Source organism: Rhizobium sp. ERR 942, assembly GCF_007828395.1.
Lineage (GTDB): Bacteria > Pseudomonadota > Alphaproteobacteria > Rhizobiales > Rhizobiaceae > Rhizobium > Rhizobium dioscoreae.
Map to the genome: position 1 here is coordinate 287,007 of NZ_VIUA01000002.1, position 230,686 is coordinate 517,692.

The window sequence follows — 230,686 nt, forward strand, 5'->3', positions numbered from 1 at the left end:
CAGGGCCGCTCGTCGTCATGGCGATCGACTGCCGCAGGGCTTGATAATCGGGGTCACCAACGGGTGGGACAGCCGTCAGACCGTCAAGCGCACCGCGCAGGATGATGGTGATGAAGCGCGGGTCCCGTCCGCCGGCAGCATGGGCAAAGCGCGGGATGAAGGCCCAGGCAAACAAGGCGCCGGAGGCGCCAAGTACGGCACGACGGGTGGGGGTCATGAGTTCGCAGGTCATGGTCAGCGCCTTTGAAATTCGGGGGAAAGATAAGCGATCATCAGGCCCTGCTTGCGGGTTTCCGCGCGCGATACCGCCTGCAGCGTTTCATTCGAAAGAAGCGGCCCCAGGCTGTCGGACACGAAACTGCGAGGATCGACCTGAGGCGGCACCGCACTCGCGATCATATTGGCGACATCCATGCGCATGCTGAGGCTCTCGCTGGAGGCCCAGACATCGACGGTATCGGCAAAACCGTTGGGGCCGGCCGGCGCCCAGAAGGGCTGACCCATCGCGGTCAAGGCGCCGAGGATAACATTCGGCTTCGGCGTCTCGCTGCTTGCCCGCAAGAGCGCGGTCATGAATTCGATTGGCGAGCGAACTTTCGACAGGGTCGGGTTCCATGCTTCCTCGGAGCCGACGAGCGCCCGATAGACGGCGGAAAGATCGCCATCCGTCTTGCTAAAGGTCGCCGCAACGGTTTGCACAAGCCCTGGTGGTGGCGTATCGGCGACGAAATGCCGGACAAGCTTGGTGGCGATATGCTGCGCTGTTGCCGGATGGCGGGCGAGATCGCGCAGCGCTTCCCGCCCCTGCCCCACGCCATTATCGGCATAGGTGAGACCGAGCAGCGTCTGATCGCCGGGCTCGTGGGCACCGGCATTGAAGACGAAGGTGCCGGGTGTCCCGAGCTTGCCCTCGGCGCGCGCCACCGTCCAGCCTGTGATGATCTTGGCGAGCGTCGTCACGTCGGCCTGCGTGTAGCCGCCGTTGACACCAAGCGTGTGGAGCTCCAGCGTTTCCCGGGCAAGGTTTTCATTGAGACCACGTTTCTTGTTGGCATTGGCCTTGGAGTTCGGCCCGATCGATTGCTGGTTGTCGAGATAACCGAGCATAGCCGGATGGGTCTCGACAGCGAGCAGCATGTCGGCGAAGCGCCCGAAGACATGCGGCCGGATCGCCTCGCGCTCGAAGGCGCCGGCAATCATATGCACCTCCTCGCTCTTCGACACGGCGACAGCGAAATGGTTTGCCCAGAACATGGCAAGCCGCTCGCCAAAGCCGATCAATGGCTGCCGGATCGTGCCGTTGAAGCGGGCATCCACCTCGGCTAGCAGGACCTGCTGCGGAAGGTAGGGCATTGCGGGCTTTTCCAACTTCTCGACTGCCTTGCCGATGATAGCCGCCATGGCCTGGTTACTCGGCTGGACCTGATTGTTCGGCTGCCCTGCCGTGGCGCCGGAAGGCTGTACCGGCGGCTTCTGCGGCTTCTGCGGGCCTTGCATCTGCTTGTCCTGCGGCACGGCTGCGGCCTGCTGTCTGGCCTCCTTGCGCTGTTCCTGGAATGCGTAGAGAGAAACGAGAAGATCGGCCGTCGATTGCAGCTGCGGCCCGACCGGAACCGGGACGAACCGCTCGGTGATTTCTTCCAGCAACGCGCCGCGCGGATCCGATGCGATCGACGTGGTGCCGTTGTGGTCCGCCCCTAACCCAAAACGGGAAAGAGCGAGCGCGGCATAAACATCATTGGACTGCTGGGCCATGGCCTTGCCAACTCCTGCATCAAACATGCTCCTTTAACGCAGGCCTGGTTTCGATCCGTCGCTCGGCAAGTATGATCATTTTGTGGCAGCGGCTTTAGGCATGCTGCGGCGGACCAGGCTTTCCGCCAGCGCCCGACGCTCGTCGTAGGAAAGCCCTGCCGCAAAATCGACGGCACGCTGCTCCAGCTTCGCCCTCAAGGCGATATCGGCATCGCGCGCCCTCGCCAGCGCGGCCGAGAGCGCCTCTTTATCCAACGTCGGCTGCCCAAGAATGGAGGCGGCGTCGACCTTGGCCTGTTGTGCCTCGAGAATGATCTGACGTTCGTCCTTGCGGGCTTCGTTGAGCGCAGCGCGCAGAGCCTTCTTCTGCGCCGAAGGCAATTGCTCGCCGGCGAGCGGCATCATTCCGGCCCGCGCCTGCGTCTTGCGTATCCAGGTCAGCCCACCGCCGGCCAATGCTCCGACCAGGAACGTATTCAGCACCAAAAGAAAAATGACCACTATTCGAAAGCTGCGTTCCGTCATTGGCTGTCCTGCTGTGCTGCACCCGCGTCCGGCCCTATATCGCCGAACATGGTCGCGGTTCCGTCGGAGACGACTGAGGTATCGGACGTCAAGCTCGGGGCCAGGACGGCGATGGCGATGCTGCCGGCAAGCGCGCCGGCCATGCCGACACCCACGAGGCCGATGCCGGCCGAGCCGAAGCGAAACCAGTTTCTTATCGTCAGGCGGCGAACGAGCTTTGCGAGAATTCGCTCTTCAAGGCCGGCATGGCGAGGCTTGACGACGTAGGTGTCGAGCAACGCATCCAGATCGGCCGCGCGCGCAAGCGTTTCGGCGGCGGCGGGGCTCTTGGCAAAATCCCGAGCGGCCGCCCGCTCAGCCTGCGGCCATCGGCCGATATCGCCGCCATAGGCCGCGGTCAGCGCTTCAAAGCGATCGGCATTCATCGGACCCGCGATATTCTCAACCATCGCCCTCATCCTTCAACAAAAGCGCCTGCAAGGAGCGCCGTCCACGCGCAAGCAGGCTTTCCAGTGCGTCGACGCTGACGTCCATGATCTCAGCTGCCTCGGCATTCGACAGCGCCTGATAGTAAACCAGAATGATCGCTTCGCGCTGCCTGGGCGCGATCATCTGCATGGCCCGTTCCACGCGCCTGGACGGATCGTCCTCGCTCATCAAGCCCGCATCCGGCGTCGGCCCTTCATACTCGACATCGGGTGGATGCTCGGCAAGAACGTCCTTGCGACGCCGCAGGCGATCATAACAAAGGTTGGTCGCTACGCGGTGCACCCAGGTGCTGAAGCGGGCATTGCCCTGGCGCCAGCCGCCGGCATTGCGCCAGACGCGCAGGAATGTTTCCTGCGCCACATCCTCGGCCTCGGTCGCATCGCCAAGCATGCGGGTTGCCACGGCAACGATGCGCGGCAACTGCCGTGTTATCATCATGCGCATCGCCGGAACATCGCCCGCAGCGATGCGACCGAGCAGGTCCTCATCAGGGTCGCCACTCTTGGGCGCGCGATCCCACTTCATCGACAATCGCTACCGCTCCAGTTTCCTGCGATACCGCCATGACACCGGGGCCTCGGGACTCTCGGCCGGCAAATCCCGCCTCGCCGTCAACTTCGGCAAGCGGCGCCACTTAGATCGCAGCATCTCGGTCAGCGTATCATCCTTCGACATCAAACACAGGCTCACAAGGATTGAACGCCGCACTTGCCGAATTCCGTCGCTTTCATGTCGAAGGTTTTCGAATTTTCTTTTCGAGCCCAAAAGGCATCTATCGGGTAAAATATCAGGCAAAAACAAAGAGCCGGCTCACCCGGAGGCGGGAGTTTCAACCTTCCCTGCCCGGGCTTGCCGGCACTTCGCATGGTGAAATGCGAAAGTTCAGGCTCGATCAGAGCGTCAATAAGTCGCTCGTCGTCAGATCCTGTTCACTGTTCGCGTAGAAGCTTCCGAAATCCGGCATCTGCGGTTGCTGCGCCTTCATGGCCTGCTCGAACTGGCTCTGCGTCAAGGATCCGGAGCCCGACGTGTCGAGGCTTTTGAACAGCGATGTTGCCTGGTCCTCGCTTACATCGGAAGGACGGGCGGCCACGAATTCGGATTCGCTGACGCTGCCGTCGCCGTCCGTGTCCATGGAGGAAAATGCAGTGGAGAGATCGTCCTCGCTCATCTGCCCGTCGCCCGGTGCGGGACGGCCGTGATGGCCTGCCTGCATGGCTTTTGCGAGCTGCGCCTCGGTGAGAGAACCTGTATTGTCGGTGTCGAAGCTCTGGAACAATTGCTGCGCCTGGGTTTCGCTGACGTCCGACGGGCGTGCGGCCACGAATTCCGCTTCGCTGATATTGCCGTCGCCATTGGTGTCCATAGCGCTGATCATGTCGCTTTGGCTGCCATCCTGGCTGCCGGTTGCGGAAGTCTGCTGAGTACTTGACGTCGAACTGGTGGAGTTGCTGTCGGAATCCGATGTCGAACTATCGCTGCCGATGCCGGCCTGCAGATTGAGAATCATGTTCATCAGCTGCGCGACGAGCTGTTCTGCCGAAGCGATCTGAGACTGATCGTCCGAAGACGAAGAGGAACTCGTGCCGGAAGAACTGCCCGACGAATTACCGGAGGAGCTGTCGGACAGCAGGGAGGCGATAGAATCGTCAGCCGTCGACGCTGTCGAGCGCGAGGTCTGGTATTGATAATAATTGCTCGATGAGATCGAGTAGATGCTCGTCATTGGGGGCCTCCAGATACGAGCGTTGAGAGGAACTCAGATGGCTTATGCGTACGCGACTTGAACACAATCGATATGTGCGGATGGACTTGCGAACGCCGCCGATCAAACGCATCTTGCGCCCCAACTTGACCGATACATCTTTTCCAGAGCAGGCGTACCCGGGATCACCCCAGCAATATGTATGTCGCCATCATGGCTATATCGGCATCTGCACATTTCGATTTTCACTTCCCAACGCGGGGAAATTGCACAAGGAAACTTGCGCGTGGCTTATAGACGCTTGACGAAAACATCCTGTTGCGATTTCCTTCCTCGATTTTTAGGGAATATATAAATTCCGCCACTCTGTTGAGCATTGCTGGTATATGGGCTCCAGCACTGAGCGGCATTGATGGATAAAGAATATCAAGAAGAGGGGCACAGCTTGAACATCGGTTTCTGTGGAGAGGTGAATGAGGCGAACTAAGGAGGAGGCGGCGGAAACGAGGAGCGAGATTTTGCAGTCTGCAAAGGCTTTGTTCCTCGACAAAGGCTACGAGAATGTCAGCCTGGAAGAGATAGCCGCAGCCGCCGGTGTCACGCGGGGGGCAGTACACTGGCATTTCAAGAACAAGCAGGGGTTGATGTTCGCGATTCGCGACGAGGCCCAGCAGCCGTTTCAGGAATTGGCGGAGCGAATGTCCAAGGAGCTGCCGCCCAATCCACTCGACCTGATTGCCGATACGATAGCTGCGATATTCGACGACGTTCACGGTGATCCGCGCAAGCGCAGCATGTTGAAGGTGATGATGCATCTCGACATGGCATTTTGCGACGGGACGACAAGCCGGGCGAGCTCGTTCCGGCATGACATGCATGAAAATTTCGAACGCATTTTCACCCTGATGGATGAAAAGACGAAGCTTCCGGCTCCGTGGACGCCGGATACGGCCGCTTCCGCTCTGACAGCGGTCATCGGCGGCCTGATCACCGAATGGACGCTCGACCGGGGCAGTTTCGAACTGGTCCCGTGTGGACAGATGTTCATAAGGATGGTGCTAAAGACCTGGTTCCCGCTGGCACAGACGCAGGAACTGGCAATTACCGCGATGTGACGATATCGGAAAAAGCAGACAGCGGTTTTCCCTTCTGAAGTGAAGAGAACCAACGATAACGGCCTTAAGCTTCTGCTGGGCGCTGAACCGGTTGCCAAAAGCTGGAAATAAAAAAGGATCCGGAGGGAAAGCCAGATCCTTTGCTTTGATCGGAGGTCAACCGATCGATGGAAGAAGCCTGACGGATTGGAACGTCAGGCTTCTCATACCCGGCGCTAAGCCGGGTAATTCAATATTAGAAGCTACGCTCGAAGCGCAGGATACCAGCCCACTGATCCTGGTTCACAGAATCGAAGTTGGTGTAGGAGACTTCCGGCTCGATGAGCAGGTTCTTGACCGGGTTCCACTTGACGTTCGTGGTAGCGGCAAAGATCTTCGAGTCGGTGTAGGCGAGCTGGAGGTTCCACTTCAGCTTTTCGTTGATCGGAACGCCAACGCCGCCCCAAACAGCCCAGTCACCCCAGCCGCACTTCGATTCATCGTTAACAGGGCAAGCCGAACGATCGAGGTTGGTGCCGGCGTACTTGTTCAGCTTGTCGCCGTCCGTGTTCCAGCCGCCCATCAAGAAGGCCGAGAAGGTACCGAAGTCAGCGTCGACGCGAGCCTTGATGGCGCCTTCTTCGACGATGGAGTCATAACCGCCGACGACCTTGAAGCCCCATGCGCCAGACTTGAAGCCGGCACCGGCAACGACGTCAGGAGCGTAGTGGTTGCCCTTGTCGTCAGACCACCAGCTTGAGCCGTAGGAGGCGTCGGAGCCGCTGGAGTTCGAGTCTTCAACCGAGACGACAGCCGTGAAGCCATTGCCGGCATCGTAGGTGTAGGTCAACTGGTTGAGTTCATACGGGCCGTCATAGATCACGTCGTCGTTGATGACGTCGCCGGCATAGCCGATGTAGTAGTTATACTGCGAATCGGCCTTACCGACCAGGAAACCGCCGAGGCTGATGTTGGCGAACAGCAGCTTGGTGGAGGTCGAGTTGCCGTCGTTCCAGTCCCAACGGATGACCGTGTTGGTCTTCAGCGGGCCGTATTCGGTGTCGGTCGCGGTATCGACGCTCAGCTCGGCGCGGGTATGCCAGAGCGTACCGTTCTTGCTGTTCGGGTTGTAGGCATCGTACCATTCGCCTTCGGTACGGACGCGGCCGCCGATCTTGAGGCAGGTTTCCGTGCCCGGAATGAAGAAGTAGCCAGCACCGTATGCGTCGCAGATGCGAACGTATTCCAGCGGCTCCGGCTCAGCGGCGACGATCGCGTCTGCTGCGTGGGCACCGGATACTGCCGCCAGAGCGGCAGCGGAGCCGAGAAGAAGGCTCTTGATGTTCATTTTAAACTCCTGGTTGTATTATGCATTTCTATTTTACCGCGAGCGCAAAACTGGAACACTGCCCTGGGGATCGGCTTGGTCTAAACACGACCGGGCAGCCCGGCAAATACGCACCTGATGTTGGCTTGAGTCCCCTCGAACCTTCATGATTACCCCCGCGGTAAAAGGTTTTGAAATGCCTCTACCGATCCGGCCGATTGCTCGACCGTAAGACAACTTATGTCCTGTATTGGATTTACAAACAGCCCGTATGTTTGTCAATTATATGAAGGGCGCTGGGGCGTTAGTCTTGACCTCTGTTGCTTAAATGCAACTGGCGACCGCAGGCCATGGCGGCACCGGCAGAGATCGCAAAGATGTCCCTGTTCACGAGAACGCCTGCCAGTCAGGGCCGTCACCGCATTTAAGGCCACCGTGATGTCGGCGGTCGATGACGACCATGGCAGCCCAATCTGGTCATGATATGGCCATCGCGAATTCCACGGCATAATGACCGGTCGGCTTGAGCAAAGATCAGCAATAAAATTCAATAATTCGCTACACACAGAAATATTGAATTTTCCTAGATTCCGGCGACTCGCGCCATCGGAGAGGGAAAATCGCGAATGAATGAGAACCGGCTGATCTTCATAGCGACCCCCTGCTTCGGCGGCCTCGTTACCAAGGACTACATGCAGTCCATTTTCTCACTGATGCAGACGGGAGCGCAGGCGGGCATACAGCTGACGCTGGCTCTGCTCGGCAATGACGCCCTGATTACCCGCAGCCGAAACACGCTTGTCTCGTCCTTCCTGAACGATACGACGGCGACCCATATGCTCTTCATCGACGCCGACATCAGCTTCGAGCCCGATCAGGTCATGAGGCTTCTGGAAGCCGATAAGGATGTGGTCGCCGCCATGTATCCGATCAAGGATTATGATTGGGAGACGGCGGCCCGCATCAATTCAGCAGACGGCGAAACACTTGCGGCAGCCGCACTTCACTATGTCGGCACGCCACTTGTCGGCCAGGTTGCAGAGCGTGATGGCGATTTCGTCAGCGCCGTCTATGCAGGTACGGGCATGCTTTTGATCAAGCGCAACGTTATAGAAAGAATGATCGCGGCCTATCCGGAGCTGCGCTACAACGCAATCCACGCCTATCCCAGCACCAAACGCTCACCCAGCACCCAATACGCCCTGTTCGAATGCATGGTCGAGGAGGGAACGGGGATCTATCTCAGCGAGGACTTCGCCTTCTGTCACCGCTGGCGCGCCCTCGGCGGCAAGATCTGGCTCGATACCGCGAGCAAGCTGTCCCATACCGGCCCCCATCGCTTCGTCGGCAATACCACACCACGTTACTAAGGCGCGGCAAGTCCGCACGATGATCTGCGCGATAAAGTTGCAATTCGACGGGCGCGGCAATGGTCAATCTCCCGGAAAATGCGACCGCCGCTGCGGGGTTGACAGAGGACAAGAGTAAGGCATAGCCTTTTGACATTCACCAGGGGGGTCCCGGCAAGGGGCTGAGATACTGCTGAACAATACGGCTCTGCCGGTTGTGGGCGCAGTGACCCGTTGAACCTGATCCAGTTCATACTGGCGTAGGGACGGTGCAAGCGCTCGAGGCTTCGGATTCCCGCCTGGATTCCATGCCGGCGTCTTTTCATCATTCCGGCTGATTGACTGGGTCTCCAACTGCAACTTGGAGCCTCACACCATGAACGTTGCCGCAAAGAACCTCACTCCGACCGTCACCACCGGCCCGCTGCCGGCCTCTCGGAAAATCCATGTCCCCGGGGATATCCATGCCGATATCCGCGTGCCGATGCGCGAAATCAGCGTCCATCCGACATCGGGCGAGCCGCCAGTTATCGTCTACGATTCGTCCGGCCCCTATACTGTCGAAGGCGCGGATATCCGCATCGAAGAGGGCCTGCCGCAGTTGCGCCGCGACTGGGTGCTCGCCCGCGGCGATGTCGAGGCCTATGAGGGCCGCCATGTGCGTCCCGAAGACAACGGTTTCGTCACCGGCGAACGGCTGACACCGGAATTTCCGGCCAAGCGCCAGCCGCTGCGCGCCGAGAATGGCGGGGCCGTCACCCAGCTCGCCTATGCGCGCGCCGGCATCATCACCCCGGAAATGGAATTTATCGCCATCCGCGAGAACCTCGGCCGCAAGGCCAAGACCGAAGCGCTGGTCCGTGACGGCGAGAGCTTCGGCGCGCATATTCCCGATCACGTCACGCCTGAATTCGTTCGCCAGGAGGTCGCAGCCGGCCGCGCTATCATCCCGGCCAACATCAATCACCCCGAAAGCGAGCCGATGATCATCGGCCGGAATTTTCTGGTGAAGATCAACGCCAATATCGGCAATTCCGCAGTCACCTCCTCCATGGCGGAGGAGGTCGAGAAGATGGTCTGGGCAGCGCGCTGGGGTGCCGATACCGTCATGGATCTTTCGACCGGCCGCAACATTCACAATATCCGCGAATGGATCATCCGCAATTCGCCGCTGCCGATCGGCACGGTGCCGCTCTATCAGGCGCTGGAAAAGGTCGGCGGCATCGCGGAGGAACTGACCTGGGAGATCTATCGCGACACGCTGATCGAGCAGGCCGAACAGGGCGTCGACTATTTCACCATCCATGCCGGCGTGCGGCTGCACTACATCCCGCTCACCGTCAACCGCGTCACCGGCATTGTCTCGCGCGGCGGCTCGATCATGGCCAAGTGGTGTCTCCATCACCACAAGGAGAGCTTCCTCTACGAGCATTTCGAGGAAATCTGCGACATCTGCCGCGCCTATGACGTCTCCTTCTCGCTCGGTGACGGCCTGCGACCGGGCTCTATTGCCGATGCCAACGACGCCGCGCAGTTTGCCGAGCTCGAAACGCTCGGCGAACTGACGAAGATCGCCTGGGCAAAAGATTGCCAGGTGATGATCGAAGGCCCTGGCCATGTGCCGATGCACAAGATCAAGGAGAACATGGATAAGCAGCTCGCCGTCTGCGGCGAGGCACCCTTCTACACGCTCGGACCGCTGACGACGGATATCGCCCCAGGATACGATCACATCACCTCGGGCATCGGCGCTGCGATGATCGGCTGGTTCGGCACGGCGATGCTCTGCTACGTCACGCCGAAGGAGCATCTCGGCCTACCCGACCGCAACGACGTCAAGACCGGCGTCATCACCTACAAGATCGCCGCCCACGCCGCCGACCTCGCCAAGGGGCATCCGGCCGCTCAGGTTCGCGACGACGCATTGTCGCGTGCGAGATTCGAGTTCCGCTGGGAGGACCAGTTCAACCTGTCGCTCGATCCGGATACCGCCCGCAGCTTCCACGACGAAACCTTGCCGAAGGAGGCTCACAAGGTCGCGCATTTCTGCTCGATGTGCGGCCCGAAATTCTGCTCGATGCGGATTTCGCACGACATCCGCGCGGAGGCACAGAAGGAAGGGCTGGAAGCGATGGCGGCGAAATATCGGGAAGGCGGCGATCTCTATATGCCGGTCGAAGCCCCTGCCCAGCCGGCCGAGTGAGATGCGCATCCTCATCAAAGGGGCCGGCGTTGCCGGCCTCACGGTCGCTCACGAGCTGATCCGGCGCGGAGCAGAGGTCACGATCTCGGATCCAAGCCGGAATTTTCATCGCGCAGCCTCCTGGCTCGCTGGCGGCATGCTGGCGCCATGGTGCGAGCGGGAAAGTGCCGATGAGGCTGTGCTGGAGCGCGGGGGTGATTCCGCCGATCGATGGGACGCGATTCTGCCGGGCAAGGTCGTCCGGAACGGAACGCTCGTCGTCGCGCCGAACCGCGATCAAAACGAGCTGAAGCGATTCGCCAGCCGCACGACAGGCCATCGCTGGGTGGGCGAAGACGAAATCGCCGCCCTTGAGCCTTCGCTTGCCGGCCGGTTCCGCCTGGGCCTGTTCTTTCCGCAGGAGGCGCATCTCGATCCCCGCGAGATCCTGCGATCATTGAAGGACGATCTATCTGCAAAAGGCGTCACCTTTGTCGACGGACACCTGGATGACGATAGCTTCTCCGACATCGTCGACTGCACGGGGGCTGCCAGCATCGGCCGCATCCGCGATTTGCGCGGCGTGCGCGGCGAAATGCTCTATCTGCAAAGCGACGAGATCTCGGTTTCGCGCCCCGTCCGCCTGCTGCATCCGCGTTTTCCCGTCTATATCGTGCCGCGCGGCAACGGCCTGTTCATGGTCGGCGCGACGATGATCGAGACCGATTTCAAAGGGCCGATCAGCGCCCGTTCGCTGATGGAACTCCTGAATGCAGCCTATGCGCTGCACCCGGCCTTTGCCGAAGCCGCCGTGATCGAAACAGACGCCGGCATCCGACCTGCCTTTCCTGACAATCTTCCCCGCGTAACGCGCGAGGAAGGGACGGTATTCGTCAACGGCCTCTATCGTCACGGCTTCTTGCTGGCACCGGCGATGGCCGAGAAAGCCGCCGATCTCGTCTTTTCCGGACACAACGAAAGGAGTCGCCAATGCGCCTGATCATCAACGGCGAAACCCAGATTATCGAAGCAACCACGCTCTCGCAGCTTCTCACTGCGCTCGAATATGAGGGGGAATGGCTGGCAACCGCCGTCAACGGCGAGCTCGTCCATAGCGACGAGCGCGATGACTATACCCTAACCGACGACGACAGGATCGAAATCCTGACACCAATGCAGGGAGGCTGATCATGCTTGAACTCTACGGAACCCAACTCGCATCGCGCCTTCTTCTCGGTACGGCGCGCTACCCCTCCCCGGCCGTACTGGCGGAAGCCGCCAAACGTTCGCAAACCGGGATCGTCACCGTGTCGCTGCGCAGGGAAACGGCAGGCGGGCGCAATGGCGGTGCATTCTTCGAGATGATTCGCGAACTCGGCGTTCGCGTCCTTCCCAATACCGCCGGCTGCCACGGCGTATCCGAGGCGGTCCTGACCGCGAAAATGGCACGCGAAGTGTTTCGGACCAACTGGATCAAGCTCGAGGTGATCGGCAACCACGATACGCTGCAGCCCGACGTCTTCGCGCTGGTGGAAGCGGCAAAAATCCTCGCCGCCGAGGGATTCGAGGTCTTTCCCTATACGACGGACGATCTTGTCGTCGCCGAGCGGCTGCTGGAAGCCGGATGCAAGGTGCTGATGCCCTGGTGCGCGCCAATCGGAACGGCGGCGGGACCGCTCAACCTCTCCGCCCTGCGCTCGATGCGGGCACATTTTCCCGAGGTATCGCTGATCGTGGACGCCGGCATTGGCAGGCCGTCGCATGCGGCGACCGTCATGGAACTCGGCTTCGATGCCGTGCTCCTGAACACGGCCGTTGCCGGCGCCGGTGACCCGGCAGGGATGGCGGAAGCCTTCGCCAAGGCAATCGATGCCGGCAGGCAGGCATTTGGCGCCGGGATGCTGGAGCCGCGCGACATGGCCGTGCCATCGACACCCGTCATCGGCAAGGCGGTGTTCTCATGAAGCTTGATCCGTTCTACCTCATTGTCGATAGCGCCGCCTGGATACAGAGGCTGGTGCCGCTCGGCATCAGACTGGTGCAGTTGCGCATCAAGGATCGCCCAACCTCCGACGTTCGCGCGGAAATTCGCCAATCGAAGGCAATCTGTGCCGCGCATGGATGCCAGCTGATCATCAATGATTATTGGCAGCTCGCGACCGAGGAGCGCTGCGATTTCATCCATCTCGGCCAGGAGGATCTCGCTTACGCCGATCTCTCCGCCATACGGAATGCCGGATTGAAGCTGGGGCTTTCGACGCATGATGAGGCGGAATTGGAGACGGCACTTGCTGCCGAACCCGATTATATAGCGCTTGGACCGATCTATCCGACCGTCCTCAAGGCCATGCCCTGGGCGCCCCAGGGCCTTGAGCGGATCGGCGAGTGGAAGGCTCGCATCGGCGATCGGCCGCTTGTCGCAATCGGGGGCCTGACGGTCGAGCGTCTTGCGGGCGTATTTGAGCACGGCGCCGATGTCGCGGCAGTCGTGACAGATATTACTCGCAATCCAGACCCCGAATCGCGGACGCTCGAATGGCTGAACGCGACGCGGCGGCTGCCTCTAAATTGACAAGTTCGCGCCTCAGAGCCCGTGGGAGGGATTATTTTCAGCCGCTTTGCCCGATGAACGGGCCATTCATTGAATATTCAGCTGAACATAATCATGCTGAAGACGTTAATTAGATGACTCGCGCATTCGCTGAGCACAAAGACTGCTTTGGAGGTGGTCATGATAAAGAAGACGGTTCTTACGGTTTTGCTGGCCGCTACGGTCGTAGGCGGCGCATTGGCGCCCGTCAGCAGCGCACAGGCGCAGTATTACGACGGCTATCGCGGTGACTGGCGCGGCCATGATGATTGGCGTCGCCATCACCACCATGGCAATGGCGGCGCGATCGCCGGCGGTGTTGCTGCCGGTCTTCTCGGCGGACTGATTGTCGGCGGCGCCCTTGCCAATAGAGGCCCGGTTTACGAAGTCGCCCCCCCGCCGCCGAGATGCTGGTACGAGGATCGCCGCGTCCAGAACGAGTATGACTATGGCTGGCACTACGAGCGCATTCGCGTTTGTAACTAAGCGATAAGCGATGCATCTGCCCTGAATGGATGCATCGTTTCATGGATGATTTGGGTTTGCCGGCGGCCAAAACCGCCGGCAAAAACTATTTGAGGCTGGCGAATTATAGGCCGTGCGTCCTCGGATAGGGGTTACGCTCCGGGTATATTCGCCCAGCAAGGCTTTCAGGTTCGGGTCGCCAGATTTCGACCAGCAATGGATAGCAGGGCACCGTATCGCTCGAATGTTCGCTGCCGCAGTCACCGCCAGGGCATGCTGAAAGCGCGCCGACAAGATCGATCTCCGCGAAGAACTCGATGAAGTCGCCCGGCCGCACCGGGCTTGCCTTCATGAAATACTGATGGGTGTCACGCGTAAAGCCCGTACACATGAAGACATTCAGCACGTCGTGAACGTGAAACTCCGCCTCCTGGACAGAGATGTTCATTTCCTTGGCGAGCGCGCGTGACAGGTTCGAATGGCAGCAATGGTGATAGTCGTCGCCCTTCAGCAGCCGGTTCGTATAGGGATCGCAGCGCGTGCCGATGACGTCATGAACGCCTGCCCCGTCCGCGTCCCAGCCATACCAGCCAAGCGTATCATGCGTGATCGTCGCCATGGGGCGCAGATAGGGCAACGTGCTCCACAGGCGATCGCCGAGACCGACATGGGTGGCATGCAACGCTCGCGTCTTGCCGCTGAAGAAACGCTCGGAAAGATCGGCGGCATTCCACAGATTGAGATCGCCGACCTGCGCTCCCTCCACGCTGACGATCCGAAAGAAATGTCCCTTCGGCACGCGAAAACTGCCGCCCTCGCGCGGGGGGACGACGATTTCGGCCATCTTGGTCATGGTTTGCCGCGCCGATCGCAGCACATCCATATCGGCAGGCGGCAGCGTGCCGTTCGGATAGACGATGACAGGAGGCTTGTCGCGCCGCTCGGCTGCATCGGCGGGAGCGGGCGTATCGAAAATACTGTTCATGGCGACTTCACATTCCTCACCGATCTGACAGGAAGACATTCGTTTTGGCATCACTCTACGAATACAAGGCGCCCGCGCAACATCGATTATCCTTGCGCTTTGACCAAGTTTTACTTAGCCTTATCCGATGCAACATGTCCCGCTTGCCTCCCTTCGCGCCTTCGAGGCAGCCGTTCGCCATGAGAGTTTTGCCAAGGCGGCGGCTGAACTCAATCTCACGGCCGCGGGTGTCAGCCAACATGTGCGCGCCCTGGAGGAATGGCTCGGCGTCAAGCTGTTTACGCGCCATGCCCGCGGCGTAATGGCAACCATGGCCGGCCGCAGTTTCGGGGCAGCGGTGGCAAACGGTCTCGGACATATCGACATCGCCGCCCGGCAGCTGCGGCTTGCCGGCAACAATCGGCCGGTCAGCGTGGCCTGTATTGCTTCTGTCGCCACGCGCTGGCTGATACCGCGATTGCAGGCATTCAAGAAGGAATACCCTGAAATTCAGGTCAATATCGTCTACGCGCTCGATGCGAGGACGCCGGAGGCGGCAAACGCCGATCTGTTGATCCGCCATGGACCAAGGCCAGCGGTCAACGCGGTTTCCCTATTGCCCGCCGAAACGCGGCCAACCTGTTCGAGGGAATATGAGCGCCGTCACGGACCGATCAGGACGCCAGCCGATCTCCTTAATGTCGACCTCCTGCACGATGAAACGACGGCCGCCTGGACACGCTGGTTCACCCTTGAAGGCATCCACCAGCCTCCTAAACCCGGACCGATCTTTGCCGATTTCGGCTTGATGATCGGATCCGTCATCGGCGGGCAAGGTGTGGGCCTCTGCCCAACGGCCTTGATTGCAGAAGAATTGGGCAATGGAACGCTGGTTGCCCTGTTCGATACGGCGTTGGATACCGATAAGTCCTATTGGCTGATCGAAGCCGACCATCTTTCCGACGATGCGGAAACGTTTCGCGACTGGCTGATTGCTGCCAGCGCCGCAATCGCTTAGGCGCCAAGTTGGACGACTCGCGCCCGACGCCAACGATCACGACCGCTAGACCCAGTTTTCCACCCGAATGCCGGGTATGCGGATGAATTCCTTCATGTTGTTCGTCACCACAATCAGCCCCTCGCTGCGGGCATGTGCGCCGATCTGCATGTCATGCGGGCCACATGGGGTCCCTGCGCGCTCCAACTCGGCTCGCACTTGTCCGTAATGTGCAGCCGCCTTGTCGCCGAACGACAGAACCTCCAGCCGAGCCACGAAATGCTCGACGGCAGTCAAGTTTTCCACGCGCCGAGTCGACTTCTCCGCACCATAGTACAACTCGCCAAGCGTTATGCTCGATATGCAAAGCTGCTCCGCCAGCGCGTTGAATTTTTCCCTCACGGCAGGCGGATAGGTCTTCATCACATAAATGCAAATATTCGTATCGAGCATATAGGTCAGCATCAGAAGGACTCGCGTTCTTCCACCGCTGGCTGTTCACGCTCGTCCAGAAAGTCGTCACTGATACGGGGGCCATGAAGGAAGAGATCATCCCATCGTTTACCTTGCGGCACGATCACGCGGCTGCGACCGATCTTCAGGATATCGACCTGATGTACGTCCTCAGGGAATGCTACGGCCTTGGGCAGACGCACAGCCTGGCTTCGATTGCTGGTGAATACAGTCGAACTCGTCATGTTCGGCTCCTGATTTTGGGATATGCAATTGGGATATACTTAATTCTACAGGCTTGAAAAATCAAGACTCCGCTCCCCTAGGGGCCTATGCGGTTTAAAGCCAACAAGCGCCGGTTGGCGCGAGATATCTGAGCCGACGCACCAATATCTTCAGAGGCTTTCAGGAGTAATAGTTAGAAACCGCACCGTTTCGAGATCCACGTCGGTATCAATCAGGCCCAGCCGCTTCAGTGTCAGATCGATGGCACGCCGAGCCTGAACCTCCGGAGCCTGATCGAGAACGATCGTCATCAACCCCTCCTTCAGATAGCCGCGCGTCGCATCGGACAATTCATGCCCGACCCAGAAGACCGGCTGCTGGCGATACCGGCGCAGAACCGTCGCGATCGCTGCATTGTCGCCGCCGGCGCTATAAAGGCCGGCAATGTCGGGATATCGGGCGAAGGCACTCGTCAGCAGCTCGATCGTTTTCATTTCATCATCCTCATCGAACATGACTTCGACGAAGCGATGCGATGGGTTTGCGTGATCAAGCAGATAGCTGGAAAAACCGCGAATACGTGCCTTGTGGTTCTCGTAAGCACCACTGTGGCAGAGCGCGACGAAAGTGCCTGAGATGCCAGCCTGCATGCGCGCCATATAGAAGGCAGCGGCGCGCCCGGCAGCTTCGTTGTCGATGCCGACGTATGGCAGCTCCAGCGCTGGCCGCGTCATGATCTGCACGACAGGAATGCCGCCGCTGGCAGCCTTGCGGATGCTGCCGACCACATCGGGATGATCGGGCGCGACGACGATCAAGGCGGAACGCCGCGCTTGCGGATTGGCGATATGGCGCGAAAAATCGGCAGGATCGTCTTCCCTGGCGAAAGTCCGCTGGATCTGGATATCCTTGTCGAGCAACGCGGCGATGCGCTCGAATGCGCGATTGAGCCTTGAATAGAAATAGGTCTCAGGCCGGAGCAGCACGACTTCGATGCGCACCAGACCATGCCTAGTGCCGGCGAGCGGCATACGGTAGCCGAGCCGCCTTGCGGCGATGAATACCTTTTCCGCCGTCTCCGGCAACACATTGCCGCGGCCGTTGAGTGCACGCTCGACGGTGGCTGCTCCCACACCCGCGGCCGCCGCCACATCCTTCAACGTAATCTTGGCCACGCGTCCCTCACTTGCCCCCGATGATCAGATTTGATCATGGATCCGTGGCGGATGAAAGAGGTGAAAATGTCAACCGAAGCGAGCGACGAGAAAATCGATAACGCTGCGCAGCATGGCCGTCGGGCGCCGGTCCGGTGCATAGACAAGGTGCATGGGTGTCGGCTGGTACGACCAGAGGGGCAGAACCGGCTCAAGCCGGCCTGCATCAAGATCGGCCGCCAGAAGCAGTTCCGGCTGCAGCACAATGCCGGCTCCATGCAGAGCGGCAACGCGCAGAGCACCGCCCTGATTGGTGGTGAACCTGCCCTTGATGGCGATCTCGCGCGTTTCCCCATCCGGGCCGACGAGATGCCAGCGCCCCTGTAGACGCCAGTAGGAATGGCCGAGACACATATGATTGGCAAGGTCCTCAGGGCTTTGCGGCCTGCCACGGCGATCCAGATAATCCGGCGATGCTGCGAGAACACGCCGATAGGGTTTTAACGGACGCGCCACGAGATTGGTGTCCGTCAGATCGCCGATATGGATGCCGAGTTCGTAGCCTTCGCCGATCAGATCATGCGGATTATTGTCGAGCGCCAGATCGACGCTGACCTCCAGATTCTCATGCAGATAGTCGACGAGTGCCGGCACGAGGCTTTGCGTCCCGAAACTGACGGGTGCGACGAGCCGCAGGCGCCCGCGCGGCGCCGATTGCAGTTCGGAGGCCGATTGCTCGGCTAGCTCCACCTCCGCCAGCACCGTCTTGCAGCGCTCGTAATAGAGCCTGCCGACCTCGGTCAGCTGATGACGGCGCGTCGTGCGGTGAAGCAGGCGTGCGCCAAGCCGCTGTTCGATCGTCCTGATATGCTTGGCGACCATGGCTGGCGACACCCGGCTTATGTCGGCAGCGGCAGCAAAGCTGCCATGCTCGACCACTCTGACGAACATCGCCATGCCGGCCAACTTGTCCATGATTGCATACCTATAGGTTCGGAATGAAGCAAATAGGAGCGTATTTATCGCCAGTTGGTTTTGCAAGATAGTCCGCGGTGCCTGACATCAGGCAGAACCTATTCAATGATCTATCAAGGAGTTACCATGCCCATCCTGCGCTTGGAAATGCATCCCGGCCGCACACAAGACCAGAAGCGCGCTTTCGTTCGCGAGGCGACCAAAGCCGCTGTGGAAACCCTCGCTTGCCCGCCGGAATCGGTGGAAATCATCGTCACAGAGATATCGAAAGAATCCTGGGCCACGGCGGGCAAGCTGAAATCGGATAGCTGAACGACCTGATTTCACGATCGAAGCCTGGCGGTCCTTATGCGACCGTCAGGCCACATCCGGCGTGAGGCTCTGCCGCCCCCAGCCTTCGGCCCAATCCATCAGACGTACCATTTCCTGCTTGAGAGCATGAGAACGAATGATGTCGGCGGCGTGGTTCGCGTTGGTGCGCGGATTATAGAATGCGTCGATCTCTTCGCCGCTTTCCCGCCTTGCCGCCTCCAGGCGGAGCTTTATTTCCTCGACTTCTGCCTTCACCGCAAAGTACCGCTTCATGACCTCGATAAGGTCTCGGTCGCCTGCACTGGTCTCCATGCCTACTCCATCCTACTTATTTTAGCGCCTTGCAATGATCCGATTCGAATGGCGAAATCTAGGTCATTGTTTAGCCGGCAAGATGAATAGAGCGGCGACCCCTCGCCCGGCTGATGGAGCAGGAAGCGGAATTACGACCAGTTTTCCTTGACAGATTGCATCACCACATTGGTCGACGTGCTTGCCACGAAGGGCAGGCTGGAAATTTTTTCGCCGAGAACAATGCGGTAGCGGCGAATGTCGGACGTCCGGACCTTCAGGAGATAATCGAAGCGGCCAGCGATCATGTGGCACTCTTCGATTTCCTTGATTTTCTTGATGGCATTGTTGAAGCTCAGCAAAGCCTCCTCACGGGTATCCGTGAGTTTCACTTCGGCAAAGGCGACGTGATCAAGGCCAAGCTTGATCGGATTGAGGATGGCCTTGAAGCCGTCGATATAGCCGGAATCGATCAGCTTCTTGAGCCGTGCCTGGCAGGGAGTCTTGGAAAGACCGACCCGCTCTGAAAGCTCCGTGATCGACATGCGACCATCCTCGACCAAGGCGTCGAGGATCTTTTGGTCGAACTGGTCAATTTCACTGGATTTGGTCATTTTCGCAGGCATTCCTATTTGAAACAAGCGCTATTGAAGTTCAATATGACTGGAAAGCCGCAGTTTCAAGGCGGAACGCTTTCCTGCAATGAAGTATGTTCTCGTCGAAGCAATGGGACAGCTGGGCGTGGCAATATCGCTGACCCCAGCTCAAACCATTAGGCCCCTTGCACCTTGAGGTTATCATGACTGTCTCTGCCAAGCTCTCAACTGAAGAACCAGCTCCAGACGCTGCCCCATTTTCCCATTTCGCACCGCCCATTCGCGAGCAGAGCCCGCTTCGCCAGGCAATCACTGCCGCCTACAGACGCTCCGAGACCGAATGCCTGCCGTTCCTCGTCGAAGCGGCGACCTTGCCGGACACAACGCGCGAAGCGGCAAAGAAGACGGCCAGGAAACTGATCGAAGCGCTGCGCGCCAAACACAAGGGAGACGGCGTCGAGGGGCTGGTGCAGGAATACTCCCTTTCTAGCCAGGAAGGCGTCGCGCTGATGTGCCTTGCCGAGGCGCTGTTGCGCATTCCCGACACGGCGACGCGCGATGCGCTGATCCGTGATAAGATCGCTGGCGGCGACTGGAAGTCGCATATCGGTGGCGGCCGCTCGATGTTCGTCAATGCCGCGACCTGGGGGCTGGTCGTCACCGGTAAGCTGACATCGACAGTCAACGAAGGCGGGCTTTCCGCCGCACTGACAAAGTTGATCGCCCGCGCCGGCGAGCCCGTCATCCGCCGCGGCGTCGATATGGCCATGCGCATGATGGGCGAACAATTCGTCACTGGCGAGACGATCGACGAAGCATTGAAGCGTGCCCGCGCGCTCGAAGCAAAGGGCTTCCGCTATTCCTACGACATGCTTGGCGAAGCCGCGACGACGCATGCCGATGCCGAGCGCTACTATCGCGACTACGAAAACGCCATCCATGCGATTGGCAAGGCCTCGGCTGGCCGCGGCATCTATGAAGGCCCCGGTATCTCCATCAAGCTCTCCGCGCTGCACCCGCGCTATTCGCGCTCGCAGGCAGACAGGGTGATGGGCGAACTTCTGCCGAAGGTGAAGGCGTTGGCGCTGCTTGCCAAGGGCTACAATATCGGCCTGAACATCGATGCCGAAGAGGCAGACCGTCTCGAACTCTCGCTCGACCTTCTGGAAGAACTGTGCCTCGATCCGGCCCTCGCCGGCTGGGATGGTATTGGCTTCGTCGTGCAGGCATACGGCAAGCGCTGCCCCTTCGTCCTCGATTTCATCATCGATCTTGCCCGCCGCTCCGGACATCGCCTGATGGTTCGCCTCGTCAAGGGCGCCTATTGGGACGCGGAGATCAAGCGCGCGCAGCTCGACGGCCTGGAAGGCTTTCCGGTCTATACACGCAAGATCTATACAGACGTCTCCTACATCGCCTGCGCCAAGAAGCTCCTGGCCGCGACCGACGTAGTGTTCCCGCAATTTGCCACCCACAACGCCCAAAGCCTGGCGACCATCTACCATATGGCCGGGGACGACTTTGCTATCGGCAAATACGAGTTCCAGTGCCTGCACGGCATGGGCGAGCCGCTCTACGAAGAGGTGGTCGGCGCCGAAAATCTCAATCGCCCCTGCCGGATCTACGCGCCGGTCGGCACACATGAGACGCTGCTTGCCTATCTCGTCCGCCGCCTGCTCGAGAACGGCGCCAATTCCTCCTTCGTCAACAAGATCGCCGACCCAGCCGTGCCCGTTTCCGAGCTGATTGCCGATCCCGTCGAGATCGTGCGCGGCATGACCGTGGTCGGCGCACAGCACGACAAGATCGTTCTCCCGGCCGATCTGTTCGGTAGCGCGCGACGGAATTCCGCCGGCGTCGATCTGTCGAATGAAGCGGCGCTAACCGATCTCTCCGCGCAGCTGCAAGCCTCGGCAGCCAGGGACTGGATCGCCAAGCCGCTTCTCGCAGACGCCTCCGAACGCGGCGTGGCTCGCGCCGTCCTCAATCCCGCCGATCATGGCGATGTCGTCGGCCATGTCACCGAGCTCGAGCCGCAGGATGGTCCCGACGTCATGCGGCTTGCCGCCGCCGCAGCGGAGCGTTGGGCTGCTGTGAGCCCAGCTGAGCGAGCCGCCATTCTTGAGCGCGCCGCCGATCTCATGCAGGGCGAGATGCTTGTTCTCGTCGGTCTGACCATCCGCGAAGCCGGCAAATCGGCCGCAAATGCCGTTGGCGAAATCCGGGAAGCGATCGATTTCCTCCGCTATTACGCCGCTCAGGCACGCCAGGTGCTAAAGCCGGAGAGCGTGCCCCTCGGCCCCGTCGTCTGCATCAGCCCATGGAACTTCCCGCTAGCGATCTTTACCGGCCAGATCGCGGCCGCTTTGGTCGCGGGCAATCCCGTCGTCGCGAAGCCGGCCGGCAATACACCGCTGATCGCAGCCCAAGGCGTCCGCATCCTGCATGAGGCCGGCATTCCGCGCGATGTTCTGCAATTTGTCCCGGGCGGGGGGCAAATGGGTGCCGCCCTCGTCGACGCTTCGGAAACCGCCGGCGTCATGTTCACCGGTTCCACGGAAGTTGCCCGCCTGATCCAGGCTCAGCTGGCCGAACGGCTTTCCAAATTCGGCAAACCGATTCCGTTAATTGCCGAAACCGGCGGGCAGAACGGCATGATCGTCGACTCCTCGGCCCTTGCCGAACAGGTCGTCGGCGATGTCATCGCCTCGGCCTTCGACAGCGCCGGCCAGCGCTGCTCGGCCCTGCGCATCCTCTGCCTGCAGGAGGAAGTCGCCGATCGCACGCTGACCATGCTGCGCGGCGCTCTTCGCGAACTCTCGGTCGGCAGGACCGATCGGCTCGCCGTCGATATCGGCCCCGTCATCGATGACAACGCCAAGCGCCGCATCGACGAGCATATCGAACGCATGCGCAAGCTTGGCTGCAATGTCGAACAGCTCGACCTTCCCGAAAGCGCCGCCAAGGGCACCTTCGTTGCTCCCACCATCATCGAGCTGAAGAAGCTGAGCGATCTGAAACGGGAAGTCTTTGGTCCCGTTCTTCATATTATACGCTATCAACGCAAGAACCTGGACAAGCTGATCGCCGATATCAATGCCTCCGGCTACGGCTTGACCTTCGGCCTGCACACCCGGCTTGACGATACGATCGCCCATGTCACCGAGCGCGTCCGCGCCGGCAATCTCTACGTCAACCGCAATACCATCGGCGCTGTCGTCGGCGTCCAGCCCTTTGGTGGACGTGGCCTTTCCGGCACGGGGCCGAAAGCCGGCGGCCCAATGTACCTGCGCCGTCTGGTCGCCTCCCCGACCGAACCGCTGCGCAATGCCTCCGTGCAGGCCGATCCGGCTGCACAGCAGTTCATCGCCTGGCTCGAAAGCAAGGGCACTGGGAATGCGGCCAAACAGGCTCGTGTCGTCGCCGCCCAGTCGTCGCTCGGCTTCAACACTGAACTGCAAGGCCCGGTTGGCGAGCTGAACCTCTATGCGCTGCATCCGCGAGGGAGAATTCTGCTCGCTCCGCAGACAGCACCTGGTCTGCATGTCCAAATCGCCGCAGGCCTTGCGACAGGCAATTCAATCGTCATCGATGCTGCATCGGGCCTGCAGGGCGAGCTTCATGGCTTGCCTGCGCAGGTCGCAAACCGCATCTCCTGGACAAAGGACTGGACAGCGGATGGACCGTTTGCCGGCGCTCTCATCGAAGGTGATGCTGCACGCGTCCAGCAGGCGATCAAGACAATCGCGGCTATCCCCGGCCCGCTGGTTCTCACACAGGCAGCGTCGAGCGAGGACATTGCCAAGAACCCCGACACCTATTGCCTCAACTGGCTGCTCGAGGAAATAACGACGTCGATCAACACCGCGGCGGCCGGCGGCAATGCCAGCCTGATGACAATCGGCTAAAGCTGACAGCGATCTAGAACTTAAGCGGCGGTCGGGACCCGCAGGGTCTCAGCCGCCGCTTCGTTTTCATGGCGCACATTCTGCAGTAACCTGCAAATTCGCTGCGCCCTTATCCAGCTTCCGGGCCTCCTTCTCTCCTGTGCAGAAATTTTTGAGAAAAGCTTTTCTCATATTGACTCTCGTCGTGAGAAAAGCTTTTCTCACGAAAACTGACTGGGAGAAGACATCTGGAAAATCAGCGTGCGAAAAGCGGACGTGCAACGATCCATGACGTTGCGGCGGCTGCAGGCGTGAGCATTTCAACGGCATCCAAGGCCTTGAACAATACCGGCCGCATGGGCAACGAGACCCGCGAGAGGGTCAAGCGCGCTGCCGCCGACATAGGCTTCCGTCCGAATGCCTTGGCCAAGGGTTTGCTCAGCAATCGCACGTTCACGATCGGTCTTCTGACAAATGATACATACGGTCGCTTCACGCTACCGGTCATGGCCGGCATCACGGAGGCACTCGTCGATCACGGCGTCTCGGTCTTCCTTTGCACGATCGAGGACGATCCGGCACTTGGAAAGGTTCATGTGGACGCCATGTTGGACAAGCATGTGGATGGCATTATCGCCTCGGGAAAGCGGATCGACCGCCGCCTGCCGGTGGACCTGTCCAATCTGCCGATTCCGGTGATTTATGCCTTCACTGAAGGCGCGCCGGGAAGCGTCACCTTCTGCGCGGATGACTATCAGGGGGCTGCCCTTGCTGTCGAATGGTTGCAGGGGCTTGGCCGACGCCGGATTGCCCATGTGACCGGTCCTGAAAGCTTCGTTTCAGTGCGTGAGCGCGCCAAGGCCTATCGCGACCTCGCCGGAGACGAACTGCCGGTCATGTTCGGCATGTGGTCCGAGGCCTGGGGACACGAGGCCGTCGCAAAGCTCTGGAGCGTGGCCGGAGCAAAGCCGGATGCGATCTTCTGCGGCAACGACCAGATTGCCCGTGCAGTCGTCGATGCGCTTCGTGAGCGCGGCGTGCGGGTGCCGGAGGATGTCTCGGTGGTCGGTTTCGACAATTGGGAGATCGTCGCCGCCCAGACCCGGCCGCCGCTGACGACGGTCGATATGAATCTTAAAGCCCTTGGCCGTGAGGCCGGGCTGACGGTTCTCGCGCTTGCGGAAGGACGCAGCGTCGAACCTGGCATCAGAACTTTGCCCTGCGAGCTTATCGTGCGGCAATCATGCGGGGGAAGCCCCGGTCGTTGATTAAAGGAAAAGGGGCTGATGGGAGTAGCCCCATGGGAGGAGAACATGATGAAGCGATTTCTGGCCGCAACCGGCCTTATATCCCTAATGCTTGCATCCGCCGCATCCGCCGAAAACATCTCCATGTGGGTGCGAAGCGGTATCGGCGATTCCTTCAAGAAGGTCGTCGAAGCCTATAATGCCGGCCATGAGGACAAGGTCACGCTGACCGAAGTGCCTTTTGCCGAACTCGTGCAGAAATATGCGACCGCCATTGCCGGCGGCCAGGCGCCCGACGCCCTGTCGATGGACCTCATCTATACACCGGCCTTTGCTGCCGCCGGCCAACTCGAGGATCTGACGGACTGGGCCAAGAGCCTGCCCTATTTCAATTCGCTGTCGCCCTCGCATGTGAAGCTCGGCACCTATGACGGCCACATCTATGGCTTGCCGCTCTCCGTCGAGACGTCGGTCTTTGCTTGGAACAAGGATCTCTACAAAAAGGCGGGCCTCGACCCTGAAAAGGCGCCGACCAGCTGGGACGAGATCACGAGCAATGCCGAAAAGATCCGCGCGCTCGGCAGCGATACCTACGGCTTCTACTTCTCCGGCGGCGGCTGCGGCGGCTGCATGATCTTCACCTTTACGCCGCTTGTCTGGGGCGCTGGTGCCGACATTCTCTCGGAAGATGGCAAGAAGGCGACGCTCGACACGCCGCAAATGCGCAAGGCGGTCGATATATACCGCAATATGGTCAAGAAGGATCTGGTGCCGGCGGGTGCCGCAAGTGACACCGGCGCCAACTTCCTCAGCATCAGCAACGGCAAGATCGGCCAGCAGAGCATCGGTGCCTTCTCGATCGGCACGCTGATCACGCAATATCCCGATATCCACTTCGGCGTGACCCTGATCCCCGGCGTCGACGGCAAGCCGTCCTCTTTTGCCGGCGGCGATAATTTCGTCATCTCCAAGGGCACGAAGAAACTCGATGCCGTGAAAAAGTTTCTCGAATACACCTATTCGCTTGAGGGACAGAAGATCATGGCGAAATACGGTAGCCTGCCGACGCGAGGCGATATCGCCGACCAGGTGCTGCAGGGCCTGGATCCGCGCATGCAGGTCGGCCTAAAGGCGATCGCCGTCGCCAAGACGCCCTATACGCTGCAGTTCAACGACCTGATCAACAGCGCCAACGGTCCCTGGGCGGGCTTCACCAACGCAGCTATCTTCGGAAGCGATGTCGATGGCGCATTCTCCAATGCCCAATCGGAGATGCAGTCGATCATCGACAACGCCCAACAATAATCGACCCATGAACGCCGGGGAGCTTAGACACTCCCCGGTCCCTCCATCGCAATATCGGGAGCATTCCATGGCTGGCCCTGGAGCTATCGCAACCGCGCGTCCGCGAAAACGGCGAAAGCGTGCCGGCTGGCACGGGTTTCTCTATATCGCGCCGGCCATGGCGCTCGTCATCATCTTCTTCGTGCTGCCCGTGGTCTTTACCGTCTGGATGAGCTTCCACAACTGGCCATTGCTCGGCAATCCCCGATGGATTGGCTTTGGAAACTATGTCCGCATGATCTCCGACATGCGCTTCATGGCAGCATTGCGCTTCACCGCCTATTACACCGTCATCGTCACCATCGCGATCTTCGCCGTTGCCTTTCCGCTCGCCTTCTTCGTCGAAAAGCACAAGCCGTTCGTCGGCTTCTACCGAACGATCATCTTCCTTCCGGTCGTCGTGGGACTTGCAACGGCTTCGTTGCTCTGGGTCTGGCTTGCCAATGTCGACGCCGGCTTTTTCGCACCTGTGGCAATGGCGCTTGGTCTTGTCGACAAGCGGCCGAACCTGCTTGCCGATTTCGACATGGCCTTCGCAACGATCATCGTCATGGTGGTCTGGAAGATCGCCGGCTTTACCATGATCATCCTGCTGACCGGCCTGCAGGCGATCCCCTCCGAGCTGACCGAGGCGGCCCGCATTGATGGCGCGAGGCGCTGGCAGCGCTTCCGGCATCTGACCCTGCCGCTGATGCGCCGCACGATCGCGCTCGCGCTGATCATCTCCATCACGGGCTCGGTGCTCGCCTTCGACCAGTTCTACATCATGACATCAGGCGGCCCGCAGAACCGCATGATTTCGGTCGTCTACTACATCTTCAACCAGTCCTTCGTGTCCTTCAATCTCGGCTATGGCGCAGCGCTCTCGATCGCGCTTCTCGTCATCCTGGTGCTGATCAGCATCGTCCAGCTCTGGCTGCTGCGCGTCGGGGAGGACAAGCCATGACCACGGCAAAGGAACGTCGCGCAAGGCGCAAGCTCTTGGATGGCATCGGCTATCACGGCATCGGCGTTGTCATCGTCATCTTCTTCTTCGCGCCGTTCGCGATCGCATTGCTATCGTCATTCCGGCATGGAACCGAAGCCAGCCTTCCACCCTTGCCGCCATGGCCGACGACCGGCTTCAGCTTCGACGCCTATCGCTCGCTCGATGGCTTCGGCGCCGGGGTCATCCAGCATACGCTGAACTCGCTCTTCGTCTCGGTCGCAACCGTGCTTCTGACCGTCACCGTCAGCCTGCTCGCCGGCTACGGCTTCTCGCGCTATCATTTCCCCTTTAAGGGCGCGCTCTTCATCCTGATCATCGCGACGCTGATGATCCCCTTCCAGTCGATCCTGACGCCACTTTTCATCATCCTGGCAAGGCTCGGGCTCAACAATTCGCTGATCGGGCTGACGCTCGTCTATGTGACGCTGCAGCTTCCCTTTTCGGTCTTCATGATGCGCAATGCCTTCGACGCAGTACCGAAGGAAATCGAGGAGGCGGCGCGCATCGATGGCGCGCGCGATCTGAATCTTCTTTTCCGCGTTCTCTTTCCGCTGGTGCTGCCGGGTGTCGCAACCGTTGCGATCTTCGCCTTCCTTAACGCCTGGAACGAGTTCCTGGCAGCCCTGGTGCTCCTGTCGAGCAACGAGAAATTCACCCTGCCGGTGCTGATGATCGCCGTCAGGACCGGTCGCCTTGGTGCCGTCAACTGGGGTGCGGTCCAGGCCGGCATCGCCGTCATGACCATCCCCTGCGTCATCGTCTTTCTGCTTCTGCAACGCTATTACATGCGCGGGCTGATGGCCGGCGCGGTGAAATAACCCTTCGAACAACGGATCAAAGCCATGTCTGACAAGCAAAGCCGCCAGTTTCGTCCCCTGCCCGTTCCGAATGTCGAACTTGGAGGGCTCTTCGGTGCTCGCCAGGATGCCATCTGCAATTCCACCGCAGCGACGCTACTCGACCGCTGCGTCGAGGCCGGCATGATCAAGGCCATCGACGTCAGCCAGCCAAGCCCCGGTATCGTTATTCCCTTGCAGACCTGGTCGGGCTCGACGCAGATGTTCTGGGACAGTGATCTCGGCAAGTCGATCGAAACCATCGCCTATTCCCTCTATCGCCGCCCCAATGCCGAACTGGAAGCGCGCGCGGACGCCATCATCGACATGTATGAAAAGCTGCAGCAGGAGGACGGCTATCTGAACGCCTGGTTTCAGCGCGTCCAGCCGGGCCGCCGCTGGACCAACCTGCGCGATCATCACGAACTCTATTGTGCCGGCCATCTGATCGAGGCTGCCGTGGCCTATTACCAGGCAACGGGCAAGCGCAAGCTGCTCGATATCATGAGCCGTTTTGCCGATTACATGATTACCGTCTTCGGGCATGGCGAAGGCCAGCTGCGCGGCTATTGCGGCCATGAAGAGGTGGAACTCGCGCTCGTCAAGCTCGGCCGCGTCACCGGCGAGACGAAATATCTCGATCTCGCCAAATACTTCATCGACGAGCGTGGCCAGGAACCGCATTTCTTCACTGAGGAAGCGCTTCGCGACGGCCGCGACCCGAAGAACTTCGTGCAGAAGACCTACGAATACAGCCAGTCGCATCTGCCGGTGCGCCAACAGACCAAGGTCGTCGGCCATGCCGTGCGCGCCATGTATCTCTATTCCGGCATGGCCGATATCGCCACGGAATATAACGATGATACGCTGACCTCGGCCCTCGAGACGCTTTGGGACGACCTGACGACCAAGCAGATGTATGTGACGGGCGGCATCGGGCCGGCTGCCTCGAACGAAGGCTTCACCGATTATTACGACCTGCCGAACGAGAGCGCCTATGCCGAGACCTGCGCCTCCGTCGGTCTGGTCTTCTGGGCCAACCGCATGCTCGGCCGCGGCCCGAACCGCCGTTATGCCGACATCATGGAAGTGGCGCTCTATAACGGTGCAATGGCCGGGCTATCGCAGGACGGTAAGACCTTCTTCTACGAAAATCCGCTGGAGAGCGCCGGCAAGCATCACCGTTGGATCTGGCACCATTGCCCGTGCTGCCCGCCCAATATCGCGCGTCTGCTCGCCTCCGTCGGCTCCTACATGTACGCCGCGGCCGACAATGAGATTGCCGTCCATCTCTACGGCGAGAGCAAGGCGCGCGTGCCGCTTGCCGGCGGCGTGACCGTGCAGCTCTCACAGGAAACGCGATATCCTTGGGACGGCGCCATTCGCTTCGAGATCAATCCCGATCGTGCAGCCAAATTCGCACTATCGCTGCGCATCCCCGAATGGGCCGAGGGCGCGACGCTTGCAGTAAAGGGCGTACCGGTCGACTTGGCAGCGATCACCGTCGATGGCTATGCCCGTATCGAGCGGGAGTGGCAGCCGGGCGATAGCGTCGACCTCACCCTCCCGCTGATCCCGCGCGCGCTGTTTGCCAATCCGAAAGTCCGCCAGGACGCCGGACGTGCTGCCTTGATGCGCGGACCGCTCGTCTATTGCGTCGAAACCACCGACAACGGTCACGACCTCAACGGCATTTCGCTTTCCAGCGATCCGGCCTCCGCCAAGACGACGGAAATTGCCGCATTGGAGGACGCGGTAGCGCTCGATGTTTCGGTCATGCGCGATGAGGCCGACTGGGGCTCCGATCTCTATCGGACGACACCACCGAAAAGCGCTGCCTCCACCGCGCGTTTCGTGCCCTATCATCTCTGGGACAATCGCGATCCGGGCGAGATGCTGGTCTGGATCCGCGCCGATCAGCTGCAGCGCGGAGCCTGACATGACGAAGAACGGTATGCGCCTGACCGGCGTCCGCAAGAGTTTCGGCGGGCTGGAGGTCATCCATGGCATCGATCTCGACATACCGGAAGGCGCTTTCGTCGTCTTTGTCGGCCCCTCCGGCTGCGGCAAATCCACGCTGCTGCGCATGATTGCCGGACTGGAGGAGGTGACCGACGGTGAGATCGCCATCAAGGGCCGAGATGTCACCGATCTCGACCCATCCGAGCGCGGCATCGCCATGGTCTTCCAGTCCTATGCGCTCTATCCGCATATGAGCGTTCGCGACAATCTCGGTTTCGGGCTGAAAATGGCCCGAACCGACGCGTCAGAAATCGAAAGACGTGTTTGCTCCGCCGCCGCGATCCTCAAGATCGACCATCTATTGGATCGGCGGCCGGGACAGCTTTCCGGCGGCCAACGCCAGCGCGTGGCCATCGGCCGCGCGATCGTACGTGAGCCAGATGTCTTTCTCTTCGACGAGCCGCTCTCCAACCTCGACGCGGAACTGCGCGTCTCCATGCGTATCGAAATCGCCCGGCTTCACCGGGAACTCGGCAATACGATGATCTATGTCACCCATGACCAGACCGAGGCCATGACCCTTGCCGACAAGATCGTCGTGCTGAGGGACGGCCGGATCGAGCAGGTCGGCACTCCGCGCGAGGTCTATGAAGACCCGGCTAACAGTTTCGTGGCCGGCTTCATCGGCTCGCCAAGGATGAACATGATCGACGCGACATGGTCGGATGACGGGACGGCAAAGGTCGGAAACGACAGCATCAAGGTCGACCTTGCAGAAACCAAGCCATCGGCTGGCGAAAAGATTCTGCTTGGCATGCGCCCTGAACATTTCGTCGTCGCATCAAATGCCGACGATACAGTGCGGGTCACGGTCGACGTTACCGAATATCTGGGCGGCACGCGCTATCTCTACTGCCAGACAGAGGACGGCCAGGCGATCATAGCCGAATATCGCGACGGGCCTGAGATCGAGCGCGGCGATATGCTCCATCTGCATTGCCCGCCCGAACGTCGGCGCTATTTCGACAAGCAGGGAGGACGGCTGCGGTAGCTGTCTTCTCGAGCAACCGCACATATGCCGGAAAGGTCGTCACCATTGCAAGCGGACTAGAATTCCCAAGGAGATATTAGATCCAGCCCAGTCTCACGGAAGTCGGACAGATTGCGAGTGGCCAAACGTCCGCCATTTACGCGGGCGATGGCTGCAATCATGCCATCTGCCGTCGACATTGGTCGTCCTTGCCTCTTCGCTGCACCCATTAGCTTGCCGTAGTCTAATGCGGCTTCTTCGGTAAGACCGAAGATCCGATCCGCGAAACGATGGCGCCATTCAGATAATCTTTGCTCAAGCCGGGCAGCCCTCTGGTCGGGAGCAATCTTTTGAATACCAAAGGCGATTTCAGCAATAGCCACAGTGGAAAGTGCTATCTCCGCATCATACCGACCAAGCCACGATATCACGGCCTCGTCAGGCAGTTTCCGGAAAGTTTCAGAGATGACATTCGTGTCCAGAAATATCACAGATCAATGCCGTGATTGGGTTGACGCCCATCGCGAATGACCGATTCGAGGTCGATATCATCATCATCCCTCATCGCCATTCGAGCATAGAAAGACGATGCGGGTTCGCGACCAGCCTCGCGAATTTCATAGGCTTCCAATGCTCGTTCGACGACATCGGCGATCGTCCGGTTTTCACGCCGCGCAAGGCGATGCGCGAGGTCACGTGCTCGAGCACTGCGAACGGATAGTTGTGGTTCAGCCATGTCTTTCTCCTGTTCCGACTAATATAGCCATAGGATAGTCAGCCATCAAGATGGCAAAAGACGGCTAGAAGGCAAAACGAAACTATGCCGCCTTGCTGACCCGCACCGGAACGGACTTGTAGGACGGCGTGCCGCTTTCCTTGTCCTGGTAGTCGATCGGGATCAGGCAGTTTGCCTCCGGGTAATAGGCAGCGACGGAGCCCTCGGAAATATCGTAGGAAATCGCCGTCAGCTTCAGCAATCGCTTGGCACCCGATGGGAGCGCCGTTTCGATCTCGACCAGATCGCCGTGCTCCAGGCCCTTTGCTTTCAGATCCTTGTCGTTCATGAACAGGATGTCGCGGCGGCCAAAGACGCCACGATAGCGGTCATCGAGCCCATAGATCGTCGTATTGTACTGGTCGTGGCTGCGGATTGTAGCGAGCTTGAGGATAGTTCCATCCGAAAGCGAGATATCTTCGTTCAGACCATCAAAGAGCTTGAATTCTGCCTTGCCGGACGGCGTCTTCCAGACGCGCTCGGTCGGTCCGATCGGCAGGCGAAAGCCACCCGGCACGCGGATGCGCTCGTTATAGTCGGCGAAATCCGGATAGACGATTTCGATCTTGTCGCGGATCAGATCGTAGTCGGTGATGAGCTCCATCCAGGCAACCTTGCTGTTCGGCAGGGTCGCCTGCGCTATTCCCGCGACGATGGCAGGTTCCGAACGCAGTTGGTCGGAGGCCGGTTTCAGCCGTCCGCGCGACGCATGTACCATCGACATCGAATCTTCGATCGTCACCGATTGCGCGCCGGTTGCCTGAACGTCTTGTTCAGTGCGGCCAAGTACGGGGAACAGGAAGGATTCCTTACCAATAAGCAGATTGGAGCGATTGAGCTTGGTATTCATGTGAACGGCGAGATCGAGCTTGCGCATCGCCTGCGCGCAGAGTTCCGGATCGGGAAGCGCGATCGAGAAATTGCCGCCGAGGCAGATGAGCACCTTGGAGCGCCCTTCCGCCATAGCCTGCATGGCGGCGACGGCATCGTGACCATGATGAGCCGGCGCGGTGAAGCCAAAGGCACGTTCGATGCCCTCGATCAAAGCCGGCGTCGGCTTCTCGGTAATTCCGACGGTGCGATTGCCTTGGACGTTGGAATGGCCGCGCAGCGGGCAGATGCCCGCACCGGGCCTGCCGAAATTGCCGCGTAGCAGCAGGAGATTGGCGATCTGCTGCACATTCGCCGTTCCCTTGGCATGCTGGGTGATGCCCATGCCGTAGGCGACGATCGTGGCCTTCGACTTGGCATAGATCTCCGCTACCCGTTCCAGGTCGGCGCGGGCGAGACCGGAGACCCGCTCGATATCGGCCCACTCAGTCCGGTTGATATCGGCAACAAGGGCTTCGAAGCCGGTGGTGTGTTCGGCGATGAAGGCATGATCGAGGACTTCAGGTGATGTTTCGGCCAGCGCCAGAACCGCTTTCATGATTCCCTTGAGCGCTGCGGCATCGCCGCCGATCTTCACCTGATAATAGGACGACGCGATTCGGGTCGAGCTGAAGGTTCCCATCTCGATCGGATCCTGCGGATCGGCAAAACGCTCCAACGCCCGCTCCTTCAGCGGGTTGAACACAATGATCGGCACGCCACGGCGCGAGCATTCATGCAACGTACCCATCATGCGCGGATGATTTGTGCCGGGATTGTGCCCCATGGAGATGATCAGATCGCATTCATCGAAGTCGTCGAGCGAGACGGTGCCCTTGCCAATGCCGATCGATTGCGGCAGGCCGACGCTGGTCGCTTCGTGGCACATGTTTGAGCAATCGGGGAAATTGTTGGTGCCGTATTCACGGGCAAAGATCTGGAAGAGGAAGGCCGCTTCGTTGGAGGCACGGCCGGATGTGTAGAATTCGACCATATCCGGATCGGGCTGGCTGCGCATGACGTCGCCGATGCGGGCAAAGGCGTCTTCCCAGGCAATCGGCCGGTAGGCATCGGATGCGTGGTCGTAGACCATCGGATGGGTCAACCGGCCGGCATTTTCGAGCTCATAATCGCTCCAGGTCAAAAGCTCGCTGACCGTATGTTCGGCGAAGAATTCCGGCGTCACGCGCTTGTTCGTCGCTTCCCAGGTGACGGCCTTGGCGCCGTTTTCACAGAACTGGAAGGTGGAGGTGTGTTCCTTGTCGGGCCAGGCACAGCCAGGGCAATCAAAGCCCGTGGGCTTGTTGGTGCGCAGGAGAAGGCCCGGCGCCTCGGTGACATCCATCTGGTCGCGAACCGCCTTGGCGGTTGCCTTCAGGGCTCCCCAACCGCCAGCTGGGCTATTATAGGGACGGATACCGGGGACTTCACGCTTCTGCGTCATCATACGCTCCTTTGGCTACCCAAACGGCTTCCTCCCAAATGCCGATCTCTAACGAATAAGCGGGCGGCAGGAGAGAGTAAAGCGCTACCAATAGGCACTTGACAAAACAATCGATACGCGCCAGCCGCAAATGACGCAGGTATTGACGCGCCCCAAACTCAGTTCTTAAAAACCAGGCAACTGCCGCCCTGCTGCCGGACCTGCGTGCAAACGGCATCCGCTTCCTCCCGCGTTTGCCGCGGAATGCGCGCCGCATAACGGACCCGTCGACCGAAGTCGGCATTGCGTTGCCGCACGATCAACGGCTTCTCCAAATTCAGCGGTGACGGCAGTTTCCGGATATTTGCGGTAAACAGACGGCGAGCGGCATCCAGCTGAAAATGCTCGGCCAATTGCGCACCCCAGGGCGCCCACGGCCGCTCCTGCTCCAACGGAATGGGTTTCAGGCGTCGGCTCTGAGCAAGGGCGACGCAGGAATCGACAAACGGCTTGCTCTTATCCAGCACGGGGGCTGCTATATCTGGCGGATCATCGCGCCATTCTTCGACACTATGGGCGGTGATCGCGCTCACATAGTTCCGCGTCTCATAGGGAAGCCCGCCCGAATTCAGGAAATTGGCAAGGCCGGCCTCGCCGGCATTATAGGCAGCCGCCGCAAGCCCGAGATTGCCGAAGCGGCCCCGCAATTCATCGAGATAGGTTGCCGCCTTGCCGAGCGCTTCAAGCGCATCGTAGCTGTCGCGCACGCCACGCAGCCTCGCTGTTCCCGGCATGAACTGCGCGATACCGCGCGCGCCTTTAGGACTGACGGCATCGGAGCGAAACAGGCTTTCGCGCCAGACGAGCCGTGCCAGATAATCCGGCGGCAGACGGTTGGCATGCGCGAAATATTCGATGGCGGTGCAGAGATCGCGATTGTAGCTGTCCTTGCGCAGGCACAGCGTTTGGCCCGTCTCCGTCGTCAGCGGCCCCGAAATGCAGACAGGTGGTGCGACAGTCCATTCCGGTTGAGCTCTCGCGGGTCTGAAAGCAAAACCGTTAATGGAAAATGCGATCGCAAAAGCGACGACGATGCCGAAGAAGCCTGCCCGGTAATGCCTGCCTGCCATTTAAGCGATATCCGTCCGAGACCAACCGATCGCAAATTCGCGGCCTCTTCATATCATCGATGGACGGAAGCGAAAACCTCTCGCGCGACAGCCAACGCGCAGGCTGTTACTCCGCAAGGCGTCCGCCGCGCATCGGCGCCGGCACGCCCGTCGTGCCAGGAAAGCTGATCGGCAGGCCACGCAGAACGCGCACGGCGAGAAACGCAAAGCACTCGGCCTCGACAGCATCGCCGCGCCAGCCGAGATCCTCGGCAAAGATCGGCTCGACGCCGGCCCGGCTCTTCAGCATCGACATGATCGTCGGATTGTGCCGGCCGCCGCCGCTGACGACGACCTTGATGGGCCTGCGCGGCAGCAGGTCCAGCGCCTTGCCGACGGCGCTTGCCGTGAAGGCCGAAAGCGTGGCGGCGCCATCTTCCGGGCCGAGGCCATCTGCCATGGCGGCACCGAAATCGAAACGATCCAGCGATTTCGGATAGGGTGCAGTCATATAGGGGTGCTGCAGCAGCCGCTCGAGCCGTGCCTCATCGACCTTGCCGGCAGCTCCAAGCGCACCGTCGCGGTCCATCTCGCCAAGCCCGTGCGACTTGATGAAATCGTTGAGCGGCGCATTGGCCGGGCCGGTATCGAAAGCAACGAAATTGCCCTCTCCATCCCACCATGTGACATTCGCAACGCCGCCGAGATTGAGAATGGCCGCCTCTCCTGCTGCACCCGCCCCGCGCAGCAGCGCGGTATGATAGGCAGCAGCAAGCGGCGCGCCCTGGCCGCCGGCGCGCATGTCGGCCGAGCGGAAATCATAGGCGATCTTGGTGCCGAGAATGGACCGCATCAGCTCGCCATCGCCAAGCTGGCGCGTCTGCCCCAGCCGGTCCTTCTGCGGCGCGCGATGCAAGACGGTCTGGCCATGGAAGCCGACGACGCCGATGTCTGCCATCGTCATGCCGTTGCTTTCCACGAGTTCCTTCACGGCTTCCGACTGTGCTCGCGTCAAGGCTTCCTCGGCCGCCTTGAAGATCGCCGGTTCAGGTCCTTCGAAATTCCATGCGCGCGCCTGCCGCAGCGTCTCTTCCAGCAGTTCTCGAATCCAGCTGGGATAAGGGGCCAAAACATAGGGGCCGAATTCCTCGACGCGCTCGCCGTCCGTCTTCAGCATGGCGACATCGATATTGCCGTCGAGGACGGTTCCGGTCATCAGACCGACTGCCCAGATTGGTTCCATGGTCAGACTCCTATGCTGCGTTGACGAGATCGCTGACGGCCTGACGGAGCGCCAGAATGCCGCTGTCGAAGTGGCGCGTCGGGTGAATGCGGTTGGTAAGAAGGGTCCAGGCTCGGCCCTTGTCGAAGTCGACCCAGAGGGCCACGCCGGTAAACCCCGTATGACCGATCGTGCCGGACGAGCAGAGAGCACCGCCATGCCAACCGTCATGGGGCCGTTCCCAGCCATGGGTCCGCGTTGCCGAAAGCGGTGTTCGCATCAGGGTGATCGAGCTGGCCGGTGCGCCGCTGCCATCCAGCAGCCCCTTTGCGAAGTCGAGGATCGCATCTGCCGTTCCGAACAAGCCGGCATGGCCGGCACCCTGCAATGCCGAACAATTATCGTCATGGACCTCGCCCGACAGAACACGGTGACGCCAGGTGCAGTCTTCCGTTGCAGCAGCCAATTCCGGCGGCGCGGAGAAGGCAAATCCCGGCCCCGGATCCATGGCGCGGATTGTCTTCCCATTCAGCCGCTCCAGCGCAAGGCCAAGCAGAATGAAATTGATGTCGGAATAGACGGGCGGCCCGGCGCGCCATTCGCGCTGCAGGATGAAGGCGCGCAGAAGCTCTGGGTCGCGGCCATAGGTGTAGATAGGCTCGACCGCCGGAAACGGCGTCTGATGGCCGAGGCATTGGCGGAATGTTACCTTTCGCTCCCAGGCCTCGGCACTATACTGGCGCAGATCGGGCAGGAGTTCGATCAAGGGAGCATCGAGGTCGATTGTGCCGGCCTCTGCCAGAGCAAGAATACGCGGTGTGGTGAAAATGACTTTTGTGAGGGATGCAAGGTCGAACCAGGTATCTAGAAGCATCGGCCTGACATCAGGCACCTTCTGTGCCGAACCGACGGCGCGGACCTGCCTGATGCCGTCGAGATCGACCATGCCAAGCACACCGCCGGGGATGCGCGCCGCCGCAACCGATTGCTCGATCGGCGCGAAGGCCCCATCGAAACGCTCCTGAAACTGCATGCTCCCCCTCGCTGCCATCTCGCCTCTCCTCGACCCGCTCAGGCTTCTGCCAGCGCGATGTGATCCGGCGCAAAGCGGCGCCACTCGGGAATGGCCGGCTCGAAGCCCAAAGGGCGCACCAGGGACGGAACCTGGCGGGTGTCGAGCGTGAAGTTTTCCCTGCGCCGCGCAACCGTCGGAACCGCCGCGATCAACCGCCTGGTATAGGAATGCTTGGGTTCCGACAAGACCGAGGCGGCATCGCCGATCTCGACGATCTGCCCGGCATAGATCACTGCGATGCGATGGGCGATGCGCTCCACGACAGCCATGTCGTGCGAGATGAACAGATAGGCGAGCCCGTATTCGCGCTGAAGTTCGATCAGCAATTCGAGAACCTGAGCTTGAACGGATACGTCGAGCGCGGACACAGCTTCATCCAGCACAAGCACTGACGGATTCAGCATCAAAGCGCGCGCAATACATAGTCTTTGCCGCTGGCCCCCGGAAAATTCGTGCGGATAGCGCTCCAGCGCGTTTTCTGGCAAGCCCACGCGCTTGAGCAGCATGACCATTCGCTCGCGGGTTTCGGCGGAAACCCGCGCGCCCGCGGCGATCACCGGTTCGGCAAGGATGCTATCGATGCGCAGTCTCGGATTGAGCGAAGCGTATGGGTTCTGGAAAACCATTTGCACCGCGCTCGTGCGATCCGCCGCCTTGCCGCTATTCGTCGTAAAGGTGCCGCGGGTCGATTTCACCAATCCGAGGATCGCGCGGGCTGTGGTGGATTTACCCGATCCGCTCTCGCCGACGATTGCCAGTGTCTCGCCCGGCATCAGGTCAAAACCAACGCTTTCGACGGCATGAACGGCGCCGCTCGACCGCCGAAGGAGGCCGCCCTTGACCGGAAAACGGACGGTCAAGCCATCGACCTTCAATGCCGGCTGGGACGACACCTCGTCCCGTTGAAAATCGGCGCGTGCCGCCTGTCCGGACGAAAAATGGGGAACCGAATGCAGCAGATGGCGGGTATAGGGATGGGTTGGATGATCGAGGATCTGATTAAGCTCGCCCTGCTCAACCGCCTGGCCTGCCTGCATCACCATCACCTTGTCGGCAATGCCGGCAACGAGGCCGATATCATGCGTGATGAAGATCATCGACATGCCGGTTTCGCGCTTCAATTCCGCAAGGAGCGCCATGATCTGCGCCTGTACGGTGACATCGAGCGCCGTCGTCGGCTCGTCGGCAATCAGAAGACGTGGATTGCAAGCAAGCGCGGTTGCAATCATCACGCGCTGGAGCATGCCGCCGGAAAGCTGGTTCGGGCAATAGGTCAAGCGCCGCGCGGCATCCGGAATGCGCACGCGATCCAAGGCGTCCCTGGCCGCCGCTTTCGCCTGACTCCCCGTCAGGCCGCGATGCAGCCGGAAGGATTCCTCGATCTGCGTACCTATGGTCAGGACGGGGTTGAGGGAGGTCATCGGCTCCTGGAAGATCATGCCGATTTCGGCACCACGGATCTTCGTCAGTTCCGCTTCGCTCGCCTTGGTCAGATCGAGGATGCTGTTATCGGCACGTTTCAGGCGGATCGAGCCGCCGGTGATGCGGCCACCGCCGAAATCGACGAGACGATTGATCGAAAGTGCGGTGACCGACTTGCCCGAGCCGCTTTCGCCGACGATTGCCAGCGTCTCGCCGGCATCAAGATCGAAGCTGACACCGCGAACGATGGGATTGGTCTGGGGGTTGCGTCCGAAGCCGACGCTAAGATCAGAGACAGAAAGAAGCGGTGTCATACCGTCGCCCTCCGCATCTTCGGATCAAGGATATCGCGCAGGGCATCGCCGAGCAGATTGAAGCCGAGGATGGAGATCATGATGGTCACGCCAGGGAAGATCAGCAGCCAAGGCGCCGTTTCCATAAGATTGCGACTGTCGCTCAGCATCAGGCCAAGCGAAGAGGACGGCGGCTGCGTTCCCAGGCCGAGGAAGCTGAGGCCCGCTTCCGTCAGCAGCGACCAGGCAAGCGCCAGCGTCACCTGCACGGTCAAGGGTGCGACGAGATTGAGCAGAAGATGCCGCGTCAGGATATAGGAACGGCTGCTACCGAAGGTGCGGGCGGCATCGACGAAATCGCGTCCTTTCAAGGAAAGAGCCGGGCCGCGCACGACGCGGGTGAAGATCGGCGTATAGACGATCGCGATTGCGGCAACGCTTGTCCAGGTACCGGGGCCAACGATGGCGATGATGAGCAACGCGAGCAGGATCGCAGGGAAAGCGAGAAGCACATCCATGGTACGCATGATGACGCCATCCCAGCGCTTGCCAGACCAGGCGGCGGTTAAGCCAAGCACGGTGCCGATCAGGGTAGCAACGGCGACGGAAAAGAAGGCGACGGTGAAGGATTCGCCGATACCGTGCATTAACCGACTTGCGACATCGCGGCCGAAGAGATCCGTGCCCATCCAATAGGTGAGGCTCGGCGGATGCAGCCTGTCGATCCTATTCTGCGTCAGTGGATCGTGCGGCGTGACCCCGAGCGTGCCGAGGATGGCAAGCAAGATATAGATGAGGACGATGACGCCGCCGATCCGCCCGCTCATATGTCCGAAGATGGCTCTGATGATCCGCATCAGCCTTCTCCCAGCCGAACGCGCGGATCGAGCGCGACATAGGCGAGATCGACAAGCAGATTGACGATCATGAAGTTGAAGGCAATGAACAGCACGCTTCCCTGCACCAGCGCATAGTCACGCTGCAGGATGGCATCGAGCACCATGCGCCCCAGCCCGGGCAGGGCATAGATCTGCTCGACCAGGACAGCACCGCCAAGCAGATAGCCAAATTCGACGCCGCTCAGGGTCACCACCGGGATCAATGCATTCGGCAAAGCATGCCGCCAGATGACGCCGCGCGCCGGCACGCCACGGCTGCGGGCGGTGCGGACATAATCATCGCTCAGGACATCGAGCATGGCGGAGCGCACCACGCGCGTCACCGACGCGGCGAAAGCAAAACCGAGCGTCAGCGCGGGCAGGATCATCTGGCGGAGATTTTCGAGCGGATTCTCCCAAAGGGGTGTGAAGGCACCCATAGTCGGCAACACGCCAAATCCCGCCGACAAGGCATAGATCAGCAGCAGCCCGAGAACGAAGTTCGGCGTGGACTGCCCGACCATGGCGACGATGCGCACGGCAAGATCGGACAGTTTTTCATTGCGGGTGGCGGCAAAGACGCCCGCCGGCAGGCCGATGGCAAGCGCGATCACCATGGAAAGCAAAGCAAGCTCGAGCGTCAGCGGAAAGCGCTCCAGGATGACGTCGAGCACTGGTTTTCCGTAGGTGACGGATATGCCGAGATTGCCTTGGAATACACCGAGCAGCCAATGCCAGTACTGGATCGGCCAGGACTGGTCGATGCCGAAATAGGCAGCAAGGGCCTGCCGCTGTTCCGGCGTCAGCAGGCCCGCATTGGTTCCGAGCATCGCCGTGATCGCATCGCCCGGCACCAGCCGGATAGCGACGAAGACGAAGATGGACACGCCCAGCATGATCAGCGGGAATGTCATCAACCGGCGCGTCAGATACGACATTATAATTCCTCTAGAACAATTTCAGCTGAACCAAGGCGTAATTTTACGGCCGAAATTGCGTAAAAACAAAGAGATAGAGCACTTCCATGATGTCATTTGAAAAGGAAATGCTCTAGCTCCCGATCGTCGTTACTTAATCGAAACCTTGCTCAGACCGAACAGCGAGCCGGTCGGCGTCGGCACGAAGCCTTCGACGTTCTTTTGCTCGGCCGTGTAGCCATAGGCCGTGTAGAGCCAGATCCAGGGCGAGACTTCGGCAAGATGCTTTTCGAACTCGGCGAAGATCTCCTTGCGCTTGGTCGGATCGGTTTCGGCGCGGCCCTTCTGCATCAGGCTATCCAGCGTATCATCGATATAGTTGGCGACCTTCTGCAGGTTGCCGGTCTTGGTCCAGTAACGGTTATACATTGAATAAGGGTCGGCACTGCCGCCATTAAGTGCCACCGCCATGTCGAAATTGCCCTTCAGCCAGGTGTCGACATAGACGTTGAGTTCCATCACCTTGATATCGAGCTTGATGCCGATTTCGGCGAGCTGCGACTGAATGACCTGCGCCTCGGCCGTGGCCGTCGGCGGCTCGCCGGTTGCGGCGATCACAGTCGCCGAAAAGCCGTTGGCAAAGCCGGCATCGGCCATCAGCTTCTTCGCCTTGGCAACATCGCGCGTGTAGCAGAAGAGCTTGCTGGGATCGGTCGCATAGAGCGGCATCGTCAGTGGCCCGGTCACCTTGCCTTCGCCGAGAGCTGCGGTGTCCATCACATCCTTGCGGTCGATGGCACACGAGATCGCCTGGCGCACGGCCAGCTGATCCATCGGCTTGCGCGAGGGATTGAGCTGCAGAACGTTGTAGGAGAGCACCGGCGTGCGGGTGAGCTGCAGCTTCGACTCCTTCGGCACAAGCGTTGCGACGAGCGGATCGTTCAGAAGCGCGAAATCGATCTGGCCGGTGCGCAGCGAGGCAAGGATCGCGGTTTCATCCGGCAGCACGCTGATGTTGATGCCGTCGACACCCGTGGCGCCGCCTGCCCAATCCTTATTGGCGCTCAAGACTTCCTTGGCGTTCGGAACCCAGCTGTCAAGCTTGAAGGGCCCGGAACCGATCGCCTTGGTGCCGATAGTGCCAGCGGAAATCTCGCTTGCCGGTACGATGGCAGCGTTGAGGCTCGTCATGGCCGTCAGAAGCGGGACGTCGGGCTGCGACAGGTTGAAGACGACGGTTGTGGCATCGGGCGTATCGATACTTGCGATCGACAGGAAGTTCGCGCGGGCGACGGCACCAGTCGCCTGATCGAGAATGCGCTGGAAGGAAGCCTTGACGTCGGCCGACGTGAGGGCTGCACCGTTCTGGAATTTGGCCTTTGCGTTGAGCTTGAAGGTCAACTGCTTGCCGTCGGGCGAGAACTGCCAGCTTTCAGCGACACCGGGCACGATCTGCAGATTGCCGTCCAGGCGAACCAGCGGCTCATAGATCAGCTCCAGCAGGCGGATGGAGGAGAAGGCGGTCTGTTTATGCGGATCGAGACCGGTTGCGTCCTGCGACCATGCCATGCGCAACGTCGCTGCCTCCACAGGTATCGCAACCGTCGCCAGACCGATCCCCACGGCCAGCGCCACGCCCGAAATCAGCTTCTTTCCAAAATTCCCTTCCACTTTCAGTCCTCCAAATTTTTTAAATGTCCCCGGCCGATTTTGGCCCATTGATTGCCGTCGCAGTTAGCTGCGATGGTTATCTCAAGCAGTCCTGGCGTTGATGGCCTTGCGCAGGAATCCATCAGCGTTTTGCAATGCCGTGCGGGCTTCTTCAATGCCCATCCCGGTAATTTCCATGAGAATGGCCAGCTTGACGTCATTGCAGGTCAGATCGAGCACGCGGCGCGCTTCCTGCTGCGTACAGCCGGTCGCCTGCATGACGATGCGCGAGGCGCGCGCCACCAGTTTCTTGTTGCTGGCGCTGACGTCGACCATCAGGTTCTGATAGCTCTTGCCGATGCGGATCATGCTTGCCGTCGTCAGCATGTTGAGAATGAGTTTCTGCGCCGTACCGGATTTCAGACGGGTCGAGCCGGTCAGGATTTCCGGGCCGACAACAGGCGAGATCGCCAGATCAGCGATGCCGGCGATGATGGAATTGGGATTGCAGGATAGTGCGACCGTGAAAGCGCCAATGCTCTTGGCATAGTTCAGGCCGCCGATCACATACGGTGTGCGGCCGCTGACAGCGATGCCGACGACCACATCATCCTTGGTGAGATTGATCTCTTCCAGCGCCTGGCGCCCCTGTACTGGATCGTCCTCCGCACCCTCGATCGAGCGGCGCAGCGCATCCGGGCCGCCCGCAATCAACCCGATAACCATATCCGGCGGCACGCTGAAGGTGGGCGGGCATTCTGAGGCATCGAGAACGCCGAGACGGCCGCTGGTGCCGGCCCCCATATAGATCAGCCGTCCGCCCTTCTGGAAGGCGGCGACGATCTGATTGACGGCGGCGGCAATCGCCGGAATGACTTTCTCGACGGCGAGAGGCACCGTCTGATCCTCATAATTGATTTCGCGCAGGATATCGAAAGTCGGCAATAGATCGATATGCATCGTATTCGGATTGCGCCCTTCGGAAACCAATTGTTCCAGTTCGGATATCAATGTCTGTTCTGTCATGGGCCTGCTCGCGAAATAACGCTTCGATATCAATAGCTCGCAGGGGCAAGTTCGATCATTCTAATATCGAACACACCGCAGCAAGGGTCGGCTTTCAGTCAGACGGCCGATCAAAATCAGCCTGGGCTCGGACGGCCTTTTTCGGCTTCGCTTCCTGCCCACTCCCTGTTTACCTTAGTTAACACTATGTCCGATTATTCCTTTCGTCAATCTACAAAGGAATAAAATATTCCACTTCTGCCACGCAAATTCACCACTGCGATTATGCGAAGCAGCACACAGCGGCATGTGTAATTTGCCGACTGCGTCAGCTAGCGCTGCGGCTCCAGATAGGTCGGCTTAACCGTAGACGTCGCCGTCATCGCGCTGGTTGCTATTCATTATGGAGATAGCGATCATTCCGATCTGAAAACCATCGGAAGATCCGCCGATACGTTGAGCGGCTGGAAGTGCCGCAAGTTCTCCGTGATGACGGTCAGGTCATAAGCCCGCGCCGTCGCTGCAATGATAATGTCGCCGAGGCCGGGATTGTGACCCTTGCTCAGGGCATCGTCTTCCAGAGCGCCGGCGATCCGCGCAACCACCGTATCCATGGGTAGGATACGATCACTGAAACTGTCCGTGATGAAATAGAGCCAGTCAGAGAGACGCTTGGCTCGCTCAGTCCCGCCACGGCGATGAAGAGAGCGTATTCCCTTTTCGATCTCCGAGACAGACATGGCCGACAGAAAGAGCGCATCGGCTTCGCCCTGACTGTGGAACCAGATCCGGATGGCATCGGAGGGCGGCACCTTATCCGGAGCAAACCTGCTGATAATATTCGTATCGAGCAGGTACCCTGTCACAGATCAACGTCCCTCATTTTTGACGAGTTTCGATCTAGATCGACACCACCGGGAAAGGTGAGCAGGAAATCCCCGAAATTCGGCTTTGGCTTCTCCAAAGCCTTCTTTGCGGCCTCTGCCGCTTCGACCGACACAAGTACGGCAGCGGGCTTCCCGTGGCGCGTAATGGTGACAAAATCACCATTGGCAGCTTCATCGACCAGATTGGCAAAGCCTGCCTTTGCTTCTGCTACGCTAATTGTTGACATCACGGCCCTCAATCGAAAATGACCATATATAGTCAAAATAGGACCTGCCGTCGACGGAATCAAGGGGGAAGAGAAAGACGTTTATTGTATGCCCGCGATCATTCAGTACGACCGCAAACAGCTCGTCTTGCCAGAATGATCGCACCGGATACGGCGTCACCATCGATGGGTTTCAAGCGGCGGCGTACATCGGGCGAGAGCCACGGTTCAAGTGGACTTGCGAGACCGCCGAGCAGGCAGACGCGCGGTGCACCTTTTTCGAACAGGGTGCGAACCAGCGTATCGATATGGCCGGCCGCACTTTGCACGATTCGCCGTGCGGCGGCATCGCCCTGATCGGCATGTCGCAGGACCATGGGCGCAAGAGCCGCGTAGTCCGTCGCCGAAGCCCGGTCCATCCAGGCGACCGCCTCCATCGGATCGTTCTGGAAGCGCTGCATGATTTCGGCCAGCAATGCGGTCTTCTGTTCGCGACCGTCATGCGCGCGCAGTGCAAGCTGAACCGTTTTCAGTCCGAGATAAGCGCCACTACCCTCATCCGAAATCGGAAAACCATAGCCGCCGACCCGCAATTGCCGGCCTTCGACGAGACCGAGCCCGATGGAGCCCGTCCCGGCAATGACGATGGCACCATCGCGACCGGAATGGGCGCCGAGGCAGGCGCCCTCCCCGTCGCTGATGAAATCGATACTGGCGAAGGGGTGTTCTATCGCCTTCAGCGCGGCAAGGGCGCCTTTGCGGCCGATCCCGGCCAACCCGACGCCGACATGGATGCGCCCAAGATCGGAGGCACTCAGCCCCGCCTCCTCGATAGCGGCATCGAAGGCGCGCGAAATCGATGCCCACGCTTCGTCAATCCCTAACCGGGTCGTTGCCGGCCCGGACAATCCCTGCCCTAAAACCGTGCCCTCGACATCCTCGATGCGAGCCCGGCATCCGGTGCCACCGCCATCAATGCCGAGGAAATAGGGAACGCTTTCCGATGCAGCGGTCATGACGTCAGCCGTTCGATATCGGCACCGCAGAGACGCAATTTGCGATCAAGCTGCTCATAGCCGCGGTCGAGATGATAGACGCGGTTGACGATGGTTTCGCCCTTGGACACGAGGGCGGCGAGAACCAGCGACACTGACGCCCTGAGGTCCGTTGCCATCACCTGCGCACCCTTGAGCGGCGCACCGCCGCGCACCAGTGCCGTCGTGCCCTGCAGGGTGATGTTGGCACCGAGCCGCGTCAGCTCCGGTACATGCATGAAGCGGTTTTCGAATACCGTTTCGCGGATCAACGACGCGCCTTCGGCGCAGCAGGCCAGAGCCATGAACTGCGCCTGCAGATCAGTTGGAAAACCCGGATAGGGTTCGGTGGTGATATCGGCTCCCTTGAGTGGGCCATCCCTGGAGACGACAAGGCCTCGGTCGCTGGGCCAGACGCTGACACCCATGGCTTCCAAAGCCTGGACGACCGAAGCCAGATTTTCCAGCCGTGCATGGATAAGCTCGAGTTGACCACCGGTAATCGCCGCCGCAACGGCATAGGTGCCGGCTTCTATACGATCAGGGATGCTGTGATGCCTGGCGGGGCGCCAGCCGGTGTCACCATCGATGAGGATGCGATGCGTCCCCGCCCCTTCGATCCGCGCGCCCATGGCGCAAAGACAGGTTGCGAGATCAGCCACCTCCGGCTCACGGGCAGCATTCAGGATCTCGGTTTCGCCCTTGGCCGCGCAGGCGGCCATCATGGCCGTCTCCGTTGCGCCGACGGATGGCGAACTCAGCACGATCCGCGCACCCTTCAGCCCATTCGGCGCCGAGGCGACGATCAGGCCGCTTTCGATCGCGATATCGGCGCCCAAAGTCGCCAGTGCCTTGATATGCATATCGACGGGCCGGGCTCCGATGGCGCAGCCGCCCGGAAGGGAAACACGCGCATGGCCGAAGCGGGCTAGCAGCGGCGCCAGCACAAGAACGGTCGCCCGCATGCGCCTGACCGTATCGTAGGACGTCTCTTTCGAGACGATCTCGCTCGCATCGATCGTTGTGCCGTGCGGCCCGCGTGTGATTTTGGCGCCGTGCAGCGCAATAACGCCGAGCATATTCTCGACGTCGCTGACGGCGGGCAGGTTCGTGAGCTCCAGCGGATGCGGGCTCAAGAGCGCTGCGGCGATCTGCGGCAGCGCGGCATTCTTGGCGCCGGCGATGGTCACCGCACCCTGCAACCGTCTACCGCCGGAGATGCGAAGTCTGTCCATGATGAAAATCCGTCGAGGAAAAGGTAAGGACGCCACGAGTCCTTCACGCGTTTCCTTCAAAGACTAATCGGTCATTCCATGCTGTCAACCAGATTTGGAATTTTTTATTCCAACCTGCTGTGATAACGTCCGATCGCACGAAGCGAGATTGCCGAGCTTGAACCGGATGCTATTTTTGGTGCGCTCGTGTGGGTGGGTGAAGCGGCCTTGAGGGCTCGAAGGGACAAATGTCGATCTTAAAGAAAATCAGCGCGCAGCTGGAAAGCATGGCCCCCGCCGATCGCCAGATCGGTCAGTTCATCATCGACAATCCCGACCAGATGCTGCGCCTTTCTTCCGCAGCACTTGCTGTTGAAACGGGCCGCAGCCAGTCGAGCGTCGTGAAATTCAGCCAGAAACTCGGCTATGCCGGCTATCAAGAGCTGAAGCTGGCCGTCAGCGAGGCGAAAGCGCAGGAATGGCAGGCGCCGGCCGGCATGATCCACGGCACGATCGAAGTGGGCGACGGCTATCTCACAATCCTGCAGAAGCTGCTCGGCAGCAAGATGCAGGCCATGCAGCAGACCATTTCCGTCAACAACGAAGCCGATATCGAAAAGGCGCTCGAGGCGCTTCATGATGCCCGGCGCATCCATCTGGCCGGGGTCGGCGCCTCGTCGCTGGTCGCGCGCGACTTTTCCTATAAGCTGATGAAGCTCGGCCGTAACGTGCTGCATGACAGCGACAGCCATGTGCAGATGGCCAATGCATCGACGCTTGGGCCTGACGACCTGCTCTTTGCGCTGTCCTATTCCGGCGCCAGCATCGAGACACTGCGGATTGCGGAGCTGGCAAGCCAGCGCCAGGCAACCGTCATTGCCGTCACCGGGCTGCAGGATAATCCGCTTGCCCGCGTCGCCGATATCTGCCTCCATACCGTCGGCGACGAGGATCGCGTGCGCTCGTCGGCGATTACCGCCCGCGATGCACAGCTGATGCTGACCGACCTGCTGTTCATTCTCCTGGTGCAGCGTCAGCCTGATGCCAACGATTATGTCCATAACAGCGAGACGGCCGTTTCCGTGCTGAAGGCCAAGCGTCTTTCATAAGATCGCGCTCCGGTAACCAAGCTGTGACGACCGCGACCCTGTACGGTGGTGATTTCGGGACGTAGCTTGGCGATCCAAGCAAATCATACCGGAGACATTCCATGGACCTCGGCCTCAAGGATAAAGTCGTTCTGATCACGGGCGGCTCCAAGGGCATCGGCTTCGCCTGTGCTGAACTCTTCCTGCAGGAAGGTGCACGGGTTGCGATCTGCTCGCGCTCACAGTCGAATATCGACGCCGCGCTTTCCCGGCTTCCTGGTGCGCGCGGCTATGCCGCCGACCTGATCTCCGATGAACAGGCGCTTGCCGTGGTGAACAAGGTCGAAACGGAAATCGGCCCGATCGACATCCTCGTCAACAGCGCCGGTGCCGCAGCGCGCACGCCCGCCGACGAGCTGACGCCCGCCATCTGGCGCGCTGCGATGGATGCGAAATACTTTTCCTACATCAATGTGATCGATCCCGTCATCAAGCGCATGGGCACACGCGGCTCAGGTACCGTCATCAATATCATCGGCAACGGCGGCAAGGTCGCCTCGCCCGTCCATTTGGCCGGAGGATCGGCCAATGCCGCCCTGATGCTCGCGAGCGTCGGGCTTGCTAACGCCTATGCCGGCAAAGGTGTGCGCGTCGTCGGCCTCAACCCCGGCCTCACCGAAACGGATCGAGTCGCCGAGGGTCTCAAAGCAGCCGCGAAGGCTTCCGGCTCGACCGAGAAGGAGGCGCTAGCCGATGCGCTGAAGCGTATTCCGATTGGCCGCATGGCAGACCCCGCCGACATTGCCAATGTCGTTGCTTTCCTGAGTTCGGCCAAAGCAAGCTATGTCACCGGCGTCGTGATCAGCATGGACGGCGCGCAAGTGCCGGTCGTTGTGTGAAAACTGAGCAGTGACTTGGTCGCATCAGAATCAAGAAGTCAATTTGGCTTACGTGTTGACCAGGCTCAACTTGACCCTTTTGCATTGAAGAAGCGATATATGCATGCTATCTAGATCACTCATCTAGAAAGATTGCGACCATGGCTTTGAGCATCAAGACTGAGGAGGCGGATCGGCTGGCGCGGGAATTATCCCGCCTGACCGGCGAAACCATGACCGACGCCATTACCCAGGCCATGCGCGAGCGGCTTGAACGGCTGCGCGCCAAGCAGGAGGCGGAGGGCGACTATATTGCCCGCATGAGAGATTTCGTTCGCGGGCGCGCCAGCCGCTACGACCGCCGGCCCGTCACGAAACAGGAATGGGATGAAGCGGTCGGCGACACAGCTGAAGACCTCGATTTCCCCCGATGATGATCGTTGATGCGTCTGCCATCATTGCGATCATGTTCGAGGAGGCGGAAGCTCCAGACTGCATGATGGCCCTTCAGACGGACGCTCAGCGTCTCATATCGGCTGTGAATTACGTCGAGGCCGGAACAGTCATGGCGGGCAGGATCAAAGAGGGAGACCGGCATGAAGCGATTGCCGATCTGGATGAATTTTTAACCGAATTCCGCATCGAGATTGCCTCGATAGACGAAAATCTCGCGCGAGCCGCGATGAAGGCCCGTGTGGAATACGGCAAGGGTTTCGGCACGCGAGGCGGCCTGAATTTCAGTGATTGCTTCGCCTATGCTCTTGCCAAACGACATTCAGCCCCTCTGCTCTATGTCGGAGATGATTTTGCGTTGGCCGACGTGCGATCCGCATTGATGAAGTAAATGACCAACTGGAAGCTGGAGAGCCGGTAACCTCGCGTTACCGGCCCTCCAAAATGCGGAACTTACCCTACCTCAGGCCGCTGCCTTCCAATCCAGCCCGATATCGAGCGTCGGCGCACTGTGAGTCAGCCAGCCAACGGAGATGAGATCGACGCCGGAGGCCGCGATTGCGGAAGCCGTCGCCGGCGTGATGCGGCCCGAGGCTTCGGTGATGGCCCGGCCGCCGACGATATCGACCGCCTCGCGCAGTTGATCCGGCGTCATGTTGTCGAGCAACACGGCGTCGACGCCCTCCTGCATCGCTTCGCGAAGCTGCTCCAGCGTATCCACCTCGACCTCGATCTTGACCATATGACCCACGCCCGCCTTGGCGCGGCGAATGGCTTCAGTGATGCCTCCGGCAATGGCGACGTGATTGTCCTTGATCAATACCGCGTCATAGAGCGCGAAGCGATGGTTCATGCCGCCGCCGGCGCGCACGGCGTATTTTTCCAGCGCCCGAAGACCAGGTGTCGTCTTGCGCGTGCAGACGATCGAGGCCTTCGTGCCGGCGATCGCCTCGGCGATGCCGGCCGTCACGGAGGCGATACCGGAGAGATGACCGAGGAAGTTGAGCGCGGTGCGTTCCGCCGTCAGCAGGCCGCGGGATGGCCCTTCGACCATCGCGATGACCTCGCCTGCCTCCACCTTCGTACCGTCGGGCACGTGACGGGTCATGGCAACGGTGGGATCGACCAGCTGGAAGGCAAGTTCAGCGGCATCGAGACCTGCGATAACGCCCGGCTGGCGGGTGACCATAGCAACGCGGGACCGATGTTCCGCCGGGATGACTGCCGTAGATGTGATGTCGCCGGCGAGGCCGAGATCTTCGACCAATGCATTGCGCACCAGTGGCTCGACGATCAGGCGCGGGAGGGGAGCAAGCGTCATGTCAGGCACTCCTTGCGAGCGAATAGGGGGTGACGGACCTGGCAATATCCAAGGCGTCGGAAAGGTTCATCATGCGGCGCTGCGCATATTGCAGTTTCAGCGGAAAATCGGTGCGCGCATGGGCACCGCGCGACTCCGTCCTGAGGCTCGCAAAGACGGCGATCAGCAGGGCCACCAGCGCGGGGTCTGTCGCTGGCCCTTCGCTCTCGCAAAGCGGCAGGAGTGCGGCAATCGCACCATGGATGGCACCTGCGTTGCGCAGCACACCGAGATGGCGCGACGCGATCGGCCGGACGAGCGTCAGGTCTGGCGCGACGGTCTCGGGAAGATGGTTCGGCAACCTTGTGGCACTCGCATCCGTGCCGGCGATATCGTGCGCCGCCCGCATACCCATGACCGCAGCCTCCAGCAGGGAGTTGCTGGCAAGGCGGTTGGCGCCGTGCAGGCCGGTGGAAGCCGCCTCGCCCACCACCCATAGGCCGGGAGCCGAACTGCGGCCGTTCTCGTCGGTCGCAACGCCACCCATATGATAGTGGACCGCCGGACGCACCGGGATGAGATCGCTCGCAGGATCGACGCCTGCCTCGTGGCAAAGGGCCTCGATGACTGGAAAGCGTGTGGCAAAACGATTGCCGAGCGCGCCTCGCGCATCGAGGAAGACCCGACCGCCGCGGGCGATTTCCGCGCTGATCGCGCGTGCGACCACATCGCGCGGCGCAAGCTCGGCACCTTCGACACCGGCCATGAAGCGCTCGCCGCTCTCATTGACGAGGAGCGCGCCTTCGCCGCGAACCGCTTCGCTGACAAGCGCCAGCGGACGCCTGCGACTATCGAGCGCCGTTGGATGGAATTGCACGAACTCCATATCGGCAAGCCGTGCCCCGGCCCGTGCCGCAAGCGCAATCCCCTGCCCGAAATTGCCGACCGGATTGGTCGTGGCATCGAAGAGGCCACCGATGCCGCCCGTGGCAAGGACGATACGGGAGGACGGCAAGACGACGTGGCCCTTGCTGGTCAGGCACAAAAGGCCGGCGACGCGATCCCCATCCAGCAGCAGCCGCTGCGCCTGATAGCCCTCGAGCACTGTGATCGACGGCGTACGGGCGACCGCCTCGGCAAGTGCGCGAACGATGGCGGCACCCGAGCCATCGCCCTTGGAATGCACGATACGCCGAAGCGAATGTGCAGCTTCGAGACCGAGGGACAACTCGCCGGCATCGTTGCGGTCGAACTCGACGCCGAAGCGCTCCAGCGCCGCGATGGCCGCAGGGGCTTCGGCAACGATCCTTGCCGCCACTTTCGCGTCGCAGAGCCCGTCGCCAGCGGCGAGCGTATCGGCAAGATGCAGGGCCGCGCTGTCGCCCTCACCTATGCCGGCGGCGATGCCACCTTGCGCCCAGGCACTTGAGGTCTCCGCGCCGATCAAGGCGCGGGTAATAATCACGGTTGGTTCGGGAGCCAGCGTCAGCGCCATCATCAATCCGGCGAGGCCGCTGCCGACGATAACGATGCGGCCGCTCAAGTCTTCACGAATCTCGCTCATATCGCCAGCATCCTTTCAACCGCCCGACGGGCGTCTGCAGCAATTGCCGGGTCGACCGTCACCTCATGCCGTCCCTCTTCCAGGGCCTTGCGAATATTGCCAAGCGTGATGCGCTTCATGTGCGGGCAAAGATTGCAGGGCCGGATGAATTCGACATCCGGATGATGCACGGCGACATTGTCGCTCATCGAACATTCGGTGAGTAGCACCACACGCGACGGGTGCTTCTTGCCGACATAGTCGGACATGACGGCGGTAGAACCGGCGAAATCGGCGGCTTCGACGACATCGGGCGGGCATTCCGGATGGGCCAGTACGGTCACGCCGGGATAATTCTCACGGAGCTGGCGGATATCGTCCGCGGTGAAGAGTTCGTGAACCTCGCAATGCCCATGCCAGGCGATGAGCTCGACATTGGTTTCGCGTGCGACGTTGCGCGCCAGATATTCATCCGGCAGCATCAGCACCTTCGGCACGCCGAGCGATTCCACCACCTGCCGGGCATTGCCCGAAGTGCAGCAGATATCGGACGCCGCTTTTACGGCTGCCGACGTATTGACATAGGTGACCACCGGAACGCCCGGATGGGCCTGACGCAGCAGCGCGATATCTTCCGGCGTGATCGATTCCGCCAGCGAGCAGCCCGCTTCCATATCCGGGATCAGAACCGTCTTTTCTGGGTTCAGCAGCTTGGCCGTCTCGGCCATGAAGTGCACACCGGCCAGGACGATGATATCGGCATCGACATCTACGGCCTTCCGCGCAAGCGCGAGGCTGTCGCCGACGATATCAGCAACGCCATGGAAGATTTCCGGCGTCTGATAGTTGTGAGCGAGAATGACGGCATTGTGCCGCCGCTTCAATTCGAGGATCGCCTCGACGTCATCCTGAAAAGTCAGCCATTCAGCTTTGGGAATGACGCGGCTGACGCGATCGTAAAGGGAAGATGCGGATACGGGAAGATTCATGGCCGGCTCCTTATTATACTCATTTTGAGTATATCATGAGCAAATAGATATTCTCAGCGTGAGCATATGTCAATTGCGGGAGAGCGGTAATTTCGTTCCGGCGAATTCGCGTTCTTCGAGCACGGCGCGACGGAAGCGGAAGAGCTTGGCCGGACGGCCGCCGGTCTCGCTTTCAGTACCGCCTGTTTCCTCGACCAGTTCCTGCTGCTCAATCAGCCGGCGGAAATTCTGCTTGTGCAGCGTCAGCCCGGCCAGCGCCTCGACCGTCTTCTGCAATTGTAGCAGCGTAAAATTCTCGGGCATGAGTTCGAACACCACAGGCCGATATTTGATCTTGGCCCTGAGCCGCGCCATGCCCGTCGCAAGGATGCGGCGATGATCGGCAAACATCGACCGACCGAAATTGTGCTTGAGATCGCAGCCCGCCTCGGCGACGAGACGCGCCTCATAGAGCAGTTCATAACGCTGCAGGACAAGATCCTCGTTCCACGCCGCACCATTCAGCCCGAAGTCGAAGTCGGCCCGCCGACGGCGCTGGCTGCTGCGCGTCGCGTCCTCCTCGACCCAGGATGTGAGCCGAGCGGCGATATTGTCGAGAATCGGCGGCCGGCCATCTCGATGATCCTCCCAGGGAAGATATTCGTACCAGCCGTGCCAGCCCGGCATCCCGCCGCCAGGGGCTGCCTGCTCGCGCACGAGCCCGAGATAGCTGATCGAAATCGTGCGACCGCCGAGAATTTCGTTGTTTCGGTCGCGATCGGCAAAGGTATAAAGCTGCTCCAGATAGCCGACGGGATGGGCCGTCTGCTCCTGAACCCATTCGCGCAACCCGCTTTGCAGCGTGCGATGTCCGAGTTCAAACGGACCGGATGGCAAGGCATCGCCCGACCGCACCGTCATCACCCTTGGATCGCCGCCCGTAACGGCCGTCAAAACCGCGATCAACTCGGCATGCGCAAGCCCGATGGTCAAGCAAACTCCATGAATTGTTTCCCTGCGACTTTGTCGCATGAAGCGAGGCATAAGCCAATCCGCGGGTCGGCACGCTCCACACCTCACATCGGTCCGAAAAGCCGATACGCTAACGGCTCACATAATCCGGATATTGCTCGCAGATGAGATCGACGATAGACAAGGTGCCTGACAAATGCCGGCGCAAAGCGGCGACGGCAGCCTCCGCATCGGCCGAGCTGATAGCATCGACCACGGCTTGATGATCGACAATGATCTGCTCGAGCTTGCCCGGCATAGGCAGGTTGAGCATGCGCAGCCGGTCGAGGTGCACGCTTTGGCGCCGGACCGTGGACCAGAGGCCGAGAATGCCGGCCCGCTCGTAGAGAACGCGATGGAAATCCTTGTCGAGCATGTCGAAGAGATCATAGGTTTCCTGTGACACCACATGCTTCTGGCGAGCCAGGATGCCTTCGAGGATTGCTGCGGTTTCCGCAGGCGAATCCGCAGCCAGCCTGCGGACAGCCTCCAGTTCGATCGACAATCGCAGGAAATGCGCCTCGGTTGCGTTGCGGATATCGATCCTCGCAACGACAGTCGCATATTGCGGATAGACCTCCACAAGCCCCTCCTCCTCAAGCCGGATTAGGGCATCGCGCACAGGAGTCTGGCTAACATTGAATTCGCTTTGCAGCGAGATGCGCGACAAGACCGTCGTTGGCGGCAGGCTCATCGAAAGAATGCGCGATCGCAGGATCTCGAGAATCTGAGGCGCGACCTGGCGGGAGCGATCGAGGGCAAATTCTTTCGGATTGAGCTTCACTGGCGGCCTTTCTGGGCAAGAGCGTCTGCTCATTAAACACAATTCAGGGCTTGATGCACTGATACATTAGTGCTTTAGTGAACCGACGCCAACCTCATTTCTCAAAGGTTGGATCAATCGGGAGGAGCAAATGAGAGGATTTCTTCGCTGTCTGACTGCGGTCGGCATGGTGATTGCGGGCAGCTTTTCAGCCGGAGCAGCCGAAAAGACGGATATTTCGATCACGCGCCAGCCCGGCATTCTCTATCTCGCGAGCCATGTGATGGAGACGCAGAAGCTGATCGAGAAGCACGCGGCCGCAGACGGCCTACAGGGCGTCAAGGTGGAATGGCGGACCTTCAGCGGTGGCGGCGCGCAGACCGACGCGCTGCTGTCCGGCAATGTCGACATCGTCAACACCGGCACCGGCAATCTGCTGCTGCTTTGGGACCGCACCAGAGGCAAGGTCAAGGGCATCGTTACCAATTCGGCCCAGCCGGTCATCATGGTTTCGCGCGACCCGCGCATCCAGTCGTTGAAGGATATTCAGGCCGGCGACAAGATCGCGGTGCCGACGGTCGGCGTCTCCACGCAGGCAATTCTGCTGCAGATGGCCGCCGCGCAAATGTATGGCGACGACCAGGTACACAAGTTCGACGCCAATACGGTGCAGCTCGGTCACCCCGACGCGATGGCAGCGCTCGCCAACCAGACCCATGAGGTCAAGAACCACTTCTCCGCCCCGCCCTTCCAATATCTGGAGCTGAAGCAGCCGGGCGTTCACAAAGTCATCGATTCCCGCGACATTATCGGCGGCGAGCTGACCCAGGGCACATTCTTCACGACGACGCAGTTTGCAAGCGCCAACCCGACGATCATCAAGGCGGTACGCGAGGCGACGGCTGAAGCGATCGACTTCATCAAGAAGGATCCGAAATCAGCGGTGGAAGCCTACAAGACCGTCAGCGGCGACAAGACCAGCGTCGAGGACCTGTTGGCGATCCTGAACGAGCCGCACATGATGGAGTTCCGCATGGATCCGCAAGGAACGATGAAGTTCGCGGCGCACCTCCACAAGATCGGTACGCTGAAGACTATGCCTAAGGCCTGGACCGACTATTACCTGCCGGAAGCCGCCGATCTCAATGGCAACTGATGCCTACGGGCGGCGCGAATGCCGCCTTCAAGCGACCCCACGGAGAAGGCCCATGCTTCAGGCAAAAACGCGTGCTGACATGCCGATGACGGAAACAATGACCGCGACACCGCTTTTGAATGTCGACAGGGTGACGCTTCGCTACAAAACGCCGAACCTGCTGATCACCGCGACGGAAAATGTCAGCTTCTCCGTTGGCCAGTCCGATCGCTTCGTCCTCCTCGGCCCCTCGGGCTGCGGAAAATCGACGCTGCTGAAGGCGATCGGCGGCTATATGACACCGACGGCAGGCCGGATCGAAATCAAGGGGCAACCGGTCAAGAAACCAGGCGCCGACCGCATGATGGTCTTTCAGGAATTCGACCAGTTGCTCCCCTGGAAGACGGTGCTTGAAAACGTCATGTTCCCACTGACGACAGCCCGCCGCCTGCCGCGTAGCGAAGCTGAGGCGATCGCCCGCGATTATATCGAGAAAGTCAAGCTCACACGTGCGGTCGATACCTATCCGCACATGCTGTCCGGCGGCATGAAACAGCGTGTCGCGATTGCCCGCGGCATGGCGATGCAGCCCGATATCCTGCTGATGGACGAGCCTTTCGCAGCGCTCGATGCCCTCACCCGCCGGCAGATGCAGGACGAGCTCCTGCAGCTCTGGGAAGATACACGCTTTACCGTCATCTTCGTCACCCATTCGATCGCCGAGGCGATCAAGATCTCCAATCGTATCCTGCTGCTGTCGCCGCATCCCGGTCGGGTCAAGGCCGAGGTGCGCGATGTGGAGGCCGTCCGCGACGACCCCACAGCCGCCGCCAAGCTGGAGCAGGAAATTCATCACATGCTGTTTGCCGAACAGGGGCACAGGGAGTAATCCATGAGCGCACCGCAGATTATCCTTGCGCCGCAGTCACCGGAAACGGCCGGCCATATCGCAGCCGTCGAACAAAAGCTCGGCACGATCGAGCTCCTCTGGCAGTCAGGCCTTTTCCGCAAGTCATTGCTGATCGTTGTCCTCGCCGTCATATGGGAGGCCTATGCCCGGCATCTCGACAATCCGCTGCTGTTTCCGACGCTGAGCGACACGCTGACGGCGCTTTACGACCGGTTTGCCGACGGTGTGCTGCCGGCCCGCATCTGGACCACGCTGAAGATACTGGTAACAGGCTACGTCTCGGGAACGGTGCTCGCCGCCGTCCTGACGGTTGTTGCGATCAACACCCGCATCGGCACCGATTTCCTGGAAACCATGACGGCGATGTTCAATCCGCTGCCGGCCATCTCGCTCTTGCCGCTCGCGCTCATCTGGTTCGGCCTCGGTCCAGCAAGCCTCGTCTTCGTGCTTATCCACTCCGTCCTATGGGCTGTCGCGCTCAACACGCATGCCGGCTTTCTCGGGGTCTCGCGCACTCTGCGCATGGTCGGTGCCAATTACGGGCTGACGGGGCTATCCTATGTCTTCCGCATCCTGATCCCCGCCGCCTTTCCGTCGATCCTGACCGGCCTGAAAATCGGCTGGGCCTTTTCCTGGCGCACGCTGATCGCCGCCGAACTCGTCTTCGGCGTCTCCTCCGGCCAGGGCGGCCTCGGCTGGTTCATCTTCGAAAACCGCAATCTTCTCGACATCCCCTCGGTCTTTGCCGGCCTGCTGACTGTGATCGTCATCGGGCTTATTGTCGAAAACCTGGTCTTCCAGACCATCGAGCGGCGCACCCTGCTAAAATGGGGCATGAAGGAATGATGCGGCGCACGGATTTATCCCTTCGACCAACATTCGAATACAAGGCGTCAATACAATGAATAGCAGGAAGAAGCCCCAAGACTTGCGCAGCGCCAGATGGTTTGCGCCTGATGATCTCAGAAGCTCGGGGCATCGCTCGCGCACCATGCAGATGGGGTACGCGCCCGAAGAATGGACCGATAAGCCCGTCATCGCCATCCTGAACACCTGGTCCGACGCCAATCCGTGTCATGCGCATTTCAAGCATCGCGTCGAGGATGTGAAGCGCGGCATCCTGCAGGCCGGCGGTTTTCCGCTGGAACTGCCCGCCCTGTCGCTTTCGGAAAGCTATGTGAAGCCGACGACCATGCTTTATCGCAACATGCTGGCGATGGAGGCGGAGGAGCTGTTGCGGTCGCATCCGGTCGATGGTGCCGTCTTGATGGGCGGCTGCGACAAGACCACACCCGGCCTCGTGATGGGCGCGCTCTCCATGGGATTGCCGATGATCTACCTCCCGGCCGGCCCGATGCTGCGCGGCAATTACCGTGGCGAATATCTGGGGTCGGGATCCGATGCCTGGAAATTCTGGGACGAACGCCGCGCCGGCACCATCTCGGAGAAAGAATGGGTCGATGTCGAGGCCGGTATTGCCCGCTCCTACGGTCACTGCATGACCATGGGCACGGCAAGCACGATGACGGCAATCGCCGAAGCACTGGGCCTTACCCTGCCCGGCGCCAGCTCGATCCCCGCGCCGGACGCCAATCATATCCGCATGTCATCAGCTGTCGGTCGACGTATCGTCGAGATGGTTTGGGAAGATCTGGTCCCCTCAAAGATCGTCACGCAGGCCGCCGTCAACAATGCCGTTGCTGTCGCGATGGCGACAGGCTGTTCCACCAATGCCGTTGTGCATCTAATCGCGATGGCACGCCGCGCCGGCGTCAATCTCTCGCTCGACGATCTCGACAAAGCCGGGCGCACGACGCCGGTGCTCGCCAATATCAGGCCTACCGGCAAGACCTATCTGATGGAGGATTTCTACTATGCCGGCGGCCTGCGCGCGCTGATGGCGAAGCTATCTTCCAAGCTCGATCTCTCGGCGTTGACCGTATCCGGCGTCACCCTCGGCAAAACGCTGGAGGGCGCCAAATGCTACAATGACGACATCATCCGCTCGCTCGACAATCCGGTCTATCATGAGGGGTCGCTTGCGGTGCTGAAGGGCAACCTTGCGCCGACGGGCGCCGTCATCAAGCCCGCCGCCTGCGATCCGCGCTTCCACAAGCATCAGGGACCGGCGCTCGTCTTCGACAGCTATCCGGAGATGAAGGCGGCGGTCGACGATGAAAATCTCGACATTACGCCCGATCACGTCATGGTGCTGCGCGGTGCCGGCCCGCAAGGCGGCCCCGGCATGCCCGAATGGGGCATGCTGCCGATCCCGAAGGCGCTTCTGAAGAAAGGGCACAGGGATATGCTCCGCCTCTCCGATGCCCGCATGAGCGGCACCAGCTACGGCGCCTGCATTCTGCACGTCTCGCCGGAATCTTATGTCGGCGGCCCGCTGGCGCTGTTGCGCAACGGCGATATCGTTCGTCTTGATCTCGAGGCACGACGCATCGACATGCTTGTTGACGAAAACGAGTTGCAGCGCCGCCGCGATGCCTGGGTCAAGCCTGCGGAAAAATTCGGCCGCGGCTATGGCTGGATGTTCTCGCGCCATGTCGCGCAGGCCGATACCGGTTGCGATTTCGATTTCCTGGAAACAAGTTTCGGCCCGACACCGGGCGAACCCGATATCTATTGATCACGAAGGATATATCGCATGAGCAGTTATGTGCTGAGCAACGAGACACGCGACAAGCTGATGGGCGTCGCAACACCCACGATCGCCACCGCGCTTTTCCGGCGCGGCCTGCGCAACCAGTTCATTCAGGATGTCCGGCCGCTTTCGCCGAAGAAGGCGAACATGGTCGGTCAGGCCTTCACGCTGCGCTATATTCCGGCGCGAGAGGACCTGAACACGCTCGAAGTCTTCCGCAACCCGGAACATCCGCAACGGGCCGCAGTCGAGCAATGCCCGCCCGGTTTTGTGCTGGTCATGGATAGCCGAAAGGATGCGCGTGCCGCTTCGGCCGGTTCCATCCTGGTCTCGCGGCTGCAGGTGCGTGGCGTGGCCGGCGTCGTCACCGATGGCGGCTTTCGCGACAGCCCGGAAATCGCTGCCCTCGATATCCCCTCCTATCATCACCGCCCGTCTGCCCCGACGAACCTGACGCTGCATCAGGCGATCGAAATCAATGGCCCGATTGGCTGCGGTGATGTCGCGGTTTTCCCCGGCGACGTTCTCGTCGGCGACAATGAGGGCGTCATCGTCATTCCGGCGCACCTTGCTGACGAAATCGCCGATGAAACCGTCGAAATGACGGCCTATGAGGATTTCGTCACGGAAGAAGTGATGAACGGGGCGACCATCATCGGACTCTATCCGGCAACCAGCGACGCTCCGAAACAGAAATTCGCTGAATGGCGGAAGCAGAAAGGTCGATAAGGCAACATATTAGGTCACGCAGCCGGCGGATACGTCCGGCTGCGGCTCCCCCAATTATTCTTCCTTGACCAGCTTGAGAACGAGCTGCTGGAGATTGCCGCCATCGCTGAATTCGACCCTATCGAAATCGCTGTTGCGCTGCCGTTCCCTGTTGGAAATCTCACCGAGCCGCTTTGTCAGTTCCATGCGGATCTTGCTGCATTTCGGATCGTCGGGCACGGAAAAGCCGACGCTCATCGCCTCGATCTCCTTGACCATGTCCTTGATGTAACCACCATGCACGCGCTCGTGCGCTTCGACTCCGGCGATGAATTTCTGCCAGCTTTTGCGGGTTGAAGCAGGCAGTTTCGCCGAGGGTTTCGGCAAAGTGTAGGTAATGATTAGCTTCGGTATGTTGACCGTGATCTTGCAGGCGCCGTCCGGCTGCAGCTCATATTTCCGCGTCCAGGTCAGCTTGAAATCGGTATGGGCAATCGCCCTCACCTTCGGCCCGAGCAATGGACCGCGCTCGCCGATGGAATCGTAGAGCTCGCGCCCCGATGTTCCGGTAATCGCATATGTCTTGGTCGTCTCCACCGCCTGCCACTCGGCATGGGCGGCCATCGGCAAAGAGGCAATGCACGTCACCGCTACCAGTAATCGAATGTCTGCCTTCACGAACGTCCCCTGCATGCCCTACTCAAGCGCGGCAAAGCTAGCGGGTGACCTCAGTTATTTCAATGAGCATCCATCTTCAGAATGCCGAGGCCGACAGCAACAGTTCCTCGGCATCCTCTCGCTCCATATCGAAGACCCGTTTGCCGATCGCGAAGCTGAAACCGTTTCGGGCGAAGGCCGATAGTTCCTTTGCCTTGCGCTTCTCATCGAGATCGCCGCGCCGGAACGGGCCGAAACCACGCTTCCTGGCAAAGATGACGGCGGAATGGAGATCGTCGACCTCCTCCACGGCCGCGACAACCGTTTCACCACTGATGCCCTTGGAAGCAAGCTTGAAGGCGATGGCTTTCTTCGATTTGCCGGAACGAACGGCCGAGCGCGTGCTGATCTCGGCGAAGGCAACGTCATCGAGCACCTTCAGTTCGTAGGCAAATTTGACCGCAAAGTCGGCAAGCGCCTTGATCTGCGTGTCGCTGATATCCTCGAACTTCTGCTTAGCCTTTTTGGCGATCGCGTCGAACAGCTGCTTTTCCGTCATCATCCGGCGCTCGAGACGATAGATGGTGGAGTTGCGTGCCCAGGAAAGCATGCGGCTTGTCGGCGTTTCATCCATGAAGGGAAGCATTCGGCGAGAGAAGAATCATCACGGAGAATTTTACGCAAGCGAGGCCACTCAGGCAACGAATGCGCTTGGTAATCATGGGATGATTGACTATGGTGTCTCTGCGGCCACGGCATTGAAACGCCGAGCGTCGAATCCCCATCGACGGTGGAGGCCGTCTCAAGCACCACATTGCTATGGATCACGGAGCCTGCGGCTCTCCCGACCGCTTTGCCGATCGGGCACCAGCGCTCCGTTCAGAGGAGGCAGAAATGGATTATCGCAAGCTCGGCCCAAGCGGGGCCGTTGTCACGGCTTATTGCCTTGGCACCATGACTTTCGGCGCGGAAGCAGACGAGGCCGCATCACATAAACTTCTCGACGATTATTTCGCATGGGGCGGCAATTTCATCGACACCGCCGATGTCTATAGTGCAGGCAAGTCGGAAGAGATCATCGGCCGCTGGCTGAAGGCTCGTCCGACGGAAGCGCGCCAGGCCGTGATCGCCACCAAGGGCCGCTTTCCGATGGGCAACGGACCGAACGATCTCGGCCTGTCGCGCCGTCATCTCGGCCAGGCGCTGGACGACTCGCTGCGCCGACTGGGCATCGAGCATATCGATCTCTATCAGATGCATGCCTGGGATGCCCTGACCCCGATCGAGGAGACATTGCGCTTTCTCGATGATGCCGTGCGTGCCGGCAAGATCGGCTATTACGGCTTCTCCAACTATGTCGGCTGGCATATCGCCAAGGCGGTCGAGATTGCCAAGGCGCGCGGCTATACGCGACCGGTGACGCTGCAGCCGCAATATAACCTGCTCGTTCGCGATATCGAACTCGAGATCGTCGATGCCTGCCTCGATGCTGGCATGGGCCTGCTTCCCTGGTCGCCGCTCGGCGGCGGCTGGCTGACTGGCAAATACAAGCGTGACGAAATGCCGACCGGTGCCACAAGACTCGGTGAAAACCCCAACCGCGGCAGCGAATCCTTTGCCCCACGCAACGCACAGGAGCGCACCTGGGCAATCATTGCCGCTGTCGAGGAGATCGCCAAGGCACGAGATGTGACCATGGCACAGGTAGCGCTTGCCTGGACGGCAGCACGCCCGGCGGTAACGTCAGTCATTCTCGGCGCTCGCACGCCCGAGCAGCTTGCCGACAATCTCGGCGCCGCCAAGCTGACGCTGTCGGAGGCGGAGATGGATCGACTGAACGAGGTCAGCGCGCCGCAACCAGCCGCCTATCCTTATGGCGAAAGCGGCCGAAACCAGCGCCATCGCAAGATCGAGGGTGGCCGTTAAATGACATCCGGCGGCGAAGCATTTGCCTGCTTCGCCGCCGCTCGGGTCGCCTGCCACGTCAAACGAGCGGCGGGTTCAGTCTGGCGAAGCCTTCCTGACGCCGATAGGGAAAATAGGGATAGGGCGCCGTCATCTCACTGACCTTATCCAGCCTCTCGATCTGCTCTTTCGAAAGCGTCCAGCCGACCGCGCCGAGATTCTGCCGCAACTGCTCCTCATTGCGCGCGCCGATGATCACGCTTGCAACCGTTGGCCGGCTCAGCAGCCAGTTGATCGCGATCTGCGGCACGCTCTTTCCGGTCTCGCCGGCGATCTCATCCAGTACATCGACTATATCGAACAGCCTCTCGTCATCGACGGGCGGGCCGAATGACGCTGTCTCATGCAAGCGGCTCTTTTCGGGCAATGGCTGGCCCCGGCGGATCTTGCCGGTAAGCCTGCCCCACGCCAGCGGACTCCAGACCAGGGCGCCGACGTTCTGATCCGCAGCGAGTGGCATCAGCTCCCATTCGTAATCGCGGCCGGCGAGCGAATAATAGACCTGATGGGCGACATGGCGGGCATAGCCGTACTTGTCGGAGATCGCGAGCGATTTCATCAGTTCCCAGCCGGCGAAGTTGGAAGCGCCGATGTAGCGGATCTTTCCTGCCTTCACGAGGCCATCAAGGGTGGAAAGCGTTTCCTCGATCGGCGTCGAGGCATCGAAGGCGTGCAATTGCAAAAGGTCGATGTAATCTGTCCCGAGCCGGCGCAGGGCGGCGTCGACCGACCTGATCAGGCGAGAGCGCGAGCTGCCCCAATCGGCCGGTCCATCGCCCATCGGCAAAGCTGTCTTTGTGGAGATCAGCACGGCATCCCGCCTGCCCCGGATCGCCTCGCCGAGCACCTCCTCCGATGCGCCTGCCGAATAGACGTCTGCCGTATCGAAGAGATTGACGCCCGCCTCCAGGCAGATGTCGATCAGACGGCGCGCTTCAATCGCATCCGTCGAGCCCCAGGCGCTGAAGAGAGGCCCGCTGCCGGCAAAGGTGCCGGCGCCGAAACTGAGAACCGGAACGCGCAAGCCGGAAGCACCTAGATTTCTATATTCCATGGTCTGTCTCCTATTGGTTCTTCAGATAGATAGACGCTCGGATGAAGGTGATATAGATTGCCGGAAAGAAACTGATTTATGATTTTAATTCATCATGAGCCGTCAAGAGATCAATCGTTCTGGGGAAATGGAAGTCTTCGTGCGCGCCGTGGAACTCGGCGGCTTCACCGCCGCGGCCAGGGCCTGCCGCATGACGCCTTCAGCCGTCAGCAAGCTCGTCACGAGACTTGAAAAGCGCCTCGGTGCGCGTCTTATCCATCGCTCGACGCGACGGCTACAGCTTACCCCAGAGGGATGTGCCTTCTTCGAACGTAGCGTCGCCATTCTTGCCGATATTGCCGAAGCCGAACGCCACGCATCCGCGGGAGAGCAGGTAGCCGGCCATATCCGCATCAACACCAGCGGCTCCTTCGGCAATCATGTGCTGGCTCCGCTCATTCCGGGCTTCATGGCGCTGCATCCCAATGTCTCGCTGGAGATCTTCCATACGGACCGGGTCATCGACCTGATGGAGGAGCGCGCCGACGTCGCAATCCGCGCCGGGCCGCTGAAGAGCTCCAGCCTCACGGCCCGCAAGCTCGGAGCGACGCGAAATATCATCGTCGCCTCGCCGGACTATCTGCGTAAGCATGGAACGCCTCACTCCGCCGCGGAATTGGCAAAACATTGCCGCATCAGCTTTAGCTATTCCAGAGCGATCGAAGGCTGGCCGCTGCTCATTGACGGCGAGGTTGCGACGGTACCGGCAGCGCGCAGCCTGCAGGTGGGCGACGGCGAAGCCATGCGGCATCTGGCGCTTGCCGGTGCCGGCCTGGCGCGGCTTGCCGCCTTCACCGTCAAATCGGATATTGTGGCCGGGCGGCTAAAGCCCCTGCTGGAAGAATTCAATTCCGGCGATATCGAGGAATTCCACGCCGTCTATATCGGCCAAGGCGGCCCCCTGCCAGCGCGCGTGCGTGCCCTGCTGGATTTTTTGCGCGAGAATGTTCACCTGTAAAAAGCGACGCGGCCGTCAGGGCCGCATCGTATCAGCTAAAACTCTCAGTCACCACGCCGATCAGGCTGACGGCTGGCGGGTCTTGCGCAGATAGGGCAATACCGTATCGAACGAGCCGAAGCGGGTAATGGCGTCTTCGTTGGAGACGGCGGCCGTGATGATGACGTCTTCGCCCTGCTGCCAGTTTGCCGGGGTCGCCACCTGATGTTTGGATGTCAGCTGGATCGAGTCGATCGCGCGCAGGATTTCGCCGAAGTTGCGGCCCGTCGTCATCGGATAGGTGAGGATCAGCTTGATCTTCTTGTCGGGGCCAATGACGAAAACGGAACGGACCGTGGCATTGTCGGCCGGCGTGCGGCCTTCCGAGCTCTCGCCGGCACCTGCCGGCAGCATGTCATAGAGCTTGGCAACCTTGAGATCCTTGTCGCCGATCAGCGGATAGTCGACGTCGAAGCCGGTCGCCGTCTTGATATCGTTCTTCCAGCGACCATGGCTCTCCACGGGATCGACGGAAATGCCAATGATCTTGACGCCGCGCTTGCGGAATTCGCCTTCCAGGCCAGCCATGGCGCCGAGTTCCGTCGTGCAGACCGGCGTGAAGTTCTTCGGATGCGAGAAGAGCACGGCCCAGCCATTACCGATCCAGTCATGGAACTTAATCTCGCCCTGCGTCGTCTCGGCCGTAAAATCCGGCGCGATATCGTTGATGCGCAAACTCATTGCCTTACCTCCAAAGAACATGCCCCGGCGCGCGCTTGGGATGGCGGCCAAAAGGCGAGAAAAAAATCCGTCGCACAATGGCGTCGAATGTCGGATATGAAAAGCCCTTCTTTCAAATGGACGCCGCGATTGCCGCTGAAAATCCCTGCGGCCTGCGATGCCTGCTGCGCGCCTTCAACATGTCCAGAAAGCGGTAACCACCCGCCCAGCGCCCGTAACCGCTTGCTATGTTGATATGTCCTGCAAGGCCGATATTGCGAACATCCGAATTCCAGAGCCGTCCGAACATGCCGAGCCGGTCGAGGCTCATATAGATGTCGTTCAGGCTCCCGACCGTCATGCTGGGAAAAGGCAGCGCGTCGGTCGGCATGGTACCGAAGGACAGATGTCCGGCATGCAGGGCTTCCGTCACGGGAATATCGCAGGGCGCTACGAGCAGTGCACCTTTGACCCTTCGCGCAGCCTCGCGGCCAGCCAGCCTCGCCGTCAACACGCAGCCCAGGCTGTGGGCGACGATATAGGCTTCACCGGCCTCTTCCAGCGCGGCTTCTAATTTCTCCATCCAACTGCCGAGATTGGGAAAGTCCCAGTCATCCTGCTCGACAAGCCGAACGTCGCGATGATCCTGCAGCCAATAGCGCTGCCAATGCCCCTCGCCCGAGCCGAAAAGGCCAGGCACAATCAGTACTCTGGTCATGTAAGCCTCACGAGAAAGATCGAACACAAAGCTTGCGACAGGACATCAAAAGCACATCTCCCTTCAATGCCAAGGCGCAGGGGATGTACACCAATAGTAGATCTCGTAGTCGCGCGCGGAGAGCTCTCGCTCGACGGACTCGGGCCGATCGACCGACTGGATGCGTCCATCCGCATCCCGCAACGCGCGCCCAGCGAAAATCGTCTTCAGGCGGCTAATGACATTCCATTTCATGTAACCCTCCATTTGGTTGATAGATCCGAGGCGGTCGAAGGCAATTTGTCCATCAGCCCATCATTCGGCCGCAGCCAGCACCCTTACCGAATGCGGGAAGAAGGCCGAGAGCTCACCGACCACTTCATTGATCCGGTTGGCCAGCGGTTCCGAAGAGACCTTATAGTCGGTAAAATCACGATCAGACGCATAGACAGCGGTTGGCAGGGTGTGTGCCATGAAGAAGCCGAAGAGCGGCCGCAGCTGATGTTCCACCATCAGCGCGTGCCTGTCTCCGCCGCCTGTCGCGGTGATGATGATCGGCTTGGCGCGCAGCTCGTGTGGATCGATAAGATCGATCAGATGCTTGAACAGCCCGGGATAGGATCCTTTGAACGTCGGCGAACCGATAATCAGCGCATCCGATGAGACGATATCGTCGATCACACTTTTCGCCTGGTCGTCGAGCTCCTTGCACCACTGAGCGGCGCCAAGGGACGCACCAACATCGTGCAGATCATAGACCTTGCTTGAGAAGCCATATCGCTCAATTGCCAAATCCGCGACGGTCTGGACCAGCGCGTAGGTCTTCGACGGCCTGTTGAAGCTGCCGGCAATGCCGACGAGTTTGGGCGCACTCATTCTCATCCCTTCCGAAGATCGCATGCATTTTCGATAATGCAAATATTGTCCATAAAAATAGTAGATTAAAAGAAACAGCGATCTCTGAAGGCATGGGAATTGGAAAATCTCTTTCTACGTTGGAGCCAGCTGGACAGGGCGCAAAAATGCCACCCGGCTGAAGGATTGGACGACAAGCTTGCGTCTTTCAAAAGTGCCGCGGACGCCAAATGGCGGCTGGAATGGGATGGGTTGTCCTGCCGAAGCATTGCAGGAGGCGTTGCCGCAAAGAAGCGGTTCATTTCTCTCCCAGATTGTCGAAAAAGCCGGCTTCTCCGGTACACCGATAATGGGCAGGGTCCGTCTTTCAGTCGTGTGGCCAAGGCTCGTCTTGCGACCGGTGACGTCCATGACTTCGTCAAAGTCGGCAATATCGGAATCCTCGAACGGCTTCTTCACCGTATTCCCGGCATTGTTGACGACGATATCGACCGGGCCGTGCGTCTCCTCGACTCCGGCGGCGAAGGTTTTGATCGAAGCAAGATCACGAAGGTCGAGCTGTGCGGCTTTCGCCAGGGGGCCAATCGACACCGCAGCATCCTCAAGGAGATCCGACCTGCGGCAGCCAGCATCACCTCAGCGCCGGAGGCGGCGAGGCAACGCGCGATCGCGAGGCCTAGTCAACTGCCTCCGCCAGTCACCAGCGCGCACTGTCCGTCCAGTCGGAACGCACCATGCCAGTCGGGAAGCGCTGTTGGAGATTTCATGGATGCTTGCGTATTCATCTTTCGACAATGACCTTCAAAACGTCACGGTTCTTGTCCCAAAAGGGCAATGCACCTTCGGCCTCGGCGAAGGGTATGATCTTGGAAATGAGCGAGGCGGCGCGGTCGCCGATCGTCTCCAGATAAGCGATCACCGCATCGAAATCGGACCTGGTCGCGTTGCGCGAGCCCATGATATCCAACTCCTTGAGATTGAACATTTGTGTCTGATAGGTAACGGGAGCCTTGGCGTAGCCGACATAGACGACGCGCCCGCAAAAGCCGGCAAGATCGATCGCCTGACGAAAGGTTTCCGGAAGACCGACCGCTTCGAAGGCCACATCGACGCCCTGGTCATCAGTCAGTTCAACAATGCGCGCAGCGACATCTTCCGTGCCGGCATCGATTGTGTGGCGTGCTCCGAAGCGTTGTGCCAGCGCGGTCTTTTCCGGGCTGAGATCGACGGCAATCACCTCGGCTCCGCGCGCAACGGCTCCGATGACCACGCCCATGCCAATCATGCCGCAGCCCAGCACGACGATGCGATCACTCGACGAAACGCGGCCGCGCGCCACCGCATGGAAGCCTACCGACAGCGGCTCGACCAAAGCAAGAAAGCGAGGATCGAGCGTGTCGTTCATGATCACCTTCTCCGCGGGAAGAACGATCTCTTCGGCAAGCCCGCCATCCTGCTGCACGCCAAGCGTGCGGTTGTAGCGACAAGCATTCACGCGACCCTTGCGACAGGAAGAGCAAGTACCGCAACTGGTATAGGGAAGAACGATGACGCGCCGCCCCGGTTGATAGGCGGACGAAACGCCCGCCCCTGTCTCGATGATCTCGCCACCGATTTCGTGCCCTGGGATGCGCGGCAGCTCCACCAGCGGGTTGAGGCCTCGAAACGTGTTGAGATCACTCCCGCAGATGCCGACATGGCGGACGGCGATACGGACATCGCCTTCTCCGAGCTGCGGGCGGGCGACATCGGTGAAACGGCTGACACCTTCACTTTCGATCAATAGGGCTTTCACGTGACGATACCTTTCCGGTTTGGGGGCGTGAACCGGACGCTTGCACCCGGTTCGCTGGAAACAGATCCGTTCAGGGTAGCGATGTCGGCCGGCAGGTCGGCGCCATAGGCGCCGACGACTGTCTTCAGCGTCGCCGAGCCGCTGGTCCGTGCGATCGCACAGAACGTGCCCAGCACAAACCCCACGATAGTTGCCGCCACCGAAAGCTGAATCGTCAGCCAGACGCCTTCCGCAAACTGATCCCAATAGGGAAGCAGGCCCTCGAAATCAAAAGTGTAGCTCATGCGACGCCATCTTCCCGGCAGCGCCAGTGAGCAACGAGATATGCTGGTCTCATTCCCGAGCTATCCTCCTTAGCTCGAGGCGGAATCTACACGGTTGAGGCGATCGATTCAAAGTGGTATTTTTTGTTTAAAAAACCAACGAAACCAAATCGGCATGCGTTCTGAAAACCTCTTCAAGCGGCAGTTCAACGAGTTCCTGCGCCACGTACAATCGGTTGGTCACGGCCACTCTCTTGGCTCGGAACGCGAGATCGGCCGAACCCTCGGCACCAGCAGAACGACGGTCCGCAAGTGCCTGGCGGCCGCGATGGAGAACGGCCTTCTATCCAAGGACAGGATAGTGCTGCGGCAGACAGAACCATCCGAGCTCTATGCTGAAGCGGAGACCATCCCGCCGACATTGATCGTCGAGCGCGCCTTCCTGACCTGGATACTCCAATCCGATAGCGGTCCGGGCCAGGCGATCAATGCGCTTCAGCTCGCGCGGCAATTCGGCGTGTCGACGACGACGATCCGCGAGTTTCTGCAGAGCTTCCGGCATTTTGGCCTGATGGAGCGCGAAGCCGGCGGCAAATGGGTCTTCCGCGGCATGACCCTGGAATTCGCCAACGAGCTTTCCGATATCCGCGAAATTTTCGAAATGCGGTCCGTCATGCGCTTTGCGGAACTCGATGACAGCGACCCGAGCTGGAACGCGCTGCGCAGACTGCGCACCGAGCATCTCAAGCTGCTGGAGACGATCGAGACCGATTATCACCGGTTCTCGCTCCTTGACGAGCAATTGCATCGCTTGATCAACAGTGCTTCCAGCAATCGCTTCGTCACCGAATTCTACCACGTCATCTCACTGATTTTCTTCTACCATTATCAATGGAACAAGAAAGACGAGCGCATTCGCAACGAAGCGGCTGTCTATCAGCATCTGGCTTATATCGATGCGATTCTCTCAAGAGACCAAAGGAAAATTAGCCAGACCTGCACGGCACATCTGAGCGAGGCGCGCCGGACATTGCTTGCAAGCATTAGCCGCGAAACTTGACATCGGAATTCAAGCATACCGCCGGAGCGAAGGAAATGCGTGCGGTTGGCGGCACGGCCAATCGCACGGGCAACCCCGCCCGAAATCCGACCTGCTACTGAAGGGTCAAGCCCGACCTGATGTGGGCTCTTGCGGCGTAGGGATCGACAATGGAGAGCGCCCGGCTGAGAGCCTCGGCAAACCCGTTGAGCGAAATGACGTAGCTCACATCACGACCCGTATCGGTCGCCGCCAGCATCACGCGGAGGCTACGCCGTCGCCGCAGGTTGGCAATCATGGCTGCATCGAGCTTCAGCTCGACCGGACAGCCGCGCGAAGAAGCCGCACCGAGCGGCTGAGCCAGACCCAAAGCAGCTTCGTCACCCCGCGGCAACCGCCCGCTCCGCAGATGCAGCCCCAGCGGCAACGCCAATATACCCCTCAGGCTTCCGCCGTCGGGAGTAAGTTCGATCGAAAGCACTGGCGCGTTTGTCTGCAGATCATACAGCGTATAGGAAATCGCATAATGTGGCCGCGCTTGATCGGCGGCTCCCTGATTGACGATGGTAAGCGTCCAGTCGCCGTAACGCTCCTGCAATGTGCCTGAACCGGCGGCGATAGTAGTCCGGCCAGCCATCACAATCCTCCGCTCGGTCGACTTGCCAATATGGGCAAGCGCCTATCGGCACGCCTTATGAGCGCGAACAGCGCCATCCCATTCATCTCTGCTCCCCGCAACATTATGCGCCCCACCTTACCCCTCGCCCCTCAAAACCCGAGGTTATTTCGATAACAATAGCGTTAATTTTATGCCATTGCATCATATAATTTATGTAGCGATAAGAATTACACTTTCATCACGTTCAATCACCATAACCTTCGTCAGCCTTAATAAGGTATTTTTGTAGACTATACATAGGATTTTATGATTCCGAAATATCTCTTTCAATTTGTATTATTAATTGTTACTTCAATTTCACTTATATTGAAAATAGAAATCACAGACAAAATAGGTTTGAATGATATTGCAAAAGCCGCTCACGAATGGAGCGAGGCTGGCCGGCGGTCATTTGAATGACAGCTCCCAGAAAGACTGCATTGACAATCTCTCTCGCCGCCCCGGTGACTGCAGGATCAGCAGCAGCGGCTTTTCCGGCGAAACGCTGGTCGCCAACCATCCCGGCGGCAACGTCAGCAGCCTCGGCTCAGGTCCGTTCTGGCAGATATTGTGAAGCTGATACCGAGCAGGTTGACAGCGTGATGCTTCTCAAGGGTAACGCGCCGACAGTAATTAGGCCGGAACCGGCTATTTTGCCGGCGGCAAGGAGACGTAAAGAATGAAGCCAACCATGTTACGATCAGGCCTTTTAGCGCGAAAACCTCGGCACGGATGCAATAAGTTCGCGTGTATAGGCATGGCGAGGCCGTTGGAAGACCTCTTCGACAGATCCAGCCTCGACGATCGCTCCTTGCTTCATGACGACGATCCGATGGCTGATATGCTGGATCACCCCCAGATCATGCGAAATGAACATCATCGACAGGCCGAGCCTTGCCTGCAGATCGACCAATAGATCCAGAACCTGGGCTTGCGTCGTGACATCGAGTGCCGAAACCGGCTCGTCACAAATCAGAAGTTTCGGCGCGGCCGCAAGAGCCTGGGCGATCGATACGCGCTGGCGCTGGCCACCTGAAAGCGCGGTCGGCCTCCGGGCGAGCAAATCCGGCGACAACCCGACCAGATCCATTAGACCGATGATCTTCTCGCGGCGCTCCGATCTGCCGAGACCGCCATGAAGCAGCAGAGGCTGTTCGATGATGCGCTCGACGGTGAAGCGTGGGTTGAAGGAGCTCAACGGGTCCTGGCTGATGGTCTGTATTCCGGCTCTGAGGGGGCGGCGAACGCGTTCTGAAAGCGCGCTCCACGGTCGCCCTTCGTACAGCACCTCCCCCGCATCCGGCCGCTGCAGCGCCAGCGCAATCTTGCCGAGCGTGGTCTTGCCCGAACCGGATTCACCGACGACACCCAGCGTTTCGCCGCTGCCGATATGAAGCGATACGTCCCTGACGGCGCGCAGAAGACTGCCATCCGCGTGCCTGAAACTCATCGATACGTTGCGTATCTCCAGCAGACTCTCGGCTGAGCAAACGGGCTTCCGGAGCGGCAAGGGCGTATTCGCTGCACTGAGGCGGCGGCCGCGATTGACCGCTGTAGGTACGGCTGCCAGGAGCCGCCAGGTATAGTCATGCTGTGGATCTGACAGGACGCTGCGCGCCAGGCCCGTTTCCACCAGCCGGCCCTTTTGCATCACCGCGACCCGATCGGCGAGCTGGGCGGCAACGGAGAGATCATGCGTGATCAGGAGGATGCCATGGCCGGCAGCGGCCAGTTCCTTGAAGATGGCGAGCACTCTTTTCTGGACGCTGACATCCAGCGCTGTCGTCGGTTCGTCGGCGACGAGCAAGCGCGGCTGGCCGGCAAGCGCGGAGGCAATCAATGCCCTTTGCCGCAATCCGCCGGACAATTGATGCGCATATTGCCCCATCCGCAAATCCGGCTCGGGAACACCAACACGTTCCAGCAATTCCACGACATGTTGCGATACGAGTGAAGGTGGTGCCAGTCGATGCGTGAGGATGGGCTCGGCGATTTCGCGACCGACCGTCCTCAGGGGATCGAGCGATACGAGCGCATCCTGAAGAATGAAACCGATTTCGCGGCCGCGCACATGGCGCCAGGCTTTTTCCGACAGGTCAAGGAGGTCGAGCGGCCGGCCATCATGCGCGCTCAGATCCATCCTGTCGGCTTTTACCACGGAGCGCGATCCGGCGAGGCCGACAATCGCCCGGGCCGTTACAGACTTTCCGGAGCCGGATTCGCCGACCAATGCGAGGATCTCGCCAGGCGCGATTTGTAGCGACAGGTCGCGAACTGCATCCACGCGGCCCTGCGGGGTCTGAAAGGCCACATTCAACCCTTTGACCGCAAGCAGCTGGGGCGGCTCGGAAGCGGTGGTCTGAAAGTTTCGAAGGCCGGACTGAATATTCATCGCAGATCTCCCGTTGCGAGGAGGGTTTGCAGTCGGCGGCCCAAAAGCGTGATCGAAATGACGGAAAGCGCAACCACCGTCGCCGGCAACAGGCTGGTCCAGGGCGCGATATCGAGAAAATTACGGCCATTGGCGAGGAGCGCACCCCATTCAGCCGCCGGAGGCACGACGCCCAGGCCAAGGAAGCTCAAGGCCGAAGCGGACAGTACCGAACTACCCACACCAATCGTCGCGAGGATGAGAAGTGGCCGGATGGCGTTGGGGACGATATGCCGGCTGATGATCGTCCACGGATGCTCGCCAAGTGCCACAGCATGTTCGACATAGCCCGACAGCTTAATGTGAAGCACCTGCGAACGGATCAGCCGCGCGTAGCCGGCAATGCTGGCAAGCCCGACCGCCAAGAGCGTGTTCGCAGGCCCGCGGCCGAGAACGGCAATCACCAGCAGCGCGAGCAGCATTTCCGGAAAGGCAAGCAGGATATCGATGATGCGTAGCAAAAGCCGGGCAATCGGCCTTGGAGCCAGTGCAGCCGTCGTCCCCAACACGATCCCGCCGAGACTGGCAATCAGGGTCGCACCGATGCCGATGGTCAGGGATTGCGAGGTGCCGTAAACCACGCGCGAAAACAGATCCCGGCCCAGTTCGTCGGTTCCAAACCAGTGTTGCCCATCAGGCGGCAAGAGGATCGCATTCGGATCGACTGCCTCGGGATCGAGAGCAGAGAGCCATTGGGGCGCCCAGACCGCTACACAAAGAAGGACAAAAAAGGCGAAGGGAACAAGCAGTCCGAAAGACAGCCAGACGGGGCGTCTGCGCGTGATGCGGCGCTGCCCGCTTTCAGCTAGTACGACATCGCTCAAAGGCCTGTCCTCCTTAGACGTGGATCGATCACAAGGTAGAAAGCATCGACCAGCAGATTGACGATAACGAAGACAAGGGCAGACAGCATCACCAGACCGAGGATCAACGGCATGTCGCGGGTCTTGATCGCCTGAAGCGTGATCTGCCCGATGCCCGAACGGCCGAATACCGTCTCGGTCAGGATCGAGCCGCCTAGGGTGCTGGCAAGCAACGTGCCGGTGAGGGTCGAGGCCGCCAGTGCGGCGTGCCGCAAACCATGTCTGACACGCAGGACCGTCTCGCCGACGCCGCGTGTCCGCACGGTCAGAGAAAACGGCTGGGACAGTGCCTCCTCCAGGCCGTCGCGCAATACCTGGCTCAAGAGTGCGGCGAGCGGCAGGCTCAAGGCAATGGCGGGCAGCACAAGCGCCGATGGTCCATCATTGCCTGTGACCGGAAACCATTCGAGATTGAAGCTGAAGACCGACAATAGGACAATGCCGATCCAATAGACGGGCGTGCTCAGAAGGATCAATTCTATTCCCGAGGACAGCAGCGTCAGGCTTTTGCGACGGCCTGCGGTTGCCAAGGCCACGCTGATCGCCAGAAGGAGAGCAAGCACGATCGCGCTGCCGGCGAGATGCAATGTCGGTCCCGCGGCCTCATAGATCACCTCTGAAACAGGCTGTCTGTACTGGTAGCTTTGTCCGAAATCGCCACTTAAGGCCTTGGCGATATAATGCGCATATTGCAGCGCAAGCGGCTGGTCGAGGCCATATTGATGCACCAATGCGGCCCGCTCTGCCTCATCGACGACGTTCTCCCCGCCAGCCAGGATCGCGACTGGATCGCCGGGAATGAGCTTTACGGCGATAAAGGCAATCGTTGCCGCGCCCCAAAGCACGGCAACGATCACCCCGGTCCGCCGCACAGCGGTTTGGAAGAGCTTAGCGGTCCAGCCAGGCATCGTAGAAATTCGGCTTCGCATTGGTGGCCCAGGAAATGCCATGCAGGCTCTTCGAGGCGCCGAGCTGATAGGCGGCTACGAAAAGCGGTACGGCATAAGCCTGCTCGATCACTTCCTTCTGTATCTCGGCATAGAGTTTCTTACGCTCGGCATCGGAAGCCCCGACCGCTTTCGTCAGCTTTTCATCGAGGCTTTTGACGCGAGACGCATTCTGACCGGCTGGAGGAATATAGGCCGAATGGAATACCGTGCGCAGGATATCGGGCTCCGCACGCACATAGTAGAAGGACACGAGATCGTAATCATTGGCATTGGCGCGAGCGGTCCAGCCACCGGAATCGACTGGATCGAGCTGCAAATCGAAACCCGCCTGCCGCACCTGATATTGAATGGCCTGCGCCAAGGTCACTTCCGTCGCGGCGAGCGAGGTGCTGTCGTAGACATAATGCAGGGTCAGCCGGCCGCCATCTTTTTTGCGGACACCATCGGCGTCCTTCTGTGACCAGCCCGCCTCGTCAAGCAGCCGGTTGGCCTTTGCCAGATCGAAGCCCCATGAGCTGGAAATATCGTGGTCATAATAGAGCGTCGAGGGGCCGAGGATATTGTCGGCCGGCTTCAAGGTTCCGAAGAAGGCAGCCTTGACCGCTGCCGGTCCATTGACGGCGCTCTGGAAAGCCTGCCGCACCTTCAAGTCCTGAAATGGTCCCTTCGAGGTGTTCAGGAAATAGGCGCTGTTGACGCCCGGGTTTTCCCGCGTCACCACCTGCAGCTTGCCGTTACCCTGAACGGAGCGATAATTTGCCGGCGGCACCGCGTCGATCGCCTGCAACTGACCGCTTGCCAGCGCACCGAGACGCACGGAAGCCTCCGGCAGATATTTGAAGACGATCTGATCGAAATGGGCCGGCCCTTTATGCGCGGCATAGCCAGGACCCCAATTGTAATCCGCACGGCGGCTCAGCTTGCTGCCGCTGCCCTTGGTAAAATTGTCGAGCACGTAGGGACCCGATCCGATGACCGTATTCGTCGTGCTCTGCGCCTTCTGAAGATAGGTCGATGATTGAATGCCGAGATAGGGAAGGCTCAACCCCTGCAGCAAGGGCGCGAAGGACTGGCGATAGCGGATCACGACCGTACGGCTATCCGGCGCCTCGATCTTGTCGATCGGTCCGAGCAGTGACTTGGCATAGCTCGATGTCGTCTTCGGATCGAGAATGCGATCGAAATTGTATTTGACCGCGGCTGCATCGAGCGGAGTGCCGTCGCTGAATGTCACGCCCTGACGCAGACGGAAAGTATAGACGGTATTGTCGCCGTTGATGTCCCAGCTTTCTGCCAGCCACGGCGTGAACTTGTTGTCTTCGGCCTGCCCGACACGCGAGTCGACGATATTGCGGGTAATCAATGCCGTAACCGAGTTGCCCGTGATCGACGGGTCGATAATGGAGGCATCCGTTGCCAATCCGACGTTGAGAATGCCCCCATCGACCGGCTTTGCCGTATCGGATGCGGCATTTGCGACAGTGCCCATCATCGTCAGAAAAGAAAATGCCAGGGCAATGCGGATCTTGCTTCGCCCGATGGTTTTCGCGCTTGAATGCGTTTTTCTCATATCCCGTCCCTATTTTGGCCGCCACGACATCGATCATGCGGCCAAAAGGCCGCTCGGCACCGCGCAGGCTGAACGGCACGATAATTGTCTATAAAAATACTAGACTAAAGGCATTGTGATGCGTTTATGCGAAGACAGGCGGAAATCCGTTTCAAGATCGCTGAGGCCGTCGGCAGCAACCTGACCGTGGCGCGTTCGCTGGCGTTGGAATGATCTCAAGCAAACTATGAGGCAGTCCGAAGCGATGCGGATGCCAAGCGGATATTGTACATGGCAAGCTGCGACGGCTCGCGCCGTCGCAGTTTTGCATTTCATTTTGGAAGTTGCGCGCCAGCCTGCTTCACCGCATTTGCGATGGTTTCGCAAAACTGCTTTTCGGTCACGTTCTGCGCTTTTGTAATGGCTGCAAGATCCTGATTCACGCCCATGGCGGAGATCTTGCCTTTTTCACCCTCTTGTTCGGCCGCTTCGCCCTTCGCCGTATCCGAGGGCGCCGGTATGAGAGCGAGCATTTTCGTTTGAGTCTCGACAGCAGCCCCATCGATGTGGCCTGCATTCTGGCAATATTTCAGCACGCCAAGTTGATTGCGTGCCGAATTGTAAGCCAATTCCAGTTGGTCGTTTGATACCTGTGCATAGCTTGGCGCGGCAAATCCGCATGCCACGATACCGATCAGAATGATCTTCCGCATATGAAACTCCTGATTGCTTCAACATGCTGCGATCTATCCTCGATCACCCTGAAGGCAATAGCTGCAAAGTCGGAAAACGCTCTACCACGAGAGCATCGCTGCGGAGGGTCAAAAAAAGCTGAAGCCTTCGATATGATCGTGGTCGCCAACGGAACTGCCCGTTCCCTCCGCAGCTCGCGCGCAGGTCCATTCGGCAGCGATCAAACGGATCTCCAGCTTCCGTGTCGGGCATAAGACGCCGATGACGCCGGTAGCATCCGTTCATTTCCTGTGGGAAAGCTTCAAACTTCATCCGGCCAACACATGGCATCGGGATCGATGTGGCAGTAATCCGGACGCGCCCGGACGGCTTTGACTGTCCGGATTTGCCTCTGCGTGGCCGTTGCGCTGCCGGGGCATCGCAAGAGCGAAGGAAAAGATCAACGGCTTCACCCGCGACATCCTTCGACAACAGCAACATCAGGACCTGGAGGTCTTACATGAAGAAGCCTATAGCTGCCGCCGTCTTCGCTGCAGCACTTTATACCTTTGCCGGCGCCGCGCATGCCGATTGCGGTTCGGTCTCCATCGCCGAAATGAACTGGGCGTCGGCCGGCGTTGCGGCAAATGTCGACAAGATCATCCTCCAGGAAGGCTATGGCTGCTCGGTCGAACTCCTCACGGGCGACACGCTGCCAACATTTACTTCGATGAACGAGAAAGGCCAACCGGACGTTGCGCCGGAACTTTGGATCAATGCGGTGCGCACGCCGCTGGATCAGGCGGTTTCCGAGGGACGGTTGGTCATCGCTGCCGGCATTCTTTCCGATGGCGGCCAGGATGGTTGGTGGATTCCGAAATTCCTCGCCGACGCCCATCCCGATATCAAGACCGTCCAGCAGGCGCTGGAACACCCGGAACTTTTCCCCGCGCCGGACGATCCGAAAAAGGGCGTCATCTACAATTGCCCGCCCGGCTGGCAATGCCAGGCGTCGCTCGGCAATCTCTACCGGGCGCTCGACGGCGAGAAGAAGGGCTTTGAAATCGTCGAGACCGGATCTGCCGCCGCTCTTGACGGCACGATCGCCAATGCCTTCGAAAAGAAGACGGGCTGGCTTGGCTATTATTGGTCGCCGACCGCTATCCTCGGCAAGTATCCAATGGTGCGCCTTTCCTTCGGCGTACCCCACGACAAGGCCGAATGGGACGCATGCACCTCGGTCATGGATTGCGCCAATCCAAAGGTTAATTCCTATCCCGTCTCGGAAGTCTACACCGTCGTCACCAAGAAGTTTGCCGATCACGCCGGCGTCGCGATGGACTATCTGAAGAAACGGAAATGGACGAACGATCTCGTCAATAGCATTCTTGCATGGCAGACGGATAACCAGGGCACCAACGAAGACACCGCCCGATACTTCCTGAAGAACCATGAAGACATCTGGGCGACATGGGTAAGCCCGGATGTCGCTGCCAAGGTAAAGGCCGCGCTCTAAATTCTGGCTTCGGGGACGCGGTGAATAACTGCGTCCCGGCCTCATAGCCATGAGCGCGAATGCTCCAACCAGCACTTTTGGACAGGTTGGCGAAAAAACTTGCCGTCGGGGGTGGGCAGAAAAACAATGCACGCTATTTGACGCATATGAGCGGGGAGAAATATTAGCTCGATGGAGGAGGTCGTCCGGCACGAGGGAAGAGGATTCTCATGCCCAATTCAGTTTTGAATGCCCTTGGACAGCCACTTTACTATAGCGATACGTCGACAGGTTTCTTTTCCGCCACCGGCTCTGGCCCGGTGCTTTACGGCACCGCCGGCAACGACTCCATGTGGGGTGACGCCTCCGTCAATGTGACGATGATGGGCGGCACCGGCGACGATATCTACTATCTCTATTCCAGCATCAATCACGCCTATGAAGCATCCAACGCCGGCGTGGATACCATCAATACCTGGATGGATTATACGCTGCCCGAAAATTTCGAAAATCTCACGGTCACGGGCAATAATCGCCATGCCTATGGCAATGACGCCGATAACATCATCACCGGCGGCAGCGGCAGTCAGACCATCGATGGCGGTGCCGGCAACGACGTGCTGACGGGCGGCGGCGGCGCCGATACTTTCATCATCAGCAAGGGCAACGGCAGCGATCTCATCACCGATTTCAGCGATGACGACAAGGTCAGGCTCAATCAGTATGGCCTGACGTCGTTCGATCAGGTCGTCAGCCATTCCACGCAGGAAGGTGCCAATGTCCGGCTCGATCTCGGTAATGGCGAAAGCCTGGTCTTCGCCAACAAGACCATCTCCGACCTGCATGAAGACCAGTTTCAGCTCGGGCTCGACAGATCGTCGCTCACTCAGACTTTTTCGGACGATTTCAATACGCTTTCGCTGCACGAGGGGACGCAGGGCACCTGGGATGCTAAATATTCCTGGGCGCCGGACAAGGGCAGCAGCCTGAATGATGAACTGCAGTGGTACATCAATCCTTCTTATGCACCGACCGCATCCGCCAACCCCTTTTCTGTCTCCGACGGCATTCTGACGATTACAGCGAAACAGACGCCGGACGCGCTGAAATCGATCGTCGAGAACCATGATTATACTTCAGGCATTCTGACCACTCACTCGACCTTCTCGCAGACCTACGGCTATTTCGAAATGCGGGCAGAGATGCCGCATAACCAGGGCGTCTGGCCCGCTTTCTGGCTGCTGCCGGAGGATGGTTCCTGGCCACCGGAACTCGACGTGGTGGAAATGCGCGGACAAAACCCGACCACGGTCAATGTGACGGTTCATTCGAATGCCACCGGCGAGCACACGAAGACCTCTATTCCGGTGGAAGTGCCAAGCACCGATGGCTTCCACAATTACGGCGTGCTCTGGGACAAGGATCAGATCGTCTGGTATTTCGACGATGTGGCCGTTGCCCATGCCGATACGCCGGCCGATATGCACGGGCCGATGTACATGCTGGTCGATCTCGCGGTCGGCGGCGTGGCGGGGACGCCGACGGACGGTCTCCCGAATGGATCGGAGATGAAGATCGACTATATCAAGGCCTATTCCCTGGACGATCACAACGCCCAGCTTGCCGCCTCGACGCAATCCGCCCACACGACGGACTGGCACATCTGACTGCATCGAACAATCGTTGCGTCAAAACAGGTGTTTCGGACGGATTGATCCGGCCGAAACCAACCGCCATCGGGAGCTATTCCTCGAAGCGACTGGTACCCTCGCGATCGCGTGCGTATCGCTTCTCGAGCGGAAAAGGCGGCAACCACGATTCGCGACGGATAGTCCATAGCTCGTAAGTGGGCTTTAGCTGGTCCGGAGCATCCAGGGAGCCCAGATTTATCTCGATTTCATCTGCGGTGCGGGAAAAAACGGAGGAGCCGCAGCAGGGACAGAAGAAGCGCCCCGCATAATCCCGGGCTTCGCCGTCGATCTTGACCGCCTGCTCCGGGAATATCGCAGAGGCATGAAAAAGCGCGCCATGATGCTTGCGGCAGTCGAGACAATGGCAAAGGCCGACCCGGTACGGCCGACCCGATGCCACAAATCGGATGTCGCCGCATAGGCAACCGCCCTTGTATTGATCCATGCTACCCTCCTCAAAAGTCAAGCGATGAAGCGTTTGCATCGACCGCTACGCAATTGATCGCTGTGAGCAACGGCGCTCCCGCGCATCCCAATTCTGAGCCGATGCACCTATATGCCTAATCCTCCCTGAACGCCCGCCTGATCTGGTCGGTCATCGGCTTTGTCAGATAAGCAAGGACGCTTCGTTGGCCCGTTTGCAGAAAAGCCTCCACAGGCATGCCGGGCAGCGGCGTAAGCTGCCCCAGCCGATCCCATTCCTGCTTTGCCACCTTGACCCGCACGACATAGTAGCTTTGCCCCGAACGCTGATCCGTCGTCAGATCCGCGGAGATCGTATCGACATGCCCGTTCAGCTCCGGGGTAATCCGTTGATTGAAGGCAGGAAAACGCAGGGACACCGCCTGTCCCACGGTAATCTGATCAATATCCTGGGGCGCGAGTTTCAGTTCTGCGACCAGCGCGTCCTTGTCCGGAACGATCTGCAGGATCGCCTCTGCCGGCGAAATGACGGCCCCTTCGGCATGGATGCTTAGCTGGTCGACGATCCCCGCCTGCGGCGCCTTGATGTCGATCCGCTTCAGATCGTCCTCGGCGGCGATAAGGCGCTCGGCAAACTGGCCGCTATCGCTTTCCGCCTGGCGCAATTGCTCGGATACTTCCGAACTGCGGTCGGCATCGATCTGCAGGATCTGCAGCTCGGTTTCCGCAATCTTGCCTTTGGTCTGGGCGACGGACGAGACGAGGTTTCCGAGATCGCCGTTCAGCGAAGCGCTTTCCCGCTGCAACGAGTAGACCTTCGTTGCCGAAATGATGCCCTGATCGAGCAGGCCTTCGAGGCTTCCGAGCTCCTTGGCGATGAGCGCGATTTCCCGCCGCTTGCCCTCTTCCTGGGCGACGAGACCGTCAATCTCCTGCCTGAGCTGCTGAATGCGCTCGTGAAGCTGCGATTTCTGCCCGTCGCGCGATATCTGACGATCGCGAAAGAGCCGACGCTCGCCTGCCAGGATAGCTGCCACATCAGCATCTTCGGCAAACGAGAGCAGATCGGCCGGAAAGTCGATATCCTGCCGGCCGTCGCGCTCCGCTGCCAGACGCGCCGTGCGGGCAGAAAGTTCGTTGAGCCGTTTGCGGATAATCGAGAGGTTGGCTCTGGTCTGGGTGTCGTCAAGCCGGACGAGCACCTGGCCGGCGGCGACATGATCGCCATTCTTCACCAGGATCGCACGGGCGATCCCGCCCTTCAAATGCTTTACTGGCTTTACATAGCTGTCGACGACAAGCGTGCCGGAGGTGACGACCGCGCCGGAAATCTTTGTAGCGGCGGCAAGGCCGCCCATGACGCCGAACAACAGCAGAATGGCGGCTATCACCAACAGCGACAGGCGGCGGATCATTCGTTCGTTCGATGACGAGGCCTTGCCGATCATCCGTGCGTCTCCCCGCCGGCGATGGCCAGATGCGTCGTTCCGAGCTGCTTGGGCGACGGACCGAGGATGTCCTTCTTTGGCCCGAATGCCTGGACCTGGCCGCCGGCAACGATCATGACCCTATCGGCGGCAGCAAGAGCGCTTGGCCGGTGGGCAATGACGATAGCAATGCCGCCCCTCTCCTTGACGCCTGCGAGGGCCGCCGTCAGTGCCGCTTCGCCTTCCGCATCCAGATTGGAATTCGGCTCGTCGAGAAGCACCAGAAAGGGATCGCCGTAAAGCGCCCTCGCCAGGGCGATACGCTGCCTTTGCCCGGCCGAAAGGCGCGATCCGCCTTCGCCGATCTTGGTATCGAAGCCATCCGGGAGTTTGACGATCATGTCGTAGACACCCGCCGCTTTCGCCGCCGCAATGATCGATTCGGTTCGCATGTCCTCAGCAAAACGCGAAATATTCTCGGCGATTGTGCCGTCGAAGAGGTCTACATCCTGCGGCAGATAGCCGATATGCTGCCCAAGTTCATCGGTATCCCATTGCGAAAGAGCGGCACGATCGAGCCGCACGGAGCCGATTGCAACCGGCCACAAGCCGGCAATTGCACGTGCCAGCGAAGACTTGCCCGATGCGCTCGGGCCGATGACGCCGAGTATGGTTCCCGCCGATATCTTGAACGAGACATTGCGCAGGATAAGATCGCGGCTGCCGGGCGACGTCACGGTGATATTCTCGACGCTGAGCTCCCGCGACGGTGCGGGCAAGGCGAAAGCCTGCTTCTCGGGCGGCGCGGCGTCGAGGAGTGCGGCAAGCCGAGTCCAACCCTGGCGTGCAGCCACAAAACCCTTCCATTGGCCGATCGCAAGCTCGACGGGCGCCAGCGCCCGCGTCACCAGGATCGAGCTTGCAATGATGATACCTCCCGTCGCTTCCTGGCGAATGACGAGGATCGCGCCGACGGCAAGGACACCGGATTGCAGCATCATGCGTGCAATCTTGGCGGCGATGGTCAGCGCGCCGACACGGGTGCTCGCTATCGCCTGGTGACTGAGATAATCCTCATTCATGACAGCCCATTTATCGGTGAGGCGGCCGGAAAACCCCATAGCAATAGCAGCCTCCCAGTTCCGCCGCGCAGCCTGAGCAAAGCCGAGGCGTGCTGCCGAAGACCTGGCCGCCTCCAGCGCCGGTCGACGCGACAGCATTTCGGCAGCCACGGTAATGCCGACGAGCAGCAAGGCGCCGCAAAGAGCCGTAAAGCCGATCCAAAAGTGGAACAGAAAGCAAAGGATCAGATAGAACGGCACCCATGGTAAATCGAAAAGCGCCGTCGAACCGGTACCGGAAAGGAAGGAGCGGATCTGCTCGAGATCACGCACCGATTGCAGCCCATCGTCCGACGTCTGTTTTTTGCTCGGCAGGAACAGAAGCGCGCCGAAGACCTTCCTGTTTAGACGCTCATCGAGCGACATGCCGATGCGCACAAGCAGCATGGAGCGCAGGAATTCGATTACGCCCTGAAACAGATAGAGGGTCACGACGATGATGACGAGACCGGACAGCGTCGGCAGGCTATGGCTCGGAATGACCCGATCATAGACCTGCAGCATGAAGAAGGAGCCGGTCAGCGCCAGCACATTGATGGCCGCGCTCGCCAGAGCGATGCCGATGAAGGCCTTGCGAAGCGCCGACAACATCAATGCGACGAATGTCTGCGGCGGGTCTTTCGGGACGGCAAGCACCTTGCGTCGATCCTCAACATTGGCCGTCGCGTACGGCAGGGATTTACATGACGCCCAAAGCACCGCCTCCCGCTCGGCGCATGGACCTGCAAAGCGATCGCCTATGGCTTTGCCACCATTCCCGCTTCAAGCCTAACCTTCAACGATCCCTTGTAATTTAGGAAGTCGAAATCTATCCAGAATGCAGTTTCGGTGAACCCAACCTTATCGCGGAACGCCTTGTCCACTTGCGGGACAATTGCGCCATGAAATGGGGCAGCAGCCTGTTCCGGCAAGATGCCTGACCTATCATATTAGGATGAGCAAGCGGCATCTTGCCGCCTGCCTCCCGCATTCAGTCGAATTTCTCCGTCGTGTCCGCCTTGCCCTTGACCCAATAGCCGGACGCCTTGATCCAGCTCAGCGGATAGCCGCGGTCTTCGACGAGGTAGGAGCGCAAGGCGCGCGTGACGGAGGCTTCGGCGGCGATCCAGACGAACGTGCCGGGCACCACATCGATCGACTGCAATATCTTCAGAAGCGAGGACGGATCCGCCGCTTCCGAGAGAGGCCGATATGCCCAGCGCATATCCAGCTGCGCATCGGTTTGAAATGCCTGATGTTCATGAGCATCGGCAACCGCGGCGATCGCCGTTATATGTGCCCCCGCACGTGCCTCCTCAATCCGGCGGCCGATGGCCGGCAGCGCCGTCTCGTCGCCGATGAGCAGCCAGTTCTCGATATCTGCGGACACGACGGCCGAGCCGCGGGGACCGCCGATCTCCAGCCTGTCGCCGACGCGAGCGTCGAGCGCCCAGTGCGTGGCAGGGCCTGCCTCATGGACGGCAAAATCGAGGACGAGTGTCCGCGCGTCGGTGTCGTATTGGCGAGGCGTATAGTCACGCCGCTCCATCTCCTCGCCGGCGCCCGGCACCATCACCTTGATGTGGTCGTCGGGCGCAAGGCTGACAAAATCGGCGAGATCTTCGCCGGCCAGCCGAATGCGCAGCATGCCGGGCGTGATCCTGTCGATGGCCGTTACAGTCAGAGTGCGCCGCTTCAGTTCATGGCGCACGCGCTCGATCTTCGGAGCGGAGACGGCCGGGTTGGAATTATGGGGGGTATCCATGAGTGTCCTTTCGAGGCGCCTCGATCTCGATCCGCAGGACATAGTCGCGCAGACCGAAGCCGCAGAGCCGTTCGATCATACGCGTTGAGTGACGTTAACGCTTACGTGGCTGGACGATATCAAGCCAGTCTGCGTCACCTATAGAAGAAGAATTCTTACATCGCAACAAAAAGATGATTTTTATAGACAAGTTTTGTGAGCCATAGAAAATCGGACACCATCGCAGGCCTCTGCGGAGCAGATCGGCACGGCTGCTTCGAACCGTGCCGACCCGATTGATTACTGCAGTGCCTTTTCCATCAAACGCGCCAGCCGCTCGGCAAAAGCACGCGGATCGGCAGGCTTGTCACCGTCCAGAACCCGAGCCTGATCGAGCAGCAGGAAGGCCGCATCGTCACGCAGGGACGGCGCATCCGCCTTGGCGGCAATCGCCTTGACGACGGGGTGATCCATGTTGATTTCAAGGATCGGCTTGGCGCCGGACTGTAGACGGCCGGCTCCCTGCAGGATCTTCTCCAGCTGGCGGTCATAACCCTGCTCGGAGGCCACGAGGCAAACGGCGCTTTCAATCAGACGATCGGATGCACGGACATCGGAGACCTCGTCGGCCAGCTTCTGCTTGGCATAGTCGAGGAAGGCCTGGACTTCGGCGGGCGCGCTTTCGCTTTCCGGCTTGTCTTCGTCCTGCTTCTTGAATTGGGCGAGATCAGCAGAGCCTTGCGTGATCGACTTGAAGCTCTTGCCCTCGAATTCCGGTGCATTGGTCACCCAGAAGCTGTCGACGGAATCGGTCAGCAACAGGACTTCGATGCCGCGGGCACGGAAGCCTTCAAGCTGCGGCGACGCCTTCAGCTGCTCCAGGCTGCCGCCGACGAGATAGTAGATCGACTGCTGGCCCTCCTTGGCATCCTTGATGTAGTCGGCAAGCGAGCGATAGCCATCTCCCGAGGTAGTCGTGCGGAAGCGCGAAAGCGCCAGAAGCTGAGAACGACGCTCGAAGTCCTCGTAGAGGCCTTCCTTGATGAGGCTGCCGAAACTCTCCCAGATCTTCAGGAAGGCGTCATGGTCGCTCTCCGCCTGTTTCTCGATCGCCGTGATGATGCGATTGGTCACGCCCTTGCGGATCGCCGTCAGGATCGGGCTTTCCTGGATCATCTCGCGCGAGACGTTGAGCGGCAGGTCCGACGTGTCGACGAGGCCGCGCACGAAGCGGAGATAGCGCGGCAGCAATTCGGCTTCATCGGTGATGAAGACGCGCTTCACATAGAGCTTCATGCGGCCCTTGCGGTCCGGATCGAAAAGATCGAAGGGCTGCGAGCCCGGCACGAAGGCAAGCGCCGAATATTCATGGCGACCCTCGGCGCGGAAATGCACCGTCAGCGCCGGCTCGTCATATTGGCCGGAAACGCCGCGATAGAAATCGGTGTACTCTTCAGACGTGATGTCGTTCTTCGATTTCGTCCAGAGCGCGGTGCCGTCGGTCAGCTGCGTCGCTTCCTCGCCGGGCTTTTCGGCGATCTTGATCGGCACCGGCACATGACCGGACTGTTCCTTGACGATGCGCTCGACGCTCCAGCGCGAGGCATAGGTCTTGGCATCTTCCATCAGATGCAGCGTAATGCGGGTGCCGCGCGCCGGTGCCTCGCTGACGTCAACAGGCGCAACGCTGTAGCCGCCCTTGCCATCGGAAGACCAGAGCCAGGCATCCTCCGCACCCGCGCGGCGCGAGATGACGTCGACGCGGTCGGCAACCATGAAACAGGAATAGAAGCCGACGCCGAACTGGCCGATGAGCTGTGCACCCTCGCCCTGCTTGTTGGCCTCGATACGCTCCATGAAGGCGCGCGTGCCCGAGCGGGCAATTGTGCCGAGCGCTTCGATCATCTCGTCGCGGCTCATGCCGATGCCGTTATCTTCCACGATGAGCTTGCTGCCATCAGCATCAAGCGTCAGCAGGATGCGGCTGTCGGGATCGTTGGCAAGCAAGCCGGGATGGGCAATCGCTTCGTAGCGCAGCTTCTCGCAGGCATCGGCCGCGTTCGAGATCAGCTCGCGCAGGAAGACATCCTTGTCCGAATAAACCGAGTGAACCATCATGTGCAGAAGGCGGGCAACGTCGGCCTCGAAAACGTGGCTCTCGGCGGTATTTTCTGCGGTGGTGGTCGTCATAAGCGTCTAGTCTCCTGGGAATAAAAAAGTCGCGCCGCACAGGTGGCGGAAGACAAGCGAAATTTCAAGCGGGCGTTGTCCCACAGAGCTCAAAACGAGCGAATGAGCCCGCTTTCGCGTGCGGAAGCGTTCACGCGACGCTTCTGTCACGAGTTTATCACGCAGGATTGACAGCAGTGCGGCCCCACTGCGGCATGGTGCCGCAGTGACTGCCATAAATTTGGCAGAGGCGAGACCAAGATCGAAAGGGTTCGCATCGATCGGCGCTCCAAGCCATCCAAGCAGGAGCCGATCCGACATGCTCTCAAAGCAAAGGAGATCATCGTGCTAACCCTCCGCAATGCATTTCTCATCGGCGCCGGCCTTATCACAGCCACAGGATTGGCGAGCCAGGCTGTCGCTCAGCAGAAGATCGAGCAATCCGCCAATACGCACCAAATGACAGTTCGCCTGCCGGACGGCTCGCTGGAATTGATCCGCTACAGCGGTGCTCAGCCACCGACGATTACCTTCCGGGACGGTCCGGCGTCGATGGCGGGCTTTGCTCCAATCGACGACGTCTCGCCCTTCGCCGACATAGAGCGCATCTCGGCTGCCATGGATCGCGAGGCCGCAGCCCTGATGAATGATCCGGGTCTCTTCACGCCGTGGCCGGATGGCTCGGATAATCTCATGAAGATCGATCTGTCGAATCTCCCCGCAGGCGTGAAAGGATATACGGTCATCTCGATGACATCGGGCAAGGGCACCTGCACGCAAACCGTGGAGTATTTCAGCTCCGGCAGCGGCAAGCCTCGGGTCGAGAAAACGAGCTCCGGAAGCTGCGGCCCGGCTCAGAGTCCGGCTACCCGGCCGGCACATGCCATTGCGCCCCAGCCATCTCCCAACCATCAGCCGTCCAACGTGATCCAGGCCTCGTTTCAGCCCAATGCAAAAACGGTGAGATTGGCAGGTCTGTTCTAGGATATAGACCCTAAATAAGCAGTATCGATCTCAAAGGCGGGATGCTCGAAAGGGCATCCCGTTTGTATTTGTAGACGCGGGTAGAGATCTTTTTGCATGGCGACCGCCCTCGCGCCCATGCGGATTGCTATGCGGGCAGTGTTGTTATAATAACTTGAGTTTAATTTGAAGGATTATTGCGCAAAAGCGACGCCGGAAGCAGCAAATGACGTTTCAGCCAAGAATGCAGAACAAGATCGGAGGCTTTTCCGTCATCGGCGGTATGCATCGCCGCCACTGGAACGGCATGGTTGCCGACATCTGGAACGTCAATTGCGCGGCGCAGGCCGGCGGATATTATGTGGCACGCGATCCACGCCTGTTCATCCTTCTGGAACAGCGTGGCGCAGGCAAGACCAATGTCCGCCCCTCGCCTCGCGCGCAGGCCCAGCTGCAGGATTATAGTAGTGGTCGCATCTCCTACATTCCCGCTGGCATGGAGCTCTGGGTCGACATGGCAGGCGTCGAGTTCGTCCGCCACCTCGATATTCATTTCGACGCCGAGATCATCAGCCAGCGCCTGATGGAACATATCGACCCGGCGCGGCTCGGCCGTCCGCAGCTGCATTTCAACGACCCGCGCATAATGGCGCTTGCCGAGCTGATCGCGGCCGAGTGTGAAAACCCGGAGCCGCTGCACGATCTCTACGGCGACGGCCTGACACTTTCGTTGCTGATCAATGTGCTGCAACTGCGCGGCACCCAGCCGCGCAAGCGCAGCGGTCTCGCTACCTGGCAGCTGCGGCGCGCGGTCGATTATATCGAAGAGAACTGCACGCGCGCCATCCGGCTGGAAGAACTGGCTGAATTGACCGGCCTCTCGCAGTCGCATTTCAGCCACGCCTTCAAGGCGTCGACGGGTCTGCCGCCGCATCAATGGCAAACGCAGGCCAGGCTCGAAAAGGCCAAGCAGCTTCTTCTGAACAGCGAGATGCCGCTGACAACCGTTGCCGTCGAAACCGGCTTTGCCGATCAGGCGCATTTCACCCGCGTCTTCCGCAAGAATGTCGGCGCTGCGCCTGCCAGCTGGAAGCGCAGCAGGCTTGCCTGAAAACCACAGCCCGCGAGCAATTGTAGGTTTTGCGGAGAATTGCCCAAAAACATTCAATTTCCCCCGTGACAGACAAGCCGCGCCTGTAAATATGAGTTAACTGCTCATCTTATCGAGGGATCGGCCACCGGGCTGAACGGGCGCAAGAATTCGGGACAGTTGACGGAAATGCAGGGATTGAAGCAGGACGTATCGCGAGCGCGGCTCATGGCAACGGGCGCAGCCATTATCGCGCTGCTGGCGGGCTCCAAGGTCATGGCGCAGGAAACGCCGACGGAGTTGCAGCCTTTGGTTATTCAGGGTTCGCAACAGAAGAGTGAAGACAACGGTACCGCGCCGGTTAAGGGCTATGTCGCCAGGAAGACCACGGCAGGCTCAAAATCCGACACGCCAATCACCGAGGTACCGCAATCGGTCTCCGTCATCGGCCAGCAGGAAATGCAGGATCGCGGCATCACCAACAAGGTGGATGAGGCTCTGCGTTATACGCCCGGCGTCACCGCGCAGCCCTTCGGCAATGATGGCGATACCGACTGGTTCTACATTCGCGGCTTCGACGCGACGCAGAGCGGCGTCTTCATGAATGGCCTGACGCTCTATAGCTACGGCTTCGGTGGCTTCCAAATCGATCCCTATATGCTCGAGCGCGTCGAAGTGCTGAAGGGGCCTTCCTCCGTGCTTTATGGCGGCGCCAATCCGGGCGGCCTCGTCAACATGGTTCGCAAGGAGCCAACGGACACTCCGCAATATTCGACCGAGATCGGCATCAACAATCTCGGCAATGCCTTCGTCGGCTTCGACTTTTCCGACAAGCTTTCGGCCGACGGCGTCTATCGCTACCGCCTGACCGGCAAGATCGCCGGCGGCGACACCTATAGCGATGGCACCCACGACCTGCGCGGCTTCATCATGCCGCAGGTCACCATCTCACCCGATGAGTCCACCAAGCTGACCGTCTTCGGCATGCTGAGCGGCCTGGATGAAATCCATAGCGGCAACGGCTTCTTCCCCTATGTCGGCACCGTTGTCGATGCGCCCTTCGGCAAGATCAAGCGCGATGCCTTCTATGGCGAGCGAAGCATCGATAATCTCAAATATGCCCAGCAGATGTTGGGCTACGAATTCTCACACGATTTCGACGGCGGCTGGACCGTGTCGCAGAACGCGCGTTACGGCCATCTCTACAAGCGCGAGGAAGGCCCCTATCTGAACGGCTATGTCGACGGCAATCCGCTCAGCCCTGGCTATGACGATCCCAACTACATGCTGAACCGCATCGGCTTCTTCGAGCGCTCAAAGGTCGATACGTTCTCCGTCGACACACGCGCGGAAAACAAGTTCGACACCGGCCCGATCAGCCATGATTTCCTGATCGGCACGGACTATTCGATCTACCGCCTCGACCAGATCCAGGCGTGCTGCGGCTCCAATCCGATCAGCGCAACGAACCCGGTCTACGGCACGCCGCAGGGAACCAACTTCGTCTACCTCAATCAGGTCATGACGCAGCAGCAACTCGGTATCTATACGCAGGACCAGATGCGCTTCGGCGATGGCTGGCTGGTCACGCTCAACGGCCGTTACGACTTCGTCGACACCAATTCCGACTCGAAGGTCGGCACGAGTTACAAGTCGAACGCATCAGCGCCAAGCGGCCGTGCGGGCCTCGCCTACGAGTTTTCCAACGGCATCACACCCTATGTCAGCGCCGGCACCTTCTTCAATCCTCTGATCGGCACCAGCGTCAGCGGCGGCGGCCTGACCCCGGAAAAGGGCGAGCAATACGAGGCCGGCATCAAGTATGAGCCTGACTTCATCGACGGCCTGTTCACGGCGTCCATCTTCCAGATTAACCGCAAGAACATGGCGTTGACCGATCCGGTCACCTTCCTGCAGCGCCAGGTCGGCGAGGTCCGCTCGCGCGGTGTCGAATTCGAAGGCAAGGTCAATCTGGATGATAATTGGAAGCTCCTCGGCTCCTATTCCTACACGGATCTGACGATCACCAAGGACCTAGACTCCTCCATCATCGGCAACTCGCCCTATCTGGTGCCGAATTCCACCGCATCCCTTTGGATCGACTACGCCTTCACGAGCGATGCGCTTGACGGGCTGAGCATCGGCGCCGGCGTGCGCTACCAGGGCAAGTCCTGGGCAGACCAGGCCAATACGCTGCGCGTACCCTCGGCAACGCTCTTTGATGCGGGCATTCGCTACGAGAAGAAGGGCTGGGGTGCGGCGCTCAACGTCTCGAACCTGTTCGACAAGGAATATGTCTCGGGTTGCGCCGGCGAGAATGTCTGCGGCTACGGCGAAGCGAGAACCATCACCTTCAAGCTCAGCAAGAAGTGGTAAGTTGAGGATTAAGGTATACTTTTATTTTCAATCATGGCAAGGAACCGGGGGATTGCCGCAACGCAATCCTCTAACTCGTTTCAAACCGAAGGCAACGCTTACGCATGACGACGCAGTGGCTGCGAATTTACCGCGTCGGCGCAGGGATGCTTGCCCAGTCACAGTACTGCAGCCTGGTCAGCTATTTCCAATGACAGCAGGAAACGCTCATAAGCTGTCTCGAAGACAGTTCATTGCGATGGCAGGCGCAAGTGCGATCACCGGCCTGACGCCGGCGCGCGCCGCGGCGAGCCCGCGTGTGGCGACGCTCGATTGGGCCATTCTGGAAACCCTGCTGGCGATCGGCGCAAATGTGGTTGCTGGCACCGAATTACTGCAATTCCGCGACGTTGCCGTGACCCCGGCCATTCCCGCGGGCGTTGCCGATCTCGGGCTGCGCGGCACGCCGAACTTCGAAGCCCTTTATGCATCCCGGCCAAATCTGATCTTCAATTCCAATTTCTATACCTGGGCCGACGATCGCATGCGGCTGATCGCACCGGTCGAGAGCCATGCCATTTATCAGCCCGGAGCCAGCCCTTACCGGCTTTCGGAACAGGCAACCCTTGCGATCGGCGAGCGGCTCGGACTTATGACAGGTCGTGCCCTCGTCGATGCGACGCGCGAAAAACTCGAAGCCTATCGCGCCAGTTTCAGCAGGGGCGATCACCGGCCGATCCTGCCGATCAATCTGGGCGACGCCAGGCACTTTCGCGTCTTCGGCTCCGATAGCATGTTCGGGGAAGTTCTCACCCGCACCGGCCTGACCAATGCCTGGCCGGATTTGACAAGTTATTCGGCGACCGCACCGGTCGGCATCGAACGGCTAGCCGCCATGCCGGATGCATGGATCGTCCTCATCCCGCCGCATCCGGCCGAAGCTCTGGCGGAACTCCAGCAAAGCGCATTTTGGAATGCGCTTCCGCCGGTACGGCAAGGTCGCGTCCTCATGCTCGGCTCGATCAATCCCTATGGTGCGCTGCCGGCGGCAGAACGCTTCGCCGATCTCCTTGCAGGAGGGCTCAACCGTGCATGGAATGGTTGAGCCGCCTGTGATTGCCCAAGGCAAATCGCTGGCACGCAACGGTGCTCTGCTCGCCGCTCTCTGCATCCTTGCTTTTGCAGCTCTGCTCTTGTCGCGGCCGCAGCTTGCCGCTGATGTACGCGAGGCAGCCGCACTCAACCATATCTTGCTCACCAATAGCCTGCTGCCGCGCTCGGCTATCGCAATCATAGCCGGTGCGGCTCTCGGCCTTTCGGGCGCCTTGCTGCAAAGAGTCTTGCGCAATCCGATCGCCGACGCCTCGACGCTCGGGATCGCCGCCGGGTCGCAGCTGGCGATGACGATTGCTGTCGGGCTCTTTCCCTTGCTGATCGGCCTGCCGCGGGAGATCTCTGCCTTTGTCGGCGGGCTTGCTGCGGTCCTGATCGTTCTGGCATTGAGCTGGAGGCGTGGTCTCGACCCGGTGACGGTGGCGCTATGCGGCATGATGGCGACGCTGGTTGCAACCGCACTTAGCGTCACCATCATTCTCGCGCGCGGCGAATATGTCATGTCCGTCTTCATCTGGGGCGCGGGCGCGCTGAACCAGCAAAACTGGGACGGTGTCGTCACGCTTGCGCCGCGCCTGATCATCGGCTTTGCAGCCGCATTGGTAGTGGTCCGTCCTCTGACGGTGATGAGCCTGGACGACAGCAGCGCCAAGAACCTTGGCCTTGCATTGCACAGCATGCGCCTCGCCATTCTGGCGCTTGCCGTCTGGCTGGGGGCTTCGGTGACGGCGCAGGTTGGCATCATCGGCTTTCTTGGGCTTGCCGCACCTCACATCGCCAGATTCTGCGGCGCGCGGCGCACGCAGCACCTGCTGATCGCCGCCCCTGTCGCCGGCGCCGGCCTGCTGTTCCTGACGGATTGCCTGGTGCAGCTCCTCTCGCCGGGGTTCACCGACCTTGCCCCGACGGGAGCAGCGACCGCGCTCCTTGGCGGCCCCCTCCTATTGCTGCTTCTGCGGCGCCTGCATTCCGGCAATGCGCGACGCGCCGTTGACGGTCCTCGGGCGCGGCTGACGATTGCAGCACCGGGACGAGCGCTTGCCTTGCTCGCACTCGGCTTCGTTCTTCTGATCCTCATTGTTCTGTCGGTCGGGCGCAGTTTCGATGGCTGGCACGTGGCACTCGGCAGCCAGTTTCGGGAACTTCTGCCTTTCCGCCTGCCGCGCACCGTCGTTGCGGCAACTGCCGGCGCGATGCTCGCCGCAGCCGGCTTCATCATGCAGCGCCTCACCGCCAATCCGCTCGCAAGCCCCGAGGTCCTGGGAGTGAGCGCCGGCGGCGGGGCGGGCCTGACGATTGCACTCTTTCTCTTTGCATTCCCCTCGCCCGTCGTCACGATCACCGCAATGACGATCGGCGCGCTGATTGCATTCCTCGCCATGATGGCATTCAGCGCGCGCCGCGGCTTCGACCCCGAGCGACTGCTGCTTTCGGGCGTCGCCATTGGCGCCCTCTGCATGGCAATCGTCACTGTCGTTCTCTCACGCGGCGATCTGCGCGCCTATCTCCTGTTGACCTGGCTGTCGGGCTCCACCAATCGGGCCGGCTCCTTCGAAGCCTGGACCGGCGCCATTTCGCTTGTGCTTCTTGTTCCGATCCTGCCGATGCTGAGGCGATGGTTCGATGTGCTGCCGCTCGGCGGCGACGTTTCGCGCTCCGTCGGCCTCTCGGTTACGGCAAGCCGCCTCACTCTGGCGGTTCTTGCGGCCATCCTGACTGCGATCCCCTCTTTCCTCGTCGGCCCGCTCAGCCTGACCGGGCTGATCGCACCGCATCTTGGGCGCCTCATAGGCTTTCGTAGCACCCTCAAACAGTTGGGCGCGAGCTTGCTGCTTGGCGCCATGCTGCTCGTGCTGGCCGACTGGCTGTCGCGCATTGTGATCTTTCCCTATGAGGTTCCCGTCGGTCTGTTCGCGGCGCTGATTGGCGGGCTCTATCTCATCTGGTTCCTGACCCGCAAGGAGACGAAAAAATGATGCATACAAGGGATTTCACCGCTTCCGGCGTGGCAACCCACAAGGATGCCGGTCAATTGCTGGATCAGTTCTGCGCGCGTTTTGCCGAACATGTCACCATCACGCGAAGCGAGGCCGGAGCCCGCCTCGATACCGTCATCGGCAGCGCCGACATCGCCGTCAGCAATGATCGTCTCGACATCAAGCTACGTTGCCCGACGGCAGCCATGCTCTTCACGATCCGCAGCATGGTCGCCGAAAACCTGTTCGAACTCTCCACCAGCAACACGCTTGCCCTCGATTGGGCCGACGGCCCGCAACCATCAGCCATACCGAACTTCCGCGAAATCAGGGTCGTCGATGCCTACGATATCACCCCGCATATGCGCCGCGTCGTCGTCGCGACTGATGATGCCAGGCATTTCGTCGAGGGCGGCCTGCATGCGCGCCTGCTCATTCCGCCGAAAGGCCGCGAGCCGGTCTGGCCGCATACGGAGCCGGACGGCCGCATCCATTGGCCGAAGGGCGATGATGCGCTGACCATCCGCGCCTATACGATCCGTAGCATCGATCTTGACCGCGGCGAGATGAATATCGATTTCGTCGTACATGAAGGCGACGATGTGCCGGGAGCGACCTGGGCGATGACCGCGCGCCGCGGCGATCGTGCCGGCCTGATCGGCCCCGGTGGCGGCGGCGTGCCGACAGCACGCAAGCTCATTCTCGCCGGCGACGAAACCGCGCTGCCGGCCATCGCCCGCATTGCAGCCTCCGTGCCTGCCGATGCCGAGTTGCGGATCCTTCTTGAGGTCGCCGACAAACAAGAAGAGCAGCCGCTGACATCAAGCGCATCGATGAATGTCACCTGGCTGCATCGCAATGATGCCGCTGCCGGGAGGACGGATACGCTTGAACGCATCCTGCGCGACATCGTGCCTGCGGCCGATCCGGAAACCTTTGTCTGGGTCGCCTGCGAACAGAAGCAGGCGCGTGCCGTCCGCGCTTTCATCAAGAGCGAGATAGTCAGGGATCCTAGCACTTTCAGCATCGCCGCCTATTGGCAGCGTTGATAAGGAAATAGCCAGAACAGGTCAAAATAGCCTAATATTTAGGCGATTTTTAAAATCGCCCAATATTTCAGCTAACAGCACTTGTTCGCCTTGCTGCATTGCGTCATAAAGATGCAATGAGCCGTCTCGATCTGACCATTCTTGTGATCGATGAAAACACGATCCGCGCCTCGATCATCGAAGAGGGGCTGCGGGAGGCTGGTCATGCGCGGGTGACGGTCATCCATGAAGTGCAGGGCGTCGCACGCACGATCGAGACGCTACGTCCCGACGTCATCATCATCGATCTCGAAAATCCAAACCGCGACATGATGGAGCATCTGTTTCAGCTGACGCGGACGGTAGGGCGGCCAATCGCCATGTTCGTCGATCGTTCCGACACCGCCTCGATCGAAGCGGCTGTCGAGGCCGGCGTATCAGCCTATATCGTCGACGGCCTCAAGAAGGAGCGGGTCAAGCCGATCCTCGATATGGCCGTCAGCCGCTTCAATGCCTTCAGCCGGCTACAGCGGGAACTGGCGGACGCCAAGTCTGCGCTTGAAGAACGCAAGATCGTCGAGCGGGCCAAGGGAATCTTGATGAAGATGCGCGGCCTTTCGGAAGAGGAAGCCTTCGCGCTGCTGCGACAGACGGCCATGAACGAGAAGAAGAAGATGTCCGAAATCGCGCAAAGCGTTGTGACGGCAGCGGGGTTGCTGATGTGAGCGTACCGAGCCCCATCTTGTCCGTCGCCTTGAGAGGGGAGGCATCGGAGTGAATATGAGAGCGCAAGCAACCCGTTCCGCCAAAGCCCAACAGGCGGGTGACAGCAATCATTCGGCGCCTGCCCAGATTACCGGCGAAGGCCCGCGCATATTGCGCGCCGGCTTCATCCCGCTCGTCGATGCTTCTGTCCTGATTGCGGCGGCGGAATTCGGTTTCGCCCGCAAGGAGGGGATCGCCCTCGATCTCGTCAAGGACGTCTCCTGGGCCAATGTCCGCGACCGTCTTGCCTTTCGCCAGTTCGACATCGCCCATATGCTCTCGCCGATGCCGGTCGCAGCGATGCTCGGGCTCGGCTCGAACCCCTCGCCCACGATCACGCCATTCTCTCTCGGCTGCGGCGGCAATGCCATCACGCTATCGACGCGGCTGTTCGACCGCATGTGCGAAGAAACAGGCCTGTCCGATCAGGCAAGCGCACTGGAAAATTCGCAGGCGCTTGCGAAAGTGGTCGACACTATGAAGGCGCGCGGGGAGCAGCCGCCGACACTTGGCATGACCTATCCCTTCTCGTCGCATAATTACGAATTCCGCTATTGGCTGGCCGCCGGCGGCATCGATCCGGACCGGGACGTGAAGCTCGTCGTCGTGCCGCCGCCTCTCACATCCGATGCGCTCGCCGCCGGCGCCATCGATGGCTTCTGCGTCGGCGCCCCCTGGAACATGGTCGCATCCGAACGAGGCGTCGGCCGCATCGTCGCAGCCAAGCAGGATATCTGGCCCTCCGCACCCGAAAAGGTGATCGGCATGCGCCCGGAATGGGCCGAAAGCCATCCGGAAACCGTGTCGCGCCTTATCGTGGCGCTGGACGCAGCAGCGCGCTGGTGTGACCGGCCGGAAAATCACGATTCCCTAGCCGAAGCGCTTGCCGATCAGCGTTATATTGCGGCACCTGTGCACATCATCCGCCATGTGCTGGCAGGCGAATTCAACCTTGATGCCAGAGGCCATCGCCGCATCATCGACAGGTATTTCAGTTTCCATGGCGGCTTTGCCAACTATCCGCGCCCGAGCCAGGCACTTTGGATCTTCAGCCAGATGATACGCTGGGGGCAAAGCGCATTTTCCGAGCAGAACATGAAGATGGCAGCCTCGGCCTACCGTTCCGATCTCTATCGGCTGGCACTCGGCAGCGAGGCGTCGCCCGACGATGCCGATATCCGTATTGAGGGCGGCAGGGATGGCGACCGCTTCATGGACGGCCATATTTTCGATCCAGCGGAAATCGCCGCCTATGTCGCCGGATTTGCCGTGAAAACGACAAGCGCGACGCAGTCTTCGAGTGACGACATCTAGCCTCCAGGCATGCTGCGCTGCACAGAATAAACGCAGGATCAAAAGCCGGGCGAGCGGCATCCGCTCAAAATATTTGCAGAAATCGCAACTGCCCGCACAGCGGCCTTCGAACCATCTTCCTGAATAATCGAGCAATTACAATGCTATGATCGCGCCGTGAAAAACTGGCACGCGGCTTGCTTATTCAATTTCGCTTCGATCAACGGCGATCGAAGCACGCAATGCGCGGAAAACGCGCTCGCAAAGACATCGACGTCGCAAGGTTCTTGCCCCGAGGATTCCTTTCCTGTCCCGGGCTGCATCAACCGAGCGGCGTTTTTTTATGTCCAAAATCCACGCGTCACGAGCAAAACAAGGGGAAACTGCAAGTGAAGAAGATCCTTTCCGGTGGTATTACGCGCCGAAACCTTTTGAAGACATCCGCCACGGCAGCCCTGATCGGCACCGTCAGGACCGCTCTCCCCTCCGGCGCCTTTGCAGCAACCGCCGGACCTGAAGTGTCGGGGGTCAAGCTTGGCTACATCGCGCTGACGGATGCCGCACCGCTGGTTATTGCCAAGGAAAAAGGCCTGTTCGAAAAGCATGGCCTTTCCAACGTCGATGTGGCCAAGCAGGCCTCCTGGGGTGCAACCCGCGACAATCTCGTGCTCGGCGGGGCGGCAAACGGCATCGACGGCGCCCACATCCTCTCACCGCTCCCCTACCTCATGCACACGGGCAAGGTAACGCAGAACAACCAAGCCGTGCCGATGGCGATCCTCGCCCGTCTCAATTACGACAGCCAGGGCATTTCGGTTGCAAAGGAATATGCGGAAACCGGTGTGCAGCTTGACGCATCCAAGCTGAAAGCCGCCTTCGACGCGAAAAGAGCCGCGGGCAAGGAGATCAAGGCGGCCATGACCTTCCCCGGCGGCACGCATGATCTTTGGATCCGCTATTGGCTGGCCGCCGGCGGCATCCATCCCGACAAGGACGTCTCGACCATCGTCGTACCGCCGCCGCAGATGGTGGCGAACATGAAGGTCGGCAACATGGACGTCTTCTGTGTTGGCGAGCCCTGGAACGAGCAGCTCGTCAATCAGGGGATCGGCTTTACCGCCTGTACGACCGGCGAAATCTGGAAGGGCCACCCGGAAAAAGCGCTCGGCATGCGCGCAGACTGGATCGAAAAGAATCCGAATGCGGCCAAGGCACTGCTGATGGCGGTCATGGAAGCCCAGCAATGGTGCGACAGCATGGACAACAAGGAGGAGATGGCGGCCATTCTCGGCAAGCGGCAATGGTTCAACGTGCCGCCCAAGGACGTGCTCGGCCGCCTCAAGGGCGACATCAACTACGGCAACGGCCGGATCGCCAAGGGCACCGATCTTTACATGAAGTTCTGGAAGGGAGGCGTTTCCTATCCCTATCAGAGCCACGACGCTTGGTTCATCGCCGAAAACATTCGCTGGGGCAAGTTCGCTCCCGATACCGATATCAAGACGCTCGTCGGCCAGGTGAATCGCCAAGACATCTGGCGCGATGCCGCCAAGGATCTCGGCGTTGCCGCGTCGGACATTCCCGCATCGACTTCGCGCGGCAAGGAAACCTTCTTCGACGGCAAGGTTTTCGATCCCGAAAATCCCACTGCCTACCTCGAAAGCCTCTCGATCAAGGTGGCGTCATGATGCTCGGCACTCTCTTCCAAAAAGGATTCGTTCAATGTCCGTAACCGCCCGCAAACAGCAAGCTGCCGTTGCGCAAGCGCCTGCTCCCGCAAAGAGCGATGTCGTGACATTGGCAGCCCGCCCGGCTCGGCGCATCAATCCAGGTCGTATCGCTGTCTCGGTCTTGCGTAACGCCCTGCCGCCCCTGGTAGTCCTGGTGCTTCTGCTCGCTATCTGGCAGCTGCTCTGTGAGCAGCCGGGCGCCAGCTTGCCGCCGCCTTCGCAGGTCTGGCAGGACAGTTACGACCTCATCGTCTACCCCTTTTTCTATAACGGGCCGCAGGATATCGGGCTTGCGTGGCGTGTGCTCGTCTCGCTGCAGCGCGTCGCCTATGGCTTCGGCCTTGCCGCCGTTGCCGGCGTGCTGATCGGTGCGGTGATCGGACAATCGGTCTGGGCGATGCGCGGTCTCGACCCGATCTTTCAGGTGCTGCGTACCGTGCCGCCGCTGGCATGGCTGCCGCTGTCGCTCGCGGCCTTTCAGAACTCCAATCCCTCGGCGATTTTCGTGATCTTCATCACCTCGATCTGGCCTGTCATCATCAACACGGCGGTCGGCGTTCGCAACATTCCACAGGATTATCGCAACGTCGCCAAGGTGCTGCGGCTAAACCAGATCGAATTCTTCTTCCGCATCATGGTGCCGGCGGCCGCTCCCTACATCTTCACGGGCCTTCGCATCGGCGCCGGGCTTTCCTGGCTTGCAATCGTTGCCGCCGAGATGCTGACCGGCGGTGTTGGCATCGGCTTCTTCATCTGGGACGCGTGGAACTCCTCGCGTCTGCCCGACATCATCGTCGCACTCGCCTACATCGGCATCACCGGCTTCGTCCTCGACCGCCTGGTCGCAGGCCTCGGTGCCGTCGTCACCCGCGGCATGACGAGCAATTGAGGAGAACCCAATGAGCGCCTATCTGAAGCTCGATCATATCGACAAATTTTTCGATCGCGGCGGCCAACGTGCCGAAGTCCTGAAAGGCATCGAACTCATCATCGACAAAGGCGAATTCGTGTCGATCATCGGCCATTCCGGCTGCGGCAAGTCGACCCTTTTGAACCTCATTGCCGGCCTGACGCCGGTCTCCGCCGGCGCAGTGCTGCTTGAGAATCGCGAGGTGAACTCACCGGGGCCGGATCGCGCCGTGGTCTTTCAGAACCATAGCCTGCTGCCCTGGCTCAGCGTTTACGAGAACGTCAATCTCGCTGTCTCGAAGGTGTTTCGCGGCACCAAGAGCAAGGCCGAGCGTCATGATTGGGTCATGCGCAATCTCGATCTCGTGCAGATGGCACATGCCAAGGATAAGCGTCCCTCGGAAATATCAGGCGGCATGAAGCAGCGTGTCGGCATTGCCCGCGCACTCGCCATGGAGCCAAAGATCCTGCTGCTCGACGAGCCCTTCGGCGCGCTGGATGCCCTCACCCGCGCCCATCTTCAGGATGCAGTCATGGAAATCCACACCCGCCTCGGCAGCACGATGGTGATGATCACCCATGATGTCGATGAAGCCGTGCTGCTCTCCGACCGCATCGTCATGATGACCAATGGCCCGGCCGCTAATATCGGCGATGTCCTTGAAGTGCCGATCCCGCGGCCGCGCAACCGCATCGAGCTTGCGTCCGACAGAACCTACCTCAAATGCCGCGAGGCCGTGCTGAAGTTCCTCTACGAACGCCACCGCTTCGTCGAAGCCGCGGAGTGATACCATGACCCAGAAACTCGTCATCATCGGCAATGGCATGGCGCCAGGGCGCATGCTGGAACATCTGCTGGAAAAGGCGCCCGGCCTCTATCAGGTCACGATCTTCAACGCCGAACCGCGCGTCAATTACGATCGCATCATGCTGTCGCCGGTGCTGTCAGGCGAAAAGGACTTCGAGCAGATCATCATCCATGGCGACGGCTGGTACATCAAGCACGGCATCACGCTCTACAAGGGACACAAGATCGTCGCCATCGACCGGGCGGCAAAGACGGTCACCTCCGATCACGGCGTGATGGAGAGCTACGACAAGCTTGTGATCGCGACAGGCTCCGTTCCCTTCATCATTCCGGTTCCGGGCAAGGAATTGCGCGGGGTCATCACCTATCGTGATCTGGACGACGTGCAGGCCATGCTGCTTGCGGCTCAGTCACGCGAAAAAGCCGTTGTCATCGGCGGCGGTCTGCTTGGTCTTGAAGCCGCAGCCGGGCTTAGCCTGCGTGGTATGGATGTCACCGTTCTTCATGTGCAGCCGACTCTGATGGAACGTCAGCTCGATCCCGCCGCCGGCTATCTCCTGCAAAAGGCTGTCGAGGAGCGCGGCATCAAGGTCATCACCAAGGCCAATACCAGGGCGATCATCGGCGACGGCAAGGTCGAGGGGATCGAACTGGACGATGGACGGGTGATCCCGGCCACGCTCGTCGTCATGGCCGTCGGAATCCGTCCCAATGTCGGCCTTGCCAAGGAAGCGGGCATCGCCGTCAACCGCGGAATCGTCGTCGATGACGGTATGCAGACCTCGGATGGCTCGATCATGGCGCTCGGCGAATGCGCCGAAGTCGGCGGCATGGTTTATGGCCTCGTCGCCCCGCTCTACGAGATGGCGCGTGTCGCCGCCTCGCACCTCGCTGGCGACGCGAGCGCCGCCTTCGTGCATTCAGACACGCCGACGAAGCTCAAGGTCACGGGCATCGATTTGTTTTCGCTCGGTGACTTCGCCGATGGCGACGATCGCGAAGAGATCGTCCTGCGCGACGCGGCGGCCGGCGTCTACAAGCGCCTCGTGCTGAAGGACAACAGGATCATCGGCACCGTGCTCTACGGCGAGACCGCCGACGGCGCTTGGTTCAACGACCTGAAGAAGAAGGCGGTGGATATCTCTGAGATGCGCGATACCCTGATCTTCGGTCAGGCCTATCAGGGAGGGTCGCCGCTGGACCCTATGGCGGCCGTTGCAGCCTTGCCGGATGATGCGGAAATCTGCGGCTGCAACGGCGTCTGCAAGGGCAAGATCACCTCGACCATCACGGCTAAGGGCCTGACATCACTCGACGACGTGCGCGCCCACACGAAGGCTTCAGCCTCCTGCGGCTCCTGCACTGGCCTTGTCGAACAATTGATGTCGATCACGCTCGGCGACAGCTACAACCCTGCCGCCGTCCAACCGATGTGCACCTGCACCGAGCTCGGCCATGACGATGTCAGAAGGCTGATAAAAGCCAAGGGACTGAAGACCATTCCTGCCGTTATGCAGGAGCTTGAATGGAAAACCTCCTGCGGCTGCGCCAAGTGCCGCCCGGCTCTGAACTATTACCTCGTCTGCGATTGGCCGGACGAATATGCCGATGACTACCAGTCGCGCTTCATCAATGAACGCGTGCATGCCAACATCCAGAAGGACGGCACCTATTCCGTGGTGCCACGCATGTGGGGCGGCGTCACCAGCTCGAACGAGTTGCGCGCCATTGCCGACGTCGTCGACAAGTTCGAGATCCCGATGGTGAAAGTGACCGGCGGCCAACGTATCGACCTTCTCGGCGTACAGAAGGAGGATCTGCCCGCCGTCTGGGCTGATCTCGGCAAGGCTGGCTTCATCTCGGGACAAGCCTATGCCAAGGGGCTGCGCACGGTGAAGACCTGCGTCGGCTCCGACTGGTGCCGCTTCGGCACGCAGGATTCGACCGGTCTCGGCATTCGCATCGAGAAATTCATGTGGGGCTCATGGACGCCGGCGAAGGTGAAGATGGCCGTCTCCGGCTGTCCCCGCAACTGCGCCGAGGCGACCTGCAAGGATGTCGGCGTCATCTGCGTCGACAGCGGCTTCGAAATCCATTTCGCCGGTGCCGCCGGCCTCGACATCAAGGGCACGGAAGTGCTCGGCCTCGTCAAGACGGAGGACGAGGCGCTGGAACACATCGTGGCGCTGACGCAGATGTATCGTGAGCAGGCCCGCTATCTCGAGCGCATCTACAAATGGGCCAAGCGCATCGGCCTCGATGAGATCCGCCGCCAGATCATGGGTGATGCCGAAAAGCGCAAGGCTTATTACGAGCGCTTTGTTTTCAGCCAGAAATTCGCCCAGGTCGATCCCTGGTCGGAGCGCGTCTCCGGCAAGGACAAACATGAGTTCAAGCCGATGGCGACGGTCGGCTTCCCGCAGGCCGCCGAGTGAGGAGATGAATATGAACTGGATCGAAATCGGCGACATCTCCGACATCCCGCCTCGGGGCGCACGCTGCGTGAAAACCCCGCAGGGCAAGATCGCCGTGTTCCGCACGGCAGAAAACGAGGTCTTCGCCATCGAGGATCATTGCCCGCACAAAGGCGGGCCGCTCTCCCAGGGCATCGTTCACGGTAAAGCCGTGACCTGTCCGCTGCACAACTGGGTGATCTCGCTCGAAACCGGCAAGGCGCTTGGCGCCGATCAGGGCGAAGTGCGGACTATTCCGGTCCGAAACGAGGACGGGGCGCTCTTCATCGCGCTCGAAAGCCTGATGATGGCGGCGGAGTGAGGATGACGGTGCGCGGGAGAATACCCCCCTCTGTCCCTTCGGGACATCTCCCCCACAAGGGGGGAGATCATATGGTGCTCCTGCAAGCGGAGTCATCATTTTCGCAGCGCGGAGGCAATCTCACGCTCCCACTGATCTCCCCCCTTGTGGGGGAGATGTCAGCAAAGCTGACAGAGGGGGGTGTTTCGCCACGTCCTTTGAGTTTCATGGACCCCACCCATGTCCATTGAAACCAAAACCACCTGCCCCTATTGCGGCGTCGGATGCGGCGTCATCGCCAGGGTCGATGACGACGGCAAGGTCTCCGTCAAAGGCGATCCCGACCACCCCTCCAACTTCGGACGGCTATGCTCGAAGGGCTCGGCGCTCGGTGAAACTATCGATCTCGACGGCCGTCTGCTCCATCCGGAAATTGCCGGCCAGAGGGCAAGCTGGGACGATGCGCTTGATCTGGTCGCGAGACGCCTCAGTGAGACGATTGCCGAGCATGGACCGGATTCCGTTGCCTTCTACGTCTCCGGCCAGCTGCTGACGGAGGATTATTACGTCGCCAACAAGCTGATGAAAGGCTTCATCGGCTCGGGCAATATCGACACGAATTCGCGGCTCTGCATGTCATCCTCGGTCGCCGGTCATCGCCGCGCCTTCGGTTCGGATACGGTGCCCGGCACCTACGAGGATATCGAGCTTGCCGACCTCGTCATCCTCACCGGCTCCAATCTCGCCTGGTGCCATCCGGTCATCTACCAGCGGCTGGCGGCGGCAAAGGCGGCACGGCCGACGATGAAGATCGTCGTCATCGATCCGCGCCGGACCATGACCTGCGATATCGCCGATCTGCATCTGGCGATCCGGCCGGATGGCGACGTTGCCCTTTTCCTGGGCCTGTTCGAGCATCTGATCACAAGCAACACCATCGATCAGAATTATATTGCAGAGCATACCGGCGGCTTTGCCGAGGCCTTCGCAGCCGCCGGCGCCCTGTCGTTCAACCACGTGCTTGAGCTGACCGGCCTGCCCGCCATGCAGCTTCGCGAATTCTACCGGCTGTTTGCGCAGACCGAGAAGGTCGTTACCTGCTACAGCCAGGGTGTCAACCAATCCTCATCCGGCACCGATAAGGTCAACGCCATCATCAATTGCCATCTCGCGACCGGCCGCATCGGCCGGCCCGGTATAGGCCCCTTCTCACTGACCGGCCAGCCGAATGCCATGGGCGGCCGCGAGGTCGGCGGCCTCGCCAACATGCTTGCCGCTCACATGGCGATCGAGAGCGCTTTGGATCGCGACCGCGTGCAGCGCTTCTGGCAGTCACCGCGGATTGCCGGAAAGCCGGGATTGAAGGCGGTCGACATGTTTCGCGCCGTCGCCGACGGCCGCATCAAGGCATTGTGGATCATGGCGACCAACCCCGTCGTCTCCATGCCGGACGCCGATGCCGTCGAGGCGGCCATCAGAGCCTGTCCCTTCGTCGTTGTCTCCGACATCCTGCGCGAGACGGATACGACGCGGCACGCGCATGTGCTGCTGCCCTCGCTGGGTTGGGGGGAAAAGGACGGCACCGTCACCAATTCCGAACGGCGGATTTCGAGGCAGCGCCAGTTTCTCGCAGCCCCCGGCGAAGCCAGGCCCGACTGGTGGCAAATGGCCGAAGTCGGCCGGCGCATGGGATTTTCGCAAGCCTTTTCGTTTCGCACACATGCGGAGATCTTCGCCGAGCACGCGGGCCTTTCCGGCTTCGAAAACGAGGGCAGCCGGGACTTCGACATCGGCGCTTATCAAGCGATCGCCACAGAAGAATACGACGCGCTCACGCCGTTCCAATGGCCACAGCCAGCCGGGGCGGCACCACGGATCACCCGCTTCTTTGTGAATGGCGGATTTTATCATTCCGATCGCAAGGCGCGCTTCATCGCCATAGAGCCGCCGGCTACCGATCGAACAGACAGCCGCTTCCCCCTGACGCTCAATACCGGACGCGTTCGCGATCACTGGCATACGATGACGCGCACCGGCAAAAGCGCCCGCCTATCGGGCCACATCGCCGAGCCCTTCGTCGAGATCCATCCGCGTGATGCAATCGAGATCGGTGTCGCCGAAGCGGGCTTAGTCGAGATCGAGAGCCCGCATGGCAAGGTGATCGTCCGCGCCTTGGTGACAGAGCGGCAGGCGCGCGGCAGCCTCTTCGTACCGATCCACTGGAACGATAGCTTCGCCGCCAAAGCCCGCATCGACGCCGTGGTCGCTCCCCTTACAGATCCGATTTCCGGTCAGCCCGCGTCGAAGAATGTCGCAGTCTGCGCACGCCGCTTCCAGGCCTCGCATTATTGCTTCACGGTCTCTACAGCAAAGCCGCGCGACCTCGAGAGTGCCTATTGGGCGCTTGCCAAGACCGATGGTGGATGGCGGACAGAACTTGCTTTCGATCTGGTACCGGACGACTGGGTCAGCTGGTGCCGCGCGACATTCGATATACCAGTTGACCTCGAGCCGCTCGGCTATGCCGATCGGGCCTCCGGAGACCTGCGCCTTGCCTTCTTCGATGGCGAGCGGCTGCTTGCGGCTCTCTTTGTCGCCCGCCAGCCCGTCGCGGTCGCCCGAAACTGGGCGATCGCCCAGCTTTCGGCATCGCACGGCAATCTCAACAAGCGGTTTGCGCTGATCGCAGGCAGGCCGGGAGCCGATGCGATTGATGCCGGTGCGACGGTCTGTTCCTGCTTCAGCGTCGGCGTCAATCAAATCGTCGCGGCTATTCGCGGCGGCTGTCACAGTGTCGAAGCCGTCAGCAAGAAGCTTAATGCTGGAACCAATTGCGGCTCCTGCCGTGCCGAGGTCCGTACGATCATCGATAGCTGTCTTGCCGCGGCGGCAGAATGAACGGTCTGGCATCATAACCGATCATTCGCGTTAAACTGCAGTTTCACCTTAACGTTCTCGGTGCTAGAACTATTGAAAATAGCTGCATGATTTCGCTTTCCTTTTACACTCGGGGGAGGATGGGAGCGGATGGAGATCGAGGGCCGGAAGGTTCAACTCAGCTACGGCGCCGAGCCGGGCATACGCTTCGCCGTCCTTCTCGACGGCAACGGCAGCTGTCGCGAGATCGGTGCCGCTGGCCTGCAGAGTTGGAAGCCGGCAGACGGAATTCTCTGGGTTCATCTCGAGCGTGACCATGATGCGGCGGCCGCTTGGATAACACGAAATGGCGGTTTCGATCCGCTCGTCGCTGACGCGTTGCTCGAGGATGAATCACGTCCCCGTGTCGAGCCGGTTGATGACGGCCTGCTGATCATTCTTCGCGGCGTCTGCGCTGCACCGCCTGACGAGGCGGATGTGGCGATCGAGGATCTGGATCTCGTTCCCCTGCATGCCTGGGTGGACGAAAACCGCGTCGTGACGCTTCGCGACAGCGGCCATTACATCACCGCTCTTCGGGACATTCGCCAGGCGCTCGAAAAGGGCAAGGGGCCGAAGCGCACCGGCGAACTGCTTGCCCTCGTCAGCGACAAGCTCGTGAGGGACCTGGAGCCCGTTCTTGATCAGATGGATGAGGAAGTTGACGAGCTGGATGAGCTGATCTTCCATGGCGAGGCCGCCGAAGTCCGCGAGCGCCTGAAGCTGCTTCGCAGACGCGCCGTGCAGCTAAGACGCTATCTTTCGCCGCAACGCGATGCCCTCAATCGCATCGAACATGACGACGCTCCCTGGCTTGCCGAACGCGACAAGCTTCGCATGCGTGAGGTCATCGACAAGCTGATGCGCTGCATCGAGTATCTGGATGCAATCCGCGACCGGACAGGCATCCTGCACGATGACCTTTCGACCGTCATCAGCGAGCGCATCGCCCGCAACTCCAACAGGCTTGCAGCGCTTGCCGCGTTGCTGCTGCCGCCGAGCGTCGTTGCCGGCCTGTTCGGTATGAATGTCGGCGGCATTCCAGGCGTCAACGATACCTGGGCCTTCATCATCATCGTCGTATTGGTCGCCGTCACCTCCATCATCACTCTCTATATTCTGAAGCGCATCAACTGGCTCTGACTGCCTGGGAACTGAGCATAGCCTGCGACGTTCCTAGTTAGTCTGACGAAGGGATTGATATCATGCGTTATCAAGCGTGCCTTCTTGCCCTCCTTGCCGCTGTTTGCCTGGCGACACCTGCCGCCGCCGATGAAAGCGGATTTTTGAAGCCGCTGAACGGCAGCTGGACGGGAACCGGCAAGGTGCTTCGAAAGATCGGCGACGCGCCGATCAATGTCTCCTGCAGATTCACCATCAGCGCACCGGGTTCCTCGATTTCGATGAGGGGAAACTGCCGCGGCCTTCTCATCATCAGTCGCGCGATCTCGGCCCAGCTCACGGCGCGCGGAAACAGATACTCAGGTACCTACACCGGTCCTTCCGGTGCGACATCGCAGCTGTCGGGCAGCAGGCAGGGCGATGTCATCAATCTGGCGGTGCGCTGGGCACGTCTCGTCAATGGCGATCGCGATGCCAGTATGACCATTCGCAGGCAGGGCGACGGCCAGCTGACGCTCCGGACCATCGACAAGGATCTGAGCTCCGGCAAATCGGTCGTAACCAGCGAGATCAATCTGCACCGTCAATGATGCTCAAAACGAAAGCCCGCTGCTTCTTTATCAATGATAGGGCAAAGGCAAGACCACATTTTCTGATTGACGAGTTTGGCCGAAAATCACCCATAAATTACAAGGGAATTAGAGTCGCTGGTTGGCGTTTTCCATTGGAAAGCCGCTGTGCCTCGGCGGCCGCGGCCCGAACGCTGCCTTGCTTGACTTTCAGAACTCCATATGAGAACATAAAGTGAACAAATGGAGATTTCCATGACCAAGGCAGAACAAGTCATCGAACGTGCAATGACCTTTGTCGCTGTCTCGAAGGCCCTTCGGGAGCGCGAACAGGAACGGCGCGCCACATGGACGCGCCGCGTTGAAATCAGCCGGCCGCTACCGCCCTTGCCCCGCGCCGTTCAGCTCTCGTTGAAACTCGACAGCTGAAATGGTGAGGGTGGTAACCAGCACCCGGCAGGCTGTGAAGCGCCCGCCTTTTTGGCGGGCGCATGACCATTTTAATGCTTAGGCCTTGAAGAAGGCGAGCAGGTCGGCGTTAATCACGTCCGCATGCGTGGTGGCCATACCGTGCGGGAAGCCCTTATAGACCTTGAGCGTGCCATTCTTCAGCAGCTTCGAGGAGAGAAGCGCCGAATCCGCGATCGGCACAATCTGGTCGTCGTCGCCATGCATGACGAGGGTCGGGACTTCGATCTTCTTCAAGTCTTCGGTGAAGTCTGTTTCCGAAAAGGCCTTGATGCAATCGTAATGGGCCTTGGTGCCGCCCATCATGCCCTGGCGCCACCAATTATCGATAACGCCCTGCGAAACAGCTGCGCCCGGACGATTGAAACCGTAGAACGGCCCTGCCGGAATATCGCGGAAGAACTGAGCGCGGTTGGCTGCAAGCGCTGCACGGAAGCCATCAAAGACTTCCAGCGGCAGGCCGCCGGGGTTCTTGTCGGACTTGACCATGATCGGCGGTACGGCGCCGATCAGCACGGCCTTCGAGACGCGGCCATGGCCGCCATACTGGGCGACATAGCGCGCAACTTCGCCGCCGCCTGTCGAATGGCCGACATGGATGGCGCCCTTGAGATCGAGATGCTCGGCAAGAGCCGCCACATCGGCGGCGTAGGTATCCATTTCATTTCCGGTCGCCGTCTGGCTGGAGCGGCCATGGCCGCGGCGGTCGTGGGCGATGACGCGGTAGCCCTGATGAAGGAAGAATAGCATCTGGGCGTCCCAATCGTCGGAGCTCAAAGGCCACCCGTGATGGAAGACGATCGGCTGGCCCGTTCCCCAATCCTTGTAGAAGATCTGGGTGCCGTCTTTGGTGGTGATCGTGCTGCTGCTCATTGTGTCCTTACCTTTCGAAGTTGATTGCTTTGTAGAGGCTTGTGCAGGTTGAGCGAAGGGGCTGGCAGCTGCAGCAGCGGCAAGGCCCAGCCCGGCTGTCATAACGCCCCGACGAGTAGCTTGAGGGATAGACTGGCTCATTTCAATCTCCACTTAAATTTATCGTGCGATTTATTATTGCGACATGGACATGCATAATGGCTTTCGCCTGCCCTGTCTATATAAAAATTTAATCCACGATTATTTATTGCGATAAATAATTAGGCGCCATAAGCCGTTCGACCGAGCGCGCTTGATGAGGCATCGCAGAAGAGCAGACATTTTCGCAATCAGATTGAGCTCGACCAGGTGTGCGAGCTATTGCACTGGCTTATCGACGAAATGCGCAATCGCGAACTGCGCAACGCGCTCGTTCGACTTCCTCGCATCATCGAGCCAGAACGGGAAAATCTGCCATTGATGGATCATCCCCGGCCAGACTTCCAGGCTCACATTGCCACCCGCCTGGCGCACTTTGTCTGCGAACCGCGAGGCGTCATCAAGTAGCACTTCGCGAGCGCCGACCTGGATCAGCAGCGGAGGGAACCCGGAGACATTGCCATAGAGCGGTGATATATCGGGATCGGCGAGAAGGCGATCACGCGCGAACGCATCGTGGATAAGGATCAACTCGGCCTTGTTCATGAAGGGATCGCTGGCGGCGTTGGCGGCCAGGGAAGCGCCCGTTGCAACGAAATCGGTAATCGGGCTCATCGCGACCACGGCAGCGGGAAGCGGACCGCTCAGCCTAAGCTGGTTCAAAACGACCTCGATGGCCAGAGTCGCGCCAACCGACTCGCCGACGATAACAACGTTGCCGGCCTTGTATCCCGATGTCAGAAGCCAGCGATAGGCCGCAATGGCATCGTCCTTCTGCGCGGGAAAGCGATTTTCGGGCGCGAGGCGATAATCGATCAACAGCACATCAGCCGAGGCGGCCTTGGCGAGCGAACCCGCTATGTTGGCGTGCGTCCGAAGGGAGCCGCTATAGAAGCCGCCGCCATGCAAATAAAGGATGGCACGCCGCCCGATCGGATGATGCAATCGTGCCGGCCAGATCAGATCGCCATCCACCCCGTTCGCGTCGACACGCCGTATCTGGACACGCGCCGGGCCTGGCGTCGATGCCATGAGCTTTTCGAAATCGGAGCGGCGTTGCAACAGGTCGGCTCCGGACACCGCGCCGCTGTCACGCAAGGTGCCGATCAGCTTCTCGATCTGCTCGCTCGAAGCCTTTGTCTGCGGAGCGATCTCGGATGTCTCGGCGGCTGCAGCGTGCGATATCGACCCCAGGCCTGCACATATCAGAACGGTCACTGCCATGACGAAACGGAAAATGCAGCGCAACGATCGGAACTCGTTCATCAAATAAGCCTTTTCCCCGTAAGGCCGTGGACGCTATTGTGATGCCACGGTCGCAGAAAAGCTATTTGTGTCAAGTATGATGGGCGACGTGAGACTGGAATTTCCATTCATCCGCTGCCCATCATTGCCTCGACACGATCAACCGTTGATCGCTTCCCTATCGATGCTCCGTTTCATTGAGGTGACAGTACCGGTGGACAAGCCGATGTTCATTCAGGCTCATGTCTGGCCGCCGTGAGGCGAGCGACGATCTCCTGCCGCGCCATTCTCGAGCCGGCAAGGCGTTGCCTGGTTCTCGCCAACACCCCAGCGCTGGCCTTCTCGGGCAATCCGGAATGAAATGGCGGCTCTGGCGCGTATTCCAGCGACAATTGGATCGCCTCGGCTTCCTCTCGACCGCGCAAAGCGGCAGCAATCGTCAATCCGAAATCGATGCCAGCAGTCACGCCGCCCGCGGTGAAGAGATTGCCATCCCGCACCACGCGCCCCGGCGTGACGACGGCTCCGAAACTCTCGAGGAAATCAAGCGCATTCCAATGGGTCGTGGCCTTCTTGCCCTTGAGCAGGCCGGCCGCTCCAAGGACGAGAGAACCGGTGCACACCGATGTTACGAAGTGCGCTCGGGTCGCCTGTTCCCGGACGAAGCTCAGGACGGCCTTATCCTCGAGCAGTGCATTCACGCCGACGCCGCCGGGCACGCAGATCACATCGAGCGGCGGGCATTCGGCAAATGTCGTCGTCGGCTGCAACACCAGCTTCGTTGCCGACACGATCGGCGACGTGTCCTTCCACACCAGATGCACCTCCGCATCATCCATCGAGGCGAATACCTCATAAGGTGCGGTCAGATCGAGTTGCTGGACGCCGGGAAAGGCAAGCAGGCCGAAGCGAATGGTCATGACATGTCTCCAAGGATTGACTTTTCCAAACCTATGCGACAACGATCTGGCATATTTGCCAAACCACCGTCATTTCTTGCCAATCATGCGCCGCATCGAAATTCTTGCGTTCGACAATGCCCAGCTGCTCGACATTACCGGTCCGCTGCAGGTTTTCACCAGCGCCAACGAGGCGGCGCATGAGCTCGATCGGCCGAAACCATACGAGGCCATCGTGGTCGCGGAAGACCCGCAGACGCAAACGAGCTCGGGTCTCGTGCTCATGACCGCCCCACTCGGCAATATCGATACACCGCTCGACACCTTGATCATCGCCGGCGGCTGGGGCGTCAATAAAGCCTGCGAGAACCTCGACCTGATCGAATGGGTGCGCCGGCGAGCTGCGAATGCCCGACGGATAGCCTCGGTCTGCAGCGGCGCCTTTCTGCTTGCGGAAGCCGGTCTTCTGAACGGGCGGCGGGCAGCGACCCATTGGAATCGTTGCGAGGAATTCGCCAAGCGCTTTCCGCAAGTGAAGCTTGAGCCCGATCCGATCTTCGTTCAGGACGGGCAGATCTGGAGTTCCGCCGGCGTGACTGCCGGCATCGATCTCTCGCTTGCGCTGGTCGAAGCTGATCTCGGGAGAAAACTGGCGCTCTCCGTCGCGCGCGAACTCGTCGTCTTCCTCAAGCGCCCCGGCGGCCAGGCGCAGTTCAGTGCGGCACTGAGACTTCAGGAGGGCGGCGAACGCTTCGACCGTCTGCATGGCTGGATCATGGACAATCTGCGCGCCGATCTTTCCCTGCCGACGCTTGCCGAGCAGGCCAATATGAGCGCACGCAGCTTCTCGCGCCATTATTTGAAGGCGACCGGGCGGACGCCTGCACGCGCCGTGGAGGAAATCCGCATCGAGGCAGCCCGCCGCCTTCTGGAGGAAGGCCTGAGCGTGCATCAGGCACGCATGCGCTGCGGCTTCAGTTCGGAAGAAACCATGCGACGCAATTTCATGCGGAAATTCGGCACGACGCCGCAGGCATTTCGCGATCATTTTGCTTGAGGCTTGTCTGCGGCGGCAGGCATTTAACCGCATACCAAACGAAGTGGCCTTTCTGCATAAATGTGGTCGCTGCGCTCTTTCCCAGACGTTCGGAGTCGTCATAGGCTGACGCGACCGGATTCCACGTGAGGCTTAAGCAAAATGGCAATACACCGTTTCGCCCCTACCCTTTATCACAATGTCATCGGCTCGCTGCCGCCGGCCTTGCATGTTGCCGATGGCGATACGGTTGTTACCGAAACGCTCGATGCCGCCGGCTACGACAAGCATGATGTCCGCCAGATATCCGGCCCCAATCCGATGAACGGGCCGATCTTCGTCGAGGGTGCTGAGCCGGGAGATTCTCTCAAGGTCGAGATTCTCGCAATGGCGCCGACGCGCGATACGGGTTTCACCGGCAGCGTGGTCGCCGCCAACGTCGTCGATCCGCAGGATGTCCGGGCGCTACCGGCACGCGAGAGGGTTATCTGGCAGATCGACCGCCAGAATCTCACGGCGCGATTGGCCGAACCGGTGGCGGGTCTCGAAACCCTTACCCTGCCGCTGGCTCCGATGATCGGCTGCTTCGGGGTCGCACCGTCGCTCGGTCAGGCCATATCGACCGCCACCAGCGGCGAATTCGGCGGCAACATGGATTATCGGCTGCTGGGGCCTGGCACGACCATCTGGTTTCCGGTTTCGACGCCTGGCGCGCTCTTTTTCCTCGGCGATTGCCATGCAGTGCAAGGAGACGGCGAGATCGTCGGCACCGGGATAGAGACCACTTTCGAGGTGACGGTGCGCCTCAGCGTCGAAAAGAAAAAGACGATCATCTGGCCGCGCGGCGAGACGGCGGAGGATATTTTCACCATCGGCAATGCCCGGCCGCTCGATCAAGCCCTGCAGCATGCCACCAGCGAGATGCTGCGCTGGCTCGGCTCCGATTACGGTCTCGACAAGACCGCAGCCAGCCACCTGCTCGGTCAGGTCGTGCGCTATGATGTCGGCAACGTCTTCGACCCTGCCTACACCATGGCCTGCCGTGTTTCGAAAAGCTGGCTGAAACGCCGATAAAACATCAGCCTGATATCAGCTGGCATCCTGGGAAAGGTCGCGCCGCTGGCGTGACACATTGCTCTCCTGCCGCTCCCGCGCCATGCGGCTGACGGCGGCACGCAGCTGCGGATGGCGCGACATGAACAGATTGAAATCTCGGCGATCCAGCACGAAGAGCTGACAGAAATCGACGGCAACGACATCGGCCGTGCGGCGTGCCCCCGTCAGCAGCGCCATTTCACCGAAGAAGGCGCCCGCGCCGAGCCGGATCTCGTCATTCTCCAGCTGCACTTCGACAGCACCGGAGGCGATGAAGAACATGCTGTCACCGCGATCGCCGGTTCTGATCACCCGGTCACCGGGCGACGCCGATCTCGGGCGGAAGAGCAGCAGAAGTTCCTCATGCTCGTTATCATCAAGTTCGGCAAACATCGGGAAGGTTTCGATGAGCTGCTCGATCTCGAGATGATGCTGGCGATCCCGCTCCTCGCGCTGCTTGTTGATGACGGCCAGCTGGCGGCGAAGAGCCTCCTGCTTGGCCATGCCATATTTGTTCGCCAGGAACGGCCAGCGCGCAAAGGCCCAGTTTTCCAGCTTTTCCGTGGCGTAGAAAGCCAGTGGATTAAGGGTGATCGACAGGATCGCACCGGCGAGAATGAGATCCTGCCCTTCCCGCGTCAGCAATCCAAGCGAGACGCCGAGCCCCGCGAGAATGAAGGAGAATTCGCCGATCTGCGCAAGGCCGGCCGCAACAGCAAAACCGATGCTGGCGGGATAGCGCAGCAGCAGAACGACACAGAAGGCGATCAATGCCTTGCCGAGCATGATCAGAGCAAGCACGCCAATAATCATCAGCGGTTCGCGGATCAGAACGGTCGGATCGAAAAGCATCCCGACGGACACGAAGAAGAGAACCGAAAAGGCATTCTGCAATGGCAGGGAGTCGGCCGCCGCCCTGTGGCTGAGATGCGATTCACTCATCACAAGGCCGGCAAAGAAGGCGCCGAGCGCAAAGGACACACCGAAGATTTCTGCCGCACCGAAGGCGATACCGAGCGCGATCGCCAGAACCGACAGCGTGAACAGCTCGCGCGAACCCGTGCGCGCAACCGAAGTCAGGAGCCATGGCACCACACGCGGGCCGATGAAGATCGCGACAGCTGCAAAAGCGGCCACCTTGAGAAGCGTCATGCCGATCGTCAGCCAGATCGAACCGGAAGCGGCATGGCCGCCGGCATCCGCGTGACCGCCCAGAACACCGGCAAAGGCCGGCAAGAGCACGAGCGCAAGCACCATGGCCAGATCTTCGACAATCAGCCAGCCGACGGCGACACGACCATTCGTCGAACTCACGAGATTGCGCTCTTCCAGCGCCTTCAACAGCACGACCGTACTGGCAACGGCAAGGCTGAGGCCGAAGACCACGCCGGCGCCGACGCTCCAGCCCCATAGCGACGTCAAGCCCACCCCGAGCAGCGTCGCGATCGCGATCTGTCCGATGGCTCCGGGGATGGCGACGCCGCGCACCGCCAACAAATCCGCAGCAGAAAAATGCAGACCGACGCCGAACATCAGCAGGATGACGCCGATCTCGGCCAATTGCGACGCTAGGGAAACATCGGCGACAAAACCCGGCGTGGACGAGCCTATGATGACGCCGGCCACCAGATAGCCGACCAGCGGCGGCAGATGCAGCCTGTCGGCCAGATAGCCGAAAATGGCCGCGAACACGAAGCCGGCGGCAATCAATGCGATCAATGCAACGTCGTGCGGCACGGCGGTCCTTCCCGTTTCACGGCGTCAAAGCCTGTTTCCCTCTGTGAAAGGCTACCTAGCATCGCTTTTGCCAGGCCGTCTACGGGAGATATGAAACCTAAGGGAAAACATCGCCTTGCCGGTGCGTGAAGCCAGAAGAAGACTTGGGGCAAGGCGATGGGACAGCGAGCGACTATTGGTCGAGGACGATCTGCAATTTGACGTCGGTCGGACGGGCTTCGACGGCGCGATCGAAAGCCTTGATCGAGTCCTCGAAGTCGAATGTCTCGGAGATCAAGGGCTTGAGATCGACGCGGCCGGACGCGATCAGCGCGATCGAACGCTCATACTGATGCGCATAGCGGAAGACCGTTTCGATGCGGATCTCCTTGGTCGACGCCGTGGAAACATCGAAGCCGACCGGATTGACCGGCAGGCCGACGGCCACGATGACGCCGCCGGGACGCGGCAGCGCCATGACCGTTTCCCAGGCCTTCGGCGAGCCCGAGCATTCGAAGACGACATCCGCACCCCAGCCATCGGTCAGGCGATCGACTTCCTCGACAAGGTTCTTCTCGCGGATATTGACCGGAATGACGCCTTGATACTGCGCGGCGATATCGAGTTTCGGCTGGGCGAGATCGGCAACGATCGCCCGGGCGCAGCCACCGGCAAGCGCTGCAACCGCAACCATGATGCCGATCGGGCCGGCACCAAGCACGACAGCGGTGTCACCGGGCGTGATGCGCGCCTTGGTGGCTGCCTGCATACCGACGGCGAAGGGCTCGACCATCGCCCCTTCCGCAAAGCTGACATTATCAGGCAGCTTGAAGGTGTAGTTGGCCGGATGCACAACGAAAGGCGTCAGCACGCCATGGATCGGGGGCGTCGCCCAGAAGGTGACCGCAGGATCGATATTGTACATGCCGAGACGGCTCGCTTTGGAATTGGCATCGGGAATGCCGGGCTCCATGCAGACCCGGTCACCGACCTTCAGATGCGTCACACCTGCGCCGACTTCCACTACCGTTCCCGCCGCTTCGTGCCCGAGCACCATCGGTTCGTTGACGATAAAGGGGCCGATCTTGCCGTGCGTGTAGTAGTGCACATCCGACCCGCAGACACCGACCGTATGGATCTTGATCTTCACCTGGCCCGGCCCGACCTCCTGCGGCAGATCGATATCGCGGATCGCCAGTTCATGCTGACGCTCCAAAACCAGGGCACGCATCTTGCTCATTGCCTTTTCCTCTTTTCCAAAGCAGCCGGCGTCCCGCTGACACAGGGACGAAATCCTTTTCCGTTATATCGTGTGAGCCGGCATCATAAAACGAACTTTAGGCTCTTGCAGATGAAGTTCGACGGCTCTCTTCAGCCATCGAAGTATGCTTCGCCCTCCAAATATTAGATAAGGCTTATTATTTAGCTCGCTATTGCCGATATTGACTGGCGTTCCATTTCTTGTCTTTCTAATCACTAATGAGAAGGAGGGGCTCATTATGACAGTATATGATTGGACCGGTCAGCGCGCCCGCCGGAGGAGGATGATGCGCGCGGCAAGCGTCGCAATAGTTCTGATCATCCTGATGGCGATTCCAGCGATATTGCTGCATTATAATCTCATCCAACTCTCGTACTAACCGCTTCGGAAAAAGACATCACTACGCCGCTTTCGACACGCCCTTCCTTGGCTTGCGCGAGACGTTTTCGCCTGCCTTGCGGTCAAGCGGCAAACAATCCAGCACGGCCAGAAGCGCGATGATGCCGAGCAGCACGAAGGCGAGGCGGAACTCGATGGCGACGATGCTCTCCATTCCGAGCGGTGCGCTGATCGCCTGACCGATGCGAATGCCGATTGCGCCAACGGCGATGCCCATGCCCATCGTCAGCTGAAAGACGGTGCTGAACAGCGTGTTGGCACCCGTCATCTGCCCCGGTGGGATATCGGCAAAAGCGATCGTGTTGAGTGCGGTAAAATGCATCGACCGGCACATGCCGCCAATGAACAGTACCGGCACGATGAACCAGAGTGGCGTATCGGGCGAAAACAGCGCACAGGCAGCGATGAAGACGGCATTCAGAAGACCATTGACGATCAGCACCGGCTTGAAGCCGAAGCGGCGCAGAATGGGCGTCGTTGCCGGTTTCATCGCCAGATTGCCGGCAAAGACGGCGAGCGTCAGCATACCGGCGTGAAAGGCGCTGAGCCCGAAGCCGACCTGGAACATCAGCGGCAGCAGGAAGGGCACCGCGCCGATAGCGGTGCGGAATAGCGATCCGCCTGAGATAGTGATGGCGAACGTCGGCAGCTTCAGCCCCGAGAGATCGATGAGCGGATGCTCCGTGCGCAGAAAATGAAAAACGGCGATGGCCAGCAGGACAAAGCCGACGATCACATAGGTCCAGGCTTCCAGCCAGACAGGATCGGGGCGCCCGATCAATTCCAGCCCATACATGAGGCCGGCAAGTCCGATGCCGCTGACGACGAAGCCGATCCAGTCGAAAGGCGGGCGCGCCGTGCTTTTCGTCTCCGGAATGAGCATGAGCGCGAAGATGAAGGCCAGAATGCCGAGCGGCAGGTTAAGGAAGAAGATCCAGCGCCAGCTGACATGGTCGGTGATGAAACCGCCGAGCGGCGGCCCGAGGATCGGCGCCACCAGCGCCGGCCAGGTGATCGTCGCAATGGCCGAGATCAGCTTGTCCTTCGGCGTATTGTTCAAGACGACAAGCCGGCCCACCGGCACCATCATCGCCCCGCCGATGCCTTGCAGAATGCGCATGGCAACGAAGGAGCCGACCCCATTGGCAAAGCCGCAGAGAACGGAGGCGAGCGTGAAAATGACGACGGCGGTTGTGAAGACCAGACGTGCACCGAAGCGATCGCTGATCCAGCCGCTGATCGGAATAAAGACGCCGAGGGTCAGAAGATAGGCACTCATACCGATATTGAGGTCGACCGGGCGAGCACCGAAGGAAACGGCCATCTGCGGCAATGCGGTCGCGATGACCGTACCGTCGAGATTTTCCATGAAGAAGGCACCGGCCACGAGCAATGCAATCAACAGCGAGCGCGAGCCCGCTTCCTGCGCATCCTCCCTTTGCCCAGGCGTGGACATGTCGTTCATGGATCAGCAACTCCGAATCCGCCTCGCATCCCGCCTGCATTTAACCGGTTCGGTAACGTTTACGATAGTCGAAATCGTCCCATCAATCGATTAAGCGATCACGTTTCGCTTAGCGGATGGTGCGCAATTTGATCACCGCTGCCGATCCCGATAGAGGCCCGGGGCGAAACGCATCAGCATGTTCAAATTGGTGAACAGATCGATCAACTCGGTGCCAGTAGGCATGCATACGCAAGACATGCTAGGGTTTTCACTGGAAAATGCCGCGGGAAGAACAATGGGATCGATACAACATCAACATGGAACAGCCCCAAACTGGCCGAGATACCAGCAAGAAGCCTCGCAAATCGACGTAGGCTGATGATTGTTCTCGCGAACGGCGCATCAATAAGGAACGAGAGTCCCGCATAATGAAACATGGCCAGGACGCAATAACCTCCAGGGCTACCCCGGAGTCGAAACTGATCGTAACACAGTCGCCCTTCGATGCCTTTGTGCGAAAATACGGCACGATCCCCCGGCGTGGCGTCTTCGGCTATTTCGTCCACGAGCTCGGCCGCCGTATCGTCGGCGGAGACTATCCAGTCGGCGCAACACTGCCAAACGAACCTGATCTGGTCGAACAATTTGGCATCAGCCGCACGGTCATCCGCGAAGCGATGAAGTGCCTGGCCGGCAAGGGACTGGTCGAGATCAAGACCCGCGTCGGCACGCGCGTCAAGGAACGCTCCAACTGGCATCATCTCGATACGGATGTCATGGTCTGGTACTATGAGACCGGCCCCTCAGTCGAAATCATGCGATCGATCAAGGACCTGCGATTGGCACTCGAGCCGGAGGCGACGGCGCGCGCAGCACTGCGCCGCACCGAGAGCGATATTGCCGCGATCAGCTCCGCCTACGAGGAGATGGCGTCCACCATTGGCGACGTCAACAGCAATGCCGATGCCGATCTGCGCTTTCATACGGCGATCTTCGCCGCCACACACAACATGATCTATTCGCAGCTGATCGATCTGATCGCCGTCGGGATTTATGCCAATCGCACGCTTTCCGGCCATGAGGACATCGCCGAAGGGCAAAAGCGCGCCCTGCCCCTCCACAAGGCGATCCTCGACGCCATCGTCGCACAGGATACGGACGCCGCAATCAAAGCATCACGAAACCTGCTGGAAGCCTGGCTCGCGCGCGACTACGGCTTCTGACAGATCAAGCCCTGCCCGACCGGCCGGGCCTTGCGCTAATGAGTCATGGCTTCCTGTGCATCCGCCTTGGGTGCCGACGACCCACGGCCGGCGTCTCGGGTGACCGGGATCAGCCAGATGGTCACGCAGGTCGTCAAAGCGACGATGACGACACCCCAGAAGCTCCAGTGCAGGGCCGCATCGAAAACACTTCTGATCGCGGAATCGGTGACAAGATCGGAAAGGCCGCTGGGCTGATTGAGGATATCGTGCAGCCTGGTTGCGAGCTCGCCGCTGCCATAATGAGCGATGCCGACATTCATGATCGCGCCGAGCGCGGTTGCGCCAAGCGTGTTGCCGAGGCTGCGCGAGAAGATGATCGAGGCAGTGGCGCTGCCGCGCATCGACCACTCCACGCTTTCCTGCACCAGCACGACGCTCGTCAGGCTGATGAGACCCATGCCGAAGCCCATCAGGAACGAGCCGATGCCGGCGATCACCGGGCTGCTCTCCGGCGTTAGGAACAGCAGGAAAAGCGAGCCGAAGGGAAACATGAGACTGCCGGCGCGCAAGGTGTTGCGGATGCCGAAGGTGCGGAAGAACCGGCTCGCCAGCATCACGGCCAGCGGCCAGCCGACAATCAGCATCGTCAGCGTAAAGCCTGCCTCTAGCGGCGAACGACCAAGGACACCCTGAACATAGATCGGCAGAACAGTCGTCAGGCCGATCAGCGCCATGCCGGCAAGCAGCGTCGCGGCATTGCTGGTGGCAATCAGCCGCTGGCTCCAGAGAGCGATCGAAATGATCGGCTCCGGCGCTCGCCGCTCCTGCCACAGGAACAGGATGCCGGTAACGATAAAAACGATCGCCAGGGGACAGAGAACGGCGAAGCCCGCATCGGTTTCGGTCAGGATGACGAGAAGCGACACGATCGATATCGAAAACAGGATCGTGCCGAGATAATCGATCTTCGCCTCGCGCGGCGTAACCGACTCGTGCAGGAAGAGGATGAACCCGACGATGGCGAGCACGCCAAGCGGCAGGTTGATCCAGAAAATCCAGGCCCAGGAGAGATTGTCGACGATGATGCCGCCGGCAAGCGGGCCGATGACGGCGGAGATCGCCCAGACGCTGGCGAGCGCGCCCTGCACCTTGGCGCGCTCCTCCAGCTTATAGAGATCGCCGACGACGGTCATGGTCACAGGCTGAATGGCACCCGCGCCGAGGCCCTGCAGCAGCCTGAAGACGATAAGGGACGCCATCGACCAGGCGAAACCGGCGAGCGTTGAGCCTATGAGAAAGATGATGATGCCACCGATCAGCATCGGCTTGCGGCCGAAAATATCGGAAAGCTTGCCATAGATGACGGTGGTGGTGGATTGCGCCAGCAAAAAGGCGGAAAAGACCCAGCTATAATAGGTGAAGCCGCCGAGCTGGCCAACGATGCGCGGCATGGCGGTCGCAACGATGGTCGCTTCGATGGCGACCATGAAGGTCGCAAGCATGATCGAGACGATGACCAACGGGCGTCTCGAACGATCGACCGTGCTGGACATGGCATTCCTTTCTGACTGCTGCACCCGGGATCGAAACATGCACATGCCGCCATAACGGCCATGATCGAGCGCGAAGCTTGTGGGATCAAAGTCTAGGGACGAGACGATTGCGGGCGAGCGCCGGCTGAATCGTTATAATAAGCTTTGCATATTGATACGGGTCGATGTCAACCATTTAAACGCGAACATGTTTTGCGAAATCGCCCCAAGACGGCGCCTGGACTGCCGCCTTTCACAAAGCAGGTCGAGCAATCGGTACGTTCTTCCGATCCATTGCGCCGCGGCATGATTAGGTCTGCACGGAAACCAAATATGGTTGCTTTGTTTATTTTCTGAACTTATTCTCGGCAAAACAAGCAAAAATCCAGGCGGAACATCGAATTGCTAACGTCCTCCCAGCAGCAGCTTTTAAGGGTCATCAGCCAATCAGGCCCTTCCAGCCGCACAGTTCTGGCAGCCGCCATGGGGCTGAGCAAGGCTGCGATGAGCGGGATTGCGCGCGATCTGATTTCCCTCGGCGTCTTGCGGGAAACGGAAACGATCTACGGACAGGGCCGCCCCTCGATCCTGCTGGACCTGCATCCGGAAGGCGCCTTCTTCGGCGGCATCTCGCTTCTCGAAGACCCGGCGCCGCTGGTTCTCTGCGATTTCAACGGCAATATCGTCGCGCGTCAGACGATGCCACTGTCGCGCGATCCTGATGTCATCGCCGCGATGATCGCCGACACGCTGCCGAAATTGCTTTCCGAATGTAAAGATGCCGGACGAAAGCTTTCAGGCCTTGGTGTTGCGCTCTCCGGTTTCGTCGATGAAAAGCAGGCGAGCTGCGTCAAATCCACGTTACTCGGCTGGCAGGATATACCGCTTGCGGGTATCGTTAGGCAGAAGACCAATATCGCCACCTTTATCGAAAACGACGCCAAGGCGGTCGCCGTCAGCGAAAAGCTGTTCGGCGGCGCCCGTGACGTGCAGAATTTCAGCGTCGTTTCCTTCGATGACGGCATCGGGTGCGCCCATTTCGTCGGCGGCAAGCTCTACCGCGGCAATCATGGCGGCGCCGGCGAAATCGCTCATTGCACGATCGAGCTCAATGGTTCGCCCTGCCGCTGCGGCAAGCGCGGCTGCCTCGATACCGTGGCCTCGCTGAAGGCGATCAAGGAAATGGCAAAGGCGGAAGGTCTCGCCTGTCAATCCCTCGACGACTTGGAGACGGAGGCATCACTCGGCAACGCCACCGCAATCCGCATCCTGCACCGCGCCGGCAGCGCACTTGGGCTTGCGATTGCGCATCTCATCCAGTTCAACGATCCCGGCCTGATCCTCATCACCCATGTCGAAGGCCGGTTTGATCGCCTCTTCGGCACCGTCATGCGGCAGGCGGTCGAGGCGAACGTATTGCCGCGCTATGCCGGCCAGACGCCGATCCGCACGCAACGTGTCGATGGCGATGTCTGGGCGCGGGGCGCTGCCAGCATTGCCGCCCATAATTTCCTGATTGGTCCCAACCCCTATTGAGGTTCCCATGCGCATTGCCGTTGGAGGCATTCACATCGAATGCAGCACCTACAATCCCGTCCTGAACGAAGAGAAGGATTTTCGCGTTCTGCGCGGCGCGGAGCTGACTGCCTCGCCCTACTTCGCCTTCCTTAGGGATTATGACGGCGAATTCCTGCCAACCATCCATGCCAGAGCGATCGCCGGCGGCCCGGTCGCCCGTCATACATACGAAGCCTTCAAGGCGGAGTTTCTGGAAGGGCTGAAGGCCCTGCTGCCGCTGGATGGACTCTATCTCGCCATGCACGGCGCCATGTATGTCGAAGGTATGGAAGACGCCGAGGGTGACTGGATCAGTGCGGCTCGCGCCGTCGTCGGTGAGGATTGCATGGTCTCGGCAAGCTACGACCTGCACGGCAATGTCACCCAGCGCATCATCGATGCGCTCGACATGTACTCCACCTATCGCACCGCGCCGCATATCGATGTCGAGGAAACCATGCGCCGTGCCGTCAAGATGCTGACGGAGAGCCTGAAGACCGGCGTGAAGCCGATCCTGCTTTGGGCGCCGATCCCCGTGGTGCTGCCGGGCGAACGCACCAGTACCGTCGATGAACCGGCCAAGAGCCTCTACGACATGCTGCCTGGCATCGATGCCATCGAAGGTGTCTGGGATACATCGCTCATGGTCGGTTATGTCTGGGCAGACGAGCCGCGCGCAACGGCCGCCGCCATCATGACCGGCACGGATCGCAGCGTACTCGAACGCGAGGCGAAACGACTGGCGCAGGCCTATTGGGACGTTCGCAAGGATTTCGTTTTCGGCTCGGAGACCGGCTCGATCGAGGAATGCGTCGCGAAGGCAATCGCCAGCACGACCGCGCCCGTGGTTCTGGCGGAATCCGGCGATAACCCGACGGGCGGCGGTGTCGGCGACCGCGCCGATGTGCTGGCGGAACTGATTGCCAACGGTGCAGAAGGCGTCATCTTCGCCGGCATCGCCGACAAGGTTGCCACGGAAGCATGCTATGCCGCTGGCATCGGCGCCACCCTCGATCTCTCCGTAGGCGCATCGCTCGACACTAAAGGCAGCAAGCCGGTCAAGGGTAACTTTACGATCAAGTATCTGCTGGACACTATGGAAGCCAGCGACAGACAGGCCGTCGTCTCCATCGGCGGCATCGATCTCGTCCTGTCGGCCAAGCGCCGCCCCTACCATAATATCGCCGATTTCACCCGCCTCGGCCTTGATCCGCACAAAGCGAAGATCATCGTCGTCAAATCCGGCTACCTCTCGCCGGAACTGGCGCCGATCGCCAATCCGAACCTGATGGCTCTCTCCCCCGGTGTCGTCGACCAGTTCGTCGAACGCCTGCCGCGCCTGCGCAAGGCCAAGCCGACCTATCCCTTCGACAAGAATTTCGACTTCACGCCTGAGATAGCCATTTCGGCACGCGCCGTCGGTCGCTGAAGCTCAAGTCCCAGAACCGCGAGGGCGGACATCGTTGATCCGTCATCTCAAGAAGGCGACTCGTTTTGCGCGTCGCCTTTCTGCATTGCGCACAAACATTGTGCATTGCCGAAATTGCACAAAAAAGCGCTTGACGAGACGATCGAGTTCAACTTCTATTGAACCAATTCCAAATTGGTTCACCTTTCAATATGGCAATCAGCAGCCTTCCGGAGAATTCGGTTCACGCCCTGGAAAGACTCCGTGGGCTGTTGAATTCGGCCGATCTCCCGGCTGATGGAAAGCTGCCGACCGAGCGGGCTCTATCGGAGACACTGGGTGTCAGCCGGCGCGCGATCCGGCGGGCGCTAGAAGTGCTGGAAGCGGAAGGCCGAGTCTGGCGGCGCCAAGGCTCGGGAACCTATGTCGGGCAGCGACCGAACGATTGGAGCCAGCATGTCAGCACGCTTGTGGCGGGCACGGATCTCATGGAAGTCATGGAAGTTCGCCTGCGTATGGAGCCGCAACTCGCCCAGCTCGCCGCTATGCGCGCCAAGCCCGACGACATCGACCGCATGTACGAACTGGCAAAGAAGATCACCGCCAGCGACGACGCCGACAGCCGCGAACTCTGGGATGGCGCGTTGCATCGGCTGATCGCGCAAAGCGCCGGCAACCAGTTCTTTTTGACCATCTTCGACGTCATCAACCATGTCCGCCAGGACGAAGCCTGGCAAACCATTCGCGAATTGGCCCGCAGCATCAACAAGACCCGCCCGGTCTCCTACGCCCAGCATAGGACGATCATCGACGCGATTGCCGCGCGCAATCCGATGAAGGCGGCCGAGGCCATGCGCGAACATTTGCTGATGCTGCAGGAAAGCCTGATCCGCATCACGTCGCTGGATGCGCAGCAAGCTGAGGAGCCACTGACCGAGGAGGTGGGCTGACCCCAAAGCCGGCCTGCCCACCACGACCGGAGAGGAAACCGGTCGAAACTGCAAAGAACGAAAACGATAAACAGGAGAACGAAATGAAGATCGCCAAATTCATGGCATCGCTTGCCGCCGGCGCCCTGATCGCGCTGCCATCTTTCGCCGTCGAACTCAAGATCGGCCTGCAGGACGATGCCGATGCGCTGGACCCAGCTCAATCCCGCACCTTCGTCGGCCGCATCGTCTATACCGCGCTCTGCGACAAGCTCGTCGACGTAACACCGGACCTGAAGTTCGTGCCGCAGCTCGCCACATCCTGGAAATGGTCCGCCGATGGCAAGCAGCTCGTCATGGAGCTGCGCCAGGGCGTGAAATTCCAGGACGGCACGCCGTTCAATGCGCAAGCTGTTGTCGACAACATCCAGCGCTACCAGACCATGCCGGAGTCACGCCGCAAGAGCGAGCTTTCCTCTGTCGCCAAGGTCGAAGCATCCGGTGAATACGAAGCTACCTTCACCCTGAAGGCGCCCGATGTCACGCTACTTGCCCAGCTTTCCGATCGCTCCGGCATGATGGTCTCGCCGACAGCAGCAAAGGCGGCCGGTGCCAAATTCGGCGATCATCCCGTCTGCTCCGGCCCCTTCAAATTCGTCGAGCGCGTGCAGCAGGACCGCATCGTGCTCGAAAAATTCCAGGATTACTGGAACAAGGACAAGATCTTCATCGATAAGGTCACCTATCTGCCGATCCCCGACACAACGGTGCGCCTTGCAAACCTGCGCTCCGGCGACCTCGACATGATCGAGCGCGTGGCCGCCTCCGATGCCGGCACGGTCAAGAGCGATCCCAATCTCGTCTATGCCGATGCTGTCGGCACCGGCTGGCTCGGCGTCTACGCCAATGTCGGCAATGGCGCTCGCGCCGACAATCCAATGGGCAAGGACAAGCGCCTGCGCCAGGCCTTCTCGCTGGCAATCGACCGCGAAGCCGCCATGCAGATCGTCTTCGATGGCACCGGGCTTGCCGGCAATCAGCCTTTTGCACCGAACAGCCCCTGGTTCGACAAGGATATTCCGGTGCCCGCTCGCGATGTCGACAAGGCTAAGGCTCTGGTCAAGGAAGCCGGTTTCGACCGCATCCCGGTCGAGCTCGCCGTCGCCAACAATCCCGTATCGATGCAGATGATGCAGATCATCCAGTCGATGGTTGCTGAAGCCGGCTTCGACGTGACACTGAAGACGACGGAATTCGCGACCCTGCTCGACGCGCAGTCGAGCGGCAACTACCAGCTCAGCCGATCCGACTGGTCCGGTCGCTCCGATCCGGACGGCAATATCCAGCAGTTTGTGACGACAGGCGCCGGCCTCAACGATTCCAAATACAGCAATCCGGAGGTCGACAAGCTGCTGCTTGAGGCGCGCCAGTCGCAGGACAACGCCGTACGCAAGCAGAAATACGATGCGGCCGACGCGATCCTCAGCCAGGACCTGCCGATCATCTTTCTCGGGCATCAGGCCTGGATCTGGGCCTACAATAAGAAGGTGTCCGGCTTCGTGCCCTCCCCGGACGGTATGATCCGCCTCGTAGGCGTGAAGAAAAGCGGCTGAGCTATGAGCGCCATGCGGGCTTCTTTCCGGATGGCGCTTTCACATTCGAGATCGCGGCAAGGATCTGCCCATGTATAGCTATATCGGAAAGAGGCTGCTCGTCGCGATACCGACGCTGCTGATCATTTCGATCTTCGTCTTCTCGCTGCAGAAGCTTCTGCCCGGCGATCCGGTGCTAGCCATGGCAGGCGAGGAGCGCGATCCCCAGGTGCTGGAGCTGTTGCGCGAGAAATATCGCCTGAACGACCCTGTGATCTACCAATATGGCTACTGGCTGCAGGGCGTCGCCAAGGGCGATCTCGGCGTTTCACTGCGCACCAACCAACCAGTGCTGACGCTCGTTGCCGAAAAGCTGCCGGTCACCATTCAGCTCGCCGTCATGTCGATGATCTTCGCCTTCGCCATCGGCATTCCCATGGGCATATTGGCGGCGGTGAAGAAGAATAGCTTCGTCGATTTTCTCGCCAATATCGTCGCCCTGTGCGGTCTGTCCGTGCCGAATTTCTGGCTCGGCATCATGCTGATCCTGCTGATTTCGGTGAAGCTGCATTGGCTGCCGGCCTCGGGATATCAGCCGTTCTTCGAAGATCCATGGCGCTCGATCCAGACGATGCTGATGCCATCCTTCGTGCTCGGCAATGCGCTTGCTGCCACCTTGATGCGCCACACGCGCTCGTCGATGCTGAGCGTGCTCAGCGCCGACTATATCCGCACTGCTCGCGCCAAGGGCCTGCCGGAGACGGCCGTGGTGCTGCGGCACAGCTTCCGCAACGCCATCCTGCCAGTCGTCACCGTCAGCGCTCTGCTGTTCGGGGAGCTCCTGGCCGGTGCCGTTCTGACCGAGCAAATCTTCACCATCCCCGGCTTCGGCAAGCTCATCGTCGACGCCGTCTTTAACCGGGATTACGCCGTCGTCCAGGGGGTGGTGCTCTGCACCGCGGTCGGCTTCATCGCCATGAACCTTATTGCCGACATTCTCTATGTCGTCCTCAATCCGCGCATAAGGGCAGCCATATGAGCACGATCGTTCAGACGGCCGCGGCAGCCTCCTCCGCCAAACGCGCTCCCAATCGAGCCTGGCGGAAGCTGAGGGCCAACAAGGGGGCTCTGGTCGGGCTCGCCATCATCCTTTTCTTTACCGTGCTCGCCGCGCTCGCACCGCTCCTGCCGATCCCTGATCCAGTCGCAACCAGCTGGTCGGCAATCCGCAAGGCGCCATCGTCCGCACACTGGCTCGGCAGCGACGATCTCGGCCGCGACATTCTCTCCCGCATGATTTGGGGGGCGCGGGCATCGCTGATGGCCGGCGTCTTCTCGGTTGCCATCGCGGTCGCGATCGGCGTGCCCTTCGGTCTCATCTCGGGCTACTATAGCGGCTGGATCGACCAGATCATCTCGCGCATCACCGAGGCCTTCCTGGCAATGCCGTTCCTGATTACCGCCATTGCGCTTGCCGCCTTCCTTGGCCCGAGCCTCACCAATGCGATGATCGCAATCGGATTGTCCGCAACGCCGGTCTTCGTGAGGCTGACGCGCGGTCAGGTGCTGGCGGTCAAGACGGAGGATTATGTCGAGGGCGCCCGCTCGATCGGCCTCACCCATTTCAGCATCATCTCCCGCTATATCCTGCCCAACGTCTTTGCTCCGATCCTCGTGCAGGCAACACTCACCATCGCGACCGCCATCATCGCCGAGGCGAGCCTCTCCTTCCTCGGGCTCGGCCAGCAGCCGCCCGCCCCTAGCTGGGGCTCGATGCTCAATGTCGCCAAGAACTATCTCGAACAGGCGCCCTGGATGGCCATGTGGCCGGGGGCCGCCATTTTTCTCGTCGTGATCGGCTTCAATCTCCTCGGCGACGGCCTGCGCGATGCGCTCGATCCGCGCGAGGCATGAATAAACTCAAAAGGATGCCCCCAATGACCGCATTCACCACCCGCCCTGAAATCCTCGGCACCTTCGGCGTCGTCACGTCGACGCACTGGATCGCATCCGCCGTCGGCATGAGCATTCTCGAAAAGGGCGGCAACGCCTTCGACGCGGCCGTTGCGACAGGCTTCGTGCTGCAGATCGTCGAGCCGCATCTCTGCGGGCCGGGCGGCGACATGCCAGCCATCCTCTATTCCAAGAAGAAGGATAAGGTCGAGGTCATCTGTGCCCAAGGCCCGGCACCGGCCGGCGCGACGATCGAGCATTACAGGCGCGAGGGGCTGAAACTGATCCCCGGCGATGGCCTGCTCGCCACCGTCATCCCCGGTGCCTTCGATGGCTGGATGCTGATGCTACGCGATTACGGCAGGCTGACCGTCCGCGACGTACTGGAACCGGCGATCCATTATGCGGAGAAAGGCCATCCCGTCCTACCACGCGTTTCCGCCACCATCGCAGGTCTTGCCGATTTCTACCGCAAGGAATGGCCGACCTCCTACGAGACCTGGCTTCCTGGCGGTGCCGCCCCCGAACCCTGGTCCAATTTCAGGAACCCGGCTCTTGCCGAGACCTGGAAGCGGGTCGTCGCCGAGGCGGAAAGCAAGAGCGATCGCGAAGCGCAGATCGAAGCCGCTCGCGATGCCTATTACCGCGGCTTCGTCGCGGAAGCGATCGACAGCTATGTCAGCAAAACGGAGGTCATGGATGCGAGCGGCACGCACCACAAGGGCGTGCTGACCGCCGACGACATGGCCAACTGGCAGGCGACGGTCGAGGCGCCGCTGACCTATGATTATCATGGCTGGACGGTCGCCAAGATCGGCCCCTGGGGTCAAGGCCCCGTCTTCCTCCAAACGCTGTCGCTGCTCAAGGGTTTCGATCTGGCCGGCATGGATCCCGCCGGAGCCGATTTCGTCCACACCGTGACCGAGGCCATGAAACTCGCCTTTGCCGATCGCGAGGTCTATTACGGCGACCCCAATTTCACGCGCGTACCGCTCGAAACCCTGCTATTGGACGCCTATGCCGACGAGCGCCGCCGGTTGATTTCGTCAGAGGCGTCGCTTGCCCTGCGCCCCGGCAAGCTGCCCGGCTTTGAAAGCCAATACGATCTCACTATGGCGATGCTCGACGCACCGGAAGCCAAGAGCGGCGCGGTCTATGAGCCCACCATGTCGCATCTCACCGAGAAACGTGGTGACACCGTGCATATCGATGTCATCGACCGCGAAGGCAACATGGTCTCGGTCACGCCATCCGGCGGCTGGCTGCAATCCTCGCCGATCATTCCTGGCCTCGGCTTCTGCCTCAATTCTCGCGCTCAGATGTTCTGGTTGCAGCCGGGTCTGCCCTCCTCGCTGGCACCGGGCAAGCGGCCACGTACGACGCTGACCCCGACAATGGCACTGCATGAAGGACGCCCAACGCTGGCCTTCGGCACGCCCGGCGGCGATCAGCAGGAGCAGTGGCAGCTTTCCTTCTTCCTGCGCTATGTCCATCATGGGCTGAACCTGCAGGAAGCGATCGACAAGCCGCTGTTCCACAGCACACATTTTCCGAGCTCCTTCTATCCGCGCACCCGCGAACCGGGTGGCCTGACGGCGGAGGCGAATTTCGGCGCTGACGTGCTCGATACGCTCCGCAAGAGAGGCCACCAGCTGACCGTCGCACCGGAGTGGACCGTGGGTCGGCTGACCGCCGCACGGCGCGACGCCGATGGCCTCTTGCGCGCAGCGGCAACACCTCGTTTGATGCAAGCCTATGCCGTTGGGAGATAGAGCCGATGACCTGGTCGATCGTTGCCCGAGAACCCGAAACCGGACATCTCGCCATCGCCGTCGCCACGCGCTTCTTTGCCGTCGGCAGCATCGTGCCGCATATTCGCGGCGGCATCGGCGCGGTTGCGACGCAGGCCTTTGCCAGCCCGCTTTACGGCATCGACGGACTTGCGATGCTGGCATCCGGTCATGCGCCCCATGAAATTCTGGAAACGCTGAGCGCCCGCGACGAAGGCCGCGAGCAGCGGCAGTTTCACCTGATCGACAACAAGGGCAACAATGCCGCCTTTACCGGCGCCAAGTGTATCGATTGGGCGGGGCATCTGGTCGACGACAATGTATCGGTGGCTGGCAACATGCTGGCTGGACCGCAGGTGATTGCGGAAACGCTTGCGACCTTCAAGAAAACCGCAGGCAAACCACTTGCGGAGCGGCTGCTCCAAGCCATGCGGGCGGGCGAAGATGCAGGCGGGGATAAGCGTGGCAAGCAATCAGCAGCACTCGTCATCCACCGCGACCAGGATTACGCTTGGCTGAACATCCGCGTCGACGACAGCGCCGATCCGCTGACCGAACTCGAGCGGCTCTACGCAGTTGCGCAGGAACGCTATTTGCATGTCGCAGAAACCATGCCGACGCGGCAGAACCCTAGCGGGATGACCGACCGCCGCGAGATCGACGAAAAGATTGCCGCGCTTGAGGCCAAGAGGATTGCCGAAGGTCGCCCTTCAGCCTCCCGTGCCACGATAGCAGCTCCATCGTGAGTAAACGCAGTTGAAGCCTGACCAATGGTAAAATCATAAAAGGGAACTTCATGCCGATCGTTGCAGCGCCGATGACCAATGCAGACACCCAGCCTGTTCTTTCCATCTCCAATCTCACCACGTCGTTTCTCGTCGATGGCGAGTGGCGCAAGGTCGTGAAGGACATTTCCTTCGATGTAATGCCGGGAGAGACGGTCGCCATCGTCGGCGAAAGCGGTTCCGGCAAGAGCGTGACGTCGCTTTCGATCATGCGGCTGCTCGCCAGGGCCAGCAGCCGCATCGAGGGCGAAGTCAAGCTCAACGGCCGCGATCTCCTGGCATTGCCGGAGGCCGAGATGCGAAAGGTGCGCGGCAAGGACGTCGCGATGATCTTCCAGGAGCCGATGACTTCACTCAATCCGATCTTCACCATCGGCCGGCAGATTTCCGAGGCGCTGACCTGCCATGGCAATATTTCCAAGGCGGAGGCAAAAGCCGAAACGATCCGCCTCCTGGAGAAAGTGCGCATCCCCAACGCGTCCTCGCGCTTCGACGAATATCCGCACCAGTTTTCCGGCGGCATGCGCCAGCGCGTGATGATCGCGATGGCGCTTGCCAGTCGCCCGAAACTCCTGATCGCCGATGAGCCGACGACCGCGCTCGATGTGACAATCCAGGGCCAGATCCTCGACCTCATCAAGGTGCTGCAGGAAGAGGAAGGCATGTCCGTCCTCTTCATCACCCACGACATGGGCGTCGTCGCCGAAATCTCGGACCGCACCATCGTCATGTATCGCGGCGAAGCGGTGGAGACCGGCAAGACCGACGATATCTTCCATCGCGGCCAGCATCCTTATACCCGAGCCCTGCTGTCAGCCGTGCCGCGCTTGGGTTCGATGAAAGACCAGCCGCAACCGTTGCGCTTCCCGGTCGTTGACGCAAGCACGGGTGAACGCAGCGAACCGAAAGCGCTCGCGGATACCGTCGATCACCGCAAGACACCGGTGCTCGAGGTGAAGAACCTCGTCACCCGCTTCGATCTTCGCGGTGGCCTGCTGGCCCGCCCGACGGGCGCGATCCATGCGGTCGAGAATGTCTCCTTCGATCTTGCACAAGGGGAAACGCTGTCGCTGGTCGGCGAATCCGGCTGCGGTAAGTCGACCACGGGGCGCTCCATCATGCGCCTCATCAATCCCAAATCCGGCGAGGTTCGCCTCGACGGCTATGACGTGATGAAGCTTAATACGCTCGATCTACGCCGGATGCGCCGTAGCATCCAGATGATCTTCCAGGACCCGTTCGCGAGCCTCAATCCACGCATGACGGTCGGCGCTGCGGTTGCCGAACCCTTCATCGAGCATCGCTTGGGCACGCGCTCCGAAGCCCGGGAAAAGGCTGCCGATCTTCTGGAACGCGTCGGGCTGAAGGCCGATATGATGAGCCGTTATCCGCATGAATTCTCCGGCGGGCAGCGCCAGCGCATCTGTATTGCACGCGCGCTCGCCCTCGATCCGAAGGTGATCGTGGCGGACGAAAGCGTCTCGGCGCTCGACGTGTCGATCAAGGCGCAGGTTTGCAATCTGCTGATGGATCTGCAGCAGAGCCTCAATCTCTCCTATCTCTTCATCTCGCACGACATGGCCGTGGTCGAGCGCGTCAGCCACCGCGTCGCCGTCATGTATCTCGGCGAGATCGTCGAGATCGGCCCGCGCGCGTCGGTTTTCGAGAATCCACAGCATCCCTACACGAGGAAGCTGATGGCGGCCGTCCCGGTACCGGATCCATCCCGGCGCGGCATCCGGCGCAACCTCGCCGTCGACGAATTGAAGAGCCCGGTGCGCCCCGTCGGCTATCAGCCACCCGCGCGACACTACCGCGAAGTCTCGCAGGGCCATCTGGTTCGAATGGAAGAGGCTGCCTGAGGCGCATTCTGACCTTGACGCCACCGAATTCCGGGCAAATATCGGCATCCTGTTTTCCGTCTCATCTGGAGTGAATGATATGACCGATAGCGTGCTCGATATTCCGGTAAAGAGGATCGACGGCAGCGATACGACGCTTGCCGACTATCGCGGCAAGGTCATCATGGTCGTCAATGTCGCGTCCAAATGCGGCCTGACGGTACAGTACGAAGGATTGGAAAAGCTCTATGAAGAAAAGCGCGGCGAAGGTCTGGTGATCGCCGGCTTCCCGGCCAATGATTTCAAGGGCCAGGAGCCAGGCACCGACAAAGAGATTCTGGACTTCTGCACGCTGACCTACGACGTGCAGTTCCCTATGTTTTCCAAGGTCGCCGTGACTGGCGACGAGCGTCATCCGTTGTACGACAGCCTGATCGCATCCGGCGTCGAGACGATCGGCGACGGTCCGATGCGTGCCCGCCTCGCCGATCGCGGCCTGCACACCGGCGACAATGGCGGCATCGTCTGGAACTTCGAGAAATTCCTGATTGGCCGCGACGGCAAGGTTGCCGCGCGCTTTGCGCCCGACGTAACCGCCGACGATCCGCGCCTGCTCTCGGTTCTGGAAAAGGAGCTCTCGCGCGCCAGCTGAGGCGTGAGCTCTCTTTTGGACCTCCCAAATAACACATCACATCAATAGGTTGCGCTACTTTTCAGGGCGAGGGCCTGGCGTGTTCAGCCGGATGGCGTAATTGCCTGCCCTCCAGCCTGGGAGTATCTTTCCCTATCCGAATACATCGTGACGGAACGCTGCATCAATTCTGATGGGAGGATGTCATGCGCGAACCTGATATGCAGAAACTCGATGCCCTTGTCGGGCGCTTGGTCGGCGATCTCGGCGCGGCGGTCTCAGGTGTGTTGGTAACGCTCGGAGACCATCTGGGCCTGTTCAAGGCCATGGCTGACGGAACGCCAAGGACTTCGGCCGATTTGGCCGACAACGTCGGTGTGAAAGAACGCTATGTGCGCGAATGGCTGTCAGCTCAGGCAGCCGCCGACTATGTCAGTTATGACGATAAGACCGAGCGCTTCTACCTGACGCCGGAACAGGCAATGGTATTTGCGGAGGAAGACAGCCCTGCCTTCTTCGCCGGCGCTTTCGACGTCGTTCAATCCATGTGGATCGACGAGCCGAAGGTCGTCAACGCCTTCAAGACCGGCAGCGGCCTTGGTTGGCATGAGCACAGCACCTGCCTGTTTCGCGGCACGGAACGTTTCTTCCGGACGGGCTACAACAGCCATCTCGTTTCGGAATGGATACCGGCGCTCGACGGCGTGCAGGAAAAGCTCGAGGCCGGCGCGATCGTCGCCGATGTCGGCTGCGGCCACGGCGCCTCGACCATCCTGATGGCAGAAGCCTATCCGAACTCGACTTTCTTCGGCTTCGACTACCATCTCCCGTCCATCGAACGAGCGAAAGCTGCGGCGCAGGAAGCGGGCGTTGCGGGCCGTATCACGTTCGAACAGGCGACCGCCAAGGACTTCCCGGCTGCCGACTACGATCTTGTGGCGATGTTCGATTGCCTGCACGACATGGGCGATCCCGTCGGTGCCGGCAAACATATTAAGGAAACCCTCGCCGATGACGGCACCTGGATGATCGTCGAGCCCTTCGCCCATGATTGCCTGAAGGACAATCTCAACCCCGTCGGCCGCGTCTACTACGGGGCTTCAACGATGATCTGTACGCCAGCCTCGCTGTCGCAGGAAGTCGGGCTGGGTCTGGGCGCACAGGCTGGCGAGCTGAAACTGCGCAAGGTTGCCATGGATGCGGGCTATTCGCATTTCCGCAAGGCGACTGAAACGCCGTTCAACATGATCTTCGAAGTCAGGGCATGAAGATTGTGCCGCACGCTTCGTCCAACGCGCGGCACCGCATCTTATAGACGCTGCCCGTCTTCCCCGAACAGCGACGCGAGCGCCGGCTGGAAATAAACCGGTTGCTCGGTGTCGAGTGCGACATCCTCATCGGCATCGATACGCACCGACAGCGTCTCGCTGCCGACCTGACCCCAGATCAGATTGTCCGAGCCCATGGGCTCGACGATGGTGAAGGTCGCCGGCAGGCTGGCAGCCCGCCCGCTCGCGGGCCGGAACTGAATTTGCTCGGGCCGAACGCCAAGCGTCGCCTTGCGGCCCTCGCCCGGCGTGCCGGAAAACTCGTAGCCGTTGAGGTCGATCGCGCGGCCATCCGGCAACATGAACGCCGGCACGCCGCCATTGCTCGCCACCTGCCCCGACAGGAAGTTCATCGATGGCGAGCCGACGAAGCCTGCCACGAAGCGATTGACCGGACGGCGATAGATCTCCTTCGGCGTGGCGAATTGCTGGATGACGCCGCCGCTCATGACGGCGATGCGATCGGCGAGCGTCAACGCCTCGATCTGGTCATGCGTCACGTAGATCATGGTGGAACCGAGGCCGCTATGCAGGCGCTTCAGCTCGACACGCAACTCGGTTCTGAGCTTGGCGTCAAGGTTGGAGAGCGGCTCGTCGAACAGGAAGACGTCGACGTCACGCACCAGCGCACGGCCAATGGCGACACGCTGGCGCTGGCCGCCGGAAAGCTCCCCCGGTCGCCGTTTGCGCAAGGGGTCGATCTGCAGGATCTGCACGGCGCGGTCGACACGCTGGGCAATCTCCTCCTTCGCCATGCCGGCAATGCGCAGCCCGAAGGAGAGATTTCCTTCGACGGTCATCGTCGGGTAAAGCGCATAGGACTGGAACACCATGCCGATGCCGCGGTCCTTCGGTTCCTCCCAGGTGACGTTCCTGTCGCCGATCCAGATCTGGCCGTCCGTGATATCGGTCAGCCCGGCAATGGCGTTGAGCAAGGTCGACTTGCCGCAGCCGGAGGGGCCGAGGAGTACGATGAACTCGCCGGATTGTATCTCAAGATTGAGCGATTTCAGGACGCTGACGCTGCCGAAATCGATTGCAAGTTCGCGAATGGAAACATTGGCCATGAACTATCCCTTGACTGCGCCGGCGGTAATACCGCGCACGAACCAGCGGCCCGAGCCGAAATAGACGATCAACGGAACCAGGGCGGTGAGGATGGTCGCCGCCATGTTGACGTTGTAGAGCTTCTCACCCTGGGTCGAGTTGACGATGTTGTTGAGCTGCACGGTCATGGGGAAGTTTTCCCGGCCGGCGAAGACGACGCCAAAGAGGAAGTCGTTCCAGATGCCGGTCACCTGCAGGATCGCCGCGACCACCAGGATCGGGATCGACATCGGGATCATCAGCCGGAAGAATATCTGCCACAGCCCGGCGCCGTCGATGCGAGCTGCCTTGAAGAGCTCCATCGGCAGGCTCGAATAATAGTTGCGGAAAAGCAGCGTCAGCACCGGCAGACCGAAGACCGTGTGGGTGATGATGATGCAGGGCAGCGTCGAATAGATGCCGACGTCGCGATAGATCAGAACCAGCGGATAGATGAACACCTGGTACGGTATGAAGGCGCCGAGCAGCAGGATGGCAAAGAGCACGTTTGCCCCTTTGACCCGCCAGAAGGATAGCGCATAGCCGGTCAGCGACGAGATCAGGATCGACAAAATCATGCTCGGGATCAGGATCTTCACCGAATTCCAGAAGCCGACGCTGATGCCGCCGCATTCCAGTCCGGTGCAGGCCGTGCTCCACGCCTGTATCCAGGCATCCGCAGTCCACATTTGCGGAAAGGCGAAGATATTGCCCTGACGGATCTCCGGCATGGATTTGAACGAGGTGACAAGCATCACATAGAGCGGCAGCAGGAAGAACAGGGCCGCGATGACGAGAAAGAGATAAAGGCCGATGCGTCCTGGGGTCAGATGCTGCGGCTTGCGGCCGGTCGGACCCTGCATGGCACCAGTGACGGAAGATGGCGTCGTCATCAGTTCCCCCTCGGCTTTTCACGGAAATATTCATAATAGAGCCAGGGCGTCACCAGGATGACCACCGTGATGAACATCACGGTCGATGCTCCGGTTGCAAGGCCGATATTGCCGCGCCCGAAGAGATAATCCATGATGAATTTCCCGGGCACTTCGGTCGCGATACCCGGACCACCGCCGGTCGTCGCCAGAACCAGTTCGTAAACCCTCACAACCGCAATCGCCAGAAGAACGCTGGCGGTGATGATGGTCGGTCTCAGAATCGGGATGACGATATGCAGGTAAACGCGCCAGCTCGGTATGCCGTCGATGCGCGTCGCCTTCCACAATTCCCGGTCGACGCCGCGCAGGCCCGCGAGCATGATCGCCATGACGAGGCCGGAAGATTGCCAGACACCGGCAAGCACGATGACGTAGAGCGCGAGATCGCTCTGGACGATCCAGTCGAAGCGGAACCAGGTGAAGCCGACACCGTCGGCAACCTTTTGCAGGCCGAGCGTCGGATTCATGATCCACTGCCAGACCAGCCCGGTGACGATGAAGGACATGGCAAAGGGATAGAGGAAGATCGTTCGGAAGGTATTTTCGAAACGGACCTTCTGATCGAGCGCGACGGCGAGAAGAAAACCGAGGATCAGACAACCGGCAATAAAGAGAATGCCGAAGACGACGACGTTCTGCAGCGACAGCAGCCAGCGCGCCGTCGAAAACAACCGCTCATACTGCTTCGTGCCGACGAAAATGTTGACCGGCAGCACCTTGCTGTCCGTGAACGATATCCAGATGTTCCAGACGACGGTGACGACATAGGCCAGAAGCACGATGGCGAAGGCCGGAAACAGGGCTACGTAGGGCGAAAAATGTATCCTCCTGCGGCTGACGCTCGCAGGTGCAACAGCCGCTTTTGCAGCAGTGGCGCTCGTATTTGGGCTGCTCATGGGCGCGCTCCTCCTCAGCATTCATGGAAACCGGCGGCAGGCTCACCTGCCGCCGCATGGATGTCGATCGAAGCTTACTTGGCCTGTTCGATGACCTGCGCAAACTGCGTGGCGAACTGGTCCGCCGTCATGCTGGGCGTCGTCCAGTATTGAGCAATGAGATCGCCTTCGGTCTGGACAATATCCTGAGGGGTCAGCACGTCGGGCGCCAGGATCTGGCGGCTCGGATCCTTGAGTGCGTTCAGGCCCTTCTGGGCGCAAGCGTCGAGCTTTGACGTATCGACGTCGAGACGCACGGGCACCGAACCCTTCTTGGAGTTGAAGGCAAGTTGGCCTTCCTTCGACATGATGACGGTAGCGAGCAGGGTCTGGGCGTCGGTCGCCGTCTTATCCTTGAGAACGGGGAAGACGAAGATATCGCCGCCCATCATGAAGTTGGATTCGCCAGGTCCGAGGATGCAGCCGAAATCTTTGTCGGCGACAAGGCCGGCATGGATGAATTCACCCTTGGCCCAGTCTCCCATGAACTGGATGCCGGCCTTTCCGTCGATCAGCATGCCGGTCGCGACGTTCCAGTCGCGGTTCGGGCTGCCAGGGTCCTGATAGTTGCGGAGCTTGGCGAAGACTTCCGCCACATGCTTGAACTTGTCGGACTTGACGGCATCTGTGTCGAGATCCTTCCAGACCTTGGCATAGAGATCCTTCCCGCCCTCGCCGAGCAGGATGGCGTTGAACATCGACTGCAGCTGCCAGGGCTGACCGCCGACGGCAACCGGGATCAGGCCAGCAGCCTTGATCTTGTCGAGCGCGGCAAACATTTCATCCCAGGTCTTCGGCTCTTCCGTCACGCCGGCCTTGGTGAAGACGGCCTTGGAATAGAAGACCCAATTCTGGCCGTGGTCGTTGATGGGAGCGCCATAGATATGATCCTGGAACTGGATGGCCTGATAGAAAGATGGTGTCAGAACCGATTTCCAATCCTGCTCTTTGGCGAGATCGTCGAGCGGCCGCAATAGGCCCTGCTGGGCCAGTTCGTTCATCTGCGTGCCGGTGTTGAACTGCATGGCCGTCGGCGGATTGCCGCCGATGATGCGGTTGATGCCGATCGGACGAGCAGTCGAGCCGGAACCGGCAATTGCGGTATCCACCCATTCGCCGCCTGCAGCGTTGAAGGCCTTGGCCAGTTCCTTCACGGCTGCGGCTTCACCGCCCGAAGTCCACCAATGCAGAACTTCGGCCTTCTTGCCTTCGGCCAGAGCGCCGGTCACGCTCGCCGCGACCAGCGCCGTGGCGCCGACCAATGCCATCATCAATTTGCGCATGCGTTCCTCCTCCTTTGAGGGCGTTCTTCAAACGCCTTTCCTCAGCCGCCGCCGTCTCCAGACACCGGATGCCGAATCTCCTGATCCTCCAAAACTGTGCGGCAGGGCCTCCGTTCCCTGCAGCACGTGAGCAATGCTTCCTCAGGCATTGCCCCTTCGTCAAGCCCGCAGTCCAAAAGGACCGCATTTTCTCAACTCTATAGCGCACTCAATGAGAAACGTCCCTCATTTATTGCGCGCGGTATTGGATCGGGCCGACCGCAACTACTGTGGATTGCAACCACAGAACGCGATTGCGCCGAACGCTCGAATGCCGTCATCACCTCAAGGGCGTGGAAAGCTAGTTCCGACGATACCCGATGCTGACGTCCCGAGCGAAGGGAATCCACCATCTCCGCCGCGCCCAATCCGCGCAGACCGAGATGACCTGGCACACCTTCCGTATAGGGGTGATCGACGGGGATCTCCCTCCACGCCTCATCGCCATCGCGAAATATCTCGACCTTGCCGCTGAAATTGTTTGGATCCGGCGTCACCATAGTACCTTCCGAACCGTAAAGCTCGATCTGATTGTGCTTGTGCTTGATAACATCAAAGCTGGTGGCAATGGTGACGGTCGCACCGCTATGGAACTCCATAACGCCCGTCAGATGGGTCGGCACCAGTACCTTAATCGTCTCGCCGCGACGCGGATCAGTCTTCACCGTGCGTTCGATGCGGGTGATCTTCGCAGTGCCAAAGATCTCGCGCACGGGGCCGAGCAAGGCGATGAGGTTCGTCACGTAGTACGGACCGACATCGAGCATCGGCCCGCCGCCGCGGCCGTAGAAGAAGGCTGGGTTGGGATGCCAATGCTCATGACCCGGCAACAGCAGCATGGCGGTGGCCGAAATCGTCTTGCCGATGCGCCCTTCATCGAGCAAGCGCCGTGTCAACTGGTGACCGCCGCCAAGGAAGGTGTCGGGAGCGCAACCGAGCCGCAGGTCTCCTGCCCGCGCGATGGCCATCAACTCCTCCGCCTCGCCCATGGAGACGCCAAGCGGCTTCTCCGAATAGACATGCTTGCCGGCAAGCAGCGCCTTCTTGCTGATGGCATAATGCGAGACCGGCGTCGTCAGGTTGATGATGAGACCGATTTCCGGATCGGAAAGCATCGTATCGAGCGCAACGGCCTCGATGCCAAACTGCTCGGCAAGCTTGCGGGCAGGCTCCTGATAAAGATCGTAAACAGACTTCACGCGAATGAAATCAAACATATGCAGGGTCGCAACATAGGTGGCGCTGATATTGCCGGCGCCGACAATGCCGACTTTCATGGGTTCGTTGCTCATTGGCTTGCCTCTAGGAAATGGTGATATCGAGTTCGGCGGCAGCGGCGCGCAGATAGCTCATGCCACGGCGCATCTCGTCATCGAATTCCGTCGTCGCTTCGCGGAAATGGGTCCAATGCGATGCACCCGGCGCGTCTTCCAGCTCCAGCGTGATCGGGCCGGAATAGCCGATGGTCTTGAGTGCCGCGAAAATCGCCTTCCAATCGATCTTGCCGCGTCCCGGGCGCCAATGGGCGTTGGTGTGCCCTTCATTATCGGAAAAATGCGTGTTGAAGATCCGATCGCCGAGCGCCAGCACGACGTAATGCGGCATGTCGCCGGCCGGAAAGAGATGGCTCGGGTCGAAGTTCAGGCCGAGATTGGCGGCACCGGTGCGCTCGATCAGCCGCAGCATGCCCTGACCGGAGCTGACCCAGCGATAAGGATGCGGCTCGATCGCGACCTTGAGACCCGCGGCGGCGGCAATCTCGCAAGCCCGGATAAAACCCTCGACGACGGCGTCATATTCACCCGTCCAATCCCATTGCGGTTCGACTGCCGCGCCCCACTCCTGCGAGATCGGCCGCTGCAGGATCGGCCTGACCTCGGACTGAAACGGATAAGGTGTCATGCTGGTAACGATCGGCGTGCCGATCGCGGCGGCGACTTCCATGCCGCGCTGGTAGCCATCGAGGTCGACTGTCGAGACGGCAGCATTTGCTGCGCGGCTGAAGGGTAGATTGAAGAAGAAGTTGGTGAGCACCAGCCCCTCTCCGTCTGCAATCTGCTTCAACTCGCGGATGGTTTCGCGCGTGTAGTAGCTCAACATGTCCACCGACCACGCGGTGAGCTCAAATCCCTTGCAGCCTGTCGCAGCGAGCCGCCGCAACGGCGCTTGATACGGCGGGTTCCAATTGAAGGTCCAAATAGGCGATCCGAAAAAAAGCGATCCGTCGCTCACGTCATCCTCCCCTTACAATGCGTGAAGCCGCGCGCGGCGAGGCCTCCACGCCTGAACAATGTGCCTTGCCAATGAGCTTCTTCACTCGAAATCGGCAATTCGTAACGTTACGATTATGGAAAAGAGAAAGACTGTCAATCGGCGATTTTCTGGCCGACTAACGTTTCAATGTTGCGCAATCTGCAAATTCGTAACGTTACGAATACCTTCTCGCCGCCTGCTCATCCTGCAAGCAGCAATATTTTCAAACGTGACGTGACTGGCTTTGATGATCGACGAAGGCGGCTTGGACGACTTCGCGCAGATCGGCCGGATTTTCGCCGGCGATTGCCCGATGCAGGAAGGCGGCCAATCGCTCGCCTATGGCATGGTTCGAATAGTGAAAGGTACTCAAAGGCGGGTTGAAGAAATCTGGCAGTGCGGTGCCGCCATAGGTAATCAGCGCGAAATCCCTGCCGGCCTGCCGCCCGGCATCGCGCAGGCCGGCGAGGAAACCGAGAGCAGCCTCTTCGCTGGCGACGAAGGCGGCCGTCGCTGCCGGATTCTGCGCTGCTATGTGCTTTGCCATCCCGCGACCATTGTCGGGTGTGGCCGTGGTGAAATGGATGCCATCATCAGGCACATCGAGATGATGCTCGGCAAAAGTCCTGCGCCACCCTCTTACGAATTGCAGGCTGTAGGTGAATTGCTGGTTGGGCGCGATCAGCAGCGGCATATGGTGGCCGGCATCGAGCAGAAGGCGTGCAGCCTCTGCGCCGATCACTTCATGATCGAGATCGATGCTCGGATGAACGCTCAAGAGCTCTGTCCGCCCGAAGGTGACAAAAGGCATGCCGACTTCAAGCAGATATTTGACGCGATCGTCCTGTGGTGTCGTATGCGTGATGATGACGCCGTCAACCGATCCCTCCTCGACGATATCCCGCACGGTCGCGAGCGGATCATCTGCTTGGAGCTGCGGGACGATTGTCGTTCGATACCCTCGCGACTTCATATAGCGCGAAGCGCCTTCGATCAGCGAGGCAACGACAATGTTCATCTCGCCCTCACGCCCGAAAGGCAGCACGATGCCGATGGCGTGGGTTTTGCCGGTGCGCAGATTGATGCCACCGAGATTGGGACGATAGCCAAGCTCGCCCGCAACGCGCTTGACCAGTTCGATGGTCTCGCGATTGACCTCCGCGCCCTCCTTAAGGGCACGACTGACCGTCGTGACCGAAAGACCGAGAGCCGTAGCAACGGTCCGCAAGGTCACTCGCTGACCTACTTCGCGACGCAAGCCGCGCCCCGCCGCCAATCCCTGCACCTTCGACAAATCATTCCGCTCCGCCATGTCGGGGCGAGAATGCCCGCAGGCGGGTGACGATGCAAGCGCAGGCTGCGATCAAAGTCGACAAGGGGGAAGGTCGTGTTTGGGCTGTTCGACAGTATCACCAGACATCGGGGCACAACCCTGAGCATCTGTATTCAGCCCGCATTCAGAAAGGCAATTTTAAGATGCATATCGTTAGCCATTCTATCATTAGGGGAAACTCATGGACAAATATACCAAAACTGTTTTGACAATCATCGCCGTCGCGCTCGCGGCAATCGCCATACAAAACACAATCACGCCGGCACAAGCGGTCGGTGGCGGCTGCGGTACCGAGACCTATCGGCCCTGCTATGTAAAGCTGGTGAACTAGAGCGGATCCAGATTTTAGGTTGAACAGACCTAAATCATCCGGCTCTGGCGCAACCACCGCTGCCCGTGGGATACCTCGGGCAGCTTTTATCTCAGCCGATTATGAATCAGCGCCTTTTCGCGCAGCCTGAATGGCCGTGCGGGCGCCGGCGCGCAGCTGCGCCGTTTCCGTGCCGGCGATAACCAGATCGAGGCCAAGCTTCAGGTATTCCCCGGCGCGGGCGCCATCGCCGCCGAAGGCGCAAATGACCTTGCCGTGGGCGCGACAGCGTGCCAGCACGGTTGCAAGCGCCTGATCGATCGCAGCGCTATCCGGGGCAAGCCGGGCGCCGTTCGAAAGCGCGATCGAAAGATCGGACGGGCCGACAAAGATACCATCGATGCCGTCGACTGCGAGAATCTCGTCGATCGCATCGAGTGCCATGCGGGTTTCCACCATGGCGATGGTGGCGGTCAGGCTGTTGGCGCTCTGCAGATAATCTTCAGCTGGCAGGCCGAAATGATTGAGCGCCAGCGATGGCCCCCAGCTCCGCTCGCCGAGCGGCGGATATTTCGTCGCTTGCACGAAGGCGCGCGCATCATCGGCAGAATTGATCATCGGCGCGATAATGGCGGAGGCGCCGGCATCGAGAAGGCGTGAGGCAGAGGCAAAATCGCCGACCGGAATGCGGGCAATCGCCGGCTTGCCGGCCAAGCGCACATAGGCAATCCCGTTGGCGGCAGACTCCATGTTCCACATGCCATGCTGCATATCGAGCACGATGGTGTCGAAGTCTTCCTGTGCCAGATGATTGACGAGCATCGGATCGGGTATGCCGACCCAGCCGGAGATCATGCCGCCATTCTCGCGGCGTTTCAGGCGTCCGGTAAAACCGTTCATGTCAGTCGTCATCGTCTTTCCTCACCTATCAACAGCAGGGCTCTGTCTTTTTGCCAGCCTCGACCGCCAAATCAAGGCGAGCCGTTGCAAGCGACAATACCCAATTCCCACTGTCGGGCCACTCGAAAGTGCACATGCGACTGAAGCAAATCGACAAAGCACGGCTGCGACCATCGCAGGTTGCCGTACATGAGGATGATTTCAAATCTGCCGGACGACCATGACAAATATGCAGCTATCTAAGTCGGTTGGTCACGCTCGCAAGACGCCAAGGCGTGACTGAAGACGAGAGATGCCGACAGGCAGACAACATCGCCCAACCGCAGGATTTCGCCGGCTCCTTATCGCTCAACGATCAGCAAAACGCTGCTTCGCAAAGTCCGTAACAGGCGTGTAAAGGCTGATGAGCGTTCCCTCGGGATCGCGGATCTGCCCTGCCCGGTTGCCCCAGGGCATCAGCTTCGGTTCGTGCACGACCTCCACCTTGTCCTTTAGCTTTGCAAATTCGGCATCAACATCACCAACCTGGAATTCGATGATGACAGAGCGATTGGCGCAGGGCTCGGCACTGCCCTCCTTGAACAGGGCGACGGTCTCGGCGCTTCCGATCGCAAGCGTCGCCGCGGGGGTGACGATCTCGGCAAAGACCGGGGCCAGCCACTCCGCTGCCTGACCCGTGACCATTTCATAAAAGCCGACCATTTTCCTGATGTCTGAAGCGATCAGACGCGTGGATGCCAGTTTCATCGCATACTCCTTCAAAAGGCCCGCCGAACATATCGTTGGCGGCTTGAAGGCTCTTGTTGCATAAGGCTGTTGCCACCATACTGGCAGCAGGAGTCAGCAGGAATGCGTCGCGCCGACCGCTTGTTTCAGATCATACAGATATTGCGCCGGTCGAGCCGGCCGGTGACCGCTGCCGCGCTGGCGGGTGAGCTCGAAGTCTCCAAACGCACGGTCTATCGCGACGTCGCCGATCTGATGGGCCAGCGCGTTCCGATCGAAGGTGAAGCCGGTTTTGGATATCTCCTCTCACCGGGCTACGAAATGCCACCGCTCATGCTGACGCCAGAGGAGATCGAGGCCGTCGTCCTCGGAGCACAATGGGTTGCGGGCCGTGCCGACAAGACCCTTGCCAATGCCGCACGCGATGTGGTTGCCAAGATCACTGCCATCGTGCCCGAGCACCTGCGCCCTTTCATCCTCGAGCCGAGCGTCGGCGCCAAACCGCTTCTTCAGGAATCCGAAGAGGAAAACATCGACCTGCCAATGCTGCGGGCGGCAATCCGCGAAGGACGAAAACTTCGCCTGCGTTATCGGTCCGATGCGAGCGCGGAAAGCACAAGGATCGTCTGGCCCGTCATCCTCGGCTATTCCGATACAAGCCGCATTCTGGTGGCGTGGTGCGAGCTACGTGGAGGCTTCCGGCATTTCCGCACGGAGCGAATTCTCGCGGTCGAGGTGCTCGACGAAAACTATGGCCTGCGGCCAGGCGAATTGCGGCGTCGCTGGTCCGCCTGGCGAGAGGCCGAACTCCAGCAATTGGGGCAGGCGCGATAGGCATCGGGTGCCGGCGCCATTTTGTGCCGGCACCCGATAATCTCAGATGATCCCGCCGCCGCCGGCAACGGAAGCTGGACGCTCTCCGGCAACCTTGCGGCGATAACCGCTCGCCCTGTAGGTGGCGACCGGATCGATGGCACCACCGGCGCGGCGGCGAGCTTCGGCCAGGACCGGTTCGACATCGGCGCGATAGGCGCGTTTCAGCGTTTCCGATGCCATCAGCGCGTCGTTCGCGTCCTGATACTCGCTAAGTGCATCGCGATCGACGATCAGCGCCTGCGCGTAGGCGCGGCGGATCTCGTTGGCGCTGGAAATCAGGCTCTCGATCGGATCGGTCACGTTATGCGACTGGTCGATCATATGCGCTGGATTGAAGTCGTTCACTCCGCGCCGTTCCGCATCGACCAGCTCGTTGAAGACGAGGAACAGGCGGTAGGGCTCGATGGCACCGGCATCGAGATCGTCGTCACCATACTTGGAATCGTTGAAGTGGAAACCGCCGAGCTTGCCGAACTGGATGAGGCGCGCGACGATCATTTCAATGTTGGTATTCGGCGCGTGATGGCCAAGATCGACGAGGCAATGCGCCTTGGGACCGAGCGTCTGCGCGATCAGGTAGTTGGTGCCCCAGTCCTGCACGACCGTCGAATAGAAGGCCGGTTCGTACATCTTATGCTCGGAGAACAGCCGCCAGTCATCTGGCAACGCCTTGTAGATATCGGCCATGGCGGCGAGATAGCGCTCGAAAGCCTTGGTGAAATTGGTCTGGCCGGGGAAGTTGGAGCCGTCGCCGATCCATACCGTCAGCGCCTTCGAGCCGATCGCCTTGCCGATTTCGATGCATTCGATGTTGTGCTCGACGGCCTGGGCGCGGGTCGCCGCATCGACATGGCTCAGCGAACCGAATTTGTAGGAATGCGCCTGACCGGGCGCATCGGAGAAAGTGTTGGAGTTCATGGCGTCGAAGCCGAGGCCGAGCGCATCGCCTTTCGCCTTCAATTCCTTCGCATCGGCCTTGTCCCAGGGAATATGCAGCGAAACCCTTGGTGTTGCCCGCGTCAGCTGCTGAATGACGGCGCAATCGTCGAGCTTGTCGAAGATGCCGCGTGGCTCGCCGGTGCCGGGGAAACGGGCGAAGCGCGTGCCGCCGGTTCCGACACCCCAGGACGGAACAGCAACGAAGAATTCTGAAACCTTTTTGGTGACGGCTTCGATATCAACACCGCGGCGGGCGAGCGTGGCGCCCAGCGCCTCATAATCGGATTTCAATGCGGCGGCGCGCTTGTCGTTTTCTGCGGCGACCAGATCGGGTGCGATCCTGTATTCGGCCATTCTTTCCTCCCAATGCGTTATTCGAAATATCGGCGTTTCGATCAGCTTATTCCCTCTTCTCCCCCGCGGGGAGAAGATGCCCAACGGGCAGATAGGAGGATAAGGAGCGGAGCGACGACCATCTTGAGCGTGAGCGAAAGATAGAACTGCATCTGCCGCGCCCCCTCATCCGGCCCTTTGGGCCACCTTCTCCCCAGTGGGGAGAAGGAAGTGCGGCCAACTACCGCGTAAAGCTCTGCGCGTTGCCGGCGTCGACGTTGATGATATTGCCCGTCGACTTGGCAGAAAGGTCTGAAGCCAGGAAGTAGATCGCCTCGGCGATGTCCTCCGGGAACACATTCAGCTTCAGCATCGAGCGCTTGCGGTAATGTTCTTCGAGCTCGTCCACCTCGATCTTCGAGGAGGCAGCGCGCTGCTCGCGCCATTCGCCATTCCAGATCTTCGAGCCGCGCAAAACGGCGTCGGGATTGACCGTGTTCACGCGAATGCCGGCTTCCGCCCCTTCCAGTGCCAGGCAACGGGCCAAATGAATCTCGGCGGCTTTTGCGGTGCAGTAAGCGGCGGCATTCGGCGAGGAGGCCAGACCGTTCTTCGACGCGACGAAGACGACGTTGCCGCCGAGGTTCTGCCGGCGGAACAGCCGGAAGGCTTCGCGCGAGACGAGGAAATAACCGGTCGCGAGGATATCGATATTGCGGTTCCACATCGAAAGCTCGGTGCTCTCAATCGGTGCCGACGATGCTATACCGGCATTCGAGACCAGAATGTCGATACCGCCGAACTCGACGCAAACCTCAGCAAAGGCGGCAATGACCGCATCTTCCTTGGTGACATCGAGCTTGACGCTGCGCACTGCATCCGCTCCATATTTCTTGGCGAAATCGGCCTGTGTGCTCTCAAGTGCCGCCTGGTCGATGTCAGCCAAAACGACGCAGGCGCCCTCGCCTACCAGACGGGCGGCCGTGGCGCGACCGATGCCACCGGCGCCGCCGGTCACGAAGGCAACGCGGCCGGCGAGGCTTTTCGGCTTCGGCATACGCTGAAGCTTTGCCTCTTCCAGCAGCCAATATTCGATATCGAAGGCTTCCTGCTCAGGCAGGCCTTGATATTCGGAAACCGTGGAGGCGCCACGCATGACGTTGATGGCGTTGACGTAGAACTCGCCAGCGATACGGGCCGTCGCTTTGTCGCGGGCAAAGGACAGCATGCCGACACCGGGCACGAGAAAGATCACCGGGTTCGGATCGCGCATGGCAGGCGAATTGTCATGCTTGCAATCATTGTAATAGCGTGCGTAGTCGGCGCGGTAATCTTCCAATGCCTTGTCGAGGCCGGCGATGACGGCATCGACATCAGGCTTGGCCGGATCGAAATCGACGATCAGTGGCCGGATCTTGGTGCGCAGGAAGTGATCCGGGCAGCTGGTGCCGAGCGCGCCAAGCGGGCGAAGGTTCTTCGAATTGACGAATTCGAGCACGGCATCCTGGTCGTCGAAATCGCCGAGCTTGCGCTCGGCCTTGCCGATGCGGCCGCGGATCTCAGGCATCAGCCGGGCGGCGATCGCACGACGCTCCGCCTGCGGCAGGCTCTGGGTGATGGCACCGCCGAAAATCGTCTTGCCTTCGGTCTTGGCTGCGAACCATTCGATCGCCTTGTTGATGATCGCGAGCGTCAGCTCGTAGCATTCCTTGGCGTCGTTGGCCCAGGTGAAGAGGCCATGGCTTTCGAGAACAACACCCTTGGCATTCGGATGCGCCTTGACGAAGGCTTCGAGATCGAGGCCGAGCTGGAAGCCCGGACGGCGCCAGGGCAGCCAACCGATCTCGTCGCCGAAGATTTCGCGCGTCAGCTCGCGCGAGTTCTTCGAGGCGGCGATGGCAATGATGGCATCCGGATGCATGTGGTCGACATGGGTGAACGGCACGAAGCCATGCAGCGGCGTATCGATCGAAGCGGCACGGGCGTTGAGGTTGAAAGTGCAATGCGGCAGGAAGCCGACCATGCGATCTTCGTCGGCAACGCCCTGATAGATGTTCTTCAGGCTGTCCAGCTTGTCCTGATAAAGCGTGGCGAAACCGTCAAGCTTGATGGTGCCGACATCGCCGCCGGAGCCTTTGACCCAGAGCACCCTAACCTTCTCGCCGGAGAGCGGATCGGTTTCCATGACCTTGGCCGACGTGTTGCCGCCGCCATAGTTGGTGATACGCTTATCGGCACCGAGCAGATTCGACCGATAAAGCAGCTTGCCAGGCTCATCGAGCCCATCAGCATGTGCATCATCCCAACGGTTTTCCAGAAGCTGAACGCCAGCCGCCATGTCATCCTCCCTTGAAATCAAGTCTTTCGGGCAGATCGGATCATGATGGAACCGCCCTTTGTGAGCAGGGTATCGCTCACGTATAGTCGTCTTGTCAATCGAAAACGATCAAATTCGATAATGCTGCGATGCAATATGAAAGTTTATGATCGTTTATGATTGACACTTTGTCATATTTGCGAAATAACCGCCGACAAGGAGGAGCCAATGCACGAACGCGAACGCCATCGCATTATTCTGAGCGCCGTACAGGAAAAGTCTGTCGTGACGATTCAGGATATTTCCGAGCTGACCGAGGCTTCGGAAGCGACGATACGCCGTGATATCGGTGCCCTGCACGTACAGGGAAAGATCAGGCGTGTGCGCGGCGGAGCGGAATCGATCCATCCTCCGCAGCTCGGCAACCTGGCCGCGCGGCCGTTTCGTGTATCCGAAGCCGTCAACATCGATAGGAAACGCGCAATTGCGCGCAAGGCCGCCGAACTCTGCAATCCCGGCGACGCCATTATCATCAATGGCGGCACGACCACATTCCAGCTGGTTCACTATATCTCCGCCTTCCGGCTGCAGGTGATGACCAATTCCTTCGCGATCGCCGAACACCTGGTCAAGCACTCGAAGAATAACGTGACGGTGCCGGGCGGCGCGATCTATCGCGAACAAAGCCTGATCCTCTCGCCCTTCGACAACGATACGATCCGCAATTTCTATGCTCAGCGCATGTTCATCGGTGCGCAGGGCGTAGGCCCGCTGGGCGTCATGGAAGCCGACGCGCTGGTCATCCAGAGCGAGCAGAAGCTCATGCGCCAGGCCGACGAACTCGTCGTCATGGTGGATTCAAGCAAATTCCGCCAGCGCTCCAGCCTGATCCTTTGCCCGCTCGATCAGGTCTCGACCATCATCACCGACGACGGTGTTACCGCCGAAACCGTGCGCATGATCGAGGATGCGGGCATTTCGCTCATTATTGCAAATGTTTCGGCTGAAGCCGAGGAGGAAGATTCCCCGTCGGTCGCATGAGACGCGCGGCTCAGGTGGGGTGAGCATGCCTATTAACTTTGGGAGGAAGTGACATGAATATTGCAAAGAAATTGGCGATCGGCGTCGCGCTCGCCGCCACGCTTTTCGCCGGCGCGGCCAGTGCAAAGGACATCAAGATCGGCCTCGTGGTGAAGTCGCTGGGCAACGGCTTCTTTGAAGCCGCCAACAAGGGCGCACAGGAAGCAGCCAAGGATCTCGGCGGCGTGCAGGTGATCTACACCGGCCCGACCTCGACCACGGCAGAAGGCCAGATCGAAGTCATCAACTCGCTGATCGCCCAAGGGGTCGATGCCATCGCGATTTCCGCAAACGATCCCGACGCAGTTGTTCCGGCCCTGAAGAAGGCGGCACAGCGCGGCATCAAGGTGATCTCGTGGGATTCCGGCGTCGCCAAGGCCGGCCGCATCCTGCAGCTGAACCCCTCGTCCAACGAACTGATCGGCAAGATGTGCCTGACGCTCGCCAAGGATCACCTCGACGGCGGCAAGGGCAACTTCGCCATCCTGTCGGCCACGACCACCTCCACGAACCAGAACATCTGGATCGGCGAGATGAAGAAGCAGCTGAAGGATTTCCCGGGCCTCAACCTGGTGACAACAGTCTATGGTGACGACCTCTCCGACAAGAGCTATCGTGAAGCCCAAGGCCTCCTGACCTCGCATCCGGAAGTCAAGGTCATCGTCGCCCCGACCACGGTCGGCGTGCTTGCCGCCTCGCAGGCCGTCAAGGATGCCGGCAAGATCGGCCAGGTCTATGTCACCGGTCTCGGCCTGCCGTCCGAAATGGCCGGCGCCATCAAGTCCGGCGCGACGAAGGAATTTGCGATCTGGAATCCGATCGATCTCGGCTATTCCGCAACACAGATCGCCTATCGCCTGGTCAAGGGCGAGACCGACGGCAAGCCGGGCAGCGAGATCAATGCCGGCCGCATGGGCAAGATCAAGGTTGGCGAAAACGGCGAAGCCGCCATGGCCGATCCCTTCGTCTACAATGCTTCGAACATCGATCAGTTCTCCAAGGTTTTCTGATCGAAAATCGAACTCGCAGCTCTCCGGCGGCATCAGCCGCCGGACCTGGTTTCATTGATCCGGTACATTGCTGATGACCACAGTCCTTCAACGCTCCATCGCGGACGCACCAGCCGCGAACAATCAGGCCATTCTGGAAATGCGCGGCATTTTCCAGATCTTTCCCGGCGTCAAGGCGCTGGATGGCGTCAGCATTTCGCTCTATCCCGGCAAGGTGACCGCCCTGATCGGTGAGAACGGCGCGGGCAAATCGACACTCGTCAAGATTCTCACGGGAATCTACCGCCCGAACGAAGGCGAGATCCTCGTCGATGGCAAGCCGATGGCCTTTGCGAATGCGCAGGCCGCTATCGATGCCGGCGTCACAGCTATTCATCAGGAAACCGTACTCTTCGACGAATTGACCGTCGCCGAAAACATCTTCCTCGGCCATGCGCCGCGCACATCCTGGCGCACCATCGACTGGAAGAGGATGAACAGCCGATCGAAAGAGCTTCTCCAATCGCTGGAAAGCGCGATCGATCCGACAACCCGCTTGAAGGACCTCTCCATCGCGCAGCGCCATCTTGTGGCAATCGCACGCGCCTTGTCGATCGAGGCGCGCATCGTCATCATGGACGAACCCACCGCCGCTCTCTCCCGCAAGGAGATCGATGATCTCTTCCGCATCGTCGAGGGATTGAAGGCAAAGGGCAAGGCCATCCTGTTCATCAGCCACAAGTTCGACGAACTCTACGAGATCGCCGACAATTTCGTCGTCTTCCGCGACGGCCGGGCCGTCGGCCACGGCGAATTGAAGTCGACACCACAGGATGAGATCGTCCGTATGATGGTCGGCCGCGATGTCAAGGACGCTTTCCCGAAAGTGCCTGTGACGATCGGTGCAACCGTTCTCGAAGTCGACAAATACTGTCACCGCACCGAATTCCGCGATATTTCCTTCAAGCTTCGGCGCGGCGAGATCCTCGGCGTCTATGGCTTGATCGGCGCCGGACGTTCCGAGCTTTGCCAATCGCTCTTCGGCATTACCAAACCGCTGTCCGGACGCCTGACGCTCGACGGACAGGAAATCCAAGTGCGATCGCCGCAGGATGCCATTCGCGCGGGGATCGTGTATGTGCCCGAAGAGCGCGGCCGCCACGGCCTGGCACTGCCGATGCCAATCTATCAGAATATGTCGCTGCCTTCACTCGGGCGCACCTCGCGCAAGGGCTTCCTGAAAGCAGCCAACGAATTCGCTCTCGCCCGCAAATATGCCGGGCGGCTCGATCTGCGCGCTGCTGCACTTTCCGTGCCCGTCGGCACGCTGTCTGGCGGCAACCAGCAGAAGGTGGTCATCGGCAAATGGCTCGCGACGCAGCCGAAGATCATCATTCTGGATGAACCCACCAAGGGGATCGATATCGGCTCGAAGGCCGCCGTCCATGGCTTTATCAGCGAGCTGGCCGCCGAGGGCCTCAGCATCATCATGATTTCTTCCGAACTGCCCGAGATCCTCGGCATGTCGGATCGTGTGCTGGTCATGAAGGAAGGCCTGTCCGCTGGCCTTTTCGAGCGCGAGGGGCTCACGCCGGAAACCTTGGTGCGCGCCGCCACTGGAAATGCATAGGGAGGACGGGATGCCACGCATCCTCAAAAAGCGAGAGACACTGCTTGCCATCATCATCATCGTGATGATCGCCGGTTTCGCGACGCGCGCGGCCGGCTTTGCCGAGCCCGCCAATCTTGCCAGTATCTTCAACGACACATCGATCCTCATCATTCTGGCGCTAGCCCAAATGACGGTGATCCTGACGAAGTCGATTGATCTCTCCGTCGCCGCCAATCTGGCGCTGACAGGCATGGCGGTTGCGATGCTGAACGCGGGCTATCCCGATATTCCGCTGATCGCGCTCGTCATTACCGCAATCCTGATGGGTGCAGTTCTCGGCGCCATCAATGGCTATCTCGTCTGGGCACTGGAAATCCCACCAATCGTCGTCACGCTTGGCACCTTGACGATCTATCGCGGTATGGCCTTCGTGCTGTCGGGCGGCGCCTGGGTCAATGCGCATCAATTCACGCCGATTTTCCTGAACGTGCCGCGCACGCCGCTTCTCGGCCTGCCGGTGCTTGCCTGGATCGGTATCGCCATCGTTCTGATGATGTATCTGGTGCTGCGCTACACGCAGTTCGGCCGCTCGGCCTATGCCAGCGGCGGCAATCCGGTTGCCGCCGTCTATGCCGGTATCGATGTCGGCTGGACGCGCTTCCTCGCCTTCATCCTCTCCGGTGCGCTTGCAGGGCTGAGCGGCTATCTCTGGGTCTCGCGCTATGCGGTGGCCTATGTCGATATCGCCAACGGCTTCGAACTCGATAGCGTGGCGGCCTGCGTCATCGGCGGCATTTCGATTGCCGGCGGTGTCGGCTCGGTCGCCGGCGCGGTCTTAGGCGCCCTCTTCCTCGGCGTCATCAAGAACGCACTTCCGGTCATCGGCATCTCGCCGTTCACGCAGATGGCGATTTCAGGCACCGTCATCATCCTTGCCGTCGTCTTCAACGCCCGGCGCGAACGCAACCGCGGCCGCATCATCCTGCGCGATCAAGCCGCAAAGGACACCGCCAGCCAGGGAGCACACGCATGAGCAACGGTTCGCAAGCGGCAACCGCGGAAAAGCGCGCCATTCCTGATCGCCTCGGCACGCCCTTCAAGCGCATCATGGCAAGCTGGGAAACGCTGCTCTTCGGCGTCGCGGTCGCGATCTTCATCTTCAACTCGCTGGCCTCGCCCTATTTCCTCGATCCGTTCAATCTCTCGGACGCGACCTTCAACTTTACCGAAAAGGCGATGATCGCCTTTGCCATGGCGCTGCTCGTCATCGCGGGCGAAATCGACCTCTCGGTCGCAGCCATCATCGCGCTGGCGTCGACGGCGATGGGCGCTGCCGCGCAAATGGGCGTCGACACGCCCGGCCTCGTTGCGATCGGTATCGGCGTCGGCCTCGTCTGCGGCATCTTCAACGGATTCCTCGTTTCCGTGCTGAAGCTGCCGTCAATCGTCGTCACCATCGGCACGATGAGCCTGTTTCGCGGCATTTCCTATATCGTTCTCGGCGACCAGGCCTATGGCAACTATCCGGATAGTTTCGCCTATTTCGGCCAAGGCTATGTCGTCTGGGTCTTCTCGTTCGAATTCGTGCTCTTCATCGTGCTGGCGATCGCCTTCGCGATCCTGCTGCATGCGACGAATTTCGGCCGGCAGGTCTATACCATCGGCAACAATGATTTCGCCGCGCGCTTCTCGGGCATTCCAGTCGAGCGGGTCAAGTTCATTCTGTTTCTCCTGACCGGCATCATGAGCGGTATCGCCGCCGTCTGCCTCACCTCGCGCCTCGGCTCCACGCGCCCGTCGATCGCGCTCGGCTGGGAACTCGAAGTCGTCACCATGGTCGTGCTCGGCGGTGTATCGATCCTCGGCGGCTCCGGCACGATCGGCGGCGTCGTCATCGCCGCTTTCGTCATGGGTCTCGTGACCTTCGGTCTCGGCCTGCTGAATGTTCCCGGCATTGTCATGTCGATTTTCATCGGCCTCCTCCTCATCATCACCATCGCGCTGCCGATCGTGGCAAAGCGCATCAGGACCATGAGCTCCAAATGAGTGCTGCTCTCGAACGCCACGCCTTCAAGATGACGCTCAATCCAGGCATGGAAGCGGAATACCGCAAGAGACATGATGAAATCTGGCCCGAGCTGGTGGATCTGCTGCATCAGGCAGGTGTCAGCGATTACTCCATCCATCTCGACCGCGAGACGAACACGCTTTTCGGCGTGCTGACCCGGCCGAAAGATCACGCCATGGCCAGCCTGCCCGAACATCCCGTCATGAAGAAATGGTGGGCGCATATGGCCGACATCATGGCGACCAATCCCGATAACTCGCCCATCCAAAGCGATCTTGTCACGGTCTTTCATCTGCCATGAACAGCGAGACAGCCTACCGCCACATCGCCGTGATCGACATCGGCAAGACCAACGCCAAGGTCGTTGTGCTGGATGCCGGGACCGGTGCCGAGATCGCCGCCGTCAGGATCGCAAACAGCGTCCTGAAGTCAGGTCCTTACCCGCATTACGATATCGAAAGCCTATGGCGCTTCATCATCGAGGCGCTGAAGGGCTTTGCAGCCACGCCCGGCTTCGATGCCATATCAATCACGACGCACGGTGCTTCGGTGGTCCTGTTGGACGCCGGCGGCGATCTTGCCTTGCCGGTTCTCGATTACGAACACATCTATCCGCAAACCATTCAGGAAGCCTATGGGCAAGTGCGTCCGGCTTTTGCCGAAACCTTTTCGCCGCGGCTATCCGGTGGCCTCAATGTCGGCGCGCAGATCCACTATCAGCAAAGCGCCTTCCCGGCTGATTTTGCTCGCGTCGCAACGATCCTGACCTATCCGCAATATTGGGCGTTTCGCCTGACCGGCGTCGCCGCCAACGAGATGACGTCGCTTGGCTGCCATACCGATCTCTGGAACCCGACGACCCAAAGCTATTCGTCCCTGGTTGACACGCTTGGCATTCGTGCCTTGATGGCGCCGGTCCGTTCGGCATTCGACGCCCTAGGCCCGGTGCTGCCAGCACTTAGCGAAAAGATCGGAGTGACAAAGTCGGTGCCCGTCTATTGCGGCATCCATGATTCCAACGCCTCGCTGCTACCGCATCTTGTCGAGAATGAAGCGCCTTTTGCCGTCGTCTCGACGGGGACATGGGTTATCAGTTTTGGTGTCGGCGGCGATCTCGACCATCTCGATCCCGCCCGCGATACCCTTGCCAATGTCGATGCCTATGGCCGCGCCGTGCCGTCTTCCCGCTTCATGGGCGGCCGCGAGTTCGAGATTCTGGCAGCGGAAATCGGTACTGCGTCCCATGAAGCAATCGAGGCCGTGCTAGAACAGGCCATCGCCAAGGGCCTCATGCTTCTACCCAATGTCGTTGACGGATCAGGACCCTTTCCCGGCCGGACGCGACGCTGGATCGGGGATAACTCCGTGAGCAAGGCCGAACGCCTTGCCGCCGTCAGCCTCTATCTCGCGCTGATGACGGAAGCCTGCCTCGATCTGATCGGCGCTAAAGGACCGATCTTCGTCGAAGGTCCCTTTGCGCTCAATCGCGCCTACCTCATCGCCCTCTCTGCCTTGACGAACACCGATGTCATCGCACTAGCGGGCTCAACGGGCACCAGCCAGGGTGCCGCCTTGCTGACGGGGATAAGACCCGTCGGCGCCGCAGACAGCCCACCTATTCGCGCCGAACTGCCGGGGTTGGCGCGCTATCGGCAGTCCTGGCGCGCGGCCTTAATCTAGTCTTCGGTTCTGGCAAGTTCTGCCGCCGCGATTTCGGCAACGCGCAGCGTTGGTTCGACGTATTCCTCCTCGCCATCTTCGATCAGCCAGCTTGCTGAAAGGCCGGCCCAGGCAATGATCCATCGCAACAGGCGTCCGCGCTCCATTCCCGCCGCCTCGGCAACGATCGTCACTTGCCGGGCAAGACGGCCGGGAGATGTGGCGACGGCATTGTCGGGATTGCAGAAGAGATTGGCGTAATCAAAGCCGCGCTCGCCCACCAGGCCCTTGGGATCGATCGCAAGCCAGCCACGCTCCGCGAAATCGAGGATATTGCCGTGATGAATGTCCCCATGCAGCGCGACGACATCGCGGGGCTCCGACAACAGCGCGCGGGCGACGACCGCGGACTGGACGAAGATACCGCCTTCACAATGAGCCATAGTTTCGAGCGAACGAAAGCGGTGGACAAGCGGAATCAATTGCGGCAAGGCGCCGCCGCGAGAGGCGTGGAGCCCGGCGACGGCCTTGCAGATGATCCGGCTTGCCTCGTCGTCCTCACCATTCCTTGCCATCTCGGCAAGTGAGCGGCTGCCTATTGCCCGTTCGAGCAGGATAGCATCGTCCTGATGCTCGAGAACGCGCGCAGCACCAATGCCATTCCACCAGACCATAAGCTCGGCCCCCGATTTCTCCTCCGGTGCGTCGGCGATCTTCAGCATCGCCGGCTCGCCATCACGACGCACGGGAAAAAGCCGGCTGGAATGCGTCACGATCGGGGTACCGTCGGGAATCAGCCGCCAGAGGTCAAAATAGACCTTCGAATCGTCATTGTCGTTCACGCGATACTGATCTCCTTGGCCCGGGCCGCACCATGACAGACGCCGCGGCTTATGTGGATCCGCCGCATGCAGATTTCCACTTTCAGATCCACCTCGGTTTACCGCCCTATTACCTAGGCTCTGCGGCAAGCAGGCAACAACCATCCCTCGTCAAAATTTTTCGAAAAAACGCTAAAATTGTCTTCGCGACGGTTATTTTCTTGCGGAATCGTCGCAATATTCCTACACAAAATACCCTCATGAGCGCTTTCGAGATCAAAAAATGTCCGAAGGCGATCATCGGCTTCGATATTAGCTTTGTCTCTTTAAAAAGAACGCCTCACGGCAGTTTGCGCGTCGAGACAGGCAATTGCGGGCGGGTTCAAAGGGCGCTGCCGCGCCCATCCAAGGAGAGCTAACATGAGTCTGAAGACATTGACGGCCGCGACCTTCGTCGCTTCGCTGGCCTTCGCACCTCTCGCACATGCGGACATCACCATCGGCCTCATCGCGCCGCTGACCGGCCCGGTCGCGGCTTACGGCGAGCAGGTCAAGAATGGCGCGCAGACCGCCATCGACGAAATCAACAAGAGCGGCGGCGTTCTCGGCCAGAAGCTCGTCCTGAAGCTCGGCGACGATGCCGGCGATCCGAAGCAGGGCGTATCCGTCGCCAACGGCTTTGTCGGCGACAGCATCCGCTTCGTCGTCGGCCCGGTCACTTCGGGTGTTGCCATTCCGGTTTCGGACGCGCTGGCCGAAAACGGCATCCTGATGGTCACGCCGACCGCAACCGCTCCGGACCTGACCAATCGCGGTCTCACGAACATCTTCCGCACCTGCGGCCGAGATGACCAGCAGGCCGTCGTCGCCGGCGAATATGTCGTGAAGAACTTCAAGGACAAGAAGATCGCCATCCTCAACGATAAGGGCGCTTACGGCAAGGGCCTGGCAGACGCCTTCAAGGCTGCGATCAACAAGGGCGGTATCACTGAGGTCGTCAATGACTCGCTGACCCCCGGCGAGAAAGACTACAGCGCTCTGACGACAAAGCTGAAGCAGGCCGGCGTCGACGTGATCTACTTCGGCGGCTATCATCCGGAAGCAGGTCTGCTGGCCCGCCAGCTGCACGACATCTCCGTCAAGGCGCAGATCATCGGCGGCGACGGCCTCTCCAATACCGAATATTGGGCGATCGCCAACGATTCGGCTGCCGGCACGCTCTTCACCAACGCGTCTGACGCGCTGAAGAACCCGGATTCGCAGAGCGCCGTTGCCGCCCTCAAGGCGCGCAACATCCCGGCCGAAGCCTTCACGCTGAACGCCTATGCTGCCGTGCAGGTGTTGAAGGCCGGCATCGAGAAGGCCGGCAAGGCAGACGATGCCGAAGCAGTCGGTACCGCTCTGAAGAAAGGCGAACCGATCGACACCGCCATCGGCAAGGTCACCTACGGCGAAACCGGCGACCTGACCTCGCAGAGCTTCTCGCTCTACAAATGGGAAGGCGGCAAGATCGTTTCGGCCGAGTAAGTCGTCACCTCATCGCTTCGAAAAAGAGCCGGGCCACTTGCTGGTCCGGTTTTTTGTTATCGATCCTGGGTACTGCCACTCAGCAAACACTGCGGAAACGCTCGATGCAGGTGGAGAGGACCTCCTCACCCGGGCGCTTCCACCAATCATTCTGAGAGAAGATCTCGACCTCCTGCAAGCCAAAGAAACCGGCCTTCTCGATCTCCGCGCGAATACGCTTCAAGTCGATGACACCGTCGCCCATCATGCCGCGATCGAGCAGCAGGTCCGTGGTCGGCACCAGCCAATCGCAGATATGATGCGCCAGGATGCGGCCACCGGCGCCAGCACGCGCGATCTGCTGATAAAGCTTCGGGTCCCACCAGACGTGGTAGACATCGATCGCGACGCCGATGCCTTCGCCCAGGAGATCGCAGATGTCGAGCGCCTGCTCCAGCGTGTTCACGCAGGCGCGGTCGGCCGCATACATAGGATGCAACGGCTCAATCGCGATCGGAATACCGGCGCTGCGCGCATGTGGCAGGATCGCCACGATACCGTCCGCTACCATCTCGCGGGCATGCGTGATATCCCTCGATCCTTCCGGCAGGCCACCGACAACAAGGACGAGGCAATCGGCATTCAGCGCCGCCGCTTCGTCGATCGCCCGCTTGTTGTCGTCGATTGCAGCCGCCCTACCCTCGGCGCTTGCCGCGGGAAACATGCCGCCGCGGCAAAGGCCAGTCACTTTGAGCTTGTTGTCGGCGACGATGCGAGCAGCCTCCGAAAGCCCGATCTTTTGCACCTGATCGCGCCAGGGCGCAATCGCGACGATATCCTGCTTCAGGCAGGCTTCGACCGCCTGGCGCATGTCATATTGCTGGCGCACCGTCGCCAGGTTGATGGACAGACCCTCTACGGCCATCGTGATCCTCCCCCATTCTTATCCGCTAGTCGATGCCGATGGTGGCAAGGATTGCCTTCATGCGATAGACTGCGAGATCCGGATCACGCAGTACGCGCGCCGTGTCCGCCAGACGGAACAGCTCCGAAAGATGCTGGATCGAGCGAGCGCTCTGCTGGCCCCCGAGCATTTGGAAATGATCCTGAAAGCCGTTGAGATAGGCGAGGAAGACGACGCCTGTCTTATAGAAGCGCGTCGGTGCCTTGAAGATATGGCGCGATAGCGGGACGGTCGGCGCCAGGATCGCGTGGAAGGCGTCGAGGTCGTTCTGAGCGAGCTTTGCGAGAGCTGCGCTCGCTGCCGGCGCGATGGCATCGAAGATGCCGAGCAGGGCATGCGAATAGCCCTGCTCGTCACCGGCGATCAGTTCTGCGTAGTTGAAATCGTCGCCGGTATACATCTTGACCGACGGATCGAGCCGGCGGCGCATGATGATTTCCTTCTCTGCCGAAAGCAGCGAAATCTTCACGCCATCGACCTTGGCTGCGTTCTGATTGATGATCGCTGTTGCCGTCTTCATGGCCAGCATGTCGTCGGCCGAGCCCCAATAGCCCGCCAGGGCCGGATCGAACATCGAGCCGAGCCAATGAATGATGACGGGCTCTTTGACCTGACCGAGGATGCGGTCGTAGACCCTGACATAGTCGTCCGGGCTCTTGGCGACTGCCGCCAGAGCCCGGCTCGCCATGAGAATGACGCGGCCGCCCTGTCCTTCGACATAAGCGACCTGTTCCTCATAGGCGCGGATGACATCATCGATCGTGACATCGGGACCGGGCTGCAGATGATCAGTCCCGGCGCCATAGGCGATCACGGCATCCGGCCGGCCGCGGGCGGCCGACTGCGCATGCGCGATCAGCTCCTTTGCGCCGGTCCAGTCGAGTCCCATGCCGCGCTGTGCGGTATCCATCGCTTCCGCGACGCCGAGGCCGAGACCCCAGAGATATTCGCGGAAGGCGATCGTGCGCTCCCAGTCGATGTTGCGGTCAAGCCAGGGATCGTTGTCCGCAAGCGCATCGACCACGACATGCGCCGCCGCATAGGCGACGCGATTGAAATGATGACCGCCAGCCGGTTTTACAGGCGCGATCAACGGCTCATTGACGGGCGTATAGCCGGCGATCGTGCCATCGGCACTTGGCAAGTGAAGACTTCTCTCCATGAGATCAGCCTCCTAGCGGGCCGACAGCGAGGGAACGTCGACCCAGCGGCGTTCCGCCCAACTCTTCTGTGCCAGCTCTGCCAGCTGCACACCCTTGGCGCCCTCGCGCAGCGTGAACTTCCAGGGCGCGTCCTCGGCCACATGGCACAGGAACTGCTCCCATTGCGCCTTGAAACCATTGTCGAAGGCTTGCGTGTCAGGCACCTCTTCCCAGGTATCGAAGAAATTGATCGGCTGCGGCTGATCGGGGTTCCAGACCGGTTTCGGCGTGTTGACGCGATGCTGTGTCCAGCAGCGCATCAGGCCGCAGACAGCGGATCCATGGGTGCCGTCGACCTGGAAGGTGACGAGATCGTCGCGGCGTACACGCACCGCCCAGGAGGAGTTGATATGGGCGATAACGCCGCCCTCGAGTTCGAAGGTAGCATAGGCGGCATCGTCAGCATCGGCGACATAGGTGTTACCGTTCTCGTCGACTCGGCTTGGAATATGCGTGGCGCCGAGGCAGCTGACTGACTTGACTTCACCAAAGAGATTGTCGAGCACATAACGCCAATGCGGCAGCATATCGAGGATCATGCCGCCGCCATCCTTTTTGCGGTAGTTCCAGGAGGGGCGCTGTGCTTTCACGCCCCAATCGCCTTCGAAGACCCAGTAACCGAACTCGCCGCGCACGGAGAGGATCTTGCCGAAGAAGCCGCTATCGCGCAGCATGGCGATCTTGCGCAAGCCAGGCAAGAAGAGCTTGTCCTGGACGACACCGTTCTTGACGCCGCGACGTTCGGCGGAGGCGGCAACCGACAGCGCCTCCTCCAGCGTCTCCGAGATCGGCTTTTCGCAATAGACATGCTTGCCGGCGGCAATCGCCTTTTCGAGAAGCTCGACGCGCATCTGCGTCGAGCCGGCATCGAAGAAGATCGTATTGCTGGGATCGGCAAGAGCGGCGTCGAGATCGGTCGTCGTTTTGGAAAGACCATGCTTGCGCGCAATGGCCTCGATCTTCTCGGCATTGCGGCCGACAAGCACCGGCTCCGGCATCAGCCTGTCGCCGTTCGATAAAAGAACGCCGCCCTGTTCGCGGATCGCCAGGATGGAACGCACGAGATGCTGGTTATAGCCCATGCGGCCGGTAATGCCGTGCATGATGATGCCGATCGGCTTCGTTGCCATGAGTTTCTTCCTCCCGTAAATAACTATATAGTTACATAACTGACATGGCAAAGCCATGCTGTCAACGGCCATCGTCAATGGCCGCAGCGGCAATCGTCTATCGTTGCTGAGTCTGTTGCGCGGGAGATTTCAGGGACGCAGATAGGCGAAAATCACGTCGACGATATGCTCCCCCCAGGCGTCGATTTCGCTCTTGTCCGAGAGATTGCGACGGAAGATCGTCGAGAGCGTCCAACGGTTCGTCAGGAAGAACGAGCCGAGGGCCGCGATGCTCATATAGATCTTCACCGGATCGCAGCCGCTGCGGAATACGCCCGCGGCCGCGCCACGGTCCAGCAGGCCGGAGATCTCCGACACCAGCGGCGAGTGCAGCTCGAAAATGCGCGCCGAACGCTTCAGGAAGCGGGCCTTATGCATGTTTTCCGTGCTGAGGATTCCTAGGAATTCCGGGTGATCCAGAAAATATTGCCAGGTGAAGACGACGAGCTCCCGCAAGCCGTCTGCAGGGGAGCGGTGCGAGAGGTCGAGCCGTGCTTCCGCCGAACGGATGGCGATATAACTGCCTTCGAGAACGGCGACGTAGAGCGCATCCTTGCCGCCGAAATAGTGATAGAGCATCCGCTTATTGATTTTCGCCCGTTCGGCGATGGCATCGACGCGAGCACCGCCATAGCCGCGCTCGGCAAATTCCTTGGTCGCGGCCGCCAAAATCGCCTTGCTGGTGCGTTCCGCATCCCTGAGACGGGGCCGTTCCGAAGCTGCGCGCGAGGGAGTTTTCTCTGCATTCGCAAGGCCTGCATTCCTTGCGCTGCGCTTCACGGTCTTGGCTTCTGACATCATGGCTCCCGGCGGCATTTTGTAAGGCTTATGCGGCCCACCCTCACGCCGATAAGTAACCGATCATCGCATAAGTTGACAGCCCCCGGTGAATCAGAAGCAATAGTAACCATATGGTTATATCGATTTAAACGTGGATATGAAGGATACGAGAGGAAACGTGGGATTTCCGGCGCTGCCGTAACCCGGCTCAACGACAGTGAGATTGGACCGCGACGGCGGCGATCTTGCGTTCGGCCACCATCCGGCCCTAGAGAACAGTAGGCAAGCGGCACCGGGTGAGTATGACAAAAAAGCAAATCGCAATCATTGGCGGCGGCCCTGCCGGGTTGATGGCGGCAGAGACCTTATCGCGGATTGGCCATCGCGTCGTGATCTACGACACCATGCCGACGGTTGCGCGCAAGTTTCTGCTGGCCGGAAAGTCCGGTCTCAACATCACGCATTCGGAAGATTACGGTGTCTTTGCCAACCGCTTCGGCGCCGCCTCGTCCCGATTGCGCGCAGCGCTTGACGATTTCCAACCGGATGACATCAGAGCCTGGGCGAAAGGCCTGGGAACGGAAACCTTCATCGGCTCATCCGGCCGCGTCTTCCCGAAAGTCATGAAGGCCTCGCCGCTGCTGCGTGCCTGGCTGGCCAGGCTGCAGGCGGGTAATGTCAGCATCATGACGCGGCATCGCTGGTGCGGCTTCGAGGACGACAGTCTGGTCTTCGAAACACCGAATGGGCGCGAGCTCGTGCATCATGACACCGTTCTGCTGGCACTCGGCGGGGCAAGCTATGCCCGGCTCGGATCGGATGCGGCATGGGTCAGCTGGCTTCGGGGCAAAGGCATCGATATCGCCGCCTTCCAGCCGGCCAATTGCGGTTTCGACGTCACCTGGAGTGCGACCTTCAGCGAGCGCTTTGCCGGCGAACCCCTCAAATCCGTGACGGCTACATCGGAAGAAGGGACTTTTCCCGGCGAATTCGTCATCTCGAGAACGGGAATCGAGGGCAGTCTGGTTTATGCGCATGCCGCCTCGTTGCGCGACCGGTTGGCAAAAATGGGCGAGGCTTCGCTCATTGTCGATCTGGCACCGGGACGCGATGAGGCGCGCTTGGCGCGCGATCTGACGCGGCAGGACCCAAAGGCCAGCTTCTCTAATCGCCTGCGCAAGGGTGCCGGCATCGAGGGCGTCAAGGCAGGCCTTTTGCGCGAGCTTGCCGAACCCGCCGTTCTCTCGCATCCGGAAAGTCTTGCCCGCCTGATCAAAGCCCTGCCGATTCCGTTGCTGCGGCCAAGGCCCATTGCCGAAGCCATCTCGTCTGCCGGCGGCATTCGCTGGGATGAGCTCGACGAGAGATACATGCTGAAGAAACTTCCCGGCCTGTTCGCGGCCGGAGAAATGATCGATTGGGAAGCGCCGACCGGCGGCTATCTTCTGACGGCCTGCTTTGCAACCGGGCATGCGGCAGCAAAAGGCATGGATGCTTGGCTCAGAACCACTGACCAGGCTTAAAGACTGGCCTTTCAACCGATCCGACCATTCGCCATCAGCCAGGCAACCGCCTCCTGAACGGCCTGCAGCGACGTATAGCGCGGCCGGTATCCAAGCAGCCTCTCGGCCTTCGCAATCGAGCAATTCGGGCTTCTGGCAATGTGCTCCCAGGTCGCCTGCGCATCTTCCGCCGACTGGCCTTCGGCCCATGCTTCATAGGGCAGGAATTCCAGCTTCGGCTCATGTCCGAACCAGCGCGACATCGCTTCGGCATAGCCTCTAAGCGTCAGCGCACCGCTTGAAACCGCATGGAAAGCCTCTCCTGTCGAGGCCCGCCAATTGGCGATAGCGCCCATGAACATTTGCGCGACATCATCGGCATGGACATGGTGAACCGTCTCCAGGCCGAAATTCGGCAGGACGAGGGTTTCACCGCGCGCCAATGTCGAAAACGCCGACAGATTGAAATGCCCGGCGGGATTAAGAGGCTCCCAGCCTGGACCGACAATATGGCCGGGATGGATCAGGGTTGCGGGAAATCCCCTGCGGCGCGCCTCCTCAAGCAGATGCGCTTCGATCGCCGCCTTCTGGATGCCATAGTCGCCGAAGGGCCGCTTCGGCGCCTCTTCCGGCGTCGGAACCACAGTCGAAAATCCATGTGTCCAGATCGTACCCGTATGCAGGAAATGGCCGACATGATCGGTGAGCGCCTCGGTCAGATGCCTTGCGCTGTCGAGCGTGAAGCAGATCATGTCGATGACGATATCCGGTTTCAAGGCGCGAATGGCTGGACCGAAGCTGCCCTCCTTCTCCATGGCGGAGCGATCCATCGCCTGCATCTCCACATCATTCCACGCTTTGTTCGGCGAATAGGGTTTGGCGTGGCCGCGGCTGATCGCCACGACCTCATGCCCTGCTTCCACGAGCCGCGGCACGAGATAGGTGCCGATATGGCCCGTTGCACCGATAATCACCGTGCGCGTCATGATGTCCTCCCGACGGTCAAGATCGAAATCGGCGGCTGCCGATATGAAAGAAATGATCTGCTCCGTGAGAATAGGAGAGCGAACGGCTTTGTCATCCCTCTCATGGCTGAAAAAGTCATTCACCACCGTCTTCATTGCAGGGGGCGGTGGCGGAGGCATCCCGAGCATCACTTTAGCGTAGACAATGGTGTAATGCGCTGCGATCGAGATTACGGATAGCTCCCGCAGACAGCCCAGTGCGTCATTCAATGGCAGCTCCGTCTTCCAGGCCACATCGGGGACTGAACCGCCACTTTTTCCATCACCCATACACGAACATGCGAATTCCTGGGCACTCGCTGAGGCATGAACGCAAGATCGGCCTTTGGCATCTTTGCAGCCTTGGCAACAAGGGACTGATTTATTCTGAATAGATACAATGGCTTGAATCATGATCGCGCAGCTGCGGCGCCTTATGGCATCGGTATTGCATGTCCGGTTTTCCAGACCATGCCGCCAGGATTTACCAATGCCGAATAAGACATCATCGCCATCCGGGCGACCGCTGTTTTCATGATTCCCTCCACCAGACAGACCGCTCAAACCAATTCGCCATCGTCCCGCGCCATGATTGCGACACCGCATTGGCAGGCCAGCGAAGCAGGCGCGAAAGTGCTCAGACGCGGCGGCAATGCGATTGAGGCACTGGTCGCGGCCGGAGCTGCTCTATCGGTAACCTACCCCCATTTCTGCGGGCTGGGCGGTGACGCTGTCTGGCTGGTGGCGGACGAAGTAGGCAATGCTCAGACTTTCCTCGGTATCGGGCAGGCGGCTGCGGCCATTCCGCGTGGAGACATACCTTTGCGGGGCGCGGCCTCTACCCTGACGACGGCCTGCCTCGTGGATAGTTGGGAGAAAGTGCTTGCCTATTCCGCCGACGCATGGGGCGGCACGGAGCGATTGCCGGCCCTTCTCGACGACGCCATCGCACTGGCGGACGCCGGCTTCGAAGTCAGCAGGTCGCAAGCCTTCTGGTACGAATTCCGGCGCGATGAACTGAGGAACTGGCCAGGCTTCACCGGGCTCTTCCAGTCCGGCGGAATCCAGCACCAGCCTGGCTTGGCGCAGACGCTCAAAGCCATAGCGCGTCACGGCACCCGCGAATTCTATGAGGGGGCTCTCGCCCGTCGAATTGTAAACGGGCTTGCCGAGGCCGGCTCTCCTCTTTCGGCCGCAGATCTTGCTGCCACGCGGACTGATGTCGCGGCTCCTCTCCAGCAGGCGTATCGCGACACGATACTTCTTGCTCCACCCCCACCGACGCAAGGAATAACCACCCTCGGTATCATGGGTGTGCTCGACCATCTGCCGATGGCAAATTTCCAACCCGACGGTCCAGCCTATTATCATGCGCTGGTCGAAGCCGTGAAACAGGCGTTCCTCAATCGGCATGCGATCGCCGATCCTCGTTTCGCCGAGGACGTCTCGAAATATCTCCTCGATCCAAAGCGCCTTGCCGCCAAGGCTGCGGCGATCGATCCGGCACAAGCCCTGCCTTGGCCACAAGATTATCGACACGGCGACACGGCGCTGCTTGCCGTCGTGGATGCAGACGGAAGATGTGCGTCGCTGCTGCAAAGCCTCTATTTCGACTGGGGCAGCGGCGTGGTGGTCGGCGACACTGGCCTCCTCTGGCAAAACAGAGGGGCGGCCTTCAGCACCGATCCGGTAAATCCCAATTGCATCCAACCGGGAAAGCGTCCTTTCTATACGCTTAACCCGGGCCTTGCGCTCAAGGACGGGCGTCCGCATCTGGTCTACGGCACACAGGGTGCGGACGGTCAACCCCAGACCCTGTCGCTGCTGCTCAGCCTGCTGATCGACCACGGCCTTGATCCCGCTGCAGCACTCGCACGCCCGCGCTTCTTGCTCGGCCGCACATTTTCCGACAGTCGGGATAGCTTAAAGATCGAGGAAAATATTGGCGCCGAAACGGTTTCCGTCCTCGCCGCCATGGGACATGAGATCTCCACCATCGATGCCTTCAGTCCACTTGGGGGCCAAGCCGGCGTGATCCGCATCGGCGAAGACGGGGCGATCGACGGCGCGCATGATCCGCGGAGCGACGGAGGCGCGATCCTGCTGTGAGCGCCAACGGCCAACCGTTCGATCTCATCATTCGAAATGTCCGTGTCGTAGAAGATGGCGATTTCGTCGACATCGGCGTGCGGGGTGACCGGATCGCAACCATCGAACCCCGCATTCGGTGCGACGCAATATCGGACGTCGACGGCGGGGGAAGCTTCGCCTTCGGCGGATTTGTCGATACTCACATTCATCTCGATAAGGCCTGCATTCTCGATCGCTGCACGATTTGCGAGGGCACGCTGGCTGAGGCCGTGCGGGAAGTCGCCAAAGCCAAGGCCGGCTTTGAAGAAGCCGATGTTTATTCGCGCGCTGCACACGTCGTGGAGAAAGCGATATCCCATGGCACGACGCGGATGCGCACCTTCGTCGAAATCGATCCGCGCGCGGGCTTCCGCTCCTTCGAAGCGATCAAGCGTCTCCGTCGGGATTATGCTTTCGCAATCGATATCGAAATCTGTGCTTTTGCCCAGGACGGGCTCACGAACGAACCCCAAACATACGACATGCTCGACGCAGCACTTGCCGATGGTGCGGATCTGGTGGGTGGCTGCCCCTATACAGATCCTTCCCCCGCCCGGCACGTGGACATGATTTTCGCCCTCGCATCAAAACACAATGTCGCGGTCGACTTTCATCTCGATTTTAGTCTCGATCCGGATCGAACCGATCTGCCTGACGTGATTGACGCGACGCTCCGTCATGGCTGGCAGGGCCGCGTATCGATCGGCCACGTCACCAATCTGTCGGCCATGCCGCAGGCGCAGATTCTTGCTATTGCCGATGACCTGGCAAAAGCAGGGATCGCTTTATCGGTGCTTCCGGCAACCGATCTGTTTCTCATGGGCCGAGGTCAAGACCGGCTGGTTCCACGTGGCGTAGCGCCGGCCCATCTGCTTGCAGGAAGAGGAGTCGTCACGTCCATCGCGACCAACAATATTCTCAATCCCTTCACGCCCTATGGCGACGCTTCGCTCATTCGCATGGCCAACCTTTACGCCAATATCGCCCAGCTTTCACGTGACGAAGATATGAGCCTGGTTTTCGACATGGTGACCGGAATGACAGCGGGCCAACGCGACGGCAGCACATGCCTGCAAGCCGGCGACGAAGCGACGATCGTGCTCCTCGACAGTACCGGCCCCGGTGCGGCCGTGCGCGAGATTGCCCGAGTGATTGCCGGCTGGAAAAAGGGGCGCAAGAGCTTCGACAACGGCCGCCCTATGCTCCACAAACCAATCTAGAACGTTGCGCTATTCCACTAGCGAGCCGAGTTGATCCACGCCGGAAGAAGCGACGTGGGCGGCGCAATTGGATATCCCGTCAAGGCCCAAAGATCAGTCATGCCGCTCCAGAAAGCCTGACACGGTCTTCAGGCAAAGATCCTTCTCTTCGACATGCGGCATGTGGCTCGAATTTTCAAAGAGCACCCACTCGCAACCCTTGACGCCATCGACATAAGGCTTGACCACCAGCGGCGTCGCCTCGTCATACTTGCCCGAAATCAGCAAGGTCGGTGCTTCGATAAGGGCAAGCCTGTCTTCGATCGTCCAATCCTTCATGGTGCCGATGACGTGAAACTCGGTCGGGCCGTTCATATTGCGGTAGACGGTATTGTCCTCGTCCATGGTAGCGAAGGTGCGAGCAACCTCCTCCGGCCAAGGCACGACACGGCAGACATGGCGATCGTAAAAGACGCGGGAAGCGGCGATATATTCCGGATCGGTGATCGTGCCGGCCCGTTCGTGCCTTAGCAGCGTATCCTGCACCTCCTGCGGCAGCTCCTCGCGAAGACGGTTCGCTTCCGCGACCCAGGTATGCATGTTGGCCGGCGAATTGGCGATCACGAGCGCTTTCAGACCCTTTGGTCGACGCACCGCATGTTCGGCACCCAGCATGCCGCCCCAGGATTGCCCGAGAAAGGCGTAGCGCTCCTGAATGCCGAGATGCCTTAATAACGCATCCAGCTCATCGAGGAAAAGCGCCGGCGTCCAGAAATCGGGGCCTTTCTCCGGCAGGCGCGTGGACTTGCCATTGCCGAGTTGATCATAGTGGATGACGGCGCGGCCATCGATTTCGGCAATGCCCTTGAAGCTGTCGACGTAGTCATGAGTGCAGCCCGGCCCGCCATGGGCGACGACGAGCGGCAGCCTGCCGGAATCGAGCGAGCCGGTGATGCGGTACCATGTCCGGTATTCACGGAAGGGCAGAAAGGCTTCCTGCGTCGGGATTGCGGCCACGTGTCTCTCCATCTCCAGGCTTCGATGGACCAGACCATAACGCGGCCGAAACGGGTACGGCAGCTATCACAAGTTATAGGATGGCTGTGCGTCCAGCAGGCGATAATGCGTGGCCCGGACGACTGCCTGCGTGCGGTTCTTGGCGCCGAGCTTCTTTGCCGCGGCATTCAAGTGCATGACGACGGTCGGCACCGAGCGATCGATGATGCGCGAGATCTCCTTGGCGGAATAGCCCTCGGCGGAATAGCGCAGGCATTCCCTCTCGCGCTCCGTCAGCCGGATTTTGCCGACACTCAGCGCTGCGGTATCAAAGAGCGAATAGGCCGTCTCATGAAAGACATGCGCAAGCAGGTTGAAATCGGCGATATAGCGCAGAGCGTCGCGCTCGAACTCCTTGTTGGCACCAAATCGAATTCCGGTGACCGTCGCATAATCGCCGCGCGGCATGTGCACCGGCACAGTGACACCCGTCGACATGTCGCGCTCGCTCAAATATCGCGCAACGGGAACCGTATCCTCGCTCATGAAGCGCTTGATCAGCGTATCGGCATCGGGATCGTAATTCCAGAAGAACGGCGCCGAAGTCCGTAGCGCCACTTGCTGTACGGGATCGATGCGGAAATAGCCGCGATCGAACCAATATTCATACATGTCGTCGGAGATGTTCCTGAGCTTCAGAAGCGAAGGGATCATGATCTTGCCGTCTAGGTCGTAGGGCACCGGCGAATAATCGTAGATCAAAGCCTCGAAACCGATTGCCTTCATGCTCTCGAAGATATGATCGATACGGCCGTCCAGCGTCTGATGCGCCGTGAACTGGCGCCTGATGGTTCCGATTTGATCGAACATGCAGCGGTTCCCGTCTGAGCCTGCGACCTCCCAACCTATCACTTCTTATAGCTGGTGCCGAGCGCGGTTTAAGGTAAAAATTTAGCCATGCTCAAATATTGAGCAAGCAGAATCTTTCGCCGGAGTTATCAATGTGGCGTGAAATTGAGCCGGAGGCGCGGTATGTCGTCGAGGTCGATGGCTACAAGGTGGTTGCCTACAGCTTCGGCAGCGGGCCGGAGACGGTCTACTGCCTGAATGGCGGCCCAGGCTTGCCCTGCGACTATCTGCGCGAGGCGCATTCCTGCCTGATCGACAAGGGGTACAGGGTCGTCGCCTTCGACCAGCTCGGCACCGGCGCCTCCGACCGTCCCACAGACAAGGGTCTATGGACCATCGGCCGCTATGTCGAGGAGACTGAAACCGTACGCAAGGCGCTCGGCCTCGGCAAGGTCCACATGCTCGGTCACTCCTGGGGCGGCTGGCTGGCGATCGACTATGCCCTGACCTATCCCGAGAACCTTGAGACGCTGATCCTCGAAGATACCGTCGCCGACATGCCGCATCTGATTTCCGAACTGGAGCGGCTGCGCGCGGCACTCGGGCCGGAAACCGTCGCCATGATGCAGAAGCACGAGGCGCAGGGCACCTATAATCACCCCGAATATCTCGCCGCCGTCACCATCCTCAATTATCGCCACGTCTGCCGTCTGCCGGAATGGCCGGCACCCGTCCGCCGTTCGCTCGACGATTGGAACATGGGTCCCTACGAGACGATGCAGGGGCCGAACGAATTTCTCTATATCGGCAATCTCAAGGACTGGAACCGCATTCCGGACCTTCCGCAGCTTGCCATGCCGGTGCTGATCACGGCGGGCGAACATGACGAATTGACGCCGGCCTGTGCGCTTAGGATGAAGCGTGCCTTGAAGGATGCCGAACTCAAGGTCTTCGCCAATGCCAGCCACATGCCTTTCTATGAGAACCCGTGGGATTACTATCCGGCGCTCCTCGACTTCCTGTCGCGGCATAGGGCAAGCTGATGCAAACTAAGGTGATCCAATCCCACCGACGACAAGGGGGCGATCGCCGCCATGCATCGCTATAGATTCGTACTGACGCGACCGCTGCAGTTCCTGCCTGTCCTCTTCGGCATCAGCGTCATCACATTCGTTCTGGTCCGCCTCATTCCCGGCGATCCCGCGCGCAATATCCTCGGCACGCGTGCCACACCGACCGCCCTTGCCAGCATCCGCGCGCAATACGGCCTCGATCAGCCGATGTGGCTGCAATATTTCTATTTCATCAGGAATCTCGGTAATGGCGAGATGGGCAAATCGATCCTCTACAAGATCGACGTGCTGCCGCTGATTTCGACGCGGATCGAACCGACCGTCTCGCTGGTCGTCTCGAGCGTCATTCTGTCGATCCTGATTGCCGTGCCGATGTCGGCGATTGCCGCACGCAATGTCGGGCGCGCACCGGATCACATCGTGCGCGTGGTCTCGACCTTCGGCATCGGCTTCCCGCCCTTCTGGCTGGGGCTGATGCTGATCATCCTGTTCAGCGTTCAACTCGGGATGCTGCCGGTCTCGGGATATGGCTCGACAATCGGCGAGAAGATCGCCCATCTCATCCTGCCAGCCCTGACGGTCGCGCTGTCGCTTTCGACCGTGCTGACGCGCAGCCTGCGGGCGGCGATGATCGAATCTCTTAAATCGGATGTGGCGACTGCGGCCCGCGCCCGGGGTATGCCTGAGGGCATCGTCTTCTGGCGGCATGTCGTGCCGAACTCGCTGGTGCCGACTATCAACCTGCTCGCCGTCAACATCGGCTGGCTGATCGGCGGCACGGTCGTCGTCGAAAGCGTCTTTGCCCTGCCCGGCATGGGTCAACTGCTGGTGCGCGCCATCTTCTCGCGCGACTACATGGTCGTTCAGGGTGTTGCGATGGTGTTTGCCTGCGCCACGGTGCTGGTCAATTTCCTCGCCGATATCGTCACGGTCGCCGTCGATCCTCGGGTGAAGCTATGAGCATCGACACAACAGCAACCGCCTCCCTCGGCTGGAACAGGTTTTTGGGGAAGCACCTGACACTGACGCTCGGCGGCGGCATCCTTCTGTTCTTCCTTCTTCTGGCAATCTTGGCGCCGCTTGTCGCGCCCTATGATCCGATCTTCCAGAATGCCGACATGCGTCTGCAAGCGCCGTCGTTCCTGCATCCGTTCGGCACGGACAATTTCGGACGAGACATTCTTTCCCGCGTCATCTGGGGTACGCGCATCGACCTGCAGATCGCCGTGATCGGCGTGCTTTTCCCCTTTCTGATCGGCACCACGGTCGGCACCATCGGCGGCTTCTTCGGCGGCATTGTCGATGCGCTCTTCATGCGCATCGTCGATATCATCCTCGCCTTCCCTTTCCTGGTGCTGATGCTGTCGATCATCGCCATTCTGGGACCGGGGCTCAGCAGCTTCTATATTGCCATGGCCCTGGTCGGCTGGGTCTCCTATGCGCGCCTGATCCGCGCGCAGATGCTGGTGCTGAAAGGCAGCGACTATGCCGTTGCCGCCGTCAGCCTCGGCTTCAGCCGGCCCAGGATCATGTTCCGCCACCTGCTGCCGAATGCCATTGCCGGCTCGATCGTCTTCTCCATGTCGGATGCCGTACTCGTGCTCCTAAGCGGGGCGGCCGTCAGCTATCTCGGCCTCGGGGTTCAGCCGCCGCTTGCCGAATGGGGCGTCATGGTGGCGGAAGGCCAAAGCTTCATCACCACGGCCTGGTGGATCACGCTGTTTCCCGGCCTTTCCATCGTCTGCCTCGCCTTCGGCTTCAGCATGCTGGGCGATGCGCTCGGCGAGCTGCTCGGGGTGCATGAATGAGCGCCCCCCTGCTCTCCGTTCGAGACCTCGTGGTGAAGGCCAACCTTGATGGCGGCACCCGCGCGCTGATCGACGGCATTTCGCTTGATCTCGGCAAGGGCGAGATTCTCGGCCTCGTCGGCGAAAGCGGCTCCGGCAAGAGCCTCCTGTGCCGTTCGCTGGTGCGTCTGCTGCCCTCGTCGCTTCTGAAAATCGAAAGCGGCTCCATTCGTCTCGAAGGGCGGGAGCTCACGGAAATCAGTGATGCCGAGATGCTTGAGGTGCGTGGCGGCGAAATCGGCATGATCTTCCAGAATCCGACAAGCCATCTCGATCCCGTCATGCGCATCGGCGACCAGATCGCCGAAGGCATCCGCTACCATCAGGGGCTCAAAACGCGCGAGGCGCGCGCAGCCGCAACCGAGATCCTCGCCCAGGTCGGCTTTCCTGATCCCGCCAGGCAGTACGACAGCTATCCGCACGAGTTTTCCGGCGGAATGCGGCAGCGCGCCATGATCGGCGTCGCACTCTCCTGCAATCCAAAGATCCTGATTGCCGATGAGCCGACGACGGCGCTCGACGTCACCATCCAGGCGCAGATCCTGCGGCTTCTGATCGACATTCGCGACAAGCGCGGGCTTTCGATCATCCTCATAACCCATGATCTCGGCATCGTCGCCCAGACCTGCGACAGGATCGCCGTCATGCGCAGCGGCCGGGTGCTCGAACAGGGTCCCAAAAGGACGATCCTCAGTCGGCCTGAAAACCCCTATACGATCGATCTGATCAACAGCCACCCTTCCCTGCCCGACGAAGCGGCAATGACGCAGCCGGAACCAACCCGGCCGAAAACGTCAGCCAAGCCGCTGCTTGAAATCGATGACCTGAGTGTAGACTTCAGGGTCGGCGGCGGCTTCTATAGGGGCAGCGGCGCAAAGACGGTCAGCGCCGTTTCCGGCGTCAGCCTGCAGATCATGCCGGGCGAAACCATCGGCATTGTGGGAGAATCCGGCAGCGGCAAGAGCACGCTTGCGCGCGCCGTTCTCGGCCTCACCCCGATTTCCTCCGGCCATGTCACTTTCGACGGCATCGATCTGACCCAGCAGAAAAGTGTCGGCCTCGCAAGGCTCCGGCGCGAAACCGCGATGGTCTTCCAGGACCCGTTCAACGCGCTCAACCCGCGCCTGACGATCGGCCAGACGCTTGCCGAAGTGCTGAAAGTCCACGGCAAGGTCGCAAAGGCCGACATCCCCGCGCGCATCGGCGAATTGCTCGATCTCGTCGGCCTGGAGCGCGAATTCGCCGATCGCAAGCCGCGCAGCATGAGCGGTGGCCAATGCCAACGTGCCGGCATTGCAAGGGCGCTTGCGGTCGATCCGAAGCTCATCATCGCCGACGAATGCGTGGCCGCCCTTGATGTCACTATCCAAGCGCAGATCATCGATCTCTTCCGTGAACTGACGCGCCGGATGAACCTGACCTTGATCTTCATCGCTCACGACCTCGCCATCGTGCGCGACCTCTGTGAGCGGACCGTCGTGATGTATCGCGGCGAGATCGTCGAGGAAGGCCGCTCGCAGGAGATCTTCTCCCGCCCGAAGCATGCCTATACCTCGGCGCTCATTGCAGCCATTCCCGATATCGATCCGGACAAGCCCTTGCATGGCGAACGCGATGCGGCACCCGCCGGGCAGACACAATCAGCCAAACGCATGCGATAACAACGAAGGGAACGAATTCATGATCAACAAATGGAAGACAATCGGGCTTGCCGCCGTCCTCGCCGGCCTGACGCTGAGCGCGAGCTATGCGGAAGCCGCCGGCGTGCTGACCATCGGTCGCCGTGAGGACTCGACGACGTTCGATCCGATCAAAACAGCGCAGAATATCGACAACTGGGTGTTCTCCAACGTTTACGACGTGCTGGTGCGCGTCGACAAGACGGGCACGAAGCTGGAGCCGGGTCTCGCGGAAAGCTGGACGACCTCGGATGACGGCTTGACCTATGTCTTCAAGATTCGCGATGCGAAATTTTCCGATGGCTCGCCGCTGACGGCTGACGATGCAGCTTTCAGCCTGCTGCGCGTCCGCGACGACAAGGCATCGCTCTGGAGCGACTCATACAAGGTGATCGATACCGCCGTCGCGACTGATCCGCACACGCTGACGATCAAGCTCAAACATGCATCGGCGCCCTTCCTTTCAACGCTGGCATTGCCGAACGCATCGGTCATCTCGAAGGCCGGGATGGAATCGATGGGGCCGGATGCCTATGCGGAAAAGCCGATCGCCTCCGGCGCCTTCTCCGTCGAGGAATGGCGCCGCGGCGATCGCATCATCCTGAAGAAGAACCCGAATTTCTGGCAGGCCGACCGCGTGAAACTCGACGGCGTCGAATGGATCTCGGTACCGGACGACAACACCCGGATGCTGAACGTGCAGGCCGGCCAGCTAGATACCGCCATTTTCGTTCCGTTCTCGCGTGTCGAAGAGCTGAAAAAGGACCCAAACCTCAACGTGCTGATCGATCCTTCCACGCGTGAGGATCACCTGCTGATCAACCACGCCCATGGCGACCTCGGCAAGAAGGAGGTCCGCCAGGCTCTGGATATGGCGATCGACAAGAAGGCGATCGTCGACGCCGTTACCTTTCATCAGGGCACCGTCGCCAATTCCTACATCCCCAAGGGCGCCTTGTATTACTATGCGGATAATCCGCAACGCCCCTACGATCCGGAAAAGGCCAAGCAGATGCTTTCAGCGGCCGGCGTCTCCAATCTCACGTTAAAATACCTCATTCGCGCCGGCGATGAAGTGGATGAACAGACGGCCGTGCTGGTCCAGCAGCAACTCGCCAAGGCCGGCATTACCGCCGACCTGCAAAAGGTGGACCCCAGTCAGGAATGGGACATGACCATCGCTGGCGACTACGACATTTCCGTCAATTACTGGACCAACGATATTCTCGATCCGGACCAGAAGACGACCTTCGTTCTCGGCCACGATTCCAACAACAACTACATGACCAACTACAAGAACGACGCGGTAAAGGACCTCGTCGCCAAGGCGCGGCTGGAGCTGGATCCGAAGAAGCGCGAGCAGATGTATATCGATCTGCAGAAGATGGCGAAGGACGACGTCAACTGGATCGACCTCTATTACAGCCCCTATATCAACGTCGCGCGCAAGAATATCGATAATTTCCATCAAAACCCGCTTGGCCGCTTCTTCCTGGAAGACACCGTCAAGAATTGACACAGCCTCTAGCTCCGCTGTCCACAGGGACGGCGGAGCATTGTTTTCGGAGATGCCCCCTTTCGCAAACCCATGAAGCGGTTATTCTGTCATCTTGATGCAAGGCAGGGATCATTGGCGAATGCACGTGCCGCAAGGTGAACTTCGAGAGCGCATGACGATACTGGGTGACCTTAACGCAGCCTCATTCGTCCCGTGGATCCGGCGTCACGCCAACAAGCTCGGACTTGCGCAGACATTCTTCCATTCCGATGCGGCCCGGATCGAACTTGAGGTCACCGGACCTGTGGAACTGATCGACATGCTGGAAATGGGCTGCTCACTCGGTCCGATCGACGTCTGGGTTGAGGGGATTCAACGCAGGGTCATGAATGGGCCGGAAACATCGCATCTTAGGAATTCCTGATCTATTGCCTTTTATTTAATCATTGTTGCCAATGCGAATTATTTATGCAAAATCTTTGAACGCTAAGGGGATGCAGGCATCAGTGCCTGCCTATGACCAGTGGCGCTAAGCCATTGGTGAAATTAGAGAGTTGAGACCATGCCATTTGATGGGGCCGGATCCTGGGCGCCAGTCGCCCTTTCCTCCGATCTGCCACCAGGAACCGTCATACCGGCCTGGACATCGGTTGGCCCGATTGCTCTATGGCGCAGTCAGTCGGGTCGCGCAACCGCATCATCCGATCGCTGTCCGCATCGCGGAATGAGCTTGTCACATGGCTTCGTCCGCGGCGAGGCACTCTCCTGCATCTACCACGGGTGGAGCTATTCGCCGTCAGGCGGATGTATTCGCATTCCGGCCCATCCCGATCTCGTTCCGCCGGAAACCATCCGCGTCGCCGTCCAGCAAGTGGAAGAAGCGGATGGTGTTCTATGGGTGGCAATCGGACAACCGGCAACACCGCCTCCTCAGCTCGAGGAATTCATCCCGCTGCGCTCCCTGATCGTTGAAACGGGCGTCGCGGAGATCGAAGCTGCGGCAGGGGCAAAGAATGATGCAAGGGGGCTGGTTCGCCTACCTCAATTTCCTTGGATCGGGCTGCTGCTGGCACCTCAGGGAAAACATACGCTCCTTCTTCTCTTGATCGATAGGGATCGCAGCCCGGCAGACCGCATTGCGGCATCCCGGATTGTCGAATCCATCCGCCGTGCCGCGGAAGAGCGCCAAAGGGAGAATGCATGATGAATGGCGGCGCGATGATCGATGAATGGTATCCGGTCGGCCTTTTCAGCCAGCTCAGCGAGAAGGGAAGCAAGACCTGGCTGATGGGCGAGGCGATCGAGGTCGCGCGCGATCAGGATGGCAATGCGCGTGTGACGACCGCCGAGGGAAGAGCCCTCCCCATCCGCGTCCGGTATGGCCATGTCTGGTCCTCCCTCGGAAACCCGGAGAAAGAACTTTTTGCCATTCCTGAGGCCGATCAGCCGGGCCGGCGCTTCGTCGATGTCGGCGTGGTCCGCGTGCGCTGTTCGCCGCTTCGCGCCGTGGAGAACTTTCTCGACATCGCGCATTTTCCCTTCGTCCATACTGACATCCTCGGTGCGGAACCACATACGGAGGTCGAAAATTACAAGGTCGAGATCCGTGAGGGTGTGGATGAAGTCTGGGCAACGCAGGTGAAGTTCTACCAGCCGCAGGCTGCAAAATCCGCGACCGGCGGCATTACGACCGAATATATGTACCGCGTGCCGGCCCCGACCTGTTCGGTCCTCTACAAGACATGCCCTCCGCGCCCCAGCGAATGGGACGTCATCACCTTATTCGTCCAGCCTCTTGCCGAAGACCTATGCGACGTATGGCCCTGGATGGCGCTCTTCGATGATGAAACGCCGATGACCGATCTCATCCACTTTCAACAGACGATCTTCCTGCAGGATCGTTCGATCCTCGAAAACCAGATACCCGCGCTTCTTCCGCTCGATCCCGGCATGGAAATTCCAACAAGGGCCGACCTCACCTCGGTCGCCTACCGGCGATGGCTCAAGCGCCACAACTATACCTACGGCGCACAGTTGGTCGCACAATGAAGCTCTACGATTATGTTCTATCGCCGAGTTGCTACAAGATCCGGCTGATGGCCGCGATCCTCGGCATCAAGCTCGAAATCCGGCCAGTCGATTTCCATCCCGGCGCGGAGCATCGCGGGCCGGAGCTTCTGGCGCTCAATTCGGCGGGATCGATCCCGATCCTCGAGGATGGCGATCTCGTGCTGACCGAATCCTCGGCGATGCTTGCCTATCTCGCCGCCAATGCCGCGCCGCAATGGCTGGGCCGGAGTTTGCCGCAGGAAACAGCACGCGTGCAGCAATGGCTTTCCTTTTCGCATCGCCTGACAGCCAATCTTGGCGGCGCGCGGCTCCACGAAATGCTCCTGCGACCGGGTGACATCAAGGTTCTACAGGCTCAAGGGATTGCTGCCCTGCGCGAGCTCGAAGCGGGCCTCTTCGAACAGCGCGAGCGCGGCATGCGGTTTCTTGCGGCAAGTGAGCCGACGATCGCCGATATCGCCTGCTTTCCCTATGTCGCGCTTGCGCCTGACGGCGGCATCCCGCTTGATCCCTATCCCTTGATCCGCCTCTGGATGCGCGCCATCCGCAGCCTGCCCGGTTTCATCGAAATGCCCGGCATTCACCGCCTGCACGAGCTGAAACCCGATCCGCATCCGGCAGCAGAGGCATGATGGAATGACCGGTTATCTCCTGAAGAATTGCGCTGCAGTTATCGTCGATGAGGGCAATGGGCCGAGCTTGCGCCGGAACGTCGACCTGCTCACCAAGGGCTCGGCGATCCAGGCGATTGGCGAAAACCTGTCGTTGAACGGCTTACCCGAAGGAACGGCAGTCCAGGACGCATCTGGCTGGTTCGTCTATCCGGGGCTCGTCAACACCCATCACCACTTCTTTCAGTGTTTCGTGCGCAACCGGGCCGACCTCGACTGGACGAAGCTTTCGGTCATCGAATGGCTCGACCGGATCTATCCGATCTTCTCACGGCTGACGGAAGACTGTTTCTATCATTCTTCGGTCACCGCCATGGCCGAGATGATCAAGCATGGCTGCACGACCGCCTTCGACCATCAATATTGCTTTCCCCGCCATGCGGGCAAGCGCCTGATCGATCGACAGTTCGAGGCGGCGGAATTGCTCGGAATGCGCTTTCACGCAGGCCGTGGCGGCAACACCCTGCCGAAGTCCGAGGGGTCGACGATTCCTGATGCCATGCTCGAAACCACCGACGAATTCATCGCCGACTGCGCGCGGCTGATCGATAGCTATCACGATGCCAGCCCCTTCAGCATGCGCCAGGTGGTTGTCGCACCTTGCCAGCCGGTCAATTGCTATCGTGAAACCTTCGTCGAGTCGGTCGCGCTGGCGCGTGATCGCCGCGTTCAGCTGCATACCCATGTCGGCGAAGGCGAAAGCCCTGTCATCGAGGCGCGGCATGGCATGCGCACGGTCGATTACTGCGCCGAATTGGGCTTTGCCGGTCCCGACACCTTCTATGCCCATTGCTGGGAACTGACGCATGACGAGTTGCGCAAGATGGCGGCAAGCGGCACCGGCGTTTCCCATTGCCCCGAGCCGGTTTATCTTGTCGGCGCCGAAGTGACCGATATTCCGGCGATGCAGGCTTTCGCCCTGCGTATCGGCCTCGGCTGCGACGGAGCCGCATCGAACGACAACTCCAACCTCATGCACTGCATCCATTCCGCCTACATGCTGCAATGCCTGACAGCCTCGACGCGCGCGCACGCCGTTCCTGCCCCGCTTGACTTCCTGCGATATGCGACAAGCGGAGGCGCAAGCCTGCTCGGACGCACAGATATCGGGCGACTTGCCCCGGGTATGGCCGCCGACCTATTCGCTATCGATACGCGGCGGATGGATTATGTCGGCACACGGCATGACCCGCTGAGCCTGATTGCGAAGGTCGGGATCGGCATGCCGACCGATCTGACCATGATCAACGGACGCATCGTCTGGCAAAAGGGTGAATTCACCGGACTGGATGAGGCCGCGCTGTTTGCGGCGGCCGAGGCGGCACTTGCAACAGTAGAATTCTGAAAAGCCAAAAAGGGGAACTGGGATGCAGAAGAATCTGACCCGCAGAACATTGATGAAGAGCGCGGCCGTCGCAGGCCTCGCAACGGCCTTTACCGGTCGCTCCGCCTTTGCCGCCGCCGAACCGCTCGGCATTACGCTCGTCGTGCCCTCGCCGATCGGCGATGTCGGCTGGGGTCATGCGCTGGCCGCGGGCCTCGATCCGATCAAGGCCGCCTATGGCGACAAGGTTAAGGTCACCGTGATCGAGAACATCGCCGAAGGCCCGGATGCGGATCGCATCATGAACAAGACAGTCGCCGACGGAAACCACTTCCTGATCGCCGGCTCCTTCGGCTATCAGAACGGCGCGCTTCAGATTGCCCGCCGCAACCCGAAGGTGACCGTCCTGCACGCCTCCGGCTTCCAGGTCGCCCCGAATTTCTCGCCCTTCGCCGCCAAGTATTTCCAGGGAACCTACCTGCTCGGCATGGCAGCGGCCGCCGTTTCCAAGACCGGCAAGCTCGGTTCGGTTTCCGCATTCGCCATTCCCGAATTGATCACGTCGATCAACGCCTTCACGCTTGGCGCGCAGGCCGTCAAGCCTGATATCGAGGTATCGGTCGTCTGGGTCAATTCCTGGTTCGATCCGGCCAAGGAACAAGAGGCCGCCAAAGCTTTGATCTCGCAAGGCTGCGATGTAATCTTCTCGAACGCACAGGATACGCCTTCGGTCATTTCAGCCTGCGAGGAAGCCGGTGTCTACGCCTTCAATCTGAACTCCTCGATGAAGAAATATGCGCCGAAAACCTATCTCGGCTGCGTGTCCACGGACTGGTCGCCCTTCTTCAAGGCATCGGTCGATGCCCATCTCGCGGGCACCTTCAAGGGTGCCAATGCTTTCCTCGGCGTCGCGGACAAGGTCGTCGAAGTCGTCGACTGGAGCCCGGCAATTCCGGCCGACACCATGGCCAAGATCAAGCAAGTCGAAGCGAAGATCGCCAGCGGCGGCTTTTCGCCATTCACCGGCCCGATCACCAAGGCCGATGGCAGCGAAGGAGCGGCTTCGGGCGCGACACTGACGGATGCCCAGATCGTGGCAATGGACTGGCATGTCAAAGGTGTGAAGACGCCTTTGCCGAAGTAAATCCAAATGACCATTCCGCTGCTGTCGCTGCGCGGCATCTCCAAAAGCTACGGCCAGGTCCATGCCAACAAGCATATCGATCTGGACGTAGCCCCGGGCTCGATCCATGCCATCCTCGGAGAGAATGGCGCAGGCAAATCGACGCTGATGAAGCTGATCTACGGCGTCGAACAACCGGATGATGGGACCATTGCCTGGCATGGAAAGCCCTTGAGCCTTGCCTCCCCTGCGGAGGCGAGGCGTACTGGCATCGGGATGGTCTTTCAGCATTTCTCGCTGTTCGAGAGCCTGACGGTCGTCGAGAATATTCGCCTGATCGTCTCCGGCAGCAGGGCCGAGCTTGCGCAGCGCATCCGCGCCCTGGGAGATGAATTCGGTCTCGAAGTCGATCCGCTCGCCCATGTGCACGAACTGTCGGTCGGCGAGCGGCAGCGGGTGGAGATCATCCGGTGCCTGATGACCGATCCGAAGCTGCTGATCCTCGACGAGCCGACTTCGGTGCTGCCGCCGCAAGCCGTCGAGAAGCTGTTCGACACGCTGCGCCGGCTGCGCGATCGCGGCGTGTCGATCCTCTTCATCTCGCATAAGCTGGAAGAAATCCAATCCCTGTGCGACCGGGCTACGATCCTGCGCGGCGGACACGTGACCGGGCATGTGGATCCGCGCGAACACGACGCCCATGATCTCGCCCGCATGATGATCGGCCGCGATATGCCGGAAGCGATACCGGCCTTGACTTTGGCCGAGGGTGAAAAGCGCCTGGAAATCATCGGCCTCGACTACCGGCCGGACGATCCCTTTGGCATGCCGCTCTCCATGATCAGCCTGACGGTGCGCAGCGGCGAGATTCTGGGAATCGCCGGCATTTCCGGGAATGGGCAAAAGGAGCTTGCCTCCCTGATTTCCGGGGAAACGCCCCTACCCCGAGACAAGCGCGATCAGATCTTCATGATGGGGCAGGATGTCGGCAGCCTCGACGCCGCCAGCCGCCGGAAGCTTGGCTTTGCCTTTGTCCCGGAAGACCGGCTCGGGCATGGCGCCGTTCCCGAAATGTCCTTAACGCTCAACAGCTTACTGACGGCCCATCCCTTGAAGCTTGTCAGGCATGGTTTCATCGACAAAGCGAAGGCTACGGATTTCGCAAACGAGTGCATCCGGGATTATGACGTGCGCACGCGCGGTCCAGAGGCTGAAGCCGGGTCGCTTTCCGGGGGAAACCTGCAGAAGTTCATCGTCGGCCGCGAAATCATGCTCGCCCCGAAACTGCTGTTTCTTGCGCAACCAACCTGGGGCGTGGATGTCGGCGCGGCTTCCGCCATTCGCAAGCGACTGATCGAGCTGCGCAATCAAGGCATGGCAATTCTCGTCATATCGGAAGAGCTCGAGGAATTGTTCGAGCTTAGCGACGTCATTCAGGTCCTTTACCACGGCACGCTGAGCCTGCCACTCGTGACCCGCGATACAAAAGCTGAAGATATCGGTCGATACATGATCGGCGCACAGCCCCAAGGCGAAAAGGCATTCGCATGAGCCGTTCCTTTTCTGCAATCCTTCCCAGCTTTGTCCGCCGCGATCGAGCCTCGTTCGCCGCAAAGCTGCTCGCGCCGCCGATCGCCCTCATCGTCACCATCGCACTCAATCTCGGCCTCTATGTCGCGATGGGCCGTGATCCGATGGCGGTGATCTATGCCATGCTGATCGAACCATTCGTCTCCTGGGCCTCATTCTCGGAAGTATTGCTCAAGACTGGCCCCCTGCTTCTGATTGCACAGGGTCTCGCAATCGGCTTTCGCGCGAAGGTCTTCAATATCGGCGCTGAGGGCCAATTCATTCTTGGCGCAATCTTCGCCTCCGCCATACCCATCTGGATGCCGCAGGCAACGGGCCAATGGATATGGCCGGCAATGCTGCTGCTCGGCACTCTCGGCGGTGCTCTATGGGCGTCTCTCACCGCCTTCTGGCGCGTCAGGCTCAATGCCAATGAAATCCTCGTCTCATTGATGCTGAGCTTCGTTGCCGCGCAATTGCTCAACTATCTTCTTCTCGGCCCATGGAAAGATCCCGGCGGCTTCAATTTCCCGCAATCGGTCATGTTCCAGTACGACGCAATGGTGCCGATCCTGTTCGAGGGAACCCGCGTCAATGTCTCGCTTATCCTTGCCGTCGGCCTGTCGATCGCGGCGTGGATCTTCATGCAGAAGAGCTTCGCCGGGTATAAATTGCAGGTCGGCGGACTGGCTCCCCGGGCGGCAAGCTATTCCGGTTTCAAGGAGAGCTGGGCAATCTGGCTGTCGCTGATCATTGGCGGAGCGGCCGCCGGACTTGCGGGTGCCGCTGAAGTTGCCGGACCGCTTGGCCAGCTGCAGCGTTCGATCTCGACCGGATATGGATACGCGGCAATCATCGTTGCCTATCTTGGCGGCCTCAATCCAATCGGCATCGTCATCTCCGCGATCATCATGGCAGCGCTCTATATCGGTGGCGATAACGCCATGGTCTCCGCCAATCTGCCGATTGCAGCCGTCCGCGTGTTCCAGGGCAGTCTGCTCCTCATCTATCTCATCGCGGTGGCTTTCGTGCGGTATCGCATCGTCTGGCGCCGCGTGCCCATCCGGAGCGCATCATGAGCGCCGTCGAGTTCATTCTAGCCGGCATGCTGGCAGCCGCAACGCCATTTCTGCTGGCAGCCCTGGGCGAGCTTGTTGCTGAGCGCGCCGGTGTCTTGAACCTCGGCGTAGAGGGCTTGATGGCCGTTGGCGCCGTCATCGCGTTCATTGTCGTTTATCATGGCGGCGGTCATCTTCTTGCCTTCCTTGCGGCCGGTCTCGGAAGTGCACTCCTCTCCATGATTTTTGCCGCTATCACACTGGGCTTCAACGCAAACCAGGTTGCTGCCGGTCTTGCCCTCGGCATTCTCGGCCAGGGCCTCTCGGCACTATTCGGCAAGAGTTATGAGAGCCTGACCGTCACCACCTTGCCAAAGATCGCAATTCCCGGGCTTTCACAAATTCCAATCGTCGGGGGCCTCTTCAGCCAGGATATCGTCGTCTGGATCTCGCTTGTCGTGACCGTCGGCATATGGGCGATGTTTGCCTATAGCAAGGTCGGTCTTATTCTTCGCGCCGTCGGCGAAAATCCGAAAGCTGCGCATGCTATCGGCTATCCCATTGTCTCGATCCGCTTCGCGGCAGTTGCGTTTGGCGGCATGATGGCAGGCTTTGCCGGCGCTTACGCCTCCACGATCTATACGCCGCTCTGGGCGGACGGCATGATCGCCGGGCGGGGCTGGATTGCCATTGCCCTCGTTGTCTTTGGAACCTGGCTGACATCCAGGATTTTCCTGGGCGCCTGCCTGTTCGGTGCGGTGTCGCTGATGGGTCTTGCGGCGCAGGCGAGCGGGCTCGCAATTTCCTCGCAATTGCTCGCATGCCTGCCCTATCTCGTGACGATCATCGTCCTTGGCATCATCTCCGTCGATCGCCGGCTCCTGAAGCTGAATGGTGTCGCCTCACTCGGCGAACCGTTTGAACGATAGCAAATGTGCATAGGCGGAGATTTCCATATCCACAGGTTGCTGCGACTGATCGCTTGAAGCGCGGGTGGACGGCAAAAATCTGCCGATTAATTTCCTTCGCTTGCCTTGAAGGCAGCAATACCGGCATTCTTCTTGCTTCTGGCATTTCGTCAGCACTCCCTGAGAGGGCGTGTTCGCTGGTTCAGAGCAAGGAGGCTTTCCATGATCCCATCCGATACTCAAGATAGAGTCCTGCCGAACGGGCCGGTACTTTCCGTGCGCGGTCTGACGGTCAGCCTCCCGAAGAACATGGAACGCGTGCATGCCGTGCAGGATATCACCTTCGACCTCATGCAAGGCGAGATCCTTTGCATCATCGGTGAATCCGGTTCGGGGAAATCGGTGACCGCGAATGCGATCATGGGCCTGCTGCCATCCATCATAAAGGTAACGGCGGGTACGATCCGCTTCAAGGGCGTGGACCTCGTAAGCGCCGACGCTGCCACCCTTCAAAGCCTGAGGGGACGAGCCGTTTCGATCATTTTCCAGGACCCGCTCTCGGCACTCAATCCACTGATGACGATCGGCGACCAGATCATCGAGGTTCTCGATGCTCACAAGATCGGCACGCCGGAAAGCCGGCGGCAGAAGGTGAAGGAACTGCTCCGCGAAGTCGGCCTGCCAGATCCGGATCTTCTCCAGCATCAATATCCCTTCCGGCTGTCCGGCGGGCAGCGGCAGCGCGTGATGATCGCCATGGCGCTGGCGCTCGATCCGGATGTGCTGATCGCCGACGAACCGACCACTGCATTGGACGTGACGACGCAGGCCCAGATCCTCGAATTGATCCGCAAGATACAGGCGCGCAAGAAGATGAGCGTCATGTTCATCACCCATGATTTCGGGGTGGTCGCCGAGATTGCCGACAGGGTGATCGTCATGGAGAAGGGGCATCTTGTCGAACAGGGACCGGCGGCCCAGGTGCTGAATGCGCCTGTTCATCCCTATACGCAGCGTCTTATTGCGGCCGTTCCCCGCATGACGACCGCCGGTCGCGAAACCATTGCCGAAGCGCCCGTGGTGCTGGAAGTCGATAAGCTCAACAAGACCTATCGAGCGGGAAGCGGCTTCCTGTCGAAATCGCGGACCGTGCAGGCGGTCAACGACGTCAGCTTCTCGATCCGCAAGGGACGCACAATGGGTGTAGTCGGTGAATCAGGCTCCGGAAAATCCTCGCTCGGCCGCGTCCTGTTGAAGCTTTTGAGCTCGGACAGCGGTCGGATTCTCTTCGATGGCCGCGATATCGCTCCGTTGTCAGACGACGAGTTCCGGCCATTGCGTCCTTATATACAGATGATCTTTCAAGACCCATTCGCCTCGCTAAACCCGCGCCATACGATCGGCCGCATTCTCACCGTTGGACCGATGGCGCACGGCCTGTCGATGCAAGAGGCCAAGGCGAAGGCGCTGCGTCTTCTCAAGCGCGTCGGCCTCGACGAAGGTGCCTTTGACCGCTTTCCCCATGAGTTCTCCGGTGGCCAGCGCCAGCGCATCGGTATCGCCCGCGCCTTGATGTTCGACCCTGTGCTGCTGGTGGCTGACGAGGCAGTCTCCGCTCTCGACGTCTCGATCCAGGCGCAAATCCTCAAGCTTCTTGCCGAAATCCAGCAGGATACCAAGGTCGCGATGATCTTCATCACCCACGACCTGCGCGTCGCCAGCCAGATCTGTGACGAAGTCGCCGTCATGTACAAGGGCGAGATCGTCGAATGTGGCCCGCCTTCGCAGATCTTCCGTGCGCCGGCTCATGCCTATACCCAAAACCTGTTGGCTGCCATCCCCGGCGGCGACTGGGAAGCGGTCGGCTAAACGTCCACCAACGAGGCATAGCGGCGCCGAATGCGGCCCGCTTCTGCTTAATTACCACCATTCGTGCGCGCGCCAGCGGCGATTGATGCCTGAGAAACCGGCAGTCTTCCGCACTGATTATTTTTTATCTGATTGGGCGAAAAAATAGTTGCATTTATCCACTATCCGTCCTTTCATGAGCATGAAATTTCCAGCGACGATCCGCCGCAGACGATCATGGACCTGCCACGCATTAGGGGTGGCGGGAACGATGTTTCGTTGCCTTTCAAAGGTTCCGAGCCATGCCGCCGACCAAGGCCCCGCCAATTTCCGTCAAGGACATCGATATCGACGTCCTGGAGGATACGCTGAGCTTTTATATCCGCAGCATCAATCTTGCCGTCTCGCGCGATCTGGACGAGAAGCTGGAAGGTCTGGACGTCGCCCGCGGAACGGGAAAGATCACTACCCTGTTCCTGGTTGACGACAATCCGGGAATCCGGCCTTCCACCATCGCGCAAATCATCCTGAAAGACCGCTCGGCGACCGGCAGGCTGATCGAACAGATGGAAGCACATGATCTCCTTACGCGCGAGACGTCGGCGGACGACAGCCGCGCCCAGGAACTCTACATCACGGAAAAAGGTCACGAACTGGCAAAACGTGTGCGTGCCATCGTCACCAAGCAATCACGCGAATTCTTTTCCGACATCACCGACGAAGAACACAGGCTCCTGATCGACATCCTGCGCCGGATTTACCGGCGCATCGTGGCGCAATCGTGAGCCGGCAAACCATGGGAGAGCAGACATGGGCATGAGTGACGAGCGTGTCGCAATGATATCCGGTGCCAGCCGGGGATCGGCGCCGCACTCGCCGAGGAACTTGCCGCCAAGGGATGGCGGCTCTCGCTCGGCATGCGCCGTCCTGAAATGCCCGCCTGGGCAGACCCTGCGCACGTTAGCGCCTTTGCCTATGATGCCATCGATACGGACGCATCCGATCGCTGGGTGGAAGAGACGCTTCGCACCTTCGGGCGCATCGACGCGATCGTCGCCAATGCCGGCATTGGCATCGCAAAGACGGTGATCGAAGCCGATGATGCCGACCTCGACGATCTGCTCGAGGTGAACGTCAAGGCACCGCGAAGACTTGCAAAATCCGCGTGGAGCGCCCTTGCGTCAAGCGGTCGCGGCCGGGTCATCGTCGTCGCTTCGCTTTCGGGAAAGCGGGTGAAGTCCGCGAATTCCGGTCTTTATGCCGTCTCGAAATTCGCGGCGGTCGCGCTGGCCCATGCCATACGCCACACCGGCTTTGAACTTGGCATCCGCGCTACCGCCATCTGCCCCGGCTTCGTCGCGACCGACATGGCGCGCGGGCTTACGAGCAAGCCCGATAGCGAGATGACCGATCCGCGCGACCTCGCCCGCATCATCTCCATGCTGATGGAGCTGCCGAACGAGGCAAGCGTTGCCGAATTTACCATCAATTGCCAGTTAGAGGAGTCCTTCTGACCATGCCCGGCCCCTATGTTGTGCCCGTTCACGGGGATGCGGAACTGCCCAAGGAAGTCGACGTCGTCGTCATCGGCGGTGGCATCATCGGCACCTCGACGACGCTGGAACTTGCCGAACGGGGTCTGCGGGTCGCGCTTTGCGAGAAGGGCGGCATCGGCCAGGAACAATCGAGCCGCAACTGGGGTTGGGTGCGCATTTCCAGGCGCGATCCGCGCGAAGTGCCCCTCATGGCGGAGGCCCTGCGCATCTGGAGCACGCTCGACAGACGTACCGGCCGCGACACCGGCTACAAGCGCGCCGGCATCATCTTCACCTGCGCGGATGACAAGCAATATGCCGATCATGAGCGCTGGAATCGCAATCTGGAAGGCTACCAGCTGGAAAGCCGCATGATCAGCGGCGCCGAATTCAAGAACCTCTTTCCCGGTACGCAGATGGAGCTCAAGGGTGCGCTCTTTACCGCCGCCGACGGCCGTGCCGAGCCGCAGCGTGCCGCCCCCGCCATTGCCGAGGCCGCCCGCGACAAGGGAGCCTCCATTCTGACCGAATGCGCCGTGCGCGGTATCGAGACAGCCGGCGGCCGCATCTCCGGCGTCATCACGGAACGTGGTCCCATCGCCTGCAAGGCCGTCGTGCTTGCCGGCGGCGCCTGGTCGAGCCTGTTTGCCGGCATGTTCGGGCTCGATCTGCCGCAGTTGAAGGTGATGAATTCCGTCTTGCGCACCAAGCCGCTAGAAGGCGGCCCCGAGCAAGCCATCTGGGCGAGCGGCTTTGCCCTGCGCAAGCGTCAGGATGGCGGCTACACCATCGCTTCGGGCCATGAGAACATCGTGGACATCGTACCGAGCTCCTTCCGCTACGCCGGCAAGTTCCTGCCGGCGCTGAAAAAGGAGTGGCGCTCGCTGAACTTCCGCGTTTCCGGCCGGTTCTTCGACGAAGCGCGCATTCCCAATCGGTGGGCGATGGACGAGGCAAGCCCCTTCGAATATTGCCGCGTTCTCGACCCCAAACCCTCCACCAAGCTTTCGAATGCGGCGCTCGCCAACCTCAAGAAAGCCTTTCCGGTTTTCGAGAAGGCCGAGATCGCTCAGCGCTGGGCAGGTTATATCGACGTGACACCGGATGCCGTGCCGGTGATCGATGCGATCGACAGCATTCCGGGCTTTCATATCGCCACCGGCTTTTCCGGCCACGGCTTCGGCATCGGGCCTGCGGCCGGACGATTGATGGCCGACATCGTCACCGGCAAGCCGCCAGTGGTGGATCGCAAGAACTTCCGCTTTTCCCGCTTCCATGACGGTTCGAAGATCGAACTGATCAGTGGTTTCTGACCTCTCCGAACCAAGCAGACAATACAAAGACGAAAGAGAAAAACAGCCGAATCCTACCAACAAAAAGGGGAACGATCATGACCGATGCAAATGACACCATCCTCCTGAAACCAACCCGCCGCCAGGCATTGACTATGATGGCACTCGGTGCCTCCGGGTTGATCATGCCCAATATCCTCGGTCGCGGCGAGGCTTTCGCGGCACCTCCCGCCAAGCCGACCGGCCAGCTAGTCATCGGCTTTTCGCAGGAGCCGACCGTCTTCAATCCGCATCTGATCCACATCGAAGTCGATGAGGGCATCCATTTCAGTGTCTTCGATCCGCTCTTTACCGTCACCCCGGAGGGCAAGTTTTCCCCTTCGCTTGCAACCGAAGTTCCGACGGTCGAAAACGGCGGCATCTCGGCCGACGGCCTTCATTGGAAGGTCAAACTGCGCGATGGCGTGAAGTGGCATGACGGCACACCGTTCACCGCCGAAGACGTCAAGTTCACCCTCGAACTCATGGTCGATCCGAACTTCCGCAGCTGGCGCAAGACCGGCCATGAGCTGGTACGCGACCTGACCGTCGTCTCGCCGACGGAAATCACCTGGCGGATGGAAAAGCCATTTGCGCCCTACCCGTCGATCCTCGCCATGACCTTCATCGTGCCAAAGCATATCCTTGGTGCGGAGAAGGACAAGAACACCGCCCCCTTCAACAATGCCCCCATCGGCACCGGCCCGTTCAAATGGGTCGAGCGCGTCCCCGGCGATCACATTACGCTCGCTGCCAATACCGACTATTTCGGCACCGGCCCTTATCTCGAAACCCTGGTCTACAAATATGTTCCTGACCTGACGGTGCTGTATACGCAGTTCAAGACCGGCGATATCGACGTCGTCGGCCTGCAATGGATCACCCCGGATCACTATGACGAGGCCAAGGGGCTGGATGGAAAGGCTGTTGCCGTCGTTCCGGCCGCCACGGTCGAATCCGTCGGCTTCAACATGGAGAAGCCGCAATTCAAGGATCCGGCGGTGCGCGAGGCGCTCTACTACGCGATCGACAAGCAGACGATCATCGATGCGCTCTACTACGGCCTGCCGACACTGACCGAGAGCTACATTCCGCAGCAGTCCTTCTACTATAATCCGGACCTGCCGAAGCAGGAATTCAGCACCGACAAGGCCAAGAAGATCCTCGACAATGCCGGCTGGAAGCCCGGTCCTGACGGCATTCGCGTAAAGGACGGCGTCAAGCTTTCCTTCACCAACTCCACCACCGCCGGCAATCATATCCGCGAACAGGTGCAGCAGTTCATGCAGCAGACCTTCAAGGACATCGGCGTGGAGCTTACGATTTCCAACCTGCCGCCGGCGGTCATGTGGGGCGATTATTGGACAATGTCGAAGTTCGATTCCGTCATCGTCGGCATCAACTTCCAGACCGGCTCCGATCCCGACACCTCCGATTATTTCCGTTCCTCGGCGATCACCGCCAAGGGCGGAGCCGGCCAGAACTCCTGGCAATATGCCAATCCGGAGGTCGACAAGCTCCTGGCGGAAGGCGGCCAGATCTTCGTGCCGGAGGAACGCAAGAAGGTCTACCAGAAGATCCAGGAGATCATGCGCCACGACCTGCCCTTCCTGCCGCTATTCCAGTATGCGACCGTGCGCGGCCATAAGGTGGGGGTCGAAAACGTCACTCCCAACATCAACGTGCGCATCGACAGCTGGAATGTGGGCACCTGGTATTGGGCCAAGGCATAGGCTGCTTGTTCCAGCCCTTCGGCCGAAGCGCCGAAGGGCTGATCGCTTCACATTCCGCAACCATCGGAGACGAATGCCATGTTGCGCTATCTCCTGAGCCGCCTGTGGCAGAGCCTAGTGCTGCTGCTCCTCGTATCGATGATCGGCTTTGCCGTACTTACCCTCGCTCCCGGCGGTCCGCTGTCGCAATATACGCTGACGCCAGGCATGACCAAGGAAGCGCTCGACAGGATCGCTGCCCAAATGGGTCTCGACCGGCCGCTGCCGATCCAATATCTCGACTGGCTGAGACATCTGCTGATGGGCGACTGGGGCCGCTCCTACCGGGACAACCAGCCGGTACTGTCGATCATTTTCGGCCATCTGTTCGCCACGCTGCTGCTGATGGGCACATCGATGGTGATCTCGATCGCGATCGGCACCTGGATCGGCATCAAAGGGGCAACCCGCCGCTATTCGATCTTTGATTACAGCGCCACCGTCGGCGCCATGGTGGCGCTGTCGATACCGACTTTCTGGTTCGGTCTCGTCGCCATCTATATCTTCTCGCTGAAGCTGAAATGGCTGCCGGCGGGCAACATGTACACGGTCGGCAACGGCTCGCTCGGTGATTATGCGATCCATCTGATCATGCCGAGCCTCGTGCTTGCGCTTGTCAACATCGCGGTCTGGAGCCGCTACATGCGCACAGCCACGCTCGAGGTCATCAACCAGGACTTCGTACGCACCGCCAGGGCCAAGGGCCTCTCGCCCCGGCGCGTCCTGATGCGCCATGTCGTCGGCAACGCGCTATTGCCGATGATCACGCTTGCCGGCCTGCAATTGCCGACCATTCTCGGCGGTGCTCTAGTGGCGGAGACCGTCTTCACCTGGCCGGGAATGGGCCGGCTTTTCCTCGATAGCCTTGGCTACAGCGACTATCCGGTCGTCATGGGCCTCCTGATGTTCTCGGCAATCTTCGTGCTGATCGGCAATCTGCTTGCGGATCTGCTCGTCGCCTTCGTCGATCCGCGCGTCCGGCTTGGTTAGGAGAAACGCCATGTCTTCCTCCTCCCCCGCAACCCTTTCGCAATCATTATTCGCCCATTCGCGCTGGTGGCAAAATCGGACCTTGCGCCGTTTCGTTCGCCACAGGCTCGCGCTCCTCGGCGTGGCCATGATCACGCTCATAGTCCTTGCCTGCCTGCTCGGGCCGTCACTGCTTCCCTATGACGAGCTCTATATCGACCTGCGGGCTCGTTTCGCACCGCCCTTTACGGCCGGCTACCATATTTTCGGCACTGACCCGCTCGGGCGCGACGTCGCCGTACGCCTGTTCATGGCAGGCCGGATTTCGCTCCTCGTCGGCTTCTTCGCGATGATGCTCAGCACACTGACCGGCACGGTGATCGGCGTGGTGGCGGGCTATTACGGTGGGCGCATCGGGATATTGCTGATGCGCTTCGTCGATGCCTTTCTGTCCTTTCCCAGCATCTTCCTGCTGCTGGCGCTGGCCGCCTTCATCAAGCCGAGCCCCTTCATGATCACCGTTATCATCGCGGTGACGAGCTGGATGGAGACCGCGCGCATCGTCGAGGCGGAAGTGCGATCGCTGCGCGAACGCGATTTCGTACTCGCCGCGCGCATGCTCGGCCTCTCCAACAGATGGATCATGTTTCGCGAACTGCTGCCGAACGCCATCGGCCCGATCATCGTCGCCGCTACGCTGACGGTCGCCCGCGCCATCCTGCTCGAAGCCTATGTCAGCTTCCTCGGCTACGGTATCCAGCCGCCGCTCCCGAGCTGGGGCAATATGCTGAACGGCGCCCAGCAATATCTCGCCAGCGCACCATGGCTGGCCATTGTCCCGGGCGTCGCTATCACGCTCGCCGTCACCAGCTTCAACTTCATCGGCGACGGCCTGCGCGATGCGCTCGATGCCCGCAGCGATCTGCACTGAGGATGCAGGATGACGAAATTTTCGCCGTTCAAAACAACCCTGTGGTATGCCACTGCGGCCCCCGCACCCGATACAACGGAGCTGGAAGGCACGATCAAGGTCGATGTCTGCATTGTCGGTGGCGGCTATACGGGCCTGACCACCGCTCTTGAGCTTGCGAAGAGCGGCACAAGCGTCGTGCTTCTCGAAAAGGAGGAAATCGGCTTCGGCGGCTCCGGCCGCAACGCCGGGCACTGCACGCCGACTTTCACCCATTATAGCCTGCCGGAACTGCGCTCCATGCTGGGCGAGCCCTGGGCCGAGCGATTGATCGCCCGGCAGACGCGCGCCAACGACCGTGTCTCCAGCATGATCCGGCAGTACCAGATCCAATGCGAATGGCAGCAGAACGGCTATGTCATGGGCGCGCTTTACCCCGGCTTGATGAAGACAATCGAGGAGAAGGTTCGCACCTACAATGCTGTCGGCGCGAAAACGCGGGCCATCGGCAGGGACGAGGTTGCAGCGATCACCGGCAGCCCGCGCTTTCACGGCGGTTGGCTGCATGAAGAGGCCGGCCATCTTAATCCGCTCGGCTATTCCCGTGGTCTCGCACGTGCCGTCATCCAGGAAGGCGGCGTCATTCACACCGATTCGCCAGTGACCGGATGCGAGCGCGTGGCGGGCGGCTGGGCGGTCAGCACGCTGAAAGGGAAAGTCATTGCCGACAAGGTGATCTTCGCGACGGGCGCCTATACCGTCGGCGGCTGGCCGAAACTCGATCGGACCTTCAAGATCCAGAGGGTCTTCGTCGCCGCTACCCAGCCGCTTTCCGACGACGAGCGGCTGTCGGTGCTGCCGCGCAACACCACTATCCATGATGGACGTGGCGATATCTATGTCTACAAATACAATGCCGAAGGCCGGATCGTCGCCTCCATGTTCCCGATGGGACGGCGCGGCCGCAACATGGACTATACGCGGCAGGTCATGAGCGACCGGCTGAAATGGCTGCATCCGCAGATCAAACAGGAGATCCGCTGGGAATATTTCTGGTTTGGCGAGCTGGACATGCAATACCGCACCATTCCCCGCCTCTACGATCTGGCACCAGGCGTCGTGGCGCTGACGGGCCTGTCCGGCCGCGGCGTGCCAACAGGAAGCATGCTCGGCGGCATCCTCTCGGAATGGCCAGAGGCGTGCCGGAAAAAGACCTGTCGCTGAAGCTGGAGCCACTTTCGGCGGCTCCCTTCTATATGAATTACGGTCCGAAGCTGACGCTGCGCTATTATCGTATTTCGGATTGGATCAAGACCAAACTGGCGGGCGTTCCCTTGCCGCCGCATGCCTGATCGCCGCCAACATCCTCGATATCAGGAGAAGGCAGGAACACCGGCAGGCGCGACAGGTTTGACCGTGAAGATCGCTTGTGTGCGCTCACGGACACTCTTGAACCTGTCTGCTGCTGTTCCGATCAAACTATCTGACGAAGCGTTCCGGCCGGAAAGAGGCCAGAAGCGGATGACGCTTGCCAGTGGCGATCTCATCGGCAAGCAGTTCGCCGGCGATCAGACCGAGAGTGGCACCGCTATGGCTGAAGGCAACGAAATAGCCCGGTATAGCCTGCAATTCGCCGAAAACCGGCTCGCCATCCCCCGGAATGGGTTTGGGGCCAACGCCGTAGTCGCCGATTTCGAGCTTCGGGTTCCCTTCCAACACCTTTGAGGCTTCCTGCAGGAGCCCTTCAAGGGTCGAAGGCATGATTGCATAGCTGCCATCGTCCTTTGCGATAACCTCTTCTTCCGACCAAGCTGAATCGAGCGCAAAAGCGCCGCCAGGAGTGGGCCTGATGGCAACCCTTGGCGTATTCAACACGGCCTTCAGGGGATGCTTGACCGGCTTCGTCCGAACGAGAAGAGCGATCGGCGTATCGTCGCCAATATGCTGGCCGGCTTCCGCAACGATCGCCGGCACCTCGCCGCCGGCCGCCAACAATACGGCATCGGCGGCCCAACGGGCGCCATTTGCAGTTGTGACGCCCCGGGCGCAGCCATCCTCCACCTTGACAGCCGCCCGGCCGGCATCGGTGACGATTTCGCCGCCCAATGCCCGGAACTCTTCGGCAAGAACGCCAATCAGGGACGGCAGATCGACCCACCCCTCGCCCGGATTGAAGATTGCGCCCTGCTGCGTGACGGCGCTTGCATCGACGCCTGGCGTCACTTTCGCAATCTGGCCCGGCGTCAGCAATTGGGCATGGTAGCCAAGGTCACGCTCGTAATCGAAGACGGCGGCAATGTCGTTATCGGCTTCGTCGGCATCCCAGGTCAGGCCGCCGTCGAAACGTAGCCATGCCGCGTCCGGATATCGTGCGGAAAGCGTGCGATAGCGGTCGATGCCGGCGAGACGCAGCCGATGATAGGCATCGGAGCGGCGCCTTGCGGAATTGAGCCAGGCAAGCGAGCGGCCCGATGCGCCATTCGCCAGCGGGCCGTCGTTGATCAGCGTTGTCTGAATGCCTAGTCGCGCCAGATGAACGGCGGTGGAAACCCCGAAGATACCGCCGCCGACAACGACGACTTTTGAAGAACGAGTGGGAGCATGCATGTTGGAAAACCTTGTCAGTAGGGAATGTTACGATCGAAGGGCCGTCTGATTTCTCGCCGGCCCGTTTGTCAGAGGACCTCGGCGAGGAAGCGTTTCAGCCGTTCGCTTTGCGGATTGTCGAAGATCTGTTGCGGCGGGCCGGCTTCAACGATACGGCCTTCATCCATGAAGACGACCTGATCGGCGACCCTGCGGGCAAATCCCATTTCGTGAGTAACAACTGCCATGGTCATGCCCTGGCGCCCGAGATTGGCCATCAGGTCGAGCACCCCCTTCACCAATTCCGGATCGAGCGCGCTCGTGACCTCGTCGAAGAGGACGACTTCCGGATCCATGGCGAGCGCCCTGGCAATGGCGACGCGCTGCTGCTGGCCGCCGGAAAGACCGGCTGGGCGGTGGTCCTTGCGGCCACCAAGCCCCACTTCCGCCAGGCGGGTCTCGGCAATCCGCCGCGCCTCAGCTTTCGGCATCCTCTTGATCTTCGTCAGCGACAGCATGACGTTTTCAAGCGCGGTGTGATCCGGAAAGAGATTGAAGTGCTGGAATACCATGCCGACGCGACGGCGCAGGCTTTCCGGCTTCATGGATAGGATGCTTTCGCCATCGAGCTCGATGTCGCCGCGCTTCGGCTCAACGAGCCTGTTCAAGCACCGGAGCAGCGTCGACTTGCCCGATCCCGACGGCCCGATGATGCAGGTCACCGTGCCTCTGGCTATGTCGAGATCGATGCCTTTCAGCACTTCGAGATCGCCATAGGACATGCTGAGATCGCGGATTTGAACGGCCCCACCTTTGAAGCGCGGAGTAGCGGCGTCTGTAGGCATCCCGGTACCCGAAGCGGCCTCCAGCTCGCCGACCTCGACAAGGCCGCTCGTGCCACCGGATCCGCGCCCCTGCCGTCCAAGGCGCAAACGCGCGTCGATGTAGTTGACGAGATGCGTCAGCGGCACGGTGATGACCAGATAAAAGATGCCGGCCAGCAGCAGAGGCGAGAGATTGCCCGTCACAACAGCCTGATCCTGGCCGACGCGAAAGATTTCGCGCTCAGAGGCCAGCAGCCCCAGGAAGTAGACAAGGCTCGAATCCTTGACGTTGCCGATGAACTGGTTGACGAGGGCGGGCAGGACACGCCGGACCCCTTGCGGAATGACGATCAGTCTCATGCCCTGTCCGTAGCTCATGCTCAGCGCGCGGCAGGCTTCCATCTGCCCGCGCTCGACGCTCTGAATGCCGGATCGAAAGATCTCGCCGATATAGGCACCGGCGATCAGGCTCAGCGCGATGATGCCAAGCGGAAAAGGCGACGGTCCGAAGATCTCGCGGCCGATGCGGGCAAAGCCCTGGCCAATGATGAGGATCGTCACGATCGCCGGCAGGCCGCGAAAAATATCGGTGTAGATACGCGCCGGCAGGCGCAGCCAACGTGACTGCGAAATGCCCATAACGGCCAGTACCATGCCGATGATGACGCCGAGCACGGTGGAGGCTGCCGCCAGGATGAGTGTGTTCTTCAGTCCGACCGTGATCATGCTCGGCAGGACTTCTGCCATCGCATCCCAATCGAGGAAGCTGCGACGGAGATTTTCAAGCCAATCCATTCAATTCCCCATGAAGTTCGTGAGGCAGGTTGATGCCGCCGCCCGGCAGGCCGTGCGGCGGCGCGGCCTTACTTCTTGGGAAGATATTGATCGGGCATCGGCGAGCCGGGGAACCATTTCTCATAGAGCGTCTTCCAGGTGCCATCCTGCATCGCTTCGTGCAGCGCCTTGTTGAGCGCCAGCCGGAAGGCGTCGTTGCCCTTGTGGACGACGAAGCCCGCCGGTGCGTCGAAGGATGGGATATTCACGGCAATCTTCAGTGCCGGATAGCGCTCGCCATATTGTTTGGCTGCTTCATAATCGAGGAAATGTGCATCGATGGTGCCGTTGTTCAGCGCCGCCACGGCAGAATTGTTGTCCGGAAATTTGACGAGATCGGTGCCGGTGAAATTCTTCGTGGCATAGACCTCCTGCAGCGTGCCCTGCACGACGCCGAGGCGCTTGCCCTTGAGGCCGGCTGCATCCTTCATCGAGGCATCCGATGTCAGAACCGAGAGATAGCCGGCGAGATAGCCATCGGAGAAGTCGACCGTCTTCTTGCGTGCTTCGGTCGTTCCGATCGCCGCGACGGCGACGTCGAAACGCTGGTTGGCAACGGAGGGCAGCAAGGCCGAGAACTCCTGGCCGGTAAACGTCACCTTGTCCTTGGGAAAGCCCATGCGGGAAACGACGTTCAGAAAGAGCTCTATATCGAAGCCGGTGAATTGCCCATCGGCCGTCGTGAAGGTGTAGGGCTTGGAATCTCCCATCGTGCCGACGCTGATGACGTTCGGATCGATCAGATTATAGGGATTGTCGGCGGCAACCGCCGGGCCGACGCTTGCTGCGACGATATAGGCGAGTACGCCGGCGCGCAGAGGCGCGGCGATGGCCGAGAAAATGCTGGATAATTTCATGTTCGTTCTCCGCTCTGAAGGATGCTCTTATCGGCATTCATGCATGCGCGTCCGCATCTCCACTCCCTATGGCAGCAAGAGGTTTTCTGGACAAGAGACCGGTATCACGTGAAAAGAGACCGGTCTCAATGCTATTTGTTAACTTCAGATTGACCGTCCGTCAACAACTCTTGTAATCGTCATCCCATGGAAGAGCCCCTTACCTCGAAACGCTCCGTAACCGTCGCCGATGTTGCCAGGGCCGCGAATGTCTCAAAGGCGACTGCCGCCCGCGTACTCGGCGGCTATGGCGTCGTTAGCGACAAGGTTCGCGAGCAGGTGCTTGCCGCTGCGGCGACGCTCGAATACCGGCCGAACGAACTTGCCCGTAGCATGACGACAGGCAAATCCGGCATCATCGGGGTCGTGGTCGGCGATATCGAAAATGCCTTCTTCAGCCTTGCCGTCCGGGGCATCAGCGATGCCGCGCGCATGGCCGGCTTCAATGTGATCATTGCCAATTCCGGTGAAGAACTCGATGCGGAAAAGTCGGCGGTCGACCTGCTCATCGGCAAGCGCGTCGATGGATTGATCGTAACGCCGGCACGCTGCGACCGAATGGAGCATCTTCAGGACATACGCCGCGTCGGCGTGCCTCTCGTCCTCTTTGACCGAAACATTCCGGAGCTCGGCGTCGACGCCGTGACGGGCGACGATTTCGATGCCGCCATGGTCGCCACCCGCCATCTTCTCGACATGGGGCATAGACGGATCGCCTATATATCGGCGATGGATGCCGGGAGCGAACCCCTTGGCGATATCAGCAGCATTTCCAATTCTGCCGTGCGCGAACGGGTGGATGGCATGTTGAAGGAGCAGGCCGATGCGGGCATCGAGAACGCGCTATATTACGTGCGGCTCGGCGCGACCGACCAGTCAAGGACGGATGATGTCGTCAAGAGCCTGCTGCACGATGCGGCGCCTCCGACCGCCATCATAGCGTCGGACAGTCTCGTCGGGCTCAGGGTCTTCAAGACCTTGCAAAAACTGGGATTGTCCATGCCGCGCGATATATCGATGATCTCTTTCCTTGATGCGGACTGGACGACCGTCACGACACCGCCGATCACCGTCGTCGACCAGCCGGTCTACGAAATGGGAAAGAAGGCGGCCGAGCGCCTTATCTCGCGGCTGAACGGCAAGGATCTGCCCGTCGGGCGAACCGCCATCAAAACAGGCCTGATCGAGCGCGGATCGGTCGCCTCACCACCTCACGACAGCAATCGATAACGCCTCGCTTGGTAAGTCACAGCGCGGATATGATCGCAATGCGCTTGGCGCACGCCAGCCCCATACAATCTCAAGGACAGAGCCGGCAGATTGCCGGCGGCTGCCGCTTCAAGCCGCCGATTTGCCGGTCCCCGGCAAACCTCTGCTTCATTATCCTGATCAGCACAGCGAGATACAGGAGAGACGAATGCGCGGTGCTGACATTCTGGTAGACATGCTCATCGGATACGGGGTCGATACGATCTTTGGTGTCCCCGGAGATACCAATGTGCCGCTCTATGAAGCACTTCAGCACCGCGAAGGCGAAATACGGCATGTGATGGCCCGCGACGAGCGCTCTGCCGGCTTCATGGCGGATGCTTACGGGCGGTTCACCAACAAGCCCGGCGTGTTTGAATGCCCATCGGGTGCCGGCGCTATGTATTCCTTGCCGCCGGTCGCTGAATCGAACGGATCGTCGGTGCCGGTAATCCTGCTGACCATCGACATTCCACTACCCGGCGAGGGGCGCGGGGTCCTGACGGAATTGGATTGCGCGAAACTGTTCGAACCGGTCACAAAGCTGTCCGTGCAGGTAAAGACGCCGGAAAAGCTGCCTGAAATCATCCGCCGCGCCTTTCGCGTCGCCTGCTCAGGCAAACCTGGCGCCGTGCATCTGCAGATCCCCGAGGATATGCTGCTGGCCGAAATAGACCTGACGCGAATATCTCTGCATGTCGAGGAGGAATGCCGTACCTTCCCTGCTTATCCCACGCTGCCACCGCGCTCGAAGCTCGAAGAGCTGCTGGAGCTCCTTTCCAGGGCCGAGCGACCGCTGATCGTTGCGGGAGGTGGGGTGAACCGCGCCCGTGCAGGCAACGAGATCACCCGGCTTGCCGAAAAATTCAACGTGCCGATGTGCACGACGATGACTGGCCAGGGTGCAATCGATGACGACCATCGCCTCGCAATCGGCGTCATCGGCGACAACGGATATCATCCGCATGCGAACTGGGCGCTTGAACATTCCGATTTCACGCTGTTCGTAGGCTCGCGCATCGGTTCGGTCGTCACCATCGGCTGGACCTTTCCGCGGATCACGCTCAATAAACGCCTGGCGCAGATCGATATCTCGCCCGAGATCATGGCTAACAACTACGAGAATCTGCTGTCCATCCCGGGAGATGCCTTGCTTGTCCTCACGGAGTTGCTGGAGCTGAAAGCAAGTATCGAGCCCGCACGTCACGAAGCCTGGGTCAACGAGCTCAACCGGCGCCGGCAAGTCTTTTGGGAGCATGCGGAGGAGGCGCTTTCCGACGAGCGGGTTCCGTTACGGCCCGAGCGCGCCGTGCGTTCTTTCAATCAAGCTTTGCAATCTTCCGGCAAGCCCGCGCTCATCTACTCCGATGCAGGAACGCCGACCCCATACATGACGCGTTTCCTCAAAATCAATGACCGCGAGACCCGCTTTGCCATACCACGTGCCTTTGGCGGCCTCGGGTCAGCGCTTCCCGCAACAGTCGGCGCCTGGCGGGCCGATCCATCCAAGAGGCCGATCGGTCTCTTCGGTGACGGATCGTTCGGCATGACGGTCGGCGAACTGGAAACGCTGGTGCGCCTGGAGGTGCCGGCGATCCTTATCCTCTTCAACAACGGGACATTCGGCTGGATCAAGGGCCTCCACCGGCTCAAAGGCCATAATCATTGCTTCGGCGTGGATTTTCTGGCGCCGCGCGGTCAGGGAATCGCGGAGGCCTATGGTCTCAAGGCATGGACGGCCAAAACGGCTTCGGAACTCGATACCGCGTTGGCGTCCGCCTTTGCTCACGACGATGGGCCGTGCTTCATCGACGTTCATGTCGAATCCATCGCAGACCGGGTACCGCCGGTCTATTCATGGCTATTGAAGCGGGGAGAGGATCCGCTCGAGCTAAAGCCGGTGGAGAAGGCCTATTTTTGATCCAAGGGATACGCCAGAGGCAGGAATTGCCGCCGGCGCGTGAATTCGGTGGCGAACCAATCGCGGAAGATCCGCACGTTGGCCGAGTTCATCCGCGCCTGCGGGAAACAGAGATAAAAGCCTTCCCCCGACGTCTGGAGCCTGCTTAAGGCGGGCTTCAGAATTCCTGCGGCAAGTTCGGTGCGCACATGGAGCTCGGGAACGACCGCTAGCCCCATGCCGCTGATGGCACATTCGAGGATCATATCGAAGTTCGGCAAACGCGGACCGTAGATGCGGCTCTTGTAGTGCACACCTGCTCCCCGCAGCCAATGCAGCCACAGGCTCGGCCGGCTGGAATTCTGGATCAGCGGGTATTCCAGCAGCGCCTCGTCGTTTGGCAGGCCTTGCAATGGCACCAGATTCGGCGCTCCCACAACGATCAACTCCTCATCGAAGAGCAACTGACTGCGCGCCCCGCTCCAATTGCCCGTACCGCGCACGAACGCAAGATCCAGCTCGGATGCCGCGAAATCGAGATCGTGACGACAGGGATAGACCTCGAACCATGTTTGAGGATGGGCGGCTGCAAAGGCAGTCAGCATCGCAGCACCCCAGCGCCGCATCAATGTCGGCGGAAAGCCGATCTTCAGCATGCTCTGCGCCTTTCGACCGCGGACGGCATCGATGGAGACATCTTCCAACTTGTCGAGCAGGCGCGAAATCTCATCGTAATAGCGCGCGCCCTCCTCCGTCAGCACCAGCTTCGGGCCGGCGCGCTCGAACAGGGTAAGCCCAAGAAAATCCTCAAGGTTTTTTATCTGCCGGCTGATGCCGCTCTGCGTGATCCCCATGTCCTCGGCAGCCTTGGTAAAGCTCAAGTGACGCACTGATGCATCGAAGGCATGCAGGGCGCTCAAGGACGGCAGAAAACGGCGCATGACGAAGCTCCTGTTGACCAGCATGAATAAAAGTCATGAAGAACCCATTTTTCAATGCTTTTCTTTGGGAAAATTTGGCCCCAGTCTTCCCGCAAAAGAAAGTGGGAACGATATGGACTACGGCGATAGTATTGACCGCAATCTGCTTAGCATCCTGGAGGAAAACGCACGCGTAACGGCCAGTGAACTGGCGCGACGCGTCGGCCTCGCGCGCTCAAGTGTCCGGGAGCGTATCGAGCGGCTGGAACGTCGCGGCGTCATTCTTGGCTATCGTGCGATCGTGGGCCGTCGCGAGATTGATCAAAGCGTTTCAGCCTATATCTTCATCACCACCGCCCTGCGCGCGACGCAAAGGCTGTTTGCGGTATTGCGCGGCTATCCCGAGATCCTGACCGCCGACGCGATCAGCGGCCCGGCCAACATTCTCTGCCGCGTGAACGTCAATTTTTTAGAAGATCTGGAAGCGCTCATCGACGAGCTTGCGCGGATCGAAGAAATCGAAAGCGTGACCTATTCGGTCGTGCTTTCCAACAAAATCAATCGCGAAAACGCATTGATCGCCCGCAAGGCGCAATAGGGAACGAGCAATCAACTGGGATATGACCATGAACAGACGTGATTTCGGAAGGGCAGTGCTGCTCGCAGGCGCTGCTGCGCTACTTCCATCCTCCGCACTTCTTGCAGCGACCGAAGGTCCGACGCTCGAAGCGATCCGGGCGCGGGGGGCGCTGCGGATCGGCGTGTTTGCAGGCACCGAGCCTTATTATCACAAGAATCTCGCAACTGGAGAATGGGAAGGTTTCTGCGTCGCGATGGGACACGACCTCGCGCAATATATCGGCGTCAAGCTGGAACTGGTCGAGACGACCTGGGGCAACTCCGTGATCGATCTCCAAAGCAACAAGATCGATATCATGTTCGGGCTCAGCAACAATCCGGAGCGCGCCAAGGTTGTCGATTTCACCAAGGCACTGATGGACAATACCTTCACACTCGTTGCCCGCAAGGATCTGGAGGTGACGAAGTGGGAGGAAATGAACAGACCGGAGATGCGGGTGGCCGTCGACCTCGGCTCGACGCAGGACAACTTCGCCCGCAAGAACCTGCCGAACTGCACGCTGGTTGCGCTCAAATCTGCCGATGAGACCATTCTGGCGCTTCAGTCGGGTCGCGCCGATGCCATCATCCAGGTCGCGCTCCTCGCTGTCGTGACGACGAAACACCTCGCTCCAAACGTCAAACTCATCATTCCCGACCCTCATGGAAGCCAGCCGACCACGATCGGCGTGCGCCGCGATCCGAATGGCGAGTTCCGCGACTATGTCGATGCATGGCTTGCGGAACGCCGCGGACAAGGCAAGGTCTCGGGCTGGATTGTCGATAGCCTCGCGCTCGTGGGTGTCGACAAGGCTACACTGCCTGCAAGCCTGACCTTCTGACAGGCACGACCATGTCCGTCTCTTCGGGTGCCTTGGGCATCATCATGCTGGACACGACGTTCGAACGCCCGCCCGGCGATGTCGGCCATGCTGGATCATGGCGCTTTCCGGTCCGGTTCCGTCAGGTGCGCGGTGCATCCGTTTCCCTCGTCGTCCGTGCCGGCGGCGAGGGTCTCGTCGACGATTTCGTCGCCGCCGGACGAGAGCTGATCTCGGAGGGCTGCAGCGCGATTGTCACGTCCTGCGGCTTCATGGCGCGACACCAACGGAAACTGGCCGAGGCGTTGGGCGTGCCGGTGGCTGCCTCCAGTCTCATGCAACTGCCCATAGTCGAGATGGCGCTCGGTGCAGGCCTGCGCCCCGGCGTGATAACGTATGATGCAGGAAGCCTCGTTCCCGAAGTGTTCGAAGCCTGCGGAGCAGATCCATCCGTGCCCGTGCGCGGCGTACCCGCCAACGGGGCATTTCACGCGCTCATCGAAGGCTCTGCAACATACGCTCACGCGGCGCTGGAGGCCGAAGTGGTCGATGCTGCACGCAAGCTCGTCGCCGAGCATCCGTCGGTCGGCGCCATCGTGCTGGAATGCACCAACATGCCACCCTTTGCGCAGGCGATCGCGACGGCTCTCGGCCTTCCCGTCTTCGACATCCTGACATTGGGCGAGTGGCTTTTTACATCAACCTCTCCCCGGACTTTCAGCCGGGCCGAACAAAGCGCGCTGTGATGCAGTATCAATGGGACTTTTCCAGCCTTTGGCAGTATCGCGGCCTCTTTCTTCAGGGCTTGGGCTACACGGTCGGCTTTACCGTTCTGACCATCGTTTCCGGAATCCTTGTCGGCACGCTCTTCGCTCTTGCCCGGCTTTCGGGTCTGAAAATCGTCACCGTTCCGATCATGACGATCGTGGAACTCTTTCGCTGTACGCCCGTGCTCGTACAATTGGTCTGGTGCTACTATGCCTTGCCCATGCTGGTCGGAATTCAGATCTCCCCTGCGATGGCAGCCTTCATCACGCTGACCATGTACGGCGCCGCGTTCTATGCGGAGATCATTCGGGGCGGCATCGTCTCGATCGATGCCGGGCAATGGGATGCCGGCCGCGCGATCGGCATGCGTCGAGGCCAGTTGATGGCCAAGATCATTCTGCCGCAGGCGTTGCGCCGCATGGTGCCGCCGCTGGTCAACCAGTCTGTCCTGCAGCTCAAAAACACCTCGCTTCTCTCCGTGCTCGCCGTGCCCGACCTGCTCTATCAAGGTCAGCTCGTGACCTCGGCCACCTACCGGCCGCTTGAAACCTACACTTTGATTGCATTCGTCTATCTGGCGGTCCTGTTCCCCATGACGCGCCTGGCGCACTGGCTGGAGGGTCGTAAGGCATGAATGGCAAGATAGAGAGAATGGGCGCAGAAGAGCCGATGATCGAGGTCGTGGGCTTGAAGAAATCCTTCGGTCCTCTCGACGTCTTGAAAGACATCAACCTTTCGGTGCCGCGCGGTCATGTGGTGGCGATGATCGGGCCAAGCGGCTCGGGAAAGTCGACCCTGTTGCGCAGCCTCAATCTGCTGTCATTGCCGGATGCGGGCTGCATTACCATCGGCGGGAGACGGATGGATTTTTCCGCGGGCCGGGTTGCCATGCGCGACCGGGACCTTGCGACCTTCCGTGCCAATACCGGGATGGTGTTTCAGAACTTCAATCTGTTCCCGCATATGAGCGTCATCGACAACGTGATGGTTGGGCCGGTGAGCGTGCTGAAGCAGGACAGGAATTCCGCGCGGACCGTCGCGATGGAGCTTCTCGCCAAGGTCGGCCTGGTCGCGAAAGCCGACGCGCGCCCGGAGCAGCTTTCGGGCGGGCAGAAGCAGCGCGTGGCGATCGCGCGCGCGCTCGCCATGAAACCGGAAGTCATGCTGTTTGATGAGGCCACCTCGGCACTCGACCCTGCACTGGTCGGCGAAGTTCTGGCGGTCATTCGTCAGCTAGCCGAGCAGGGCATGACGATGATCCTCGTCACTCATGAGATGGCCTTTGCCCGCGATGTCGCCGATACGGTCATCTTCATGCAGGACGGCTTCGTCGTCGAGTCGGGTGATGCGCGCCAGGTCATTAACGAGCCTCGCGAGGCGAGAACGCGAGAATTCCTCAGCCATTTCCATGGCGGACTTTCCTGAAAGCAGGACGAAAACGGCAATGACAGGCAAGGTAATCGTTGTTGGCGCTGGCATTATCGGTGCCACAGCGGCATTGAGATTGGCAGAAGCAGGCTGGGATGTCGCGCTTTGCGACGGCAACGCCCCGGGTAGCGAAGCCGGGGCAAGCTACGGCAATGGCGGCTGGATCAGCCCGGCATCGATCATTCCGATGAGCATGCCCGGTTTGTGGCGGAAGGTTCCCGGTTTCCTTCTCGATCGAAACGGGCCGCTGACGATCGATTGGAGATCGCTGCCGCAGCTGACGCCTTGGCTCCTGCGGTTCTTGTGGGCTGGCGCCAGTAAGACCCGCGTACGCCGGACGGCGAAATTGCTGAACTTCCTGCTGCATGATGGCCCTGAGCGACATCTGGAACTCGCGCGAAAGACCGGACAGGAACAGCTCGTTCTTCAGAAAGGGCTGCTCTACGCCTATCCCGACCGGGCCTCCTTCGAGGCGGAAGCGCTGAGCTGGGAACTGCGCCGAGAAAACGGCGTAGCATATGTGGAATGGGACGAGACCGAAATCCGGAAAAGGCTTCCGGCTCTCGGTCCCCCCTATCGCTTCGCCATCCATGTGGTGAACGGCGCCCATTGCCGCGACACCGGAAGCTATGTAGCCGGCATTGTGAAAGCCGCTCGACGCAAGGGTGTACAATTCCACCCGTCCGCCGTGACAGCCATCCTCGACGGTGTGACGCCGCAAGCGGTGCTGGAGGGTGGCGAGACGCTATGTGCCGACCGCATCGTCGTGGCCGCGGGCATACATTCCGGCCGCTTGCTTCGTCCGCTTGGCGTGCGCATTCCGATGCAGAGCGAACGGGGCTATCATGTGACTGTGACATCAGGGCAGGCACCCTTCGAAATTCCCGTCATGCCGAGTACCGGCCGGATGGCCAATACGCCGACCAATATGGGCCTGCGCCTTTCCGGCCAGGTCGAGCTTGCAACCGTGAACAAGCCTCCGAATTGGGAGCGCGCGCAGGTGCTGCAACGACATGCTCTGGCGAGCTACCCCTATCTGGCTGCCGACAAGACACCCCACCTTCGCCTCTGGATGGGACATCGGCCATCCACGCCCGACGGGCTTCCTGTGATCGGCCCACTGTCACGCCATCCCAGCCTGATCGCCGCATTCGGCCACGGGCATGTCGGCATCGCGGCAGCTCCCAAAACGGCGGATCTGGTACTCGACGCATTGGAACGTCGCATCAGCGACAACGCATGCCCTTTCCTCCCCAGCCGCTTTGGGCAATGACCGATCGCCCACCCCAGCGGACCCCAAATGAACGCTCCTAGTGGGAACTGAACCGATGGAGTTGCAATCACTGGAACGGGCTGGAAAGACCCTGCGATGGGCACGGGTTCGCGTTCGATAGCGGCAACGCCGGCAAGGATATTTTTCTTGGCGGCGCTGACGAGCGGTTTATCGATGAAAACCTGCAGGAGGAGACATCTCGCGTGCCAAGCGTTCCAGCTCGCCGATGATCCGGTTTCGACCTAACTCACATGATTCTCCGAGCGAATATAAACCTGCAGCGTGTACCCGATATGCTCGGTCATCAGCGCTCTGGCACGTTCCAGATCCCGGTCGAGGGCCGCTTCCATCAATGCCGTATGATGCTCGATCGCCATGGCGTCCTGCAAAGCGGCAACGGCTTTTTCATAACCGATCGAAAGGCCAGCAGCCGCGCGCTGCGTCGGCGCAAGGCCGAGAAAACGATGGTGGCGGCGGAGCTGATCCGAGATGGTGGACTGGAAACGCTGGAGCCAGTTCGACGTTGCCGCGCTAACAAGCGCAGCGTGAAAGGCGCTGTGCTTCTCATCCCATTCGTCCGCCATCTCCTCCGAGGCGGAGTCGGGCACGATCCTGCAGCGTGAGAGGCGATAATGTGCAGTGACGACGGCCGATTCCCAATCCGGGCCACCCTTCTCGATCGACTCCATGAGAAGCGGCAGCTCCACGACCATGCGCGCCCGCGTCAGGTCCTCCAGTTCGGCCCGCGATACTGGAGCGACAGCGAAGCCGCGATTGCTGATCGCAGTCACAAGCTTTTCGGCCTCTAGCCGCGACAGCGCCTCGCGAAGCGGCGTCCAGCCGAGGCCGTAGATATCCCGAAGGGCGCTCAACCGAAGAGAGGCACCAGGCCTTAGCTTGGTATTGAGGATGTCGCGTCGCAACAGCCAGTAAGCCGCTTCCGTCTTGCTCAGCGCATCCTTGTCCTGCATGGCCCTCGTCCCGATCCTCCCCAGGCGCAGATTATATATAAAAGCTCCTTATCCGGAAATTATATATTATATATGCCCATCGTGAATATCATATATCACAAATTGACAGGCCTGCAGCACTCGCTATGATCCCTGCCCGAGAGAGCCGAAGGAAAACGGCTCCTTATTACACCGGGAGGAAAATATGCTGAGATCTACGTCCAAGTGGCTGGCCGGCCTCGCTGTCGTCGGCGCCTTCGCAGCAAGCGTTGCAACCGCATCGGCCGAGCCCATCAAGATCGCCATCGCCAACTTCGGCGAGCATCCGCAGCTCAACGCATCGATTGCCGGCTTTAAGAAGGCTCTTGCTGACAACGGCTTCGTCGAAGGCAAGGATGTCGTCTATTCCGAAAGCAACACGAGCTTCGACGCCTCGCTCGTTCCGCAGATGATCGCCAAGCTGCAATCCGAACATCCGAAGCTGATGTATACGGTGACCACCCCCGTATCGCAGATTGCCAAGAAGGCGCTGGCCGGCTCCGGCATTCCGATCGTCTTTACGGCCGTCACCGATCCCGTCGCCGCCAAGCTCGTCCCGTCCTGGGACGCCGGTGACACAGGCATCACCGGCTCGAGCGACCTGCAGGACATCTCGGCCATCCTCACCTTCACCAAGAAGCTGCTTCCGAATGCCAAGCGCATCGGCGTGCCCTACAATCCGGGCGAGGCCAACGACGTTGCGCTGATCGACAAGGTCAAGGCCGCCGCCCCGGCAGCCGGCTTCGAAGTGGTTCCGGTCGGCGTCGACAACGTCAACGACATCCAGCAGCGCATTGCCTCGCTCGCCGGCAAGGCAGACGCGATCTACACGCCCGCTTCCAACCTCTTGCAGCCGGCAATCCCCGCCGTTGCCGCCGCCGCCCGCCAGGCTCAGATCCCGATCGTCAACTCCGACGATGCGGCTGTTCGTAACGGCGTCGTTCCGGCAAGCTTTGCCGTCAACTATGAGCAGGTTGGTGAAAATGCCGGCAAGATCGCCGCTGAGATCCTCAAGGGTGCCGATCCGAAGACGATCAAGCCCTCCGTTCCGGCTTACAAGGACCACGCGCCGCTGATTAACAAGACCGTGTTGAAGGCATTCGGCGCCGAAGTTCCGGCTTCGCTTGCCGATTGCAATTGCTTCACGAAGTAATAGGCGGCATTTTCTACTGCATAATTCCTTAAATCGATGTCGATCTAAGGATAAAATTATGCAGCAGCTTTAAAGTGCTACAGCGACTTTTGCGCGTCAGATGTGACGCGCGGCGCTGTAGGATCAATCCGATCCATGGCGGCGTCAGGAACGCCGCCATTTCATAACCCTACACTGCAGGGGAGGCACGGATGCTTGAGATCAAATCCGCGCGCAAGGTTTTCTACAGAGGCCAGCCCGACGAAAAGGTCGCGCTTAATGGCCTGACGCTCTCCCTCAAGACAGGCGAATTCGGCGTCGTCATCGGTTCCAACGGCGCCGGCAAGAGCAGCATGCTGAATGCGATTTCCGGCGCTCTCAGCCTCGATTCCGGTCAGATCCTCATTAACGGTGATGACGTGACGAACATGCCGGTCCACAAACGCGCCGCGCGTCTGGCTCGCGTATTTCAGGATCCGATGAAGGGAACCGCCGCCAGCATGACGGTCGGCGAAAACATGCTTCTGGCGGAACTGCGCGGCAAAGCCAGAGGATTTCGGCCCGGCCTGAATGCGGCGCGGCTCGCCGCCTACAAGGAACGGCTCGCCGTTCTCGGCCTCGGCCTCGAAAATCGGCTGGACACAAAGGTGGAGCTTCTTTCGGGCGGCCAGCGCCAGTCGCTGTCGCTCATCATGGCGGTCGGTGGCTCGCCAGATGTGCTGCTGCTCGATGAACACACAGCCGCGCTCGACCCGCGCACGGCCGATATCGTCATGCAGGCAACAGTGCGCACGGTCGAGGCGCTGAAGCTGACGACATTGATGGTCACGCACAACATGCAGCACGCCGTCGATTTCGGCGACAGCATCATCATGCTCGATGCCGGCCGCGTCCATCTCGAAATAACCGGAGATGGCAAGCGGCGCATCACCGTGCCCGAACTGATCGGCCATTTCGCCGTCAAGACCGACCGCATGCTGCTGGTGAGCTGACATCATGATGGATTTCATTCAATCAACCGTTTCGAGCTTCGTCTCGCTCATCCCGGTCACGCTGGCGCAGAGCTTCATCCTGAGCTTCGTCGTCCTCGGCATCATGATCCCCTTCCGTATGCTGAGCTTTCCGGATCTGACCAGTGAAGGTGCGTTTCCGCTCGGCGGCTGCGTCTGCGGCATCCTGCTTGCCGCCGGCGTCGCGCCGCCGCTTGCCATTGCGGTCGCCTTCGCCGTCGGCCTTGCCGCCGGCTGCTGCACGGCCTTCATTCACCTGCGCTTCCGCATCCATACGCTGCTTGCCGGCATCCTGATGTCGACCATGCTCTATAGTGTCAACCTCGGCATCATGGGCAAATCGAACCTCTCCGTCTTCGGCTCTCCGACCGTGTTCGATGTCGTGCCATTCACCGAGCCCGGCTTTCCCGCGAGCAAGATCGTCATCGCCGGCCTGCTTGCCATCATCGTGTTGATCGCCCTTAACCTTTACTTCAAGACGGAGAAAGGTACGGCCATGCGCGCGGTTGGCTCCAATCCCGACATGGCCGAGGCACAGGGCATCAATGTCTGGGCTGCCACCATCGGCGGCGTCGGCATCGCCAGCGCCTTTTCAGCCGCCAGCGGCGCCTTGATGGTGCAGTCGCAGGGCTTTGCCGACGTCAACATGGGTATCGGCATCCTCATCAACGGCCTTGCAGCGCTGATGATCGGCGAAGCTTTCACCGGCAAGCAGACCGTCCTGCGTCAGTTGCTGGCGCCCTTCGTCGGCTCCATCATCTATTATCAGCTCGTGTCGCTCTGCCTTGCCGCCGGCATGCCGCCGCCGAACCTCAAACTCGCTACCGGCCTGTTCGTGCTGATCATGCTGGCGCTGCCGAGCATCCGCCGCAGCCGCGGCGGAGCCGTCACCCGAGAAACCATTCGCGAATAAGTTTACGAGGCAACGACATCATGGATAGCCTTCCCGATCTCGCGGCCGTCGAGGCCATGGACGAGGCCGACCCGCTGCGCGTCTTCCGCAGCCGCTTCGCCCTGCCCGCTGGCGTCATCTATCTCGACGGCAATTCGCTCGGCGCGGCCTCGCACGAGGTTTTTGCCGAAGTGCGCCAGGCCGCCATGGAAGAATGGGGCAATGGCCTGATCCGCAGCTGGAACAGCGCCGGGTGGTTTCATCTGCCACTGGAACTCGGTGATCGTATCGGCAGACTGATCGGCGCTGCCGAAGGGCAGTCTGTCGTGACCGACTCCACCTCGATCAACATCTACAAGACACTTCATGCGGCGCTCGCGATGCGACCGGATCGCAACGTCATCGTGGCGGAAGGCGACAGTTTCCCGACCGATCTCTACATGGCCGAAGGCGTCGTTTCGACGCGCCCAGGTGTCACGCTGCGCCTCGAAGGCCGCGATGCCGACACCATCGAGGAATTGATCGATGAGACCGTCGCCGTCGTTCTCGTCAATCATGTCAACTACAAGAGCGGCGAACTGCGCGACATGGCGGCACTGACGAAGCGCATCCAGGCAGCGGGCGCACTCGTCATCTGGGATCTGTGTCACAGCGCCGGCGCCCTGCCCGTCGATCTCGACGGTGCCGGTGCCGATTTCGCCGTCGGCTGCACGTACAAATATCTGAATGGCGGCCCGGGCGCGCCGGCCTTTATCTATGCGGCGAAGCGTCATCACGCATCGATCGTTCAGCCGCTCAGCGGCTGGTGGAGCCACGCCCGTCCCTTCGCCTTCGAACAAAGCTTCGACGGCGATGCGGGCATCAAGCGTTTTCTCTGCGGCACACAGCCGATCCTCTCCTTGCGGGCGCTGAAAGGGGCGCTCTCCATCTGGGATGAGGTGGACATGAACGCGCTGCGCCGGAAAAGCATAGCGCTGACCGATCTCTTCATCCGTTTGGTCGAAGCCAAATGCGGCCAATATGGTGTGGAGCTCGAGACGACGCGCGACAACGAAAAGCGCGGCAGCCAGGTCTCCTTCATCCACAGCAATGCTTATGAGGTCATGCAGGCCCTCATCGAGCGCGGCGTCATCGGCGACTTCCGTGCCCCGTCGACACTGCGCTTCGGCTTTACGCCGCTCTATGTCGGTTATCATGACGTATGGCGCGCCGTGACGGTGCTTGAGGAAATCCTGAGCAGCGGATCATGGAAGGACGCACGCTTTGCCGTGCGCGCGGCCGTGACCTGATCTACAGGCGCCGGCAGCTGGAGAGAGGAAGCTGAACATGAGCTATTTCAGGGTCACCGATTGGGACGCCGCCTATACCAACGGTGCCTATATTGCCGACGGCGATCAATGGCCAGCCGCCTGGGTCGAGCCGGCAAAATCCTTCCGGGACAGACTGACGACCGCGGGACGCGCGAAACTTGATCTGGCCTATGGTCCTGCGGAGCGTAATCGCTTCGATCTCTTTCTGCCCGAAAGCCAGCCGCAGGGATTGGTGGTTTTCGTCCATGGCGGTTACTGGCTGCAACTGGACAAAAGCTACTGGTCGCACTTTGCAGCAGGCTCGATTGTTAGGGGATACGCTGTCGCGATCCCGTCCTACACGCTTTGCCCGGAAAATCGCATCGCCGGGATCGGCAAGGAGATTGCGGCCGCGATCACGAAGGCGGCTGAACTCGTCAGCGGACCCATCGTTCTGACGGGCCATTCGGCCGGCGGTCAGCTCGTTGCCCGCATGATGACGACAACATCGCCGCTCAACGAAGCCATCCGAGAACGCATTCGCCATGTGCTCGCCATTTCCGGTCTTCATGACCTGCGCCCGATCATGAAGCGCAGCATGAACGCGCAGCTTCGCATCGATGATGCAGAGGCAAGGGCCGAAAGCCCGGCTCTCCTCGAGCCGGTCGTCAACATTCGCCTCACCTGTTGGGTTGGCGGCGCCGAGCGCGCCGAATTCATCCGCCAGAACGCGCTGCTCGCCAATATCTGGACCGGGCTCGGGGCGGCAACTGAGGTCGTGGTCGAGCCCGACAAGCACCATTATTCGGTGTTGGACGGCCTTACGGACGCTGAGCATCCTCTCTCGCGGACCCTGCTTGCAGAATAGCGTCTTCGCAGCCGGACCAAAAGAAATGCCCTCGGCACCACAAACACCGAGGGCATTATATCGTCAGCCGTTGACCGGCGCATTCATCGCCCAGGCGACGCCGAATGGATCGCGCAGCTGGCCCCAGCGATCGCCCCAGAACATAACCTGCGGCTCGACGACCACTTCCGCTCCCGCATCGACGGCACGCTTCCACCAGAAATCGAGGTCATCGACGACAAGCTGCATCGTGAAGGACTGCGGCTTTTCCAGCGCATGGCCGTATTCCGGAAAAGCGTCGCCGAGCATGACCGAGCTGCCGTTGATGTAGAGATGAATATGCATGGTCCGGCCTTTTTCATCGACCGGATACATGAAGGCCTGCTCGGCGCCGAAGGCGCGCTTGTAGAATTCGGCTGCCTTCACAGCGCCATCTACCGTCAGATAGGCCACGACGCCGCCGCGAACCGGCACGCGCGGCTGCTGGGACTGTTCTGTTGCATCACTCATGTTGGTCTCCTTGGAACGGTTCTTTGTGTCGCGCCCTTATCGGGGCTGATCCAAGGACGTTGGTCAACCACCCTTCCCGACAACAAGGTACCAAATTTTTTTGGTTATTAATTGCGACGGCCGCCCGAAGGTTTCGGCGGTCATACATGCGCTGGTTTTCGGGCACGTAACGTCGGGGCGGGATAGGCCTCACGGAGAATTCGCGCCAGGGCATCCTCGCGTGACATTGGCCGGCCGAGCAGGAAACCCTGCACCTCGTGATAGCCCTCGGCCCGCAATTTTGCCAATTGAGCCTCCGTCTCGATGCCTTCGGCCAGTGTCACCGCATTGAAGCCGGAGGCGATGCCAACTACGGCCCGCACGATGGCAAGATTGCCGGGATCGGCATCCATGCCGGCGACGAAACTGCGGTCGAGCTTAATCTTGTCGAAAGAGAAGGAGCGCAGATAGCTGAGCGAGGAATAGCCCGTGCCGAAATCATCGATCGCGATGCGAATACCGAGCTCCTTGAGCGCACGCAGCAGCGACAGGCTTTGCTCGACCTCGGAAAGCAGGATGGATTCCGTGACCTCGATCTCCAGGCGTCCGGGACAAAGACCTGTCTCGCTCAGCGCTGAAACGACGGTGGCCAGCAGGCTCGAATGACGGAATTGATAGACGGAGAGATTGATTGCCACTTTCAGGTTGTCGGGCCACTCCATGGCGGTCCGGCAAGCCTCCCGCAGCACCCAGTCGCCGATCGGAACGATCATCCCCGTTTCTTCGGCGATGGGGATGAATTCTGCGGGCGAGATGAGTCCGCGCTTCGGATGGCGCCAGCGGATCAGAGCTTCGAAGCCGGAGAGAGTATCTTCGTCCAGACGAATGATCGGCTGGTAATGAAGTTCGAATTCGTCGTTCTGCAACGCCTCACGAAGCTCCAGCGTGAGCTGATGGCGCCGTTCAGCTTCGAGCCGCATCTCCGTCTGGTAGAACCGATAGGTCGAACGGCCGCTCGTCTTGGCGGCATAGAGCGCCAGATCCGCGTCCCGCATCAGCACGTCAGCATCGTTGCCGTGCTCGGGCGCAATGGCAATGCCGATGCTGCAGGTCACATGTTCCCGGACGCCATCGAGATCGAAGGGTGCCGACAGCGATTGCAACAACAGGTCGGCGAAGCGGCGCGCTCGCCCGGCATCCGTCATCCGTAAAACCAGCGCGAACTCGTCGCCACCCAGGCGCGCGACCAGATCGCTCCTCTCGGCAAGCTGCTGGAGGCGTTCGGCAACCTGGCGCAGGAGCATGTCGCCGGCGGCATGGCCTTTGCTGTCATTGATATGCTTGAAATGATCGACATCGATATAGAGCAGCGCGATTGGCTTTTCCGGCCTCGCAGCAGCCACCTGCCGCACGATGTTCTCGGAAAAGAAAGCTCTGTTCGGAAGCCCGGTCAAGGAATCATGCATGGCAAGATGCGCAAGCCTTGCCTCGACGCTGCGCTCCTCGGTCACATCCTGGGAAATGCCGAGAACATAGCGCGGCGCTTGCCCTGACGGGGCGGGAAGCGCCCGTTTCGCCGTCTTCAGGATACGCAATACGCCGTCCACCGTGTGAATGGTTTCCTCGAAGTAGACGGTTTCGGCGGTTTCGAAGGCAAGCTTGTCCTGCTCCCGGAAAAGCGCCGTCTGCTCATCGGAAAATATCGCACGATCCGACTTGCCGATCACATCTGGTGCTGCCTGCCCGACGATGGCGCCGCACGCCTCATTGAACAGGATATAACGACCATCCCGCTCCATGTCCTTGACGAAAACGCCGACGGGGAGATTGTCGACGATGCTGTCCAGCAGCGACTGGGTGGCATCGACCTGCCGCCGTGCCGCATTGACCTCGGTGCGGTCCTGCACGATCGCCAGAATCGCCATCTTGCCGTCGAAGCGGATTTCCCGCCCATAGGTCAGAACCTCGAATGTCTCGCCATCCGCCTTCAGATGCGTCCAGCGTTGCGCCGTCTCGATGTCGGTGCGGTGGTGCACCGCATCGAGCATGCGTTCGCGCTCTTCCGGAGGCCGGATATCAAGGACGGTCATGACCGCAAAAGCAGCGAGGCTATAGCCATAGAGATCGCGGGCAGCATCGTTGACGATCAGGAATTTCAGCGTCTCGGGATCATAGACCCACATCGGAGACGGATGCGTCTTGAAAAGTGACCGAAAATCGTCGTTCGGGGCGTCGGGCCAAACGGAATTCATAGGAAGGTCAACCTTGCCAATTCGAGTTTGAAGATTAGCGAATTGGACATTGATAGACGAGAAAACTAAATAAAATCAAAATTGTAACAAGGTTAAACTTTAGGCAAAAGCCTATCGAATATGCAACGGCAGGCTTTATTCCTCCGCCCCTTTTCACCGACATGGGACGGCAAATCCCGTGAGGTTCAAAGCCCTGCTTTGCCGATCGCATGGATGACGCCGTGAAGCTCGCCAAGACCTTTCAAGCGGCCGATGAGGGAATAGCCGGGATTGGTCGGCTTATCGATATCGTCGCCGATCAGATGTCCGTGGTCCGGCCGCATCGGGATCATATGGTCTTCCCGGCCTTCCTTGCGACGCCGTGCCTCCTCCGTGAGCAATGTGCGCAGGATGGCATACATATCGCTGCGCCCCTCCAAATGGGAGGCCTCCACGAATGAACCATCGGCTTCGAGCGCAACGTCGCGCAGATGCGCGAAATTGATGCGCGAGGCAAATTCGCTTGCGATAGCAAACACATCATTGTCGGCGCGAGAGCCGAGAGATCCGACACAGAGCGTCAAACCGTTGGCCGGATCGTCGACATTGCCGAGGATGCGGCGCAGATCCGACGCCGTCGAGACGACGCGCGGCAGGCCAAAAAGCGAGATGGGCGGATCGTCGGGGTGAATCGCAAGCCTCGCACCGAGCTCTGCGGCAACTGGCACGATCTCGTGCAGAAAGGCTTCGAGATTGGCCTGGAGATCCTCAGCCGTTATACCGTTGAAGAGTGCGATGGCCGAGCGTATGGCATCGCGGCCATAGCTGTCTTCGCCGCCAGGAAGACCGGCGATGATGTTATTCTCCAGCCGTTGCACGGCCTCCGGCGAGAGCCCTTTCAGCCGCTCCTCGGCACGCCGCAGCAGGTCCGACGCATAATTTTCTTCCGCACCCTTCCTACGCAGGACGAAGACGTCATAGGCAACGAACTCCGCCATGTCGAAACGCAATGCGAGCGCGGTGGTCGGCATTTCGAAGCGCAGATCCGTACGCGTCCAGTCGACGACCGGCATGAAATTGTAGCAAATCGTCTTGATGCCGGAGCGGGCGAGATTGACGAGACTGTCCTTCCAGACACCAATCGCAGCCTTTGCCCCTGCCCCGCCGAGCTTGATCGCGCTTGGCACCGGGATCGATTCACAGACGCTCCAGCGTAGCCCGGCCGCTTCCACCAGCGCCTTTCGCGCCTCGATTTCGGCCGGCATCCAGACGCGCGAATGTGAGACCTCATGCAATGCCGTGACGATGCCTGTCGCGCCGGCCTGGCGCGCATGCAAGAGCGGAACGAGATCCTTCGGGCCGAACCACCGCCAGCAGCTTTCCATATGATATCCTCCCCATTTGTCGGTCAAAATACTGCTGAAAAGCGAAATGTCCATCATCTCTGGTCGCTTGACGCTGCTATTGACCAACAATATGCTTTCAACAACGGAGGAGAGACGGTGGTGGATACCGCTGATATCGACGAGAGAGGTTCCGCGGTCGATCAGGTGGTCGACGCGCTGCGGCGACTGATGCGCGAGCGCAATCTCGGTCTCGGAGACGCACTGCCCTCGGAAGCCGAGCTCGCTTCCATGTTCAATACCAGCCGCAATACGGTGCGCGAAGCGATCCGCATCCTGAAGGCCTATGGCATTGTCGAAAGCCGCCAGAAGGTCGGCGCGGTGATTACGGACCGCCGCCAGCAGGCACTGATGGACCTCTTCTCCTTCGCTATCGACATCTCGGCGGAGAGCTTTCTCGATATCCAGGGATTTCGTCGCCTCATCGAGGTCAATCTCAGCGATCTTCTGTTCGAAACGCTTGATGAAGTCGCCATCGACAGGCTGCGCTCCATCAACGACGCGATGAAGGCCGCATCGACATTGGCCGAGGCTGCGGAACTTGATTTCAGGTTTCATGCCACCCTTGTCGGCTTCGCCGGCAATCAGACCCTGTCACAAGTCTATGGCATTATGCAGCCATTGTTGCAGCGGCTGATGGAGGCGGGCAAGCGCTCCCGCGAGGCCGTCGACAGTGCCTACCATGATCATCGCGCCATCATCGAAGCGTTGGAACAACGGGATCGAATCGCCTACGCCTATCACATGAACCGCCACCTGCAGGCGGGCCTGCAGTTCATCGCGCCAAAGGCTGTTTGAGACATCCATTTCATCACGGATACATGACATGAAAAGACAGACGCTCGACACCGGCTGGATCATCTCGCGCCTTCGCGCGCCCTCCAGCGCACCGGCCCTGCCCAATTCGATTCCCGCGACCGTGCCGGGCAACGTTCATCTCGACCTGATGGCGGCGCAGCTGATCACCGATCCCTATCTCGACGTCAACGAAATCTCGCAGGACTGGATCGGCCGCGCCGCCTGGCGTTATCGTCTGGCCTTCGACTGGGACGGCGAGGACGCCGAGCGCATCGATCTTTCCTGCCTCGGCCTCGACACTGCCGCGCGCCTGGAACTGAACGGCAGTTTGCTTGGCGAAACCCGCAACATGCATCGCAGCTACCGCTTTGGCATCAGCGATCATCTGAAAAGCGGCCGCAACGAGCTGATCGTCGATTTCCAATCCGCCTATGAACTTGGCGAGGAAGTCCGCAAGCAGCTCGGCAGCGCCGCCGATATCCCGCAAAATTATCCCGGCCCGAGCAATCTCATCCGCAAGATGGCCTGCAACTTCGGCTGGGACTGGGGTCCGACCGTCGTCACCTCTGGCATCTGGAAACCTGTCGTCATCGAGAGCTGGTCGAAGGCCCGTCTCGGCAGCATCCGCCCGGAAATCACCCTGCAAGGCAGCCAGGGCGTCGCACGCCTGCATGTCGAAATCGAATGGGCTGACAAGGGCACGGATAGCGTGGCGCTCGTGCTCTCCGTCGGCGGCAAGCGCGCGGAAGTGCGCGTCGCGCAGGGGGAGACCCACGCGCTGATCGAATGCCGCATCGACAATCCGCAGGTCTGGTGGCCGCACGGCATGGGCGGTCAGCCGCTTTACGATCTCGACCTGCAGTTGCTCGGCTCGGATGGTGCGGCGCTTGACGGCTGGAAGCGGCGCGTCGGCTTCCGCTCCGTGCGGTTGGATACGACGCCCGACGAGGTCGGCTCCGCCTTCACCCTCGTCGTCAACGATGTGCCGGTCTTTGCCCGCGGCGCCAACTGGATTCCCGACGATTGCTTCCTGCCGCGCGTGACACGCAAACGCTATCGCGAGCGGATCGCCCAGGCCCGGGATGCCAATATGAATATGCTGCGCGTGTGGGGCGGCGGCATCTATGAGACCGATACGTTCTACGAGGAATGCGATGCCGCCGGCATCATGGTCTGGCAGGATTTCCTGTTTGCCTGCGCCACCTATCCCGAAGAAGAGCCGGTCTACAGCGAGATCGAGGCGGAAGCGCGCGAGGCGATCACAAGGCTCATGCCTTACGCTTCGCTGGTCATCTGGAACGGCAATAACGAGAATATCTGGGGCTATTTCGACTGGGGCTGGCAGGACGTGCTGGGCAATCGCCCCTGGGGCGCCGGCTACTACCTCGACCTCCTGCCGAAGCTGGTGGCCGAGATCGATCCGACCCGGCCCTACTGGCCGGGGAGCCCCTATTCCGGCTCGATGGATATAGCGCCGAATGCCGACGAGCACGGCTGCAGGCATATCTGGGATGTCTGGAACGAGGTGGGCTACGAGACCTACCGCAACTATATCCCGCGCTTCTGCTCTGAATTCGGCTGGCAGGCACCGCCGGCCTTCGCAACACTTGCCCAATCCGTTCGCGAGAAGGATCGCGCCCCGGCCTCCCCCGCGGTTCTGCATCATCAGAAGGCAACCGGCGGCAATGACAAGCTTCTACAGGGGCTGGAAGGCTGGTTTCCCCACCCGCAAAATTTCGACGACTGGCTCTTCGTCACGCAGCTGAACCAGGCGCGCGCAATCAGCTACGGCATCGACCATATGCGCTCGCATCGGCCGACCTGCATGGGCACCATCGTCTGGCAGCTCAACGATTGCTGGCCGGTCACCTCCTGGGCGGCCGTCGATGGCGCTGGCAGGAAGAAGCCGCTCTGGTATGCCTTGAAACATAGCTATGCGCCGCATCTCCTCACCATCCAGCCGCGCGGCGATGGGTTGGCCGCCGTTGCCGTCAATGACGCGACCCTGTTCTGGCGCGTGCCCTTCACGGTCGAGCGTTTCGATTTCACCGGCAAGCTGCTCGCCCGTCACCACGTCTGGCGCATCCTCTGCGATCGCTTCGAAAATACCGATATCGACATCCCGTCCGAGGTCGCGACCCCGGGCGATCCGCGCCGCGAATATCTGCGCGCTCGCCTCGGCGATGCGGAAGCCTGGCGGTTCTTCGAGAAGGACATGCAGCTGCAATATCCGCAGCCCCGCTTCGATATCGAAAGCGTCCAGACGCCGGACGAGATTGCTATCACCATCACGGCGCAGTCCTTCCTGCGTGATGTCTGCCTGTTCGTCGATCGCATCAGTCCGAATGCCGAAGTCGACGACATGCTGGTCAATCTCGCGCCTGGCGAAAGCAGAACGTTCAAGGTCAAAGGCATTTCCAAGGAAGCCTTCGACGATGCCGATCTTTCGGCTGTTATACGCACGGCCAACCAGGTTGCGGAGCAACCGCACCACTGACACCGGGTGCTCTCCCACAGAAAAGATCCGGCGCATTGCGCCGGATCGGCGCCTGTATTTTCCGTAAGCCGTCACAAAAGATTGCGCTGGTGAATGGCGAATTGCCTCCTATGATCGGGCGCCGCCTTGTGATCTAGTGCCCCTCATCCGATCCATGAATCAGCGAGATCACGCTTATGTCCTCGGACACCAATCGCAGCTTTCAAACGCCCCGCCGCGAAGAACTTGGCCTTATCACGCTCGGCAACACCGCCGGTCTTTCGGCTTCGGCGCTGCCGAACGGCACACTGTTTTCGATCGACTTTGCCGACCAGCAGGGCGGCGTCATGATCAATCAGGTGCTCGGATCGCCTGTCTATGGCGGTATTGGCCGGCTCTATCTGCGCATCGGCGGGCCCAAGCCGGCGACGGCCGAAATCGTCGGCCCGAAAGCTACGGTAGAGTTCGGTCATGGCAAGGGCGGCTTTTCCTGGAGCGGCGAAACGGAAGGCGTACGACACACCGTCAGCCTCCGGCTGCATCCGAGCCAGACCGCATGGTTCTGGCAAATTTCGCTGGAAAACAGCACCAACGCGATGCTTTCGGCTGATCTCATCCTCGTTCAGGATGTCGGCCTCGGCGATCGCGGCTTCCTGATGAACAGCGAAGCCTATGCCTCGCAATATATCGACCATCACATCGCCACCCATGCCGCCTTCGGTCCTGTCATTATGGTCAGGCAGAATCTCAAGCAGGGCGGCGGGCGAAATCCGTGGCTCGCGCAAGGCTGCCTTGAGGGTGCCGCGGCTTACGCGACCGATGCCATCCAGCTCCTCGTGCCCTCCAAGAGCAATGATGGCGTCATGGTGCCGGATTTCGGCGCCAGCCTGCCGAGCGCCCGCCGCCAGCATGAGGTCGCCTGCCCGACAATCCAGTCGAAGCCGCTTTCGCTCGCAGCAGGTGGCGCCGCCACTACGACCTTCTTCGGCCTCTTCATCGCCGATCATCCGGCTGCTTCCAGCGATGCCGACCTTGCCCATCTCGATGGCCTGCCGAAACTTCAGGGCGAATTGGCGATCGACACGATTGCTGCCGCTCAATCGGCACGCAGTCTCGTGCAAGATGCCCCTCTTGCTGAGAGCGGCAGCCTGGATCAGGCCGCCATCGACGCGCTTTATCCGAAGCGGATGTTGGAGGAGCGGGCCGATGGAAAACTGCTCTCCTTCTTCGTGCCGGATGGAGTGCATAACAGGCACATCGTGCTCCAGGAAAAAGAACGCCTGGTGGCTCGCCGCCACGGCGCCATCGTTCGCAGCGGCCAGAATATGCTGCTCGATGACCAGACGCTGGCTGCCACCTGCTGGATGCAGGGCATCTTCGCCGCGCAGCTGACCATCGGCAACACCTCCTTCCACAAGCTGTTCTCGGTCTCGCGCGATCCCTACAATATGACGCGATCGAGCGGCCTGCGCATTCTCGTCGACCTTGGCGACGGCTGGCGCCTGCTCGGCGTGCCCGCCGCCTTCGAAATGGGACTCAGCGATACCAAGTGGATCTACAAGCTCCCCGGTCGCACCATCACCGTATCGGCAATCGCCTCCGGCGACGATCCGGCCATGCAATGGAGCGTTTCGGTGGAGGGCGAACCCTGCCGTTTCCTCGTCTTCGGCCATATCGTTCTTGGCGAGCGCGACTATGAAGCCGTGGCAAACATCGCAGTCGACGCGGCAGCCAAGCGCATCTCCTTCCGGCCTCAACCGTCCTGGCTCTGGGATCGCTACCCGAAGGCCGGCTATCACCTCGTCACGTCGACCCCGGATGCCTTCGAAACCGTTGGCGGCGATGAGCTGCTTTATACCGATGGCACCACCCGCAACGGCCCGTTCATCGCCCTGAAATCGCGCCCGACGAAGGCACTACGCTTTGCCGTCACGGGCTCGATGACCGAGCCGGATGCGGCGGAAGCTCTTGCCGCGCGCTACAGCGCCGGTGTCGAAAGCGAAGAGATGCTCGCACCCGCGCAACGCTTCTGGAGCCATGTGACGCGGGGCGCCCGCATCGAGGGCGACGGCCGCGATGTGGCGGCACAGGCGGTCATGCTGCCCTGGATCGCGCATGACGCGATCGTGCATTTGAGCGTGCCGCACGGGCTCGAGCAATATACGGGTGCTGCCTGGGGCACGCGCGACGTCTGCCAGGGGCCGATCGAGTTCCTGCTTTCCTACGAGCATGACCAAGAAGTCCGGCAGATCCTTTCAACGCTCTTTTCCGAGCAGTATCGCGATCGCGGCGACTGGCCGCAATGGTTCATGCTGGAGCCCTATGCCAACATCCGCGCCGGCGAGGCTCACGGCGATATCGTCGTCTGGCCGCTGAAGGCGCTCTGCGATTATATCGAAGCGACCGGCGACATCGCTTTCCTTGCAGAAACCGTGCCGTGGCGTGCCGACGACACCATGCAGCTGACGTCGGAACGCGCGACAATCTCCGATCACGTCGAAAAACTGCTGGACACCGTACGCAGCCGCTTCGTGCCGGGGACGAGCCTCATCCGCTACGGCGAGGGCGACTGGAACGACAGCCTGCAGCCGGCAGACCCACATCTGCGCGACTGGATGGTCAGCAGCTGGACCGTTTCACTTCTTTACGAGCAGCTGGTGCGCTACGCCAATATCCTGACGCTCGCCAGCCGCAACGAGGAAGCGCAGTCGCTGCAAGCGACTGCGGTCGCCATGCGCGCCGATTTCAACCGGCTCCTGATGCGTGACGGCATCGTTGCCGGTTATGGCGTCTTCGATCCGAGCCATGACGGCGTCGAATTGCTGCTGCATCCAGAGGATACGCGCACGGGCCTCCATTATTCGCTGATCGCGATGACGCAGCCGATGATCGGCGGCCTGTTCACGCCCGAGCAGCGCCACGCCCATATGAAGCTTATCCGCGAGAACCTGCTGTTCCCGGACGGTGTACGGTTGATGGAAAAACCGGCAACCTATTCCGGCGGCCCAGAAAAGCTCTTCCGGCGTGCCGAATCCTCGTCGTTCTTCGGCCGCGAGATCGGACTCATGTATGTGCATGCGCATCTGCGCTACTGCGAAGCCCTGGCGCTTGAAGACGATGCGGAGGCCGTATGGGCAGCACTGGCACTTGCCAACCCGATCGCCGTCAGCGGCCGGGTGGAACATGCGTCGCTGCGCCAGCGCAATACCTATTTCAGCAGCAGCGATGCGGCCTTCGACGACCGCTATCAGGCTTCCGCGGAATGGGCGCGCGTCAAGGCAGGCGATATCGCCGTCGATGGCGGCTGGCGCATCTATTCGAGCGGCCCCGGCCTCTATACCAAGAGCCTCATCGGCAATATCTTCGGTTTCAAGCGGCAATTCGGGCAGCGCATCCGCAAGCCGTTGTTACCGGCTTCGATCGGCGCCTGCGACGTCAAGCTGGATTTCAAGGCGTAAGCTACACGAGAGAGGGGCCTTGTCATCGGCCCCTTTCACACGCCTGCAATATTCGCCTTTGCAGCAAGAGCCGCTTCGCATCTTTATCGACTGTCTGGTTAACCGAATCGGCTAACCTTGTCCGGACATGCAAAGCCCGGAGGCGGATTTGGAAACGGCGCTCTATCTCCCCATCAAGTCATTTCTCGAAGCCGCCGGCTATGCGGTGAAAGGCGAGATCGGTGGCTGCGACCTCGTTGGACTGACTGATGGCGAGCCACCGGTCGTGGTCATCTGCGAACTGAAGATGACCTTTAATCTCGAACTCATCCTGCAGGCAGTGGATCGCGCTGCGGCCAGCGACGAGGTCTGGATCGCCGCCCGCGTCTCGGCAAAGGGCAAGGGTCGGGAAGGCGATCGCAGGTTCCGCGACTTGTGCCGCCGGCTGGGCTTTGGCATGCTCGCCGTATCGGACAGCGACGTCGTGGATATCGTCGTCAGCCCCATCGCGCCGATGCCGCGCAAGAACGCACGGCGCAGATCACGCCTTGTCGACGAACATCGCCGGCGCAAGGGTGACCCGGCACTCGGCGGCAGCACCCGCAAGCCGATCATGACCGCCTACCGCCAACAGGCCCTTGCCTGCGCCGCTGCTATCGAAAACGGCGTGCAGCGCCCGAAGGATATGCGCGAAGCGGCACCGAAGGCCCCACAAATTCTAAGGGATAATGTCTATGGCTGGTTCGAGCGCATCGACCGCGGCATCTACGCACTGACGGAGCTTGGAGCAGAGGCCCTCAAGCGTTGGCCGACAGCGCAGCTTTAAATATGGAAAATTTCCGGCCATCCAACATTAAATTCATGTAATATCTTAACATTTTGCAATAAAAACATGATCAATATTTAATTTGTAAAAGTTAATTGGCGGATCATATTAACACCAAGCGCCAATTCAAATCTATACTTTGCTTCCCGTAGTAAAAACGGGAAACAAAGTCGCTCGCAAAATTGACGCGGACCAATCGCAGCCCATCCCCGATATGGACGGGCCGCCAAACCGCCAACGATCTCGCAAGGGACTTTTGCCATGCCTTCTCTTCTCCGCAAACACCGCACAGCCGCCATCGTCGGAGCCGCTATCATCGTCGGCGCCGGCGCATTGCCTTTTGCCTTCAGCACATCCGCAACCCTCGCCTCCGCGGCAGAGCCGGCCGGCATCATCGCGCCCGACGGCTCCTTCGCTCCGATCGTCGACGCCGATAAACCGGCCGTCGTCACTGTCACCACCACCATGAAGGCGACCGACACCAGCGCCGAAAGCAATTCGCCGATGGACGAGCAGTTCCGGCAATTCTTCGAAAATCAGGGCATCCCGTTCCCGAAGCAGATGCCGCACCAGCAACAGAACCAGCGCGCCATGGCGCTCGGCTCCGGCTTTATCATCAGCCCGGACGGCGTCATCGTCACCAACAACCACGTCATTCAGAATGCGGTCGACATCAAGGTGACGCTCGATGACGGCACCGAGCTGCCTGCCAAGCTTTTGGGTGCCGATGCTAAATCCGATCTTGCCGTCCTGAAGATCAACGCGCCGAAGCCGCTCGCCACAATCGCCTGGGGTGATTCCGACAAGCTGAAGCTTGGCGACCAGATTCTGGCGATTGGCAACCCCTTCGGCATCGGTACGACCGTTACCGCCGGCATCGTCTCGGCCCGCGGTCGCGACCTGCACAGCGGCCCCTATGACGATTTCATCCAGATCGATGCGCCCATCAACCACGGCAACTCCGGCGGGCCGCTGGTTGACCGCGAAGGCAATGTGGTCGGTATCAACACCGCTATTTACTCGCCAAATGGCGGCAGCGTCGGCGTCGGCTTTGCCATTCCCTCCGACGAGGCCAAGGCGATCGTCGCCAAGCTCGAGAAGAACGGCTCGATCGATCACGGCTATCTCGGCGTCGCCATCCAGCCGGTGACCTCGGATATCGCCAATGCCATGGGCCTCTCGCAAACCCAAGGTGCGCTCGTTGCCAGCGTCAACGACGATACGCCAGCCGCACGCGCCGGCATCAAGAGCGGCGACATCGTTACCGCCGTCGGCAACGAGGCCGTCAAGACGCCGAAGGATCTGTCGCGGCTGGTCGCCGATCTTTCTCCCGGCGACAAGCGTTCGGTCACACTGTGGCGCGACGGCAAGAGCATGGACGTCAATGTCACCATCGGCGGCAATGACGACAGCAAGCAGGCTGCCAACGACGCTGGCGACGGCAAGGTACAGCCGTCCAACCAGCCAAGCATCGGTGTCGGCCTCGCCAACCTCACACCGGATGTGCGTGAGCAGCTGAATCTGCCGCATGGTGTCGAAGGCGCCGTCGTTGCCAGTGTCAATCCGGACAAGCCCGCCGCTGCGGCCGGCATCCAGACCGGCGACATCATCGTCTCGGTCAACGACCAGCCGGTGCATAACGCCCATGAGGTGCAGACGGCCGTCGCCAAGGCCGGCAAGGATGGTCGCAAATCCGTGCTGCTTCTGATCGAGCGCGACGGCAACAAGACCTTCGTCGCCGTGCCGTTCTCGGCGGCTTAATAATCTAAAACAGCCTTCCACGGCCCGTATCCTGCAAAGGAGCGGGCCGATTGTCGTTACGTCACCAGTAGTCCCTGGCGCTCGGCAATACCGATCTTTGCCTGCGTTCCCGCGTTGAAAGGCAGGAAGTCCGCCTCGATGCCATCGCTGAAGATCACCCCATGCTCCGCCATCTCGGAGACGACGGTCATCGGTATCTCTGCATCGACCTGCCCCGACACCAGCGAAACACCGGTCGTCCGGCTGGGAAAAGGCTCCCGCACGAAATAGTGCAGGAACTGCGCATCCCAGGGAAAGGAAGCATCGGCAATGCCCGCCGGCAGCTCCACGCCGCGGCTCGCAGCAGCACCTACCCAGCCGGCATAGAGGCTTTTCAGCCAGCCGGTCGAGCCCATGCCGGTGGAAATGATGATGCCGCTCGACGACTGCCGCTCATGCCGTTCACCGATCTGAAGGTCGTAGCGCGCCGAGACGTGGCTGCGCGGGCCGATGAAGAGGTCGTTCACTGCGTAGAGCACCTCTCCCGTATTGAGTGCGGCTTTTGCCATGCTCACCCGTTTGAGCGGCCGGCGTTGCGCCAAGGCTTCGGGGACGACCTTGCGCATGTCGGCCGTCTGGAAAGGTAACAGCACGCCGTCCCATCGTTTCGGATCGGGATTGACGCCGAGCACATTCTGACCGTCAAGATATTTCAGCGTATTGGCGACCAGGCCGTCCTGCCCAAGCACGACGACGAGATCATCGGCGCCGAATATGAAGTTTGCCAGATAGCGGCGGTTGAGTGTCTGCACCCTGGCAACGGAGCGCAGACTTGCTTCGACGTCGCGCGCAGCCGCCTGATAACGCCGGTGTTCCGCGAGATAATCGCCGAAATCCGCGCCTAAGTGCTCGACATAAAACTGCGCCTGCTGGACGGTATTGAAGCGCGCGACCATTTCGTCAAGGCGGGTGTCGCGCACGATCAGCACGATCTTTCTATCTTCCGCCTTTGCGTTGTTTGCGACAGGCATGACTTATCCCCTTGGCTGAGGTTGCAGCATCTCGCGCAGGAGATCGGGGGTGACGTTCAGCTGACCGATCTTGGTGGCGTTGTCAGCAAGATCGCGGAAGGCGAGCGCCATCAACTGACCAGGATCCATGCCGACCGAAGCGAGCGCCTGCAGCATCTTGGGATCGGCATCGCCGAACGATTTCATCATGGCAGCGAGGCCATAGGCTTTCGCGTCGGCTTCCTCGCGCGCATTGGCCGAGGCGAGAGCGACAAGCGCCTTGTTCTGCTCTTCAAGCGCGATCTTGCCTGTCATTTCTTCTTGGCGGATCTGTAGCTGCCGCTCCTGCACCGAGCGCTCGGCATCCATCTGTGCCTCACGGACTTGGCGCTTCTTGTTTTCGACAGCAATTTCGGTCGCGAGCTCGTTCTCCTTGATCGTCCTTTCCTGCTCGACGCTCGCGTTGCGGCGGGCATAGATCGCCTCGTCGGCACTGCGCAGCAGCGCTTCGCGCGCCCCGGCCTCCAGCGCCTTGGCAGTTTCAGGTTTCGGCTTGACCGCCAGGATCGACAGGCTGAGCAGCTCAAGACCCAGTGCGCGCAACACGGGATGGTCATGCAGCGTCGCCGCGACACGCCCGACCAGCAGCTCGCCGGCCGCCAGCACCTCTTTCAGCGACAAAGCCTGCACTTCAGCACGCATGACGACCTGAACCTGGTCGATCAGCCGCTGCGACAACTTCTGCGGGTCTTCCGAACCGTAAACACCTTTGGCATTGAGCGAGAAATCGAGCAGTTCCGCCGTCCGTTTGGGCTCGGCAATACGATAGGTGATCTGCCCCTGAACCGTGACTTCCTGGAAGTCCGACGTCACCTCGGGAAAGATGAAAGGCTCGTCGACGCTGGCGGTCGGCACCACGACCAGCGAGGTCGACGGCGCGAAATACCAGAACGAGAGTCCCGCGCCCTCTCGCTGCGGTCGGCCGCCTCGATACTGGATCACATACTGGGTCGGTTGGGCCTTGATGAAACGAAATCCGAACATGACTGCCTCCTGAAAGTGGCGTTTGAAACTGCGATGACGTGAACAAACATCACTTAGTGTATTTTGTCAACTAAGTTAGTTGAAGCTTTACACTAAGATGTCGCCGGGTTATGTTTCAAGTCATGAGCAGCTC

206 protein-coding genes, 3 pseudogenes and 1 riboswitch (2 of these 210 only partly in view) are annotated in these 230,686 nt (G+C 60.2%); of the genes and pseudogenes, 118 read left to right on the forward strand and 91 right to left on the reverse strand.

Features of this window, described 5'->3' with window-relative positions; genetic code table 11:
- From FBZ97_RS08235 to FBZ97_RS08260, 6 genes are all read right to left on the reverse strand, one after another.
- Positions 1 to 232: the 5' portion of a DUF1501 domain-containing protein gene (locus FBZ97_RS08235; RefSeq protein WP_145318211.1), read on the reverse strand. Its footprint begins 989 nt before the window's first position; 232 of the gene's 1,221 nt are visible here — the first part of the coding sequence; it begins with the start codon at positions 230 to 232; the stop codon falls past the left edge of the window.
- Positions 233 to 234: 2 nt separating this feature from the next.
- A complete protein-coding gene (locus FBZ97_RS08240) occupies positions 235 to 1,755 on the reverse strand; it encodes a DUF1800 family protein (RefSeq protein ID WP_145319985.1) in 1,521 nt (506 codons plus the stop codon).
- A gap of 75 nt (positions 1,756 to 1,830) precedes the next feature.
- Positions 1,831 to 2,280: a periplasmic heavy metal sensor gene (locus FBZ97_RS08245; RefSeq protein ID WP_145318214.1), complete on the reverse strand. Its 450-nt coding sequence runs from the start codon at positions 2,278 to 2,280 to the stop codon at positions 1,831 to 1,833.
- Positions 2,277 to 2,729: a hypothetical protein gene (locus tag FBZ97_RS08250; RefSeq protein ID WP_145318217.1), complete on the reverse strand. Its 453-nt coding sequence runs from the start codon at positions 2,727 to 2,729 to the stop codon at positions 2,277 to 2,279. The genes FBZ97_RS08245 and FBZ97_RS08250 overlap by 4 nt, the downstream gene beginning before the upstream one ends.
- A complete protein-coding gene (locus FBZ97_RS08255) occupies positions 2,722 to 3,294 on the reverse strand; it encodes an RNA polymerase sigma factor (protein WP_145318220.1) in 573 nt (190 codons plus the stop codon). Before FBZ97_RS08255 ends, FBZ97_RS08250 begins: the two co-directional genes overlap by 8 nt.
- 367 nt (positions 3,295 to 3,661) lie before the next feature.
- Positions 3,662 to 4,495: an EF-hand domain-containing protein gene (locus FBZ97_RS08260; RefSeq protein ID WP_145318224.1), complete on the reverse strand. Its 834-nt coding sequence runs from the start codon at positions 4,493 to 4,495 to the stop codon at positions 3,662 to 3,664.
- A gap of 452 nt (positions 4,496 to 4,947) precedes the next feature.
- On the opposite strand from FBZ97_RS08260, the gene FBZ97_RS08265 reads away from it, so the two are divergent.
- Positions 4,948 to 5,589, forward strand: coding sequence for a TetR family transcriptional regulator (locus FBZ97_RS08265; RefSeq protein ID WP_113333244.1), 642 nt, complete (start codon positions 4,948 to 4,950; stop codon positions 5,587 to 5,589).
- 235 nt (positions 5,590 to 5,824) lie between these two features.
- Here FBZ97_RS08265 and FBZ97_RS08270 read toward each other — a convergent pair whose 3' ends face one another.
- Complete coding sequence (locus FBZ97_RS08270) at positions 5,825 to 6,916, reverse strand: porin (RefSeq protein WP_069614542.1); 1,092 nt, start codon at positions 6,914 to 6,916, stop codon at positions 5,825 to 5,827.
- A gap of 605 nt (positions 6,917 to 7,521) precedes the next feature.
- On the opposite strand from FBZ97_RS08270, the gene FBZ97_RS08275 reads away from it, so the two are divergent.
- The 7 genes from FBZ97_RS08275 (at position 7,522) to FBZ97_RS08305 (ending at position 13,502) form a co-directional block, all read left to right on the forward strand.
- Positions 7,522 to 8,265, forward strand: a complete 744-nt coding sequence (locus FBZ97_RS08275; RefSeq protein ID WP_145318228.1) for a hypothetical protein — start codon at positions 7,522 to 7,524, stop codon at positions 8,263 to 8,265.
- 131 nt (positions 8,266 to 8,396) lie between these two features.
- Positions 8,397 to 8,529: riboswitch (TPP riboswitch) on the forward strand.
- Positions 8,530 to 8,620: 91 nt separating this feature from the next.
- A complete protein-coding gene (thiC, locus tag FBZ97_RS08280; protein ID WP_145318231.1) occupies positions 8,621 to 10,447 on the forward strand; it encodes a phosphomethylpyrimidine synthase ThiC in 1,827 nt (608 codons plus the stop codon).
- 1 nt (position 10,448) lies between these two features.
- On the forward strand, positions 10,449 to 11,426 hold the full coding sequence (gene thiO / locus FBZ97_RS08285) for a glycine oxidase ThiO (RefSeq protein WP_145318235.1): 978 nt from the start codon (positions 10,449 to 10,451) through the stop codon (positions 11,424 to 11,426).
- The gene (gene thiS, locus FBZ97_RS08290) at positions 11,417 to 11,614 is read left to right on the forward strand and encodes a sulfur carrier protein ThiS (protein ID WP_145318238.1); all 198 of its coding nucleotides are present in this window, start codon (positions 11,417 to 11,419) and stop codon (positions 11,612 to 11,614) included. Before thiO ends, thiS begins: the two co-directional genes overlap by 10 nt.
- Positions 11,615 to 11,616: 2 nt before the next feature.
- The gene (locus tag FBZ97_RS08295; protein ID WP_145318241.1) at positions 11,617 to 12,390 is read left to right on the forward strand and encodes a thiazole synthase; all 774 of its coding nucleotides are present in this window, start codon (positions 11,617 to 11,619) and stop codon (positions 12,388 to 12,390) included.
- Positions 12,387 to 12,998, forward strand: a complete 612-nt coding sequence (locus FBZ97_RS08300) for a thiamine phosphate synthase (RefSeq protein WP_145318244.1) — start codon at positions 12,387 to 12,389, stop codon at positions 12,996 to 12,998. Before FBZ97_RS08295 ends, FBZ97_RS08300 begins: the two co-directional genes overlap by 4 nt.
- A 159-nt stretch (positions 12,999 to 13,157) precedes the next feature.
- A complete protein-coding gene (locus FBZ97_RS08305) occupies positions 13,158 to 13,502 on the forward strand; it encodes a hypothetical protein (RefSeq protein WP_113333237.1) in 345 nt (114 codons plus the stop codon).
- A gap of 103 nt (positions 13,503 to 13,605) precedes the next feature.
- Here the strand turns inward: FBZ97_RS08305 and FBZ97_RS08310 are convergent, their stop codons facing one another.
- Positions 13,606 to 14,466 (reverse strand): DUF1989 domain-containing protein, encoded by an 861-nt coding sequence (locus FBZ97_RS08310; protein ID WP_145318247.1) that lies wholly within the window; start codon positions 14,464 to 14,466, stop codon positions 13,606 to 13,608.
- A gap of 127 nt (positions 14,467 to 14,593) precedes the next feature.
- On the opposite strand from FBZ97_RS08310, the gene FBZ97_RS08315 reads away from it, so the two are divergent.
- Positions 14,594 to 15,463: a LysR substrate-binding domain-containing protein gene (locus FBZ97_RS08315; RefSeq protein WP_145318250.1), complete on the forward strand. Its 870-nt coding sequence runs from the start codon at positions 14,594 to 14,596 to the stop codon at positions 15,461 to 15,463.
- Between the two features lie 45 nt (positions 15,464 to 15,508).
- On the opposite strand, the gene FBZ97_RS08320 is transcribed toward FBZ97_RS08315, so the two are convergent.
- From FBZ97_RS08320 to FBZ97_RS08335, 4 genes are all read right to left on the reverse strand, one after another.
- Positions 15,509 to 15,907 (reverse strand): type II toxin-antitoxin system VapC family toxin, encoded by a 399-nt coding sequence (locus FBZ97_RS08320; protein WP_113333235.1) that lies wholly within the window; start codon positions 15,905 to 15,907, stop codon positions 15,509 to 15,511.
- A complete protein-coding gene (gene vapB, locus FBZ97_RS08325) occupies positions 15,907 to 16,140 on the reverse strand; it encodes a type II toxin-antitoxin system VapB family antitoxin (RefSeq protein ID WP_145318253.1) in 234 nt (77 codons plus the stop codon). The genes FBZ97_RS08320 and vapB overlap by 1 nt, the downstream gene beginning before the upstream one ends.
- Before the next feature lie 150 nt (positions 16,141 to 16,290).
- Complete coding sequence (locus FBZ97_RS08330; RefSeq protein WP_145318256.1) at positions 16,291 to 17,295, reverse strand: LacI family DNA-binding transcriptional regulator; 1,005 nt, start codon at positions 17,293 to 17,295, stop codon at positions 16,291 to 16,293.
- A gap of 69 nt (positions 17,296 to 17,364) precedes the next feature.
- A complete protein-coding gene (locus FBZ97_RS08335; protein WP_145318259.1) occupies positions 17,365 to 18,249 on the reverse strand; it encodes a LysR family transcriptional regulator in 885 nt (294 codons plus the stop codon).
- A gap of 60 nt (positions 18,250 to 18,309) precedes the next feature.
- On the opposite strand from FBZ97_RS08335, the gene FBZ97_RS08340 reads away from it, so the two are divergent.
- Complete coding sequence (locus FBZ97_RS08340; protein WP_113333311.1) at positions 18,310 to 18,561, forward strand: 4-oxalocrotonate tautomerase; 252 nt, start codon at positions 18,310 to 18,312, stop codon at positions 18,559 to 18,561.
- Between the two features lie 45 nt (positions 18,562 to 18,606).
- On the opposite strand, the gene FBZ97_RS08345 is transcribed toward FBZ97_RS08340, so the two are convergent.
- A complete protein-coding gene (locus FBZ97_RS08345; protein WP_113354417.1) occupies positions 18,607 to 18,873 on the reverse strand; it encodes a hypothetical protein in 267 nt (88 codons plus the stop codon).
- Positions 18,874 to 19,004: 131 nt separating this feature from the next.
- Positions 19,005 to 19,466 carry an Lrp/AsnC ligand binding domain-containing protein gene (locus FBZ97_RS08350; RefSeq protein ID WP_015342703.1) on the reverse strand — a complete coding sequence of 154 codons (462 nt, stop codon included), beginning with the start codon at positions 19,464 to 19,466 and terminating at the stop codon, positions 19,005 to 19,007.
- 185 nt (positions 19,467 to 19,651) lie between these two features.
- Here FBZ97_RS08350 and putA point away from each other — a divergent pair, with 185 nt between their 5' ends.
- The 7 genes from putA (at position 19,652) to ugpC (ending at position 30,763) form a co-directional block, all read left to right on the forward strand.
- Positions 19,652 to 23,356: a trifunctional transcriptional regulator/proline dehydrogenase/L-glutamate gamma-semialdehyde dehydrogenase gene (gene putA / locus FBZ97_RS08355; protein ID WP_145318262.1), complete on the forward strand. Its 3,705-nt coding sequence runs from the start codon at positions 19,652 to 19,654 to the stop codon at positions 23,354 to 23,356.
- A 227-nt stretch (positions 23,357 to 23,583) separates the two neighbouring features.
- On the forward strand, positions 23,584 to 24,603 hold the full coding sequence (locus FBZ97_RS08360; RefSeq protein ID WP_145318265.1) for a LacI family DNA-binding transcriptional regulator: 1,020 nt from the start codon (positions 23,584 to 23,586) through the stop codon (positions 24,601 to 24,603).
- Between the two features lie 45 nt (positions 24,604 to 24,648).
- Positions 24,649 to 25,887, forward strand: coding sequence for a sugar ABC transporter substrate-binding protein (locus FBZ97_RS08365; protein WP_113354414.1), 1,239 nt, complete (start codon positions 24,649 to 24,651; stop codon positions 25,885 to 25,887).
- 67 nt (positions 25,888 to 25,954) lie between these two features.
- Positions 25,955 to 26,872: a sugar ABC transporter permease gene (locus FBZ97_RS08370; protein ID WP_145318268.1), complete on the forward strand. Its 918-nt coding sequence runs from the start codon at positions 25,955 to 25,957 to the stop codon at positions 26,870 to 26,872.
- Positions 26,869 to 27,732, forward strand: coding sequence for a carbohydrate ABC transporter permease (locus FBZ97_RS08375; RefSeq protein WP_145318271.1), 864 nt, complete (start codon positions 26,869 to 26,871; stop codon positions 27,730 to 27,732). The genes FBZ97_RS08370 and FBZ97_RS08375 overlap by 4 nt, the downstream gene beginning before the upstream one ends.
- A 24-nt stretch (positions 27,733 to 27,756) precedes the next feature.
- Positions 27,757 to 29,688 carry a glycoside hydrolase family 127 protein gene (locus FBZ97_RS08380; protein ID WP_145318274.1) on the forward strand — a complete coding sequence of 644 codons (1,932 nt, stop codon included), beginning with the start codon at positions 27,757 to 27,759 and terminating at the stop codon, positions 29,686 to 29,688.
- A 1-nt stretch (position 29,689) separates the two neighbouring features.
- Positions 29,690 to 30,763, forward strand: coding sequence for a sn-glycerol-3-phosphate ABC transporter ATP-binding protein UgpC (gene ugpC / locus FBZ97_RS08385; protein WP_145318278.1), 1,074 nt, complete (start codon positions 29,690 to 29,692; stop codon positions 30,761 to 30,763).
- A 56-nt stretch (positions 30,764 to 30,819) separates the two neighbouring features.
- Here the strand turns inward: ugpC and FBZ97_RS08390 are convergent, their stop codons facing one another.
- The 15 genes from FBZ97_RS08390 to murA all read right to left on the reverse strand — a co-directional run bounded on the left by FBZ97_RS08390 (position 30,820) and on the right by murA (position 46,743).
- Positions 30,820 to 31,233, reverse strand: a complete 414-nt coding sequence (locus FBZ97_RS08390) for a type II toxin-antitoxin system VapC family toxin (RefSeq protein WP_145318280.1) — start codon at positions 31,231 to 31,233, stop codon at positions 30,820 to 30,822.
- A complete protein-coding gene (locus tag FBZ97_RS08395; protein ID WP_113354409.1) occupies positions 31,230 to 31,478 on the reverse strand; it encodes a type II toxin-antitoxin system VapB family antitoxin in 249 nt (82 codons plus the stop codon). Before FBZ97_RS08395 ends, FBZ97_RS08390 begins: the two co-directional genes overlap by 4 nt.
- Positions 31,479 to 31,560: 82 nt before the next feature.
- Complete coding sequence (locus FBZ97_RS08400) at positions 31,561 to 33,831, reverse strand: FdhF/YdeP family oxidoreductase (RefSeq protein WP_145319987.1); 2,271 nt, start codon at positions 33,829 to 33,831, stop codon at positions 31,561 to 31,563.
- Between the two features lie 158 nt (positions 33,832 to 33,989).
- On the reverse strand, positions 33,990 to 34,940 hold the full coding sequence (locus FBZ97_RS08405; RefSeq protein WP_145318283.1) for a lytic transglycosylase domain-containing protein: 951 nt from the start codon (positions 34,938 to 34,940) through the stop codon (positions 33,990 to 33,992).
- A 106-nt stretch (positions 34,941 to 35,046) separates the two neighbouring features.
- Entirely contained in the window at positions 35,047 to 36,162 is a 1,116-nt protein-coding gene (locus tag FBZ97_RS08410; protein WP_145318286.1) for an anhydro-N-acetylmuramic acid kinase, read from the reverse strand.
- Between the two features lie 10 nt (positions 36,163 to 36,172).
- Positions 36,173 to 37,192 carry a serine hydrolase gene (locus tag FBZ97_RS08415; RefSeq protein WP_145318289.1) on the reverse strand — a complete coding sequence of 340 codons (1,020 nt, stop codon included), beginning with the start codon at positions 37,190 to 37,192 and terminating at the stop codon, positions 36,173 to 36,175.
- A 20-nt stretch (positions 37,193 to 37,212) separates the two neighbouring features.
- The gene (locus tag FBZ97_RS08420; protein ID WP_145318292.1) at positions 37,213 to 38,952 is read right to left on the reverse strand and encodes an ABC transporter ATP-binding protein; all 1,740 of its coding nucleotides are present in this window, start codon (positions 38,950 to 38,952) and stop codon (positions 37,213 to 37,215) included.
- Positions 38,949 to 39,788: an ABC transporter permease gene (locus FBZ97_RS08425; protein ID WP_113354404.1), complete on the reverse strand. Its 840-nt coding sequence runs from the start codon at positions 39,786 to 39,788 to the stop codon at positions 38,949 to 38,951. Before FBZ97_RS08425 ends, FBZ97_RS08420 begins: the two co-directional genes overlap by 4 nt.
- Positions 39,788 to 40,747: an ABC transporter permease gene (locus FBZ97_RS08430; protein WP_145318295.1), complete on the reverse strand. Its 960-nt coding sequence runs from the start codon at positions 40,745 to 40,747 to the stop codon at positions 39,788 to 39,790. Before FBZ97_RS08430 ends, FBZ97_RS08425 begins: the two co-directional genes overlap by 1 nt.
- Positions 40,748 to 40,876: 129 nt before the next feature.
- Entirely contained in the window at positions 40,877 to 42,397 is a 1,521-nt protein-coding gene (locus FBZ97_RS08435) for an ABC transporter substrate-binding protein (protein WP_145318298.1), read from the reverse strand.
- A gap of 81 nt (positions 42,398 to 42,478) precedes the next feature.
- Positions 42,479 to 43,402: an N-acetylmuramic acid 6-phosphate etherase gene (gene murQ / locus FBZ97_RS08440; RefSeq protein WP_145318301.1), complete on the reverse strand. Its 924-nt coding sequence runs from the start codon at positions 43,400 to 43,402 to the stop codon at positions 42,479 to 42,481.
- Positions 43,403 to 43,797: 395 nt separating this feature from the next.
- Entirely contained in the window at positions 43,798 to 44,247 is a 450-nt protein-coding gene (locus tag FBZ97_RS08445) for a type II toxin-antitoxin system VapC family toxin (RefSeq protein ID WP_145318303.1), read from the reverse strand.
- On the reverse strand, positions 44,244 to 44,495 hold the full coding sequence (locus FBZ97_RS08450) for a type II toxin-antitoxin system Phd/YefM family antitoxin (RefSeq protein ID WP_095436838.1): 252 nt from the start codon (positions 44,493 to 44,495) through the stop codon (positions 44,244 to 44,246). The genes FBZ97_RS08445 and FBZ97_RS08450 overlap by 4 nt, the downstream gene beginning before the upstream one ends.
- A gap of 98 nt (positions 44,496 to 44,593) precedes the next feature.
- Positions 44,594 to 45,490, reverse strand: a complete 897-nt coding sequence (locus FBZ97_RS08455) for an N-acetylglucosamine kinase (protein WP_145318306.1) — start codon at positions 45,488 to 45,490, stop codon at positions 44,594 to 44,596.
- Complete coding sequence (gene murA, locus FBZ97_RS08460; protein WP_145318309.1) at positions 45,487 to 46,743, reverse strand: UDP-N-acetylglucosamine 1-carboxyvinyltransferase; 1,257 nt, start codon at positions 46,741 to 46,743, stop codon at positions 45,487 to 45,489. Before murA ends, FBZ97_RS08455 begins: the two co-directional genes overlap by 4 nt.
- Positions 46,744 to 46,970: 227 nt before the next feature.
- Between murA and FBZ97_RS08465 the strand changes: the two genes are divergently transcribed.
- From FBZ97_RS08465 to FBZ97_RS08480, 4 genes are all read left to right on the forward strand, one after another.
- Complete coding sequence (locus FBZ97_RS08465) at positions 46,971 to 47,831, forward strand: MurR/RpiR family transcriptional regulator (RefSeq protein WP_113354398.1); 861 nt, start codon at positions 46,971 to 46,973, stop codon at positions 47,829 to 47,831.
- A 101-nt stretch (positions 47,832 to 47,932) separates the two neighbouring features.
- Positions 47,933 to 48,709, forward strand: coding sequence for an SDR family oxidoreductase (locus tag FBZ97_RS08470; protein WP_113333210.1), 777 nt, complete (start codon positions 47,933 to 47,935; stop codon positions 48,707 to 48,709).
- A 140-nt stretch (positions 48,710 to 48,849) separates the two neighbouring features.
- On the forward strand, positions 48,850 to 49,122 hold the full coding sequence (locus FBZ97_RS08475; RefSeq protein ID WP_113333209.1) for a type II toxin-antitoxin system VapB family antitoxin: 273 nt from the start codon (positions 48,850 to 48,852) through the stop codon (positions 49,120 to 49,122).
- On the forward strand, positions 49,119 to 49,532 hold the full coding sequence (locus tag FBZ97_RS08480; protein WP_145318312.1) for a type II toxin-antitoxin system VapC family toxin: 414 nt from the start codon (positions 49,119 to 49,121) through the stop codon (positions 49,530 to 49,532). Before FBZ97_RS08475 ends, FBZ97_RS08480 begins: the two co-directional genes overlap by 4 nt.
- Positions 49,533 to 49,604: 72 nt before the next feature.
- Here the strand turns inward: FBZ97_RS08480 and nadC are convergent, their stop codons facing one another.
- The 5 genes from nadC to FBZ97_RS08505 all read right to left on the reverse strand — a co-directional run bounded on the left by nadC (position 49,605) and on the right by FBZ97_RS08505 (position 54,747).
- Complete coding sequence (gene nadC, locus FBZ97_RS08485; protein ID WP_186449474.1) at positions 49,605 to 50,462, reverse strand: carboxylating nicotinate-nucleotide diphosphorylase; 858 nt, start codon at positions 50,460 to 50,462, stop codon at positions 49,605 to 49,607.
- Position 50,463: 1 nt separating this feature from the next.
- Positions 50,464 to 52,005: an L-aspartate oxidase gene (locus tag FBZ97_RS08490; protein ID WP_145318315.1), complete on the reverse strand. Its 1,542-nt coding sequence runs from the start codon at positions 52,003 to 52,005 to the stop codon at positions 50,464 to 50,466.
- Complete coding sequence (nadA, locus tag FBZ97_RS08495) at positions 52,002 to 52,973, reverse strand: quinolinate synthase NadA (RefSeq protein ID WP_145318318.1); 972 nt, start codon at positions 52,971 to 52,973, stop codon at positions 52,002 to 52,004. Before nadA ends, FBZ97_RS08490 begins: the two co-directional genes overlap by 4 nt.
- A gap of 69 nt (positions 52,974 to 53,042) precedes the next feature.
- A complete protein-coding gene (locus FBZ97_RS08500) occupies positions 53,043 to 53,945 on the reverse strand; it encodes a hypothetical protein (RefSeq protein WP_113354392.1) in 903 nt (300 codons plus the stop codon).
- 109 nt (positions 53,946 to 54,054) lie between these two features.
- The gene (locus tag FBZ97_RS08505; RefSeq protein WP_145318321.1) at positions 54,055 to 54,747 is read right to left on the reverse strand and encodes a GntR family transcriptional regulator; all 693 of its coding nucleotides are present in this window, start codon (positions 54,745 to 54,747) and stop codon (positions 54,055 to 54,057) included.
- A gap of 130 nt (positions 54,748 to 54,877) precedes the next feature.
- Between FBZ97_RS08505 and FBZ97_RS08510 the strand changes: the two genes are divergently transcribed.
- From FBZ97_RS08510 to FBZ97_RS08530, 5 genes are read left to right on the forward strand one after another with little or no spacing between them, the layout of a single operon-like run.
- Positions 54,878 to 55,882, forward strand: coding sequence for an ABC transporter substrate-binding protein (locus FBZ97_RS08510; RefSeq protein WP_113354391.1), 1,005 nt, complete (start codon positions 54,878 to 54,880; stop codon positions 55,880 to 55,882).
- Between the two features lie 52 nt (positions 55,883 to 55,934).
- Complete coding sequence (locus FBZ97_RS08515) at positions 55,935 to 56,750, forward strand: ABC transporter ATP-binding protein (protein ID WP_113333203.1); 816 nt, start codon at positions 55,935 to 55,937, stop codon at positions 56,748 to 56,750.
- Between the two features lie 3 nt (positions 56,751 to 56,753).
- Entirely contained in the window at positions 56,754 to 57,617 is an 864-nt protein-coding gene (locus FBZ97_RS08520) for an ABC transporter permease (RefSeq protein WP_145318325.1), read from the forward strand.
- A gap of 55 nt (positions 57,618 to 57,672) precedes the next feature.
- Positions 57,673 to 59,409 carry an L-arabinonate dehydratase gene (araD, locus tag FBZ97_RS08525; RefSeq protein WP_145318329.1) on the forward strand — a complete coding sequence of 579 codons (1,737 nt, stop codon included), beginning with the start codon at positions 57,673 to 57,675 and terminating at the stop codon, positions 59,407 to 59,409.
- 18 nt (positions 59,410 to 59,427) lie between these two features.
- On the forward strand, positions 59,428 to 60,153 hold the full coding sequence (locus FBZ97_RS08530; protein WP_145318332.1) for a ribonuclease activity regulator RraA: 726 nt from the start codon (positions 59,428 to 59,430) through the stop codon (positions 60,151 to 60,153).
- A 54-nt stretch (positions 60,154 to 60,207) separates the two neighbouring features.
- Here FBZ97_RS08530 and FBZ97_RS08535 read toward each other — a convergent pair whose 3' ends face one another.
- Together FBZ97_RS08535 and recX are read right to left on the reverse strand one after the other, a co-directional pair.
- On the reverse strand, positions 60,208 to 60,825 hold the full coding sequence (locus FBZ97_RS08535) for a DUF922 domain-containing protein (protein ID WP_145318335.1): 618 nt from the start codon (positions 60,823 to 60,825) through the stop codon (positions 60,208 to 60,210).
- A 61-nt stretch (positions 60,826 to 60,886) separates the two neighbouring features.
- Positions 60,887 to 61,423 (reverse strand): recombination regulator RecX, encoded by a 537-nt coding sequence (gene recX, locus FBZ97_RS08540; protein ID WP_145318338.1) that lies wholly within the window; start codon positions 61,421 to 61,423, stop codon positions 60,887 to 60,889.
- Between the two features lie 260 nt (positions 61,424 to 61,683).
- On the opposite strand from recX, the gene FBZ97_RS08545 reads away from it, so the two are divergent.
- Positions 61,684 to 62,715 carry an aldo/keto reductase gene (locus FBZ97_RS08545; protein ID WP_145318339.1) on the forward strand — a complete coding sequence of 344 codons (1,032 nt, stop codon included), beginning with the start codon at positions 61,684 to 61,686 and terminating at the stop codon, positions 62,713 to 62,715.
- Between the two features lie 58 nt (positions 62,716 to 62,773).
- Here the strand turns inward: FBZ97_RS08545 and FBZ97_RS08550 are convergent, their stop codons facing one another.
- Complete coding sequence (locus FBZ97_RS08550) at positions 62,774 to 63,808, reverse strand: aldo/keto reductase (RefSeq protein WP_145318343.1); 1,035 nt, start codon at positions 63,806 to 63,808, stop codon at positions 62,774 to 62,776.
- 94 nt (positions 63,809 to 63,902) lie between these two features.
- On the opposite strand from FBZ97_RS08550, the gene FBZ97_RS08555 reads away from it, so the two are divergent.
- Positions 63,903 to 64,805, forward strand: coding sequence for a LysR family transcriptional regulator (locus FBZ97_RS08555; RefSeq protein WP_145318346.1), 903 nt, complete (start codon positions 63,903 to 63,905; stop codon positions 64,803 to 64,805).
- Between the two features lie 60 nt (positions 64,806 to 64,865).
- Here FBZ97_RS08555 and FBZ97_RS08560 read toward each other — a convergent pair whose 3' ends face one another.
- The 7 genes and pseudogenes from FBZ97_RS08560 to FBZ97_RS34680 all read right to left on the reverse strand — a co-directional run bounded on the left by FBZ97_RS08560 (position 64,866) and on the right by FBZ97_RS34680 (position 69,135).
- Positions 64,866 to 65,525, reverse strand: a complete 660-nt coding sequence (locus FBZ97_RS08560; RefSeq protein ID WP_069614590.1) for a peroxiredoxin — start codon at positions 65,523 to 65,525, stop codon at positions 64,866 to 64,868.
- 112 nt (positions 65,526 to 65,637) lie between these two features.
- Positions 65,638 to 66,222, reverse strand: coding sequence for an alpha/beta hydrolase (locus tag FBZ97_RS08565; RefSeq protein WP_113354446.1), 585 nt, complete (start codon positions 66,220 to 66,222; stop codon positions 65,638 to 65,640).
- A gap of 63 nt (positions 66,223 to 66,285) precedes the next feature.
- Positions 66,286 to 66,456 carry a hypothetical protein gene (locus FBZ97_RS34325; protein WP_156090746.1) on the reverse strand — a complete coding sequence of 57 codons (171 nt, stop codon included), beginning with the start codon at positions 66,454 to 66,456 and terminating at the stop codon, positions 66,286 to 66,288.
- Between the two features lie 60 nt (positions 66,457 to 66,516).
- The gene (msuE, locus tag FBZ97_RS08570; protein ID WP_145318350.1) at positions 66,517 to 67,077 is read right to left on the reverse strand and encodes an FMN reductase; all 561 of its coding nucleotides are present in this window, start codon (positions 67,075 to 67,077) and stop codon (positions 66,517 to 66,519) included.
- A 114-nt stretch (positions 67,078 to 67,191) separates the two neighbouring features.
- Positions 67,192 to 67,650 (reverse strand): annotated as a pseudogene (locus tag FBZ97_RS08575) (SDR family NAD(P)-dependent oxidoreductase); the annotation flags it as partial.
- Positions 67,651 to 67,837: 187 nt separating this feature from the next.
- Positions 67,838 to 68,851, reverse strand: a complete 1,014-nt coding sequence (locus FBZ97_RS08580) for a zinc-binding alcohol dehydrogenase family protein (RefSeq protein WP_145318357.1) — start codon at positions 68,849 to 68,851, stop codon at positions 67,838 to 67,840.
- On the reverse strand, positions 68,848 to 69,135 hold the full coding sequence (locus FBZ97_RS34680; protein ID WP_246661714.1) for a hypothetical protein: 288 nt from the start codon (positions 69,133 to 69,135) through the stop codon (positions 68,848 to 68,850). Before FBZ97_RS34680 ends, FBZ97_RS08580 begins: the two co-directional genes overlap by 4 nt.
- A 154-nt stretch (positions 69,136 to 69,289) precedes the next feature.
- Between FBZ97_RS34680 and FBZ97_RS08590 the strand changes: the two genes are divergently transcribed.
- On the forward strand, positions 69,290 to 70,174 hold the full coding sequence (locus FBZ97_RS08590; protein WP_145318360.1) for a GntR family transcriptional regulator: 885 nt from the start codon (positions 69,290 to 69,292) through the stop codon (positions 70,172 to 70,174).
- A gap of 94 nt (positions 70,175 to 70,268) precedes the next feature.
- On the opposite strand, the gene FBZ97_RS08595 is transcribed toward FBZ97_RS08590, so the two are convergent.
- Positions 70,269 to 70,790, reverse strand: a complete 522-nt coding sequence (locus FBZ97_RS08595; protein ID WP_113333190.1) for an invasion associated locus B family protein — start codon at positions 70,788 to 70,790, stop codon at positions 70,269 to 70,271.
- Between the two features lie 433 nt (positions 70,791 to 71,223).
- On the opposite strand from FBZ97_RS08595, the gene FBZ97_RS34330 reads away from it, so the two are divergent.
- A complete protein-coding gene (locus FBZ97_RS34330) occupies positions 71,224 to 71,385 on the forward strand; it encodes a hypothetical protein (protein ID WP_156090747.1) in 162 nt (53 codons plus the stop codon).
- 135 nt (positions 71,386 to 71,520) lie between these two features.
- On the opposite strand, the gene FBZ97_RS08600 is transcribed toward FBZ97_RS34330, so the two are convergent.
- From FBZ97_RS08600 to FBZ97_RS08620, 5 genes are all read right to left on the reverse strand, one after another.
- Positions 71,521 to 73,203 (reverse strand): ABC transporter ATP-binding protein, encoded by a 1,683-nt coding sequence (locus tag FBZ97_RS08600; protein WP_145318363.1) that lies wholly within the window; start codon positions 73,201 to 73,203, stop codon positions 71,521 to 71,523.
- Complete coding sequence (locus FBZ97_RS08605; protein WP_145318365.1) at positions 73,200 to 74,066, reverse strand: ABC transporter permease; 867 nt, start codon at positions 74,064 to 74,066, stop codon at positions 73,200 to 73,202. The genes FBZ97_RS08600 and FBZ97_RS08605 overlap by 4 nt, the downstream gene beginning before the upstream one ends.
- The gene (locus tag FBZ97_RS08610) at positions 74,063 to 75,013 is read right to left on the reverse strand and encodes an ABC transporter permease (protein ID WP_145318368.1); all 951 of its coding nucleotides are present in this window, start codon (positions 75,011 to 75,013) and stop codon (positions 74,063 to 74,065) included. The genes FBZ97_RS08605 and FBZ97_RS08610 overlap by 4 nt, the downstream gene beginning before the upstream one ends.
- Complete coding sequence (locus tag FBZ97_RS08615) at positions 74,994 to 76,625, reverse strand: ABC transporter substrate-binding protein (protein WP_145318371.1); 1,632 nt, start codon at positions 76,623 to 76,625, stop codon at positions 74,994 to 74,996. The genes FBZ97_RS08610 and FBZ97_RS08615 overlap by 20 nt, the downstream gene beginning before the upstream one ends.
- A 311-nt stretch (positions 76,626 to 76,936) precedes the next feature.
- Positions 76,937 to 77,317 (reverse strand): pore-forming ESAT-6 family protein, encoded by a 381-nt coding sequence (locus tag FBZ97_RS08620; RefSeq protein ID WP_113354375.1) that lies wholly within the window; start codon positions 77,315 to 77,317, stop codon positions 76,937 to 76,939.
- A 479-nt stretch (positions 77,318 to 77,796) separates the two neighbouring features.
- Between FBZ97_RS08620 and FBZ97_RS08625 the strand changes: the two genes are divergently transcribed.
- Positions 77,797 to 78,792, forward strand: a complete 996-nt coding sequence (locus tag FBZ97_RS08625) for an ABC transporter substrate-binding protein (protein ID WP_145318376.1) — start codon at positions 77,797 to 77,799, stop codon at positions 78,790 to 78,792.
- A 209-nt stretch (positions 78,793 to 79,001) separates the two neighbouring features.
- Positions 79,002 to 80,438: a family 16 glycosylhydrolase gene (locus FBZ97_RS08630; protein WP_113354373.1), complete on the forward strand. Its 1,437-nt coding sequence runs from the start codon at positions 79,002 to 79,004 to the stop codon at positions 80,436 to 80,438.
- Between the two features lie 76 nt (positions 80,439 to 80,514).
- Here FBZ97_RS08630 and FBZ97_RS08635 read toward each other — a convergent pair whose 3' ends face one another.
- From FBZ97_RS08635 to htpG, 5 genes are all read right to left on the reverse strand, one after another.
- On the reverse strand, positions 80,515 to 80,907 hold the full coding sequence (locus tag FBZ97_RS08635; protein WP_145318379.1) for a GFA family protein: 393 nt from the start codon (positions 80,905 to 80,907) through the stop codon (positions 80,515 to 80,517).
- A 115-nt stretch (positions 80,908 to 81,022) separates the two neighbouring features.
- A complete protein-coding gene (locus tag FBZ97_RS08640; protein ID WP_145318382.1) occupies positions 81,023 to 82,333 on the reverse strand; it encodes an HlyD family type I secretion periplasmic adaptor subunit in 1,311 nt (436 codons plus the stop codon).
- A complete protein-coding gene (locus tag FBZ97_RS08645; RefSeq protein WP_113354370.1) occupies positions 82,330 to 84,069 on the reverse strand; it encodes a type I secretion system permease/ATPase in 1,740 nt (579 codons plus the stop codon). The genes FBZ97_RS08640 and FBZ97_RS08645 overlap by 4 nt, the downstream gene beginning before the upstream one ends.
- 334 nt (positions 84,070 to 84,403) lie before the next feature.
- The gene (locus FBZ97_RS08650) at positions 84,404 to 85,177 is read right to left on the reverse strand and encodes a siderophore-interacting protein (RefSeq protein ID WP_145318391.1); all 774 of its coding nucleotides are present in this window, start codon (positions 85,175 to 85,177) and stop codon (positions 84,404 to 84,406) included.
- Between the two features lie 279 nt (positions 85,178 to 85,456).
- Positions 85,457 to 87,346, reverse strand: coding sequence for a molecular chaperone HtpG (gene htpG / locus FBZ97_RS08655; protein WP_145318393.1), 1,890 nt, complete (start codon positions 87,344 to 87,346; stop codon positions 85,457 to 85,459).
- Between the two features lie 324 nt (positions 87,347 to 87,670).
- On the opposite strand from htpG, the gene FBZ97_RS08660 reads away from it, so the two are divergent.
- From FBZ97_RS08660 to FBZ97_RS34335, 17 genes are all read left to right on the forward strand, one after another.
- Positions 87,671 to 88,309 (forward strand): hypothetical protein, encoded by a 639-nt coding sequence (locus FBZ97_RS08660; RefSeq protein ID WP_145318395.1) that lies wholly within the window; start codon positions 87,671 to 87,673, stop codon positions 88,307 to 88,309.
- 205 nt (positions 88,310 to 88,514) lie between these two features.
- Complete coding sequence (locus FBZ97_RS08665) at positions 88,515 to 89,399, forward strand: AraC family transcriptional regulator (protein WP_145318397.1); 885 nt, start codon at positions 88,515 to 88,517, stop codon at positions 89,397 to 89,399.
- A gap of 168 nt (positions 89,400 to 89,567) precedes the next feature.
- Positions 89,568 to 91,754, forward strand: a complete 2,187-nt coding sequence (locus FBZ97_RS08670; protein WP_145318399.1) for a TonB-dependent siderophore receptor — start codon at positions 89,568 to 89,570, stop codon at positions 91,752 to 91,754.
- A 238-nt stretch (positions 91,755 to 91,992) separates the two neighbouring features.
- Positions 91,993 to 92,838 carry an ABC transporter substrate-binding protein gene (locus FBZ97_RS08675; RefSeq protein ID WP_246661715.1) on the forward strand — a complete coding sequence of 282 codons (846 nt, stop codon included), beginning with the start codon at positions 91,993 to 91,995 and terminating at the stop codon, positions 92,836 to 92,838.
- Positions 92,831 to 94,822: a Fe(3+)-hydroxamate ABC transporter permease FhuB gene (gene fhuB, locus FBZ97_RS08680; RefSeq protein WP_145319991.1), complete on the forward strand. Its 1,992-nt coding sequence runs from the start codon at positions 92,831 to 92,833 to the stop codon at positions 94,820 to 94,822. The genes FBZ97_RS08675 and fhuB overlap by 8 nt, the downstream gene beginning before the upstream one ends.
- Complete coding sequence (locus FBZ97_RS08685) at positions 94,819 to 95,871, forward strand: siderophore-interacting protein (protein ID WP_145318403.1); 1,053 nt, start codon at positions 94,819 to 94,821, stop codon at positions 95,869 to 95,871. Before fhuB ends, FBZ97_RS08685 begins: the two co-directional genes overlap by 4 nt.
- A 116-nt stretch (positions 95,872 to 95,987) precedes the next feature.
- A complete protein-coding gene (locus tag FBZ97_RS08690; protein ID WP_069614611.1) occupies positions 95,988 to 96,575 on the forward strand; it encodes an ANTAR domain-containing response regulator in 588 nt (195 codons plus the stop codon).
- 55 nt (positions 96,576 to 96,630) lie between these two features.
- Entirely contained in the window at positions 96,631 to 97,929 is a 1,299-nt protein-coding gene (locus FBZ97_RS08695) for a CmpA/NrtA family ABC transporter substrate-binding protein (protein WP_145318406.1), read from the forward strand.
- Positions 97,930 to 98,297: 368 nt separating this feature from the next.
- Positions 98,298 to 99,596 carry a CmpA/NrtA family ABC transporter substrate-binding protein gene (locus FBZ97_RS08700; protein WP_145318408.1) on the forward strand — a complete coding sequence of 433 codons (1,299 nt, stop codon included), beginning with the start codon at positions 98,298 to 98,300 and terminating at the stop codon, positions 99,594 to 99,596.
- 34 nt (positions 99,597 to 99,630) lie between these two features.
- Positions 99,631 to 100,527 carry a nitrate ABC transporter permease gene (gene ntrB, locus FBZ97_RS08705; protein ID WP_145318411.1) on the forward strand — a complete coding sequence of 299 codons (897 nt, stop codon included), beginning with the start codon at positions 99,631 to 99,633 and terminating at the stop codon, positions 100,525 to 100,527.
- Positions 100,528 to 100,537: 10 nt separating this feature from the next.
- Positions 100,538 to 101,335, forward strand: coding sequence for an ABC transporter ATP-binding protein (locus tag FBZ97_RS08710; RefSeq protein WP_145318414.1), 798 nt, complete (start codon positions 100,538 to 100,540; stop codon positions 101,333 to 101,335).
- Between the two features lie 4 nt (positions 101,336 to 101,339).
- Entirely contained in the window at positions 101,340 to 103,790 is a 2,451-nt protein-coding gene (gene nirB, locus FBZ97_RS08715) for a nitrite reductase large subunit NirB (protein ID WP_145318417.1), read from the forward strand.
- A gap of 4 nt (positions 103,791 to 103,794) precedes the next feature.
- Positions 103,795 to 104,130, forward strand: coding sequence for a nitrite reductase small subunit NirD (nirD, locus tag FBZ97_RS08720; RefSeq protein WP_069614617.1), 336 nt, complete (start codon positions 103,795 to 103,797; stop codon positions 104,128 to 104,130).
- Positions 104,131 to 104,349: 219 nt separating this feature from the next.
- Positions 104,350 to 107,007, forward strand: coding sequence for a nitrate reductase (locus tag FBZ97_RS08730; RefSeq protein WP_145318420.1), 2,658 nt, complete (start codon positions 104,350 to 104,352; stop codon positions 107,005 to 107,007).
- A gap of 129 nt (positions 107,008 to 107,136) precedes the next feature.
- Positions 107,137 to 108,168: a CorA family divalent cation transporter gene (locus FBZ97_RS08735; RefSeq protein ID WP_145318423.1), complete on the forward strand. Its 1,032-nt coding sequence runs from the start codon at positions 107,137 to 107,139 to the stop codon at positions 108,166 to 108,168.
- 62 nt (positions 108,169 to 108,230) lie between these two features.
- Positions 108,231 to 108,737: a hypothetical protein gene (locus FBZ97_RS08740; protein WP_145318426.1), complete on the forward strand. Its 507-nt coding sequence runs from the start codon at positions 108,231 to 108,233 to the stop codon at positions 108,735 to 108,737.
- Positions 108,738 to 108,971: 234 nt separating this feature from the next.
- On the forward strand, positions 108,972 to 109,145 hold the full coding sequence (locus FBZ97_RS34335; RefSeq protein ID WP_015342656.1) for a hypothetical protein: 174 nt from the start codon (positions 108,972 to 108,974) through the stop codon (positions 109,143 to 109,145).
- Between the two features lie 78 nt (positions 109,146 to 109,223).
- On the opposite strand, the gene FBZ97_RS08745 is transcribed toward FBZ97_RS34335, so the two are convergent.
- From FBZ97_RS08745 to FBZ97_RS08755, 3 genes are all read right to left on the reverse strand, one after another.
- Complete coding sequence (locus FBZ97_RS08745; protein ID WP_113333156.1) at positions 109,224 to 110,057, reverse strand: alpha/beta hydrolase; 834 nt, start codon at positions 110,055 to 110,057, stop codon at positions 109,224 to 109,226.
- Between the two features lie 357 nt (positions 110,058 to 110,414).
- Complete coding sequence (locus tag FBZ97_RS08750; protein WP_145319993.1) at positions 110,415 to 111,419, reverse strand: alpha/beta hydrolase; 1,005 nt, start codon at positions 111,417 to 111,419, stop codon at positions 110,415 to 110,417.
- Between the two features lie 251 nt (positions 111,420 to 111,670).
- Positions 111,671 to 112,360 carry a DJ-1/PfpI family protein gene (locus FBZ97_RS08755; protein ID WP_145318429.1) on the reverse strand — a complete coding sequence of 230 codons (690 nt, stop codon included), beginning with the start codon at positions 112,358 to 112,360 and terminating at the stop codon, positions 111,671 to 111,673.
- Positions 112,361 to 112,445: 85 nt separating this feature from the next.
- Here FBZ97_RS08755 and FBZ97_RS08760 point away from each other — a divergent pair, with 85 nt between their 5' ends.
- Together FBZ97_RS08760 and FBZ97_RS08765 are read left to right on the forward strand one after the other, a co-directional pair.
- Positions 112,446 to 113,396, forward strand: a complete 951-nt coding sequence (locus tag FBZ97_RS08760) for a helix-turn-helix domain-containing protein (protein ID WP_145318433.1) — start codon at positions 112,446 to 112,448, stop codon at positions 113,394 to 113,396.
- A 141-nt stretch (positions 113,397 to 113,537) separates the two neighbouring features.
- Positions 113,538 to 114,449 carry an acetamidase/formamidase family protein gene (locus tag FBZ97_RS08765; protein WP_113355836.1) on the forward strand — a complete coding sequence of 304 codons (912 nt, stop codon included), beginning with the start codon at positions 113,538 to 113,540 and terminating at the stop codon, positions 114,447 to 114,449.
- A gap of 15 nt (positions 114,450 to 114,464) precedes the next feature.
- Here the strand turns inward: FBZ97_RS08765 and FBZ97_RS08770 are convergent, their stop codons facing one another.
- The 3 genes from FBZ97_RS08770 to FBZ97_RS08780 all read right to left on the reverse strand — a co-directional run bounded on the left by FBZ97_RS08770 (position 114,465) and on the right by FBZ97_RS08780 (position 119,311).
- Positions 114,465 to 116,207 (reverse strand): cation:proton antiporter, encoded by a 1,743-nt coding sequence (locus FBZ97_RS08770; RefSeq protein ID WP_145318436.1) that lies wholly within the window; start codon positions 116,205 to 116,207, stop codon positions 114,465 to 114,467.
- Between the two features lie 172 nt (positions 116,208 to 116,379).
- Positions 116,380 to 117,426, reverse strand: coding sequence for an NAD(P)-dependent alcohol dehydrogenase (locus FBZ97_RS08775; protein WP_145318439.1), 1,047 nt, complete (start codon positions 117,424 to 117,426; stop codon positions 116,380 to 116,382).
- Positions 117,427 to 117,847: 421 nt separating this feature from the next.
- Entirely contained in the window at positions 117,848 to 119,311 is a 1,464-nt protein-coding gene (locus FBZ97_RS08780) for a DHA2 family efflux MFS transporter permease subunit (RefSeq protein ID WP_197044202.1), read from the reverse strand.
- Between the two features lie 410 nt (positions 119,312 to 119,721).
- Here FBZ97_RS08780 and FBZ97_RS08785 point away from each other — a divergent pair, with 410 nt between their 5' ends.
- On the forward strand, positions 119,722 to 120,516 hold the full coding sequence (locus FBZ97_RS08785) for a FadR/GntR family transcriptional regulator (protein ID WP_113333149.1): 795 nt from the start codon (positions 119,722 to 119,724) through the stop codon (positions 120,514 to 120,516).
- Positions 120,517 to 120,551: 35 nt separating this feature from the next.
- Here the strand turns inward: FBZ97_RS08785 and FBZ97_RS08790 are convergent, their stop codons facing one another.
- Positions 120,552 to 122,051, reverse strand: a complete 1,500-nt coding sequence (locus FBZ97_RS08790) for an MDR family MFS transporter (protein WP_145318442.1) — start codon at positions 122,049 to 122,051, stop codon at positions 120,552 to 120,554.
- A 381-nt stretch (positions 122,052 to 122,432) separates the two neighbouring features.
- Here FBZ97_RS08790 and FBZ97_RS08795 point away from each other — a divergent pair, with 381 nt between their 5' ends.
- From FBZ97_RS08795 to FBZ97_RS08845, 11 genes are all read left to right on the forward strand, one after another.
- Entirely contained in the window at positions 122,433 to 123,566 is a 1,134-nt protein-coding gene (locus FBZ97_RS08795; RefSeq protein WP_145318447.1) for an ROK family protein, read from the forward strand.
- Between the two features lie 7 nt (positions 123,567 to 123,573).
- Positions 123,574 to 125,016 (forward strand): M81 family metallopeptidase, encoded by a 1,443-nt coding sequence (locus FBZ97_RS08800; protein ID WP_145318450.1) that lies wholly within the window; start codon positions 123,574 to 123,576, stop codon positions 125,014 to 125,016.
- A gap of 191 nt (positions 125,017 to 125,207) precedes the next feature.
- Positions 125,208 to 125,945 (forward strand): FadR/GntR family transcriptional regulator, encoded by a 738-nt coding sequence (locus FBZ97_RS08805; protein WP_145318453.1) that lies wholly within the window; start codon positions 125,208 to 125,210, stop codon positions 125,943 to 125,945.
- Positions 125,946 to 126,028: 83 nt separating this feature from the next.
- A complete protein-coding gene (locus FBZ97_RS08810) occupies positions 126,029 to 127,537 on the forward strand; it encodes an ABC transporter substrate-binding protein (protein ID WP_145318456.1) in 1,509 nt (502 codons plus the stop codon).
- 70 nt (positions 127,538 to 127,607) lie between these two features.
- A complete protein-coding gene (locus FBZ97_RS08815) occupies positions 127,608 to 128,555 on the forward strand; it encodes an ABC transporter permease (RefSeq protein ID WP_145318459.1) in 948 nt (315 codons plus the stop codon).
- A complete protein-coding gene (locus tag FBZ97_RS08820) occupies positions 128,552 to 129,430 on the forward strand; it encodes an ABC transporter permease (RefSeq protein WP_145318462.1) in 879 nt (292 codons plus the stop codon). Before FBZ97_RS08815 ends, FBZ97_RS08820 begins: the two co-directional genes overlap by 4 nt.
- 23 nt (positions 129,431 to 129,453) lie before the next feature.
- Positions 129,454 to 131,241 (forward strand): gamma-glutamyltransferase family protein, encoded by a 1,788-nt coding sequence (locus FBZ97_RS08825; protein ID WP_145318465.1) that lies wholly within the window; start codon positions 129,454 to 129,456, stop codon positions 131,239 to 131,241.
- 5 nt (positions 131,242 to 131,246) lie between these two features.
- The gene (locus FBZ97_RS08830; RefSeq protein WP_145318467.1) at positions 131,247 to 132,005 is read left to right on the forward strand and encodes a DUF1028 domain-containing protein; all 759 of its coding nucleotides are present in this window, start codon (positions 131,247 to 131,249) and stop codon (positions 132,003 to 132,005) included.
- Between the two features lie 50 nt (positions 132,006 to 132,055).
- The gene (locus FBZ97_RS08835) at positions 132,056 to 133,906 is read left to right on the forward strand and encodes an ABC transporter ATP-binding protein (RefSeq protein ID WP_145318472.1); all 1,851 of its coding nucleotides are present in this window, start codon (positions 132,056 to 132,058) and stop codon (positions 133,904 to 133,906) included.
- Between the two features lie 79 nt (positions 133,907 to 133,985).
- A complete protein-coding gene (locus tag FBZ97_RS08840) occupies positions 133,986 to 134,537 on the forward strand; it encodes a glutathione peroxidase (protein WP_145318475.1) in 552 nt (183 codons plus the stop codon).
- Between the two features lie 185 nt (positions 134,538 to 134,722).
- Positions 134,723 to 135,784, forward strand: a complete 1,062-nt coding sequence (locus tag FBZ97_RS08845; protein ID WP_145318477.1) for a class I SAM-dependent methyltransferase — start codon at positions 134,723 to 134,725, stop codon at positions 135,782 to 135,784.
- A gap of 41 nt (positions 135,785 to 135,825) precedes the next feature.
- Here the strand turns inward: FBZ97_RS08845 and FBZ97_RS08850 are convergent, their stop codons facing one another.
- The 7 genes from FBZ97_RS08850 to FBZ97_RS08880 form a co-directional block, all read right to left on the reverse strand.
- A complete protein-coding gene (locus FBZ97_RS08850) occupies positions 135,826 to 136,911 on the reverse strand; it encodes an ATP-binding cassette domain-containing protein (protein ID WP_145318480.1) in 1,086 nt (361 codons plus the stop codon).
- A gap of 3 nt (positions 136,912 to 136,914) precedes the next feature.
- A complete protein-coding gene (locus FBZ97_RS08855; RefSeq protein WP_069614645.1) occupies positions 136,915 to 137,823 on the reverse strand; it encodes a carbohydrate ABC transporter permease in 909 nt (302 codons plus the stop codon).
- Positions 137,823 to 138,761, reverse strand: coding sequence for a sugar ABC transporter permease (locus FBZ97_RS08860; protein WP_145318483.1), 939 nt, complete (start codon positions 138,759 to 138,761; stop codon positions 137,823 to 137,825). Before FBZ97_RS08860 ends, FBZ97_RS08855 begins: the two co-directional genes overlap by 1 nt.
- A gap of 74 nt (positions 138,762 to 138,835) precedes the next feature.
- On the reverse strand, positions 138,836 to 140,083 hold the full coding sequence (locus FBZ97_RS08865) for an ABC transporter substrate-binding protein (RefSeq protein WP_083258275.1): 1,248 nt from the start codon (positions 140,081 to 140,083) through the stop codon (positions 138,836 to 138,838).
- A gap of 197 nt (positions 140,084 to 140,280) precedes the next feature.
- Positions 140,281 to 141,414, reverse strand: a complete 1,134-nt coding sequence (locus tag FBZ97_RS08870; protein WP_145318486.1) for a Gfo/Idh/MocA family oxidoreductase — start codon at positions 141,412 to 141,414, stop codon at positions 140,281 to 140,283.
- Between the two features lie 10 nt (positions 141,415 to 141,424).
- Positions 141,425 to 142,354, reverse strand: a complete 930-nt coding sequence (locus FBZ97_RS08875; protein WP_145318489.1) for a sugar phosphate isomerase/epimerase family protein — start codon at positions 142,352 to 142,354, stop codon at positions 141,425 to 141,427.
- 244 nt (positions 142,355 to 142,598) lie between these two features.
- Entirely contained in the window at positions 142,599 to 143,660 is a 1,062-nt protein-coding gene (locus FBZ97_RS08880) for a LacI family transcriptional regulator (protein WP_246661754.1), read from the reverse strand.
- A 229-nt stretch (positions 143,661 to 143,889) separates the two neighbouring features.
- Between FBZ97_RS08880 and FBZ97_RS34340 the strand changes: the two genes are divergently transcribed.
- Complete coding sequence (locus tag FBZ97_RS34340; RefSeq protein ID WP_015342612.1) at positions 143,890 to 144,039, forward strand: hypothetical protein; 150 nt, start codon at positions 143,890 to 143,892, stop codon at positions 144,037 to 144,039.
- A gap of 99 nt (positions 144,040 to 144,138) precedes the next feature.
- On the opposite strand, the gene FBZ97_RS08885 is transcribed toward FBZ97_RS34340, so the two are convergent.
- On the reverse strand, positions 144,139 to 144,930 hold the full coding sequence (locus FBZ97_RS08885) for an aldolase/citrate lyase family protein (protein ID WP_145318495.1): 792 nt from the start codon (positions 144,928 to 144,930) through the stop codon (positions 144,139 to 144,141).
- A 336-nt stretch (positions 144,931 to 145,266) separates the two neighbouring features.
- Positions 145,267 to 145,665: a VOC family protein gene (locus tag FBZ97_RS08890; protein WP_145318498.1), complete on the reverse strand. Its 399-nt coding sequence runs from the start codon at positions 145,663 to 145,665 to the stop codon at positions 145,267 to 145,269.
- 102 nt (positions 145,666 to 145,767) lie between these two features.
- On the opposite strand from FBZ97_RS08890, the gene FBZ97_RS08895 reads away from it, so the two are divergent.
- Complete coding sequence (locus FBZ97_RS08895; RefSeq protein ID WP_145318501.1) at positions 145,768 to 146,478, forward strand: YafY family protein; 711 nt, start codon at positions 145,768 to 145,770, stop codon at positions 146,476 to 146,478.
- A 42-nt stretch (positions 146,479 to 146,520) separates the two neighbouring features.
- On the opposite strand, the gene rhaI is transcribed toward FBZ97_RS08895, so the two are convergent.
- On the reverse strand, positions 146,521 to 147,813 hold the full coding sequence (gene rhaI, locus FBZ97_RS08900; protein WP_145318504.1) for an L-rhamnose catabolism isomerase: 1,293 nt from the start codon (positions 147,811 to 147,813) through the stop codon (positions 146,521 to 146,523).
- 220 nt (positions 147,814 to 148,033) lie between these two features.
- A complete protein-coding gene (locus FBZ97_RS08905) occupies positions 148,034 to 150,130 on the reverse strand; it encodes a bifunctional rhamnulose-1-phosphate aldolase/short-chain dehydrogenase (RefSeq protein ID WP_145318507.1) in 2,097 nt (698 codons plus the stop codon).
- Between the two features lie 207 nt (positions 150,131 to 150,337).
- On the opposite strand from FBZ97_RS08905, the gene FBZ97_RS08910 reads away from it, so the two are divergent.
- The 7 genes from FBZ97_RS08910 (at position 150,338) to FBZ97_RS08940 (ending at position 157,538) form a co-directional block, all read left to right on the forward strand.
- Positions 150,338 to 151,150 (forward strand): DeoR/GlpR family DNA-binding transcription regulator, encoded by an 813-nt coding sequence (locus tag FBZ97_RS08910; RefSeq protein WP_145318510.1) that lies wholly within the window; start codon positions 150,338 to 150,340, stop codon positions 151,148 to 151,150.
- A gap of 53 nt (positions 151,151 to 151,203) precedes the next feature.
- The gene (rhaS, locus tag FBZ97_RS08915) at positions 151,204 to 152,199 is read left to right on the forward strand and encodes a rhamnose ABC transporter substrate-binding protein (RefSeq protein ID WP_075853916.1); all 996 of its coding nucleotides are present in this window, start codon (positions 151,204 to 151,206) and stop codon (positions 152,197 to 152,199) included.
- 73 nt (positions 152,200 to 152,272) lie between these two features.
- On the forward strand, positions 152,273 to 153,808 hold the full coding sequence (locus FBZ97_RS08920; RefSeq protein WP_145318513.1) for a sugar ABC transporter ATP-binding protein: 1,536 nt from the start codon (positions 152,273 to 152,275) through the stop codon (positions 153,806 to 153,808).
- A 10-nt stretch (positions 153,809 to 153,818) separates the two neighbouring features.
- Positions 153,819 to 154,823, forward strand: coding sequence for an ABC transporter permease (locus FBZ97_RS08925; protein ID WP_145318516.1), 1,005 nt, complete (start codon positions 153,819 to 153,821; stop codon positions 154,821 to 154,823).
- On the forward strand, positions 154,820 to 155,836 hold the full coding sequence (locus tag FBZ97_RS08930) for an ABC transporter permease (RefSeq protein WP_145318519.1): 1,017 nt from the start codon (positions 154,820 to 154,822) through the stop codon (positions 155,834 to 155,836). The genes FBZ97_RS08925 and FBZ97_RS08930 overlap by 4 nt, the downstream gene beginning before the upstream one ends.
- Positions 155,833 to 156,159 (forward strand): L-rhamnose mutarotase, encoded by a 327-nt coding sequence (gene rhaM, locus FBZ97_RS08935; protein WP_145318522.1) that lies wholly within the window; start codon positions 155,833 to 155,835, stop codon positions 156,157 to 156,159. Before FBZ97_RS08930 ends, rhaM begins: the two co-directional genes overlap by 4 nt.
- Positions 156,156 to 157,538 carry an FGGY-family carbohydrate kinase gene (locus tag FBZ97_RS08940; protein ID WP_145318524.1) on the forward strand — a complete coding sequence of 461 codons (1,383 nt, stop codon included), beginning with the start codon at positions 156,156 to 156,158 and terminating at the stop codon, positions 157,536 to 157,538. Before rhaM ends, FBZ97_RS08940 begins: the two co-directional genes overlap by 4 nt.
- Here FBZ97_RS08940 and FBZ97_RS08945 read toward each other — a convergent pair.
- Positions 157,535 to 158,359 (reverse strand): aminoglycoside phosphotransferase family protein, encoded by an 825-nt coding sequence (locus FBZ97_RS08945; RefSeq protein WP_145318527.1) that lies wholly within the window; start codon positions 158,357 to 158,359, stop codon positions 157,535 to 157,537. The two genes, FBZ97_RS08940 and FBZ97_RS08945, sit on opposite strands and share 4 nt — an antisense overlap.
- Before the next feature lie 32 nt (positions 158,360 to 158,391).
- On the opposite strand from FBZ97_RS08945, the gene FBZ97_RS08950 reads away from it, so the two are divergent.
- Positions 158,392 to 158,757 (forward strand): hypothetical protein, encoded by a 366-nt coding sequence (locus FBZ97_RS08950; RefSeq protein ID WP_145318529.1) that lies wholly within the window; start codon positions 158,392 to 158,394, stop codon positions 158,755 to 158,757.
- A 1-nt stretch (position 158,758) separates the two neighbouring features.
- Positions 158,759 to 159,865 (forward strand): branched-chain amino acid ABC transporter substrate-binding protein, encoded by a 1,107-nt coding sequence (locus FBZ97_RS08955; protein ID WP_145318533.1) that lies wholly within the window; start codon positions 158,759 to 158,761, stop codon positions 159,863 to 159,865.
- A 79-nt stretch (positions 159,866 to 159,944) separates the two neighbouring features.
- On the opposite strand, the gene FBZ97_RS08960 is transcribed toward FBZ97_RS08955, so the two are convergent.
- The 4 genes from FBZ97_RS08960 to FBZ97_RS08975 all read right to left on the reverse strand — a co-directional run bounded on the left by FBZ97_RS08960 (position 159,945) and on the right by FBZ97_RS08975 (position 163,977).
- A complete protein-coding gene (locus tag FBZ97_RS08960) occupies positions 159,945 to 160,769 on the reverse strand; it encodes a sugar phosphate isomerase/epimerase (RefSeq protein WP_145318536.1) in 825 nt (274 codons plus the stop codon).
- Positions 160,770 to 160,794: 25 nt separating this feature from the next.
- Positions 160,795 to 161,970: a dihydrodipicolinate synthase family protein gene (locus FBZ97_RS08965; RefSeq protein ID WP_145318539.1), complete on the reverse strand. Its 1,176-nt coding sequence runs from the start codon at positions 161,968 to 161,970 to the stop codon at positions 160,795 to 160,797.
- Between the two features lie 12 nt (positions 161,971 to 161,982).
- A complete protein-coding gene (locus FBZ97_RS08970) occupies positions 161,983 to 163,140 on the reverse strand; it encodes a Gfo/Idh/MocA family oxidoreductase (RefSeq protein WP_145318542.1) in 1,158 nt (385 codons plus the stop codon).
- Positions 163,141 to 163,269: 129 nt separating this feature from the next.
- A complete protein-coding gene (locus FBZ97_RS08975; protein WP_113329828.1) occupies positions 163,270 to 163,977 on the reverse strand; it encodes a TetR/AcrR family transcriptional regulator in 708 nt (235 codons plus the stop codon).
- A 284-nt stretch (positions 163,978 to 164,261) separates the two neighbouring features.
- Here FBZ97_RS08975 and FBZ97_RS08980 point away from each other — a divergent pair, with 284 nt between their 5' ends.
- Positions 164,262 to 165,482, forward strand: coding sequence for a TIGR03862 family flavoprotein (locus FBZ97_RS08980; protein WP_145318545.1), 1,221 nt, complete (start codon positions 164,262 to 164,264; stop codon positions 165,480 to 165,482).
- Positions 165,483 to 165,493: 11 nt separating this feature from the next.
- Here the strand turns inward: FBZ97_RS08980 and FBZ97_RS08985 are convergent, their stop codons facing one another.
- Positions 165,494 to 166,447 carry an NAD(P)-dependent oxidoreductase gene (locus FBZ97_RS08985; protein WP_145318548.1) on the reverse strand — a complete coding sequence of 318 codons (954 nt, stop codon included), beginning with the start codon at positions 166,445 to 166,447 and terminating at the stop codon, positions 165,494 to 165,496.
- A gap of 552 nt (positions 166,448 to 166,999) precedes the next feature.
- On the opposite strand from FBZ97_RS08985, the gene FBZ97_RS08990 reads away from it, so the two are divergent.
- On the forward strand, positions 167,000 to 168,574 hold the full coding sequence (locus FBZ97_RS08990; protein WP_145318552.1) for a gamma-glutamyltransferase: 1,575 nt from the start codon (positions 167,000 to 167,002) through the stop codon (positions 168,572 to 168,574).
- Positions 168,571 to 169,815: an amidohydrolase family protein gene (locus tag FBZ97_RS08995; protein WP_145318555.1), complete on the forward strand. Its 1,245-nt coding sequence runs from the start codon at positions 168,571 to 168,573 to the stop codon at positions 169,813 to 169,815. Before FBZ97_RS08990 ends, FBZ97_RS08995 begins: the two co-directional genes overlap by 4 nt.
- 93 nt (positions 169,816 to 169,908) lie before the next feature.
- Here FBZ97_RS08995 and FBZ97_RS09000 read toward each other — a convergent pair whose 3' ends face one another.
- Positions 169,909 to 170,823: a proline iminopeptidase-family hydrolase gene (locus FBZ97_RS09000; protein WP_183809014.1), complete on the reverse strand. Its 915-nt coding sequence runs from the start codon at positions 170,821 to 170,823 to the stop codon at positions 169,909 to 169,911.
- A gap of 54 nt (positions 170,824 to 170,877) precedes the next feature.
- On the reverse strand, positions 170,878 to 171,660 hold the full coding sequence (locus tag FBZ97_RS09005) for a LuxR family transcriptional regulator (protein ID WP_145318561.1): 783 nt from the start codon (positions 171,658 to 171,660) through the stop codon (positions 170,878 to 170,880).
- A gap of 131 nt (positions 171,661 to 171,791) precedes the next feature.
- Here FBZ97_RS09005 and FBZ97_RS09010 point away from each other — a divergent pair, with 131 nt between their 5' ends.
- From FBZ97_RS09010 to FBZ97_RS09115, 22 genes and pseudogenes are all read left to right on the forward strand, one after another.
- On the forward strand, positions 171,792 to 172,682 hold the full coding sequence (locus tag FBZ97_RS09010; RefSeq protein WP_145318563.1) for a proline iminopeptidase-family hydrolase: 891 nt from the start codon (positions 171,792 to 171,794) through the stop codon (positions 172,680 to 172,682).
- 51 nt (positions 172,683 to 172,733) lie between these two features.
- Positions 172,734 to 173,672 (forward strand): ABC transporter permease, encoded by a 939-nt coding sequence (locus tag FBZ97_RS09015; protein ID WP_113329741.1) that lies wholly within the window; start codon positions 172,734 to 172,736, stop codon positions 173,670 to 173,672.
- Positions 173,669 to 174,520: an ABC transporter permease gene (locus tag FBZ97_RS09020; protein WP_145318566.1), complete on the forward strand. Its 852-nt coding sequence runs from the start codon at positions 173,669 to 173,671 to the stop codon at positions 174,518 to 174,520. The genes FBZ97_RS09015 and FBZ97_RS09020 overlap by 4 nt, the downstream gene beginning before the upstream one ends.
- The gene (locus FBZ97_RS09025; protein WP_145318569.1) at positions 174,517 to 176,220 is read left to right on the forward strand and encodes an ABC transporter ATP-binding protein; all 1,704 of its coding nucleotides are present in this window, start codon (positions 174,517 to 174,519) and stop codon (positions 176,218 to 176,220) included. The genes FBZ97_RS09020 and FBZ97_RS09025 overlap by 4 nt, the downstream gene beginning before the upstream one ends.
- 19 nt (positions 176,221 to 176,239) lie before the next feature.
- Positions 176,240 to 177,754: an ABC transporter substrate-binding protein gene (locus FBZ97_RS09030; RefSeq protein WP_145318572.1), complete on the forward strand. Its 1,515-nt coding sequence runs from the start codon at positions 176,240 to 176,242 to the stop codon at positions 177,752 to 177,754.
- Positions 177,755 to 177,875: 121 nt separating this feature from the next.
- Positions 177,876 to 178,160: an acylphosphatase gene (locus FBZ97_RS09035; RefSeq protein WP_145318575.1), complete on the forward strand. Its 285-nt coding sequence runs from the start codon at positions 177,876 to 177,878 to the stop codon at positions 178,158 to 178,160.
- A gap of 138 nt (positions 178,161 to 178,298) precedes the next feature.
- Complete coding sequence (locus FBZ97_RS09040) at positions 178,299 to 178,940, forward strand: Rieske 2Fe-2S domain-containing protein (RefSeq protein WP_145318578.1); 642 nt, start codon at positions 178,299 to 178,301, stop codon at positions 178,938 to 178,940.
- On the forward strand, positions 178,940 to 179,785 hold the full coding sequence (locus tag FBZ97_RS09045; RefSeq protein ID WP_145319998.1) for an aromatic ring-hydroxylating dioxygenase subunit alpha: 846 nt from the start codon (positions 178,940 to 178,942) through the stop codon (positions 179,783 to 179,785). The genes FBZ97_RS09040 and FBZ97_RS09045 overlap by 1 nt, the downstream gene beginning before the upstream one ends.
- On the forward strand, positions 179,782 to 180,438 hold the full coding sequence (locus FBZ97_RS09050) for a glutathione S-transferase family protein (RefSeq protein ID WP_145318581.1): 657 nt from the start codon (positions 179,782 to 179,784) through the stop codon (positions 180,436 to 180,438). Before FBZ97_RS09045 ends, FBZ97_RS09050 begins: the two co-directional genes overlap by 4 nt.
- A 4-nt stretch (positions 180,439 to 180,442) precedes the next feature.
- Complete coding sequence (locus FBZ97_RS09055) at positions 180,443 to 181,822, forward strand: amidohydrolase (protein WP_145318584.1); 1,380 nt, start codon at positions 180,443 to 180,445, stop codon at positions 181,820 to 181,822.
- Between the two features lie 22 nt (positions 181,823 to 181,844).
- Positions 181,845 to 182,945, forward strand: coding sequence for a BMP family ABC transporter substrate-binding protein (locus FBZ97_RS09060; protein WP_145318587.1), 1,101 nt, complete (start codon positions 181,845 to 181,847; stop codon positions 182,943 to 182,945).
- 6 nt (positions 182,946 to 182,951) lie between these two features.
- Positions 182,952 to 184,475, forward strand: coding sequence for an ABC transporter ATP-binding protein (locus FBZ97_RS09065; protein ID WP_145318590.1), 1,524 nt, complete (start codon positions 182,952 to 182,954; stop codon positions 184,473 to 184,475).
- Positions 184,472 to 185,572: an ABC transporter permease gene (locus FBZ97_RS09070; RefSeq protein WP_145318593.1), complete on the forward strand. Its 1,101-nt coding sequence runs from the start codon at positions 184,472 to 184,474 to the stop codon at positions 185,570 to 185,572. Before FBZ97_RS09065 ends, FBZ97_RS09070 begins: the two co-directional genes overlap by 4 nt.
- Positions 185,569 to 186,480: an ABC transporter permease gene (locus tag FBZ97_RS09075; protein WP_145318596.1), complete on the forward strand. Its 912-nt coding sequence runs from the start codon at positions 185,569 to 185,571 to the stop codon at positions 186,478 to 186,480. Before FBZ97_RS09070 ends, FBZ97_RS09075 begins: the two co-directional genes overlap by 4 nt.
- 201 nt (positions 186,481 to 186,681) lie before the next feature.
- Complete coding sequence (locus tag FBZ97_RS09080; RefSeq protein ID WP_145318599.1) at positions 186,682 to 188,328, forward strand: ABC transporter ATP-binding protein; 1,647 nt, start codon at positions 186,682 to 186,684, stop codon at positions 188,326 to 188,328.
- 281 nt (positions 188,329 to 188,609) lie between these two features.
- A complete protein-coding gene (locus FBZ97_RS09085) occupies positions 188,610 to 189,092 on the forward strand; it encodes a MarR family winged helix-turn-helix transcriptional regulator (RefSeq protein WP_145318602.1) in 483 nt (160 codons plus the stop codon).
- 31 nt (positions 189,093 to 189,123) lie between these two features.
- Positions 189,124 to 189,821 (forward strand): annotated as a pseudogene (locus tag FBZ97_RS09090) (SDR family NAD(P)-dependent oxidoreductase).
- Positions 189,822 to 189,823: 2 nt separating this feature from the next.
- Entirely contained in the window at positions 189,824 to 191,155 is a 1,332-nt protein-coding gene (locus tag FBZ97_RS09095) for an FAD-binding oxidoreductase (RefSeq protein WP_145318605.1), read from the forward strand.
- Between the two features lie 77 nt (positions 191,156 to 191,232).
- Positions 191,233 to 192,906 carry a peptide ABC transporter substrate-binding protein gene (locus FBZ97_RS09100; RefSeq protein ID WP_145318608.1) on the forward strand — a complete coding sequence of 558 codons (1,674 nt, stop codon included), beginning with the start codon at positions 191,233 to 191,235 and terminating at the stop codon, positions 192,904 to 192,906.
- Between the two features lie 78 nt (positions 192,907 to 192,984).
- The gene (locus FBZ97_RS09105; RefSeq protein WP_069614686.1) at positions 192,985 to 193,935 is read left to right on the forward strand and encodes an ABC transporter permease; all 951 of its coding nucleotides are present in this window, start codon (positions 192,985 to 192,987) and stop codon (positions 193,933 to 193,935) included.
- Positions 193,936 to 193,945: 10 nt separating this feature from the next.
- Entirely contained in the window at positions 193,946 to 194,845 is a 900-nt protein-coding gene (locus tag FBZ97_RS09110) for an ABC transporter permease (protein WP_145318611.1), read from the forward strand.
- 9 nt (positions 194,846 to 194,854) lie between these two features.
- Positions 194,855 to 196,176, forward strand: a pseudogene (locus FBZ97_RS09115) (FAD-binding oxidoreductase).
- A 127-nt stretch (positions 196,177 to 196,303) separates the two neighbouring features.
- Here FBZ97_RS09115 and FBZ97_RS09120 read toward each other — a convergent pair.
- The 3 genes from FBZ97_RS09120 to FBZ97_RS09130 all read right to left on the reverse strand — a co-directional run bounded on the left by FBZ97_RS09120 (position 196,304) and on the right by FBZ97_RS09130 (position 199,925).
- Complete coding sequence (locus FBZ97_RS09120; protein ID WP_145318614.1) at positions 196,304 to 197,431, reverse strand: FAD-binding oxidoreductase; 1,128 nt, start codon at positions 197,429 to 197,431, stop codon at positions 196,304 to 196,306.
- A gap of 68 nt (positions 197,432 to 197,499) precedes the next feature.
- A complete protein-coding gene (locus FBZ97_RS35045; protein WP_145318617.1) occupies positions 197,500 to 199,029 on the reverse strand; it encodes an amino acid ABC transporter permease/ATP-binding protein in 1,530 nt (509 codons plus the stop codon).
- A 68-nt stretch (positions 199,030 to 199,097) separates the two neighbouring features.
- Positions 199,098 to 199,925: an ABC transporter substrate-binding protein gene (locus tag FBZ97_RS09130; RefSeq protein ID WP_069614691.1), complete on the reverse strand. Its 828-nt coding sequence runs from the start codon at positions 199,923 to 199,925 to the stop codon at positions 199,098 to 199,100.
- 186 nt (positions 199,926 to 200,111) lie between these two features.
- Between FBZ97_RS09130 and FBZ97_RS09135 the strand changes: the two genes are divergently transcribed.
- Both FBZ97_RS09135 and FBZ97_RS09140 read left to right on the forward strand, forming a co-directional pair.
- A complete protein-coding gene (locus FBZ97_RS09135; RefSeq protein WP_145318620.1) occupies positions 200,112 to 201,194 on the forward strand; it encodes a LacI family DNA-binding transcriptional regulator in 1,083 nt (360 codons plus the stop codon).
- Positions 201,195 to 201,381: 187 nt separating this feature from the next.
- Entirely contained in the window at positions 201,382 to 203,133 is a 1,752-nt protein-coding gene (locus FBZ97_RS09140; protein WP_145318623.1) for a thiamine pyrophosphate-binding protein, read from the forward strand.
- On the opposite strand, the gene FBZ97_RS09145 is transcribed toward FBZ97_RS09140, so the two are convergent.
- Positions 203,124 to 204,053 carry a LysR substrate-binding domain-containing protein gene (locus FBZ97_RS09145; RefSeq protein WP_069614756.1) on the reverse strand — a complete coding sequence of 310 codons (930 nt, stop codon included), beginning with the start codon at positions 204,051 to 204,053 and terminating at the stop codon, positions 203,124 to 203,126. The genes FBZ97_RS09140 and FBZ97_RS09145 overlap by 10 nt on opposite strands.
- Between FBZ97_RS09145 and FBZ97_RS09150 the strand changes: the two genes are divergently transcribed.
- Genes FBZ97_RS09150 through FBZ97_RS09175 form a run of 6 tightly spaced genes read left to right on the forward strand, consistent with a single transcriptional unit; the run spans position 204,052 to position 208,940 of the window.
- Positions 204,052 to 204,630 (forward strand): Lrp/AsnC family transcriptional regulator, encoded by a 579-nt coding sequence (locus tag FBZ97_RS09150; RefSeq protein WP_246661718.1) that lies wholly within the window; start codon positions 204,052 to 204,054, stop codon positions 204,628 to 204,630. The genes FBZ97_RS09145 and FBZ97_RS09150 overlap by 2 nt on opposite strands.
- Positions 204,631 to 204,658: 28 nt before the next feature.
- Positions 204,659 to 205,492, forward strand: a complete 834-nt coding sequence (locus tag FBZ97_RS09155) for a transporter substrate-binding domain-containing protein (RefSeq protein WP_112722250.1) — start codon at positions 204,659 to 204,661, stop codon at positions 205,490 to 205,492.
- 11 nt (positions 205,493 to 205,503) lie between these two features.
- A complete protein-coding gene (locus tag FBZ97_RS09160; RefSeq protein WP_145318626.1) occupies positions 205,504 to 206,217 on the forward strand; it encodes an aspartate/glutamate racemase family protein in 714 nt (237 codons plus the stop codon).
- Positions 206,217 to 206,873, forward strand: coding sequence for an amino acid ABC transporter permease (locus tag FBZ97_RS09165; RefSeq protein WP_113350540.1), 657 nt, complete (start codon positions 206,217 to 206,219; stop codon positions 206,871 to 206,873). Before FBZ97_RS09160 ends, FBZ97_RS09165 begins: the two co-directional genes overlap by 1 nt.
- Entirely contained in the window at positions 206,870 to 207,664 is a 795-nt protein-coding gene (locus FBZ97_RS09170; RefSeq protein WP_281406121.1) for an amino acid ABC transporter ATP-binding protein, read from the forward strand. The genes FBZ97_RS09165 and FBZ97_RS09170 overlap by 4 nt, the downstream gene beginning before the upstream one ends.
- Positions 207,665 to 207,683: 19 nt before the next feature.
- Positions 207,684 to 208,940 (forward strand): FAD-dependent oxidoreductase, encoded by a 1,257-nt coding sequence (locus FBZ97_RS09175; RefSeq protein ID WP_145318629.1) that lies wholly within the window; start codon positions 207,684 to 207,686, stop codon positions 208,938 to 208,940.
- Positions 208,941 to 209,182: 242 nt separating this feature from the next.
- On the opposite strand, the gene FBZ97_RS09180 is transcribed toward FBZ97_RS09175, so the two are convergent.
- The gene (locus FBZ97_RS09180; RefSeq protein WP_113329713.1) at positions 209,183 to 209,911 is read right to left on the reverse strand and encodes a GntR family transcriptional regulator; all 729 of its coding nucleotides are present in this window, start codon (positions 209,909 to 209,911) and stop codon (positions 209,183 to 209,185) included.
- Between the two features lie 184 nt (positions 209,912 to 210,095).
- Here FBZ97_RS09180 and FBZ97_RS09185 point away from each other — a divergent pair, with 184 nt between their 5' ends.
- The 5 genes from FBZ97_RS09185 (at position 210,096) to FBZ97_RS09205 (ending at position 215,120) form a co-directional block, all read left to right on the forward strand.
- Entirely contained in the window at positions 210,096 to 211,082 is a 987-nt protein-coding gene (locus FBZ97_RS09185; RefSeq protein WP_145318632.1) for an ABC transporter substrate-binding protein, read from the forward strand.
- 191 nt (positions 211,083 to 211,273) lie between these two features.
- A complete protein-coding gene (locus tag FBZ97_RS09190; protein WP_069610409.1) occupies positions 211,274 to 212,053 on the forward strand; it encodes an ABC transporter ATP-binding protein in 780 nt (259 codons plus the stop codon).
- A 7-nt stretch (positions 212,054 to 212,060) separates the two neighbouring features.
- Positions 212,061 to 212,984, forward strand: a complete 924-nt coding sequence (locus FBZ97_RS09195) for an ABC transporter permease (protein ID WP_069610480.1) — start codon at positions 212,061 to 212,063, stop codon at positions 212,982 to 212,984.
- A gap of 20 nt (positions 212,985 to 213,004) precedes the next feature.
- Entirely contained in the window at positions 213,005 to 214,252 is a 1,248-nt protein-coding gene (kynU, locus tag FBZ97_RS09200; RefSeq protein ID WP_145318635.1) for a kynureninase, read from the forward strand.
- Between the two features lie 37 nt (positions 214,253 to 214,289).
- Positions 214,290 to 215,120, forward strand: coding sequence for an alpha/beta hydrolase (locus FBZ97_RS09205; protein WP_145318638.1), 831 nt, complete (start codon positions 214,290 to 214,292; stop codon positions 215,118 to 215,120).
- Between the two features lie 63 nt (positions 215,121 to 215,183).
- On the opposite strand, the gene FBZ97_RS09210 is transcribed toward FBZ97_RS09205, so the two are convergent.
- From FBZ97_RS09210 to uxuA, 3 genes are all read right to left on the reverse strand, one after another.
- Entirely contained in the window at positions 215,184 to 215,609 is a 426-nt protein-coding gene (locus FBZ97_RS09210; protein WP_069610406.1) for a glyoxalase/bleomycin resistance/extradiol dioxygenase family protein, read from the reverse strand.
- A 140-nt stretch (positions 215,610 to 215,749) separates the two neighbouring features.
- The gene (locus tag FBZ97_RS09215) at positions 215,750 to 217,840 is read right to left on the reverse strand and encodes a bifunctional diguanylate cyclase/phosphodiesterase (RefSeq protein ID WP_145318641.1); all 2,091 of its coding nucleotides are present in this window, start codon (positions 217,838 to 217,840) and stop codon (positions 215,750 to 215,752) included.
- 185 nt (positions 217,841 to 218,025) lie between these two features.
- Entirely contained in the window at positions 218,026 to 219,204 is a 1,179-nt protein-coding gene (uxuA, locus tag FBZ97_RS09220; RefSeq protein ID WP_145318644.1) for a mannonate dehydratase, read from the reverse strand.
- A gap of 120 nt (positions 219,205 to 219,324) precedes the next feature.
- Here uxuA and FBZ97_RS09225 point away from each other — a divergent pair, with 120 nt between their 5' ends.
- The 5 genes from FBZ97_RS09225 to FBZ97_RS09245 all read left to right on the forward strand — a co-directional run bounded on the left by FBZ97_RS09225 (position 219,325) and on the right by FBZ97_RS09245 (position 228,520).
- Positions 219,325 to 220,020 (forward strand): FCD domain-containing protein, encoded by a 696-nt coding sequence (locus FBZ97_RS09225; protein WP_246661719.1) that lies wholly within the window; start codon positions 219,325 to 219,327, stop codon positions 220,018 to 220,020.
- A 28-nt stretch (positions 220,021 to 220,048) separates the two neighbouring features.
- Complete coding sequence (locus tag FBZ97_RS09230; RefSeq protein WP_145318650.1) at positions 220,049 to 222,517, forward strand: glycoside hydrolase family 2 protein; 2,469 nt, start codon at positions 220,049 to 220,051, stop codon at positions 222,515 to 222,517.
- 176 nt (positions 222,518 to 222,693) lie between these two features.
- Positions 222,694 to 225,954: a cellobiose phosphorylase gene (locus tag FBZ97_RS09235; RefSeq protein ID WP_145318654.1), complete on the forward strand. Its 3,261-nt coding sequence runs from the start codon at positions 222,694 to 222,696 to the stop codon at positions 225,952 to 225,954.
- A 148-nt stretch (positions 225,955 to 226,102) separates the two neighbouring features.
- The gene (locus FBZ97_RS09240) at positions 226,103 to 226,759 is read left to right on the forward strand and encodes a DUF2161 family putative PD-(D/E)XK-type phosphodiesterase (RefSeq protein WP_145318657.1); all 657 of its coding nucleotides are present in this window, start codon (positions 226,103 to 226,105) and stop codon (positions 226,757 to 226,759) included.
- Between the two features lie 261 nt (positions 226,760 to 227,020).
- Positions 227,021 to 228,520, forward strand: a complete 1,500-nt coding sequence (locus FBZ97_RS09245; RefSeq protein ID WP_145318659.1) for a DegQ family serine endoprotease — start codon at positions 227,021 to 227,023, stop codon at positions 228,518 to 228,520.
- 56 nt (positions 228,521 to 228,576) lie between these two features.
- Here FBZ97_RS09245 and FBZ97_RS09250 read toward each other — a convergent pair whose 3' ends face one another.
- Both FBZ97_RS09250 and FBZ97_RS09255 read right to left on the reverse strand, forming a co-directional pair.
- Positions 228,577 to 229,530, reverse strand: coding sequence for a sugar kinase (locus FBZ97_RS09250; protein ID WP_145318663.1), 954 nt, complete (start codon positions 229,528 to 229,530; stop codon positions 228,577 to 228,579).
- 3 nt (positions 229,531 to 229,533) lie between these two features.
- The gene (locus FBZ97_RS09255) at positions 229,534 to 230,553 is read right to left on the reverse strand and encodes an SPFH domain-containing protein (protein ID WP_145318666.1); all 1,020 of its coding nucleotides are present in this window, start codon (positions 230,551 to 230,553) and stop codon (positions 229,534 to 229,536) included.
- 122 nt (positions 230,554 to 230,675) lie between these two features.
- Between FBZ97_RS09255 and FBZ97_RS09260 the strand changes: the two genes are divergently transcribed.
- Positions 230,676 to 230,686 carry the beginning of an NUDIX domain-containing protein gene (locus FBZ97_RS09260; protein WP_145318669.1) on the forward strand. 685 nt of this gene lie beyond the right edge of the window, so 11 of the gene's 696 nt are visible here — the first part of the coding sequence; the start codon lies at positions 230,676 to 230,678; its stop codon lies beyond the right edge, outside the window.

Excerpts from the sequence above, each read along its gene's own strand:
- FBZ97_RS08240 (WP_145319985.1), bottom strand. The coding sequence starts at position 1,755 with ATGGCCCAGCAGTCCAATGATGTTTATGCCGCGCTCGCTCTTTCCCGT.
- FBZ97_RS08245 (WP_145318214.1), bottom strand. The coding sequence starts at position 2,280 with ATGACGGAACGCAGCTTTCGAATAGTGGTCATTTTTCTTTTGGTGCTG.
- FBZ97_RS08250 (WP_145318217.1), bottom strand. The coding sequence starts at position 2,729 with ATGGTTGAGAATATCGCGGGTCCGATGAATGCCGATCGCTTTGAAGCG.
- FBZ97_RS08255 (WP_145318220.1), bottom strand. The coding sequence starts at position 3,294 with ATGAAGTGGGATCGCGCGCCCAAGAGTGGCGACCCTGATGAGGACCTG.
- FBZ97_RS08260 (WP_145318224.1), bottom strand. The coding sequence starts at position 4,495 with ATGACGAGCATCTACTCGATCTCATCGAGCAATTATTATCAATACCAG.
- FBZ97_RS08265 (WP_113333244.1), top strand. The coding sequence starts at position 4,948 with ATGAGGCGAACTAAGGAGGAGGCGGCGGAAACGAGGAGCGAGATTTTG.
- FBZ97_RS08270 (WP_069614542.1), bottom strand. The coding sequence starts at position 6,916 with ATGAACATCAAGAGCCTTCTTCTCGGCTCCGCTGCCGCTCTGGCGGCA.
- FBZ97_RS08275 (WP_145318228.1), top strand. The coding sequence starts at position 7,522 with ATGAATGAGAACCGGCTGATCTTCATAGCGACCCCCTGCTTCGGCGGC.
- thiC (WP_145318231.1), top strand. The coding sequence starts at position 8,621 with ATGAACGTTGCCGCAAAGAACCTCACTCCGACCGTCACCACCGGCCCG.
- thiO (WP_145318235.1), top strand. The coding sequence starts at position 10,449 with ATGCGCATCCTCATCAAAGGGGCCGGCGTTGCCGGCCTCACGGTCGCT.
- thiS (WP_145318238.1), top strand. The coding sequence starts at position 11,417 with ATGCGCCTGATCATCAACGGCGAAACCCAGATTATCGAAGCAACCACG.
- FBZ97_RS08295 (WP_145318241.1), top strand. The coding sequence starts at position 11,617 with ATGCTTGAACTCTACGGAACCCAACTCGCATCGCGCCTTCTTCTCGGT.
- FBZ97_RS08300 (WP_145318244.1), top strand. The coding sequence starts at position 12,387 with ATGAAGCTTGATCCGTTCTACCTCATTGTCGATAGCGCCGCCTGGATA.
- FBZ97_RS08305 (WP_113333237.1), top strand. The coding sequence starts at position 13,158 with ATGATAAAGAAGACGGTTCTTACGGTTTTGCTGGCCGCTACGGTCGTA.
- FBZ97_RS08310 (WP_145318247.1), bottom strand. The coding sequence starts at position 14,466 with ATGAACAGTATTTTCGATACGCCCGCTCCCGCCGATGCAGCCGAGCGG.
- FBZ97_RS08315 (WP_145318250.1), top strand. The coding sequence starts at position 14,594 with ATGCAACATGTCCCGCTTGCCTCCCTTCGCGCCTTCGAGGCAGCCGTT.
- FBZ97_RS08320 (WP_113333235.1), bottom strand. The coding sequence starts at position 15,907 with ATGCTGACCTATATGCTCGATACGAATATTTGCATTTATGTGATGAAG.
- vapB (WP_145318253.1), bottom strand. The coding sequence starts at position 16,140 with ATGACGAGTTCGACTGTATTCACCAGCAATCGAAGCCAGGCTGTGCGT.
- FBZ97_RS08335 (WP_145318259.1), bottom strand. The coding sequence starts at position 18,249 with ATGGACAAGTTGGCCGGCATGGCGATGTTCGTCAGAGTGGTCGAGCAT.
- FBZ97_RS08345 (WP_113354417.1), bottom strand. The coding sequence starts at position 18,873 with ATGGAGACCAGTGCAGGCGACCGAGACCTTATCGAGGTCATGAAGCGG.
- FBZ97_RS08350 (WP_015342703.1), bottom strand. The coding sequence starts at position 19,466 with ATGACCAAATCCAGTGAAATTGACCAGTTCGACCAAAAGATCCTCGAC.
- putA (WP_145318262.1), top strand. The coding sequence starts at position 19,652 with ATGACTGTCTCTGCCAAGCTCTCAACTGAAGAACCAGCTCCAGACGCT.
- FBZ97_RS08365 (WP_113354414.1), top strand. The coding sequence starts at position 24,649 with ATGATGAAGCGATTTCTGGCCGCAACCGGCCTTATATCCCTAATGCTT.
- FBZ97_RS08370 (WP_145318268.1), top strand. The coding sequence starts at position 25,955 with ATGGCTGGCCCTGGAGCTATCGCAACCGCGCGTCCGCGAAAACGGCGA.
- FBZ97_RS08375 (WP_145318271.1), top strand. The coding sequence starts at position 26,869 with ATGACCACGGCAAAGGAACGTCGCGCAAGGCGCAAGCTCTTGGATGGC.
- FBZ97_RS08380 (WP_145318274.1), top strand. The coding sequence starts at position 27,757 with ATGTCTGACAAGCAAAGCCGCCAGTTTCGTCCCCTGCCCGTTCCGAAT.
- ugpC (WP_145318278.1), top strand. The coding sequence starts at position 29,690 with ATGACGAAGAACGGTATGCGCCTGACCGGCGTCCGCAAGAGTTTCGGC.
- FBZ97_RS08395 (WP_113354409.1), bottom strand. The coding sequence starts at position 31,478 with ATGGCTGAACCACAACTATCCGTTCGCAGTGCTCGAGCACGTGACCTC.
- FBZ97_RS08400 (WP_145319987.1), bottom strand. The coding sequence starts at position 33,831 with ATGACGCAGAAGCGTGAAGTCCCCGGTATCCGTCCCTATAATAGCCCA.
- FBZ97_RS08405 (WP_145318283.1), bottom strand. The coding sequence starts at position 34,940 with ATGGCAGGCAGGCATTACCGGGCAGGCTTCTTCGGCATCGTCGTCGCT.
- FBZ97_RS08410 (WP_145318286.1), bottom strand. The coding sequence starts at position 36,162 with ATGGAACCAATCTGGGCAGTCGGTCTGATGACCGGAACCGTCCTCGAC.
- FBZ97_RS08415 (WP_145318289.1), bottom strand. The coding sequence starts at position 37,192 with ATGGCAGCGAGGGGGAGCATGCAGTTTCAGGAGCGTTTCGATGGGGCC.
- FBZ97_RS08420 (WP_145318292.1), bottom strand. The coding sequence starts at position 38,952 with ATGACACCGCTTCTTTCTGTCTCTGATCTTAGCGTCGGCTTCGGACGC.
- FBZ97_RS08425 (WP_113354404.1), bottom strand. The coding sequence starts at position 39,788 with ATGCGGATCATCAGAGCCATCTTCGGACATATGAGCGGGCGGATCGGC.
- FBZ97_RS08430 (WP_145318295.1), bottom strand. The coding sequence starts at position 40,747 with ATGTCGTATCTGACGCGCCGGTTGATGACATTCCCGCTGATCATGCTG.
- murQ (WP_145318301.1), bottom strand. The coding sequence starts at position 43,402 with ATGACAGAACAGACATTGATATCCGAACTGGAACAATTGGTTTCCGAA.
- FBZ97_RS08450 (WP_095436838.1), bottom strand. The coding sequence starts at position 44,495 with ATGTCAACAATTAGCGTAGCAGAAGCAAAGGCAGGCTTTGCCAATCTG.
- FBZ97_RS08455 (WP_145318306.1), bottom strand. The coding sequence starts at position 45,490 with ATGACCGCTGCATCGGAAAGCGTTCCCTATTTCCTCGGCATTGATGGC.
- murA (WP_145318309.1), bottom strand. The coding sequence starts at position 46,743 with ATGGACAGACTTCGCATCTCCGGCGGTAGACGGTTGCAGGGTGCGGTG.
- FBZ97_RS08465 (WP_113354398.1), top strand. The coding sequence starts at position 46,971 with ATGTCGATCTTAAAGAAAATCAGCGCGCAGCTGGAAAGCATGGCCCCC.
- FBZ97_RS08470 (WP_113333210.1), top strand. The coding sequence starts at position 47,933 with ATGGACCTCGGCCTCAAGGATAAAGTCGTTCTGATCACGGGCGGCTCC.
- FBZ97_RS08475 (WP_113333209.1), top strand. The coding sequence starts at position 48,850 with ATGGCTTTGAGCATCAAGACTGAGGAGGCGGATCGGCTGGCGCGGGAA.
- FBZ97_RS08480 (WP_145318312.1), top strand. The coding sequence starts at position 49,119 with ATGATGATCGTTGATGCGTCTGCCATCATTGCGATCATGTTCGAGGAG.
- nadC (WP_186449474.1), bottom strand. The coding sequence starts at position 50,462 with ATGACGCTTGCTCCCCTCCCGCGCCTGATCGTCGAGCCACTGGTGCGC.
- FBZ97_RS08490 (WP_145318315.1), bottom strand. The coding sequence starts at position 52,005 with ATGAGCGAGATTCGTGAAGACTTGAGCGGCCGCATCGTTATCGTCGGC.
- nadA (WP_145318318.1), bottom strand. The coding sequence starts at position 52,973 with ATGAATCTTCCCGTATCCGCATCTTCCCTTTACGATCGCGTCAGCCGC.
- FBZ97_RS08510 (WP_113354391.1), top strand. The coding sequence starts at position 54,878 with ATGAGAGGATTTCTTCGCTGTCTGACTGCGGTCGGCATGGTGATTGCG.
- FBZ97_RS08515 (WP_113333203.1), top strand. The coding sequence starts at position 55,935 with ATGCTTCAGGCAAAAACGCGTGCTGACATGCCGATGACGGAAACAATG.
- FBZ97_RS08520 (WP_145318325.1), top strand. The coding sequence starts at position 56,754 with ATGAGCGCACCGCAGATTATCCTTGCGCCGCAGTCACCGGAAACGGCC.
- araD (WP_145318329.1), top strand. The coding sequence starts at position 57,673 with ATGAATAGCAGGAAGAAGCCCCAAGACTTGCGCAGCGCCAGATGGTTT.
- FBZ97_RS08530 (WP_145318332.1), top strand. The coding sequence starts at position 59,428 with ATGAGCAGTTATGTGCTGAGCAACGAGACACGCGACAAGCTGATGGGC.
- FBZ97_RS08535 (WP_145318335.1), bottom strand. The coding sequence starts at position 60,825 with ATGCAGGGGACGTTCGTGAAGGCAGACATTCGATTACTGGTAGCGGTG.
- recX (WP_145318338.1), bottom strand. The coding sequence starts at position 61,423 with ATGGATGAAACGCCGACAAGCCGCATGCTTTCCTGGGCACGCAACTCC.
- FBZ97_RS08545 (WP_145318339.1), top strand. The coding sequence starts at position 61,684 with ATGGATTATCGCAAGCTCGGCCCAAGCGGGGCCGTTGTCACGGCTTAT.
- FBZ97_RS08550 (WP_145318343.1), bottom strand. The coding sequence starts at position 63,808 with ATGGAATATAGAAATCTAGGTGCTTCCGGCTTGCGCGTTCCGGTTCTC.
- FBZ97_RS08555 (WP_145318346.1), top strand. The coding sequence starts at position 63,903 with ATGAGCCGTCAAGAGATCAATCGTTCTGGGGAAATGGAAGTCTTCGTG.
- FBZ97_RS08560 (WP_069614590.1), bottom strand. The coding sequence starts at position 65,525 with ATGAGTTTGCGCATCAACGATATCGCGCCGGATTTTACGGCCGAGACG.
- FBZ97_RS08565 (WP_113354446.1), bottom strand. The coding sequence starts at position 66,222 with ATGACCAGAGTACTGATTGTGCCTGGCCTTTTCGGCTCGGGCGAGGGG.
- FBZ97_RS34325 (WP_156090746.1), bottom strand. The coding sequence starts at position 66,456 with ATGAAATGGAATGTCATTAGCCGCCTGAAGACGATTTTCGCTGGGCGC.
- msuE (WP_145318350.1), bottom strand. The coding sequence starts at position 67,077 with ATGAGTGCGCCCAAACTCGTCGGCATTGCCGGCAGCTTCAACAGGCCG.
- FBZ97_RS34680 (WP_246661714.1), bottom strand. The coding sequence starts at position 69,135 with ATGAGCTACACTTTTGATTTCGAGGGCCTGCTTCCCTATTGGGATCAG.
- FBZ97_RS08590 (WP_145318360.1), top strand. The coding sequence starts at position 69,290 with ATGCGTTCTGAAAACCTCTTCAAGCGGCAGTTCAACGAGTTCCTGCGC.
- FBZ97_RS08595 (WP_113333190.1), bottom strand. The coding sequence starts at position 70,790 with ATGGCTGGCCGGACTACTATCGCCGCCGGTTCAGGCACATTGCAGGAG.
- FBZ97_RS08600 (WP_145318363.1), bottom strand. The coding sequence starts at position 73,203 with ATGAATATTCAGTCCGGCCTTCGAAACTTTCAGACCACCGCTTCCGAG.
- FBZ97_RS08610 (WP_145318368.1), bottom strand. The coding sequence starts at position 75,013 with ATGCCTGGCTGGACCGCTAAGCTCTTCCAAACCGCTGTGCGGCGGACC.
- FBZ97_RS08615 (WP_145318371.1), bottom strand. The coding sequence starts at position 76,625 with ATGAGAAAAACGCATTCAAGCGCGAAAACCATCGGGCGAAGCAAGATC.
- FBZ97_RS08620 (WP_113354375.1), bottom strand. The coding sequence starts at position 77,317 with ATGCGGAAGATCATTCTGATCGGTATCGTGGCATGCGGATTTGCCGCG.
- FBZ97_RS08625 (WP_145318376.1), top strand. The coding sequence starts at position 77,797 with ATGAAGAAGCCTATAGCTGCCGCCGTCTTCGCTGCAGCACTTTATACC.
- FBZ97_RS08630 (WP_113354373.1), top strand. The coding sequence starts at position 79,002 with ATGCCCAATTCAGTTTTGAATGCCCTTGGACAGCCACTTTACTATAGC.
- FBZ97_RS08635 (WP_145318379.1), bottom strand. The coding sequence starts at position 80,907 with ATGGATCAATACAAGGGCGGTTGCCTATGCGGCGACATCCGATTTGTG.
- FBZ97_RS08640 (WP_145318382.1), bottom strand. The coding sequence starts at position 82,333 with ATGATCGGCAAGGCCTCGTCATCGAACGAACGAATGATCCGCCGCCTG.
- FBZ97_RS08650 (WP_145318391.1), bottom strand. The coding sequence starts at position 85,177 with ATGGATACCCCCCATAATTCCAACCCGGCCGTCTCCGCTCCGAAGATC.
- htpG (WP_145318393.1), bottom strand. The coding sequence starts at position 87,346 with ATGACGACCACCACCGCAGAAAATACCGCCGAGAGCCACGTTTTCGAG.
- FBZ97_RS08665 (WP_145318397.1), top strand. The coding sequence starts at position 88,515 with ATGACGTTTCAGCCAAGAATGCAGAACAAGATCGGAGGCTTTTCCGTC.
- FBZ97_RS08670 (WP_145318399.1), top strand. The coding sequence starts at position 89,568 with ATGCAGGGATTGAAGCAGGACGTATCGCGAGCGCGGCTCATGGCAACG.
- FBZ97_RS08675 (WP_246661715.1), top strand. The coding sequence starts at position 91,993 with ATGGCAGGCGCAAGTGCGATCACCGGCCTGACGCCGGCGCGCGCCGCG.
- fhuB (WP_145319991.1), top strand. The coding sequence starts at position 92,831 with ATGGTTGAGCCGCCTGTGATTGCCCAAGGCAAATCGCTGGCACGCAAC.
- FBZ97_RS08685 (WP_145318403.1), top strand. The coding sequence starts at position 94,819 with ATGATGCATACAAGGGATTTCACCGCTTCCGGCGTGGCAACCCACAAG.
- FBZ97_RS08690 (WP_069614611.1), top strand. The coding sequence starts at position 95,988 with ATGAGCCGTCTCGATCTGACCATTCTTGTGATCGATGAAAACACGATC.
- FBZ97_RS08695 (WP_145318406.1), top strand. The coding sequence starts at position 96,631 with ATGAGAGCGCAAGCAACCCGTTCCGCCAAAGCCCAACAGGCGGGTGAC.
- ntrB (WP_145318411.1), top strand. The coding sequence starts at position 99,631 with ATGTCCGTAACCGCCCGCAAACAGCAAGCTGCCGTTGCGCAAGCGCCT.
- FBZ97_RS08710 (WP_145318414.1), top strand. The coding sequence starts at position 100,538 with ATGAGCGCCTATCTGAAGCTCGATCATATCGACAAATTTTTCGATCGC.
- nirB (WP_145318417.1), top strand. The coding sequence starts at position 101,340 with ATGACCCAGAAACTCGTCATCATCGGCAATGGCATGGCGCCAGGGCGC.
- nirD (WP_069614617.1), top strand. The coding sequence starts at position 103,795 with ATGAATATGAACTGGATCGAAATCGGCGACATCTCCGACATCCCGCCT.
- FBZ97_RS08730 (WP_145318420.1), top strand. The coding sequence starts at position 104,350 with ATGTCCATTGAAACCAAAACCACCTGCCCCTATTGCGGCGTCGGATGC.
- FBZ97_RS08735 (WP_145318423.1), top strand. The coding sequence starts at position 107,137 with ATGGAGATCGAGGGCCGGAAGGTTCAACTCAGCTACGGCGCCGAGCCG.
- FBZ97_RS08740 (WP_145318426.1), top strand. The coding sequence starts at position 108,231 with ATGCGTTATCAAGCGTGCCTTCTTGCCCTCCTTGCCGCTGTTTGCCTG.
- FBZ97_RS34335 (WP_015342656.1), top strand. The coding sequence starts at position 108,972 with ATGACCAAGGCAGAACAAGTCATCGAACGTGCAATGACCTTTGTCGCT.
- FBZ97_RS08745 (WP_113333156.1), bottom strand. The coding sequence starts at position 110,057 with ATGAGCAGCAGCACGATCACCACCAAAGACGGCACCCAGATCTTCTAC.
- FBZ97_RS08750 (WP_145319993.1), bottom strand. The coding sequence starts at position 111,419 with ATGGCAGTGACCGTTCTGATATGTGCAGGCCTGGGGTCGATATCGCAC.
- FBZ97_RS08755 (WP_145318429.1), bottom strand. The coding sequence starts at position 112,360 with ATGACCATTCGCTTCGGCCTGCTTGCCTTTCCCGGCGTCCAGCAACTC.
- FBZ97_RS08760 (WP_145318433.1), top strand. The coding sequence starts at position 112,446 with ATGCGCCGCATCGAAATTCTTGCGTTCGACAATGCCCAGCTGCTCGAC.
- FBZ97_RS08765 (WP_113355836.1), top strand. The coding sequence starts at position 113,538 with ATGGCAATACACCGTTTCGCCCCTACCCTTTATCACAATGTCATCGGC.
- FBZ97_RS08775 (WP_145318439.1), bottom strand. The coding sequence starts at position 117,426 with ATGAGCAAGATGCGTGCCCTGGTTTTGGAGCGTCAGCATGAACTGGCG.
- FBZ97_RS08780 (WP_197044202.1), bottom strand. The coding sequence starts at position 119,311 with ATGAACGACATGTCCACGCCTGGGCAAAGGGAGGATGCGCAGGAAGCG.
- FBZ97_RS08785 (WP_113333149.1), top strand. The coding sequence starts at position 119,722 with ATGAAACATGGCCAGGACGCAATAACCTCCAGGGCTACCCCGGAGTCG.
- FBZ97_RS08790 (WP_145318442.1), bottom strand. The coding sequence starts at position 122,051 with ATGTCCAGCACGGTCGATCGTTCGAGACGCCCGTTGGTCATCGTCTCG.
- FBZ97_RS08800 (WP_145318450.1), top strand. The coding sequence starts at position 123,574 with ATGCGCATTGCCGTTGGAGGCATTCACATCGAATGCAGCACCTACAAT.
- FBZ97_RS08805 (WP_145318453.1), top strand. The coding sequence starts at position 125,208 with ATGGCAATCAGCAGCCTTCCGGAGAATTCGGTTCACGCCCTGGAAAGA.
- FBZ97_RS08810 (WP_145318456.1), top strand. The coding sequence starts at position 126,029 with ATGAAGATCGCCAAATTCATGGCATCGCTTGCCGCCGGCGCCCTGATC.
- FBZ97_RS08815 (WP_145318459.1), top strand. The coding sequence starts at position 127,608 with ATGTATAGCTATATCGGAAAGAGGCTGCTCGTCGCGATACCGACGCTG.
- FBZ97_RS08820 (WP_145318462.1), top strand. The coding sequence starts at position 128,552 with ATGAGCACGATCGTTCAGACGGCCGCGGCAGCCTCCTCCGCCAAACGC.
- FBZ97_RS08825 (WP_145318465.1), top strand. The coding sequence starts at position 129,454 with ATGACCGCATTCACCACCCGCCCTGAAATCCTCGGCACCTTCGGCGTC.
- FBZ97_RS08830 (WP_145318467.1), top strand. The coding sequence starts at position 131,247 with ATGACCTGGTCGATCGTTGCCCGAGAACCCGAAACCGGACATCTCGCC.
- FBZ97_RS08835 (WP_145318472.1), top strand. The coding sequence starts at position 132,056 with ATGCCGATCGTTGCAGCGCCGATGACCAATGCAGACACCCAGCCTGTT.
- FBZ97_RS08840 (WP_145318475.1), top strand. The coding sequence starts at position 133,986 with ATGACCGATAGCGTGCTCGATATTCCGGTAAAGAGGATCGACGGCAGC.
- FBZ97_RS08845 (WP_145318477.1), top strand. The coding sequence starts at position 134,723 with ATGCGCGAACCTGATATGCAGAAACTCGATGCCCTTGTCGGGCGCTTG.
- FBZ97_RS08850 (WP_145318480.1), bottom strand. The coding sequence starts at position 136,911 with ATGGCCAATGTTTCCATTCGCGAACTTGCAATCGATTTCGGCAGCGTC.
- FBZ97_RS08855 (WP_069614645.1), bottom strand. The coding sequence starts at position 137,823 with ATGACGACGCCATCTTCCGTCACTGGTGCCATGCAGGGTCCGACCGGC.
- FBZ97_RS08860 (WP_145318483.1), bottom strand. The coding sequence starts at position 138,761 with ATGAGCAGCCCAAATACGAGCGCCACTGCTGCAAAAGCGGCTGTTGCA.
- FBZ97_RS08865 (WP_083258275.1), bottom strand. The coding sequence starts at position 140,083 with ATGCGCAAATTGATGATGGCATTGGTCGGCGCCACGGCGCTGGTCGCG.
- FBZ97_RS08870 (WP_145318486.1), bottom strand. The coding sequence starts at position 141,414 with ATGAGCAACGAACCCATGAAAGTCGGCATTGTCGGCGCCGGCAATATC.
- FBZ97_RS34340 (WP_015342612.1), top strand. The coding sequence starts at position 143,890 with ATGGACAAATATACCAAAACTGTTTTGACAATCATCGCCGTCGCGCTC.
- FBZ97_RS08885 (WP_145318495.1), bottom strand. The coding sequence starts at position 144,930 with ATGACGACTGACATGAACGGTTTTACCGGACGCCTGAAACGCCGCGAG.
- FBZ97_RS08890 (WP_145318498.1), bottom strand. The coding sequence starts at position 145,665 with ATGAAACTGGCATCCACGCGTCTGATCGCTTCAGACATCAGGAAAATG.
- FBZ97_RS08895 (WP_145318501.1), top strand. The coding sequence starts at position 145,768 with ATGCGTCGCGCCGACCGCTTGTTTCAGATCATACAGATATTGCGCCGG.
- rhaI (WP_145318504.1), bottom strand. The coding sequence starts at position 147,813 with ATGGCCGAATACAGGATCGCACCCGATCTGGTCGCCGCAGAAAACGAC.
- FBZ97_RS08905 (WP_145318507.1), bottom strand. The coding sequence starts at position 150,130 with ATGGCGGCTGGCGTTCAGCTTCTGGAAAACCGTTGGGATGATGCACAT.
- FBZ97_RS08910 (WP_145318510.1), top strand. The coding sequence starts at position 150,338 with ATGCACGAACGCGAACGCCATCGCATTATTCTGAGCGCCGTACAGGAA.
- rhaS (WP_075853916.1), top strand. The coding sequence starts at position 151,204 with ATGAATATTGCAAAGAAATTGGCGATCGGCGTCGCGCTCGCCGCCACG.
- FBZ97_RS08920 (WP_145318513.1), top strand. The coding sequence starts at position 152,273 with ATGACCACAGTCCTTCAACGCTCCATCGCGGACGCACCAGCCGCGAAC.
- FBZ97_RS08925 (WP_145318516.1), top strand. The coding sequence starts at position 153,819 with ATGCCACGCATCCTCAAAAAGCGAGAGACACTGCTTGCCATCATCATC.
- FBZ97_RS08930 (WP_145318519.1), top strand. The coding sequence starts at position 154,820 with ATGAGCAACGGTTCGCAAGCGGCAACCGCGGAAAAGCGCGCCATTCCT.
- rhaM (WP_145318522.1), top strand. The coding sequence starts at position 155,833 with ATGAGTGCTGCTCTCGAACGCCACGCCTTCAAGATGACGCTCAATCCA.
- FBZ97_RS08940 (WP_145318524.1), top strand. The coding sequence starts at position 156,156 with ATGAACAGCGAGACAGCCTACCGCCACATCGCCGTGATCGACATCGGC.
- FBZ97_RS08950 (WP_145318529.1), top strand. The coding sequence starts at position 158,392 with ATGACAGACGCCGCGGCTTATGTGGATCCGCCGCATGCAGATTTCCAC.
- FBZ97_RS08955 (WP_145318533.1), top strand. The coding sequence starts at position 158,759 with ATGAGTCTGAAGACATTGACGGCCGCGACCTTCGTCGCTTCGCTGGCC.
- FBZ97_RS08960 (WP_145318536.1), bottom strand. The coding sequence starts at position 160,769 with ATGGCCGTAGAGGGTCTGTCCATCAACCTGGCGACGGTGCGCCAGCAA.
- FBZ97_RS08965 (WP_145318539.1), bottom strand. The coding sequence starts at position 161,970 with ATGGAGAGAAGTCTTCACTTGCCAAGTGCCGATGGCACGATCGCCGGC.
- FBZ97_RS08970 (WP_145318542.1), bottom strand. The coding sequence starts at position 163,140 with ATGGCAACGAAGCCGATCGGCATCATCATGCACGGCATTACCGGCCGC.
- FBZ97_RS08975 (WP_113329828.1), bottom strand. The coding sequence starts at position 163,977 with ATGTCAGAAGCCAAGACCGTGAAGCGCAGCGCAAGGAATGCAGGCCTT.
- FBZ97_RS08980 (WP_145318545.1), top strand. The coding sequence starts at position 164,262 with ATGACAAAAAAGCAAATCGCAATCATTGGCGGCGGCCCTGCCGGGTTG.
- FBZ97_RS08985 (WP_145318548.1), bottom strand. The coding sequence starts at position 166,447 with ATGACGCGCACGGTGATTATCGGTGCAACGGGCCATATCGGCACCTAT.
- FBZ97_RS08990 (WP_145318552.1), top strand. The coding sequence starts at position 167,000 with ATGATTCCCTCCACCAGACAGACCGCTCAAACCAATTCGCCATCGTCC.
- FBZ97_RS09000 (WP_183809014.1), bottom strand. The coding sequence starts at position 170,823 with ATGGAGAGACACGTGGCCGCAATCCCGACGCAGGAAGCCTTTCTGCCC.
- FBZ97_RS09005 (WP_145318561.1), bottom strand. The coding sequence starts at position 171,660 with ATGTTCGATCAAATCGGAACCATCAGGCGCCAGTTCACGGCGCATCAG.
- FBZ97_RS09010 (WP_145318563.1), top strand. The coding sequence starts at position 171,792 with ATGTGGCGTGAAATTGAGCCGGAGGCGCGGTATGTCGTCGAGGTCGAT.
- FBZ97_RS09015 (WP_113329741.1), top strand. The coding sequence starts at position 172,734 with ATGCATCGCTATAGATTCGTACTGACGCGACCGCTGCAGTTCCTGCCT.
- FBZ97_RS09020 (WP_145318566.1), top strand. The coding sequence starts at position 173,669 with ATGAGCATCGACACAACAGCAACCGCCTCCCTCGGCTGGAACAGGTTT.
- FBZ97_RS09025 (WP_145318569.1), top strand. The coding sequence starts at position 174,517 with ATGAGCGCCCCCCTGCTCTCCGTTCGAGACCTCGTGGTGAAGGCCAAC.
- FBZ97_RS09030 (WP_145318572.1), top strand. The coding sequence starts at position 176,240 with ATGATCAACAAATGGAAGACAATCGGGCTTGCCGCCGTCCTCGCCGGC.
- FBZ97_RS09035 (WP_145318575.1), top strand. The coding sequence starts at position 177,876 with ATGCACGTGCCGCAAGGTGAACTTCGAGAGCGCATGACGATACTGGGT.
- FBZ97_RS09040 (WP_145318578.1), top strand. The coding sequence starts at position 178,299 with ATGCCATTTGATGGGGCCGGATCCTGGGCGCCAGTCGCCCTTTCCTCC.
- FBZ97_RS09045 (WP_145319998.1), top strand. The coding sequence starts at position 178,940 with ATGAATGGCGGCGCGATGATCGATGAATGGTATCCGGTCGGCCTTTTC.
- FBZ97_RS09050 (WP_145318581.1), top strand. The coding sequence starts at position 179,782 with ATGAAGCTCTACGATTATGTTCTATCGCCGAGTTGCTACAAGATCCGG.
- FBZ97_RS09055 (WP_145318584.1), top strand. The coding sequence starts at position 180,443 with ATGACCGGTTATCTCCTGAAGAATTGCGCTGCAGTTATCGTCGATGAG.
- FBZ97_RS09060 (WP_145318587.1), top strand. The coding sequence starts at position 181,845 with ATGCAGAAGAATCTGACCCGCAGAACATTGATGAAGAGCGCGGCCGTC.
- FBZ97_RS09065 (WP_145318590.1), top strand. The coding sequence starts at position 182,952 with ATGACCATTCCGCTGCTGTCGCTGCGCGGCATCTCCAAAAGCTACGGC.
- FBZ97_RS09070 (WP_145318593.1), top strand. The coding sequence starts at position 184,472 with ATGAGCCGTTCCTTTTCTGCAATCCTTCCCAGCTTTGTCCGCCGCGAT.
- FBZ97_RS09075 (WP_145318596.1), top strand. The coding sequence starts at position 185,569 with ATGAGCGCCGTCGAGTTCATTCTAGCCGGCATGCTGGCAGCCGCAACG.
- FBZ97_RS09080 (WP_145318599.1), top strand. The coding sequence starts at position 186,682 with ATGATCCCATCCGATACTCAAGATAGAGTCCTGCCGAACGGGCCGGTA.
- FBZ97_RS09085 (WP_145318602.1), top strand. The coding sequence starts at position 188,610 with ATGCCGCCGACCAAGGCCCCGCCAATTTCCGTCAAGGACATCGATATC.
- FBZ97_RS09095 (WP_145318605.1), top strand. The coding sequence starts at position 189,824 with ATGCCCGGCCCCTATGTTGTGCCCGTTCACGGGGATGCGGAACTGCCC.
- FBZ97_RS09100 (WP_145318608.1), top strand. The coding sequence starts at position 191,233 with ATGACCGATGCAAATGACACCATCCTCCTGAAACCAACCCGCCGCCAG.
- FBZ97_RS09105 (WP_069614686.1), top strand. The coding sequence starts at position 192,985 with ATGTTGCGCTATCTCCTGAGCCGCCTGTGGCAGAGCCTAGTGCTGCTG.
- FBZ97_RS09110 (WP_145318611.1), top strand. The coding sequence starts at position 193,946 with ATGTCTTCCTCCTCCCCCGCAACCCTTTCGCAATCATTATTCGCCCAT.
- FBZ97_RS09120 (WP_145318614.1), bottom strand. The coding sequence starts at position 197,431 with ATGCATGCTCCCACTCGTTCTTCAAAAGTCGTCGTTGTCGGCGGCGGT.
- FBZ97_RS35045 (WP_145318617.1), bottom strand. The coding sequence starts at position 199,029 with ATGGATTGGCTTGAAAATCTCCGTCGCAGCTTCCTCGATTGGGATGCG.
- FBZ97_RS09130 (WP_069614691.1), bottom strand. The coding sequence starts at position 199,925 with ATGAAATTATCCAGCATTTTCTCGGCCATCGCCGCGCCTCTGCGCGCC.
- FBZ97_RS09135 (WP_145318620.1), top strand. The coding sequence starts at position 200,112 with ATGGAAGAGCCCCTTACCTCGAAACGCTCCGTAACCGTCGCCGATGTT.
- FBZ97_RS09140 (WP_145318623.1), top strand. The coding sequence starts at position 201,382 with ATGCGCGGTGCTGACATTCTGGTAGACATGCTCATCGGATACGGGGTC.
- FBZ97_RS09150 (WP_246661718.1), top strand. The coding sequence starts at position 204,052 with ATGACGAAGCTCCTGTTGACCAGCATGAATAAAAGTCATGAAGAACCC.
- FBZ97_RS09145 (WP_069614756.1), bottom strand. The coding sequence starts at position 204,053 with ATGCGCCGTTTTCTGCCGTCCTTGAGCGCCCTGCATGCCTTCGATGCA.
- FBZ97_RS09155 (WP_112722250.1), top strand. The coding sequence starts at position 204,659 with ATGAACAGACGTGATTTCGGAAGGGCAGTGCTGCTCGCAGGCGCTGCT.
- FBZ97_RS09160 (WP_145318626.1), top strand. The coding sequence starts at position 205,504 with ATGTCCGTCTCTTCGGGTGCCTTGGGCATCATCATGCTGGACACGACG.
- FBZ97_RS09165 (WP_113350540.1), top strand. The coding sequence starts at position 206,217 with ATGCAGTATCAATGGGACTTTTCCAGCCTTTGGCAGTATCGCGGCCTC.
- FBZ97_RS09170 (WP_281406121.1), top strand. The coding sequence starts at position 206,870 with ATGAATGGCAAGATAGAGAGAATGGGCGCAGAAGAGCCGATGATCGAG.
- FBZ97_RS09175 (WP_145318629.1), top strand. The coding sequence starts at position 207,684 with ATGACAGGCAAGGTAATCGTTGTTGGCGCTGGCATTATCGGTGCCACA.
- FBZ97_RS09180 (WP_113329713.1), bottom strand. The coding sequence starts at position 209,911 with ATGCAGGACAAGGATGCGCTGAGCAAGACGGAAGCGGCTTACTGGCTG.
- FBZ97_RS09185 (WP_145318632.1), top strand. The coding sequence starts at position 210,096 with ATGCTGAGATCTACGTCCAAGTGGCTGGCCGGCCTCGCTGTCGTCGGC.
- FBZ97_RS09190 (WP_069610409.1), top strand. The coding sequence starts at position 211,274 with ATGCTTGAGATCAAATCCGCGCGCAAGGTTTTCTACAGAGGCCAGCCC.
- FBZ97_RS09195 (WP_069610480.1), top strand. The coding sequence starts at position 212,061 with ATGGATTTCATTCAATCAACCGTTTCGAGCTTCGTCTCGCTCATCCCG.
- kynU (WP_145318635.1), top strand. The coding sequence starts at position 213,005 with ATGGATAGCCTTCCCGATCTCGCGGCCGTCGAGGCCATGGACGAGGCC.
- FBZ97_RS09205 (WP_145318638.1), top strand. The coding sequence starts at position 214,290 with ATGAGCTATTTCAGGGTCACCGATTGGGACGCCGCCTATACCAACGGT.
- FBZ97_RS09210 (WP_069610406.1), bottom strand. The coding sequence starts at position 215,609 with ATGAGTGATGCAACAGAACAGTCCCAGCAGCCGCGCGTGCCGGTTCGC.
- FBZ97_RS09215 (WP_145318641.1), bottom strand. The coding sequence starts at position 217,840 with ATGAATTCCGTTTGGCCCGACGCCCCGAACGACGATTTTCGGTCACTT.
- uxuA (WP_145318644.1), bottom strand. The coding sequence starts at position 219,204 with ATGGAAAGCTGCTGGCGGTGGTTCGGCCCGAAGGATCTCGTTCCGCTC.
- FBZ97_RS09230 (WP_145318650.1), top strand. The coding sequence starts at position 220,049 with ATGAAAAGACAGACGCTCGACACCGGCTGGATCATCTCGCGCCTTCGC.
- FBZ97_RS09235 (WP_145318654.1), top strand. The coding sequence starts at position 222,694 with ATGTCCTCGGACACCAATCGCAGCTTTCAAACGCCCCGCCGCGAAGAA.
- FBZ97_RS09245 (WP_145318659.1), top strand. The coding sequence starts at position 227,021 with ATGCCTTCTCTTCTCCGCAAACACCGCACAGCCGCCATCGTCGGAGCC.
- FBZ97_RS09250 (WP_145318663.1), bottom strand. The coding sequence starts at position 229,530 with ATGCCTGTCGCAAACAACGCAAAGGCGGAAGATAGAAAGATCGTGCTG.
- FBZ97_RS09255 (WP_145318666.1), bottom strand. The coding sequence starts at position 230,553 with ATGTTCGGATTTCGTTTCATCAAGGCCCAACCGACCCAGTATGTGATC.